This is a genomic window from Gammaproteobacteria bacterium (assembly GCA_036383255.1).
Classification (GTDB): Bacteria; Pseudomonadota; Gammaproteobacteria; order Natronospirales; family REEB76; genus DASUBN01.
The window spans coordinates 1-173,346 of record DASVOS010000010.1 but is presented as its reverse complement, the minus strand read 5'-3'; the positions used below and the strand labels follow the sequence as shown (position 1 = coordinate 173,346).

188 protein-coding genes, 2 tRNA genes and 1 other RNA gene are annotated in these 173,346 nt (G+C 62.5%); 85 read left to right on the top strand and 106 right to left on the bottom strand.

The genetic code is table 11. The features are described 5' to 3' along the window. The 5 genes from VF651_06785 to VF651_06765 all read right to left on the bottom strand — a co-directional run. A partial coding sequence (locus VF651_06785) for an alanine--tRNA ligase-related protein (protein HEX7965406.1) occupies positions 1–303 on the bottom strand: 303 nt, incomplete at its 3' end. Positions 304–396: 93 nt separating this feature from the next. Then, positions 397–843 (bottom strand): recombination regulator RecX, encoded by a 447-nt coding sequence (recX, locus tag VF651_06780; GenBank protein ID HEX7965405.1) that lies wholly within the window; start codon positions 841–843, stop codon positions 397–399. A 9-nt stretch (positions 844–852) separates the two neighbouring features. Continuing rightward, the gene (gene recA / locus VF651_06775; protein HEX7965404.1) at positions 853–1,872 is read right to left on the bottom strand and encodes a recombinase RecA; all 1,020 of its coding nucleotides are present in this window, start codon (positions 1,870–1,872) and stop codon (positions 853–855) included. A gap of 51 nt (positions 1,873–1,923) precedes the next feature. After that, positions 1,924–2,502 carry an RNA 2',3'-cyclic phosphodiesterase gene (gene thpR / locus VF651_06770; protein ID HEX7965403.1) on the bottom strand — a complete coding sequence of 193 codons (579 nt, stop codon included), beginning with the start codon at positions 2,500–2,502 and terminating at the stop codon, positions 1,924–1,926. 120 nt (positions 2,503–2,622) lie between these two features. Next, a complete protein-coding gene (locus VF651_06765) occupies positions 2,623–3,114 on the bottom strand; it encodes a nicotinamide-nucleotide amidohydrolase family protein (GenBank protein HEX7965402.1) in 492 nt (163 codons plus the stop codon). Positions 3,115–3,341: 227 nt separating this feature from the next. Between VF651_06765 and mutS the strand changes: the two genes are divergently transcribed. The 3 genes from mutS to VF651_06750 all read left to right on the top strand — a co-directional run bounded on the left by mutS (position 3,342) and on the right by VF651_06750 (position 7,894). Further along, positions 3,342–5,903, top strand: coding sequence for a DNA mismatch repair protein MutS (mutS, locus tag VF651_06760; protein ID HEX7965401.1), 2,562 nt, complete (start codon positions 3,342–3,344; stop codon positions 5,901–5,903). A 1-nt stretch (position 5,904) separates the two neighbouring features. After that, positions 5,905–7,521 carry an amidohydrolase gene (locus tag VF651_06755; protein HEX7965400.1) on the top strand — a complete coding sequence of 539 codons (1,617 nt, stop codon included), beginning with the start codon at positions 5,905–5,907 and terminating at the stop codon, positions 7,519–7,521. An 85-nt stretch (positions 7,522–7,606) separates the two neighbouring features. Continuing rightward, complete coding sequence (locus VF651_06750) at positions 7,607–7,894, top strand: DUF1488 family protein (GenBank protein HEX7965399.1); 288 nt, start codon at positions 7,607–7,609, stop codon at positions 7,892–7,894. 6 nt (positions 7,895–7,900) lie between these two features. On the opposite strand, the gene VF651_06745 is transcribed toward VF651_06750, so the two are convergent. The 3 genes from VF651_06745 to VF651_06735 all read right to left on the bottom strand — a co-directional run bounded on the left by VF651_06745 (position 7,901) and on the right by VF651_06735 (position 9,857). Next, positions 7,901–8,512, bottom strand: coding sequence for a hypothetical protein (locus tag VF651_06745; protein ID HEX7965398.1), 612 nt, complete (start codon positions 8,510–8,512; stop codon positions 7,901–7,903). Beyond that, complete coding sequence (locus VF651_06740) at positions 8,509–9,054, bottom strand: hypothetical protein (protein HEX7965397.1); 546 nt, start codon at positions 9,052–9,054, stop codon at positions 8,509–8,511. The genes VF651_06745 and VF651_06740 overlap by 4 nt, the downstream gene beginning before the upstream one ends. Before the next feature lie 179 nt (positions 9,055–9,233). After that, a complete protein-coding gene (locus VF651_06735; protein ID HEX7965396.1) occupies positions 9,234–9,857 on the bottom strand; it encodes an alpha/beta fold hydrolase in 624 nt (207 codons plus the stop codon). Positions 9,858–9,898: 41 nt separating this feature from the next. On the opposite strand from VF651_06735, the gene ispG reads away from it, so the two are divergent. From ispG to VF651_06720, 3 genes are all read left to right on the top strand, one after another. Beyond that, positions 9,899–11,137, top strand: a complete 1,239-nt coding sequence (ispG, locus tag VF651_06730; GenBank protein HEX7965395.1) for a flavodoxin-dependent (E)-4-hydroxy-3-methylbut-2-enyl-diphosphate synthase — start codon at positions 9,899–9,901, stop codon at positions 11,135–11,137. Between the two features lie 136 nt (positions 11,138–11,273). Next, positions 11,274–12,080, top strand: a complete 807-nt coding sequence (phhA, locus tag VF651_06725) for a phenylalanine 4-monooxygenase (GenBank protein HEX7965394.1) — start codon at positions 11,274–11,276, stop codon at positions 12,078–12,080. Between the two features lie 27 nt (positions 12,081–12,107). Next, positions 12,108–12,449 carry a 4a-hydroxytetrahydrobiopterin dehydratase gene (locus VF651_06720; protein HEX7965393.1) on the top strand — a complete coding sequence of 114 codons (342 nt, stop codon included), beginning with the start codon at positions 12,108–12,110 and terminating at the stop codon, positions 12,447–12,449. 85 nt (positions 12,450–12,534) lie between these two features. On the opposite strand, the gene VF651_06715 is transcribed toward VF651_06720, so the two are convergent. Genes VF651_06715 through VF651_06700 form a run of 4 tightly spaced genes read right to left on the bottom strand, consistent with a single transcriptional unit; the run spans position 12,535 to position 16,901 of the window. After that, complete coding sequence (locus VF651_06715; protein ID HEX7965392.1) at positions 12,535–13,740, bottom strand: UbiH/UbiF/VisC/COQ6 family ubiquinone biosynthesis hydroxylase; 1,206 nt, start codon at positions 13,738–13,740, stop codon at positions 12,535–12,537. Further along, a complete protein-coding gene (gene ubiH / locus VF651_06710; protein HEX7965391.1) occupies positions 13,737–14,969 on the bottom strand; it encodes a 2-octaprenyl-6-methoxyphenyl hydroxylase in 1,233 nt (410 codons plus the stop codon). The genes VF651_06715 and ubiH overlap by 4 nt, the downstream gene beginning before the upstream one ends. Before the next feature lie 6 nt (positions 14,970–14,975). Further along, complete coding sequence (pepP, locus tag VF651_06705) at positions 14,976–16,289, bottom strand: Xaa-Pro aminopeptidase (protein HEX7965390.1); 1,314 nt, start codon at positions 16,287–16,289, stop codon at positions 14,976–14,978. 15 nt (positions 16,290–16,304) lie between these two features. Further along, positions 16,305–16,901 (bottom strand): UPF0149 family protein, encoded by a 597-nt coding sequence (locus tag VF651_06700; protein ID HEX7965389.1) that lies wholly within the window; start codon positions 16,899–16,901, stop codon positions 16,305–16,307. Between the two features lie 79 nt (positions 16,902–16,980). On the opposite strand from VF651_06700, the gene VF651_06695 reads away from it, so the two are divergent. The 7 genes from VF651_06695 (at position 16,981) to rpiA (ending at position 20,108) form a co-directional block, all read left to right on the top strand. Then, positions 16,981–17,214 (top strand): TIGR02449 family protein, encoded by a 234-nt coding sequence (locus VF651_06695; GenBank protein HEX7965388.1) that lies wholly within the window; start codon positions 16,981–16,983, stop codon positions 17,212–17,214. Continuing rightward, positions 17,211–17,513, top strand: coding sequence for a cell division protein ZapA (locus VF651_06690; GenBank protein HEX7965387.1), 303 nt, complete (start codon positions 17,211–17,213; stop codon positions 17,511–17,513). Before VF651_06695 ends, VF651_06690 begins: the two co-directional genes overlap by 4 nt. 84 nt (positions 17,514–17,597) lie before the next feature. Then, a non-coding RNA gene (ssrS, locus tag VF651_06685) (6S RNA) lies at positions 17,598–17,781 on the top strand. A gap of 23 nt (positions 17,782–17,804) precedes the next feature. Beyond that, a complete protein-coding gene (locus tag VF651_06680) occupies positions 17,805–18,389 on the top strand; it encodes a 5-formyltetrahydrofolate cyclo-ligase (protein HEX7965386.1) in 585 nt (194 codons plus the stop codon). A 17-nt stretch (positions 18,390–18,406) separates the two neighbouring features. Then, a complete protein-coding gene (locus tag VF651_06675; GenBank protein HEX7965385.1) occupies positions 18,407–18,874 on the top strand; it encodes an EVE domain-containing protein in 468 nt (155 codons plus the stop codon). 179 nt (positions 18,875–19,053) lie between these two features. After that, a complete protein-coding gene (locus tag VF651_06670) occupies positions 19,054–19,230 on the top strand; it encodes a hypothetical protein (GenBank protein HEX7965384.1) in 177 nt (58 codons plus the stop codon). Positions 19,231–19,448: 218 nt separating this feature from the next. Further along, a complete protein-coding gene (gene rpiA, locus VF651_06665) occupies positions 19,449–20,108 on the top strand; it encodes a ribose-5-phosphate isomerase RpiA (protein HEX7965383.1) in 660 nt (219 codons plus the stop codon). 56 nt (positions 20,109–20,164) lie between these two features. Here the strand turns inward: rpiA and VF651_06660 are convergent, their stop codons facing one another. Beyond that, on the bottom strand, positions 20,165–20,578 hold the full coding sequence (locus VF651_06660) for a DUF3175 domain-containing protein (protein ID HEX7965382.1): 414 nt from the start codon (positions 20,576–20,578) through the stop codon (positions 20,165–20,167). A gap of 262 nt (positions 20,579–20,840) precedes the next feature. Here VF651_06660 and VF651_06655 point away from each other — a divergent pair, with 262 nt between their 5' ends. Beyond that, positions 20,841–21,116 carry a hypothetical protein gene (locus VF651_06655; GenBank protein ID HEX7965381.1) on the top strand — a complete coding sequence of 92 codons (276 nt, stop codon included), beginning with the start codon at positions 20,841–20,843 and terminating at the stop codon, positions 21,114–21,116. A 435-nt stretch (positions 21,117–21,551) separates the two neighbouring features. On the opposite strand, the gene VF651_06650 is transcribed toward VF651_06655, so the two are convergent. Genes VF651_06650 through VF651_06640 form a run of 3 tightly spaced genes read right to left on the bottom strand, consistent with a single transcriptional unit; the run spans position 21,552 to position 23,767 of the window. Further along, positions 21,552–21,884, bottom strand: a complete 333-nt coding sequence (locus tag VF651_06650) for an NIPSNAP family protein (GenBank protein HEX7965380.1) — start codon at positions 21,882–21,884, stop codon at positions 21,552–21,554. Positions 21,885–21,944: 60 nt separating this feature from the next. After that, positions 21,945–23,297, bottom strand: coding sequence for an alpha/beta hydrolase (locus VF651_06645; GenBank protein HEX7965379.1), 1,353 nt, complete (start codon positions 23,295–23,297; stop codon positions 21,945–21,947). A 32-nt stretch (positions 23,298–23,329) separates the two neighbouring features. After that, positions 23,330–23,767 (bottom strand): DUF3830 family protein, encoded by a 438-nt coding sequence (locus tag VF651_06640; GenBank protein ID HEX7965378.1) that lies wholly within the window; start codon positions 23,765–23,767, stop codon positions 23,330–23,332. 129 nt (positions 23,768–23,896) lie between these two features. Between VF651_06640 and VF651_06635 the strand changes: the two genes are divergently transcribed. From VF651_06635 to VF651_06620, 4 genes are all read left to right on the top strand, one after another. Then, positions 23,897–24,709 (top strand): AraC family transcriptional regulator, encoded by an 813-nt coding sequence (locus VF651_06635; GenBank protein ID HEX7965377.1) that lies wholly within the window; start codon positions 23,897–23,899, stop codon positions 24,707–24,709. A gap of 103 nt (positions 24,710–24,812) precedes the next feature. Beyond that, entirely contained in the window at positions 24,813–25,784 is a 972-nt protein-coding gene (locus VF651_06630) for a hypothetical protein (protein ID HEX7965376.1), read from the top strand. A gap of 361 nt (positions 25,785–26,145) precedes the next feature. Continuing rightward, the gene (locus VF651_06625) at positions 26,146–27,054 is read left to right on the top strand and encodes a hypothetical protein (GenBank protein ID HEX7965375.1); all 909 of its coding nucleotides are present in this window, start codon (positions 26,146–26,148) and stop codon (positions 27,052–27,054) included. A gap of 248 nt (positions 27,055–27,302) precedes the next feature. Continuing rightward, positions 27,303–28,499: a prenyltransferase/squalene oxidase repeat-containing protein gene (locus VF651_06620; protein ID HEX7965374.1), complete on the top strand. Its 1,197-nt coding sequence runs from the start codon at positions 27,303–27,305 to the stop codon at positions 28,497–28,499. A 173-nt stretch (positions 28,500–28,672) separates the two neighbouring features. On the opposite strand, the gene VF651_06615 is transcribed toward VF651_06620, so the two are convergent. The 5 genes from VF651_06615 to VF651_06595 all read right to left on the bottom strand — a co-directional run bounded on the left by VF651_06615 (position 28,673) and on the right by VF651_06595 (position 30,763). Continuing rightward, positions 28,673–29,044, bottom strand: coding sequence for an enhanced serine sensitivity protein SseB C-terminal domain-containing protein (locus tag VF651_06615; GenBank protein HEX7965373.1), 372 nt, complete (start codon positions 29,042–29,044; stop codon positions 28,673–28,675). A gap of 293 nt (positions 29,045–29,337) precedes the next feature. After that, positions 29,338–29,411, bottom strand: a tRNA-Gln gene (locus VF651_06610). Positions 29,412–29,439: 28 nt separating this feature from the next. Then, positions 29,440–29,832 carry a 30S ribosomal protein S9 gene (rpsI, locus tag VF651_06605; protein ID HEX7965372.1) on the bottom strand — a complete coding sequence of 131 codons (393 nt, stop codon included), beginning with the start codon at positions 29,830–29,832 and terminating at the stop codon, positions 29,440–29,442. Positions 29,833–29,857: 25 nt separating this feature from the next. Beyond that, complete coding sequence (gene rplM, locus VF651_06600) at positions 29,858–30,286, bottom strand: 50S ribosomal protein L13 (GenBank protein ID HEX7965371.1); 429 nt, start codon at positions 30,284–30,286, stop codon at positions 29,858–29,860. 159 nt (positions 30,287–30,445) lie between these two features. Then, the gene (locus VF651_06595; GenBank protein HEX7965370.1) at positions 30,446–30,763 is read right to left on the bottom strand and encodes a (2Fe-2S) ferredoxin domain-containing protein; all 318 of its coding nucleotides are present in this window, start codon (positions 30,761–30,763) and stop codon (positions 30,446–30,448) included. Positions 30,764–30,953: 190 nt separating this feature from the next. Here VF651_06595 and VF651_06590 point away from each other — a divergent pair, with 190 nt between their 5' ends. The 5 genes from VF651_06590 (at position 30,954) to coq7 (ending at position 34,589) form a co-directional block, all read left to right on the top strand. After that, positions 30,954–32,237 (top strand): (Fe-S)-binding protein, encoded by a 1,284-nt coding sequence (locus VF651_06590; protein HEX7965369.1) that lies wholly within the window; start codon positions 30,954–30,956, stop codon positions 32,235–32,237. A 125-nt stretch (positions 32,238–32,362) separates the two neighbouring features. Beyond that, positions 32,363–32,803, top strand: a complete 441-nt coding sequence (locus VF651_06585) for a response regulator transcription factor (protein ID HEX7965368.1) — start codon at positions 32,363–32,365, stop codon at positions 32,801–32,803. Between the two features lie 97 nt (positions 32,804–32,900). Then, complete coding sequence (locus tag VF651_06580) at positions 32,901–33,431, top strand: DUF4199 domain-containing protein (protein HEX7965367.1); 531 nt, start codon at positions 32,901–32,903, stop codon at positions 33,429–33,431. 151 nt (positions 33,432–33,582) lie between these two features. After that, positions 33,583–33,912, top strand: a complete 330-nt coding sequence (locus tag VF651_06575; GenBank protein HEX7965366.1) for a VOC family protein — start codon at positions 33,583–33,585, stop codon at positions 33,910–33,912. A gap of 26 nt (positions 33,913–33,938) precedes the next feature. Beyond that, complete coding sequence (coq7, locus tag VF651_06570; protein ID HEX7965365.1) at positions 33,939–34,589, top strand: 2-polyprenyl-3-methyl-6-methoxy-1,4-benzoquinone monooxygenase; 651 nt, start codon at positions 33,939–33,941, stop codon at positions 34,587–34,589. 39 nt (positions 34,590–34,628) lie between these two features. On the opposite strand, the gene VF651_06565 is transcribed toward coq7, so the two are convergent. Further along, the gene (locus VF651_06565) at positions 34,629–34,895 is read right to left on the bottom strand and encodes a hypothetical protein (protein HEX7965364.1); all 267 of its coding nucleotides are present in this window, start codon (positions 34,893–34,895) and stop codon (positions 34,629–34,631) included. A 237-nt stretch (positions 34,896–35,132) separates the two neighbouring features. Between VF651_06565 and crp the strand changes: the two genes are divergently transcribed. Next, positions 35,133–35,825, top strand: coding sequence for a cAMP-activated global transcriptional regulator CRP (gene crp / locus VF651_06560; protein HEX7965363.1), 693 nt, complete (start codon positions 35,133–35,135; stop codon positions 35,823–35,825). Positions 35,826–35,898: 73 nt separating this feature from the next. Continuing rightward, on the top strand, positions 35,899–36,954 hold the full coding sequence (locus VF651_06555; protein HEX7965362.1) for an NAD(P)-dependent alcohol dehydrogenase: 1,056 nt from the start codon (positions 35,899–35,901) through the stop codon (positions 36,952–36,954). A gap of 7 nt (positions 36,955–36,961) precedes the next feature. Here the strand turns inward: VF651_06555 and trpC are convergent, their stop codons facing one another. From trpC to rpe, 6 genes are all read right to left on the bottom strand, one after another. Then, entirely contained in the window at positions 36,962–37,768 is an 807-nt protein-coding gene (gene trpC, locus VF651_06550; GenBank protein ID HEX7965361.1) for an indole-3-glycerol phosphate synthase TrpC, read from the bottom strand. Then, positions 37,765–38,775, bottom strand: a complete 1,011-nt coding sequence (gene trpD / locus VF651_06545) for an anthranilate phosphoribosyltransferase (GenBank protein HEX7965360.1) — start codon at positions 38,773–38,775, stop codon at positions 37,765–37,767. The genes trpC and trpD overlap by 4 nt, the downstream gene beginning before the upstream one ends. Position 38,776: 1 nt before the next feature. Next, positions 38,777–39,355: an aminodeoxychorismate/anthranilate synthase component II gene (locus VF651_06540; protein HEX7965359.1), complete on the bottom strand. Its 579-nt coding sequence runs from the start codon at positions 39,353–39,355 to the stop codon at positions 38,777–38,779. Further along, complete coding sequence (gene trpE, locus VF651_06535; protein ID HEX7965358.1) at positions 39,352–40,830, bottom strand: anthranilate synthase component I; 1,479 nt, start codon at positions 40,828–40,830, stop codon at positions 39,352–39,354. The genes VF651_06540 and trpE overlap by 4 nt, the downstream gene beginning before the upstream one ends. 153 nt (positions 40,831–40,983) lie before the next feature. Further along, the gene (locus VF651_06530) at positions 40,984–41,670 is read right to left on the bottom strand and encodes a phosphoglycolate phosphatase (protein HEX7965357.1); all 687 of its coding nucleotides are present in this window, start codon (positions 41,668–41,670) and stop codon (positions 40,984–40,986) included. A gap of 10 nt (positions 41,671–41,680) precedes the next feature. After that, positions 41,681–42,358, bottom strand: coding sequence for a ribulose-phosphate 3-epimerase (gene rpe / locus VF651_06525; GenBank protein HEX7965356.1), 678 nt, complete (start codon positions 42,356–42,358; stop codon positions 41,681–41,683). An 87-nt stretch (positions 42,359–42,445) separates the two neighbouring features. Between rpe and VF651_06520 the strand changes: the two genes are divergently transcribed. Then, entirely contained in the window at positions 42,446–42,910 is a 465-nt protein-coding gene (locus VF651_06520; protein HEX7965355.1) for a CopD family protein, read from the top strand. A 39-nt stretch (positions 42,911–42,949) separates the two neighbouring features. On the opposite strand, the gene VF651_06515 is transcribed toward VF651_06520, so the two are convergent. Together VF651_06515 and djlA are read right to left on the bottom strand one after the other, a co-directional pair. Next, entirely contained in the window at positions 42,950–43,660 is a 711-nt protein-coding gene (locus tag VF651_06515) for a class I SAM-dependent methyltransferase (protein ID HEX7965354.1), read from the bottom strand. Positions 43,661–43,837: 177 nt separating this feature from the next. Then, positions 43,838–44,632 (bottom strand): co-chaperone DjlA, encoded by a 795-nt coding sequence (gene djlA, locus VF651_06510; protein HEX7965353.1) that lies wholly within the window; start codon positions 44,630–44,632, stop codon positions 43,838–43,840. 75 nt (positions 44,633–44,707) lie between these two features. Between djlA and VF651_06505 the strand changes: the two genes are divergently transcribed. Beyond that, positions 44,708–45,601: a phosphoribosylaminoimidazolesuccinocarboxamide synthase gene (locus VF651_06505; GenBank protein HEX7965352.1), complete on the top strand. Its 894-nt coding sequence runs from the start codon at positions 44,708–44,710 to the stop codon at positions 45,599–45,601. 51 nt (positions 45,602–45,652) lie between these two features. Here VF651_06505 and VF651_06500 read toward each other — a convergent pair whose 3' ends face one another. Together VF651_06500 and VF651_06495 are read right to left on the bottom strand one after the other, a co-directional pair. Beyond that, entirely contained in the window at positions 45,653–46,318 is a 666-nt protein-coding gene (locus VF651_06500; GenBank protein ID HEX7965351.1) for a hypothetical protein, read from the bottom strand. Then, the gene (locus VF651_06495; GenBank protein ID HEX7965350.1) at positions 46,266–47,072 is read right to left on the bottom strand and encodes a cobalamin-binding protein; all 807 of its coding nucleotides are present in this window, start codon (positions 47,070–47,072) and stop codon (positions 46,266–46,268) included. The genes VF651_06500 and VF651_06495 overlap by 53 nt, the downstream gene beginning before the upstream one ends. 37 nt (positions 47,073–47,109) lie before the next feature. On the opposite strand from VF651_06495, the gene VF651_06490 reads away from it, so the two are divergent. From VF651_06490 to VF651_06475, 4 genes are all read left to right on the top strand, one after another. Beyond that, the gene (locus VF651_06490) at positions 47,110–48,126 is read left to right on the top strand and encodes a serine/threonine protein kinase (GenBank protein ID HEX7965349.1); all 1,017 of its coding nucleotides are present in this window, start codon (positions 47,110–47,112) and stop codon (positions 48,124–48,126) included. Between the two features lie 88 nt (positions 48,127–48,214). After that, complete coding sequence (gene rimI / locus VF651_06485) at positions 48,215–48,685, top strand: ribosomal protein S18-alanine N-acetyltransferase (GenBank protein HEX7965348.1); 471 nt, start codon at positions 48,215–48,217, stop codon at positions 48,683–48,685. 69 nt (positions 48,686–48,754) lie between these two features. Further along, complete coding sequence (locus tag VF651_06480; protein ID HEX7965347.1) at positions 48,755–50,131, top strand: YhjD/YihY/BrkB family envelope integrity protein; 1,377 nt, start codon at positions 48,755–48,757, stop codon at positions 50,129–50,131. A 154-nt stretch (positions 50,132–50,285) separates the two neighbouring features. Then, entirely contained in the window at positions 50,286–50,936 is a 651-nt protein-coding gene (locus tag VF651_06475; protein ID HEX7965346.1) for a hypothetical protein, read from the top strand. A gap of 41 nt (positions 50,937–50,977) precedes the next feature. Here the strand turns inward: VF651_06475 and VF651_06470 are convergent, their stop codons facing one another. Beyond that, positions 50,978–54,124, bottom strand: a complete 3,147-nt coding sequence (locus tag VF651_06470; protein ID HEX7965345.1) for a metallophosphoesterase — start codon at positions 54,122–54,124, stop codon at positions 50,978–50,980. Positions 54,125–54,398: 274 nt separating this feature from the next. On the opposite strand from VF651_06470, the gene VF651_06465 reads away from it, so the two are divergent. Both VF651_06465 and VF651_06460 read left to right on the top strand, forming a co-directional pair. Beyond that, positions 54,399–54,659: a DUF5062 family protein gene (locus tag VF651_06465; protein ID HEX7965344.1), complete on the top strand. Its 261-nt coding sequence runs from the start codon at positions 54,399–54,401 to the stop codon at positions 54,657–54,659. A gap of 88 nt (positions 54,660–54,747) precedes the next feature. After that, entirely contained in the window at positions 54,748–55,221 is a 474-nt protein-coding gene (locus VF651_06460) for a VOC family protein (protein HEX7965343.1), read from the top strand. 156 nt (positions 55,222–55,377) lie between these two features. Here the strand turns inward: VF651_06460 and VF651_06455 are convergent, their stop codons facing one another. From VF651_06455 to glnE, 6 genes are all read right to left on the bottom strand, one after another. Next, positions 55,378–56,202: a hypothetical protein gene (locus tag VF651_06455; protein ID HEX7965342.1), complete on the bottom strand. Its 825-nt coding sequence runs from the start codon at positions 56,200–56,202 to the stop codon at positions 55,378–55,380. Between the two features lie 33 nt (positions 56,203–56,235). Then, positions 56,236–57,246, bottom strand: coding sequence for a lipopolysaccharide heptosyltransferase II (gene waaF / locus VF651_06450; GenBank protein HEX7965341.1), 1,011 nt, complete (start codon positions 57,244–57,246; stop codon positions 56,236–56,238). Positions 57,247–57,253: 7 nt separating this feature from the next. Continuing rightward, positions 57,254–58,198 carry an ADP-glyceromanno-heptose 6-epimerase gene (gene rfaD, locus VF651_06445; GenBank protein HEX7965340.1) on the bottom strand — a complete coding sequence of 315 codons (945 nt, stop codon included), beginning with the start codon at positions 58,196–58,198 and terminating at the stop codon, positions 57,254–57,256. Beyond that, entirely contained in the window at positions 58,195–58,917 is a 723-nt protein-coding gene (locus VF651_06440) for a glycosyltransferase family 2 protein (GenBank protein HEX7965339.1), read from the bottom strand. Before VF651_06440 ends, rfaD begins: the two co-directional genes overlap by 4 nt. A 59-nt stretch (positions 58,918–58,976) precedes the next feature. Continuing rightward, positions 58,977–59,180 (bottom strand): zinc-finger domain-containing protein, encoded by a 204-nt coding sequence (locus VF651_06435; GenBank protein HEX7965338.1) that lies wholly within the window; start codon positions 59,178–59,180, stop codon positions 58,977–58,979. Positions 59,181–59,244: 64 nt separating this feature from the next. Further along, a complete protein-coding gene (glnE, locus tag VF651_06430) occupies positions 59,245–62,097 on the bottom strand; it encodes a bifunctional [glutamate--ammonia ligase]-adenylyl-L-tyrosine phosphorylase/[glutamate--ammonia-ligase] adenylyltransferase (GenBank protein HEX7965337.1) in 2,853 nt (950 codons plus the stop codon). Between the two features lie 45 nt (positions 62,098–62,142). On the opposite strand from glnE, the gene VF651_06425 reads away from it, so the two are divergent. From VF651_06425 to VF651_06415, 3 genes are all read left to right on the top strand, one after another. Beyond that, positions 62,143–63,390, top strand: a complete 1,248-nt coding sequence (locus VF651_06425) for a THUMP domain-containing protein (GenBank protein ID HEX7965336.1) — start codon at positions 62,143–62,145, stop codon at positions 63,388–63,390. Further along, positions 63,391–64,440, top strand: a complete 1,050-nt coding sequence (locus tag VF651_06420) for a sodium:calcium antiporter (protein ID HEX7965335.1) — start codon at positions 63,391–63,393, stop codon at positions 64,438–64,440. Between the two features lie 282 nt (positions 64,441–64,722). Continuing rightward, positions 64,723–65,985 (top strand): hypothetical protein, encoded by a 1,263-nt coding sequence (locus VF651_06415; GenBank protein HEX7965334.1) that lies wholly within the window; start codon positions 64,723–64,725, stop codon positions 65,983–65,985. Between the two features lie 20 nt (positions 65,986–66,005). Here VF651_06415 and VF651_06410 read toward each other — a convergent pair whose 3' ends face one another. The 14 genes from VF651_06410 to VF651_06345 all read right to left on the bottom strand — a co-directional run bounded on the left by VF651_06410 (position 66,006) and on the right by VF651_06345 (position 79,077). Next, entirely contained in the window at positions 66,006–66,902 is an 897-nt protein-coding gene (locus VF651_06410) for a hypothetical protein (GenBank protein HEX7965333.1), read from the bottom strand. Positions 66,903–67,159: 257 nt separating this feature from the next. Continuing rightward, positions 67,160–67,576, bottom strand: coding sequence for a hypothetical protein (locus VF651_06405; GenBank protein HEX7965332.1), 417 nt, complete (start codon positions 67,574–67,576; stop codon positions 67,160–67,162). 14 nt (positions 67,577–67,590) lie between these two features. Then, entirely contained in the window at positions 67,591–70,995 is a 3,405-nt protein-coding gene (locus VF651_06400; GenBank protein ID HEX7965331.1) for a hypothetical protein, read from the bottom strand. Positions 70,996–71,171: 176 nt separating this feature from the next. Continuing rightward, complete coding sequence (locus VF651_06395; protein HEX7965330.1) at positions 71,172–71,720, bottom strand: type 4 pilus major pilin; 549 nt, start codon at positions 71,718–71,720, stop codon at positions 71,172–71,174. Between the two features lie 347 nt (positions 71,721–72,067). Next, positions 72,068–72,538, bottom strand: coding sequence for a hypothetical protein (locus VF651_06390; protein HEX7965329.1), 471 nt, complete (start codon positions 72,536–72,538; stop codon positions 72,068–72,070). A 12-nt stretch (positions 72,539–72,550) separates the two neighbouring features. Then, complete coding sequence (locus tag VF651_06385) at positions 72,551–73,651, bottom strand: RHS repeat-associated core domain-containing protein (protein HEX7965328.1); 1,101 nt, start codon at positions 73,649–73,651, stop codon at positions 72,551–72,553. A 137-nt stretch (positions 73,652–73,788) separates the two neighbouring features. After that, positions 73,789–74,358: a hypothetical protein gene (locus VF651_06380; protein HEX7965327.1), complete on the bottom strand. Its 570-nt coding sequence runs from the start codon at positions 74,356–74,358 to the stop codon at positions 73,789–73,791. Between the two features lie 24 nt (positions 74,359–74,382). Further along, positions 74,383–75,312 carry a nucleotidyltransferase gene (locus tag VF651_06375; GenBank protein ID HEX7965326.1) on the bottom strand — a complete coding sequence of 310 codons (930 nt, stop codon included), beginning with the start codon at positions 75,310–75,312 and terminating at the stop codon, positions 74,383–74,385. Further along, positions 75,251–76,171, bottom strand: coding sequence for an S-4TM family putative pore-forming effector (locus VF651_06370; protein ID HEX7965325.1), 921 nt, complete (start codon positions 76,169–76,171; stop codon positions 75,251–75,253). The genes VF651_06375 and VF651_06370 overlap by 62 nt, the downstream gene beginning before the upstream one ends. After that, on the bottom strand, positions 76,172–77,044 hold the full coding sequence (locus tag VF651_06365) for a nucleotidyltransferase (protein HEX7965324.1): 873 nt from the start codon (positions 77,042–77,044) through the stop codon (positions 76,172–76,174). A 62-nt stretch (positions 77,045–77,106) separates the two neighbouring features. Further along, positions 77,107–77,925, bottom strand: a complete 819-nt coding sequence (locus VF651_06360) for a ThiF family adenylyltransferase (GenBank protein ID HEX7965323.1) — start codon at positions 77,923–77,925, stop codon at positions 77,107–77,109. Beyond that, positions 77,925–78,428: a hypothetical protein gene (locus VF651_06355; protein HEX7965322.1), complete on the bottom strand. Its 504-nt coding sequence runs from the start codon at positions 78,426–78,428 to the stop codon at positions 77,925–77,927. The genes VF651_06360 and VF651_06355 overlap by 1 nt, the downstream gene beginning before the upstream one ends. Beyond that, positions 78,425–78,799, bottom strand: a complete 375-nt coding sequence (locus tag VF651_06350; GenBank protein ID HEX7965321.1) for a hypothetical protein — start codon at positions 78,797–78,799, stop codon at positions 78,425–78,427. Before VF651_06350 ends, VF651_06355 begins: the two co-directional genes overlap by 4 nt. Beyond that, positions 78,799–79,077 carry a hypothetical protein gene (locus tag VF651_06345; GenBank protein HEX7965320.1) on the bottom strand — a complete coding sequence of 93 codons (279 nt, stop codon included), beginning with the start codon at positions 79,075–79,077 and terminating at the stop codon, positions 78,799–78,801. Before VF651_06345 ends, VF651_06350 begins: the two co-directional genes overlap by 1 nt. 190 nt (positions 79,078–79,267) lie before the next feature. On the opposite strand from VF651_06345, the gene VF651_06340 reads away from it, so the two are divergent. Further along, on the top strand, positions 79,268–80,146 hold the full coding sequence (locus VF651_06340) for a WYL domain-containing protein (protein HEX7965319.1): 879 nt from the start codon (positions 79,268–79,270) through the stop codon (positions 80,144–80,146). A 40-nt stretch (positions 80,147–80,186) separates the two neighbouring features. Here the strand turns inward: VF651_06340 and VF651_06335 are convergent, their stop codons facing one another. From VF651_06335 to VF651_06290, 10 genes are all read right to left on the bottom strand, one after another. After that, the gene (locus tag VF651_06335; GenBank protein ID HEX7965318.1) at positions 80,187–81,146 is read right to left on the bottom strand and encodes a tyrosine-type recombinase/integrase; all 960 of its coding nucleotides are present in this window, start codon (positions 81,144–81,146) and stop codon (positions 80,187–80,189) included. Further along, on the bottom strand, positions 81,116–82,060 hold the full coding sequence (locus VF651_06330) for a toprim domain-containing protein (protein HEX7965317.1): 945 nt from the start codon (positions 82,058–82,060) through the stop codon (positions 81,116–81,118). The genes VF651_06335 and VF651_06330 overlap by 31 nt, the downstream gene beginning before the upstream one ends. A gap of 9 nt (positions 82,061–82,069) precedes the next feature. After that, the gene (istB, locus tag VF651_06325) at positions 82,070–82,807 is read right to left on the bottom strand and encodes an IS21-like element helper ATPase IstB (GenBank protein ID HEX7965316.1); all 738 of its coding nucleotides are present in this window, start codon (positions 82,805–82,807) and stop codon (positions 82,070–82,072) included. Between the two features lie 3 nt (positions 82,808–82,810). Next, positions 82,811–84,334 (bottom strand): IS21 family transposase, encoded by a 1,524-nt coding sequence (gene istA, locus VF651_06320; GenBank protein ID HEX7965315.1) that lies wholly within the window; start codon positions 84,332–84,334, stop codon positions 82,811–82,813. Positions 84,335–84,418: 84 nt separating this feature from the next. Further along, a complete protein-coding gene (locus VF651_06315) occupies positions 84,419–84,604 on the bottom strand; it encodes a hypothetical protein (GenBank protein ID HEX7965314.1) in 186 nt (61 codons plus the stop codon). Positions 84,605–84,886: 282 nt separating this feature from the next. Then, entirely contained in the window at positions 84,887–85,150 is a 264-nt protein-coding gene (locus VF651_06310) for a hypothetical protein (GenBank protein ID HEX7965313.1), read from the bottom strand. 1,553 nt (positions 85,151–86,703) lie between these two features. Beyond that, entirely contained in the window at positions 86,704–87,084 is a 381-nt protein-coding gene (locus VF651_06305) for a hypothetical protein (protein ID HEX7965312.1), read from the bottom strand. Positions 87,085–87,155: 71 nt separating this feature from the next. Further along, positions 87,156–87,773, bottom strand: a complete 618-nt coding sequence (locus VF651_06300) for a hypothetical protein (GenBank protein ID HEX7965311.1) — start codon at positions 87,771–87,773, stop codon at positions 87,156–87,158. A gap of 20 nt (positions 87,774–87,793) precedes the next feature. Next, positions 87,794–88,675, bottom strand: a complete 882-nt coding sequence (locus VF651_06295) for a hypothetical protein (protein ID HEX7965310.1) — start codon at positions 88,673–88,675, stop codon at positions 87,794–87,796. Positions 88,676–88,688: 13 nt separating this feature from the next. Continuing rightward, complete coding sequence (locus tag VF651_06290) at positions 88,689–89,585, bottom strand: S-4TM family putative pore-forming effector (GenBank protein HEX7965309.1); 897 nt, start codon at positions 89,583–89,585, stop codon at positions 88,689–88,691. Positions 89,586–89,723: 138 nt separating this feature from the next. On the opposite strand from VF651_06290, the gene VF651_06285 reads away from it, so the two are divergent. Genes VF651_06285 through VF651_06275 form a run of 3 tightly spaced genes read left to right on the top strand, consistent with a single transcriptional unit; the run spans position 89,724 to position 93,376 of the window. Continuing rightward, positions 89,724–90,653 (top strand): patatin-like phospholipase family protein, encoded by a 930-nt coding sequence (locus tag VF651_06285; GenBank protein HEX7965308.1) that lies wholly within the window; start codon positions 89,724–89,726, stop codon positions 90,651–90,653. A gap of 24 nt (positions 90,654–90,677) precedes the next feature. After that, positions 90,678–91,577, top strand: coding sequence for a nucleotidyltransferase (locus tag VF651_06280; protein HEX7965307.1), 900 nt, complete (start codon positions 90,678–90,680; stop codon positions 91,575–91,577). Positions 91,578–91,612: 35 nt separating this feature from the next. Beyond that, positions 91,613–93,376 carry a hypothetical protein gene (locus tag VF651_06275; protein ID HEX7965306.1) on the top strand — a complete coding sequence of 588 codons (1,764 nt, stop codon included), beginning with the start codon at positions 91,613–91,615 and terminating at the stop codon, positions 93,374–93,376. Here the strand turns inward: VF651_06275 and VF651_06270 are convergent, their stop codons facing one another. Then, a complete protein-coding gene (locus VF651_06270) occupies positions 93,377–93,610 on the bottom strand; it encodes a helix-turn-helix transcriptional regulator (GenBank protein HEX7965305.1) in 234 nt (77 codons plus the stop codon). 229 nt (positions 93,611–93,839) lie between these two features. On the opposite strand from VF651_06270, the gene VF651_06265 reads away from it, so the two are divergent. After that, on the top strand, positions 93,840–94,505 hold the full coding sequence (locus VF651_06265; protein ID HEX7965304.1) for a hypothetical protein: 666 nt from the start codon (positions 93,840–93,842) through the stop codon (positions 94,503–94,505). Positions 94,506–95,634: 1,129 nt separating this feature from the next. On the opposite strand, the gene VF651_06260 is transcribed toward VF651_06265, so the two are convergent. From VF651_06260 to VF651_06250, 3 genes are all read right to left on the bottom strand, one after another. Next, entirely contained in the window at positions 95,635–96,663 is a 1,029-nt protein-coding gene (locus VF651_06260; protein ID HEX7965303.1) for a TniB family NTP-binding protein, read from the bottom strand. Then, complete coding sequence (locus tag VF651_06255; protein ID HEX7965302.1) at positions 96,656–98,704, bottom strand: Mu transposase C-terminal domain-containing protein; 2,049 nt, start codon at positions 98,702–98,704, stop codon at positions 96,656–96,658. Before VF651_06255 ends, VF651_06260 begins: the two co-directional genes overlap by 8 nt. Before the next feature lie 94 nt (positions 98,705–98,798). Next, a complete protein-coding gene (locus tag VF651_06250) occupies positions 98,799–99,524 on the bottom strand; it encodes a hypothetical protein (GenBank protein HEX7965301.1) in 726 nt (241 codons plus the stop codon). 360 nt (positions 99,525–99,884) lie between these two features. Between VF651_06250 and VF651_06245 the strand changes: the two genes are divergently transcribed. Together VF651_06245 and VF651_06240 are read left to right on the top strand one after the other, a co-directional pair. Then, positions 99,885–100,619 (top strand): hypothetical protein, encoded by a 735-nt coding sequence (locus VF651_06245; GenBank protein HEX7965300.1) that lies wholly within the window; start codon positions 99,885–99,887, stop codon positions 100,617–100,619. Between the two features lie 8 nt (positions 100,620–100,627). After that, positions 100,628–102,367, top strand: coding sequence for a hypothetical protein (locus VF651_06240; GenBank protein ID HEX7965299.1), 1,740 nt, complete (start codon positions 100,628–100,630; stop codon positions 102,365–102,367). Here the strand turns inward: VF651_06240 and VF651_06235 are convergent. Both VF651_06235 and VF651_06230 read right to left on the bottom strand, forming a co-directional pair. Beyond that, positions 102,364–103,320, bottom strand: a complete 957-nt coding sequence (locus VF651_06235) for an ornithine cyclodeaminase family protein (protein HEX7965298.1) — start codon at positions 103,318–103,320, stop codon at positions 102,364–102,366. The two genes, VF651_06240 and VF651_06235, sit on opposite strands and share 4 nt — an antisense overlap. 160 nt (positions 103,321–103,480) lie before the next feature. Then, complete coding sequence (locus VF651_06230; protein HEX7965297.1) at positions 103,481–104,419, bottom strand: MBL fold metallo-hydrolase; 939 nt, start codon at positions 104,417–104,419, stop codon at positions 103,481–103,483. A gap of 124 nt (positions 104,420–104,543) precedes the next feature. On the opposite strand from VF651_06230, the gene VF651_06225 reads away from it, so the two are divergent. Beyond that, entirely contained in the window at positions 104,544–106,316 is a 1,773-nt protein-coding gene (locus VF651_06225) for a serine hydrolase (GenBank protein ID HEX7965296.1), read from the top strand. Between the two features lie 73 nt (positions 106,317–106,389). Here the strand turns inward: VF651_06225 and VF651_06220 are convergent, their stop codons facing one another. Beyond that, positions 106,390–107,595, bottom strand: a complete 1,206-nt coding sequence (locus tag VF651_06220) for a diguanylate cyclase (GenBank protein HEX7965295.1) — start codon at positions 107,593–107,595, stop codon at positions 106,390–106,392. A gap of 577 nt (positions 107,596–108,172) precedes the next feature. Between VF651_06220 and VF651_06215 the strand changes: the two genes are divergently transcribed. The 5 genes from VF651_06215 (at position 108,173) to VF651_06195 (ending at position 113,181) form a co-directional block, all read left to right on the top strand. Next, on the top strand, positions 108,173–109,624 hold the full coding sequence (locus tag VF651_06215) for an Ig-like domain-containing protein (protein HEX7965294.1): 1,452 nt from the start codon (positions 108,173–108,175) through the stop codon (positions 109,622–109,624). 130 nt (positions 109,625–109,754) lie between these two features. Then, on the top strand, positions 109,755–110,258 hold the full coding sequence (locus VF651_06210; GenBank protein ID HEX7965293.1) for a VOC family protein: 504 nt from the start codon (positions 109,755–109,757) through the stop codon (positions 110,256–110,258). Positions 110,259–110,293: 35 nt separating this feature from the next. Beyond that, positions 110,294–110,692 (top strand): DoxX family protein, encoded by a 399-nt coding sequence (locus VF651_06205; protein ID HEX7965292.1) that lies wholly within the window; start codon positions 110,294–110,296, stop codon positions 110,690–110,692. 3 nt (positions 110,693–110,695) lie between these two features. Continuing rightward, entirely contained in the window at positions 110,696–111,208 is a 513-nt protein-coding gene (locus VF651_06200) for a DinB family protein (GenBank protein ID HEX7965291.1), read from the top strand. A 257-nt stretch (positions 111,209–111,465) separates the two neighbouring features. Continuing rightward, positions 111,466–113,181 (top strand): Ig-like domain-containing protein, encoded by a 1,716-nt coding sequence (locus VF651_06195; GenBank protein ID HEX7965290.1) that lies wholly within the window; start codon positions 111,466–111,468, stop codon positions 113,179–113,181. 50 nt (positions 113,182–113,231) lie between these two features. Here the strand turns inward: VF651_06195 and VF651_06190 are convergent, their stop codons facing one another. Genes VF651_06190 through VF651_06175 form a run of 4 tightly spaced genes read right to left on the bottom strand, consistent with a single transcriptional unit; the run spans position 113,232 to position 115,591 of the window. Further along, the gene (locus VF651_06190) at positions 113,232–113,852 is read right to left on the bottom strand and encodes a hypothetical protein (GenBank protein ID HEX7965289.1); all 621 of its coding nucleotides are present in this window, start codon (positions 113,850–113,852) and stop codon (positions 113,232–113,234) included. 14 nt (positions 113,853–113,866) lie between these two features. Next, positions 113,867–114,781, bottom strand: coding sequence for a DMT family transporter (locus tag VF651_06185; GenBank protein HEX7965288.1), 915 nt, complete (start codon positions 114,779–114,781; stop codon positions 113,867–113,869). After that, complete coding sequence (locus VF651_06180) at positions 114,778–114,948, bottom strand: hypothetical protein (GenBank protein HEX7965287.1); 171 nt, start codon at positions 114,946–114,948, stop codon at positions 114,778–114,780. The genes VF651_06185 and VF651_06180 overlap by 4 nt, the downstream gene beginning before the upstream one ends. A 10-nt stretch (positions 114,949–114,958) precedes the next feature. Then, entirely contained in the window at positions 114,959–115,591 is a 633-nt protein-coding gene (locus VF651_06175) for a LysE family translocator (protein HEX7965286.1), read from the bottom strand. A gap of 191 nt (positions 115,592–115,782) precedes the next feature. Between VF651_06175 and VF651_06170 the strand changes: the two genes are divergently transcribed. Beyond that, on the top strand, positions 115,783–117,273 hold the full coding sequence (locus VF651_06170) for a PLP-dependent aminotransferase family protein (protein ID HEX7965285.1): 1,491 nt from the start codon (positions 115,783–115,785) through the stop codon (positions 117,271–117,273). 5 nt (positions 117,274–117,278) lie between these two features. Next, the gene (locus VF651_06165; GenBank protein ID HEX7965284.1) at positions 117,279–117,737 is read left to right on the top strand and encodes a DUF4442 domain-containing protein; all 459 of its coding nucleotides are present in this window, start codon (positions 117,279–117,281) and stop codon (positions 117,735–117,737) included. On the opposite strand, the gene VF651_06160 is transcribed toward VF651_06165, so the two are convergent. After that, positions 117,734–118,261 carry a DUF2569 domain-containing protein gene (locus VF651_06160; GenBank protein ID HEX7965283.1) on the bottom strand — a complete coding sequence of 176 codons (528 nt, stop codon included), beginning with the start codon at positions 118,259–118,261 and terminating at the stop codon, positions 117,734–117,736. The genes VF651_06165 and VF651_06160 overlap by 4 nt on opposite strands. 174 nt (positions 118,262–118,435) lie before the next feature. Next, on the bottom strand, positions 118,436–118,690 hold the full coding sequence (locus VF651_06155) for a GlsB/YeaQ/YmgE family stress response membrane protein (protein HEX7965282.1): 255 nt from the start codon (positions 118,688–118,690) through the stop codon (positions 118,436–118,438). 211 nt (positions 118,691–118,901) lie between these two features. On the opposite strand from VF651_06155, the gene VF651_06150 reads away from it, so the two are divergent. Next, the gene (locus tag VF651_06150; protein HEX7965281.1) at positions 118,902–120,125 is read left to right on the top strand and encodes a DNA polymerase IV; all 1,224 of its coding nucleotides are present in this window, start codon (positions 118,902–118,904) and stop codon (positions 120,123–120,125) included. A gap of 10 nt (positions 120,126–120,135) precedes the next feature. On the opposite strand, the gene VF651_06145 is transcribed toward VF651_06150, so the two are convergent. Together VF651_06145 and VF651_06140 are read right to left on the bottom strand one after the other, a co-directional pair. Further along, on the bottom strand, positions 120,136–121,416 hold the full coding sequence (locus VF651_06145) for a sorbosone dehydrogenase family protein (GenBank protein ID HEX7965280.1): 1,281 nt from the start codon (positions 121,414–121,416) through the stop codon (positions 120,136–120,138). A gap of 152 nt (positions 121,417–121,568) precedes the next feature. After that, entirely contained in the window at positions 121,569–122,543 is a 975-nt protein-coding gene (locus VF651_06140) for a hypothetical protein (GenBank protein ID HEX7965279.1), read from the bottom strand. 165 nt (positions 122,544–122,708) lie between these two features. Between VF651_06140 and VF651_06135 the strand changes: the two genes are divergently transcribed. Beyond that, entirely contained in the window at positions 122,709–124,232 is a 1,524-nt protein-coding gene (locus VF651_06135; GenBank protein HEX7965278.1) for an FAD-dependent oxidoreductase, read from the top strand. A 1-nt stretch (position 124,233) separates the two neighbouring features. Here the strand turns inward: VF651_06135 and VF651_06130 are convergent, their stop codons facing one another. Further along, complete coding sequence (locus VF651_06130) at positions 124,234–125,022, bottom strand: zinc ribbon domain-containing protein (GenBank protein ID HEX7965277.1); 789 nt, start codon at positions 125,020–125,022, stop codon at positions 124,234–124,236. A gap of 95 nt (positions 125,023–125,117) precedes the next feature. On the opposite strand from VF651_06130, the gene VF651_06125 reads away from it, so the two are divergent. The 4 genes from VF651_06125 (at position 125,118) to VF651_06110 (ending at position 127,168) form a co-directional block, all read left to right on the top strand. Next, positions 125,118–125,315, top strand: coding sequence for a hypothetical protein (locus VF651_06125; GenBank protein ID HEX7965276.1), 198 nt, complete (start codon positions 125,118–125,120; stop codon positions 125,313–125,315). Between the two features lie 57 nt (positions 125,316–125,372). Continuing rightward, a complete protein-coding gene (locus tag VF651_06120) occupies positions 125,373–126,158 on the top strand; it encodes a PhzF family phenazine biosynthesis protein (protein HEX7965275.1) in 786 nt (261 codons plus the stop codon). Between the two features lie 2 nt (positions 126,159–126,160). Further along, positions 126,161–126,490, top strand: coding sequence for a DHCW motif cupin fold protein (locus tag VF651_06115; GenBank protein HEX7965274.1), 330 nt, complete (start codon positions 126,161–126,163; stop codon positions 126,488–126,490). 126 nt (positions 126,491–126,616) lie between these two features. Next, on the top strand, positions 126,617–127,168 hold the full coding sequence (locus tag VF651_06110) for a hemerythrin domain-containing protein (GenBank protein HEX7965273.1): 552 nt from the start codon (positions 126,617–126,619) through the stop codon (positions 127,166–127,168). Between the two features lie 129 nt (positions 127,169–127,297). Here the strand turns inward: VF651_06110 and VF651_06105 are convergent, their stop codons facing one another. The 3 genes from VF651_06105 to VF651_06095 all read right to left on the bottom strand — a co-directional run bounded on the left by VF651_06105 (position 127,298) and on the right by VF651_06095 (position 129,684). Continuing rightward, positions 127,298–128,074: a class I SAM-dependent methyltransferase gene (locus VF651_06105; GenBank protein ID HEX7965272.1), complete on the bottom strand. Its 777-nt coding sequence runs from the start codon at positions 128,072–128,074 to the stop codon at positions 127,298–127,300. 168 nt (positions 128,075–128,242) lie between these two features. Next, positions 128,243–128,905, bottom strand: a complete 663-nt coding sequence (locus VF651_06100) for a TetR/AcrR family transcriptional regulator (GenBank protein HEX7965271.1) — start codon at positions 128,903–128,905, stop codon at positions 128,243–128,245. Positions 128,906–129,039: 134 nt separating this feature from the next. Next, positions 129,040–129,684, bottom strand: a complete 645-nt coding sequence (locus VF651_06095) for a TetR/AcrR family transcriptional regulator (protein ID HEX7965270.1) — start codon at positions 129,682–129,684, stop codon at positions 129,040–129,042. A 197-nt stretch (positions 129,685–129,881) separates the two neighbouring features. Here VF651_06095 and VF651_06090 point away from each other — a divergent pair, with 197 nt between their 5' ends. The 7 genes from VF651_06090 (at position 129,882) to VF651_06060 (ending at position 134,760) form a co-directional block, all read left to right on the top strand. Next, on the top strand, positions 129,882–130,886 hold the full coding sequence (locus VF651_06090) for a tetratricopeptide repeat protein (GenBank protein ID HEX7965269.1): 1,005 nt from the start codon (positions 129,882–129,884) through the stop codon (positions 130,884–130,886). 24 nt (positions 130,887–130,910) lie between these two features. Continuing rightward, positions 130,911–131,612: a DUF4386 domain-containing protein gene (locus tag VF651_06085; GenBank protein HEX7965268.1), complete on the top strand. Its 702-nt coding sequence runs from the start codon at positions 130,911–130,913 to the stop codon at positions 131,610–131,612. A 22-nt stretch (positions 131,613–131,634) separates the two neighbouring features. Further along, positions 131,635–132,054, top strand: a complete 420-nt coding sequence (locus tag VF651_06080; GenBank protein ID HEX7965267.1) for a DUF6326 family protein — start codon at positions 131,635–131,637, stop codon at positions 132,052–132,054. Between the two features lie 128 nt (positions 132,055–132,182). After that, entirely contained in the window at positions 132,183–132,485 is a 303-nt protein-coding gene (locus VF651_06075) for a DUF2231 domain-containing protein (GenBank protein ID HEX7965266.1), read from the top strand. A gap of 222 nt (positions 132,486–132,707) precedes the next feature. Continuing rightward, a complete protein-coding gene (locus VF651_06070; GenBank protein HEX7965265.1) occupies positions 132,708–133,211 on the top strand; it encodes a sigma-70 family RNA polymerase sigma factor in 504 nt (167 codons plus the stop codon). Beyond that, positions 133,208–134,017: a hypothetical protein gene (locus tag VF651_06065; protein ID HEX7965264.1), complete on the top strand. Its 810-nt coding sequence runs from the start codon at positions 133,208–133,210 to the stop codon at positions 134,015–134,017. The genes VF651_06070 and VF651_06065 overlap by 4 nt, the downstream gene beginning before the upstream one ends. 41 nt (positions 134,018–134,058) lie before the next feature. After that, a complete protein-coding gene (locus tag VF651_06060) occupies positions 134,059–134,760 on the top strand; it encodes a pirin family protein (GenBank protein HEX7965263.1) in 702 nt (233 codons plus the stop codon). A gap of 11 nt (positions 134,761–134,771) precedes the next feature. Here VF651_06060 and VF651_06055 read toward each other — a convergent pair whose 3' ends face one another. Beyond that, positions 134,772–137,579, bottom strand: a complete 2,808-nt coding sequence (locus VF651_06055) for an ATP-binding protein (GenBank protein HEX7965262.1) — start codon at positions 137,577–137,579, stop codon at positions 134,772–134,774. Between the two features lie 158 nt (positions 137,580–137,737). Between VF651_06055 and VF651_06050 the strand changes: the two genes are divergently transcribed. Beyond that, entirely contained in the window at positions 137,738–138,112 is a 375-nt protein-coding gene (locus VF651_06050; GenBank protein ID HEX7965261.1) for a hypothetical protein, read from the top strand. Here VF651_06050 and VF651_06045 read toward each other — a convergent pair. Together VF651_06045 and VF651_06040 are read right to left on the bottom strand one after the other, a co-directional pair. Beyond that, positions 138,084–138,848, bottom strand: coding sequence for a metallophosphoesterase (locus VF651_06045; protein ID HEX7965260.1), 765 nt, complete (start codon positions 138,846–138,848; stop codon positions 138,084–138,086). The genes VF651_06050 and VF651_06045 overlap by 29 nt on opposite strands. Positions 138,849–139,021: 173 nt before the next feature. Further along, entirely contained in the window at positions 139,022–139,780 is a 759-nt protein-coding gene (locus tag VF651_06040; GenBank protein HEX7965259.1) for a methyltransferase, read from the bottom strand. 190 nt (positions 139,781–139,970) lie between these two features. Between VF651_06040 and VF651_06035 the strand changes: the two genes are divergently transcribed. Then, positions 139,971–140,936 (top strand): NAD(P)-dependent alcohol dehydrogenase, encoded by a 966-nt coding sequence (locus VF651_06035; GenBank protein HEX7965258.1) that lies wholly within the window; start codon positions 139,971–139,973, stop codon positions 140,934–140,936. 203 nt (positions 140,937–141,139) lie between these two features. Then, a complete protein-coding gene (locus VF651_06030) occupies positions 141,140–141,589 on the top strand; it encodes a glycine zipper 2TM domain-containing protein (protein HEX7965257.1) in 450 nt (149 codons plus the stop codon). Positions 141,590–141,639: 50 nt separating this feature from the next. On the opposite strand, the gene VF651_06025 is transcribed toward VF651_06030, so the two are convergent. Next, a complete protein-coding gene (locus VF651_06025) occupies positions 141,640–142,167 on the bottom strand; it encodes a hypothetical protein (protein ID HEX7965256.1) in 528 nt (175 codons plus the stop codon). A gap of 153 nt (positions 142,168–142,320) precedes the next feature. Between VF651_06025 and VF651_06020 the strand changes: the two genes are divergently transcribed. After that, the gene (locus VF651_06020) at positions 142,321–143,148 is read left to right on the top strand and encodes an isocitrate lyase/phosphoenolpyruvate mutase family protein (protein HEX7965255.1); all 828 of its coding nucleotides are present in this window, start codon (positions 142,321–142,323) and stop codon (positions 143,146–143,148) included. Between the two features lie 300 nt (positions 143,149–143,448). On the opposite strand, the gene VF651_06015 is transcribed toward VF651_06020, so the two are convergent. From VF651_06015 to VF651_06005, 3 genes are all read right to left on the bottom strand, one after another. After that, positions 143,449–143,595, bottom strand: a complete 147-nt coding sequence (locus VF651_06015) for a hypothetical protein (GenBank protein HEX7965254.1) — start codon at positions 143,593–143,595, stop codon at positions 143,449–143,451. Between the two features lie 129 nt (positions 143,596–143,724). Further along, positions 143,725–144,999 (bottom strand): divalent metal cation transporter, encoded by a 1,275-nt coding sequence (locus VF651_06010; protein ID HEX7965253.1) that lies wholly within the window; start codon positions 144,997–144,999, stop codon positions 143,725–143,727. 113 nt (positions 145,000–145,112) lie between these two features. Further along, on the bottom strand, positions 145,113–145,556 hold the full coding sequence (locus VF651_06005) for a hypothetical protein (protein ID HEX7965252.1): 444 nt from the start codon (positions 145,554–145,556) through the stop codon (positions 145,113–145,115). Positions 145,557–145,948: 392 nt separating this feature from the next. On the opposite strand from VF651_06005, the gene VF651_06000 reads away from it, so the two are divergent. The 5 genes from VF651_06000 (at position 145,949) to VF651_05980 (ending at position 148,743) form a co-directional block, all read left to right on the top strand. Then, the gene (locus VF651_06000) at positions 145,949–146,449 is read left to right on the top strand and encodes a hemerythrin domain-containing protein (GenBank protein ID HEX7965251.1); all 501 of its coding nucleotides are present in this window, start codon (positions 145,949–145,951) and stop codon (positions 146,447–146,449) included. Positions 146,450–146,558: 109 nt separating this feature from the next. Beyond that, positions 146,559–146,930, top strand: coding sequence for a hypothetical protein (locus VF651_05995; GenBank protein ID HEX7965250.1), 372 nt, complete (start codon positions 146,559–146,561; stop codon positions 146,928–146,930). A gap of 84 nt (positions 146,931–147,014) precedes the next feature. Beyond that, positions 147,015–147,377 carry a hypothetical protein gene (locus VF651_05990; protein ID HEX7965249.1) on the top strand — a complete coding sequence of 121 codons (363 nt, stop codon included), beginning with the start codon at positions 147,015–147,017 and terminating at the stop codon, positions 147,375–147,377. Between the two features lie 2 nt (positions 147,378–147,379). Next, positions 147,380–148,231, top strand: a complete 852-nt coding sequence (locus tag VF651_05985; GenBank protein ID HEX7965248.1) for a hypothetical protein — start codon at positions 147,380–147,382, stop codon at positions 148,229–148,231. Positions 148,232–148,245: 14 nt separating this feature from the next. Beyond that, positions 148,246–148,743, top strand: a complete 498-nt coding sequence (locus VF651_05980; protein ID HEX7965247.1) for a heavy metal-associated domain-containing protein — start codon at positions 148,246–148,248, stop codon at positions 148,741–148,743. A gap of 10 nt (positions 148,744–148,753) precedes the next feature. Here the strand turns inward: VF651_05980 and VF651_05975 are convergent, their stop codons facing one another. Beyond that, positions 148,754–149,095, bottom strand: a complete 342-nt coding sequence (locus VF651_05975) for a cupin domain-containing protein (GenBank protein HEX7965246.1) — start codon at positions 149,093–149,095, stop codon at positions 148,754–148,756. Positions 149,096–149,382: 287 nt separating this feature from the next. Here VF651_05975 and VF651_05970 point away from each other — a divergent pair, with 287 nt between their 5' ends. Both VF651_05970 and VF651_05965 read left to right on the top strand, forming a co-directional pair. After that, positions 149,383–150,000, top strand: a complete 618-nt coding sequence (locus VF651_05970) for a hypothetical protein (protein ID HEX7965245.1) — start codon at positions 149,383–149,385, stop codon at positions 149,998–150,000. A gap of 10 nt (positions 150,001–150,010) precedes the next feature. After that, positions 150,011–150,676: a hypothetical protein gene (locus VF651_05965; protein ID HEX7965244.1), complete on the top strand. Its 666-nt coding sequence runs from the start codon at positions 150,011–150,013 to the stop codon at positions 150,674–150,676. Between the two features lie 147 nt (positions 150,677–150,823). Here the strand turns inward: VF651_05965 and VF651_05960 are convergent, their stop codons facing one another. The 6 genes from VF651_05960 to VF651_05935 all read right to left on the bottom strand — a co-directional run bounded on the left by VF651_05960 (position 150,824) and on the right by VF651_05935 (position 154,930). Then, entirely contained in the window at positions 150,824–151,171 is a 348-nt protein-coding gene (locus VF651_05960) for a hypothetical protein (protein HEX7965243.1), read from the bottom strand. Positions 151,172–151,199: 28 nt separating this feature from the next. Then, complete coding sequence (locus VF651_05955) at positions 151,200–151,754, bottom strand: hypothetical protein (GenBank protein HEX7965242.1); 555 nt, start codon at positions 151,752–151,754, stop codon at positions 151,200–151,202. A 154-nt stretch (positions 151,755–151,908) separates the two neighbouring features. Further along, positions 151,909–152,940, bottom strand: coding sequence for a hypothetical protein (locus VF651_05950; GenBank protein HEX7965241.1), 1,032 nt, complete (start codon positions 152,938–152,940; stop codon positions 151,909–151,911). Between the two features lie 122 nt (positions 152,941–153,062). Next, positions 153,063–153,224, bottom strand: coding sequence for a hypothetical protein (locus tag VF651_05945; protein HEX7965240.1), 162 nt, complete (start codon positions 153,222–153,224; stop codon positions 153,063–153,065). Positions 153,225–153,397: 173 nt separating this feature from the next. Then, on the bottom strand, positions 153,398–153,694 hold the full coding sequence (locus VF651_05940) for a hypothetical protein (GenBank protein HEX7965239.1): 297 nt from the start codon (positions 153,692–153,694) through the stop codon (positions 153,398–153,400). A 96-nt stretch (positions 153,695–153,790) separates the two neighbouring features. Further along, positions 153,791–154,930 (bottom strand): DUF4019 domain-containing protein, encoded by a 1,140-nt coding sequence (locus VF651_05935; GenBank protein ID HEX7965238.1) that lies wholly within the window; start codon positions 154,928–154,930, stop codon positions 153,791–153,793. A gap of 165 nt (positions 154,931–155,095) precedes the next feature. On the opposite strand from VF651_05935, the gene VF651_05930 reads away from it, so the two are divergent. Both VF651_05930 and VF651_05925 read left to right on the top strand, forming a co-directional pair. Beyond that, positions 155,096–155,884, top strand: coding sequence for a hypothetical protein (locus tag VF651_05930; GenBank protein ID HEX7965237.1), 789 nt, complete (start codon positions 155,096–155,098; stop codon positions 155,882–155,884). A 91-nt stretch (positions 155,885–155,975) separates the two neighbouring features. Then, entirely contained in the window at positions 155,976–156,455 is a 480-nt protein-coding gene (locus tag VF651_05925) for a hypothetical protein (protein ID HEX7965236.1), read from the top strand. Positions 156,456–156,483: 28 nt separating this feature from the next. Here the strand turns inward: VF651_05925 and VF651_05920 are convergent, their stop codons facing one another. The 4 genes from VF651_05920 to VF651_05905 all read right to left on the bottom strand — a co-directional run bounded on the left by VF651_05920 (position 156,484) and on the right by VF651_05905 (position 159,180). Further along, positions 156,484–157,263: a hypothetical protein gene (locus VF651_05920; protein ID HEX7965235.1), complete on the bottom strand. Its 780-nt coding sequence runs from the start codon at positions 157,261–157,263 to the stop codon at positions 156,484–156,486. 36 nt (positions 157,264–157,299) lie between these two features. Then, positions 157,300–157,938: a hypothetical protein gene (locus VF651_05915; protein HEX7965234.1), complete on the bottom strand. Its 639-nt coding sequence runs from the start codon at positions 157,936–157,938 to the stop codon at positions 157,300–157,302. A 98-nt stretch (positions 157,939–158,036) separates the two neighbouring features. Continuing rightward, positions 158,037–158,681, bottom strand: coding sequence for a hypothetical protein (locus VF651_05910; protein ID HEX7965233.1), 645 nt, complete (start codon positions 158,679–158,681; stop codon positions 158,037–158,039). A 94-nt stretch (positions 158,682–158,775) separates the two neighbouring features. Next, positions 158,776–159,180, bottom strand: coding sequence for a hypothetical protein (locus VF651_05905; GenBank protein ID HEX7965232.1), 405 nt, complete (start codon positions 159,178–159,180; stop codon positions 158,776–158,778). Positions 159,181–159,429: 249 nt separating this feature from the next. Here VF651_05905 and VF651_05900 point away from each other — a divergent pair, with 249 nt between their 5' ends. Continuing rightward, entirely contained in the window at positions 159,430–159,774 is a 345-nt protein-coding gene (locus VF651_05900) for a hypothetical protein (GenBank protein ID HEX7965231.1), read from the top strand. A gap of 483 nt (positions 159,775–160,257) precedes the next feature. Here the strand turns inward: VF651_05900 and VF651_05895 are convergent, their stop codons facing one another. Next, positions 160,258–160,704, bottom strand: coding sequence for a Rap1a/Tai family immunity protein (locus VF651_05895; GenBank protein ID HEX7965230.1), 447 nt, complete (start codon positions 160,702–160,704; stop codon positions 160,258–160,260). Positions 160,705–160,894: 190 nt separating this feature from the next. Here VF651_05895 and VF651_05890 point away from each other — a divergent pair. Continuing rightward, positions 160,895–160,964 (top strand) — tRNA-OTHER (locus tag VF651_05890). Positions 160,965–160,987: 23 nt separating this feature from the next. Continuing rightward, complete coding sequence (locus VF651_05885) at positions 160,988–161,707, top strand: hypothetical protein (GenBank protein HEX7965229.1); 720 nt, start codon at positions 160,988–160,990, stop codon at positions 161,705–161,707. Positions 161,708–161,793: 86 nt separating this feature from the next. Here the strand turns inward: VF651_05885 and VF651_05880 are convergent, their stop codons facing one another. The 5 genes from VF651_05880 to VF651_05860 form a co-directional block, all read right to left on the bottom strand. Further along, complete coding sequence (locus VF651_05880; GenBank protein HEX7965228.1) at positions 161,794–162,570, bottom strand: hypothetical protein; 777 nt, start codon at positions 162,568–162,570, stop codon at positions 161,794–161,796. Between the two features lie 3 nt (positions 162,571–162,573). Then, positions 162,574–165,621, bottom strand: coding sequence for an N-6 DNA methylase (locus VF651_05875; GenBank protein ID HEX7965227.1), 3,048 nt, complete (start codon positions 165,619–165,621; stop codon positions 162,574–162,576). After that, the gene (locus VF651_05870; protein ID HEX7965226.1) at positions 165,618–166,124 is read right to left on the bottom strand and encodes a hypothetical protein; all 507 of its coding nucleotides are present in this window, start codon (positions 166,122–166,124) and stop codon (positions 165,618–165,620) included. The genes VF651_05875 and VF651_05870 overlap by 4 nt, the downstream gene beginning before the upstream one ends. Positions 166,125–166,722: 598 nt before the next feature. Continuing rightward, a complete protein-coding gene (gene groL, locus VF651_05865; protein ID HEX7965225.1) occupies positions 166,723–168,354 on the bottom strand; it encodes a chaperonin GroEL in 1,632 nt (543 codons plus the stop codon). Positions 168,355–168,405: 51 nt separating this feature from the next. Then, entirely contained in the window at positions 168,406–168,702 is a 297-nt protein-coding gene (locus tag VF651_05860) for a co-chaperone GroES (GenBank protein HEX7965224.1), read from the bottom strand. Between the two features lie 187 nt (positions 168,703–168,889). Here VF651_05860 and cutA point away from each other — a divergent pair, with 187 nt between their 5' ends. From cutA to VF651_05835, 5 genes are all read left to right on the top strand, one after another. Further along, positions 168,890–169,189, top strand: a complete 300-nt coding sequence (gene cutA, locus VF651_05855; protein ID HEX7965223.1) for a divalent-cation tolerance protein CutA — start codon at positions 168,890–168,892, stop codon at positions 169,187–169,189. 107 nt (positions 169,190–169,296) lie between these two features. Next, positions 169,297–171,555 (top strand): protein-disulfide reductase DsbD, encoded by a 2,259-nt coding sequence (gene dsbD, locus VF651_05850; protein ID HEX7965222.1) that lies wholly within the window; start codon positions 169,297–169,299, stop codon positions 171,553–171,555. 97 nt (positions 171,556–171,652) lie between these two features. Further along, positions 171,653–172,321, top strand: a complete 669-nt coding sequence (locus tag VF651_05845) for a TlpA disulfide reductase family protein (protein HEX7965221.1) — start codon at positions 171,653–171,655, stop codon at positions 172,319–172,321. Positions 172,322–172,655: 334 nt separating this feature from the next. Beyond that, positions 172,656–173,123, top strand: a complete 468-nt coding sequence (gene aroQ, locus VF651_05840; GenBank protein ID HEX7965220.1) for a type II 3-dehydroquinate dehydratase — start codon at positions 172,656–172,658, stop codon at positions 173,121–173,123. 43 nt (positions 173,124–173,166) lie between these two features. Then, on the top strand, positions 173,167–173,346 hold a 180-nt coding region (locus tag VF651_05835; GenBank protein HEX7965219.1), incomplete at its 3' end, for an acetyl-CoA carboxylase biotin carboxyl carrier protein.

Here is a 173,346-nt window from a genome sequence, read left to right as displayed (position 1 = left end):
GAAATAGTCGCCGAAACTGAAATTGCCCAGCATCTCGAAAAAGGTGTGGTGGCGTGCGGTATAGCCGACGTTCTCCAGGTCATTGTGCTTGCCGCCCGCGCGCACGCAGCGCTGCGACGTGGTCGCCCGCACGAAAGCACGCTTGTCCTGGCCGAGGAACACATCCTTGAACTGGACCATGCCCGCATTGGTGAATAACAGGGTGGGGTCATTGCCGGGGACCAGCGGGCTGGAAGCCACGATGGTGTGGCCTTGTTTCCTGAAATATTCAAGGAAGCGGGTACGGATCTCGTTGCTGTTCATTGCACGCATAACCGGAGGAGTCGAAAAAAAGCGGCCGAACCCGGGGTTCGGCCCATTGTGTTACCAATTATTGCATTTGCAGTGGCGAATGGGCTACTGCTCGTCGCGGCCCAGGACCTTGTGCACGGCCTCGGCTGAAAACCCCCGGCTGGCGAGGAATCGCGCCTGCCTGGCCCGCTCCTCCAGGTTTGCCGGCCGCTTGCCGAACTTCTTCTTCCAGACGGCGCGCGCGGCGGCGACCTCACTGTCCTTCAACTGGGATTGTGCGGCAGCGATCGCGGCGGCGGATACGCCTTTTTCACGCAACTCATGGACGATGCGCGCGGCCCCGAAACGGCGCCTGCGCACCGTGGTCAGTTGCTCCACGAAGCGCGCTTCCGACAGCCAGCCGCGTTTTTCCAGGTCGTCGAGCAGGGGCTCGATCTGCTCCGGGTCCTCGGCGAAGGGCAGCAGTTTCTGCTGCAGTTCCTGCCGGGAATGTTCGCGCCGCGCCAGGGCTTTCAGCGCGCGCGCGCGCAGGGTCTGGGGCGGCGCAGGCAATTCGGGGCGTTACTCCACTTCCAGGATCTGGGCCAGCGGCTTTTCGGCCACGTGGGCGCGAATCTTGTTCTCGATTTCCTTTGCCATCTCCGGATGTTCCTTTAGGAATTCGCGGGTGTTGTCCTTGCCCTGGCCGATGCGTTCCTTGCCATAACTGTACCAGGCACCGGATTTCTCGATGATGTTGTAGAGCACGCCCAGCTCGATGATTTCGCCTTCGAGGGAAATGCCCGCGCCGTAGAGGATGTCGAACTCCGCCTGCCGGAACGGCGGCGCCACCTTGTTCTTGACCACTTTGGCGCGGGTTTCGCTGCCGACCACTTCCTCGCCCTTCTTGATTGCGCCAATGCGGCGGATGTCGATGCGCACGGATGCGTAGAACTTCAGTGCATTGCCTCCGGTCGTGGTTTCCGGATTGCCGAACATGACGCCGATCTTCATGCGGATCTGGTTGATGAAGATGACCAAGGTGTTGGAGCGCTTGATGTTGGCGGTGAGCTTGCGCAGCGCCTGGGACATGAGGCGCGCCTGCAGGCCCATGTGCTGGTCGCCCATCTCGCCCTCGATCTCGGCCTTCGGGGTCAGCGCGGCGACCGAGTCCACCACCACCACGTCCACCGCGGCGGAACGCACCAGCATGTCGGCGATCTCGAGGGCCTGTTCGCCGGTGTCCGGCTGGGAGATGAGCAGGTCTTCCACCTTCACACCGAGCTTGCCGGCATAGACCGGGTCGAGCGCGTGCTCCGCGTCGATGAAGGCGGCGGTGCCGCCCTTCTTCTGGATCTCGGCGATCACCTGCAGGGTGAGCGTGGTCTTGCCCGAGGATTCCGGGCCGTAGATCTCCACCACGCGGCCGCGCGGCAGACCGCCGACGCCGAGGGCGAGGTCCAGGGTGAGGGAACCGGTGGAGACGGTCTCGATCTCGCGGGTGGCGGCGTGGTCGCCGAGGCGCATCACCGAGCCCTTGCCGAACTGCTTCTCGATCTGGCCCAGCGCCGCCGCCAGCGCCTTCTTGCGGTTGTCGTCCATCGCCATCGGTACCACCTTCAGGTTCGCGTTCATGTCCCTAGCTCCTGCCCATTATTTCACAGCCCTGCGCGCGCCGAGGGCATACGTCGCGAGCGGGGTGTATTCACTGCCGTGGATGCCGGTGACGGAATTCACCAGCGCGAAATCGGAGGTCTCCCACGTCACCGGGCCGAAGGCGCCGAGCGCGCCGGGGCGGCGCACCTTGCGCGCCAGCGTCACGTGCGGGACGAAGGGCTTGGGATCGGGACGGAAGCCCGCAGCCATGAGGCGCTCGCGCAGGCTCGCCGCGAGGTTCGCGGCGGCGGGCAGCACGCGGCTTGCGCCGCACCAGAGCACCTGCGGGTGCTCCCAGTAGCCGTAGCGGTCGAGCTCCACGCGCAGGGAGTCGCCCTGCACCGAGGCGGCGATGCTCTGCACCAGCGGGAGCGCGTCCTGGGCGACGGAGCCCAGGAACACCAGGGTCATGTGGAAATTGGCGGCGGGCACCGGCTTGCCGTCGGCCGCCTCGACCGTCTCGCGGCTCGCCTTATATATGGCGTCGCGGGTGGCGTCGGAGGGCCAGAGGGCGAAGAACAGCCGGGAGGCGGCAGGCGCCTGGACTTGGGTGCTTTTGGGAGACTGCTGATGCATCTCTCGCGGCCCGCACCGGCAGTGGTACGGGAAGTACCCAGGGATTTGCCGGTACCTGTAAGTTTATACAGTAGTCGGCCGATGTCAAGGAAATACTGTAAAGATTTCCAGTTGTCTTGGCTATAGCCCGTCCCGCAAGGCCTCCAGGGCCGCTTTCACGGACCGGCGCCGCACTGACTCCCGGTCACCTTGGAACAAGCAATGCTGGCTGGTCACTTTTCCATCAGGCCAGCGCCAGGCGATCCACACCGTCCCCACCGGCTTCTCCAGGCTGCCGCCGTTGGGTCCGGCGATGCCCGTCACCGCCACCGACACCTGGGCCCGGCTCCAGTGGCAGGCGCCCTCCGCCATCTCCCGCGCCACCACCTCGGACACGGCGCCGTAGGCGTCCAACGAGGCCTGCCGCACCCCCAGCATCGCCACCTTGGATTCATTGCTATAGGTGACGAAGCCGCGTTCGAACCAGCCGGAACTCCCGGAGACGTCCGTCAGCACCTTGCCGATCCAGCCGCCGGTGCAGGATTCCGCCGCCGCCACGCTGAGCTTGCGGGACCCGAGCCGTTCCCCCACTTCCTGGGCCAGTCTTTTCAAGGTCTCGTCGCTGACATCCATGGCGGCAGATTAGCATTGCCTGCCGCGATTGGACGCGCCGATAGCTTGATGCAAAATGCCTTCCCTGGCATTTTGCACTCGCTTCGCCGCAGGATCGGCCTGCGGCTCGCTCCGAAAATCAAACACTTACGTGTTCGATTTTCGACGCGTCCATCCATGGACGCACCAGCAGGGTGCAAGCCATTCTTGCGTCACCCTGCTAGCATCGCCCTTCCCCCGGGAAGCCCATGAACCAGACCGCCGACAACGCCTTCGCCGACCACACGCCGGTCATGCGCCAGTACCTGCGCGTGAAGTCCGAGCACCCGGACGTGCTGGTGTTCTACCGCATGGGCGACTTCTATGAGCTCTTCTACGACGACGCGCGCAAGGCCGCGCGGCTCATGGACATCACGCTGACGCAGCGCGGCCAGTCCGGCGGCTCGCCCATCCCCATGGCGGGGGTGCCCTATCACCAGCTGGACAACTACCTCGCCAAGCTGGTGAGGCTTGGGGAATCTGTAGCGATCTGTGAACAGATCGGCGACCCGGCCACTTCCAAGGGCCCCGTGGAGCGCAAGGTGGTGCGCATCGTCACGCCCGGCACCGTCACGGACGAAGCGCTCTTGGAAGAGCGCCGCGACAACCTGCTGGCGGCGGTGCATGCCGGCAATCCGCATTACGGTCTCGCCGCACTGGACTTGGGTTCGGGCCGCTTCACGATATTGGAACTCGCCGGCGAAGAGGCTTTATTGGGCGAGTTGGAGCGGCTGCGCCCGGCGGAGCTGCTCTACGCCGAGGACGCACTGCTGCCCAGGGCCGCCCAGCAACGAAATGGTGGGCGGCCGCGGCCGCCCTGGCATTTCGACATCGAGACCGCCGCGCGCCTGCTCACGGCCCAGTTCCGCACCCGCGACCTGGCCGGCTTCGGCGCCGAGGGGCTCGATGCCGCCGTCACCGCCGCCGGCGCGCTCCTGCAATACGTGCAGGAGACCCAGCGCACGGCGCTGCCGCACCTCACGGGCCTCACGGTGGAGCGGCGCGACGACGCGCTCATATTGGATGCCGCCACCCGCCGCAACCTCGAACTCGAGACGAGCCTGGTGGGCCGCCATGAGTTCACCCTCGCCGGCGTCATGGACCGTAGCGTCACGCCCATGGGCTCGCGCCTCCTGCGCCGCTGGCTCAACCGCCCGCTCCGGGACCACGCGCTCCTCCAGCAGCGCTACCACTGCGTCGCCACGCTCATGGAACAGCGCCGCTACGAACCCCTGCAGGAGCGGCTGAACGGCATCGGCGACGTGGAGCGCATCCTGGCCCGGGTGGCTCTGAAGTCCGCCCGGCCCCGGGATCTCGGCCAGCTGCGCTACACCTTGGGCGAGCTCCCTGCCCTGCGCACGTCCCTTGCCGGACTGGACACACCCCTCCTTAGAGAGTTGAGCCAGGCGCTGGGCCAGCACCCGGACCTGCACGAACTGTTGAAGAAAGCCCTGGTGGAGAACCCACCGGCCCTGGCCCGGGAGGGCGGCATCTTCGCGGAAGGCTACGACGCGGAACTGGACGAGCTGCGCCACATCAACCGCGACGCCGATGCCTTCCTCACGGACCTGGAGAACCGCGAGAAACTGCGTAGCGGCATCGCGACCCTCAAGGTGAACTACAACCGGGTCCACGGCTTCTATATAGAGGTGGGCCGCACCCACGCGGACAAGGTCCCGGCGGACTACATCCGCCGCCAGACCCTGAAGGGCGTCGAGCGCTACATCACGCCGGAGCTGAAGGCTTTCGAGGACAAGGCCCTCTCGGCGCAGGAGCGTTCCCTGGCCCGGGAGCGACAGCTCTACGACGCGCTGCTGGACAAGCTGATCGAACGCCTCGCGGACCTGCAGCGCACCGCCACGGCGCTGGCGACACTGGACGTGGTGGCGAACCTGGCCGAGCGGGCCGTGAGCCTGCGCCTCGCGGCGCCGGAGCTCACCGATAAACCCGAGCTTCGCATCGAAGGCGGCCGGCACTTAGTGGTGGAGCAGGTCATCGACACGCCCTTCGTGCCCAACGACCTCAGGCTCGACGACGCCCGCCGCATGCTGGTCATCACCGGCCCGAACATGGGCGGCAAGTCCACCTACATGCGCCAGACGGCGCTCATCGCGATACTCGCGCACATCGGCAGCTTCGTGCCAGCGGCCAAAGCCGTCATCGGCCCGCTGGACCGCATCTTCACCCGCATCGGCGCCTCGGACGACCTCGCCGGCGGGCGCTCCACCTTCATGGTGGAGATGGTGGAGACTGCGAACATCCTGAACAACGCTACAGACCACAGCCTTGTGCTCATGGACGAGATCGGCCGCGGCACCAGCACCTACGACGGCATGTCCCTGGCCTGGGCCGCCGCGAGCCACATCGCGCGCAACCTGCGCGCGTTCACGCTCTTCGCCACCCATTACTTCGAGCTCACGGCGCTGCCGGAGCTGATACCGGGCATCGCGAACGTGCACCTGGATGCCACCGAGCACGCCCACGAGCTCGTGTTCCTGCACGCGGTGAAGGAAGGCCCGGCGGACCGGAGCTACGGTCTGCAGGTGGCAGCGCTGGCCGGCATCCCCAAGCAGGTGATCACGCAGGCCCGTGAGTATCTCGTGCGCCTCGAGTCCGCCCAGCGCCAACCCAAGGGGCAGCTGCAGCCCCAGCAGCAAGGCCTGTTCACCGCAGCGCCTTCTGCCGTAGAGGAGAAGCTAAAGTCCGTGGACCCGGACAAGCTCTCGCCCAAGGAAGCGCTGGAACTCCTCTACCAGCTCAAGAAGCTCTGACATGCGCCTCGCCGCGGCACTCCTCCTGGTGTTGCTCACGGCCACTGCCCACGCAGCTCCCGGTGATCTCATCCTGCGCGACGGCGCCGTCTACACGCTCAACGACAAGCAGCCCCGGGCCAGCGCTGTAGTCATCCGCGCCGGCCACATCGCCTACGTAGGTGATGAATCGGGATTGAAGCCTTACCTGGAAGGCGCGCGCGTCGTCGATCTGCACGGTGCCATGGTGTTGCCGGGCTTCCACGACGCGCACATCCATCCCCTGTCCGGCGGCATGCGGATGCTGCAGTGCGACCTCAGCGGTGCCAAATCCCTGCAGGAACTCGAGGCCCGCGTGAAGGCGGAAGCTTCCGCGACGCACGCCTGGGTGTTCTGCAACGGCGTGCCGGACGCGCTCGGCAAGGGTCTCGACCGTGCCACGCTCGACGCCTGGGTGACGGACCGTCCCACCTTCATCCGTACCACGGACGGCTTCACCGCCTGGGCGAACTCCAAGGCGCTCGCCTCCGGCGGCCTCGATCCGAAGGGCGCAGGCATCCTGAAGGGCGATGACACCACCCGCGTGCGCAGCAAGGTGCCGCCGCCCAGCCCGGCCGACTACCGCGAGGCGTTGAAGCGCGTCAGCGCCCTCGCCAACAGCCTCGGCATCACCTCCGTGTTCGATGCCGCCGCCACGCCCGACATGGTGCAGGCCTATCACGCTGCGGACCTGGCGGGTGAACTCACCCTGCGCGTGACGGCCACCCAGCCTGTGGACCCGGCGCAGGGACCGGGACAAGTAGATGCACTGTTGAAGCAGCGGGAACGAATGCGCGGCAAGCGCTTCCGTGCCGAAGCCGCCAAGCTCTTCCTAGACGGCGAGCTGAGTGAGCACACCGCCTCGATGCTCGTGGCCTATGCCGATGCGCCTGACGAGCGCGGCCCCACCATCCCGCAGGACCTGCTGGACGCGATCGTGCAGAGACTCGACGCCGCAGGCTTCCTCATCCACATGCACGCCATGGGCGATGCCGCCGTGCGTGCAGGCCTCGATGCCATCGAACACGCCATGCAGAAGGACGGCGCGGCGGACCGCCGCGACCAGATCGCGCACTTGGGCGTGGTGGACCCGGCGGACCTCCCGCGCTTCGGCAAGCTCGGCGTCACCGGGAACTTCACATCCCTCTGGTTCCAGCCCGGTGACGAGCCTTTCCTGCCGGCCCAGCAGGCCTTGGGCCCGGAGCGTGCGAAGTGGATGTATCCCATGGGCAGCGTGCGCGCTGCCGGCGGGCGCGTGACCCTGGGCAGCGACTGGCCCCAGGAGACGCTGTCGCCCCTCGATGGCATCCAGTACGCAGTGACCCGCCAGCCGCTGGACGGCGGCCAGCCTGCGCCGCAACCGGAGCAACGCATCGGCGTGGCGCAGGCCATCGCGGCCTACACGCGGGATGCCGCCTGGGCGGTACGGGAGGATGCAGTCGATGGGACCATCGAAGCAGGCAAGGCCGCCGACCTGGTGGTGCTGGACCAGGACCTCTTCAAGGTGGATGTCATGTCCATACACAAGACCCGCGTGCTACTGACCCTCTTGGAGGGCGACCCCCTGTATGTCGCCCCGGGCTTCACCTGGCCCCGCTGAGGGACATCCGCCGGAGCTGACTAGGTCAATGTGGCTGCCCGGCCAGCGGGATACCTTGGTGCCGTCGCCAAGGAGGATCCCGGCCATGACCACGCAGATCGAAGTCCACACCGACGAACATGCGCTGACCCCCAACCAGGACGGCGTGGAGTTCAACGTCTATATGGATGGCGCGAAGGTGCAGTGCGTCATCACTGGCGCAGCCCTGAAGTCCCAGTTCAAGGACCCCGTCAGGCCCATCATGGACATCTTCACCGACAACCAGGACACCATCGCCGCCATGGCCAGCTTCCTGCTGTCCACCCGGCCGGAGCGCGTCGACGGAGCCGTGATCATCGGCCAGGAGGACGCCAAGACCTTCGCGGGCCGTTAGCGGCGTTCATTCATCCTGTGATACCGGCGCCGCCAGCGACTTGCGCAGCGTGAGGCCGCCGAAGCGCTTCTGGAACTCTTTGCTAGCGGCGGCGTAGTCGTCCCTCACCACCACCTTCTCGGTGGAGAAGAACTCGTCCCGGTAATACTGGATCGTGCCGATGTACACCGCCTTGTCGCCGGGGCGCACGTCCACGCGGAACATGCCTTCCAGCGGCGCGGCGGGATCGGGCGGGACCTCGTTGGGACCCATCACCTTCACCTCGGCGTTCATCACCACCCAGCCCTTGAGGATGTAGAAGGGCTCCGCCGGCGCCTGCACGTAGAACAGCTTGCCGAAGGGCGCGTCGATGCGATTCTTGAGGTCGCCGCGGTTGAACTCGTATACCGGCCTGGGTCCGGCATCCACCACCAGGAGCGCCTCGTCGGCGAACTCCCGGTAGGAATCCCCCAGCTTCTGCTCGCCCGGCTTGAGCGCGGGATGCAGCTCCACCTTGCCCACCAGCACCACTTGGCCCGACTCCAGCGCCGCCGGCTGGTCCACCGGCTTGATGCTGCTCTCCGGCACGCAGGCCGCGAGCAGCGGCGCCAGCACGAGCAGCCAGCGCAGCGCTCTCATTTGTGCAGCTCCGCCATGCGCGCGCGGATGCGCGCTTCCCATTGGGTACCCTTCACCCAATCCTGCTTCAGCAGCCGGCCGAGGAGCTCCAGTTCCGTCGGTGACTTCACCCGCTCGATGTCGAACTTGCCGGCCTCGAACATGCCGGTCTCCACGTCCTTGTACTTGAACGAGCCCAGGAAGTAGATGCCGGGTTTCTGGATGCGCACCGAGGCCTCGTTGCGCCCGTAGGCCGGGAAGTTGTACACCACCGCGCCGTGCAGGAAGCTCGAGCCCGACAGGCTCGCGAGCTGGTAGGAACCCGGCGGCAGGTACTGCTGGCTCATCAGCCCGTCCTCCACGCCCATGGTCCAGTACCCCTCCTCGCCCTGGGGCTTGAGGCTCGCGCTCTCGAGCTCGGTGGGCGCATCGCCCATGTCCACGTAGGCGAACACCAGCGAGTTGGTCGGGTCATTGATGTCCCGTTCCGGCCCGATGCTGTTGCTGGCGCAGCCGGCGAGGCTGAGCATGGCCAGGCATGCCAATGCAAATGACTTACGCATATTGGTCCCCAGAAATCCCTATCAAAGTGACGGGTAAGTTACTGGCTGAACATAACACCGAGCGTGACGCAGTTCTCACTTCTTCGGTGGTGCGAAATTGTCCACGCGGTACCGCGCAATGAGCCGAGATCCGGCAAGCCCGCGCCGAGAGCGCACCATGGCGCGTCCAACACCGGCGATCAGCGGAGGAACATCCCCTCTCGCAGGAACGCCGTCACCTGCCGCGCCAACTCCCGCGTGAATAGCATGCCCGTGTGGTTGGAGTGGATCGTCGCCGTGTCCTTGGCGCCCTCGATGTGTGTCTCGGCGACTTCCACCATCCCGTCATGGGGCGAAGTGAGACCGAAGTTCATGGGGTTGATGGCGAACTCATGGGTGCCGGCGATCACGCCCAGCTCCCTGGGTTCCGTCCATCGGGGTTCGTGCCTCGCCGCCAGCCCACCCGGACCGGCCTTGCCGATGGCCCAGTGCAGGCCCTTCTGGGTCAGGTAGGCGGCGGCGCGGCTGCCCCTCACCGGTGAGCCCATGAACACCACCCGTCCCGGCGGCAGCGCCACGCCCTGCTCGAACATGCGCAGGATCACGAGTCCTCCGAGGCTGTGGGCCACGAGGTGCAGTCGCTCCGCGCGGATGGCCTGCAGATAGGCTCCCAGAGCTTGGGCGTTCTGGGCCGGTCCGCGGCTCACAGACCGGTAGCTGAACTGGCGGGTCTCGAAGCCGCCCCGCGCCACACGGCGGCGCAGCAAGGCCAGCTCTAAACCGACCATATATAAGCCGTGGATGAATACGACTGTTTCAGCCATGAGGCCATGATACCGGCCGCTCCGGTATCATTTACGCCCCCATGAAGAGTCCTTCCTCTCTCCTTTCCCCCCGCCGGCGCAGCGTGCCGGTCAGGGTCGGCACCGTGCAGGTGGGCGGCGACGCGCCCATCGTGGTGCAGTCCATGACCAACACCGACACCGCCGACGTCACCGCCACCACCCAGCAGGTGGCGGAGCTGGCGCGGGCGGGCTCGGAGCTGGTGCGCATCACCGTTAACACCGACGAGGCTGCCGCCGCGGTGCCCCACATCCGCGAGCGCCTGGAAGCCACGGGTATACGCGTGCCCTTGGTGGGCGACTTCCACTTCAACGGCCACAAGCTCCTCAAGGCGCACCCGGCCTGCGCCGAGGCGCTGGCCAAGTACCGCATCAACCCCGGCAACGTGGGCAAGGGCTCCCGGCGCGACCCGCAGTTCGCCGAGATGATCGAAGTTGCACTGAAGTACGGCAAGGCCGTGCGCATCGGCGTGAACTGGGGGAGCCTGGACCAGGACCTGCTCACGCGCATGATGGACGAGAACGCGGGTAGCGTCGCGCCGAAGGACACCAAGGACGTGCTGCACGAGGCTATGGTGGCCTCCGCGCTCCTCTCCGCCGGGCGCGCCGAGGAGCTGGGCCTGCCGCACGACCGGATCATCCTCTCCTGCAAGATGAGCGGCGTGCAGGACTTGATAGATGTGTACACGCGCCTCGCCGCGCGCTGTGACTACCCGCTGCACCTGGGGCTCACGGAAGCCGGCATGGGCAGCAAGGGCATCGTCGCCTCCACCGCGGCGCTCGCGGTGCTCCTGCAGCAGGGCATCGGCGACACCATCCGCGTGTCCCTCACGCCGGAGCCCGGCGGCGACCGCAGCCGCGAGGTGATCGTGGCCCAGGAGATCCTCCAGACCCTGGGCCTGCGTGCGTTCCTGCCGCTGGTGGCCGCGTGTCCCGGCTGTGGCCGCACCACCAGCACCTACTTCCAGCAGCTCGCCCAGGACATCCAGAGCTACATCCGCCACCAGATGCCGGAGTGGAAGAAATCATATGAAGGGGTCGAGACCATGCAGGTCGCCGTCATGGGCTGCGTGGTGAACGGTCCCGGCGAGAGCAAGCACGCCAACATCGGCATCAGCCTCCCAGGCACCGGAGAGCGGCCGGTGGCCCCGGTCTATGTGGATGGCGAAAAAAGCATCACTTTGAAGGGTGATACGATATCGGCAGATTTCCAGAAGATAGTGGACGATTACGTCAGAACCCACTATCCAGCCCGGAATTGAGCGCATCTCCCTTACGTAGAATGCCTGACTTTTATCCCCCGGCAAGGGTCTATATATAAGGGATAGCGGTCCCAGCCAGGCCGCCTGATAAAATCTGCGCCTCTTGGCATGCCAGCAAGGACTAAGGCCGACTCGAATGGGCAAGTCTTCAAAATATGTCGCGAAGGAGCCGGATGCCTCCGGCTACATCGCCTACACCGACGCGGAGCACGAGGTCTGGCACGACCTCATCACCCGCCAGATGCCCATCGTCCAGAAGTACGCCTGCCCCGAGTACCTGGCGGCGCTGGACGTGATGAAGTTCCCCCAGGACCGCATCCCCCAGTGCAAGGAAGTCTCCGAGGTGCTGAAGAAGCACACCGGCTGGGAAGTGGCGGCGGTGCCGGCGCTCATCCCCTTCGGCCAGTTCTTCCAGCTGCTGGCGGACAAGAAGTTCCCCGCTGCTTCCTTCATCCGCTCCCGCGAGGAGATGGATTACCTGCAGGAGCCGGACATCTTCCATGAGATCTTCGGCCACACGCCGCTGCTCACGGACCCGCGCTTCGCCGAGTTCACCCACGCCTACGGCAAGGCCGGCGTGCAGGCGCGCAAGGAAGACCACGTGAAGCTGGCGCGGCTCTACTGGTTCACGGTGGAGTTCGGCCTGATCAACACGGCGAAAGGCCTCAAGACCTATGGCGCGGGCATCGTCTCCTCCTACGGCGAGACGCCCTACTCCATCGACAGCCCCAAGCCCCAGCGCAAGCGCTTCGACCCCATCGACGCCCTGCGCACGCCCTACCGCATCGACATCTTCCAGAGCGTGTACTTCATCATCGACAGCCTGCAGGACATGTTCGACCTGGCGCACAAGGACCTGTTCGCCCTGATCCGCGAGGCCGAGAAGCTCGGCATGCACGCGCCCACCTTTCCCCCGGCCGAGAAGAAGGTTTCTTGGGCCTGACCTGACAACAAGAATCCGAGGATTTCCATGACCGAACTAGCCGAGAAGCATTGCGTCCCCTGCGAGGGCGGCATCAGCCCCCTGACCAAGGAAGAATCCGAGCGCTACCTGAAGAAGATCGCCCCGGACTGGACCCTGACTCCGGACGCCAAGGAGCTCCGCAAGGACTTCAAGTTCAAGGGTTTCCAGGGGACCATGATGTTCGTGAACGCCGTGGCCTGGATCGCCCAGCAGGAGGGCCACCATCCGGACCTGGAAGTGGGCTTCAACCACTGTCTGGTGCGCTACACCACCCACGCCATCGGAGGCCTCTCCGAGAACGACTTCATCTGCGCCGCCAAGGTGGACAAGTTGCTCGGCAAGAAGTGAGCTGAGAGCAGTTCTCATCAAGAAGCCCGCTTAGGCGGGCTTTCTTTTGCCCAAAATCGCCTCTCAAGGGCGTTTAAAACGCGTTTCAGCGCGCCAAAACCGGCAAATCGCCCGTCAAACCCATGGCGCGGCGCACAAATGCGTGTTTAAGCGGCGTAAAACGGTCTACAGCACGCAATCCTGCGTTCCGCAGCACAGCCATACCCGCGATATCGCTGCTGAAAAGCCGTTTAAACCCGTCTAGCGCGAAGATCATCGCGAGATTGTCGCCCTTGCGCCAGCGTTCGTAGCGCCGGAGCACTCCAAGATCACCGATGTCGCGCCCTTTGCGCTCCGCGTCCGTCAGAACCTGCGCGAGCGCCGCCGCGTCGAGCAATCCCAGGTTCACGCCCTGACCCGCGAGCGGATGCAGGGCATGCGCCGCGTCCCCGGCGAGCGCGAAGCGCTCCCGCACGTACTCCCGGGCATGCAGCCGCTGCAGCGGGAACGCCACCCGGCGGGTGGCGGCGGTCACGGCCCCCAGGCGCGACTCGCTCGCCTGGGTGAGCGCGGCGCAGAAGCCGGCGTCGTCCAGCGCCAGGAGGCGCGCCGCTTCCGCCTCGTCCGCCGACCAGACGATCGAGCAGCGTCCGTCCGCGAGCGGCAGGAACGCGAGAGGCCCGGTGGGCAGGAAGCGCTGCCAGGCCGTGTCTTGATGGGCCCGCTCGGTGCGCACATTAGCCACCACCGCGCGCTGGCCGTAGGGTTCGTTCTGCACCTCGATGCCGGCCAGCGCGCGCGTCGCGGATGCCGCGCCGTCCGCCGCCACCACCAGGCGCGCGCGCAGGCGCCGCCCGTGGTCGAGATCCAGCGTCGCGCCCGCGTCCTCGAGCTTGAGCGCCTCGGCCCGGGCCGGATGCAGGAGCTTCACCGCCGGGTGCTGCTGCAACCGCGCCCAGAGTGCATGCTGCAGCAGCGAGTTCTCCACGATGTAGCCGAGTTCCGGCTCACCCAGGTCCGCGCAGTCGAAGTGGATGCTGCCCTTGCCGCCCGCGTCCCACACCTGCATCTGCCGGTAGGGCGAGACACGCGCTGCCGCCACCGCCTCCCAGGCGCCCAGCGCCGTCAGGATGCGCCGGCTCGCCGCCGAGAGGGCGAACACACGCAGGTCCACCTCGCCCTTGGGGTCGTAGGGTGCCGGCGATTGGGCATCGATCACCGCCAGGGAGAAGCCGGCATCCGCCAGCGCGCAGGCGAGCGCCGCGCCCACCACGCCGCCGCCGACAATGGCGACATCGCAATCAAACTTCATGTCAGCGGCAACCCGCGAGCCAGCCTCGGCAGGCGCCCCGCGAGACCCATGTTGTGCTTGAGGAACGTACCGCGCACTGCGGGCATGAGTTCCATGGCCAGGAGGCCGGCATTGCGGCCGAAGGCGACGGTGGTGAGCGGGTTGGCGAACACGCGATTCAGGATGTCCGCGAACAGCGCTGTGCCCTTCTGGTCTCCGCCACGCGCGTCCACGTAACGCGAGAGCACTTCCGGCGCGCCGATGTCTTCACCGCCTCGGTGCGCGTCCGCCACCACCTCGGCGAGCATGGCCACGTCCCGTAGCGAGAGGTTGAAACCCTGTGCCGCGACGGGATGCAGCGCATGGGCGGCATTGCCGATGATGAGCGTGCGCGGCGCCTGCTGGGACTGGGCGCGCACCATGCTCAAGGGGTAACTCGCCCGCTTGCCCACTTGCAGGAACTTACCGAAGCGTCCGCCGAATCCCGCCGCCGCTTGGCTCCCGAAGTCGGTATCTTCGAGGCCCAGGATGGCCGGCGCAGCCGCTGTATCCGTGACCCACACGAACCCGTACTTGTCGCCGCCCATGGGCAAGAGCGCCATGGGACCGCTGTCGGCGAAACGCTCGAACGCGGTCTCAGGCTCGGGCCGTTCCACCCGTACGTTGCAGACGATGGCGGTCTGGGCGTAATCCGTGCGGTCGGCGGCGACGCCGAGCTTCGCGCGGATTTCCGATTGGGCGCCGTCCGCCGCGATCAATAGCCGTGCCCTGGCGGTGAGGGGCTGCTCCGCTTCGATCTCGGCCTGCACGTGGTCAGCTTCCGCGCTGAAGGACTTGAGCTTGGCCGGCGCCAGCAGGCGGATGTTGTCCCGGCTAGCGATGAACTCCATGAGCGCCTTGCCTATGAGCCGGTTCGGCGTCACCCAGCCCAGGGCCTCCACCCTCGCCTCGTCGGCGCTGAGGCGCGTGGCGCCGAGGCGCCCCTTGTCCGAGACGTGGATGCGGCGGATGGGTGCCGCCTCCGGCGCGAGGCCGGGCCACACGCCCATGGCCTGATAGATGCGGCGGCTGCCCTCCGCGAGGGCGGTGATGCGGTCGTCGAAGCTCGGCTGGCCGCGGCTGCCGAAAGGTGCTGCTTCCACCACCGCGAGCTTCAATGGCAGCGGTGCAAGCGCCGCGGCGAGGCTGGCCCCGACGAGGCCGCCGCCCACGATCAGCAGGTCGAATTCAGTCTGGGGTTGGGCAGGCATGGCCGCTTACAGAAGCCGCCGCTGCATCAGCGTCTCGATCTCGTCCGCGTCCTTCACCAATGCGCCCGTCAGCACGTCCGGCGCGCCCTTGGTCACCAGCACGTCGTCCTCGATGCGCACGCCGATGCCCTGGAAGCGCTTCGGCACGCCCTTGGTGCCGGGGGCGATGTAGAGGCCGGGCTCCACCGTCAGCACCATGCCGGGCTCCAGCTCGCGCCACTCGTCGCCCACCTTGTAGTCGCCCACGTCGTGCACGTCGAGCCCCAGCCAGTGGCCGGTGCGGTGCATGTAGAAGGTCTTGTAGGCCTCGTCCTTGATGAGCTTGGACACGGAGCCCTTCAGGAGCTCCAGCTTCACGAGGCCCGCCGTCAGCACCTTCACCGCCTCCTCGTGGGGCGCGTTCCAGTGCTCGCCCGGGCGCGCCTTGTCGATGGCGGCGAGCTGCGACTTCAGCACCAGGTCGTACACCGCGCGCTGCTCCGGCGAGTAGCGTCCGTTCACCGGGAAGGTGCGAGTGATGTCCGAGGCGTAGCAGTCCAGCTCGCAGGCGGCGTCGATCAGCACCAGGTCGCCGTCACGGAGCGGCTGGTTGTTCTCGTTGTAGTGCAGGATGCAGCCGTTCTCGCCGCCGCCCACGATGGGGTTGTAGGCGGCGGTGCCGCCGTGGCGGCGGAACTCGTGCAGGAACTCCGCCTCCAGCTCGCCCTCGTTCATGCCGGGGCGGCAGGCGCGCATGGCGCGCTCATGGGCGGACACCGAGACCCGCGCGGCCGCGCGCATGGCCTCCGCTTCCGCCTTGCTCTTGTAGAGACGCATGTCGTGCAAGAGGTGGTCCAGCGCCACGAACTCCTGGGGCGGGTGGATGCCCTGGCGATTCTGGGCCTTGAGCTGGTTCACCCAGGCGATCACGTGCTTGTCGAACTCGGGGGAGGCGCCCATGGTGTAGAACACCCGGTCGCAGTTCTCCATGAGGTGCGGCAGGATCTCGTCGATGTCGCCCACCGGGAAGGCGTCGTCCGCGCCGTAGGTCCGGGTGGCGCCCTCGGGACCGGCGCGCCGGCCGTTCCAGGTCTCCATCACCGGGTCCCGGTCCCGGCAGAACAGGATGTACTCCGCGTGGTCCCGCCCCGGCACCAGCACCGCCACCGCGTCCGGCTCGGGGAAGCCCGTGAGGTAGTGGAAGTCCGAGTCCTGGCGGAAAGGGTAGTGGCTGTCGCGGTTGCGGATCTTCTCGCGGGCGGCGGGCACGATGGCGATGGCGCCGCGCCCCATCATGCGCATGAGGTCCTTGCGGCGGCGGGCGAACTCTGGCTGCTGCATCGCGCGGTCCGGCTCCTAGTGCAAAGTCTCGGATGCCGGCATGGTGGACGGCGGGACGGGCTGTAACTCTTCGTAGAGCAACTGCACGCCCACCCGCACGTATTCCACGATCTCGGCGTAGGCGGTCTCGTCCTCGTCGCTGTCCTCGCCCTCGAAGCCGGCCTGGGCGATCTCGTTCATGTCCTTCAGCACCTCGCCCGTCTCCGGGCTGAGCCCGTCCAGCTTGAGCGCGTCGCCCGCGAGCCCCATGCCGAACAGGAAACCCTGGCACCACTCGCCCAGGGCGTCGGTGCGGTCCGCGAGGCCCGTCTCGTCATCGGGCAGGAGCGGCGCGAACTCCAGCGCGCCGGCGCGCAGGCGCTTGCGGGTGTCATCGCAGAGGTCACTGAGCAGGCGCCGACAGGCCTCCTGCGCCTCCTCCGGGCCGTTCGCCTGGTCCAGGAGCTGGTCCAGCCAGTCGCCGGCCTCGTCCACCCCGGCGCAGAGCGCGCCGCACAGCATGCCGTGGGACTCGGGCGCGTCGCAGGCAGCGCCGGCGCGCCGCAGGCTCTCGTCGAGGTCGTGGAAATCGGTGGCGGACATGCGTCCCGTGCGGGCTTGGAGGCTGTGCATATCGTACACCCCCGCGCCGGGCGCCTCCCACTCTCATATGCGTTGACCGGCATCGGTGTTCTGCCTATATTCGCCCGCCATGAGCACAGAAAAAGCCCGCGCCCTCCTCGACCAGGAACTCAAGCGCCTCGAGACCCGCGTCCAGGAGCTGGTCGGCAAGGTCGGCAAGCTGGATGGCGAGAACCACTCCCTGCGGGAGCGGCTGGAATCCCTGACCACCGAGCGCGCCAACCTCCTCGCCAAGAACGACGAGGTGCGCGGCCGCGTGGAAGCCATGATCTCCCGCCTCAAGTCCCTGGAGGAGAGCGCATGAACGACGACCTGCAGCGCGTCACGGTGCGGCTCCTGGACAAGGAATATCAGGTGGCCTGCCCGGAGGAAGAGCGCGAGGCGCTCCTGGAGTCCGCCGAGATGCTCAACCGCAAGATGCGCGAGATCCGGGACAGCGGGAAGGTGGTGGGCATGGACCGCATCGCCGTGATGGCCGCCCTGAACGTCTGCAACGACATGCTCCAGGGCCGCAACACCAGCCTGAAGGCGGACGAGCGCATGCTGGGCCGCATCCGCATCCTCAACGATGCCCTCGCGGGCGCTTTAGGCGCTCATCACTAGACCGTCCGCGGCCTCCCGGCTGCCTTTACGGCACGACCTGTCAAGCTTGAAAGCGGTCCTAAACGGGCGCATGTTAATCCTCGGTATCTTCTGCGGTGTTCGATACGGGCCGGGTAACCCCTTGAGCCTAATTCAATACCCCGGGATAGGGTCTGGTGATGTCGGTGTGCATGTCCACCTCGCAGTGGAAAGCCTAAAGCGTCCCCGCTCGTCCCACTTGGACCTCCGGTTCAAGGGAATGGCCTATAACGGCACATGCGGAAGGTACCCCTCATTCCCCCCGCTGCCGGCATGACGCGCGACGCGCTGCGCCGGCAGTTGCGCGCCGACCGCCGCGCGCTCACGCCCGAGGCGCGCCGCCTGGCCTCCGTGGCCGCCGCCCTCACCCTCTGCGGAAGCCCCGCCTACCGCGACGCGCGCCGCATCGCGGTGTACCTCGCCATGGACGGCGAGCTGGATCCCACGCCGTTCGTGATGCGCGCCCGCAGCGACGGCCGCGAGGTGTACCTGCCGGTGCTGCCGCCGAAGGAAGGGCCCATGTCCTTCCGTCTCTACCTGCCGGACTCGCAGCTCGCCACCAACCGCTTCGGCATCCCTGAACCCGTGTCCGCCGAGGGTGGCCGCATGGCCAAGGACATGGACCTGGTGGTGACGCCGCTCGTCGGCTTCGACCTCGAAGGCAACCGCCTCGGCATGGGCGCCGGCTTCTACGACCGCACCTTCGGCTTCCTGAAGCGCATGCAGGCGCCGCGTCCGCTGCTCATCGGCTACGCCTACGACTGCCAGAAGGTGGACGCGCTCGGCGCCGAATCCTGGGACGTGCCGCTGCATGGCGTTGCGACAGAGCAACAGTTTTACCCCTTCTCACCCCTCTAAGACGCCCGAAGGACCGCATGAACTACTGGCTCATGAAATCGGAACCGGATGTGTTCGGCATCGAGCATCTCGCCGAGTCACCCAAGCGCACCGCGAGCTGGACCGGCGTGCGCAACTACCAGGTGCGGAACCTCCTGCGGGACGATTTCCAAAAAAAAGATCTGGCGTTCTTCTATCACTCCAGCTGCCCCGAGCCCGGCATCTACGGCGTGATGGAGGTGAGCGGCGCCGCGCACCCGGATGCCACCCAGTTCGACCCCAAGGACGAGTACCACGACCCCAAGAGCACGCGCGAGAGCCCGCGCTGGTACGCGGTGGACGTGACGCTCAAGGAGACCTTCAAACACCCGGTTTTGCTGCAGGAATTGCGGGGTTCCGCCGCTCTCAAGACGCTGCAGATACTGCGCCGCGGCAACCGTCTCTCCATCACCGCGGTGACGCCGGCGGAGTGGAACGCGATCCTCAAGTTGGCGCACGCGAAGTGACGCTGCGCGCTCCCGATGCGCGCTCGCGGATGCATTTCGCGCGATCGATGCACGATGCACACGCATGTTGAGCGGTCAAGATTCTTCTGTTGAAAACTGGAAATTTATTTTTTCTTGTATATACTCAGGAGCGTGTTAAGACAGATATATATCTATCTTTAACCGGGAGGATCACAATCATGGCTAAGAAAGCAAAGATGAAGACCAAGGTTGCTGCCAAACGCAAGAAGAAGGCCACCAAGAAGGCTGGCGGCAAAAAGCGCCGCGCCAAGAAGAAGGCTGGCGGCAAGAAGCGCCGCGCCAAGAAGAAGGGCGGCAAGAAGCGCCGTAGAAAGGCAGCAATGATGCCTATGTAACTAGCCCGAAAGGCTACTTACAAAGAATAGGCCGGCTCATTGCCGGCCTATTTTTTTGTCCCTGAAACGTGTCTTTTGCCCCCGGGCTTCGTTGCCTTCGGGCTCTCGCGATGCTCACGTACTAGAGTACGCTCCGCTCACTCGGCCCTCGGCGCCTCGCCCGAGGGTCAAAATCCATCGTTTCAGGTAGTCTTATTGCACCTGACTAGAGGTTCACGATGAGCGCCGATGAACGCAAGAAACGGGCCGCCCAAGCCGCCCTCGCCTACCTGGATGACGCCCGCATCGTCGGCGTCGGCACCGGTTCCACCGTCAACCACTTCATAGACGCCTTGGGTCCCATCAAGGGCCGCCTCGAAGGCGCCGTCTCCAGCTCCGAAGCCAGCACCCAGCGCCTGAAGGCGCTCGGCATCCCGGTGCTGGACCTCAACAGCGCCGGCGATATCTCCGTGTACGTGGACGGGGCCGACGAGGCCAACCGCCACCTGCAGCTCATCAAGGGCGGCGGCGGCGCCCTCACCCGCGAGAAGATCGTGGCGGCGGCGTCCAAGCGCTTCGTCTGCATCGCCGACGACACCAAGCTCAAGGACGTGCTGGGGGCATTCCCCCTGCCGGTGGAAGTGATCCCCATGGCCAGGAGCTATGTGGCCCGGCAGCTCGTGAAGCTCGGCGGCCAACCGGAGTGGCGCCAGGGCTTCACCACCGACAACGGCAACCACATCCTCGACGTGCACAACCTCAAGATCCTGGACCCGCCCAAGATGGAAGCCGAGATCGGCGCCCTCGCCGGGGTGGTGTGCGTGGGCATCTTCGCCAGAAGGCCCGCCGATGTGCTGCTGATCGCCTATGAAGACAGGGTCGAGACCATCAAACGCTGAAGCGGCGGGGTGCCGCCGGTAATCCAGTCCGGATCGGTGGCTTCGATCTTCCTGCTCTAACGGCTGCGCGAACGCCGGCGCGTGCGGCTCAAGGCCTTCTTCTTCCCCTTGGCCCGTCCCGCCTTCTCCCGCAGGGAATCCTTCGCCCGTTCCAGCACCCGCTTCTTGCCCTTGCCTAGGTTCCGGCCGCCCCGGTTCTCGTAGAAGTTCAGCAGCGACATGGCCGACTGGTAGGGCGTGGTCTTGCGGGTCTTGCTGCGGCGGGCGGACCTGAGCAGCGAGCCGGCGATCTTGTCCGGGTCGCTGGACTTGAAGATGCCGGGCTTCGTGTCCATGGCGTGGCTGGTGCGGGTCACCCGGGCGGACCAGCGCCGCGGGCGCCGGGCGGCCTTCTTCTTGCGGGTGACGCGGCGGGTGGTATGGCGGGAACTGCGGCGGGCGGGACTGCGGGGCTTCTTGCGTGCGGCCATGGTGCACCTCGGGATCTGATGGATTCCGGCAAGCTAGACCCGGAGGAGCGGGAAAGCGGTGACCCAAGTCACAGTGAGACCGCCCTCACACGCACACGCCACAGGCGTGTTGTAAGCGGTCGAACGGGCAGGCAGGACAGCCTGCCCTATGCTGCCCACGTAGCAGGAAGCGAAGCGGGGAAGCTGGCGGCTTCCGCCAGCCAGATTAAGAAGCCGACTTCGACAGGTGTATGCTCCCAGCGTCCTGGGGAGGAAACATGCGATGCGCACACTGATGATCACGACCCTGATCCTATGCCTGGGTATGGCCCTCCCCGTGGCGGCAGCTGCGAAGAAGGCTCCGCCACCCACCGTCTATCTCTCCAACTCCGAGGACGGCGCCCGGATCCACTGTCCCCTGGACAAGATCGTGTGGCTCAACACCGGCACCCATAAGTACTACTTCCGCAGCTCCAAGCACTACGCCAACAGCGCCCATGGGGGATTTGGGTGTCTGGCGGAGGTGAAGGCAGCCGGAAACAAGCGAGGCGACTCCTGACATACACGTGCCGAAGGCATGTTGTGTCGGCCGGGTTTTAGATTATGATAAGTCACCTTGTCGATTGCCCTCCCGGGGTCGGCATGGTTGGGAGGAAGACGTTAGTTAACCTAACTGAAGGAGAACGACCATGGCCAAGAAGAAAGCAAAGAAGAAGGTTGCTAAGAAAAAGAAGAAGGCTGGCGGCAAGAAGAAGCGCTAGTCTTCAAAAAAGCCCCGCGAAAGCGGGGCTTTTTCATTGTGAGGCCGCCCTCACAAGCATATGCCGAAGGCATATCGTGAGCGGCCGAACAGGCAGGCAGGATAGCCTGCACAGTGCTGCCGGCGAAGCAGGAAGCGTAGCCGGGCAGGTGGCGAAGGGTCAGGGCATGCCATGACCCAGAATCTTAGTTTTCCAGCGGCGGTGCAGCTGGCCGCTCGGACCAGCCAGGTTCTTCAGCTCCTGAACCCCTTCGGCAGCGTCCCCTCCACTGCCTCCAGGAACGTCCGCTCCTCCCTCACGATGAACCGCTCCTTCTGGGCCATGGCGAAGTTCGCCTGCGCCTCCGGGTCCGTCCTGAGCTTCACCCGGTACGCCTCATACGCCGCCAGGCTGTCGAATCCGATGAGCGCCCAGGCCTCGTAGTTCGTGCCCTCCAGCGGCAGGAAGTAACCCAGCAGCGCGCCGCCACAGGCGGGGATGATGCGCCCCCAGTTCTCGGCGTAGCGGCGGAAGGCCTCCTTCTGGAAGGGATCGATCTCGTAGCGGATCAGGCAGGTCACGGTCATGGCAGGCTCTCGTGAGGGTATGGGGTCAGATACTGGAAGAGCGCGCGGGCAGGCACAAGCTCAGGGAGACTCCGTCTTCCCATCAGGTACAGGGCCCGGCGGAGGGCCTGACACCTGGGCATCCCCATAGGTGCCGGACAGGCGGCCCAGGCGGGCGAAATCACGGATCATGGCGAAGTAACCCGGCGCATACCGGGTGGAATCCCGCGTGCCGTCCGCCTGCGTCTCGAACAGCGTCATGCCGTGTTCTGCATGGGCGTAATAGGCCAGGGTGAAGGGCCGCCCCTCTCCTATCAGGGACTTGATGCGGCGGCTGGTCTCGGCGCTCGGCGCCTCATAGTCCTCGCCCCCGGCTATCCAAAGCTGCGGCGTCTTGCCGGCACGCAGCGTGGGCATGGGGTCGTAATGGAAAGGCGTGTGCCAATCATATTGCTTCGCCATCGCCCGCAGTTCCTGCTCCGAGTGGGGCAGCAGGAACCAGGTGTAATCCCCGCGCACGTCCTTGTACCAGGGCTCGCCCCGGTACTTCGCCCGCACCGCGTCGAACTCCTTGAACCCGCGCGTGAACCCGCTCGCGAACACGTCCTCCGCCGCGCGCGCCACTTCGAGTGCCTTCGCGATCACCTCCGGCGGATAGCCCTTCTCGCGCATCTGCAGCTCGACCCCTTCCTGGTCCTCCGCGATCACATCCACCGCCAGCCCGAAGCACACGATCACGAAGTCCACCGGTATGCGGTTCGCGGCCAGGGGCGCGACCCAGCCGCCCTCGCTGGCTCCCTGGAAGCCGATGCGGCCCAAACGCACTCCCGCCAGGCGGCGCGCCTCATGCACGGCGGCGGCCGCGTCGTCCGCCAGCAGGCTGAAATCCTGCGTGTACTCGCCGCCGGATGTCCCGGTACCGCGCTTGTCATACACGAAGGCGCCGATCCCCTCAGCCGGCAACATGCGCTGCAGGTAATAGTCCGTGAGGGCGGAATCGTGTTCCGAACCGTGCACCAGCACCACCACCGGCACTTTGCCGGCCCCTGCCGGCATCACCAGCCTTCCGGCGAGCCTGACGCCATGGCTCTTGAAGCTCGCGTCCTTCACCTCGAATGTCATGCGCCGGCCGCGCACACCGCTGAAGCTGATATCCCCGGCCAGGCAATCCGGGAACGTGACGGACACACCGTCGGGGTGCCGGGTCCAGCCCAGCGTGCTGCCCCAGGTGCCGTCGGCTTGCTGGTGCAGGGCGCCCGTCGTGCCGTCGAAGCGCCGCCAGCGCAGTGTCCCGCCCTCGGAGGGCGCGATGTCCACCCGGCTGCCGTCGGCCAGCTGATAGCTGCCGATGTGGCAGTCCGGGGCCGCGCCGGCCTGGGCGAAGGCAGGCGCGAGCAAGGCCAGCAACAGCAGATAGGGGGCCGAGTGTCTCATCGTGTGCATCCTCCGGAGTAAGCCGTGGCCGTTCACCGCGTGCGCTCGATGCGCAGTTCCATCGCCCCGCCCCACAGCACCTCGCGGCCGAGTCGCGCCAGGCGCTCGAGCCCCTCTTCGATGAGCAGGACGGGATTACCCTCGAGCGGGCCGGCCTTGCAGGCGAAGCGGCTGGTGCCGTAGACGACCAGGAGTTCGGGTTCGCTCAGCTCTCCCGCGTAGAGCAGTATCTCCCCTGGCGCGGGCTCGCCCCGGGGATGCTCCGGCGGCAGCAGCAAACCGGGCGGGAAGGCCGCGCCGAGCGGCGACCACAGTGCCTCGCCGCTCCAGCGGGCATGGATCACCTTGCCGACATACGGCAGCGATGCCATCAGGCGCTCACAGGAACGGGGCGCGAGTCCGTGCTGGAGCTTCGCCGTGAAACGCTCGGTGCCGATGGCGGCCGTGAGATGCTCCGATTCTGCGGACATTCGTGTCATCCGGTGCAGGGTCGCGCTCACCCTAGCGCGCGGCGCCGGATGCGGTATTGGACGGTTTCAAGGTGCTGCGCGCAGTTCCCGGCGGCTTTTGCCGCGGTTCGCCCGTGCTATGTTGTAGCCATGCTGCACAGATTCAGCGGAGCCCGCGTCAGCAGGATCATCGACCGAAGCGGTGCCTCGGTGCCCGAGCACGCGCATGACTGGCCCCTGCTCTCGCTCTTCGTGATCGGCGCGTATTCGAACCGGACCGAGCTCGGAGAGGATTTCATCGCCGGGCCGTCCGCCCTGTTCTATGCCGCCGGTGCGGCACACCGCAACACCGCCGGACCCGAAGGCTTCGAGCAGATCGAGATCGAGTTCGATCCCGCGTGGCTCCGATCCGCCCGGCTTCCCGCCGGCCCGGTCCTGCGATGGGTGGGAGGCCGTACCGGTGCCGCATCCCGGGCACTCGCCCAGGCCTGCGCGCAGGATGTGAGCGAGGAGAGGCTGCGGGTGGCGTTACGGCGCTTCCTGGAGATCGCGCGTTCCGAGCCCGGCGCGAAGCGCCCGGATTGGCTCAGCGATGTCACCCAGCGCCTCAAGGCCGATCCGGCCCGCAAGGTCACCGCGCTCGCGCGCGAGGCGGGGCTGCATTCCTCCTGGCTGGGCACGGCTTACCGGCAAGCGGCGGGAGAGGGGCTCATGGATGCCGCCGCCCGTTTCCGCGTCGAGCGCGCGGCCCGCCTGCTGCGCGAGACGGCCCTGCCCCATGCATCCATCGCGGCCGAAGCCGGATTCTGCGATCAGAGTCACATGATCCGCAGCTTCCGCCGGATACTCGGGCGTCTGCCGTCCGCGGTGCGGGAAGACAGGGCGCAGTTCAGGCAGGCCGCGCTTAAACCGGGGATAAAAAATCCCACGCTCTCTTCGTTGGAGGCGGCCGTTACAAAATGATTTATGGATCTGCCTGACTATCGTTAAACCCAGCGAAATAAAGCGCGGCCAGCTCCGGTAACTGGTTTTAGGCACTCCCCGCCTCAAAGCCTACGGACAGGCCGTGAACCCGAACCCCGCCTCTCTCCCGCTTGCACCTGCCCCCACTTCCCCCATCAAGGTTGCCGACCGGAGAAAGACGGCCCGCGGCTTTCGCACCGGCCAGACCGTATGGGTGCGCGGCCTGCGGGACATCCTCCAGACCCTCGACGGCGACGGCAAGCTCGACGGCCTGCCGTTCATGCCCGAGATGCTCCCCTATTGCGGCCGCCCGTTCCGGGTCTCGCATCTGCCGAACCGCACCTGCGTGGAGGGCGCCGGCATCTGCGAATTCACCGATGTCGTGTTCCTCGAAGGCCTCCGTTGCGACGGCTGCGCCCACGACGGATGCCAACGCCGATGTCTGCTGTTCTGGCGGGAAGCCTGGCTGAGCGACAGGCCGCCGGCACGCGCCCCGGCAGAGCCCGCCGATGTGGTGCTCAAGACGAGGCGAGGCGAACGCTACCTCTGCCAATCCACCGAGCTGGCCGGCGCCGCCACCGGGAGGCAGGAAGGCAACCCGGGTTTGGGCAAGCGGCTGGGGGATGACCTGCACGATCTGCGGCTGGGGAACATCAACTTCATGGATTTCTCCTGGCACGTGTCCAAGAGGTTCTCGAGCAGGTTGCGGCGCCTCGCCGGTGCCGGGACCGATGAGGCGGTGCTCGGCAGCCGGAAGAAGACCGAAGCCCTCAGCCTCGGCCTGCAGCCCGGCGATTGGGTCGAGGTGAAGAGCCGCAAGGAGATCGAAGCGACGCTGGACGTGTCCGGCAAGAACAAAGGCCTGCTGTTCGCGCCGCCCATGCTCCCTTATTGCGGCAAGCGCTACCGCGTGGCGAACCGGCTGGAGAAGATGATCCTGGAAGAGAACGGCCGGATGATCCAGCTGAAGGACACGGTGGTCCTGGAGGGCGTCACCTGCGAGGCCTGGGGCTGCCAGCGCTCCAACCTGCAGTTCTGGCGGGAAATCTGGCTGAAGCGGGTGGAGTCCGGCTAGTAGTTGGCGGGTGTATGCTTGAGCAGGGAGAAGCAGGACAGGGGTGTCCGCCATGCCCAGATTGCTGATAGGACTCTCACTGGCCCTGCTCCTGGGTCTGCCCTCCGTTTCTCTCGCCCGTCATGTCGATACCAGCGCCGTCCCCCAGTTCCCGACCGAGCAGGCCGCCCAGCGGCATTGCCCCCGCGACACCGTGGTGTGGCTGAACACGTATTCGGGCATCTGGCATTACAAGGGTGCCAAGTATTGGATGAATACGAAGTATGGGGCGTTTGTGTGTGAGGAAGAGGCCAGGAAGGAAGGGATGAGGGCGAGTTTGGATGGGAGTTAGAATTTAAAACATTACCAACTGAGGAATACGATGGTCACATTGGGAGTGGATCAAGATGGAGCCGATGTCTATGAAGGCGCTTCATGGCTTCATGCCATCTATCCACCTCCTATTTTGACCCCAATTACAATTACCAAACTTGGAGGGAAAATAGAGCCATCGATGGCTTTATATGTCATGCAGGCAGAATATGTCTTTCGTGAAGACAGTTTTGATCCGACATCAAGAATAAAGCGTGGCCGAATCTATCGACGTGATAATACACAGCCACATAATTGCTCTGTTTATCCACATCCCGCTAGGGCAACAGAATACTTAACTAGCAGAAGTGGCAATGGAATTTTTATGAAGTCACTAGTGGTGTTTTATCAACACCAAGTGGCTCATGAATTAAAAGTTACTCCAGCAGTTCAAGCATTAGCCGTGCTTGGCACCAGCTCAGCGTACTCATTGTGGCTAATAGTAGATATAGAAAGAATCCACACTAATGAAGATTTATTGACTCTGCGCTCAATCCGCTCTTCTTCCTCGTTGCCAAATTTGAAAATAGATTCCCTGCCTGCACATGGCAAATCAAAACTAGTGCAAGCTACAGAGAAATTAGCGTTAGACATAAATAAGGCAGCACCAGAATCAGTAATTGATAGAACGCGCGATCTTATGGTTGTTGCATTGACGAGCTATCTAGAAGAAAAAGGATTAGATGTGGCAGGTTTGGATTTAGGACAATTGATCAAAAAGTTTGATGGCCTGCCCGCACAAGACCAAAGGCACATTGCCGAAAATGCAGGGAAAATTATTGCTCGATTACATGCGCGAGCAAAGCCTTCTGAGCGTGGGAAAAGACCGCTTAGAAATATTATGGAACAAGATGCCGAATTGGCTGTATCGTGCGCCGCGGTAACACTTTGCGACTTTAATTGGGCCGAGTGGAATTGAAATTAAAAATACTTCAGGACACTCACACTGGAACGATTTGGCAAAGTCTATGTAATACAACAACAAAACGAAATGCAAAAATGTGCCGGCCCGCGCCCCTTCCTCGCTAACCCGCTCGGCGCATGCCCGCTTGGCAGATACCTCCCTTGACTCACATATTGCGGCGATTATTGGCAGTGAGTAGATTTGCCCGTACCCGGCACTTCCGCCCGCAAAGCGGATATCCCAAAAGGCAGGATCTCTAGACCATGTTGAACCCGTGGGAGTCGGCCATAGTCCGCAACGCCGAGTGGTTCCTCGCGATAGAGGATTCGCACGGCCGCATCCGTGCGCTTGCTGATGAGTACTATGGTGTTCCTGGTGACGCCAGCCTGATTGGTCATGCCATATCGGTACGGATGTTCGCCTGGATCTTGAGCGGCGAACAACGATATTTCGATTCCGCCCTGCGCAGTGCCCGATGGCTTGCCGAAAGACAAGACGCTCGAGGTGGGTGGCACAAAGATGCGGGGTATTCCCTGGACGCCGCGCAATGCGTGATGGAGGGTTTTTGCACCTATGAGCGGCTGAGCGGGGACCGGCGCTTCCATGAAGTGCTGGTACGGGCTGCGGACCGGATGATATCCGGCACCGTCAATCCCGGCGGCACGCTGTCCATCGGCAATCTGACCGAATGCGGCGAATACGCGCATTTCGCGTTCATGGCATGGAAGCAAACAGGCCTCGAACGCCACAGGGCGGGCGGGATGGCGATATTGCAGGCCATCATGGACAGCTTCGACGAGCAAGAAGGATTCTGGGACACCGCCACGGATACCAGGATGCATCCACTCCTGGAGCTCTCGAAACCTTTCATCAGTCCGCTGATGCGGGCTAGCGTCGCCTGGATGGACCTCAAGGGCAAGACCATCGCGAAGATCAGCGAATTCATGTTGCCACTGGTCACGCGAGGGAAAGGGCCGCAGTATGGCATTGGCATGATGGATGCCGAGAGCCTGTTGGATACCCTGGACGGGCGTCTTGAGCTGCCGCGATTACGCCGGCAGACGGCCCGGGCGATCGCGTGGATGGAGCTTAACTGTGCCGGTCCTGTCGCAGGCAGCTTCAAGGAATCGAGGAGCGTCGCCAAAGGCAGGCAAGTTTACCCGGTGAAGGCGATCAACGACGCCGTGAATGCGAGCCTTTGGCCTTCCGCGGCCTATCTGCTGGGGCTCGTCGGAATGAACGACGCGGCCTATGCGGATCGCGCGCATTCCACGGCGGACTGGATCGTCTCGATGCAGGACGAGGATGGAGGCTTCCTTCCCCACCAGGATCCCGCCGGAAAGAAGTATGGGAAGAAGTATGGGAACGTCAATTTCTATGGATGCATGGCGCTCTGGCACTTCAATAGCGTATACGTCAGAAAGACTGAGCCGAGCCGCGCCGTCGCAACGGCTGTCTAGCTGAATGCCTGGGGCCGAGATCGTGGGCAGGCTTTCCTGTCTGCCCGTTCGCGACTTCGCCGCGCACTGTCACAAAAGATTCATATAAACCCTCCCCTGCGATTAAATCGAGAGGTGAGGAGGGGCTAGGAATGAGAAAGTAGTTCAGGTCTGCGGCTAGTCGTTAGCCGTCATCACCACAACTTCCACCACGGCTTCTTTGCCTTTCCAAATATCTGGCAGCTAGCTTGGCGAACTCCGTGCGGAATCGCCCCGTGCTCGAACGGCAAGATGTCGATGAACTGTCCCGCCGGAAAAACGAACTGTAGCTTGGGCATCAAATCATTCATGATCGTCGGGATCTCGTTTCGTTTGCTCACTCCGACGACGAGCATTTGCCGTGCTTCAGTATCACCTTCGATGAAACACTGTGGCAAGTGTGCCTCCAAGATACCGGGTACCTGTGCCACCACTTGCGATATAGCGTCTGCCATCACCTCAGGCATGGGATTGGCCGGAGCGCCAAAGTGAAGTTTCGTTCCCGCGTTAAGTATGCGTTCACTCATTTATGATTTGCTCCCCGAGATATCGAGCAATTCTAATCCCAATATTGGAAAGCCAGCAGGTTGGCGAGAAGTGGCGGCGCTACGCTTTCCCTGCTTCGCGCCGCTCCACGCAGCCCCGGTCCCACCGGGGCGCGCGGCGCATGCGCCGCGCCCTACCGCCAGACGATCCCCCAATGATGAGAATGACGCAGCGGTAGGACTGCGGACTCTGACGACGCGGATTTCAACCTTGGTTCGGATCCGGACCCCAGCCCATAAAATAAAAAGGCCCTGCATTCGCAGGGCCTTCTCATTGGCTGGGGGACTAGGATTCGAACCTAGGTTGGCGGAGTCAGAGTCCGCAGTCCTACCGCTAGACGATCCCCCAATAACCTAGCTCTGACGGGATCGCTCTATTAACGCTTGCTGTACTGCGGCGCGCGGCGAGCCTTGTGCAGGCCGACCTTCTTGCGCTCCACGGCGCGGGCGTCGCGGGTCACGAAGCCGGCCTTGCGCAGCGGCGAGCGGTTGGCCTCGTCGTACTCGATGAGCGCGCGGGTCAGGCCGTGGCGGATGGCGCCGGCCTGGCCGGTGGTGCCGCCGCCCTCGACGGTCACGTCCACGTCCACCGACTCGTTCATCTTCAGTACGTCGAGCGGCTGGCGCACGATCATGCGGGCGGTGACGCGGCCGAAGTACTCGTCCAGCGGCTTGCCGTTGATCATGATGCGGCCGCGGCCGGACTTGATGAAGACGCGGGCCTTGCCCGTCTTGCGACGACCGGTGCCGTAGTTTGCAGTGGCTGCCATTTTCAGTGTTCTCTGGATTGAATAGTTAGATGTCGAGTTTCTGGGGCTGCTGGGCCGTGTGCTTGTGGTCGGCGCCGGCGTAGACCTTGAGCTTCTTGAACATGGCGCGGCCCAGCGGGTTCTTGGGCAGCATGCCCTTCACCGCGATCTCGATGGCGCGCTCGGGGTGCTCCTGCAGCATCTTGCCGAGGCTGGTGTGCTTCATGTTGCCGATGTAGCCGGTGTGCCAGTGGTACATCTTGTCGGTCATCTTGTTGCCGGTGGCGGCGACCTTGCCGGCGTTGATCACCACGATGTAGTCACCGGTGTCCACGTGCGGGGTGTACTCGGGCTTGTGCTTGCCGCGCAGGCGGCGGGCGATCTCGGCGGACAGGCGGCCGAGGGTCTTGCCGGAGGCGTCGACCACGTACCAGTCGCGCTTTACGGTCTCGTTCTTGGCGAAAAACGTCTTCATGGACCTGAAACTCCGGGCAAGGCCAAATGGGGTCGAAAAAGAGCCGGCAATCTTACCGGGGAGACCCTTGTCTTTCAAGCGCTTAGGCGATTTTTTGGCCTCCGGAGGGGGCCGGGAAGGGCCGGGGACGAGCGGGATTAAGGCTTCAAAATCAGGCGCTTAACGGCTCGGCAGGCGCAGCCTTTCGACGATGCGGCCGTTCTTGAGATGCTCGGTCACGATCTCTTCTATATCGTCCTGGTCCGCATAGGTGTACCAGACCTCTTCGGGGTAGACCACGGCCACCGGGCCCTCGCTGCAGCGGTCCATGCAGCCGGCCTTGTTGACCCGCACCCCGCCCGGGCCGGCGAGGCCGAGCTCCTTCACCCGCTTCTTGGCGTACTCCCGCAGGGCGTCGGCCCCGTGGTCCTGGCAGCAGGGGGATCCGTCGTGCCGCTGGTTGGTGCAGAAGAAGATGTGGTGGCGGTAGTAGGACATGGCTTCTATATAGAGACTCCGAATCTCCAATTCTACTCCCGTCGGCCAAGCCCGCCGGGACCTGTCGTACCTCTGGAAAATCCGTCCCTGGATTTTCCAAATGCGGCGAGATCCGGGGCAAGCCCGGACTCGCCTTCGCGGGGCTGTCCTGCCCCGCCACTCTCCTTTTCTCGCTACTATCTACCGATATATGTCCGCCCCCGCCTTCCCCCTGGCCGATGCCGACAAGTGCGTCAAATGCGCGCTCTGCCTGCCCCACTGCCCCACCTATAAGGCCAGCAAGGACGAAGGCGAGTCGCCCCGTGGACGTATCTCCCTCATGCAGGGGCTCGCCACCGGCGCCCTGGAGATCACCCCGCGCCTGGAGGCGCACCTGGACCAGTGCCTGGCCTGCCGCGCCTGCGAGGCGGTGTGCCCGGCGGAGGTGCCCTACGGCAAGCTCATCGACGCGGCGCGCCTGGAACTGGAGCGCCGCGGCCACGGCGAGCCGCTGCACGCCCGGCTCTTCGCCTGGGCGGTGCGCAGCAACCTGCGCCGCCGCCTGCTGCACCGCCTGCTGCGTCTCTCGGAGCGGCTCGGCATCACGGCCTGGGTGCAGAAATCGGGTCCGAAGTCCTGGCGCCGCCTCGCGCGTCTCCTGCCGGAGCCGCCGAAGCCCCGGCACTGGGACCCGGTCTACGAGCCCCGCAAGGCCAGCGGCGAGAGCGTGTCCCTGTTCCTGGGTTGCGTGGCGGACATGAGCCAGCCCCAGATCACCGCCTCCGCCATCGCGTTGCTGAACGCGCTGGGCATCGAGGTGCGCATCCCGGAAGGCCAGGGCTGCTGCGGCGCCCTGGATCAGCACGCGGGACGGCCTGAGCAGGCGGCGCGTCTCGCCCGCGCGAACCTCGCGGCCTTCACGGGCGATGCGCCGATCCTCGGCACCGCCAGCGGCTGCACCGCGAGCCTGCAGGAGTACGACCAGGTGGCGGGGCCGGATGGCATGGCCTTCGCCCTGCGCGCCCAGGACATCGGCGCCTGGCTCATGCGCCACCCCGTGCTGCCGAAGATCGAGTTCAAGCCCTGGAAGGCCCGCGCCCTGGTGCAGTCCCCCTGCACCCTGCGCAACGTGCTGCGCGCCGAGAAGGCCGCGGTGGACATGCTCAAGCTCATCCCGGAGCTCAAGGTGAAGCCCCTGCCCGCGAGCCTGGGCTGCTGCGGCGCCGCCGGCAGCTACATGCTCACGGAGCCGGAGAAGGCCGACGCCTTCGCGGACGCCTACGCCGCCGTGATCCAGGAGCAGAAGCCGGACGTGCTCATCACTTCCAACGTGGGCTGCGCACTGCACCTCAAGGCCGCCCTCACGCGGCGCGGCGTGAACATCGCGGTGCTGCATCCCATCGAGGTGCTGGCGCAGCAACTGCCGGACGCGCTGTACCGTCCAGGTTTGGATATCACCACGCGTTACCGGCAAAACGCGTCTTTTGCTCCCTAGCTTCGTTGCGCTTCGGACTCGCAGTCGGTCATGCACACCAGGAGTGCACTCCCTCCTGCTCGCCTCGCGCGCCTCGCTAGGAAGCAAAATCCATCGTTTTAGGGATAACCTATAGGCATATGGCTATGCCTCGCACAGCCCTATCTTCCACCGTGGCGCAGGTCCTGCTGTACGGCACGCTGCTGGCGGCCGGCGCCTTCGCCCTGAGCTGGCTCGATTTCCAGCGCCTGGCACGCACCTACTCTTTCGACATCTTCGTCACGCTCATCGCCGTGGCCTTCCTGGCCCTGGGCGCCTGGCTCGGCGCGCGGCTGTTCCGTAGCGCGCCCCAGGCGGCGCCCTTCGACGGCAACCCCAAGGCCCTGGAGACCTTGGGGATCAGCCCGCGGGAGCTGTCGGTGCTGCAGGAGCTGGCGGCGGGCCGCTCCAACAAGGAGATCGCCCAGCGCCTCTCGGTCTCGCCCAACACCGTTAAGACCCACACCGCGCGGCTGTTCGAGAAATTGGGAGCGAAACGCCGCACGGATGCCATCAACAGAGCGAGGGAATTGGGTCTTCTGCCTTGAATTTAGGGTGATCCGCCAAGAATCATCCGTTTGGGCGATTGTCCGGGGAACTTGGAAGGCGCCGAATGGCGCCACCTGAAACTAGGGGAGTGAACCCATGATCCGCATGATCCTCGTCTATGGCCTCATCGCCGGCCTCCTGGTCGGCGTGCCGCTGTCCATCATCGCCACCACCATGCACATCGCCGGCCCCTTGGGGATGGTGGTGGGCTACCTCCTGATGCTGGTGGCCCTGAGCATGGTGTTCGTGGCCATCAAGCGCCGCCGCGACCGCGACCAGGGTGGCGTGATCCGCTTCTGGCCGGCCTTCGGCTTGGGGCTCGGCATCAGCTTCGTGGCCGGCCTCATCTACGTGGCGGCCTGGGAGGCCGCCGTCGCCGCCACCCACATGGACTTCGCCACGGCCTATGCCAACGGCATCATCGCCCAGCAGAAGGCCCAGGGCGTCACCGGCGCCGCGCTGGACAAGGTCGTGACCCAGATGGAGGAGTTCAAGCTGCAGTACGCGAACCCGCTCTACCGCCTGCCCATGACCTTCATCGAGATCTTCCCCGTCGGCGTGCTGGTGTCGCTGGTTTCCGCAGCACTGCTTCGTAACAGCCGTTTCATGGCGGCGCGGAGGGCCTAAACGCATCTTTCGCTTCCTGGCGGCGTGACGGTACCAAGAAGTTCGCCTTCGTCGATCGGCGGGTGTCTCATCCAGTTCGCCGAGGAAATAGCGGGCTGAGCTGCGGCCTATAATCGCCATTGGCTATTACCGGCCTGATAGGGGGATGGCGATGAAGATGGCACGCGTGATCCTGTTCACGGCCCGCATGGACGCCATGAGCACCTTCTACGGGAAGGTGCTGGGCCTCAAGCAGGTCACGGACGAGAAGGGCTGGAAGGAATTCGCCGCCGGTGGCACACGGGTCGCCCTGCATTCCGGCCCCGCTTCGCCCGGCCGCAAGGGCCCAAAGCTGGTGTTCCAGGCCAAGGATGTGACCGCCCTGCGGGCGAAACTCGTCGCCAGGGGCGCCCGCTTCGGCAAGGTCCGGGATGCGGGAGATTTCTGCCTCTGCGACGGCAAGGACCCGGACGGCAACCCGATCCAGCTCTCGAACAGGTGACCTGCACCGGGCATATAATTCGGTGCATGACCACCCGCCGCCTGACGCCCTTCGACAAAGTGCTCTCCGAGCTGGAGCATGCCCTGCGCACCTCCACCGGCGGCGGCGTGCGGGCGGCGGCGCGGCCCAACCCGGCGGCGAAGCTGCCGCTGGCGGATGAGCTGGACGAGGCGCAGCGCCAGGAAGCGGCGCGCCTCATGCGCGTGAACCACGCCGGCGAGATCGCGGCCCAGGCCCTCTACCAGGGCCAGGCCTTCATGGCGCGGGACCCGAAGGTGCAGGCCGCCATGGCCAAGTCCTCCGACGAGGAGGTGGACCATCTCGCCTGGTGCGAGCAGCGGCTCAAGGAACTGGATGGTTCGGTGAGCAAGCTCGATCCCTTCTGGTACGCCGGCTCCTTCGCCCTGGGCGCGCTCGCGGGCCTCGCGGGCGACGCGGTAAGCCTGGGGTTCCTGGGCGAGACCGAGCGGCAGGTGGTACGGCATCTCGATGGACACCTGAAGCGCCTGCCGGAACAGGACCGGCGCAGCCGCGCGATCCTCGAGCAGATGCGGGACGACGAGGCCCGCCACGGCGCCGAGGCGGAGCGCGCCGGCGGCAGGCCGCTGCCGGCGCCGGTGTGCGCCTGCATGCAGCTCATGTCGAAGGTGATGACGACGACGGCCTATTGGATCTGATTTCCCTTCGATCCCACGCCCTGCCGGGCGCAGCCGCTTTTAAGTGAAAGCCATGACGATGAGAGCCAGGCCTATGGCGAGCATCGCATAGGCGCGTCCCTTGCTGCGGCTGAAGCTGATGTTCTTGCGCTCGGGCTTCATGATGTAGCGCATGTTCTCGAAGTTGTTGAAGCGGCTGTTCTTCACTTCCTCGGAGTTGAGCCAGTGCTCCGCGCCCGGCTCCTGTCCCGCGTTCTTCGCGCTCCACAGCAGCAGCCCGCCGTACACGCAGGCCATGAGTCCGGTCACCAGGTACAAGAAACTCATTTTGGACACGGAAGTTTTCCCTCAAGCTCGGCTGGACAGCGCCCCACGAAGGCGCGCCATTCTATCCAGGCCCTCGCCGGAGCGACATGGGCGGCCGCGGATGGGTCGTATAAGCGACTGTTTTCCCAGGAGAATTCTTGGGGCGCGCTTGGGAAAGACGGGGGAAATACCCGAGAGTACCGTGATGGTTATCATGGTACGTTAGTGAAGAGTTTCGCATCTGCAGGTCGCCAACGCATGCCGCTAGATCAGCCGCGCAAGTTCGACATACCGGTCCTGGACCGGTTCGTCAGCCATTGCCACATCCGTCACTTCGTCGCCAAGACGCCCGTGGTCAACGCCGGCGACGCCTCCAGCAGCCTGTTCCTGGTGATCGCGGGCTCGGTGGCGGTCATCGTCGAGGACGAGGACGGCAACGAGATCGTGGTGGCCTACCTCAACCGCGGCGAGTTCTTCGGCGAGATGGGCCTGTTCACCGAGGACTCGACCCGCAGCGCCTGGGTGCGCACCCGCAGCGAATGCCAGCTCGCCGAGATCAGCTACGCGCGCTTCCGCGAGCTCGCCCATAACGACCCGGACCTGCTGTTCGCCCTCGCCGGCCAGCTGGTCGCGCGCCTCAAGCGCACCACCCGCAAGGTCAGCGACCTCGCGTTCCTGGACGTCACCGGCCGCATCGCCCGCACGCTCCTGGACCTGTGCCAGCAGCCCGACTCCATGACCCACCCCGACGGCATGCAGATCCGCATCAGCCGCCAGGAGATCGGCCGCATCGTCGGCTGCTCGCGTGAGATGGCGGGCCGCGTGCTGAAGGCGCTGGAGGAGCAGGGACTCATTGGCGCCTCCGGCAAGACCATCGTGGTCTACGGCGCGCGCGTGGACAGCGACGTCACCATCCCCTTGAGCCGCCAGCTCGCCCACGCCCACCGCTGAACGCGGGCCTATAATCCTCGATGCAAAGGGCTGCGCCGCCCGGCGGCGCGGCCCTCACTTTTTTGGAGGACCCATGCCGCAGCCGACCCGCGCCTACGCCGCCCAGTCCGCCACCACGCCCCTCGCCCCCTTCGACTTCGAGCGCCGCGACCTGCGCGCCGACGACGTGGCCATCGACATCCTCTACTGCGGCGTCTGCCACACCGACATCCATCAGGCGCGCAACGAATGGAGCCGCACCCGCTACCCCATCGTGCCCGGCCACGAGATCGTGGGGCGCGTGACCGCAGTGGGCCGGGAGGTAAAGGACTTCAAGCCCGGCGACCTCGTGGGCGTGGGCTGCCTGGTGGATTCCTGCCAGCGCTGCGAATCCTGCCGGGAGGGACTGGAGCCGTACTGCGTGGAAGGCGCGACCTTCACCTACAACAACCTGGACCGGCAGGACCGGTCCGTCACGCGGGGCGGCTACTCCGAGCGCATCGTGGCCTCCCGCAAGTTCGTGCTGCGCATCCCTGAGAACCTGGACATGAAGGGCGCGGCGCCGCTGCTGTGCGCCGGCATCACCCTCTACTCGCCGCTGCGCCACTGGAAGGCCGGCAAGGGCACCCGGCTCGCCATCGTGGGCCTGGGCGGTCTCGGCCACATGGGCCTCAAGTTCGCCAAGGCCTTCGGCGCCGAGGTGACGCTCTTCACCCGCACACCGGGCAAGGAAGCGGAGGCCCGGCGCCTGGGCGCGGACCACGTGGTCATCTCCACGGACCCGGCGCAGATGAAGGCCGTGGCCGGCCGCTTCGACCTCATCCTCGACACCGTGCCCAACGAGCACGACGTGAACCCCTACGTCGCTACCCTGAAGCGCGACGGCACCCTTGTGATCGTGGGACAGATGACCCCGCTGGTGCCGCCCTTGAACCCCGGCGCCCTGGTGGGCGGCCGCAAGTCCGTGGCGGGCTCGCTGATCGGCGGCCTCGCTGAGACCCAGGAGATGCTGGATTTCTGCGGCAAGCACGGCATCGTCTCGGACGTGGAGATGATCCCGATCCAGAAGATCAACGAGGCCTACGAGCGGATGCTGAAGAGCGACGTCCGCTACAGGTTCGTCATCGACATGAGTTCGCTCAAGAGCTGAACAGCGGCTAGGCAAATAGCTCGGCGAGCTTGGCGCCGGGGTCGGGCGCTCTCATGAACGTCTCGCCGATTAGAAAGCCATGCACGCCGTTCCGGCGCATCAGTTGCACATCATCGCGGGTCCGGATGCCGCTCTCGGTCACCACCAGGCAGCCTTCGGGGATGCGGGGCAGCAGCCCCAGCGTCACGCCCGTGTCCGTGTGGAAGCTTGCCAGGTTGCGGTTGTTGATGCCCACGAAGGGAGGCTCGAGGGCCAGCGCCCGCTCCAGCTCTTCCCCGTCGTGCACCTCCAGCAGTGAGTCCATCCCTAAGTCCGAGGCCAGCGCCGCCAGGTCCGCGAGCTGCGCGTCGCCGAGCGCGCGCACGATCAGCAATATGCAGTCCGCGCCCATGACCCGCGACTCGTACACCTGCCAGGGATCGATGATGAAGTCCTTGCGCAGCACCGGCAGCATGCAGGCCTCGCGGCCCGCCGTGAGGCAGGCGGCCTCGCCGTGGAAGAACTCCTTGTCCGTGAGGATGGAGAGGCAGCTCGCGCCGGCGGCGGCATAGCTCCGCGCCACCGCCGCCACGTCCAGCTGCGGGCGCATCACGCCCTGGCTGGGAGAGGCCTTCTTGATCTCGGCGATCACCCCCGCCCGGCCGGAGGCTTGCGCGCTTTGCAGCGCCCCCAGGAAGTCCCGGGGCTCCGGCGCGGACCCCAGCTCGGCCCGCAGCTGCTTGAGCGGGCGCTCGGCGCTGCCGGCCGCCACTTCCTCGGCCTTGGCCTTGAGGATGCGCTTCAGGATGTCCCCGCTATTTTGGGGGCCGCTCATCGCACTGCCTCGACGAACTCTTCCAGCTTGCGCGCGGCGGCGCCGTCCGCGAGCGTGGTCCGGGCCCGCTCCACGCCCTCGGCGAAGGAAGCCGCCACGTCCGCCGCGTAGAGCGCGGCGCCCGCGTTCAGCGCCAGCATGTCCCGCGCCGGGCCGGGCTCGTCGCCGAGCGCGCGCTTCACCAGCGCGAGGCTCGCCTGGGGACCGTCCACCTCCAGCGGGTCCAGCGCCTGGCTCGCGATGCCGAAGTCCTCGGGGCGCACGGTGTAGCTCCTGAGCCCGCCGTCCTTGAGTTCGCACACCTGCGTGGGCGCGGCGAGGCTGATCTCGTCCAGCCCGTCCTCCGAGTGGATCACCAGCACATGGCGGCTGCCCAGGGAACGCAGCACCTGGGCCAGCGGCTCGATCCAGCGTTGCGCGAACACGCCGAGCAGCTGGTGCGGCGTGTTGGCGGGGTTGGTGAGGGGGCCCAGCAGGTTGAACAAGGTGCGCGTGCCGAGCTCGCGCCGCGGCGCGGCCGCGTAGCGCGCAGCCGGATGGTGCGCCGGGGCGAACATGAACCCCAGGCCCACCTTCTCGATGCATTCCACCACCCGCTCCGGCGGCAGTTCCAGCGGCACGCCCATGGCCTCCAGGAGGTCCGCGCTGCCCGACTTGCTCGACATGGAGCGGTTGCCGTGCTTCGCCACGCGCCCGCCTGCGGCGGCCACCACGAACGCGGCGGCGGTGGAGACGTTGAAGATGCGGCGGCCGTCGCCGCCGGTGCCGCAGGTATCCACGAGGTTATGGGTGTCCACCTTGACCGGCATGGCGAGCTCGCGCATCACGCGCGCGGCAGCGCTGATCTCCTCCACCGTCTCGCCCTTGGCGCGCAGGCCGGCGAGGAAGCCGCCGATCTGGATCGGCGTGGCGCCGCCGGTCATGATCTGGCGCATCACCGCCTGCATGGCCGCCTCATCCAGGTGCTGGTGGTCCACGATCTGGCTGATGGCGTCCTTGATGTCCATGTCAGCCTGTCAGGAAGTTGCGCAGCAAGTCGTGGCCGTGCTGGGTGAGGATCGATTCAGGATGGAACTGCACGCCCTCGATGGGCAGCGTCTTGTGCCGCACACCCATGATCTCCTCCATCTCACCGGACTCGTCCTCGGTCCAGGCGGTGACCTCCAGGCAGTCCGGCACCGAGTCCTTGGCGATGACCAGCGAATGGTAGCGCGTGGCCTCGAAGCCGTCCGGCAAGCCGCGGAACACGCCCTTGCCTGAGTGGCGGATGCGCGAGACCTTGCCGTGCATCACCTGGCCCGCGTGCACGATGCGCCCGCCGAAGGCCTGGCCGATGGCCTGGTGGCCGAGGCAGACGCCCAGGATCGGCAGCCGCCCGCCCAGCTCCTTCACAAGGTCCAGGCAGATGCCCGCCTCGTTGGGCGTGCAGGGCCCCGGCGAAAGCACGATGCCCTCGGGTCCCATGGCGGCGACGTCCGAGACGCCCAGCGCGTCGTTGCGGCGCACCTCCACCTCCGCGCCCAGCTCGCCCAGGTATTGCACCAGGTTGTAGGTGAAGGAATCGTAGTTGTCGATCATCAGGATCATACGGAGCCCCTGCCGCCCTCAGCCCGGGTCATCTCTATAGCGTGGAGCAAAGCCCTGGCCTTGTTCAGGGTCTCATGCCACTCGTTCTCCGGCACCGAATCATGCACGATGCCGGCCCCCGCCTGCACGTGCAGCTTACCGTCCTTGATGACGGCAGTGCGGATCGCGATGGCCGTGTCCAGGTTGCCGTTCCAGCCCAGGTACCCAACGGCGCCGGAATAGATGCCCCGCTCCGAGGGTTCCAGTTCGCGGATGATCTCCAGGGCCCGCACCTTGGGCGCGCCGCTCACGGTGCCGGCCGGGAAGCAGGCCTTGAGCACCTCCAGCGGCCCGAGCCCGGCCTTGAGGCGCCCCCGCACCTCCGAGACGATGTGCATCACGTGGGAATAGCGCTCGATCACCATGCGGTCCGAGAGGCGCACGCTGCCGGTCTCCGCCACCCGGCCCACGTCGTTGCGCCCCAGGTCCAGGAGCATCACGTGCTCCGCCCGCTCTTTGGCGTCCGCCAAGAGGTCCTCGGCCAGCCGGTCGTCCTCCTCCGGCGTGCGGCCGCGCGGGCGCGTGCCGGCGATGGGGCGCAGCGTCACCTCGCCGTCCTCCACCCGCACCAGCACCTCCGGCGAGGAACCTGTCACCTGGAACGTGCCGAAATCCAGGTGGTACATGTAGGGCGAGGGGTTCATGACGCGTAGGGCCCGGTACACGTCCAGGGCGGAACCGGAGAACGGCGCCGACAGGCGCTGCGACAGCACCACCTGGAACGCGTCGCCGGCACGGATGTAGTCGCGCACCTTCTCCACCGCGCGGCAGAAGTCCGCCACCTCGAAGCTGGAGCGGAACTGTCCCGCGCTGCTGCCGGAGTAGCCGGCGCGCGAGGGATAGCGGGCCGGACCGCGCAGCCGGGAGGTGAGGTCCTCGAGGCGCCGCTCGGCGCGCAGCAACGCGTCCGGCTGCGCCGGGTCCGCGTGCACCACGATCTGCACCGTGCCGCGCAGGTTGTCGAAGACCACCAGTTCCTCGGCCAGCATCAGGCAGATGTCCGGGCAGCCGAGCTCGTCGCTCGCCACCGCGTCCGCGAGCTGCGGCTCGATGTAGCCCACCGCCTCGTGGCCGAAGTAGCCCACGAGGCCGCCGCTGAAGCGCGGCAGGCCGGGCATCACCGGCACGCGGAACCGCGTGCGGAATGCCTCCAGCGCCGCGAAGGGTTCCTCCGATACCTGCTCCCAGCCGGAGGCGGTCTGCACCCGGGACACGCCGTCCCGCACCGTGAATAGCGCGGCGGCGGTGAGCCCGATGATGGAGTAGCGGCCCCAGGTCTCGCCGCCCTGCACCGATTCCAGGAGGAAGGTGTGGGGCGCGTTCGCGAGCTTGAGGTAGGTGCTGAGGGGGGTGTCGAGGTCCGCGAGCAGCTCGCGCACCACGGGGATGCGGTTGTAGCCGGCGGCCTTTAAGGCGTCAAAGCGCTGTTGGTCCATGGGACGGTCACCCTGAGAGACGGAGGTTGCGATACGGCACGACGCGGACGCGTCAGCGCCATCGCCAGCTGTGGCGCGAGGCCGCGACTGCTCCGTTGCTCAGGAAGACCGTGGAAGACATGGGTTTATGCCCCTTCGAACCGAGCCAAGACATTAACGGCTGGCCGCCGCAGGGGCAAGCCCCGCGAGCCAGGGCGGCAGCTCCGCCAGGCTGTCTAGCTCCACCTCCGCGCCCAGCGCCAGGAGGTCCTCGTCCTGCCGGTAACCGTAGGACACCGCCACCGCGCGGAAGCCCGCGGCCCGGGCCCCCAATATGTCGGCCCGCGAATCCCCCACCATGCAACTCATGGCAGGGGCGACCCCCACCCGCTCCGCCGCGAGCAAGAGCGGGCGTGGATCGGGCTTCAGGGCCGGCACCGTGTCGCCGCTCACCACCGTGTCGAAGCGGCCTCGCACGCCGAGCCGTTCCAGCAGGGGCTCGGTGAACTCGGCGGACTTGTTGGTGACGCAGGCGAGGCGGCAGCGGCCCGCCAGCGCGTCGAGCGCTTCCAGCGCGCCGGGATAGAGGCGGGTGTCCACGCACACTTCTGCCGCGTAGAAGCGGCGGAACGCGGCCCGCGCGTCCGCCAGGAGTTCCGCATCCGGCTCGCCGTCCAGCTTGCCGGTGAGCGCGCGCTTCAGGAGCTTGGTGAGGCCCTCGCCCACCCAGCCCTTCACCTGCTGCACGCCGTAGGAACGCTGGCCCAGGGACTCCAGCGCCTTGTCCACCGCGCGCGCGATGTCCGCGGCGCTGTCCACGAGTGTGCCGTCCAAGTCGAACGCTACCAGTTGGATGTTCATCGGAAAGGGATCAGGACTTGGCTTTGGCGAGTTCCGCGCGCATCTGCTGGACGACGGCGCCATAGTCCTTGGCGCCGAAGATGGCCGAGCCCGCCACGAAGGTGTCGGCGCCGGCAGCGGCGATCTCGCGGATGTTATCCGCCTTCACCCCGCCGTCGATCTCCAGGCGGATCTCACGGCCGGACTTGTTGATGAGAGCCCTGGCTTCGCGCAGCTTGTCCAGGCTGGCGCGGATGAAGGACTGGCCGCCGAAGCCGGGGTTCACGGACATGATGAGCACCATGTCCAGCTTGTCCATCACGTGCTTCATGTAGTCCAGCGGCGTCGCCGGGTTGAACACGAGACCGGCCTTGCAGCCCTGGTCGTGGATCAGCGCGAGAGTGCGGTCCACGTGTTCGCTGGCCTCGGGATGGAAGGTGATGTAGGTGGCGCCGGCCTTGGCGAAGTCCGGCACGATGCGGTCCACCGGCTTCACCATCAGGTGCACGTCGATGGGCGCCTTCACCCCGTGCTTGCGCAGCGCCTCGCATACCACCGGGCCGATGGTGAGGTTCGGCACGTAATGGTTGTCCATCACGTCGAAGTGCACCATGTCCGCGCCGGCCTTGAGCACGGCGTCCACCTCTTCTCCCAGGCGGGCGAAGTCGGCGGAAAGGATGGAGGGGGCGATGAGCTGGGGCATTCCCATGGGGGCACACTTTAACTTAATCACCGGGGGTTTTCAGCCGCGGGGTGCTATCCTGCCCGTCGCACGGCAAATAAGAGGTGTCCGCCCATGCCCGTCGTCGCCATCACCCTGCACATCCTCGCCGTCATCGTCTGGGTCGGCGGCATGTTCTTCGCCTACCTCGCCGCCCGCCCGGTGCTGGCGGAACTGGAGACCCTGCTCCGGGCCCGCATCTGGGCCGGCTTCTTCGGCCGCTTCTTCCCCTGGGTGTGGGCCACCATCGTCGCGCTGCTCGCGAGCGGCATCTACATGGTGTTCAACAGCTTCGATGGCTTCGCCAACGCGCCCCTGTTCGTGAACCTGATGATGGGACTGGGCGTGCTGATGATGGCGCTGTTCGGCCACATCAACTCCGCCCCTTACCCGCGCCTGAAGCGCGCGGTGGAGGCGAAGGATGCTGAGCAGGCGTTGAAGGCCATGGGCCAGATCCGCCGGGTGATGGGCCTGAACCTCGCGCTCGGCATCGTCGTGGTGCTCATCGCGATGTCGGGCGCCTACCTCTCCTCCGACTAATTCAAAGCTGCTGCGCTCGCGACGCTTTGAGCGGCGCTATCAACCGGGCTTCCTGGCTACCAGATTCACCAAGGTCTCAACGCGCTGCCCATGGGGCGGCGGTTTCCTGATGTGCAGCGTCTCCAGGAGACCGAAGTCCGCGGCGCGGCTCCACCACAGGTAGGGATAGGAGACGTTCGCCTCGCCGAACTCGAAGCCGGCGCGGCGCACCATGTCCAGGTACTCCTCGGCCGTGTGCTGCATGTGCATGGGGTGGCGGAAGAACAGCCGGATCACCCAGGAGTGGATGTAGGCCTTGGTGGACTCGGCGACGAGCAGCAGGCCGCCGGGTCTCAGCAGCCGGTTGAACTCCCGGAGCGTCTCCTCCTGCCGCACCAGGTGGTGCAGGGTCTGGTGGCAGAAGATGAGGTCCACGCTGGCATCCGGCAGCGGGATGGCGGCACAGTCCGCCTCCATGAGCTCCGGCGCGAGGCCGAACTTCGCAGCCTCGACCCGTGCCGCCTCCAGGCCATGGGTATCCACGTCGGTACCGATCAGGCGCCTGGGCTTGAAGCGTTCCGCCAGCGGCTGCAGCGCCCGCCCCTGGCCGCAGCCCGCGTCCAGTACCGTGTCGAACCGCGCGCCCGGCTGCGGCAGCAGCCGCGCCAGGTCCTTGAGCGCGCGCTCCACCACGTGGCGTTTCCAGGTGAACGTGCCGAGGAACCAGAAGCCGACGCGGCTCTCCTCGACGTAGTCTTGCGGCTTCTCCATGTGACTCCTACCTTTCCCTAAGATCACCGACTAAATTCTACAAATCCCCTCAGAAGCGTCGCGAGCGAAGGCGGGGCTAGGCGTGCGAGGCGAGCAGGAGGGAGTGCACATTTGAGTGCATGACCGACTGCGAGTCCGAAGCGCAACGACGCCCCGCCGAGCGCAGCAGCTTCTGAGCTATTTTATCCCGCGGGAAGACTTGATCAGGTCGTACGCGACATTGATCTGCTGCACCTTCTCCTGAGCCAGCTTGATCATGTTCTCCGGCAGGCCGCGCGCCACCAGCTTGTCCGGGTGGTTCTCCTTCATCAGTCGGCGGTAGGCGGTCTTGATCTCCGCGTCCGTGGCGGTGGCCGCGACGCCCAGCGTCTGGTAGGCGGCGCCGAGTTCGTCCCGGCGCGCCTCCGGGCTGCGGCTGTCGGCATCGCGCCGGAAGCGCGCCTGGGCGCGGATGAACTGCTCGTACTGGTTGAGCTCGTACACCGAGATGCCGAGGAGCGCGCAGATGCGCTCCAGCACCACGCGCTCCGCCGGGTGCACGGTGCCGTCCGCCATGGCCGCGTGCAGCTGGATCTGCAGGAACATGCCCATGAGGTCGTGGCGCCCGTGGCAGGCGGCGCGCAGGGCCTTGAGTTGCGCATCCAGGTCGAAGTCCGGCAGCTTGCCGCGGTTGAAATGCTCGACGGCGGCCTGGCGCTGCGCCTCGTCCAGGTTCATGTGCGCCATCACGTTGCGCGCGGCCTGGATCTCGTCCGGCGACACGACGCCGTCGGCCTTGGCCACGTGGCCCATCACCGAGAAGGTGGCCTCGAAGAACGCCTGCTGCGAGCGCGCCGAGTCGTGGCCGCTCCAGCCGCCGCGGGACACGCCCACGGAGACGCTCTGGCCGAGCATGGCGCCGATGATGGCGCCCAGCGGGCCGCCGAGGAGGAAGCCGATCACCGCCCCGATGAGCAGGCCGACGAGGTTCATGCGTGGTTTTCCCGGAGGATTACTTCAAGCTGATGCATGTGGCAAGATACGCGCACTTCAAGTGCTGGATTCCCCATGACTGCCGCGCAGACCCCCGTGTTCGAGACCCGCCTCAAAGGCCTGCCGCTGGTGCATCGGGGCAAGGTGCGGGACATCTACGACGCGGGCCCCGAGCACCTCCTGATCGTCACCACCGACCGCCTCTCGGCCTTCGACGTGGTGCTGCCCGACCCCATCCCCGGCAAGGGCGCGGTGCTCACGGGCATCTCGCGCTTCTGGTTCGACAAGACGGCGCACATCATACCAAACCAGCTCACGGACATCGCCGTCGAGAGCGTGGTCAGCGACCCGGCCGAGCGCGCCATGCTGAAGGACCGCGCCATGGTGGTGCGCAAGCTGCGCGCGCTGCCCGTGGAAGCGGTGGCGCGCGGCTACCTCATCGGCTCCGGCTGGAAGGACTACCAGAAGACCGGCGCGGTGTGCGGCATCCCGCTGCCCAAGGGCATGCAGCAGGCCGAGAAGCTGCCCCAGCCGCTGTTCACGCCCGCCACCAAGGCGCCCAAGGGCCAGCACGACGAGAACATCCCCTTCGAGGCAGTCACCAAGCTGGTGGACCCCGCGCTGGCGGAAAAGGTGCGCGACACCACCCTCGCCATCTATGAGTTCGCCGCCAAGTACGCGCTGGAGCGCGGCATCATCATCGCCGACACCAAGTTCGAGTTCGGCGTGGACAAGGCCGGCCAGATGTACCTCATCGACGAGGTGCTGACGCCGGATTCCTCGCGCTTCTGGCCGGCGGACACCTACCAGGCCGGCATGAGCCCGCCCTCCTTCGACAAGCAGTTCGTGCGCGACTACCTGGAGACGCTGGACTGGGACAAGAAGGCGCCGGGTCCGAAGCTGCCCGACGACATCCTGCAGAAGACCGCCGCCAAGTATCGGGAAGCTTACGACAGACTTACACGCTGATGCGTGCCGATTGATCGTCTTCTAACCATCCCTGGTGCGCCTCGCCCCGGCTCACCCGATGATGGAGTCCAGCTTCAGCACGTCCGGGTCGAACAGGTCCGGCCAAAACCACACCAGCGCGATCAGCCCCGCCCCCGCCGCCACCAGCGCGACGCGGTCGGTGACGCGCCGCGAGTCGAGCCAGAACGGCGCCAGGCACAGGAACGCCATCAGGTAGGCGAAGGCGAAGTACATCGCCGCCAGCGCCATGGCCTTGAGCCGCCCCACCGGGTCCCCGCCGAACATCAGCAGCGCCAGCGCGAGCGCCGCGCCCGACAGCACCACGATGGAGTCGCGCACGCTGGCGATGAGCTTCACCATCAGCGTCGGCACGTGGCCCTTGGGGAAGAACGTCACCCCCACGAAGATGAACTCCAGCCCCACCAGCACGATGGTGAGGGAAGCCATGATGATGAGGATGCCAGGGTTCAGCACCCCGGTGACGAAGTTGTAGAACACCGTGTAGGCGCCGGTGTGCATGTGGCGCATCAGGAGCAGCGCCATCAGCGTGATGCACACGTTCACGACGTAGTCGAACAGCGTGCTCTTGATGTCGTGGAAGATGGCTAGGCGGAAGAGCGTGACCACGTCCGCCACGCTGCCGGCGGTGCGCAGCAGCAGGCCGCTATCCCTGACGGCCCGGGTCTGCCCAGGCCGCGAAAATCGAATGAATGACATTGACCCCATCCGTGAGGGCCGCAGGCCCCGGTTGCAGGATGAGGGAAGACTTTATCTCATGCAGCTCCCCGTTGCGCACCGCCGGCACCTCGCCCCAGCCGGGGCGGGCCGCCACCTCCTTGGGCCTGAACTTCTTGCCGCACCAGGAGCCCAGGATGATATCCGGCGCGCGCCGCGGCACCTCCAGGGGATCCGCCACGATGCGGTTCTTGGCGAGGGATTCCCTGGCCAGCTCCGGAAATATGTCGGCCCCGCCCGCGATGCCGATGAGCTCCGAGACCCAGGCGATGCCGGAGATCTGCGGCGTGTCCCACTCCTCGAAGTAGACCCGCGGCCGGCGCGGCAGCCTGGCCGCGGCGGTGCGCAACCGTTCGAGGCCCGCTTCCAGCTCCTCCACCAGCCTGCGCGTCTTGGCCTCGCAGCCGAGCATGCCGCCCAGCATGGAGATCATGCGGAAGATGTCCGCCACCGTGCGGTGGTTGAACACGTGCACCTCGATGCCGAGCTTCACGAGCTCCGCCGCGATGTCCGCCTGCAGGTCCGAGAAACCCAATACGAGGTCTGGCTTCAAGGCTGCGATCTTGTCGAGCTTGGCGCTGGTGAAGGCGGAGACCTTGGGCTTCTCGCGCCTTGCCTGGGGCGGGCGCACCGTGAAACCGGAGATGCCGACGATGCGCGCGTCCTCCTTCAAGAGGTACAGCGTCTCGGTGGTCTCCTCGGTCAAGCAGACGATGCGTTCGGGATAGCGGCTCATGCCCACAGGATATAACGGTTACACTGCATATATGGAGATGGAAGAAGCAACTGCCAGCCACGAGGCGCCTTATACCGGGCTGACTCCCGACGAGGTGCTGAACGCCATAGAAGCCGCCGGCTGGCGGCCGGATGGCACGCTGCTCGCGCTCAACAGCTACGAAAACCGCGTGTACCAGGTGGGCGTGGAGGACGGCAAACCCCTGGTGGCCAAGTTCTACCGCCCGGGCCGCTGGACCGACGTTGCCATCCTCGAGGAGCACGCGTTCACCGCCGAGCTCAAGGAGCGGGAGATCCCCGCCGTGCCGCCCATCGCCCACCAGGACGGCCGTACCCTGCTGCACCATGCCGGCTACCGCTTCGCTGTGTTCCCGCGCCAGGGTGGCCGCGCGCCGGACCTGGAGCGCGAGGAGAACCTGGAGTGGATGGGCCGCTTCCTGGGCCGCATCCATGCCGTCGGCAGGACCAAGCCCTTCCACCACCGCCACGTGATCAACGCCGAGACCTACGGCCGCATCCCGCGGGACTGGCTGCTGGAGAGCCGCTTCATCCCGGACAACCTGAAGCCCCGCTATAAGGAGGTCACGGACCTCTTGCTGGCGGGCATCGAGCGCTGCTACGGGCGGGCAGGGGATGTCTCCACGCTGCGCCTGCACGGGGACTGCCACCCGGGCAACGTGCTCTGGACCGACGATGGCCCCCACTTCGTGGACTTCGACGACTCCGGCACCGGCCCCGCGGTGCAGGACCTGTGGATGCTGCTCTCGGGCGAGCGCCATGAGATGCAGCTCCAGCTCGCGGCGGTGCTGGAGGGCTACGAGCAGTTCGCGGAGTTCGATGCCCTGGAACTGTGGCTGGTGGAACCGCTGCGCACCCTGCGCATGATGCATTACGCCTGCTGGATCGCCCGCCGCTGGGACGACCCGGCCTTCCCCCGCGCCTTCCCCTGGTTCGACGGACCGCGCTACTGGGAAGAGCACCTGCAGGCATTGAGAGAGCAAGTCCCCTTGCTGGATGAGCCGGCCTTGGAAGTCGATGGTGGCGGTAACCGTTAGTGCCAAAAGCGTCGGCAGCTTTTGGCCCCTTTTGGAGCCAGCACCGAAGAACAGATAAAATAGGGGCAACCGCAACGAGCCAAGAACCATGATCCGCCTCGCCACGCTCAGAGACATCGACGCTCTCCTCCCCATCGAGCATCGTTCCTTCCAGACCGACCGCCTCACCCGCCTGGACTTCACCCGCGCCCTCAAGGGCAAGAGCGCCGTGCTGCTGGTCGCCGAGCAGGGCGGCGCGGTCTTGGGCTATGCGCTCATCCGCGTGCGCGGCCGCCAGGCGCACCTGGAGTCTCTCGCGGTGGACCCGGACGCGCGGCGCCTGGGGCTCGGCCGCACGCTGCTGAAGACCGCCGAGCAGGCGGTGCTGGAGCGCGGCGCGCTGCACATGCGCCTGGAGATCCGCGAGGACAACCCTGCCGCCTACGCGCTCTACCGCGCCCTGGGCTACCGCCAGCACGGCACCTGGCTCGAGTACTACGAAGATGAGACCGACGCCCTGCGCCTGCGCAAGGCCCTCACCATCCCCGGCGCCGAGGATGAAGGCTTGGGGATCGGCTAGAGGCCGCGTGGAGCAGCGGCGCGAAGCCCTAAAAACGGTCAAAAACAACGATTTGCGTTAGGATTAAGCATGCTCAAGCGCCTCTCAGATAAGTTCAGCAGCGCCGTCTGGCAGCAGGACGTGTACTCCATGAGCCGCACGCGCCGTGTCCTCACCTTCTGGGTGCGGATGGGCAACGTGCTCATGGACGAGCTCCTCTACGGCGACCTGCGCATCCGCGCCATGGCGCTGGTGTACATCACCATCCTGGCGCTGGTGCCGTTCCTGGCCTTCGCCTTCTCGGTGCTCAAGGGCTTCGGCGTGCAGCACAAGCTGCAACCCCTGCTCGCCAACCTGTTCATGCCGCTCGGCGCCCGCGGCGTCGAGATCGCCGCCAAGGTCATCGACTTCGTCAACAACGTGAAGGCCGGCATCCTCGGCACCGTGGGCCTGGCGCTCCTGCTCTACACCGTGGTCACCACCGTGCGCATGGTGGAGACGGCGTTCAACCACGTGTGGCGCGTGCGCGAGCCGCGGGGGTTCATGGAGGGCTTCGGCCACTACATCAGCGTCATCCTCATCGGTCCGCTGCTGCTGGTGTCCGCCTTCGGCCTCACCGCCACCATCAGCAGCCAGTCCGTGGTGCAGCACATCATCGACCTCGCACCGGTGGGTGTGCTACTGGTGGCCGCCGCCAAGCTCCTGCCCTACGTGTTCGTGATCTTCGCGTTCACGTTCCTCTACATGTTCGTGCCGAACACCCACGTGCAGTTCCGCGCCGCGCTCATCGGCGCCGTCATCGCCGGCGTGGGCTGGGAGGTGGCGGGCTACATCTTCACCGAGCTCTCGGCGCAGTCCACGCGGCTCACCGCCATCTACTCCGGCTTCGCCATCATGATGATGTTCATGGTGTGGCTCTACACGAGCTGGATCATCGTGCTCATCGGGACCCAGATCGCGTTCTACGTGCAGAACCCGGAGCTGGTGCGCTACGGCCTGAAGCACAACGAGGTGGGTGGGCGCACCATGGAGCGGGTGGCGGTGCACATCATGTACCTGGTCGGCCGCGCCTACGAGGAGGGCCACACGCCGTGGTCCCGCGAGCAGCTGGCGCGCCGCCTGCACCTGCCCACCGACCTCATCCTCAACGTGCTGGAACGCCTGTGCCAGCGCGGGCTCCTGGCGGTGGTCTCCGGCAAGATCCGACGCTACATGCCCGCCTACGACATCGCGGAGATGACGCTGCGGGAGGTGGTGATGGCCGTGCGCCGCAACCCCGAGCAGCAGGGCGACGCGGACAAGCACATCAAGACCATCCCCCAGGCGGAGGACGTCATCCGCAAGCTGGACACGGCCGCCAACGAGACCCTGGGCAAGATCACGCTCAAGGAGTTCATCAGCCAGGGCGAGCCGGCGGAGCTTGAAACGGCTACCGTCCTACTCGCCCGCCAGAGCAAGAAAAAATAAGGTAAACGGGTCTTTTGTCACCTGGCGTTGTTCCAAACGCCCTCGAAGTCCTCACGTACACTAAGAGTACGCTCCGGGTTCTCGGCCGTTTGCGCCTAGCCAGGCGCCAAAATCCCTCGTTTACCCCTGCAAGAGATCATCGCCGCCTGAGTCCATGAAAAGCTTCCTCGAACGCAACAAAATCTATTTCGAGATCTTCACCTCGCTGCTGTTCGGCCTCGCCGCGCTGTTCGTCTCCCTCGCCTCCTACCGCATCAGCAACCAGCAGCTGGCCCTGAACTCCCAGGCCCAGCAGCCGCACTTCTCGGTGCAGACGTCCTACATCTTCAACCCCGGCACCCAGAAGTACGACGAGACCCAGCTCTACGTGAACAACGTGAGCGGATTCGCCTACAACATCCACTGCCAGGTCTACAGTTTCATCGCCCTCACCCTCTCGGTGGACGGCAAGCGCGAGACCTCCCTGGTGCCGCTCATCGGCTACTACCCCGTCTCCCACCGCACGGATTCCTCGGTGGGTACCCTGTTCGTGTTCAGCGGCGGCGCCAACAACGCGCGCTACATAGGGCTCGAGAACTCCCTGCGCAACGAGCCCTTGCCCGTCAACAAGAGTTTCGTGGAGAGCAAGCTCGAGAACCTGGTGACCGTCGACTATCTGGACACCACCAACGTGAAGCACACGTCCTACTTCCTGGACGGCGAGGCTATCCCGGAGGACGAGGCCAAAGAAAAACTGGAAAAGTACGAAGCGATAAAACCGCTAGATATCAACAAAGCCACGGCAGGAGACTTTATCAATAGATAAAAAAAGAACTCTAGCACCCCATGCATACTAGACACACATGCTTAGTACTTGGCCTTCTTAACATCTTTGCCTCGTACATCAATCATGCGCTGATAAGAAATATCTATATCCAAAATTGAACATAGACGCTGTTTATCAGCATCCTGAGTCTTGAACATATAAAGGTGGGCAATAACAAGTGACTGCAAAAGACGTTTCACAAATATGTTGCTTTCATTTTCTTCTTTTAAGGCTCTAATATCATCAAATGGAATTGACCCTGGAAAATCAAGGCTTACGGCTATATCTATCAATTCATAAGCATTTGAACCGTTGTTTTTGGCAACCTTCCGCACGACACCCCTAATATATTCTGAATTAACACAACTAGCTGTCTTACAAATAAAGGCGAGTGTCATTAAGCCAAGCATATTAAACATCGCTCGCTTGGCACGATCATTTAATTTTTCATCTTTGAGCGAATCCTCTGATTTTTTTATGGCTCCTTCCATAGTGCTAATTAGAAGCTCTCGTCGCGCCAGTAATTCATCTAGTATCTTCCGAGTTGCTTTCAATGACCCAGAGAAGATTTCGTCCGTCATTAGTTCCTTTTGTGGATTCTCAATTGACGCATAATGGTTCTTTAAGATTTGACCGAGAATTTCGGCTGTCTTAACTGCCAAATTGAGCTGCGCCCACAACTCTAGTTTTCCCACTTGCTCAGTAGCATTCGATTCCTTCTCTATCGGATGCTTCGCATCGTAGTCATCTTGAGCCGCTCTCATCTCCTCTTGTCGTTTCTCTACATCGCCGTCGTGATAGACAAGCTTGGGAGCCTCATTCACAAGCGCATTAAGCAGTTCTGTATCAGTTTCCAGGTCTAGAGCGTTGACGTCCTTAAAAAGATCTTTTAGGACTGTCATAATTGACTCATAGATGAATCGATCCTTCGAATGGTGAGTCAAAAATAAAATAGTGTTGGCATGTTCACGAACGTATAAATGTGAACAATAGTGCTTTATATATGCACGGATGTCTTCTCGCGTAATATTTTCAGACAAATATCGTCCCAAGAAAAAATAAAAATGATATGGATAAGTAAAATGGTAGTAGCTCCCGCGTCTGCTGAGAATTTTTGAAGCAATTAACTCTTCAATGCGAACGCCCAAATCTACCGCAAGGTATTTCTCAGAAAAATCTAAATTGAACTTCTGTAAATCTTCATGACTTAGCTCACGAAGTGAGCCTTGTTTTACGAACCAAGCCAGTTGAGAGCAATAATGGAATAACTCATCGAGACGATCCGGTTTTATTGCCGCTTCATTCAATGACTGAACTATCAAATAATGATAATAGTGTCCAAATGCGCTATTCGCTAAATCGTTCCCTTTTATCGACTCAACGCTTTGTAAAAGCGTGAGCAAATAAATTGGCGCAGAAGGCACATAATTTTTTCCGATAACTTTATTAAGCAGCTCTTCAGCCTTCGCATTTTTCTTTTCAGATTCCGTTAGCTTGGTTAGACGCACATCTCCAAGTGCATTCCATTTCTTTACTAATTGATAGCGCAATTTGTGTCCAAATGCCAATACTTCATATTGATCCCAAAGCTTTGCCAGTGCAGCGAAATCTGACGAGGCAATTTCACTAATCTCAAAGACTTGATCAGATGTCGCTATAAAACCAATATAGCCTCTTAATAAAACTGATAAAGCGGCGCCTTGAAATTTCTGCGGAATCCGAATCTGATCGATGTCATCTAGCAAAAGTATTTTTCTATCTCGCGACGTCTGCTTAAACAAAGCCACATTTGCTGCTCCATACTGTTCTTTAACAGCACGGTCTACCTTTTTTAAAATATCTGTTTCACTAGCGCCATCAATTGAAGCCCCATTCAGATACAGCGGAACCATTCCAAGATCGTGATAGTGAAGAAAAAGTTGAAACAAGAGACTAGTTTTTCCGTATTTTTCATCTCCCCGTAGCAATAAGCCATTCTTAATGCTCTCAACTGTCCGAAGTGTAGAACTACTTAGAATACCTTTCTGTCCTCGACTATCATCATCTCTCTTGCGAATGTCGGGGTATATGAACACGTCGTGCAGTCTAAGAGACTGCTTTGTTGGATGTCGAAAGGTAGCCCCAGGATCATTCAAAATTTCCATAAAGGAGGCTTCAACTACAAACTGATTCGTACTTTTTTCTGGAAGCCTTCTATAGTCTGCCCATGAAGATCCGCCATCTTCAGAAATGTATCGAGAAGAATGCCACTTAAACATGTCGCTTTTAAATAACTTGTCTTCCGTATCGATCAGCACCACATTAAATGATGATCCTGCAAGCTGATCTTTATCATGCGACTGAAGTACGCCCCCCTCTAAATACGCACTTTGCCCAGCAAATAGATCATCGTTGACGCCAGCGCCCTGCTGATGTTCATGGCCAGATAGAAGTAAATTGTATGTTCCTCTTAGAAATCTACGAAACGGATGATAAGTTGCTTGTCCATACCAATTTAACGGGTGATGCATTACAGCTATCCGAAGAGAAGAATCGAGGGACGCTAAAGCGGCGTAACGCTCATAGGGAAAATATAATTTCCCTTGCTCCTCACTTCTTACGGATAACCATGCAACGTTTAGGCAGTCAAAGGTCAGTTCTTTGCCATTCAGGTTGAATTTATAGCGAACCAGCAATCTATCTCCGTAACTCATCTCCAAACCAGAGGACATCTCACTTCTAAAATCAAAAAACTCTGACTGTACATCTGTACAAATTTTGATCTTGTCATCGGTTATTTGCTCACCTTCAGACCTCGCGATTTCGTTAACGACCGTCTCACGTACTGACGGCATACCAGCAGTAAAGTCACAATCATGATTACCGGGAGCCAAAATCCAATGAATTGGAACATTTCGTTCTGCTAGCAGATGTCTTTCAATTTCAGAAAAGAACTTTTTTGCTTCGCTATACTGATCTCGTAGACCACTCCAAGCTATATCGCCTGACACCACAAAAAATACGACATCGGCTTGATGTAAATGAGAAAATATTGACGCTGCTATCAACTGTGCGCGGCTGAGAATACCGTCGGATTTACTCTTAATGTGAATATCGCTTAAATGGACTAAGAGTATTTTCACCTTTTTACTCCAAGTAAATCCTGAGGAGAAAACGCCGCTCGAGCTGTAGAACCACAGCTGCGGCACAAAAATCCGATAACTTCCTTCACGATGTCGACTTCCCTGTGGCCTTACACCTTGCGCGTATGACCTTCAAAATCCTTTCCCCTGCCTTGAGTTTACTCCCGTGAATCAACGCCGCAAGACTGGGGCCCATAGGTCCCTCTTCCCTTCGATAAGAATAGGCATGGAAAACCGTAGGCACCGGTTTCTATTGGAATTTCTGACGAGGGAGAACAAACCACATAGTGAGGGTCAGAAATCCCACAGAACACCTCCAAGGCTCTGCTACATTGAGGCTATGAAAAAACTCAAACACGAAGCTGAACTCACCAAAGAAGCCATCCTGGCCGGGGTGAAATACGCGGAGGGTCGCGGTGCGGTGGTGTTCGAGGCCACCGATTCCCAGGAGGACAAGATCCTCTACATTTACCGGCTACTCGTACATGACAGGAAGATCGCGCCGATGCCGGAGGAACAGGTCTCCCAGCAGTCCATGCGCCACCGGCTCGCGCTCTGGTACGCGCATCAACTGCCGAAGGGACACAAGCTGCTGGAGTGACATATCCCTTATGGTAATTCTGGTCGGTGCGCCCCCGGCAGCGTGCTAGATTTGCCGACTTCAGTCCCCCGCCCGAAAGGAAGCCGCCATGCAGCAGAAGATCACCCCCATGCTCTGGTTCAACGACAAGGCGGAGGACGCCGCGAAGTTCTGGGTCTCCCTCTTCAAGGACGCGAAGATCCTGGAGACCACCTACTACGGCGAAGGCAGCCCGGCGCCGGGCAAGGTGCTGGTGGTGAAGTTCCAGCTGGAGGGCCAGGAGTACACGGCCCTGAATGGCCTGGAGGACAGGCCCTTCTCCGACGCGGTCTCGCTCATGGTCCACTGCAAGGACCAGAAGGAAGTGGATTACTACTGGGACAAGCTGCTGGCCGGCGGCGGCGAGCCCATCGCCTGCGGCTGGCTGAAGGACAAGTTCGGCTTCCGCTGGCAGGTGACGCCAGACGTACTGCTCAAGTACATCAACGACAAAGACAAGGCGAAGGCCAAGCGCGCCATGGACGCCATGATGCAGATGGTGAAGATCGACATCGCCGCCATCGAGAAGGCTTATAAAGGTTAGCTCCAAAAGAAAGGCGGGCTTGCGCCCGCCTCCATTCGTCCATCGGCAAGTCCCGTCAGAAGCGATAGGTGAGACCCAACGCGATCACGGGATAGGTCTTGAAGCTGTTCACGTCGTCCTGCACCTTGGCCTGCTCCGCCGCGAGGTCGCTGCCCGTCAGCGCCAGTCCTCTGACTTGTAGTTCAGCATCAGCACGTCTTCGCCTTCCTTAGGCTGGAAGTCCGCAGGCTTGAGGTCGTGGGTCGGGCACCCGTCCGCCTCGCTGCGCTTGATGCCATCCTGCATCGCGGCGAGCAGGCTTTGGGGCGTGACGTTATCACCCACGTAGGCGGTGACGTTCTGGCAGTCACCCTCGTTCAGGATGTGGATCAAGGGCACCACTTGCCGGGCAGCCTGGTCCCCTACCTGCCTGAGCATATCTTCGGCCTTGGCCGCATCGGTGATCCGGATCTCGATGAGGTAGAGCTGCTTGTAGAACATGTAGCCCGCCGACGCCAACGGACGGCCATCGCCGTTCATGGTCAGCAGCAAGCGGCGCCCCGGCAGCGTACTGCCGTCGGCCTCGGTCACCGGGAAGTCGCTCTCGTCCGTGAACTTAAGGTCCTCGTACTTGCCGGCCTTGGTGGCGGCCTGGATCTCGTAGCGCATCCGCTCGTCGCCGGCCTTGAGGCCCTGTGCCTGGGATCCACGTCCCAGCACGAATACGAAGAAGTCGATCCGCGCCTCGGGCAACGCCTTGGAACGGTAAGTCATCTGCACGCCGTTCGGCGCGTCCGGATAGACGTATTTCTGATAGAGCTCGAGGTCGGCCGTCTCGCCCGGGAAGAACACCGCGCTGCGGGTTATGAGCGGCTTCTCACTCTTCTGTTCGCCGCCCGGAGCGGCGGCGGCTTCTTGCTTGTGCCCCTGCGAAGCGCAAGCGGCCAGCGATAACGCGCCCACGAGGCACGCAAGACGGATCACCCTGCTGGAACGGTCCATGCATCACTCCCCATTTTCCCATCGGTGCCGTGCTCAGGCCGCGGTGGCGCGCCTGAAGATATCTTCCACTTCGACCTGCATGAGGCAGTTGAGATGCCCCAGCGGGCAGGTACGCTCGAAGCAGGGACTGCAGGAGAGGCGCAGGTACACCACGCTGGCCTTGCCGGTGAGGGGCGGCGTGTAGTCCGGGCTCGATGAACCGTAGATCGCCACCAGCCGCACGCCCACCGCCGCGGCCATGTGCATGAGCCCCGAGTCGTTGGTCACGGCGCACTCGGCGAGCGCCATGAGGTCCAGCGCGTCCGCGAGCTTGGTGGCGCCGCAGAGGTTCACCACGCCCTCCTCGCCCGCCACCGCCTGGATCGCAGCACCGAGCTCGTGCTCCTTGGCGGAACCGAAGATCCACACCTGCCGTCCTGCGGCCTTGAGGCGCCGGGCGAGCTCGCCGTAGCGCGCAGGCGGCCAGCGCTTGGACTCGCCATACTCGGCGCCCGGCAGCAGCGCCACGACGGGCCTGTCCAGGTTAAGGCGGTTCAGGTCCACCAGCAGGCGCTGGTTGTCCTTGTCGACCCTGAGCTTCGGCTGCGGGATCGCGGGCGGCAGCGGCGCGCCCTGCGGCAGGCCCAGCGCCACGTAACGCTGCACCGTCTGGGTGAGTACCTTCTTGTCCAGCTTGCGCATGTCGTTGATGAGGCCGTAGCGCAGCTCGCCCCGATAACCTGTGCGGATGGGGATGTTGGCGAAGGCCGGCACCAGGGCTGACTTCCAGGAGCGCGGCAGCACGACGGCCCGCTGGTAACGGCCGTAGAGCGTTACTCCTAAGCGCCGGCGCACGCCCCAGCCGAGTTCGCCGTGTTCCAGCGGCAGGTTCACGGCGGAGGCCACCTCCGGCATGCGCGCCAGCAGCGGCCGCGACCAGGTGGGAGCCAGCACGTCTATCGCAGCGTCGGGGAAGCGAGCCTTGAGCGTGATGAACAGGCTCTGGGCCATGACCATGTCGCCGACCCAGGCGGGCCCGACGACCAATATCCGATTGCCAGCCATCAGCGGCTTACTTGTTCAACCACTGCATGTACTTCTCGACGCCCTGCTCCACCGTCATGAACGGGTGGTCGCAGCCGGTGGCGCGGAGCTGCGTGAGGTCCGCCTCGGTGTAGCTCTGGTAGCGGCCCTTGAGCACGTCCGGGAAGGGGATGTACTCGACCTTGCCCTTGCCGTGATGCTTGATGACGGCCTTGGCCACGTCGTTGAAGGGCTGGGCGCGGCCGGTGCCGAGGTTGAAGATGCCCGAGCACTTGGGGTGGTCCCAGAACCACAGGTTCACGGCGCAGACGTCGTCCACGTGGATGAAGTCGCGGCGCTGCTCGCCGTCGCCGTAGCCGTCGCTGCCCTCGAACAGCCGGCACTTGCCGGTCTCGAGTATCTGGTTGTTGAAGTGGAAGGCGGTGCTCGCCATCTTGCCCTTGTGCTGCTCGCGCGGGCCATACACGTTGAAGTAGCGGAAGCCCACCACCTGGCCCTTGAGGCCGCTCTTCATGCGGCGGCGCACGTACTGGTCGAACAGGAACTTGGAGTAGCCGTACACGTTGAGCGGCGCCTCGTGTCCCCGTTCCTCCTTGAACACCTTGCCGCCGCCGTACACCGCCGCCGAGGAGGCGTAGATGAAGGGAATGTTGCGGGCCTGGCAGTAGTCCAGCAGCGCCTTGGAGTAATCGTAGTTGACGGACATCATGTAGCGTCCGTCCCACTCGGTGGTGTCGGAGCAGGCGCCGTTGTGGAACACCGCCTCCACCGGCCCGAAGCTGTGGTTGGAGAGGAGCTGCTGCAGGAACGCGTCCTTGTCCCGGTAGTCCGCGATCTCGGCCTCGGCCAGGTTCTTGAACTTGGTGCCGTCCTTGAGGTCGTCCACCACCATGATGTCGGAGTGGCCGCGCGCGTTCAGCGCCAGAACCAGGTTGGAACCCACGAAGCCCGCGCCGCCGGTGACGATGATCATGCGCCGTCTCTTTTGGAATAGATGACCATGTATTTATAGAATACCCCGTTCGCCTCCGACACGGAGATGAGCACTCCGCGCCAGCCGTCCAGGATGCCGAGCCGCAAAAGGTAGCTGCGGATGAAGGCCCACAGGGTCTTCAGCAGGATCACGGCGGGATGGTAGGTCCGGGTGGATTCCGCCGCCTTCAGCATGGTGTAGCGGTGCATCTTCACCAGGAAGTCCCCTGCGTCGCCCATGGGGGCGTGCTTCAGGGTCCCGGAGAGCCGCGCCGGCGCCTCGCCTGCCTTGAGTTCCACCTTCTCGTGCACCGCCGCGTCGGTGAAGGCATGGGTCTTGCGGTCGTATAGCCGCACCAGCCACTGGCTGCCCCAGCCCGAATGCCGCACCCGCTTGCCCAACAGGTAGTTCTGCCGTTCGACCGCATACACCACGGCGGCATCCGAGAGCGTCAGGCCGTCCAGGGCCGCAAGCAGCGCCTCGTCCGGCACCTCGTCCGCGTCGATGGAGAACACCCAGTCGTTCTGCGCGAGCCTCGCAGCGTTGTTCCGGGTGCGCCCGAAGCCCGCGAACTCGCCCTGGTGGATGCGCACGTTGGGATAGCGCCGGGCCACGTCGAGGGTGTTGTCCTTCGAACCGTTGTCGAAGACCACCACTTCGCCGAAGCGCTTGAGGCCGTCCAACGTGGCGGCCAGGGAGGCCTCCGCGTCGCGGACCATCAGCACGGCAGAGATGCGGGAAAGCGCGTTGATGAGAGGGCCTCCCGCGGAAAAGGGACTTAACCGACTAACTTATAGTCCGCGCCGCAATAGGGGCACTTGGCCTCGCCCGTGGCTTCAATGGGCAGGAACACCCGGGGGTGGGAGTTCCACTTGCTCATCTCCGGCGTCGGGCAGTGCAACGGCAGGTCCTTGCGGGTCACCTGGTAGCTCTTCTGGGCATTGGGCGGGGTGGCCAGGCTTTCACGTTCGGCTGCGGACACGGGGGCCTCGGGGACTCTCTATAGAAGAGGCGCGATTATACCAATCCGCCTAGGACTCTGAGTCCTATGCAGCCGGCCCTAAGGTCTTCTGCCACAGCTCCCGCACCTGCTGCCGGGCCGGTTCCACCTCGTAAGGGGGCACCCGGGCCGGACGGCCCTCCAGGGTCAGGCGGTGCACGCGGCGGCGGAAGTCCCGGTAGGTGTCCGCCAGGAAGTTGCAGGTGGCCTCGGGCACCACGCCCGCGGCGATGAGCCCTTCCAGGTTGCGGATGTTGTCGGTCCAGTCCAGCAGCTTGGGGTGCTCGTGGGCATGGGCCAGCACCCAGTATTGCACCATGAACTCGATGTCCGTGAGGCCGCCGGGATCGAGCTTGAGGTCGAAGTCCTGCCCCACGCGTTTGTGCTCCTCGCGCATGCGCGCGCGCATGGCGGCGATGTCCTCCCGCAGCTTGTCCTTGTCCCGCGGACGTCCCAGCACCGAGCGGCGCACGCCGTTGAAGAGCTCCGCCACCTCCTTGTCGCCGGCCACCGGCCGGGCGCGCAGGAGCGCCTGATGCTCCCAGGTCCAGGCCTGCTGCTCCTGGTATTGGGCGAAGCCGTCCATGGAACTCACGATCAGTCCGGCTCCGCCGCTGGGCCTGAGGCGCGTATCCACCTGGTAGAGCACGCCCGAGGTGGTCGGGATGGAGAGGATGTTGATGACCCGCTGCGCGAGGCGCGTGAAGAACTCCAGGTTGTCCAGCACCTTGGGGCCGTTGGTCTGCTGCTCGGCGCTGCGGCTGTCGTGCAGGAACACGACGTCCAGGTCCGAGCCGTAGCCGAGCTCGAGCCCGCCGAGCTTGCCGTAGGCCACCACCGCGAAGCGCGCGTCGCGCAGGCGGCCGTGCTCGATGCACTGGGGCCGGCCGTGGCGCTTGATGAGCTGGCGCCAGGCGATCTCCAGCGCCTTGCGGATCACCTGCTCGGCGGTCCAGGTCAGGAAGTCGCTCACCTTCATGAGCGGCGCGTTGCCGGCCAGGTCCGCCGCGGCGGCGTGCACCACTGCCGCCTGCTGGAACTGGCGCAGCGCGTCCATCTGCATCTCGAGGTCATCAGGTGCGATGCCGGCGAGCATACTTTCCATCTCGGCGTACAGCGAGTCCTGGGAGGGAAACTCCTTGAAGATGCGCGGATCGATGAGCTCGTCCAAGAGGATCGGCGAGCGCACCACCATGTCCACCAGCCACACGCTCTCGGCGGCGAGCCGGGCGAGCTGGCCCAGGGCCGTAGGGTTCTCGGTCAGCAGCGAGAGGTAAGCCGAGCGCTTGGCGATGGCCTCCACCACCCGCGCCAGGCGCTTCAAGGTCTCGTCGGGCGTGACGCCTTCCTTCCTCGCCTCCACCGCCGCGGTCACGAGCCGGGGCAGGAGCGCCTGCAGCAGGCGGCGCGAGCGCTCGCCCTGCTCCCGCGTGGCGCCCTCCCGCAGCGAGTGCAGCACCCGCGCGCCCTCCTTGGGATCGGCGTAGCCCAGCGCCGCCAGGCGCGCCTCGGCCTCCGCGTCGTCGGCCCAGGCCACGGCGTTCTTGGCCTCTTCCTGCACCGCCTTGGGGGCCACCACCACGTTCTGGAAGATGCGATGCACCGCCTCGCGCTGCACGTCCAGTTCCTGCTTGAGCGCGGCCCAGTCCGGGTAGCCCATGCTGAAGGCCAGGCGCACGCGGCCGAGCTCGTCCTCCGGCAGCTCATGCACCTGCTGGTCGCCGGCCTGTTGCAGGCGGTTCTCGACCCGGCGCAGGAACACGTAGGCGTTGAGCAGCGCCGCTGCGTCCTTGGGGTCCAGGTAGTCCTTGGAGCCCAGGTACTTCAATACCGGCACGATGCCGCGCTCACGCAGCTGCGGCTCGCGCCCGCCGCGGATGAGCTGGAACACCTGGCCGATGAACTCGATCTCGCGGATGCCGCCGGGGCCGAGCTTCACGTTGTCCGAGAGGCCGCGCCGCTCCACCTCCTGCGCCAGCATCGCCTTCATGTCGCGCAGGGACTCGAAGGCACCGTAGTCGAGGTAGCGGCGGTACACGAAGGGCCTGAGCGCCTGCAGCAGCTTCTCGCCGGCCTTGATGTCGCCGGCGATGGGCCGCGCCTTGATGAACGCGTAGCGCTCCCACTCGCGGCCGTGGTTCTGGTAGTAGGTCTCCATGGCGTCGAAGCTGAGGGCCACCGGCCCCGCCTCGCCGAAAGGCCTGAGGCGCAGGTCCACCCTGAACACGAAACCGTCGGCGGTGGACTCGTCCAGCGCCTTGGCGAGCTTCTGCGCGAGGCGCAGGAAGTACTCCTCGTTGTCCAGGGGCCGCTCGCCGTCGCTAGCGCCGCCCTCGGGGTAGGCGAAGATGAGGTCCACGTCCGAGGAGAAGTTGAGCTCGCGGGCGCCGAGCTTGCCCAAGCCCAGCACCACCAGCGACTGGGCCACGCCCTTGTCGTTGCGCGCCGTGCCGTGTCGCTCCGCGTGCCAGCGGGCGAGGTGCGTGAGCGCGCCCTGGGTGAGCGCGTCGGCGAGGTCGGAGAGGTCGCGCAGGGTCTCGTCCAGGTCCGCGCCGCCGGCGAGGTCGCGCCAGGCGATGCGCGTCATCTCGCGGCGGCGGATCTGGCGCAGGCGCGTCATCAGCACCCGCTCGTCCGGCACGTCCTTCAGCTGGGCCTGCACCCGCGCGGCGGGCGAGGCGTCGGAGTTGAGGTCGCCGGAGGCGGCCAGCTCCTCCAGGAACTTGGGGTCGCGGGCGCAGTTCTGCGCCACGAAACCGCTCACCGCCCATACCCGCGACAAGGTCTCGGCGGCCGCCGCCGGCGGACGCTCGGGAGCGCCGCCGTTCTCACGGTAACGGGACTCGGCCGCTTCCAGCGCGGGAAGCAATACGGCGGGGATGGCGGAGGCTCGGGTCATGCGTCTGGTTAGGCGCAGGGCTGTCGGGGCATGTACCCTAGCACAATGAGCAGTCCCCGCCCCCGTTCCCGTCCGCGTCCTGAGCGACGCGAGACCTCCCGGCTCCTGCGCTTCTTCGCCACCGCCGCCAAGGGCCTCGAACCCCTGGTCGCGGACGAGCTGAAAGCATTGGGCGCGAAGGAAGTGAAGGAAGCGCGCGGCGGCGCGAGCTTCGAGGGCACGCCGGCGGACGCCTACCGCGCCTGCCTGTGGCTGCGCACCGCGAACCGGGTGCTCTACCCGGTGGCGCGCTTCCCGGCGCCGGACGCGGCAGCCTTATATACCGCCATCCGCAACATGCCCTGGGAGCAGGACGTGTCGCCGGACGGCACCCTGGCGGTGGACTTCGGCGGGACCAGCGAGAGCATCAGCAACACGCAGTTCGGCGCGCAGAAGGTGAAGGACGCCATCGTGGACCGGTTCCGCGACCTCACCGGCCGGCGCCCCTCCGTGGACCGGGTGCGGCCGAACCTGCAGGTGAACTGCCACCTCCACCGCGGGCTCGCCACCGTGAGCATCGACCTCTCCGGCGACAGCCTGCACATGCGCGGCTACCGCGAGGCCGGTGTCGCGGCGCCGCTCAAGGAGAACCTGGCGGCGGCGCTGCTCCTCAAGTGCGGCTGGCCGGAGATCGCGAAGAGCGGCGGCAGCTTCGTGGATCCCCTGTGCGGTTCGGGAACGCTGGTGATCGAGGCTGCGCTCATGGCCGGCGACGTGGCGCCGGGCCTCTTGCGTGACTACTGGGGCTTCCAGGGCTGGCTCAAGCACGACCAGAAGCTGTGGGAGACGACGCTCATGCAGGCGCGCGAGCGCCAGAACGCCGGCCGCGGCAAGGGCCCGACGATCCTCGGCATGGACATGGACGCCAAGGCCATCCTCGCCTCCCAGAAGAACGCCCGCACCGCCGGCGTCGCGCCCGCGATCCGCTTCGAGCACAAGGCCCTGGAGGTCAACGTGCTGCCGCCCAACCTCGCGGCGGGCCTCGTGGTCACCAACCCGCCCTATGGCGAGCGGCTCGGCACCGTCGAGACGCTCGGGCCCCTCTACGCGGCGCTGGGCGACTGGCTGAAACGCAACTGCCGGCACTGGAAGGCCGGCGTCATCACCGACGCCACCGACCTCGCCAAGCAGACCGGCCTGCGGGCCCGCAAGATCAACTCCTTCTACAACGGGGCGCTGGAGTGCAAGCTCCTGCAGTTCGAGGTGGAGGAAGAATGGTTCATGCGCGGCAAGCCCGCCGCGGGAGCCGCCTGAGTGGGCGCGCTCACGGCCCTGGCGCTGTTCCTGCTGTCCGCCGCCGCGGTCTGGTACGCGGGCATCAAGCTGTCCCTGAGCACCGACGTGCTCTCGGACAGGCTCGGCTGGGGCGAGGCCCTGGGCGGGCTGGTGCTGCTCGGCATCGTCACCACCCTTCCCGAGATCGCCATCACCGCCAGCGCCGCGCTGCACGGCGACATGAGCCTCGCCATCGGCAACATCCTGGGCGGCATCTCCATCCAGACCGTGGTGCTGGTGGTGCTGGACGTGTTCGGCCTCGGCGCCACCGCCGCGCTCAGCCACCGCGCCGCCTCCCTCACGCTGGTGGTGGAGGGCCTCATGGTGGTGGCGGTGCTGGTGGTGGTGCTCATCGGCACCCAGATGCCGCAGCACCTCATCTTCCTGCGGGTCACGCCGCCGACGCTGTTCATCGCCGCGCTCTGGCTCGGCGGCCTGTGGCTGGTGAAGCAGTCCCGCAGCGACCTGCCCTGGCAGGATGCCGGCGCCGCCCCGGGCGGCCAGCGCATGAAGCGCGGCGGCGCCACCAAGGCGCGCGCGAAGGAGGCGATGCAGCGCCGCAGTTTCCTGCGGGTGGTGGCGACCTTCGCCGCCGCGGCGCTGGTGACGCTGGGAGCGGGCGTGCTGCTGGAGGTCACCAGCGAGACGCTGGCCAAGCAGCTCCACATGGACGGCGTGGTGTTCGGCGCCACGCTGCTCGCCGCCGCCACCGCGCTGCCGGAGGTGTCCACCGGACTCGCGGCCATGAAGCTCGGCGACTACCAGCTCGCCATGAGCGACATCTTCGGCGGCAACGCGTTCATGCCGGTGCTGTTCCTGATGGCGACGCTCCTGTCCGGCGAGGCGGTGCTGCCCTCCGCCCACGAGACGGACATCTACCTCACCTGCCTCGGCATCCTGCTGACGCTGGTCTATATGGTGGGGCTCATCTTCCGCCCCCGCCGCCAGGTCCTGCGCATGGGCCTGGATTCCCTGGCTGTGCTGCTGCTCTACGCCCTCGGCATCCTCGGCCTCTTCCTCATCGGCTGAACTTCCCCGCTGAGCCGCTGTAGGGCTACTCATAAGCAACTTATGAGGGCCTAGGTAAGTCAATGACTTACGTATGACGCGCCAGCAATTGGCGCAAGGAACAGCCGCAATAAGGACCCAAAGTTGGGATGGTGAGCCGTCAAATTGTGAAAAAATCCAATTTGACCCGCTATCCTTCGATCCAAAACGATATTCGGGACTAAGCTAGCTGTCGATCATTCCCGTAGGGGTACGGGAGCGTGCCGATTCAATCGAGGCACAAGGACATAAAGGGAGAATTCGATGAAGCCGCAATGGGACGGTATTGTTAAGGGCATTAACGAAGCTTCCAAGGTCTGGGGACAGGTCCAATCAAAACTTCAGGACCCCCTTCCACTGCCTGGGCCTCCTGGATCCTTGTCCCACGAGTCGATTACGCGGACCCTCGCTGAGTGCGTAGCCCTCATCACGCAAATCAGTCAGCGTAACGATATCAATGGCGTATTTCTCCAGACCTACGAAGCAGGTATTCAATCGAACGTTGGGATGCTGGTGCCCATCATTGGCAATTTGAATACTGGACCTGATGCTGTAAAGCAGTTATCAGAGTGCCTCGCACGGACGGTTTCCAGTTTGCCATGGCTGCTTCCGTCCTCTTTAGCCGGAACCGCCAAAAAGAAATTTGCGGACGCGGGTTTCCAAGCGAAGGTAACGTCGCTGGATTCATTGGTTTTGGAAGTGCAGGAGTTGCACGACAAAGCAGAAGACGCGGCGGACCAGGGCGCTGCTGATTTACTGGCGCTAAACAAGACAATTACAACGCTGCAGGAAGAGGCCAATAAGCTGTTACAGCAAATTCGCGCCCATGAGCGTGAAATTAGCACTGCGATGACCAATGCTCAGGGGAATGCTAAAAATGCTTCGTCTGCAGAGGGCACCATCAACGGACTAATCGGCGAACTAAGTGCCGGGCTAGAAAGCTACAAGAAGCTGGACCAACAGATTACTGCCCTTCGAGATCAGGCCGACGCTGCGCTTCGTGGTGCAAGCCGAGTTGGACTTGCCAAATCCTTTGCAGATCGCCGGCAGTCCTTAGATACCGCAAGAAAAGCATGGTTTGGCCTGTTCGCCTTTGCCTTACTCTGCCTAGTCTTTGGGACGGGTGTTCTAGCAAACGAGATTATGAGTTTGAACCCGAACAGCCAGCCCTCGGAGTACGTCAAACTTGTGATTCATCTCCTCATAGGCTTTCCCTTTATTTGGGTGGCTTGGTTTGCGGTTCGTCAATTCGGTAGAACTGCGCGACTGTCAGAGGACTATGCGTTCAAAGAGGCTGTGGCCATGTCCTTTGCCGGCTATGCCAAAGAAATGGGCGCTGATCCCGAAATGCTGAAAAAGCTGCAGCAAACAGCCATCGATACGTTCGGTGCTAATCCGATCCGCGTCCTCAGCGAGTCCGAACCTGTTAGTCCAGCACACGATTTGGTGAGCACCTTGATGGACAAGGCCGAGCCAAACAAGGTTCTAGAGTTCATGACAGCATTGGTCACTCGAAGTAAGGACTAAACGCTGGCTCTCGTTGCGCCTTATTTTGGCGATAGAGCGGCTATCGCTTCCTTTTCCAACTCCGACTTTAGAACTTTGATCTGTTCATGGCTCGGGCGCTGACTCATGCGCCGTTTAGTTGCAAAGTCGTTGAACACCGCCTTACTTCTCTCGATTCCTACAAGATTTCCCATGTACTCAAGATAGTTTTCTTGAGGAATGGGGAATGATGGTTCTTTCCATTCTCTCGGTGGAAAGAGCCTCGCCTTTATTTTGTAGTCGTCGTGTAATTCCACCAGCCTCCAATCAAAGGTGGCAAAAAACGTATGGTGGTAGTACCCGTCTTGGTCCATGGAATTAATTTTTTCGATCATCCGAATCAACATCAAGTCCCACGCCATCGCATTTATTTTCTGTGGAACCTTTGGTGCCCCCAGCCCCGCATTAGCGGGATCAAAAAAATTGCTCTTTTGCGTGAGATGTTTCAGACCTACCACTAGTTCTCGTGCCGGAATACCGGACAGCACTTCATCAGCGAACTGAATTAGCGCATCCGCCTTCTTGGATGGCGAAGACCTCGATCCATGCTTGATAATAGCGGCCTTCAACAACAGACAAGATAGTTCATCGTGGCGTCTCAACTCGTCTTCAAATGATTTCTTTGAATCGGCTTTGTCATAGAGTTCCACCAACCCCGCGACCTTACTCTCTATCTCGTCTTTGTCGTATTCGAGTACAAATTCGCCTGTTGCCAAATAGTGGTCTTTGTCCGCATCCATGAATCGCCAAAGCGATCGGAGCCGTTCTTTGATTTCCTCTACCTTCCCTAGCAGATAATTTGGATAGTTCTCGGTTACGTAGAATGCCAACTGCGTTGATAGCTGGGTTTCAAATATCTTGCGTATCGCGCTATCAACGATCTTCCCTTCTCGCGACAACTTGTAATCCGGTTCATTTATAAGTTTGTGCACATTGCATAAACCGGTCAAAAGTGGGCGACAAAACGGCTGAAACTGGTCAACAGAACCCGTCCAAGCCGGACGCCTCGCCGGTTAACTCTGAGCAGCCGCCGTAGGAACGCCGGTGCTGGTCAGCCGTTGCACAAGACCAAGCGCACCCAACGCTCAAGTCACTGCTGACGATCTCAGAGCGCCTAAGGCGGAAGCTGGGCGACCTGTTCTAAGACGCGGGGGCCCTAGCAGTTCATCCAGTCGGCCGAACCGATTGGTATTTCCTTCTCTTGCAGCCATTGTGCCCACCTTGTATTGGGTCGGGCGACGCCCTTTGAAATCACCCAACGGGCAACGATGCCTCTGTATGCGCTCGCGGTCCCACCTGGCATCGGCGGCACGTCGATGTATATCTCCAAGATGACATCGCCCTTGTGGGCGCCGATGTCGGGAATGTCGCTCACCGCCGCCTCTTGGTATGAGCCGTCCGCAAACTTAATCCCGCACGCTTGAATCCTGGACAGGACGCTGCCGCCGGCGACCGACTTGATCTTCCCCAACGAGGCCTTCACATCCTTGCCGGGCGATGCCGCCCATGCAGGCGCGGCCGCAGCAAACCCCAGGGCAATACCCAGCAGCCAAGACCATCTGATTGCGGTCATCTGTCTCCAGCTCCTCATCCGCCTGCCTTTGGCGCCAACTCTTCTGGCTCTGTCTTCGCCCCATACATGAAGCGCGTCGCCAGGGACCGCAGGCTCTCGTCGTACTTGATCTCATGCGCCCACTTCAACGTCAGGTTGACCAACCGTGGATCCGTGGGCTCCTCCGCGATGGACGCCAGCACGGTGTGGCCTCCGATGTATGTCCTGAACCGAATGGTGTCGAAGGTCTCGGACGGTAGCATCAGAGACTGCTGGCGAGGTATGTAGGCACGGTAGACCTGGACGCCATTGAGCGTGGCAAGGTACCCCGAAATGCCGCCCCGCGGGCGGTCGAAGGTGACCTGGAGGTCCTTCGGCACGAACGTGCCCTGCGGCTGGACCGTCGAGATCCAATAGCGCAGCCATCCCGGAGGACCGGCGTAGTCGATCAGCAGCACCGGGGTCAGGTTCCTGCCGCGCAAGTATTTTGCGGTGCGCTCGAACGCTTCCCAATAAGCCTCGGGGGAGGCGGTCGAGACCGTTTGCAGGTCTAGACCTGTGATGAGGTCCGAGGTTACTGTGAGGGCCACACGGTCGCGGACGGTGGCGTCGAACCAGTCCTGCTCATTCAGGGCCACAGTGCCGCGCCTGGGCGTCACGAACTCGCCCTTGCCCATCTTGTTGATGGTCAGCGCGTGCTCGATGCCTATGTCAGGGGCATATTCGGCGCGGCGGAACATGGAAACGGGCGCGATGCTGCGCGCGGGGATGAAGCCCGTCGCGGACGCCCACTCCTCCACTTCCCGCAAGCGCTCAACATCGAACTCGGCGTTAGCAAGATCTTGGTTCAGCGCCGCGTCGAACATCTCAGCCAAAGCGCGTAGCCCGTCGCGCACGATGGCGCGCTGGGCCTCGAAATCATCACGGGTCGAGTCCTTGCGCAGCCGCTGGTAGGTCTCCACCAGGCCCTCGAACTCCTGTCCCTCCACTCTGGCCAAGAGCAGCTTCACGTAGTCGCGCAAACGCTGGGTGGCCTCGTTGTCCGTGCTCACCAACCCGGACACGTACTGGCTGAACTGCCGTTCCGGATGCCACGGACCCACCTCCGAGACCATCAGGTACAGGAGCTGTACCCCCATCACCTTGTCTTGGTCGGGCACGTTACTGTTCATGCTGTAGATGCGGCCCGAGATCGCCGGCTCGTTGCCGATCTCGTGCATGGCCGTCCAGACTTGGTCGAGATACATGCCGTAGTCGCCCGCCGCACCACGCGATGAATACTGGCGGAAGATGATCTGCAAGACGTCTGACCGGCCACGAGCCGGCCGCCATCCGCCCGCGCGTGTGCCCCCGGCGCGGGTCGTGATCCCATCGATGAGGCTCCGCCCGAGCCGGGACGACAAAGGTTGGTCCCCCTTGCATTCGGCGCCGGACAGCAGCAATCCCAGGGCGGCAAGCACAGTCATGTCCTGCCACAAGTTCTTGATGGCGCGGCCCACCAGCGCCGCCGCCTCGTTGCCGCTCATGTCCGACAGATCGTCGGCATCATTGATCAGCTTCTCCACCTCCTCCACGTCCTTGCCGATCACGTCGTTGACAGTCAGCCGCCACCCACGCATCGGCAGGCCGGTTATGCCGCCCAGGCGGAGGTCCAAGGTGTCCGCCCAGCGCTGCAACATGTCGAGCGCGGCCTCCGCCCCCATGGTGTCTCCGCGATGCACGGCGGTGAATACCATATTCAGGATCTGCGAGATATGCAGCATGTGCAGCCGGGTCGTGTCCTGGGCCCGCGGCCACGCCTCGAATGACACCTTGTCGAAAGGGTCGAAACCGATGGAACGCAGGGTCTCGTAGGAGCCGACGAAGTCGTTCAGCGCCGCGTTGTAGGCTGACCGCAGCGGCGGCTTCAGCTCCACGGGGACACACTTGGAGTGCTCGAGCACGCCCTGGTCCTCGACGGCGCGGTTCCACCAGTTGCCCAGTACCCACCAGATCGTATTGGACAGGAACACAGCGGATCGCTTGAAATCCAAGTGCTCCAGCCCGTTCAGCTCGATGGCGAGGCGATACGGCACGCCGGTGACCTGCCGGAAATAGAAGTCGTCGTCCTTCAGGGTCTTGGTCGCCGCATCGAAGATCGGCACGTTGATGCGTAGCCATTTCTGGTGCATCACGTTCAGGCCGCTCCGGTCCATCAACAACGCGAAGTTCCCCTTCTCCCTGCCCTTCGAGTAGGCGCTGGAGCGGATAAGGAGCACGATGAAGCTGAGCAGCTCCTTGTAGGACTTCTTGAACAGCTCCTGGCGACTGCTGTGAAGCGCCTCCAGGACATCGCCCTTGAACTCCTCGAGCAAATCCTCAACCTGGGGCCGCGGCGCGGGTGCCCGCTGCGTCCAGCAGAGGGCAAACCACAGGAGCAGCCGGGTCACCCAGCCTGGTTGCTCGCCGGCCAGCACGCGGACCACGCTCATCTTCCCCTTCGACGGGGTGTCGAAATCCACAGGGAGCAGCAGCTTGGGTTCTTGTCCCAATAGCTTCTGCCGGGATGTCTTGGTCTGGGGAGTGCGGTTCAGCTTCCGCCGCCACAATCTCAGGGCCCACTCTAGGATGCGGAAGTTGATGGCGGAGAGATAGACCTGCCAGAAGAAGTACCGCTCGCTGACTGGATCACCGTACGCCCTCCAGTTGGATCCGATATAGATGCTATGCCGACCCTCGGGTAGCAGCGTGGGATCGTCTGCTGCCTGCACCACCAGCCACTGCTTGAACAGGCTGCGCACCTGCTCCGGCCAGATGACCGTGAAGACGTAGCGGCGGATGGTCCGGGACCGGGACTCCGGAACCAGGAACGCGAACGAGCTGTACAGGAAGTACAGGGTACCGGCGATGTTGGCGACAAACCATGCGATGTCCATCACCATGACCCACTGCACCAGGTAGCGGTCGTCGAACCAGAGCAACACGTACTGGATGGTCATGCACAGGGCCAGTGATAGCGACGACACGGTCACGACCAGGGCGCAGGAATCGCCCAGGTAGATTCGTAGCCGCACATCGGACTCGTCACGCTTCTGGAACAGGAACGCGATGAGGACCACCACGATGGGGAACGTGAGGGCCACGATGGTGCCCTGCAACATCCACGGCGAGCTGAAGTACGCCACCAGCGTCGCGTGGTCCTCGAATGCCTTGAACTCCGGGAACGGCCAGCTTGGCTCGTACTCAAGCAGGTTGATGAAGAGCAGTATCTGTAAGGCCCCCAGCTCGAAGGCGGTTTGGCGCGGCAGACGGCCAATGCCGACCATCAGCCACTGGCCGATGCCATAGCGCTCCCCGCAGTAAAGCGGATTGCTCCGCCACCAGCAGAACAGCTCAGTCGTTGTCAGGTACTCGCTGGACCGCAATAGCCAACCCAGCGGATACCACAGATAGGACCACATTGATGATTCCCCTGAATACCGATGCTGGACTGCGCTGCTTCCCCTGACCAACCTGTGGCCGTGAGTCTAGTTGCATAAAAGGCATGGCGCCAGAGGCAGCGACGCCGGATACTTAAGCCCCAGATCGAGTCTGGTTCCGCCACCGGGAACCAGACTCGACCCCTTCCGGCCGATGGTTACGGCATCGGACCCGTCAGCAGCTCTGAGGGGTAGTTCCGGTCAAATGAAAAGATCACCGCGTTCTCGCCATCGGCGCAGGTATTCATCGCGCTCTTGACGTCCGTCATCGCAGTCCAATTCACCCCTATGTAGGGGAACGCCGCCATATCGCGGGCGATGACACCCTTGCACACTTCCTGGGGAAGCTTGGACGTGTAGAGGTACATACGTCCTTCCGGAGTATGACCGAGGATGATCGAGCCTCCCCATCGATTGTAGACCTTGCCATCCTGGACCAGATTCGATGGGAACACTCCCATTTTGATAGCTAGATCCGTGGTCATCGCACTCTGTATCATTGCATCTTCCGAACCGAGCTGAACTGTGATGATCGTGAAATCATCCAGCCCAGCCGAAGTATTGATAATCCCGAGGAGTTCTTTTGCCTCGTAGAGAGTATGGAAGAATTCGAGCCCCTCACCCACACCCTTGGCTTCGACATTGGCGCCAGGGACGAACGTCAAAGCCGCCGCCAACACTCCCAACCCGCAGATCATGAGCTTCATAGCGCGTCTCCTTGTTCTGAGGTTTAATTCCCAACACTAAGTACAACCCAAACGTGCCTCTCTGTTAAGGGCGCTAGGTGGTCTTAAGGTGCCTTCAAAGGCCATCTTGGACGTACTTACCCAATTTACTTTGGCCAACGCTGAATTCGGTGCGGGGAAACGAGCCAAATCGACGTTTAATGGGAATTTGTTTGCTTAATGCATACGCTGGGTCAAAATGGACACTCTGCTACCCACGACTGGGCACCCAAACCGGTGAAGGCTGGACACCGTACTGGTGCGGGACAGTAAACCAAATAAAACGGGCGCCGAAGCGCCCGTATACATATACATATCAGGATGAAGCTCTAGTTACCGCACAGCTTATAACTTTTCCCAGACGTCTTGAACACCATATCATCGCCGTAGAAATCAAACTGCTTCCTAAAGGAAGCATCTATGGGACGTGAATACTTGGAGTCAGCACTATAAAGGTTACAACCATCAGAGTAGTAGGTATCCACGCCACCGTCAGCCTTGGTTAAGTCAATAACAAAAAGAGCGTTATGCTCTACTGGCTCTTCCACTTCTGTTAGAGCATCGAGCCTTAACCAGCCAACAAAAGCCTTCAGATACTCGACGTTAGAGATTTCAACGTACTCCGTACGTTCGGTTCTAACTTCAGACAATGGCCTTATTCTATTGGTGATCTCCTCCCAATGAAATAAATATACTTGGCCTTTTACATAGGCAGTCGACTGTGTTCCGCCGGCAGCTGCGCAAGCCGAGCCAAAAATGGTCACTAAAACCATTAGCACGATAAAAACGCTTTTCTTCACGGAGAAGCCCTCTTAATAGTTAGGCGGATCATGATAGGTGGGGTCTGGCACGGTCGGCTGCTGGCCTGCTTGACCGCCTTGCCAATGATACTGCCGGATCGGCTCACCCAGAGCCTTTGCGGCGTCGCGTTCTGGATGATTGATAATCCAATCTTCCTCTTTTTCCGTGGCGCGCATCATCTGCAATTTTGGGTCAAACTCAAGATCTGCAGCGCCACTTTGTACCCGCACAATATGCTCTGCTTCGTGGAACAGCCCCATCGCAGGACTCTGAATCGGACCGTGCGCTCCACTAACACGCATACCCTGACTTGGATTCCAGAAGAGTTTGGCGCTCGTGACAACCCCATTATCTTCCGTCACACCAAACCCATCGTCGCCAGCCTCTCCGCCGGTATGTTTCGTATCTGAGTAACTAATCGTGAGATTAGTTCCCTTATTTATGATGTCATTGTAGGGATCAATACCAGATGCGTCCGTGTGGGCCATCGCCTTAATTACATCTGCCGCAAACCCCTCGGGTGCACCTTGAGTATTAATAGTTACGGTTCCTCTCTGGGCCGGCGACCCCTGATTCCCGGACCCTGACGCATTGGTAGCACTGGGTGTAGTTGTGCTTTGACTACCTAAGCTTTGTATCGCCGAAACGACGGCCATATTCATCCCGACAGTACCCTTATTGTCGTAAACGGACACGCTGCCGTCCGCGTTGACTTTCGCAGTGATGGTTACAATCTGACCCGTCTTAGGATCTTTGAATGTTACCGATTGCTCTTGCCCAGGTTTGAGCTTGTCGTTGTCGTTGGAAGGGCCCGTACTACCGTCAGTCTGGCATTGGCTATTGCTGCCCTGAGTGGCAGTTCCGCAATATCCGCTAGGATCAACCAGAGACAGAGGATTATTCATCACATAGCTATAAGGATTGATTGACTGGCTGTTTGTAGGAGCCTGATAAACAGGGTCAACAGACAACATTCGGCCGATCGTCGGGTCATAAATGCGGCCGTTCATGTGGATTAACCCGCTGTAATAGAGCGGATTATGCAGCGTGCTGAAACTGGACGCAGCGTGGCTGCTTACACCCAGATCTAGGTGTAAGCAGCCAGCTTGCATCTGCCTTATTTCTTCCGCGGAATATGCCCTTCTCTAACATCTCGTAGAGGCGGGCCCGATGGCTTTGACGGAGTCACGGGCGGCGGAGGGGGTGGAGGTGGTGCTGCAGGCTTGTCTTGGTTTGACATGGCTTGTCCTCACTTAGGGTGTACAGAATTCGCTTCGAGAATCACCAACTGCGGCTTTTGAGGTTGGGTTTCGAAGTTGTAAAAATAGGGGGCAAACGCCAACGCAGTGAAAACGGCCGAAGCCAGCAAGCACCTGTTGGCTATAAACAGATAATCTGCTCTGGCTTCGTTAACCTTGGCGTTATGTTCTGATGCTTTCGCATACGAGCTATCTAGATATTCCTTGAAGTCTCTTTCAATATCCTCATCCCTGGAGGCGAGACTAAGTCTGTGCCATTGAGTCAATTGCGTATGGAACGCCTGGAGCCCAGAGGCATACTCCACTCTCTTGTAGACATTCCCGTGCGACGTTCGTGCAAGCGCATAAACCGCAACAGCCAGGCTGCACGCCGCCGCCCCGCAAAGCACAACAAAAAATATCGTGTAGTAAAGATCTTGGGAATACTGGAACCGAAGAATCATGAATCCAATTAACGTGCCGATTCCGGTTAGGATTCCGACAGGTGTTGCCACGGCGGCACGCAAAGCCTCCTTGTACTCTAACTCCCACTCATATTCGTTGCGGAAATCAAAGTTCATTAAATACGGCCCCGATGTCGCATTCTAGAAGCTACCATTGAAAACCATATTCCACTGATCGTTGGCGCGGTTACCGCTGCCGAGCCTCTCTTGATCAAACGCCTTCGCCGCATGTTCTTCGGCATATGAAAGTGCTCTTCGCAACGAATCAAGTTTAGCGTTTGTATCCGCAGCCGCGATAACTCCCGAGATTCCCAGAGGATCTCTAATTCCCTGCCCCGCCCTTACCGATAACGTCCTGAAAGCTTGATATAAGCACTGGCTGTATGACATGACTCCAGCGCATGTGCCTTGGCTTGCGAGAACCACTTCCATATAAAACGACGAAATTGGCACAGTTGGGGTACGGCTATGCTTCCACCACTTGAGAAGCTGAATGGTGCGTCGCAGCTTGCTTACACTCCGTTCATCAGCGGAAGCGAAATATCTGTCATGACTCTCGGGACTTGTCTCACGCCAACCACCGACACCATCTGGAATCACGTAGATTGGTCGGCCGGCACTAAACGAATCAAACAGTGCAGGAACCACATCCATCGAGCTTTGCCCACCGGAGAAACCAATCACTATGGCCTGCTTGTCTCGTCCGATATCGGTTGTCGTATATCGGTCAATTAAATCGTCCCGAACTCGGTTCAAGACAGTCGTAGATGCTACGGTGGAACGACCCCACCGAGCTTCCTTGCGGGCTAGCACTGCAATGAAATCTAGGTCACTGTAATGTCGAATTGCCGTGCCGCGTTGGTGGCTACCAATCCTTGTAAACTTACGAATATCGAAGTTCCCGGTCAGTCTATTCCGTACTGTCTGAGCATGCCCCGTAGCGCGCGACAACTCTGAAGGCTGTGGCTGGATGTACTTGAGCAGACCTAAAAGGTTCGCATTTGGTGCCCTATTGCGATCCACTTCCACCTCCGTTGCGCGCCACCTTGGCAACCAGCTCCTTGGCACCATATCGCATCTGTGCTTCGTACTCTGGTCGTAGAAAATTGAAAACCCAGTCAAAGACAGGAGCATTCCGCTGCCTAGAGTCTAGTATCTCGTCCTGCAAGCTTCGTGATAGCGCTGTTGCTTGGCCATCCGCAAGCCCACCGAGTACCGCATCCACTAAGCCGTCGGCATGGTTTCTCAGATCCTCAAGTCTCGTCGCAGCAGCACGGTGCTCTCGCCCCTGTTGCCACGCAAATGTGAATGCCGGTATTAGTGGTCCGACGACTGAGAGGATCCATTTCTCGACCGTAAGACCTTCTACCATGCCAGCTACGAATACCGCGACAATACAAGCCGCAATGAAAGAGACCATTGCCGTGGCATAGGAGTGCCTCTGCTTGGCATCCCAAACACAGTTCTCTCTTTGACAGATAATTCGACCTATCTCAAGCCGGACAGTCCCAACCACGATGGGGTACCAATCCCTAAGACCCGGGAAGTCGGTCCGATTTGGAAAATACTGGTCAGCTCTCTCTTTGATGAGCTCCGGTAATGGGCGTTGGCCTGCCTTGATTGGGTTCCACTCCAAATCCAGCACATAGCAATCGAACGCTTCCTGGATGTTAGCTGCCTGCTTTCGGAGACGTGTCTGCCATGGGGTCAGCCACGCCAGGTTCAAGGCGGTCACTACCAAGCCTATGAACGTCGCATAACCCTTGAGACTTGGGTACGCCAGCGACAAGATCGCGGCTGTTACAGAGACGGGAACGCTCAGAAAAAACTGCCAGAAGAGAACCATCTTGGCTGACGAATAGGTAAATCGCATAGCTGCGAGCTTTCTAAGCTCTTCTTGTTCATTTTGTTTTGCAGGTATGTTGTTCATTTAGAGATAGTACGTGGGGAAGTTGTAATCGTAGAGCAGACGCCACCAATCAAAAGCATCCGAGATCTTTTCCTGGCTTGCCGCCGTCCTTGCTTTGTCGGCACGAGACGTAGCGGTTGCCAACTTTGATAGCGCATCTTGCTTTTGAGCCAACGAGCTACAAGCAGGGATATAGCCAGATATCCCCATAGGGTCTTGCATGTCCGCAAGCCCATTGGAATCCAATTCACGGAGAACCCTGGCCACATCAATGTCGTAGACAATCGATTTTTCCCCATTAGCGTACTTGGCGACTCGCAGCTCCAAATAGAATGACGAGATTGGCACGTCTCGGTAGTATTTCCAGGCCTTAATAAATCTGATTAGAGGCTTAACCTTCCCGCTCAATTTCTTGTCTATCGACCTGACGTATTCATTGTGAGCATCAGGCGCCGCCTTCATCCAGCCGCCAGCGCCGTCTGCGATCTCGTAGACCGAATATCCGTTGCTCTCGTGGCGGTAGTCTCCTGGAACTACTTCCGTTTGTTCCGATGAGGTTGAACCGAACGGTACAACAACCGCTGGGCATGACACGTGTACGCCCGTGTTTGGAAATCGAACATCCAAGGCATTGCGTACCTTAGTTAGAGCAGTGGCGGAGTTAATACTCAGAGATTGGCTTGGAAGACATGCCATGTAGTCGACATCGCTGTATCCCGAAATACTGGTGCCATTACCGAACGAGCCAATACGCGTAAAACGGTTCAGTCCAAAGTTATTGGACAAACAGGCCTCGATCGAGGCGCGATGGCTCTTGGCGGCTTCGGATTCCCAAGAGCTAGGTGTAAGTTTTGGCAGGAAGTCGCGGAAGCCTTCCTCGATTGTGCGTGGCATTTAAGATCCCAATCCCTCAAAAATGAAAAGAGTTACTCTAAGCTTGCGATTGCGAACCCACTTTAGATTGTCTTCCACCTAAAAAACGGGTCACCTACATCACATTGGTTGTAGTGTGTACATGGGTGTTTCGGCATGTAGTCAGGCTGCCTGCTAGAAGTCACCTGCTGGCTATTGCCATCCAACTCCAACCACTCATAGTCATATTTGAACGGCGCCCACGGGCAAACCAGTCGAACGAATGCCCCTACGGCCAGAGACGCAAGGGTGCCATTGGTCCACACCACTTGTGGATTTATGCCGGCATCTCCGTAGTCATCTTCTTCCTGGTCCAGTCGTTGCTGCGTAAGAAACCCAAGACACCGCATGCATGGGCGTCCAGGCAAGGACACGATCATTTGTCCTGCAACGGCATAATGCCGTTCTTCCAGCTTGGTAACATCCATGCCTATATCGATGTACGGAAGGCAATATCGGCGCGCAGCGGCTTCTAGATAGCTACGTTGCATATATCCGTCTACGCAACCAAATAGGACGTGGGTATCCTTTATCAGCGAAGCGGCGGCTTGCCATTCGCTTTGTGCCATTTCAACCTTCACCCAAGGCCGAATACCCTTGATTAGGCGCTGGGCAATCTCGACCTTGGGCGTTTCTTGTTCAACGTCCTGTGCGGTAGCTCCAATCAGCCGATTCAAATTGCTTGCATCAATCCGCTGTGGATCGATGAGACGAATATGGCCTACCCCCAGGTGCGCAAGCTGCTGCGCAATATGAGAACCGCCTCCACCCAACCCTACTATGGTGACCCGCGTTTCTCGCAGAATGCGCTCTGAGTCATCGCCCAAAAATTGCTGTCGACTGAAGTCACTCTGATAGCTCATCAGAATTTTTCCAATATGTCTGCCGAAAACCGAGGCCCAATAATATTGAATTCCGAGATTGGCGTGGTCCGCGTGGGTCCCATCCAGACGGTTCCATACTGCTGATTGAAACTTAAGACTATGGCTCCATGTGGATGCGGACGAACTTTAAAGAAATCGGGAACGAACTTACGCTGTTCCCGAACATCTGTAGGACTGAAACGCGGACGTCCTCGGTGCGAGTGCAGGTGCACATGAAACATTCCGACCGGCTTTAACAACGCAATGTCTAATGCCTTGCGGATTGCCTCCTGTCCCATCATCGCACCAACGCTCGCGTCGTCGACGTACTCTTCGTCCGCGACCGGATGATAGCCCTCACCTATTAGCAGGAGATTTGAAGCCGTCTGATCTGCCCGAACGGAAATAAAGCCAACGCGCTCAGCAGCGAAGTCGTGAGGACGTTGCAGGTCACGGCGAATCTCACCTATCATCTGGTCGGTTATTCTAAAAATCGTTCTCATCGAAAGGCCCGCAGGTGCTCAGCCAAGATGGCAATTGGCGGCTGGTTAGGAGAGACATCCTTCCACGACCATGTAAACCACTGCTTCGCGAGAATGTAAGCATTCTCGTTCCAATTCAAACCTAGACCGAGATTAGTCGGCAGGTATAGCTTCGTGGGGTAGGTCGGGTTCGGATAGTTCAGGCACAGGAGTGCATCCATTACTTTTTGTTCGCCACGGACGTAAAAGTGCAACTCCGTCATATGAATATAACGGCGTTCGCCCTCATTGATGTACTGGACCTGCCCCCCGCAGAGCTGCGCGATCAGCACCAGTTCTGCGGGAAGATCCGCTCCTGCACTCATGGCGATGGCCTCAGGAGCGGCGGCCATTACGATGACCCTCCAGTACGCGCGTGCGTCATGAACTTTTCGTCCTGATGCACGGTGATCTCCTCGCCGTCGTCGAGATCCTTCAGGCCGTGCGGAGTAATCTCCGCAAGCACCTTGGCCGGATCGACGCCTACTTGGGCTTTCAGGTCGCTGACCTTCCACTGCCCAGGCCGAACCTGATGGGGATTGCCATCGACGAAAATCGTTAACTTATGCTCGGTTGCGGGCGGGTTGCCCCCCTGCTTTCCTGCATTCTGATCAGGGTTTGCGCTTATCATGGCTATGGCCTCACTTCGCCTTTGCCCCTTGCCGGGCCAGCTGAGCCAAATGGAGCCCCGGATGGCTCTTTTCCGGGAAGATTCCCCGCCTATATCGGGGGCTTATGTTGTAATATACAGGTAATTTTTATGCTAGTCAATACCGATAGGTATAACTTTTATGGCTGAAAGAGAGGACGTCCGGTGGGGGGTGGCCCAGAAGTTCGAGTTCATCGAATGGCGGGCATATTGGGTCGGGCGGGTTAACCGAAGCGACCTGGAAGAGAGATTTGGGGTTTCCACCCCACAGGCTTCTTTGGACCTGAGGGCATACGTCGAAGCAGCCCCAGAAAATATCGAATACGACAAAAATGAGAAGGCCTACTTACCCAAACCTGGGTTTCAGCCGAAGTACCTGAAGCTTTCCGCCGATCGTTACTTACGTCAGCTGGATGCCATCCTAAACAGCGCTATCTCTGCAGTGGACACCTGGTTTGGAAGCCCCCCACCTGCTGCAGTGATGCAAATGGTTTTACGCAATGTTGAGCCAGAAATTCTAAGAACCGTTCTGAGAGCTATCGATGGCCGCTTAGCGTTAGATGTTGTTTATCAATCGATCAACAAAGGTACGCAGACGCGGACGATAGTACCGCATGGACTGGGTTTCGATGGTCACCGCTGGCATGCCCGTGCATGGTGTGTCTCCCGACAGGAGTATCGTGATTTTGTGATTTCACGAATCATTTCTGTTAATGACAGCCGTCCCGTCGACACTAATCCCTCTAACGACATCGAATGGATAAAGCTTGTTGATTTGAAACTTGTCGCGCACCCAAAACTCAATGATGCACAACGAGCTACGATTGAACGAGATTTTGGAATGGTAAATGGGGTACGAACTATCACAACTAGAGCAGCGCTTGCCTATTATTATATCCGCAACCTCAATCTCGACTTAAGCGATGATGCCATTCCTCCTGAACGTAAGCAGCTGCATCTAACAAATCTTGCCGAAGTGGAGAATTGCCAGCGCCTCGCAAGGGAAGAGTCTAAGAAAATAACTTCCGCCCTGAATGTACGAGCCCTCTAGAACTGCGGCTCGCCCATCCTGCACTGCCTTCATGAGTTAACTATCCATGTAGCACCCCAGTTTGTGCCGCGGGGTGAGTTCGCTTATAGACCTCCTTCAGCTTGCCGATAGCGACGTGTGTGTAGATTTGGGTGTTCTTAATATCCGCGTGGCCCATCATCTCCTGGACGTGCCGTATATCAGCGCCATTGTCCAGCATCAGCGTGGCAGTGCTGTGCCGGAACAGGGTTGACCCGCCCCGCTTGTTGATGCCAGCGAGCTTCACGTAGCGGGATGTGCGCTCTCCGAGCTTCCGGGGTTCGAAGCGCTTGCCACGATCTGTGAGGAACAGCGCATTCCCCGAGTCGACTCGGGCGAATCTCGGCCGGATATGCTTCACGTAGAACTTCACCCAGGCCAACGCCCGCTTAGCTATGGGAACCCGTCTGTCCCGTCGTCCCTTGCCCTGTCGGACGATGACGATCTCTTCTTTGAAGTCGATATCGGAGATATCGAGATTGGCCACCTCGGCCCGACGGATTCCAGTGGCGAAGTGGACTTCGATAATTGTCCTGTCCCGGCAGCCTTTGATTCCATAGAGCAGTGGCAGCCGGCAGATGGCTTCGATTTCCTCGACAGAGAGATAAGCTTGAGGCGGGCGCCGCGGCACGTAGGGCATCTCGAACTCGTGTCCCGGGTCCTTCCTGATATAGCCTGTCTTCCTAAGCCGCCTGAAATACATCACCACATCCGTCAGCCGGTTACGCTGAGTAGCGATGTCTAGAGGCTTTTTGTTATTGGGCTGCCGGTACTGGAATAAATACTTCCGATAAGCCTCCAGGACCTGGATAGTCACTTGTTGGACCAGGGTGATCTCTTGTGTAAGACACCAAGCTATAAATCCGCTCAAGACATAGCGCTTGCCCTCGGCCGTGCGTGTGCTCTGGCCGCGGGCCATGCAGTCCTCGATATGCAGCTCAAGACCTCTGATCAATGAGAGCGCTTTTGTGCCCTTCGGCATTCCATGTTCTCCCGTAGGTTGATATAGGTCTGGCGGAACTCGTGGGAATCGCGGACCATGTCCTGGAGACTGCCCTTGGTCGGATACCTCAGCCGGCTATAGGTGTTCACATCCAAGCCACTTGGCAGATCCATCCTCCGCACATCGATCCGCATGGCATCCAGGGCCTGGGCTACGTATCGGGCTTCGTCATCACCCATCTTGGTACGTTCGAACGCGATAACGACGCGCTTTACCCCGAACCTGGCAAAGGTATCCAAGTGCTCGACCGTTAGCCCCTTAACACCCAGAGTGGTGGTCACATTCTTTACCCCGTGGCACCACAACGTGAGGGCATCGATGGGGACTCCGCAAAGCACAATCTCTTCATGGCCCTTGATGCCTCGGATGTTGAACACGCCGCGGGGCGGATCGAACAACGAGACATGGAGCGGAGTCATGTAGCGCTGCTTATATGAGGACTTGTGCCCATACATGTCCTCAGTGTCCCCTCGCTCATTGAGGATTGGGACCACGAGTGACCCTCGGAATAGCTCATGCCCGCTGGGCCGCAGGATCCCGAGCCGCTGCATCCGGCCGCGCAGAGTTCCTCCTGCCACGGTTCTCGGATCCCCCAAGCGATGGCAGAGAGTCCTGTCCGAATAGCCCAGCTTGAACGCGGTGATCACCTCCGGGTCATTGAGCCCCAGACGCCTGAGGAACTGCTGTCCTGGCAGGCTCCGGCGGATAGCCTTGGTGAAGTAGGTAGTCACTTGATTCAGGGCGAGCTGGTCCTCAGGCGCCAAGGGGTTGCTGCAATAGTCCCCTTCATCGGCCAATGGGGTATCCAGGGTTGGCGCACCTCGTTCGCGGTACGGAGGCACCATGGCTGCCCGGCGGCGCTGATCGGGTGTTACAGGTGTTGTTTGTTGCATGTGTCTCCCTCAGCCCATGCCCTTGAGAGCCCGCATGGAGTCCCCCTTAAGATTGATCTTGTGGGCCTTGTGAACGATGCGATCCAACAGAGCATCGGCGACGGTTGCGTCGTTGAGCCAGTCGTACCACTTATCGACCGGGTGCTGGCTGGTGATGGCGATAGACCCTCGCTCACACCGGTCGTCCACAAGCTCCAAGAGGTCATGACGAGCCTGAACCGTCAGTGGCACACGTCCCCAGTCGTCCAGCACCAGCAGGCCGAGCTTCGCCAGGCGCTGGTGAAGCTTCGGCGCACTGCCGTCTCCGCGCCCGACGTTGATTGCCGACAGGAGTTTGGAGACCCTCCAAACGGCTGCCGGCATGCCATTGCGACATGCCTGGGACACCATGGCTTCAGCAATCCATGTCTTGCCAACGCCTGTCGGGCCGATGATGAAGAGGTTCTGCTTCCTCCGGATCCAGTCGCACGACAGCAGGTCAGCCATGAGCTGGCGATCGAGTCCGCGTTTCACCCGATAGTCGATGTCCTCCGGGTAGGCATCCCCGCGGAGCCCTGCGGCCTTCAGCAAGCGCTTCAGCCGCCGGGTGCTCCTCAGGTTCTGCTCGCCCTCACCGAGTTTTATGACTAGGTCGGACAGCGCCAAGTCGCGGAGCGCGGCCGGGTTGACCTGCAAATCATCCAATGACTGCGCCATCCCGTGTAGGCCCAGGCGCCTCAATACCTCGCAAGCTTGAGCGAATGACATGGATTACCTCCCGGCGTAGTAGTCGGACCCACGGATGTTCTGATGCGGCGGCAAATGGGGCGGCAGGGGATCATCGTCGGGCGGAATCTGGTCCCTGCCGCTCTTCAGGATCGACTGGACGCTTTTGACGGTCAGGGACTCGATGGCCTGGGCTCGCCGGCACGCCGCCTCGAGACGGTCGGGTCCATAGGTGCGTCCGAGTCCCTTTAGCTGTGCGCAGGCACGGATACCAATCTGGGTGTGGGGCTTGGACGCAAACTGCTCCTGGACCACGGCGAGCGCGGCCGGACCGATGCCCATGGCCCACTCCTGGAACAAGGCCGGCGTCTGCTCCGCATAAGCGCGGTGGGACGGCGGCTGATGCTCCGGAGCCGTGGTCTGACCCCCAATGACATTGCTCACCGCGTGTGTGGCGACCCGACGACCACCCTGGTAGAACTCGACAGTTGTCTGGGTCACCCGCGCCTCCACGATGCTGTGGATCAAGGCGCAAGGCACCGAGTAGTAGTGCTTGTCGACCATTACGTGATAGTCGTTCGGCACCTTCTGGGGAGCACGCCATTCCGCATACTCGAAGGGTTCTGCCGGCAACGGGCGCAGGGCTGGCTTATCCAGATCCTCGAACCACGACTTCCGGGACCCAGGGAGCCGCTTGAACGGCCTCTCGTTCAAGCGGACCAGAAGCTCCTCAAAGCTCTGGTTGATCTCCTCCGGACTGAAGAAGCTCCGGTTCTTGAGTGCAGCCAGGACGACCCTGTACACAAAGCGAACGCCGCTCTCGACCTTAGCCTTGTCACGGGGTTTGCCGGGGCGGGCCGGCAGGATGATCGTCCGGTAATGCTTCCCCAGCTCGAAGTAGGTCTTGTTCAGCTTCATGTCGCGGCCTGCTTTTATGACCGCGGCCTTCAAGTTGTCCGAGGTGACCGCTTCGGCGACTCCACCGAAAAACTCGTACATCTTGTTGTGTGCGTGGATCCACGACTTTAGGGATTGGTCGGGGACCGCCAGGATGAATGTGTAGTTGCTGCATCCCATCACTGCGATGAAGATCTGCATCTGATGGACTACGCCGGTCTCTGGATCAGTCCATGACACGGTCTGGCCGCAGAAGTCGACGAAAATGCACTGACCGGCCAGGTGGGTCTGACGCATCACCACGTCCAGCTTCATGACCTCGTTACGGTAGAGTTCGCCGAATTGGCTGCGGCTGTAGGCATCGCCAGGGCCCGCCAAGCAATACTCCTCCCAGAGTCGCTGTAAGGTTTCATACTTCTGCTTCATCGCCCTGTGGATGTAGTCCCAGTCGGGCATGCGCTTGCGGACCAGGCGACGGAAGGCGCTATTGAACTTGCGATCAAGCTCCTCGTAGGTGAGCTTCTCGAGTTCAGCCAGGTCATAGCCCTTGTCCTTGAAGATTCTCCAATACCTCGCGACCGTGGTCGGCGACAGCGAGAGAAGCTCGCCGATCCGCCGCTCGCTCAGCTCCGTCCCAGATTTCATCCGCAGGACTTCCAGTATCTTGTTCATCTCAGGCTCCCACCGAGGGTGAAGGAAACCCTGCCGAGCTGGCATGCACCAGCTCGGAGGGCTCCATTTGGGTCTGCTCGAAGGTCAGTGCAGCGAGTTGAAGTCGAATTCCAACTGCTCACTGGGGTTATGGATGCCCTGGTGGGGACAGGTGGAGAACACGCAACTGCCTCGGCAGATGCCGTTGCAGTAGTCGCGTTCGAAACCCCAGTCGGGTGCTAGCCGCACTCTCCTGATGGGGAAGGTCGTCCGGATGCGGATCTGTTCCATCTTTTGCTCCAGTTTTTTGATTGGGCCCCTCTCCGCATCAGTGCGCGGCATCGGGGGAAACTGAGGTAGCAAAGACGGGGCGGTAGGGACCCCTATAAATAGGGGTCCCTTTAACTTGACTCTGTGGGAATCAGAACTACAATGACTCTTGTCGGGGAGTGATTCACGACAAAGTCGAAGGCCCAGGAGCGTTGACGCGCTTCTGGGCTTTTGCATTTCTGGTCACGGTCAGTCTGCCCTCGTCACGCACAGTCACGCTAGTTCATAGATCACCCCCTTCATTTAGGTCTCGTTGTCTTGCTGCTCTGGGATGCTGGCAATGGCTTTGCGTCCGGCCATCCACTTGGCGACATCGGTGGAAAGCGCTCCCATGCCTTTACGGTTCTCAATTGGGAAAAGGGGCACCGGGACCGAGCCCCGGTGAATTGCTTGCCTCAGGGACTCCAGACTGGGGTATCCCAAGGCCTTCATCAGGCTCCGGCCAACCAGCACCCACCCGTGCTTTTCCACCAGGAGGTTCAAATAGTGCTTTTCCAGGCTGTCCATGGGTTCCTGGCCACCTGCGCTCGGGGGCATATGTCCCTCTAATTCCAGCATTGTCGGGGCCTCCCAGGCCTATTGGGCTTGGGAATTTTAGTGGAGCCCCTGGAACCTGCCAGCAGGAGCGAGGACCGGCCGAACAGCGTGACTAAGCGTGACAGAATAAGGACTTGCGTTACTTCGGCCGGCAACGTGAGTGCCCTTTTTGGAAAAGAACCAAAAAAGCCTAAACGGGGCCACTTTTGGTGCGGGTACTGGATTTACGTACACCTGCCTGCTCGGGCCGCTTCTTGTTGCCGATTGGAAGCATCTAACGGGGCTCAGCACTGCCGGCGGCATCGAAAGACTCTTTGACGGGGATCTCTTTAGCAAGCGTGACCACGGACAGATCAAGTATCCCTGCGCCATCTCGCGGTTTGCCCGCGGTAAAAGCCTGCCCAGCACGAGGCGACTCAAGGAACTTTCGCACGATGACTATCTAACGCGCGTTCCACGTTCACTACTAACCAGCGTCTTGAGCCAATTTGGCTCTCCTTCCGAACGCGCGCGGCAGATCTCAGTAATAAACGCCTTCCGTGGCACCTTAAAGCCGAAGTCTGATTATTTCTCTGGACCACTCTCTCGTACTATCTACATAAGTCGTGATGAGCTATCGAATCCTTCGAAACGAACGATTCGCCGCCTAGTACGCATTGGTGACATCCAATCGCTTGCATATCTACTCAATGCCTTACCTAGAAATGCCGGTCCAGACAATAAGGCGTGGCTAAGATTACTTGTCGAGGCTATTCGTGATGTCTCAACCAGGTTGTGCGCATTTCCCCCTTTCTATGATGTCAGGCACCAAATGCTCGGGTTTATTGAGCATCGTTGCCTCGCGCCATTGGGCATTGCAGCAAGCCCAGATAGAGAACTGCAGGTGGAGAAGCTGCGTGCCGTCGTCATGAATCTGGGGCGTCTCCGTCTAGTAAAGCATAGTTTCCCAAAACAAATGGCAATTACATACTGGGCTCAAGAGGTAGGCCTCGATGCGGTTCTCGAGGAGTCCGAAAATGTGCTTGCTGCCTCAGTTCCGCGCTTCTTGTTGCCGAGCAGTCCACTAGAGCAGCTACTGAAGCATCTCCGGCATTCGAAGACGCGCAAAGCGAAACCGGTTGAATTGAGGAAGGTTCCGAAAGATGAATTCGAACTGGCTAATGCTTTCGACATACTCGCCGAGCCGAGTGAGGAATATTTCGAGTATCTGCGGCGTCCGCAAACGAAAGACGATACGAGTCACCGCGCGTTTAGAAGGAAAATTCACCGCACCAAGATTGAGGATCCACCTAAACAGAATCCAAAGCCGACCAAGCGTCCCCGCGGATGGTTTCTCAGTTCCGTGTCTCAGCGCGACGTATATGCAGATACAAAGCCTAGGCGGCCTATTCTTCACATCCCAGCCAAACCTAGCGGAACCAGTAGTTCGGTAGTGCGAGAAAAGCGATCTCGCACAATATATCTGCCTGCTTCAACTGACCAGCACCGGTTCCATCAGGAGGGGTGTCCAGCCCTCGCTGGTTTCACTGCCCAGGACTCACCGGTTCAGGTGTCCAGATTGACCGGTTTTTGCACACATAGTTGGCGAACTGCGAATCGAGCACGATTTCCGTTCTAACCTGCAAGGCACTTGTCCCGTGCCTGTCATAGTCGGCCAGTATGTTTTCATCTAGGAAGTACACCTTTGGCCGGCTGTAAGCGCCTCTGATGTAATAGTCGTCCGTCTCGATGGACCCGACTACCGATCCGAACGGAGGAGCGGTGCCAGAGTTTTCCGCTGAGAAAGCCACTCGCATGCCATTGAGATACTCTCGGTTGTGCCGCCAAAACAGCACCAGATCATCAACGTCATCGATTTTTTGGAGCTCTGATGCGACGACCGCGCAATACCGCAACTGATCCATGTTTCATATCCCTTTTTAATGTCTCTAACCAAATCGCGTGCCATCCGGATTTCGATTCCGTGTCGGTCTGCTCAGTGCGTGAAATGCTGTTGGATCGGGTCCAATACTTTTAGGGTTCCTGTCCGCTGATCGAAGATGACCAAGATGAGCCCGCCTCTTGGGGTCGCTTCACGTAACCCCTCAATGCCGCCACCTGTATAGGTCCGGGAGTGGATTGCTCTTAGGGTAGCCATGAACAAATCCGTCCCCAGGTCGATTTCGTTCTGGTCAGCGTCGTTTCTGAACAGGAGCTTCAGTCGCACGCCGGGCTCATATTCTGCGTAGGCGGCATAGGACAGCGAATATATGAAGTCATCCCCGGTGACCTTCCCGACGGTATGCAGGATGGTCACACTGGGGCCTTTCTTGCCGGCAAAGCGTCCGGCCAGCTGCTTCATGGCCTTAACGAGCTTGGGGTAATGATCTTTGGCGGCTTCCTCAGCCAGTGCACCGAAGTATTTGGCTGTCACAAACGTGGCTACTGCGGACAGCATGTAGAGGGCCGTACCCGCCATCGGTCCAGGTAAAGGCAGCTTCTCAATCCGAACCTCGACACCGTCACGTGCGATTTCGGATCTGAATAGCTCGATAGGTTCCGCTGGCATGTCTTCCTGGTAGACCAGAGCGATGTCGACGTCCTTATGACCCATGCCTACTCCCTCGATTGTCTTCAAAACTCGCCGTTAAATAGCAGGTTCCATTGGTAGTTAGCTTCAAGGTGGTTCCGTACGCGCTCGGCGTCGCATGCTCGTGCCGCTCGATCCAAGGCGCTGGCAATCGCTTCTCTGGCCTGCTGGAGCTTGGCTTGCGTGCTGGCCATTGGGATGAGACCGGAGATTCCTGCCGGATCCTGTAATGCCCGGCCATTGCGCTGGTGCAGTGCCAGGAGCGAGTCATACATGCACGTTGAATAGCTCTTCACCCCAACGCAGGTGCCAAGGGAGCTTAGAACCAGTTCGGCATAGAACGATGAGATCGGCAGCGGAGTTGCCCTACTGTACTTCCACCATTTGAGCAGCCTTATTGTTCGAGAGAGCTTGCCTCGGGCCTGCAGATCCGCCGTCTTAAAAAGGCTGTCGTGCAGTTCGGGGCTTGTTCTAATCCACTCACCTGCACCGTCCGGAATCTTGTAGATGGGTCGCCTACTCTCGAAACCGTCGAACCAGCCAGGCACGATATCCATCGACCTCTGCCCCTGGGCGAAACCGATTACGATCGCCTGGCCATCCCGACCTATCTCTGTGTTGGGGTATCTGCCGATCAGCAGAGAGCGAACGTTATCCAACAGGGTCGTTGAGTTGATTGTCGCCCTACCCCACCTCGTGTCGTCACGCGAGAATATATACATGTAGTCAGCATCACTGTAATAGCGGACAGCGGTGCCGCGAACCTGGCTGCCGATCGCCATGGCACGTCTAATTCGGAATTCGAGAGCCAGTCGATTGCGGACTGCGACTGCATTGATTTTGGCTCGCCCCAGCTCTCCCGGCTGTGGTTTAGTGCGCGTCAGGAGCGCTTCGAAGTTATATGACGGATGAACTCCCTGTCTCATGGCATGCCCCTTCCTAGGTGACGTTCCGCTTTTTATCCGGTCTGCGCTGCTCAGCTAGGACTCGCTGCGCCCCGCCCTTCGCCCTATCTTCGGAGGACTTGCGGAGAACCTTAAATACCCAATCAAACACCAAGCCACTGCGAACTCGATAGTCGTAGATTTCGTCCTGCACTGCGCGAGCAAATGAAGCGTCAGTGGCTTCACGCTCGAGGGCACCATCAATTTGGCGAATGATTTCCTCTTGCCGGTTCGCTGCACCGTTGTGATCTTGGTAATCGCGGTAAGAAAGGCGGAACAATGGCGCCAGAGGCAAGACTGCAGCCAGGACGATGGTCGCCATGGTCAATTGCCAATGAAGACCCATGGTGACCACGAGTACACATATGCCCGCAGCCATGAAGGGCAATATCCGCGAGTAGATTCTGCGTTGGCGCGCATCCCACACGATGTTTGAACGCTGGCAGTAGAGGCGGGCTATACCCACTGGCAACTCGCCGAATTCAGGTCGATACCAGTCTCTTAGCGGTGCAGAGTTGTCCGGATCGGAGTAACGCTGAGACCATTCGGCGATGGTTTCAGGGCTCGGCTTCTTTACCTTGACCTGGTTCCACGGAAGCCCAAGAACAGCGCAGTCAAAAGCCTCCTGCACTTCCGCCGCAGCCTTTCGCAATGACGCCTGCCACTTGGTCAGAATCACCGCATCGAACGTCGCTATCACAACGCCGGCAAGGCCGGTATACGGTCGTGAAGCTGGGAAATACAGGGCCGCAAAAGAGAGCAATATCGCCACCGGCAGCGCCAATATCAGCTGCGTGGCCAGGATCGTCTTGGCTCTCGAATAGATGGCTCTCTGAGCTGCAAGCAGCTGGAGCTGTTCAGGCGCGTTCTGCGCCGTGGGAATACTGTTCATTCATGGGCCCCTAAAATCCCTAGGCCAAAGGCTCCAGGCACTCCTACCTATGTTGCGGATTTCCGGTAATGCAGACAAGCGCCACCCTGCCCGCGGCGCATATACTCATGGGAACAACACGAACCACGCATAAACATGATGGCTCCCAAATCCCAAAAACCCCTATATGTGCTCGCCCTGGATGGCGGCGGCGCCAAGGGCTTCTACACCCTTGGCGTCCTGCGCCACGTCGAGGCCATGATCGGTATGCCGATCCACCAGAAGTTCGGCCTGATGTACGGTACCAGCACGGGATCAATCATCACCTCGCTGCTCGCGCTCGGCTACAGCGTCGACGAGGTGCACACCCTGTACAAGGACAACGTGCCCAAGGTCATGCGCCGCTGGACGCGCCGCGGGCGCTCCAAGGCCGTGCGCAAACTCGCCGTGAAGCTGTTCGAGGACAAGAAGTTCGATGCGTTCAAGACCGACGTCGGCATTGTCGCCACGAAGTGGGATCTGTCCCTGCCGATGATCTTCAAGACCAATATCAACCAGGCGTTCGGTCGTCGGGAAACCTTCAAGCCAGGCTTCGACTGCACGATAGCAGATGCGGTCCAGGCCTCGTGCGCCGCCTACCCCTACTTCAACCGGCATACGGTGAAGCTGCACGATGGCACGTCCATAGAGCTAGGCGACGGCGGCTTCTGCGCCAACAACCCTGCCCTCTACGCCATTGGCGATGCCACAGTGGCCATGGGCATCGACCACCAGGATGTACGGCTGCTGAGCATCGGCGTTGGCATCTACCCTATGCCCCCGATGGGGATCCTGAAGCGCGCCTACTACGACTTCAAGTACACGCAGGCCTTGATAAAGTTCATGGAGGGCAACACCAACTCCATGGAGCACCTCCGCGGCCTGCTGTTCCGCGGCCTGCAGGCCATACGCATCGATGACACCTTCTCACACCCGGAACTGGCCATGGATTTCATGGAGGGTGACGTGAAGAAGCTGGCAAAGATATTCCAGCGGGGTGGCGACTCCTATGCCAAAGTGGAGCAGAACCTGCGATCGCTCCTGAAGTAGCGAATCCGGGAAGCAGGGGAACCGATGCCGATCTCAGAAGCCCAACTCGACACGTGGTCGCACCAGGGAGCGGTGACGACGAGTAGCACCACTTACGCAACCATCAAAGCAGCGATTCAGCGACCCGGCCTGGCATATAGCGGTCTGGTCTACCGGGTCTTCCTGCAAGGTTCATACGGCAACGACACCAACATCCACGGTGTCGACAGTGACGTGGACGTGGTCATCTGCCTGGAAAGCACCTACCACGGTGATCTGTCAGCGCTCTCCGTCCTAGCCAAGATGAGCTATCACGCGGATCATCCAGGTCCCCCCGCGTACCAGCTCTCCAATTTCAAGAACGACGTCCGAGCAGCTTTGGATGCAGCGTTCCCCTACGCTGTCCACGGTGGAAGCAAGGCGCTGCATATCGCGGCTAACGGAGCCCGGCGCAAGGCCGACGTGATCGTGGCTACCAATTACTTCCAGTACTCCATGTACGTCAGCGACGCGTTGGAGTCGCACACATCCGGGATCACGTTCCAGACCGCCGGCGGCAAGATGCTCGTCAACTATCCGGCGCAGCACAGCGTGAATTGTACGGCTAAGCACCAGGCGACAGGCAACAGGTTCAAACCGACGGTCCGCATATTCAAGAACATACGCAACCGTCTCATCGACAACGGCCTCATTGGCGCTGGGACTGTTCCCTCCTACTTCCTGGAAGGACTACTCTCTAACGTTCCAAACAACCTCTTTGTTGCCTCGCGGCAGGCCACGGTGTCAGGCATTCTGACCTACCTGCAGCAGGCCAATCGTGCCAACTTCATGTGCGCCAATGGGCTACACCCTCTCCACACCGGTGATCCCGACCTGTGCTGGCAGGCTACCCAATGCACCGCCTTCATCAATACCGCCAATATTTGGTGGCTGCTCGCGATTTAGGGATCGCTATATCAGCCTAGGCTTAGGGGGAAGGGATGCCTGTAAAAACAATTGACCAATTTATGTGGGGATACCAGGAGCACCTGCGCATCCACATTCAGTCACGACTCAAAGCCGTATTTGAGGCATTGGGCATCAACCTAAAACCGGACGTCTATCTAATAGGCGTACGCAAAGACAATCCACTGAATCCTTACAGTGTCCACGCGGTGTGCATCGAACCTGAAAAGGGGCCCTGGACCCAGGCGATGTTTTCCAACATGCATGCGCGGGTGAACGCCATCAAATCCACTCATCCGATGCAGAATACATTCCATAGCGCGAAGAAATTAAACGACTTGATTCCAGAGCGAATGCACCGAGACTCGGTTCGCACGACGATACGTGAATCCGTCGAGGCAATGAGTGATGCGGACCAATACGAGGCCTTCGTCGGCATCCCCTATCCGATCGAAGACTACTACGTGACGCCGGTCGTTCGAATCATCAATGAAGTATTTGATATATACCCAAAGTTGCAGCCGGCTGAGTCACAGCACCACGAAACTCTGATTCCCACGTTAGTACACAGTGTCGTCAAGACCATGTTCGGTGAGCTGAGTGTTGAAATGCAGTTGCCGGTGCCCGGTGACACTCACTATATGTACCATCGATCCGCCCAGGAATTGGCACGCGACGCTGCCGACAACTATTTCCGCAGGCTTGTATCCGTAGTTTGTGAAGACCCGTTCCATGGCGATGCCTTTAAACACTTAAGTGAAGTGTCCGCGCTTCTATATGAAGGAGCAACGGGACACGGAAGAATGCTCTTCGTAAAGAAGGACGACCCGCGCATTCACTGGGACTTTAAGTTCCAGGAGCCAGTCCCGCTGTCCGATGCTCGCTGGGTTCGGAAGACCCTTCAGGTAACTTCAAGCGAGAGCCTCCTGGTATGCAATGGCAGTGCGATCCTCGGTTTCGGACGGATTGGGCCCGAGTATGGCTTGGATGTAGAGAACTATCTTGAGATCGACTTTGTAGATCGATTCTCCTGGGAGGTCTGGTGTGGCGGTCGGATGCGCATGTCCTGCAAGCAGGGAATGCCACAACTACCCCTGGACTTGTTAGACCATCAGAGATTCCTGGAAAACTACAAGCGCATATTCCCTACCCAAGACCAGGAAGTCGCCGACAAACTTTGGAAAATGGTTTCCTCCGCTAGGCGAAACGAGCGTGCCTGCATGATTGTCGTCGCGAAGGACGCGGCCGAAGAAGCGCGCCGACTGGAAAAGCAAGGGACTATGATTCAGCCGACACCCCTCACCGAGGCGTTGCTGTTACAGGTAAGCGGGATTGATGGCTCGATCTTGCTGGATCCAGATCTCAACTGTCATGCGGTTGGCGTAATCCTTGACGGCCCTTCCCATCCACGATGCACACCCGCGCGTGGGTCGCGTTATAACTCTGCGATTAGATATGTATATGCAGAGGAGAAGAAAAGGCTTGCGATCGTTCTCTCTGAGGACCGAACGTTCGAGTTCATTCCTCTGTTGCGCGCGCAGGTAAATCGGGAGCAATTCGAAGAGCAGGTCGGCGCGCTCGAGAGGGCTGACCTAAATAGCTATAACGGCCCACGTCTTTGGCTTGATGACCACCGCTTCTACGCCACCAGAGACCAGTGTGCGCGCATCAATGCGGCGCTAGATCGAATAGAGAATCTTCCCAAGGACGTTGGCGAGATTGTATTGATCACTAATCGGTTCCAGGCCGACCCGGAGATGAACGAGTCGTACTATGACGACTACAAGGAACCGGAATAGCTATTTATCCAGCTCGTCGGCAGTACGCTTTATGATTTCGGCCGCGGATACCTTCATGGCATCTGCCAATCGGAAGATAGTGTCCAGGCTGGCATAGAACTCGCCTCGCTCCAGATCACTGATATAGGTACGGTCCAATCCGCTCAACGCTGACAGCCTCAACTGACTAAGGCCCGCACGCTTACGCGTGGCCTTCATCGCTGAACCGAACGCCTTCTTGAGCTTCTTCGACACCGGCTCACCTCCCCATTCCAGTGGGGAGCATCGGTGTCTTGACACTTTCAGGCGACGGGATATAGGCTACATTTTCCGATGTCGGATACCGACTACATAAGTACTCAAGCAGCCTAGGGATTTTCACCGGGCGGTCGGTTAGGACAAGGGGTATTTGAACAGAGGCACGCGCTGCTGAAGCCATTCAGCGGAAGGATGCGCACGCCCCTAAACCAAAGGGATCCTTGGTATGCAGCACCTGAAAGGAATCATCAGCACCGCCGCGGTAGCCATCGCCCTACTAATTACGGGCTGCGACCAGGTGGCCAAGCTAAACCCCTTCTCCCACGCAGATCCGCATGCCTTTCCGGAGACATTGCGAGATGTGATTCCCACGCGTGTACCAGGAAGCCCGTCGGCGGACGTCGGATACCCCAGGTTGGCAGTCTCCCTGACTGGCACCTACAAAGATCGCACGATGGGGATGATTGGAGAATATCGGGACTGCGGCCACTTCCATGTCACAAAGTGGGTGTCCGCAACATCCAGTGACACCACCGATTTTGATGTATGCATCGAACACATTGACGAAGCGAACATCTACGGCGTCTACGTTCCTCCATACCAGAACGCTGCAGCTGAGCGCAGCACTTATATGCACCAGCTCGAATCCCAATGGACGATGGTCGTACAGACTGGCGGAGTCCACAGCAAGGAATACCAGCCGATGGGGCCGAGATGGACCTCGGGGCCACGCGCAGCCCAGTTCTTTGTACCACCGTCGTGGATTCCCCATTGGGGGCAGACGGATGCCGCAGCCCGCTTGATCAATGCGTTCGTGAACTATACAAGCGGCGGGTTCGGTGCGACGGTAGATCCCAGGGTCTGGTTCTATCAAATCGACCAATACAACTAGGTTTTCATTCCCTTTTCCGGACGCGATCGTTTCTTTGGCTTCTTCGTTCGAGGAAATGGTTTAGTCGGCAATGCTTTGGACTTCTCCGTATCCACGAAGAACCTTGTCTGCTTGAGTGTCCGGACACGTATACCGACGATGTACCCCCTTTCAATCGCTCTCTTTAGCCTAGCCGGGTGGGCACCTACTCGCTTTGCATATTCGTGAGCTACCACGTAGCGACGCGGCCGCGAAAGAATATCTCGGATAAAGCCCATCTCCGATGGGTATCTTGACCCGTTCGCCCAACGCAGAAATCTTAGGAAGCGATCTCTTCCGTGAGTGCTGGGGACTCCAAGGTAACCTTGATCGACACCCGCAGCAGCACGAACTAAGGAGTCCGGCCACCCCTCCAGCATCATGGCAACTCGCTGGTGGACATGCTGACTATGCTCGACCGTCTTCCGGCTGTTCAGCAGATTGACGCCGCAATATCTTGCGAGAACGTCGATTATCTCCGTAGTCACTTCCGCAGATCTGTGTTGCAACTGCAATAGCGCTTGATCACAGATCTCTGGCGCAGGACGCCCCGATAGCTTGGCATGGAGTAGCTGAACGAGTTGATACTCGGTGGCGCTGGGACGCCACGGCCTAGCCACATCGAGCGCCGCGCCACACCGACACTTAAGCACGCCTGGCCGGTCCCACGTAATTGAACGCCTGCAACTGGGGCAGGCATCCAACAATAGCCTGCGATGTCTGGGGCACGCATACAGGGTGACGATTTCCCAAAGATAGGATGCAAAGCCGTTTTCCCTGACACACTCGGGACAGATCCGGGTTGTCTTTTTGAAGACCAAGCCTCTATGAAACGCCAGAGTTCCGCGTACTGCGAATGATTGCTTTCCTATTCGCTTTCCAACCCAGGCATTCGCAAGGAGGGTTTCCTCGGGCTTATTGGCCAGATCGGCAAACAACCTGATGAGGGAGCCGTTAGTTGTATGTCCTTCGTATCCCCACAACTGAACAAGCGACATAGGGCTTCGATACCCATTGGCCTCAGACAATCTGACAAAATATGAGAGAAGACTTTCCTCGGTGTTAATTACTGGCGTCCGGAGCAACGGCGGCACCTTTCTAGTCACGGCCGTCAAAACGGGTTCTCCCTTCTCCCCGTCACTCGTCCATTCTTCGCGTGACCTCGCCTGGTAGTCGGCCGCTTTGTGCCAATTTCCTTGAGGCGGTCTACTTGAATATCCTTCGCATCCAGGGCGATAGTGAAGGGGTTACCAAACAGGACATCATGTTCATGGACCTCTTCGTCATAGGCATGCGCCAGGTCTTTCAAGGTAACAATGGTTCGTCGGCTCTCTGCCGCTGTCTGTACTGCCTGACGCAAGATCTTGGCTACATACCCCATCAATCCGCCGGATGCTAAGTAAAAGCGGAAAGACATCTCCTCGGATTCCAAGTCAGGCAGTTCGAACGGTTCAAGCCCCTTTTGCCACAGGCCCAGGACGGCCCTATAGGTCCGCCTTGCTGATGAGGATCGCCAGTCAAGGCGTCGCATGTATATTGGCCGGGAGAAGCGCCCGCGCAGTTGTTCATTTCCAAGAAGGGTTGCGTTGGCATGAGGTAGACCTGAAATCACGATACTGATGCGTTCATTTTGGATCAGTGTTTTTAGGTAGTTCGTGATGTAATCAACCACCTCTTCGTACGGGTGGTCGGCCACGTGCTGAAACTCCTCCAATATGATCAATATGACTCCGCACCCACGAATGAAACGAATTAGCCTCTCCTCCAGTTCGCCAATGCGGGCCCGCCTGTGAGCATGTTGATCGCCGAGCGCCTTGAGGAGTAGCGCTAGAAACCCCGCCTTCTCTGGTTTTGGAGGAATCTCGACCCACAACACCGGGCACGTGAGCCCGTTTTCGTCTCTGGTAGGCGGATGCTTCGCGACGAAGTTCTCAATTACGAAAGTCTTTCCGGTGTGCGACTCACCTAGAAGGGCGGCGCAATTCCGCTTCGCCCTACGGCGAGCACGCTTGTAGCAGGTCTCCAGCTTCGTCATCGCAGCGCTGTATTCGGCCGTTGTTATCTCGACGCGCTCCACAGCATCACTAAGAGCATCCCAGTCGATTCTCTGCCTGGCCGAGATTGCGGTTACCTTACCCATTGTGCGGCCTCCTCAGATTGCTCAAGATCCGAAGGCGCGGCGAGAATTCCTCGCCATCTGCGGGACCGGAACTCGTTTCCTCTAAATTGCTTTTGACGGGGACCTGAGGCCGGTGCTGCACAACCACTGCTTGCCCTTGCGTAATGAGCGGCGCTTCTGCAGCTCGTTCTCCCCGTCGGTCGTCATCCATAAATCGGGCAGCTTGAGTTCGAAGGCGCAGGCCTTGGTTAGCTAGGCAATGGCTGACAAATTCTCGGAGTGCCTGCTTGGCCAGTAACAGCCCCTCGGGATCTCCCGCCAGAATGCCTTTCCGCCGCGCGTATCTCTTGATTACCTTGTGCTGCCATGCCGTAAGCCCAGTTGCGTACGCTGCCTGGATGGCTTTCACTCGGATATAGCCGATTCCGCCCAGTCGCTGGACATAGATATAGCCAAGATTCTCGGGGTTGTACCGGACCCTCAATTGCTTAACTGGCCCAAGGATCAGATACATTTCCTTGAGCTCTTCGGAGTTATAGATCAGTCCATTTAGCTCTATGCCATACGTGAACAAGGACCGAGTCGTAGGGAAGGAGAACAAGAGATCCAGCTTCGCTAGGTTCTCTTCAGTTCTTATGTACATCCCGCTGGTGTGCCTATCCCAAAGTCGAGCTGGTGCGTCATGCATAACACTGTGTATCTCTTGATGGTAGATATTGGTGATCCAGTGGAGCATTGCCTTTTCTAGCTCGCTCTTAGTCATGACCGCATGCTTGAGCGGGTCGTACTCACCTTTCTCGAATATGTTGCTGAAGGTTGTGCCGGGCGTGATCATGGAGACATTGCGATTGATGGTACCGAGGGCCCGTTCGATCTGTGGCTTGCCCCACGGCCGGATCCTCCCGCAGTAGGCGAGCGTGATCCCCAGTTCGTTACATGCCGATTCAAGTGCTTTGCCGTGGTGGACTAGAGCGTTGTCCACAACGATTCGATTAGGAATTCCGTAGCAACCCCAGGGCCGGCTCTTTGGGCCTAGTACCGCCTGCAGATGATCCTTCTTGCGAATGCCAAATTTTAGGCAAGCGGCGACCGCCCCGAATTGGGTGCCGCCATACCTCATATGAAAGCCGTGGTACGACCGACTGAACGTGTCGGTGGATGCGGTGACAATTGGGCAGCCGAGCGGAAGGCCCGTAATGTCATCGACTACGAAGACATTTGCACGAGTATCATCCATGCCCACGATTTCTAGCGGTGCTGTTGCGACGTAGTGACGCATCCCCCCACGGGCGAACTGAAGCGCCGCTTTCGGGCCGTGGCGGGCCACAAGTTTGTCGACGGCTGGAATCTTGGCGACCATCGATCTCACCAGCCGTTCGCCTGGCAACGGCAGCTGCAGGGTCGCGGGCCGCTGGTGGTTTTCCCTGACGATGGTCGCCATGGCGTCCTCGAGAGTCGCCTTGAGCGTTCCCCGTGTAAGTTGCATGTAGACCCTGGCGATGGACTCGGCCACGATGTGCCTGATTTCGGGCATTCGGGGCTTTCGGTTGCCTTTGGCGTGATGCTTATCGACCAAAGCCATGATCGACCGATCGCCCGCCAGAAAGGTACGACACCAGCGGTAGACGGAGTGGGGATTGGGCCCCTTAGCGCTAATGGTGGCTTTCGATACCTCTACGTGCCCCCGGCGCCCTCGAAAGGCGCGCCACAGACCCGGCAACAGAGGTTCGATCTTCTTCGGTGATGTTCCAGACGGAAAGACTTGCAAGACCTGCTGGACAAAGTAGAGCTTGAGCCTTGCCCTCTCCTGAGCCTTTTCGTCTAGCTCCTCGAACAGACGTATTTCGGCCGCGTTGAAGTATTCGTTATTCGCGACTTGCGGCTCATGCAGACGCCCTTCCAGAACCAGTTGGCTTCGGACATCTTCATCGCGAAGCGTGGTGACACTATCATTCTCTAGGTTCGTTACTTCCCAGAGATCCGGGCCTAGCTTGCGGTCTATACGGAAAGGCACATCATTGATCGTGACCGTTGAACTGGTCCCAAACTTCTTGTCGTCCATATGTCCTCCATATGGCTGCGGGAACTGGGGCTGGGGTCTGCTGGGATGGCGAACGGTGGTGGTACACCGGCCGCCAAGCCAATGGTCTTAACGGTTAGTCGGTGGGCGGTGGTCGCGCTGCGGCAGCCGCCCACCGTACTTCTGTGAGGTCCCCAAGGCCGCAGCTTAGAGCTATTTGCACATGTCCGGTTAGGTAGAGATTGCAGATCTTCGGTAAGCCGTGTTCGCCGAGAAGGCCCTGACGTACATCACGCATGATTATTGCTGGATTGGCGAGGAAGATGTGACGGATTCGCTCACGCTCAATCTCTGAAACCGGATCGCGGCCTAGGAAGAGCACTTTCTTTGCTGTCGCTACGCGCTCTGGAAGATTGCGGACGAATCTTTCAGTGTAGACCTCATATTTGATTCCGAGGTCACTAAAGCCATGTTTCATCATGGCGGTACGGGCCTTCACATCCGGGTGGTTCGCTTCTGCCTCGTATTTGTATTCAATAACAAGCCGCCGGCCACCAAGATGAACGAGCCGATCCGGATAATGTGTCAGGCGTTCTTCCACTCCGCAGGTGGAGAAACGCACTCGGACGACAGCTGGTTGCGCCTGGATATGAGTCACGGCGGGATTGACGTCAAACATGATGTCGCCATCAAGCTCGAGCTCGGATTCGCAATGGAGCATGTGCCCCATCCGGAAGGACGGGTACTTGGCGGTCTTGCGGCTATTCGCTCTTGATATGACCCGCCGCGCCAGTTTCCCGACGGGCATCCAGGTCACGTCGAATGAGGTAATTGATTCACCGATGGAATTGAAGTGGTCCATTTCGCTTCCCTGCGACCGCTGTACTGCTCATACCTATTACGGTCCGGTGGTACATCGGAGTCGCGGAAAGAGGGAGTGAGCCTTTGTTGGCGATTTATGCTCGCCAGTGCCGGGCGGGATAGTGGTGCTTCTTGGATTTTTGAGCTGCTTTATTAGGACATTTGCAGCTTTTGAGGGCGCCGGATCACGAAAAAACTGCTGGCTAGCCCGTTAGTTGCACGTTATGGCGGTCACCGGCAAGCAGCGGAAAGCACTCTTTGCACCAATTGAGGCACCCCGACAGCCGCCCTCCATTGACAGGACAATCCTGTCTGCTATATTGCAAATACGAATCATTCTCATTTAGTTTTAGGGGATCACATGCGATTGCGCCGATGCCTGCTGCCCGTGGCACTGCTGGCCGCCGCCGGTGCGGCCCGTGCCGAGGAGGGACCGGGCGAGTTCCTCAACGAATACGAGGTCAACTCCCCCTACGTGGTCGGAGGCGAGACCGAGGTGGAGATGCGCGCCACCCAGTACCGGGACAGCAGCCTGGTGCTGGACCAAGGCCGCGGCTACGTCCTCTCCTTCGCCCACGCCTTCACCGACTGGTGGCGCCCCGAGGTCTACGTGGGCAAGTGGCTGCGCGAGCCGCGCCAGCCCGCCGACCTCGTGGGCTACGAGTTCGAGAACACCTTCCAGCTCACCACCCGCGGCGAGTACTGGGCCGATGCCGGCTTCCTGTTCGCCTACGAATACGCCACCCACGAGGGCGAGCCCAACGCGCTGGAGTTCGGCCCGCTGTTCGAGCGCGATTCGGACCGCATCCGCCAGCGCCTCAACCTGATCTGGGAGAAGCAGCTCGGTTCCCTCAAGGAGGAGACCGGCTACGAGCTGCGCGCCTCCTACGCCGCGAACTACCTGTGGAGCCCGAAGTTCTCCCCCGGCATCGAAGTGTTCGCGCGGGATGTGTTCTGGCAGGCAGGCCCCGCGTTCTCGGGCGAGATCCACTTCGGCCGCAGCGAGTTCGAGTACGACGCCGGCCTGGTGTTCGGCCTGAGCGCCAGTGCTCCCGACGCCACCCTGCTGCTGCGCCTCGAGTACGAGTTCTTCTGAGGAAGCCCATGTCCTGCCAACGTCTGAACCTCATCCGCATCGCAGCCCTCACGGCGATGCTGCTCGCGCTCGACGCCTGTAAGTTCACCAACGGCCCGCCGCCCACGGAGAACGAGGCGGCGGACCCGCCGGAGGTGGTCATCGGCGAACGACTCTTCAAGGACACCCGCTTCGGCCACTACTTCGCGGCACAGTCCGGCGGCGACGTGAACGCGTCCCTGGGCGTGGGCGAGTCCGTGGTGGAGGACGTGAAGACCTTAGGTCAGCCGCTGCCCGGTCCCATGGCCGGCGAGGCGGTGAACTGCCTGCAGTGCCATCTTGTGGAACAGCTCGCCGGCACTGCCGGCGGCGGCATGCGCGCCTACGCCGACTTCGCGGCCCGCTCGCCCATGCCGGCGCGCGCCGAGGACACGCTGCACGGCGGCTTCACCGCCCGCAACGCTGCCAGCATGGTGAACGACGCGCGGCACGGCGGCGTGGACCGGGTGCTGCACTGGGACGGCGAGTTCGGTTCCATGCAGGACCTGGTCACCGCCACCCTCACCGGCCGTAACTTCGGCTGGATGCCCGGAGAGCAGGAGCAGGCGGTGCACCATGTGGCCCAGGTGATCCGCTTCGACAGCGGCGAGGGCGCCCTCGCCCGCAGCTTCGGCGCTCTGCCTTACCGCGTGGTGCTGAGCTGCACTGACCAGAACATCCCTGCCATCTACCGGCTGCCCAAGTCCTACTGCCTGGACGTGGCGCAGGCGAGCGACGCCGAACTGGAAGCCGCGGTGGCGAAGCTCATCGCCGCTTACGTGGACAGCCTGTCCTTCTTCCAGGACGAGGACGGCCGCTTCAACGGCTCGCCCTTCGACCAGTTCCTGATCGACAACCACCTGCAACGGGAGCCCGCCGCCGGCCAGTCGCCCCACGACTACTCCGCGGCGCTGCTGCGCGCGCTGGATGCGCGCAAGGACCTCAAGCCCGTTGAATGCTGCACCCAGTACAGCGGCGGCAAGGCCTTTGCGTTCCACGGCGGACGCCCGTTCAAGTTCGGCGCCGCGGAGCTGCGCGGCCTGCATATCTTCCTGGCGCGGCCCGTCGGCGGCGGCGCGCCGGCACCCACGGAACTGGCACAGGGCGGCATCGGCAACTGCGCCGCCTGCCACGCGCCGCCGGAGTTCAGCGACTTCGGCATGCACAACACCGGCGTGGCGCAAGCCGAGTACGACGGCGTGCACGGCGCCGGCGGCTTCATGGCCTTGAATGTGCCGACGCTGCCGCAGCGCGACGCGGACCCGGACAAGTACCTGCCGGTGACGCCGCAGCATCCTCACGCACGGGAGCCGTTCCGCGCCGCCTCCATCGCCGCCGACCCCGACAAGGCGGACCTCGGGGCCTGGAACATCTTCGCCAACCCGGACTTCGCCAGGCGCAAGGCGTCCTTGCGCAAGTTCCTGTGCGCGATCGATACCCACGAGTTCGCCGATTGCGGCGCCGGCGATGCGGCGCTGCTGGACCGCTCGCTCGGCGTGTTCAAGACCCGGGTGCTGCGGGACATGGGTGACTCGGCCCCGTTCATGCACGACGGCGGCTTCGATACCCTGGAGCAGGTGGTGCGCTTCTACCAGCACGCGGGCCGGTTGGCCCGAGCCGGCCAACTGCGCAACGCCGATCCCGCCATGCAGGGCGTGGTGCTCAACGACGGAGACGTGGCCGACCTGGCCGCCTTCTTGGGTTCTTTAGACGAGGACTACAGCGATTAGATTTTTATCTTAGTCCCGATGCCGCGCTTGAGCGCCGCGTCGTAGACCAGGCGGGCCGCGACGGCATCCTGCACCGCCACACCCACGGACTTGTAGAGGGTGATCTCCTCCGGCGACTGGCGGCCGGGCTGCGTCCCCGCCAGGATCTCGCCGATCTCCACGGGCGAGCGAGCCTCCTTGAGGTCGTTCGCGCCGGAGGGCGGCGGCGCAAGCGCCGCGGCGCGGGATTCCACCGCCACCCGGGCTCCCAGCACCGCTTCCGCATCCAGTTCGCGCCCCCGCGGGTTGAGCCCCACGGAGTTCACGTGCATGCCGGGTTCGAGCCAGGCGCCCTTCACCACCGGCTCTGCCGCGTGGGTGGTGGCGCAGATCACCTGCGCCCCGGCGAAGGCCTCGCGCCCGATGGGCAGTGCCCGCGCCTTCACGCCGAGCTCTGCACCCAGTTCCTGTGCCAGCGCCGCCGCAGCGGTACCATCCCGCGCGGCGATGCGCAGCTCCTTTATCTTGCGCACCCGCGGGATGGCGCGGGCATGGCTCGCCGCCTGCACACCGCTGCCCACCACCAACAACACGGCAGCCTCCTCCCGCGCCAGCGCCTTGGTAGCGAGCGCCGAGCCTGCGGCGGTGCGCAGGGCCGTGATGGAGGCGCCGTCCAACATGGCGAGCGCGGCGCCCGTGTCCGCGTCGAACAGCATCACCACCGCCTGGTGAGTGGGTAGGCCCTTGGGGCCGTTGCCGGGGAACACGCTCACCAGCTTGCAGGAGAGCGTGCCGCCGGAAGGCAGATAAGCGGGCATCACGCCCAGGAGACCGCGCTCCGGCACCTCGGCGAGGGTGCGCGGCGGCATGGAGGCACGGCCGGCGGAGAGTTCCACCATGGCGGGCGCCAGCGCCGCGATCAGCGCGTCCATGTCCAGCAGGGATTCCACCTGCTTGCGGTCCAATAAAAGCATGTGCACTTATCTCACTGGTTATGGATTTAAGAACCAGGCTAAAAGCGTTACGAGCAATGGCAGGACAAGGCGCGCGAGGCGAGCAGGAAGGAGCGTACATATAGTACGTGACCGACTGCGAGTCCGAAGCGCAACGAAGTCATGCCGAGCGCAGTAGCTTTTAGTGCACCGGCACCGGCCGCCGTTTCTTACCTGTCATCTCGGCCGCCGTCTGCTCGATGTTGTGCACGGCGAAGTAGTCGAAGTAGCCCCAATCCCCGTAACGCGGCTTGAGGTTCGCAAGCACCGTGTCCGTGAGCCCCTGCCCCGCCTTGCCGGCGCTCTGGGCAGCTGCCACCGCGGCCCTGAGGGACATCAGGTAGTCCCGGAATGCCGCCACGCCGGAGCCTCGCGCGACTTCTCCATGACCCGGCACGAAGGTCGCGTCGGGGTAATCATGCAGGAACGCATCGTTCGTCCCGATCTGCTGCATCGTGTCGGCGTCTATCAGGTTCGGCAGGTCATGGTTCCAGAAGAGGTCGCCGGTGAACACCACCTTCGCGTCCGGCACCACCACCACCGAGTCGCCGCCGGTATGACCCGTCATCACCCGCACGATCACCTTGCGCTCTCCCAGCCACAGCGTCACGCCGTCGTCGTAGACCAGCGCGGGCAGCGCGAGGGATTCCACCTGCTTGCGGTCCTCCGGCTTGGGCGCGGGGCCGAAGAACTTGAGGTTCTCGGTGCGCTCCCAGGCCCGCACGTTCCGCTGCGCCATCACCGTGGCTCCGGCGGCGGCGAACACGCCGTTCCCCGCCACGTGGTCCAGGTGGTAATGGGTGTCCACCACGTAGCGCACCGGCAGCGGCGTGGTCTTGCGGATCGCGTCCAGCAGCGCCTGGGACGCCTCCGGCACCTGGAAGGTGTCCACCACCAGCACCCCGTCCGAGCCCACCACGAAACCGGCGTTGCCACCCGCGTGGCTGCCGGGTACCGAGATGGCCGCCCACACGCCTGGGCCCAGCTCGTGCAGGGTGAAATAGGCCTTGGGCGCATCCGCCGCGACGGCGCCCTGGGCGGCGAACAACAAGAGACCGGCGGTCACGATCCTGCGCAGCATGGTCCGCTCCTGGACATGGGGGTCGCCGGATTCTAACGCCGGCCGCGATTATTTCCCGCATGCGGCAACCCTGCCGCCAATTGGGGCATCCTAAAGGGAATAAGCACGACTCCGGGGAACCGCCATGTGCCTGCGCCTCTGTTGCCTACTGCTCTACCTGGCCTTGCCCTGCACCCTGCACGCCGAGGATGGCCCCTCGCCGGACAAGCTGGTGGGCCTCTGGGGCAGCGAGCAGGTCTACGGCCCCGCTGCCAAGGGTCCGCTCACGCTGGATGGGCGAGGCTCCGACTGGCAGGCGGAGGTAGCCGGCTTCCAGGCAGCGGTGCAGCACGCGCGCGACGAGGTCAGCTTCAGCCTGCCCGGCGACCAGGGCAGTTTCCGCGGACGAGTGAGCCGCGACGGCACATATATAGAAGGCTTCTGGACCCAACCCACCGGCATCACCTTCAACATGGGCTATGCCACGCCTCTCAGGCTGACACGCTCGGCCAAGGGCATCTGGCGCGGCGAGGTCAAACCCCTGCCGGACCGGGCCTCCTTCTACCTTGCCGTGAGCCGCGATGAGCACGGCATCCTCAAGGCCTTCCTGCGCAACCCCGAGTTCAACTTCGGCATGCGCCGCCTCTACACCATCACCCTCGACGGCGACCAGGTGAAGCTGGACGACAGCCTGCGCAAGGGAGACGTGCTGCGGGGCCACTACGACTCCGAGCAGGACTTGCTCTCCATCACGCTGCAGGGCATCGGCAGCTTCGACTTCACGCGCCGCGACCGGGACCATGCCCTGGGCTTCTATCCCGTGACGCCGGCGGTGGACCACTACGCCTACCGCCAGCCGGTGCCGGAAGATGACGGCTGGCGCACCGCTTCGCTGCGGGAGGCGGGCCTGGACCCCAAGCCCCTGGAGGCGCTGGTGCAGTCCATCCTCGATACCCGCACCGAGGGCTTCAGCACGCCCTACATCCAGGGCCTCCTGGTGGCGCATCACCGCAAGCTCGCGCTGGAAGAGTACTTCTACGGCTTCGATGGGGAGCGCGCCCACGACAGCCGCTCCTCCGGCAAGACCCTGGCGGGCACGCTCACCGGCATCGCGCTGGATCACGGCGCCAAGTTCCGCCTGGATTCACCGGTGGTCCCTCTCTATCCCCAGTACCGGGATCTCGCGAACCCGGACCCGCGCAAGCGGAAGATCACGGTGCAGGATCTGCTCACCATGGATTCAGGCCTGGCCTGCGACGACAACGACGATGCGTCCCCCGGCAACGAGGACGCCATGCAGGAGCAGAAGGCGCAGCGGGACTGGTACAGGTTCATCCTGGACGTGCCCATGCAGGACGAGCCCGGCGACAAGAAAGCGGTGTACTGCACCGCCGCCATCAACCTCCTGGGCGGCGTGGTGCAGCAGGGCACCGGCATGCCGCTTGCGGACTTCTTCCAGCGGTACTACGCCGGGCCGCTGGACATCCGCGACTACCACATGGACCTCATGCCCACGGGCGAGGCCTACATGGGCGGCGGCATCTACCTGAAACCGCGGGACATGCTCAAGCTCGGCCAGCTCTACCTCGACGGCGGCACCTGGAATGGCAAGCGCGTGCTGAGCCGGGCCTGGACCGAAGCCGCCACTGTCCAGCATTCCTACTTCCCGGCCTCCGACTATGCGCCGGGCCACGGCTACGGCTACACCTGGCACCTGTTCGAAGTGCAGTACGGCGGCAAGACCTACAAGGAATACATGGCACAGGGCAACGGCGGGCAGCTCGTGATGGTGGTGCCGGCGCTGGACCTGGCGGTGCTCATCACCGCCGGCAACTACGGCAACTTCCCCACTTGGCGCAAGTTCTTCGAGGACTACATGCCGCGCTACCTGATCCCCGCTGCGCAAAGCGGCCACTGAAAAACGTGACGCCGCATCGCTGCGGCGTCACATCGGCCTTCCTTGGCCCCTCCAGCCGGGTGCTGTCCCGGTCTCAGTGATGTACAGGTGCGTCGTATTCCTTGTAATGGAGCAGGCGCAGGTCCGTGTGGTCGCGGGCGGCCTTCACCGGCGCTGCCTGCGGCTGCGGCTTCTGCGCCGCCTGCCACTCCTGGGCATGCTGGATGCGCGCCTTCTCCAGCGCGCCGCCCACCATGTCCAGGAGCTCGTCTAGGCTCTCGCCCGGGTAGTACTCCACGATGCCGATGGTGAGGTTCACGTTGACGAGGCCCGCCATGGTCTTGATGGCCTGGGTCTCCACCATCCGGTGCAGCAGTTCCGCGCAGGCGCGGCCGCCCTTGAGGTTCGAGCGCGGCAGGATCAGGCCGTAGAGGCCGTCGCCGACCCGGCCGAGCGGGTGGTAGCTGCCGTCATCGGCCTCCTCCAGGCCCAGTTTCGCCATAACCTTGGTCACGCGCTCCACCACCTCGCGCAGCACCTGCTTGATCACCATCTCGCCGTAGCGCTGTTCCAGCCCCGCGAAATGGTCGATCTCCAGGAGGCCGATGCAGAAGGTGCCGCCGCTGTTGTCGGTGCGCTCCTTGCAGCGGCGCAGCTCCTCGCGGAAGAACGGGAACTTGAGCGCGATGGTGTCCATGTCCTGCATGGTCATGGCGTGGATGCGGCGCTTAGCCTCGTCCAGCTCCTCCGCCTGCCGCGCGTTCGCGTCGTGCAGTTCGGCATGCTCGTCGTGCGCCCTGGCGTAGTCATGGGCGCGCAAGTACATGAACGCGCACAGCGTCAGCGACACCAGCAGCGTGTACAGGGCATCGCCGTGGCGGGCGTCGCGCGGGTCGAACAGGCTATAGGCGAAGTCGTTGAGGTAGAGGGCGAGGTACACCCCGGCCAGCACCGCCACCCGCCGCGGCGAGAGCCGCGTCAGGCCGATGGCGAGCCACAGCAGCGACATCAGCACGATCTGCGGCTGGCTCAAGGGAGCGAGCAAGGTATACAGCCCGGCACAGATCGCCACGCCCAGCAGCGACTGGGTGAAAGCCGCGCCGGGATCGCCGACCCGCTCATCGAAGCCGGTGACCAGCATCAGCGCCACCAGCACCGAGGCGAGGACCGCGGCCATGGCGAGGCGCACCGCCCCGTCCAGGCCAAGCACCGGCTCGAAGATGGGAAGCATCGCCGGCACCAGGCACACCACGTAGGCGCCGATGCCCGAGAGGTAGTTCTTCACGTTCAGGTGTCTCATGCGCTTCTCCTGGTCGTCCTGCTTGCCGGCGCCATGCCGGAAGGCAGTCGGACACATCGATCATGTGAGGGACATTCCACACCCGTGGGATTTATGGCCCCATCGGCGGAAGGCTGAATAAGACCTAGTCCTTTCCCTGATTTTTTGCGTAGGAACCATCTGCGTGGAGATGGCGGGCAGCCGCGAAGGGGCCGTGCATATATATGAGGCATCCCGGTTGCGGGCATCCGAACCCGCCACGCCTCTGAGCGCGCCCCCTCGGCGGCCTGCTGCTGCACCTCGAATGCGCCTGCCGGGGACGCCATCCTGCACGCGGATCTAACGGTGTTGGGGCGGTTTTACAGCCTCTCCCTGAGGGCCTCCTCAGGGTTTCCCTGAACCGATCCAGCCGGGCCCCCGCATTCCGTCATCCAGGCTTTACATAAGCGCAAATCATGTCGCATCGCACTCAGAGACTGCCCTAGACCCGCTTGCTCCCAACCCTGGCTCCGATTCAGCGGAAATCCGATACGACTGAAATGCGTCGGCTGCTGAAATGTGTCCCACATAAAACGCGCTCAGCGCAGGGAGATAGAAAATGAAAAGCCAGATGCTCAGTAAGTTCGCGGCCCTGATCCTCCTCGCCAGCCTCGCGGCCTGCGGCGGCGGCGGTTCAGGCCTCCTCACCGATCAGGGTGTGACCTCGTCCCTGCCCGGCTCGTCGGGCCCGGCCTCCAATCAGGTCCCCACCCTCACCTACACCGGCTTCGCGGTGGTGCACGACAACACCGAGACCGGCTACAGCGCCAAGGTGGTGGTGTTCTTCAGCGAGGACATGGACCCGGCCAGCCTCAATACCCGCACCTTCATCGTGCGCGGCCCGGACTCCAAACCGGTTGCCGGCGCGATCGACTACCTGGGCGTCACCGCGGTGTTCACCCCCACCGGCTCCTTCACCGCGGATACCTCCTATACGGCCGAGATCACCACCGGTGCGCGCAGCGCCGCGGGCGTGGCCATGGCCAAGGACCGCAGCTGGAAGTTCCGCACTCCCAGCGCAGCCGAGCTCACCGGAGTGCTGGTGAAGGTGGCCTCCACCTCGCCCTCGGACCTGGAGATGGACGTGCCCCTCAACACCGGCGTGAACGTGACCTTCAACCGCGTGATGGACCCGGCGACCATCAACCGCTCGACGTTCGTCGTAGCCGATCCGGACGGCACCCCGGTCGCGGGCGACGTGCACTACACCGGCGTCACCGCCACCTTCGTGCCGAGCGTGCCCTTCGCGCCCAATACCTCTTACCGCGTCTACGTCAGCGACGGCGCCAAGTCGCTCTCGGGCGTGCCCATGGACGAGCACTACCACGGCGTGTTCACCACCGGCACCACCCTGGGCGCCGCCGCCCCGCAGGTGGTGCTGAACTCGCCCATGGATCAGGACACCGGCGTGAGCCTGGGCACCGCCATCGCGGTGTACTTCGACCAGGCCATGGACACGCGCAGCATCAACAGCGCCAACATCGCCGTGTTCGCCCCGACCGGCGAGCAGCTGGACGGCACCGTGACCTACGCCGGTACCACGGCGGTGTTCACCCCGGCCACCGCGCTGCTGCCGCAGTCCGTATACACGGTGCGCGTCGCCGCCGCCGTGAGCTCCGCAGGCGGGGCGCAGATGGGCAGCGACTACTTCTTCAGCTTCACCACCGGCAGCTTCAGCCTGGGCGCGAGCCTGGCGCCGACGGTGATGTTCTCCGACCCGGCGCCCTATGCCACCGGTGTCGCCCCCAACACCAAGATCAGCATCGCGTTCAGCGAGGAGATGGACCCCACCACCCTGACCACCGACACCATCCGCGTGACGGATCAGGACGGCAACGCGGTGGCGGGCACGGTGAGCTACCAGGGTTCCGCCGCCTTCTTCGTGCCGGCTTCGCGGCTCCAGGGCGGCATCACCTACACGGTCACCGTGAGCGGCCGCGTGCAGAGCCTAGTTGGCACGGCCATGGGCGCCGATCTCAGCTGGACCTTCACCACCACGATGCCCATGTAAGGGAGCGCGGTACCCCATATCTGGCGGGGTACCGATGCTTGAGGGGGAGGTGCAAACCTCCCCTTTTTTTTGCCCGCACCCCGGCCCGCCGCTGGACTAGAATTACCCGTCAGCCGGTACGGAGGACGCCATGGCCGCCAAGAAGCCCAGCAGGAAGTCCAAGGCCCCCGCGCGCAAGCCCGTCCGGAAGGGCGCCGCCAGGGGCCGCAAGGTCAAGCCGGTGCCGGACGGCTACCGCACCGTCACCTCCTACCTCTTCGTCCCCGGCGCCAAGCGCCTCATCGAGTTCCTCAAGGCCGCCTTCGGCGCCAGGCTCCTCTCCTGCCACGAAGGGCCGAACGGCGCCGTGAACTACGCGCTACTCAAGATCGGCGACTCTATGGTCATGCTCTCGGAGCCGCGCGATCCCTGGAAACCCATGCCCTGCGGGATCTATCTCTACGTGGCCGACACCGACGCCGCCTATGCCGCCGCCATGGCGGCCGGCGGCATCAGCCTGATGGAGCCCGCGGACCAGTTCTACGGCGACCGCAACGCCGGCGTGCAGGACCCCTGCGGCAACCAGTGGTGGATCGCCACCCACATCGAGGACGTAACGCCCAAGGAACTGGAACGGCGCATGCAGGCCATGTAGCCTGCCCTACTGATCTCCAACCGCGAGGAGTCGTCATGGCCAAGTTCACGCTGCTGGATAGGTGGTCACCCCAGATCCTGAGCCTGCTGCGCATCGTGGTGGGCTTCCTGTTCCTCTGCCACGGCTCCGCAAAGCTCCTGGGCTATCCGCCGGGCATGGACGGCGTCCACCTCATGTCGCTGATCGGCCTCGCCGGCATCCTCGAGCTCGTGGGCGGCGCGCTGGTCTGCGTCGGCCTCTTCACCAAGCCTGCGGCCTTCATCCTCTCCGGCGAGATGGCGGTGGCCTACTTCATGGCCCACGCACCCCAGGGTTTCCTGCCGTTCGTGAACCACGGCGAGGCGGCGGTGTTCTACTGCTTCGTGTTCCTGTACCTCGCGGCCGCCGGCGGCGGCCCGATCTCGCTGGATGCGATGCTGCGCAAGAGAGGCTGAGCGATGCGCCTCGACCACGCCCGCGCCGCCCTGGGCGGCTTCCCCGCCGAGCTGCGGCGCCGCCTCGCGGGCCTGAGCGAAGCGCAGTTCCGCTTCAAACCGGCGGCGGAGAGCTTCTCGTTGCTGGAGAACGTCTGCCACCTGCGGGACATCGAGGTGGAGGGCTACATGCGGCGCCTGGAGCTCTTGCTGACGGAGGCCGACCCGCTGCTGCCGGACCTGGACGGGGCCCGGCTCGCGCGGGAGCGGCGCTATCAGGAGCAGGCGCTCGCGCCGGCCCTGGAAGCCTTCCTCGCCGCCCGCCGGCGCAACCTGACGCGCCTGGAGCAGGTCAACGAGGCGGACCTCACGCGGGAGGGCCGCTTCGAGAACGTGGGCGTGGTAAGCCTCGCACGGCTCCTGCAGATGTGGACCCATCACGATGCGGAGCATCTGCACGACGTGGATGAGCTCCTGGCAGTGCTCCGGGATCCCGCGCGCACGCCCAAGCCGACCCTCTCCCTGAATCCCGTCTAGATCCCTTCCCGACACGCTGCGGCGCTGGACGTTTCCTGTCCGAAGCATGCCGAGCCTGCGCCTGAAATCCGCCTAGGAAATTCCCTGACCCCGCGCCGCCATTGGGCTCGCGGGCGATCCCTTCGTACGCGCACTCGCCGCGGCTTGATGCAGGTCAACCGCGCCAAGCGTACTGCCGCCTATCGTGGCGCCCATGTCGCGCAGGGGTGTGTCTTCACACGGCACGACGATACAGGGAACGAATCAGGGAGAAGCATATGAGAACTCTGGTCACCATCTTCGCGGTGCTCCTGCTCGGATCAGCGCTCCAGGGCTGCGGCGGCGCCACCGTTTCGGCGCTGGCCGACGCAGGCTACGACGTGCGTGTCGAGGGCACGGCGCCCGCAGACGGCAAGTCGGGCGTGGCGCAGAACACCTACATCACCATCATGTTCAGCGACGCGATGGATTTCGCCGGCATGCACCCCTCCGACTTCCAGGTGACGGCCCACGGAGCGCCGGTAGCAGGCAGCATCAGCTATTCGAGGCTCACGGCCACCTTCCATCCGTCCAGTCCGCTGGAGGCGAACACCCGCTACACCGCACGGATGTCCAAGGACGTCCGCTGCCTTGACGGCGCGACGATGGAGAAAGACTACGTCTGGACCTTCACCACCGGCGAGACCATAGACATGACACCGCCCGTACTGATGGACACCGCCTTCGGCGTCCAGCAGCTCCCGGACCGCTACACGGGAGTGGTAGTGGCGTTCTTCAACGAGCCGATGGATCCGGACAGCATCGATACCCAGGACTTCCAGCTGCACGGCCCCGGCGGTGTGGAGGTCCCGGGCAGCATCAAGTACATCGGCTTCTCGGCGCTGTTCTATCCGACCGGGTCGCTGGCGCCCAACACGCTCTACACCGCGAGCATCGGATCGGGCCCCACCGACGTGGCCGGCAACGCGCTCCTCAGGGGCAAGACCTGGACCTTCATCACCCCGGACATCTCGGTGCTCACCGGCAAGCACACCAGCGTCACTACCACCTTCCCGGCCGATAAGGCAGCGGACATACTCCTTGGCACCGAGATCAGCGTCACCTTCGGCCAGACCATGGACCCGACCACCATCGATGCCGGCACCTTCCGGGTGCTGGCGCCCGGTGGCGTGCCGGTGCCGGGAAGCGTGAGCTACACCGGCGTCACCGCGGTGTTCACGCCCACCAACCCGCTGATGCCGGACACGACCTACGACGTCGAAGTGAGCCAGGATGTGAAGAGCCTGGACGGCATCCCCATGGACGCGGACTACCGGTTCGCATTCACCACCGGTGAGGACCTGGCCGGCACGCCGCCGGTGGTGCTGTACACCCTGCCCGCCTTCGGCGACCAGGACGTGGCGCCCAACACCTCCATCCTCGCGATCTTCGACGAGCCCATGGATCCCCTGAGCCTCACCACCGCGAGCTTCACGGTGACGGCCGCCACCGGCGAGCCGGTGTCGGGCGTGGTCACCTACACTGGTACCACCGCGGTGTTCACGCCGGACACGCAACTGCTGCCCGGCGTCACCTATACCGGCCGCATCGGCACCGCCGCCACGGACCTGAACGGCGAGCCACTGGCCAGTTCCTACGTGTGGACCTTCACCACCGGCAGTGGCAATGCCGCCAGTACGCCGCAGATCCTGTTCACGGATCCGGCCGTGAACGATTCGATGGTCTCGCCCTACAAGAAGATCAGCATCGCGTTCAACGAGGTGATGGACCCGCGCACGCTCGATGCCGGCACCATCCAGGTGACTGACGAGAACGGCACGCCGGTACCCGGCACCTTCACCTACATGGCCTTCGCCGTGGTCTTCACGCCCGCCAACAGGCTGGACATGGGTGAGACCTACACCGTTACCGTCTCGGGCGACGTCAAGGACCTGGAAGGCATACGCATGGGCAGCGACTACAGCTGGACCTTCTCCACCGCGGAGCTGATGTGAGGACAGTCCCGCGGGCGCGCATGGACGCGCGCCTGCGGGACAAGGGCCCGTCAGAGCGAGGACCCTTGCGGGCGCAGCGCGCCGGGATGGGATGTGATGCGCCGATCGTCCGCGATCCAGTTGGTCTCCCAGGTCTTGCCGCCGTCGGCGGAGAAGGCCTGCTCGAAGTGGGCGGAATCGGCCTTGACGTCCGAGATCACGAAGCGCACCCGCACCGGCCTGCCGCCGAAGTCCTCCTCGTCGTAGAACTCGCCCCGGCCCTCCTCGAAGGCGCCCACCGCGGGCACCCCGACGCCGCCGCCGCGGCTGCTGGCGACGTTCAGGCTCCACTGCCGCGTCTGCGGGTCGTAGAGCCGCAGCGACAGCAGTTCCAGGTGGCCCTGCGGCCCGTCCACCTCCAGCTCCAGCAGGTTGGCCTTTCCGCCCCACACCGGGCTCTGCACGCTGGTGCCGTCGTACTCGGCCCAGGCATCGCTGCCCGTCAGCGGATGCAGCCGGCGCTTCACATGGGTATGCCAGCTACCGGATTCCCAGTCGAAGTCGTGCTGCCCGTCCCGCGCCGCCGCCGCGGCCTGGCCGGATGCGGTGGCAGCCGCGGACGTGGCTTCCGACAGCGCCACGATGAGACACCAAGCCAGCAGGAACAGCGATGCGCGCTTCAGAGTCGGCATGGGACCTCCCTCGTTCAGCATGTCTCGGGCTCTATCCGCCGCTTCCAGGCCGGCACCCGGAGGCCCGGCAACGTGGCCAGCACCACGCCGAGGACGGCGAGCGTGCCGCCCACCACCGTGAGCCAGGTCGGGACTTCGCCGAGCCAGAACCAGGCGATGACGCAGCCCATGAGCGGCTGCAGGTAGAGGAAGCTCGCCACCCGCGAGGCCGGCGCCCGCGCCAACGCGAAGGACCAGCACACGAAGCCGATCACGGTGGGGAACAGCCCCAGGTAGAGCAGCGAGGCGAGCTGCGGCCAGGGCGCCGCCGCGAGCTTGGCCGGCAGCGCGGTGCCGAGCGGCAGGAACGAGAGCGTGGCCACGAACATGCTGGCCGCGGTGAAGCCGAGCGCGTCGGTACGCGCCAGCAGGGGCTTCTGGAACACGAAGTTCACGGCGCTCGCCATGACCGCCACGAACACCAGGAACGCGAGCGGCTCGAAGTGGATGCCGTGGCCGCGGCCCAGCGTCACCAGCAGCGTGCCGGCGAACGCGATCGCGAGGCCGGACGCCGCGCGCGGACTGATGTGTTCCTGCAGGCGCAGCATGGCGAGCACCGCCGTCACGCTCGGCACGGTGGAGATCACCACCGCCGCCGCGCCTGCGGACAGGCGCGTCATGGAGTAGCCGAGCGCGAGCTGGTACAGCGTGTGCCCGACCAGCGCCAGCAGGATCACCGCCGGCCAGTCCTGGCGCGGCGGCAGCTTCACGCGGCCGAGCGCGACCGGCACCGCGAACACCGACGCCGCCACCGCGAAGCGCACCAGCGCGATCTCGCCGGGCGTGAACAGCTTGAGGCCGTAGGAGATCGCCGCGTAGGCGGACGACCACACCAGCAGCGTGAGGCCCGCGGCCCAATAGGCCAGGCTCGAGTGCTTGGGCAGGTTCATGCGGCGCAGCTCCCCTGCGGCATCGGCTTCGCCGCGCGCCTGGGCGCCGTCCGCTCGCGCCGCCGCGTGGCGATGCGCCAGACCGTGAACCAGGCGCCCACGCCCGGCTGCCGGCCCAGGGAGATCAGGAACTGCACGCGTTCGGCTTCGGTCTGCGGGATCTGCATGGAGACTCCTCTAGCGGCGCGATTCGCGCAGCATGTTGACGGCGAGCGCGGTCAGCACCGTGCCCATGAACCAGCGCTGCACCCTGAGCCAGACGGGGCTCTTCGCCAGGAAGCGCGAGATGCCGCCGGCAGCGAGCGCGGCGCTGCCGTTCGCGAGCAGGCTCAGGGTGATATGGATGCAGCCCAGCACCAGCGCCTGCAGCAGCACGCTGCCCCGGCTGGGGTCGATGAACTGCGGCAGCAGTGCGAGGTAGAGCATCGCCGCCTTGGGGTTCAACAGGTTGGTCATGAAGCCCATGGCGATGAGCCGCCGGTCGCTGTGGGGCGGTAGCATGCGCGTCTCGAACGGCGAACGGCCGCCGGGCTTGAGTACGCCCCAGGCGAGGTATAGGAGGTAAGCCGCACCGGCGATGCGCAGCGCGTCGTAGGCGACGGGCACCGCCATCACCACCGCGGTGATGCCGAACGCCGACAGCAGGAGGTACACGACGAAGCCCGCCGCCACGCCCACCAGCGACATCAGGCCCGCCGCGGCGCCCTGGCTCAGGGAGCGCGACAGGATGTACATCATGTTCGGCCCCGGCGTGATGGCGAACCCGAAGCTGATGATCCCGAACGCGGTCATGGCGGCGAGGCTGGGCATGGCGTCTCCTGTGTGCGGCAAAGACTAGCGGTGAGCCTTTGCCGGTACCGGCCGTTTTCGGACCGGTCATGCGCGGGCCTCCGTGGGCGTGCATCATCGCGTTTATCTGGTACACTTTTAAGTGCCAGTTTCCACTTTTTTCCTAGACCAGATGTCCCGCCCTGTGCGGGCCATAGGGAGGGGTGCAAGCCATGCTCGACCTGGTGCTGACCGTCCCCGAAGACGCCCGTCCGGGCTACCTGCGCATCGCCGAGGCGCTGCGCAACGCGATCCAGGCCGGCCAGGCGAAGCCCGGTGAACGGCTGCCTTCCAGCCGGGTGCTGGCCCAGGCCCTCGGCGTGCACCGCCATACCGTCACCGCCGCCATGGACGAGCTCGTCGCCGAAGGCTGGCTGGAGGCCGGCGAGCGGCGCGCGCACCGGGTCTGCGAGGTGCTGCCGAGCGCGTTCTTCAGCCCCAAGACCGGCGGCAAGAAAGCCTCGCCGTTCGAGCGCAAGTTCAAGTGGCGCGTCGCGCGCCAGGGCACGGTGTTCCCGTGCGGCGTCACGGACACCAGCAGCTACCCCTACGCGTTCCTCGGCGGCCAGCCGGACCTGCAGCTCTTCCCCTACGACGAGTTCCGCGCCTGCGTGGCCGACACGCTGCGCCGCTCCCCGTCCCGCCGCAGCGACTACGGCAGCCCGGCCGGGCATCCCGAGTTCATCGCCTGCATGGAGGAGTACCTGCGGCGCGTGCGCGCGCTCACCGGGCGCAAGATCATCATCACCCACGGCGCGCAGGAGGCGATCTTCCTCACCGCCCAGCTGCTGGTGATGCCCGGCGACAAGGTGGCGGTGGAGTCGCCCGGCTATGCCGCCGCCTGGGACGCGATCCGTGCCGCCGGCGGCGAGGTGGTGCCGCTCAAGGTGGACGCCCAGGGCATGGACCCAGATTCCCTGGAGGAGGCGATCAGCCAGCACCGCCTCCGCCTCATCTATCTAACGCCCCACCACCAGTACCCCACCACGGTGACGCTGCCCAAGGCGCGGCGCCTGCGCATCTACGAACTCGCCAGCCGCCACCAGATCCCGATCCTGGAAGACGACTACGACCACGAGTTCCACTTCCGCTCGCAGCCCATCGCGCCCATGGCCAGCAGCGACCCTTGCGGCCTCGTCATCTACATCTCCACGCTCTCCAAGATCATGTTCCCCTCGGCCCGCATCGGCTTCATGGCGGTGCCGGAGGAGCTGCTCGAGCCGCTGACCCGGCTGCGCGCCCTGGTCACGCGCCAGAACAGCATCTTCATGCAGGACGCGGTGGCGCGCTGGATGGACAACGGCGGCTTCGAGCGGCACCTGAAACGCATGCGCCGCGTCTACCAGGAGCGGCGCGACGCCATGGTGCAGGCGCTGGAGGCGGGCCGTGCCCGCGGCCTGCCCCTCAGCTGGAACGTGCCGGACGGCGGCATGGCGTTGTGGTTCGACTGCGGCGTGGACAGCGACGCGGTGGTGGCGCGGGCGCAGGCGGCCGGCGTGTACGTCACGCCCGAGTCCGAGTTCCACCTGACGCCGCCCTCCCGCCTCACCCACCTGCGCCTCGGCTATGCCAGCCAGGCCCCGCAGCAGCTGCATGAGGGCATGGGCCTGCTCATGGATGCGATCGCCGCGGCCCAGCGCAGCAGCCGGCGCAAGGCGGGCTGAGAGCGGTGCGCGTCAGCGCCCGCACCCTGCGCCGGGGCATCAACCTGTGGCCGCCGTTCCTGTTCGCGGGCATCCGCGTCACGCGCCTCGACGATGATTACCGCGAGGCCGAGGTCACGCTCAAGCAGCACTGGTACAACCGCAACTACGTGGGCACCCACTTCGGCGGCAGCCTGTTCGCCATGACCGACGCCTGCTACGCGGTGATGCTGCTGCACGTGCTGGGGCGCGGCTACTACGTGTGGGACCAGCGCGCCGCCATCGAGTACCTGAAGCCCGGCCGCGGCCGCGTCACCGCGCGCTTCTACCTCACGGAGGGACGGGTGCGGGAGATCCTGGCGCACACCGAGGGCGGCGAGAAATACCTGCCGGAGTTCACCGTGGAGGTCACCGACGAGGCCGGCGACGTGGTGGCGCGGGTGGTGAAGACGCTCTACATCAGGAAGAAACCGCCGAAACCCTAGGTCGCCGTCGCCGGACGGTGCCGCACGAAGGTGTTCTTGACCCGCTCCGACACCAGGAAATACGGTATCCAGATCACCGATGCGAACACCGGCCGCATCAGTTCCGTGAACGAGCTGCCCGCGGTCTGGCTCAGGTCCAGCGTCGCCACGCCATGGGCGAGCATCACGTCGCCCGCCTTGACCAGGACGCTCGCCACCAGGAAGGCGATGAAGGCCCGCGGGAACCACCAGGACTTGAGGAAGAACAACACGAGCAGAGCTATCACCAGGCACAGCAGCAGCACCGAGGTGAAGAGCTCGAAGTTCAGGAGCCTCAGCCAGGCGGGATCATTGATATCGATGCCGCGCCCGGCCATCGCCTCCGCCATGTCAGGGCTGAACTTGAGCGCCACTGCGCTCAACAGCCCATAGCTCAGCGCCAGCATGTTCCAGAACATGCCGATCGCCGGCAATATCAGCCAGCCGCCCAGGCCTTCCAGCTTCTTCGGCACGGACGCTGCGGTATCCGGTGACGTTTCGGTCATGACATCCCCCTTGCCCCGAAAGCCAGAGCATACCGGAACCGCCCTGCCCAAATAAAAAGCCCCGCGGAGGCGGGGCCGGGTCTTGAGGGCTTTGCGTCTGCTTTCGCTCCGGGCATCCAGTGTGCCCTGACGCCCGCGTCCTTGCAGGCGTGCCATCCCTGGCCAAGCTCTGGCCTAGGCCTTCTTGATCAGCCCGACGATGAACAGCAGGATCACCGCGCCGATGAAGGCTTCGATCAACGTGCCCAACAGACCCCAGAAAATGATCCCCACCGCTCCGAACAGGAAGCCGCCGATGACGGCGCCGACGATGCCGATCACGATGTTGCCGGCGACGCCGAAGCCGCGGCCCTTCATCACGACACCCGCCAGCCAGCCGGCGATGGCGCCGATGACGAGCATCAGGATCAGTGCGGTCAGGGTGAACATGGACCTTCTTCTTCCCTCTTCTTATCGCGACGGTGCGGAACCCCCGTCGATGGTTCCAAGGTAAGCCGCATGCGACATTCACGCTGGGGGTTAGGTCACAGAACCGAAGGTTTCCTGAGGCTCATTTGACCTAAGTCCCGGGAAATACAGGGCTTTTGACGGCAAAAGACAATAACTGTATAAATATACAGTTACCTTGAAGGAATCTCCCATGTCCACCCCCTGGCCCCGCGCCATCCTCCACGTGGACATGAACGCGTTCTTCGCGTCCCTGGAGCAGCGCGACTTCCCGGAGCTGCGCGGCAGGCCGGTGGGAGTCACCAACGGCGAGCAAGGGACCACCCTCATCACCGCGAGCTACGAGGCACGCGCCAAGGGCGTGCGCACCGGCATGCACATCCGCGAGGCGCGCGGACTCTGCCCGGACATCGTCAAGCGCGCCTCCCGTCCCGCCGAGTACGTGAAGGTCTCCACCGCCATCATGGCGGCGCTGGACGCGGTGACGCCGGACCTCGAGGTGTTCTCCATCGACGAGGCCTTCCTGGATGTCACCGGCGTGCAGCACCTCCACGGCACGCCGGAAGACATGGCGCACATGACCAAGCGCATCGTGTGGGAGACGGCGCAGATCAAGTGCAGCGTCGGCGCCGCCGGCGACAAGACCACCGCCAAGTACGCCGCGCGCCTGGTGAAGCCGGACGGCCTGGTGGTGATCCCGCCCTGGGAGGCGCGCGAGCGGCTGCGGCCGGTGCCCGTCACCGAGCTCTGCGGGATCAACCGCGGCATCGGCGGCTTCCTGGCACAGCGCGGCGTGAAGACCTGCGGCGACATGCAGAAACTTCCGGTGAGCGTGCTCGCCGGGCGCTTCGGCAACCTGGGAAGGCGCATCTGGCTCATGGCCCAGGGGCAGGACCCCAGCAAGGTGGAGACGCTGGTGGCCGCGCCCAAGTCCGTGGGCGCGAGCAAGGTGCTGCCGCCCGCGACGCGGGATAAGGAGATCCTCGCGGCTTACCTGCAGCACATGGCCGAGACCGTGGCCCTGCGCCTGCGCCGCCATGGCCTGCAGGCGCTCAGCTTCGGCGTGGGCCTGTCCACAGGCGAAGGCTGGATCGGCGGCGAGTACCGGGCCCCCTGCCCCACCGATGACGGCCACGCCATCAACGCCTTCTGCGCGCACCTCCTGGAGCGGCGCTGGCGCGGCGAGCCTTCCTACCAGGTGGCGGTGCGGGCGCTGGATCCCAAGCAGACCGGCAACCAGCGCGACCTCTTCGAGGCTCCGCCGGAGCGGCAGTCACAGGTGAACGCGGTGATGGACCGCATCAACGATAAGTACGGGCGCTGGACCGTGATGCCGGCGCGCATGCTCAATAAGAGCGCCACGCCGGATGTGATCTCACCTTCTTGGAAGCCCAGCGGCCACCGCCAGACGATCTAGGGCGTCCCGTCTAATGGCCTTGCGGCGTCACCCGCCATACCGTGTTCCCCACGTCGTCCGCCACCAGCAGCGCGCCGGCCTTGTCCGCCGCCACGCCCACCGGGCGTCCCTGCGCGTTGCCGTCCTTGTCGAGGAACCCGCTGAGGATCTCCTCCGGATAGCCGTTGGGCTTGCCGCCGGTGAACGGCACGAAGACCACCCGGTAGCCCGCCGGCGGGTCGCGGTTCCAGGAGCCGTGCTGGCCGATGAACGCGCCGTTCCTGTAGCGCGCCGGAAGCAGCGTGCCCTTGTAGAACATGAGTCCCAGCGAGGCGGTGTGGGAGCCGAGCGCGTAGTCCGGCGCGATGGCCTTGGCCACCAGGTCCGGCCGCGGCGGCTTGGGCCGGTCGTCAGGATGCTGGCCGTAGTAGCTGTAGGGCCAGCCGTAGAAGGCGCCCTCCTTCACCGCAGTCATGTAGTCGGGCACGAGGTCGTTGCCGAGCTCATCCCGCTCGTTCACCACCGCCCACAGCGCGCCCGTGTCCGGCTGGAAATCCATGCCGTTGGGGTTGCGCAGGCCGGTGGCGTAGAGCCGCTTCTGGCCGGTGGCGGTGTCCACTTCCCAGATGGCGGCGCGGCCTTCTTCCGCCTCTTCGCCGTTCTCGCCCACGTTGCTGTTGGAGCCCACCGTCACGTAGAGGTGCTTGCCGTCGGGACTCGCCACCACGTTCTTGGTCCAGTGGTGGTTGATGGTGCCGGCCGGCAGGTCGGTGACCTTGACGCCGTCCGCGCGGATCTCGGTCTCGCCCGGCTTGTAGGGGAAGCGCAGCAGCGCGTCGGTGTCGGCCACGTAGAGCGCGTCGCCCACCAGTGCCATGCCGAAGGGCGAGTTGAGGCCGCCGATGAACACGCTGCGGGTCTCGGCCCGGCCATCGCCGTCCGCGTCGCGCAGGAGCGTGATGCGGTTCTGGCTCTCCTGCACGCCGGAGCCCGCTTTCTTCATCTCTTTCTTCATCACCCAGCCCTTGATGCCCTTGCGGTCGTCGGGCTTGGGCGGCGCGTCGGTCTCCGCCACCAGCACGTCGCCGTTGGGCAGCACGTAGAGCCAGCGCGGGTGCTGCAGTTTCGTGGCGAAGGCCTGCACCGCGAGACCCTGGGCCGGCGTGGGCTTGGCGCCCGCCGCCCAGCCCTTGGCCGGCGCGATCTTCACAGTGGGGATGAGGGTGTGACTCGGCTCCGGCAGCGTGGGATGCGGGCCGTAGCCCGCCTGCTCCGGTAGCGCGGCACCGCCGGCGCAGAGCGCCGGCAACATCAGCCCGGCCAGGAGCGGCGCGAGCCGGCGCATGCTCAGTGCCAGAGCAGCGCGATCAGGATCAGGATCGGGATGGGTACGCCCAGCACCCATAGCAGCAGGTAACGCATGAACTTCTCCTCACTCTCGGGTTCGACCGCGGGCATGGTTCATCAGACGGCGTCCCGCAGGCGTCCGCCGAAGGTGGCACTGAAGCTCGCCACGAAGGCGCCGATGAACAGCGCCACGGCGAACCACAGCGCCGCGTAAGCGGAGGCCTTGCGGGCCTTGTCGGCCGCCTCCTTGGCCTGGTTCTCCGCCGCGCCGACCTTGGCCTTCAGCGCCGCATAAGTGTCGCTGACGCGCCGCTCCGCCTCTTCCTGTGAGAGGCCGGTGCGCTGGGCCACCAGCTGGCCCAGGTAATGGGTGTCGTCCGCGGTCATGCCGACGTCGCCCACGGAGCTCGCGAAGATGCGCGTCGCCTCCGCCGCGGCCTCGGAGTCGCTGACGTTGGCCGGTGCCGCGGTCGCGCCCGGCGCGCCGGTGTTGCGGAACAGGCGGTCCACGAAGTAGCCGGTCGGACCGCCGTTGCCGCCGCTCCTGTCGTTGTTGGTGGCCGCAGCGCCCGCGGCGCTCACCGCCGCAGTCGCGGCACCGCCGGCGACGGTGGCACCCGCCTGCACGCCGCGATCCACGATGGTACCCACCGCGGAGCTGAGCAGCGTGGCGGTGGCGAGGGTCGCCACGCACCAGGCCAAGAGGCCGTGGGCCGTGTCGCGGAAGAACACCTCGTGGCTGTGAACGCGTGTCCACTTGGTGCGCAGCCGGCCCGCGAGGTAGCCGCCCACCGCGGAGGCGGCGAGCTGCATGAAGGTGATCCAGAGGATGCTCGAGACGCCGAAGGTGGTGCCGCTCACGCCGCTGTGGGACCAGGGGGAGACGGAGGAAAGGCCGATGCCTGCGCCGACGAACAGCAGTATCAGTGAGAGTCCGGCTGCTGCGGCGGCGCCGGCGAAGATCGCCCCCCAGGAGGTGGCGCTCGTAGTGCCGAGGGGCGCGCCGGTACCCGAGGCTTCGTGGTACTGGTCTTCCTGCAGCGGATGGATGCTGACTTGTTCCATGGTGGTCTCGCGGTATTCGGGGTTCATGGTCCGATACTGCGGCGATGTGTGCGGCGCGTCTGTGCGCTGCCACGCAAATCGCGTCGCTGTCCGCCCCCATCGCGCGCTTCCCATTTACATAAGCGCCGCCGTCATGACGCGGTAGTAAGATTGGGGTGCCTTGCCAGAAACCCACGACAAGCGAGACATATCATGGCCAAGTCCAAGCCCTCCGGTCCCGACCTCACCCAGGGCGTGCCCGCTTCGGAGGTGAAGCCCGGCAGTCCCCTGCTCGGCCACGTGGACAAGGACGCGGTGCTGCTCGCTGCCTTGGGCGACGGCTACTCAGCCATCGGTGCCGAGTGCAGCCACTACCACGGGCCGCTCGCGAAGGGGCTGGTGGTGGGCGACACGGTGCGCTGTCCCTGGCATCACGCCTGCTTCAGCCTGCGCAACGGTGAAGCACTGGCGGCGCCGGCCCTGAACCCGCTGCCGCGCTGGAAGGTGGAACAGCGTGACGGCAAGCTGTTCGTGGGCGAGAAGCTGCCGCCCGTGAGCGTGAGCGCGCGCAAGCGGCCCGCGGACGCGAAGCCGCCGGAGTCGGTGGTCATTGTGGGCGGCGGCGCGGCGGGCGAGGCAGCCGCCACCACCCTGCGTTTCTCGGGCTACCAGGGCCCCGTCACCCTCATCAGCGCCGAGGCAGGCCTGCCGCCGGACCGGCCTAACCTCTCCAAGGATTTCCTCGCCGGCACCGCGCCCGCCGCCTGGGTGCCGGTGCATGGCGAGAAGCATTTCAAGCAGCACGACATCACGCTCATGCATGCCCGCGTGGACTCCATCGACGCGGCGGCGAAGACCCTGCGCACCGCCGATGGCCAGCAGCACAGCTTCGGTGCGCTGCTGCTCGCCACCGGCGCCGAGCCCGTGAGACTGCCGACGCCGGGCGCCGACCAGTCCCATGTGCATTACCTGCGCACCCTCGCCGACAGCGAAGGCATCGTCAGGGGCATCGAGGCCGGCGCCAAGCGCGCGCTCGTCATCGGCGCGAGCTTCATCGGCCTGGAAGCCGCCGCCTCGTTGCGCGCGCGCGGCCTCGAGGTGCAGGTGGTGGGGCCGGAGGCGCGCCCGCTGGAGCGGGTGCTGGGGCCGCAGCTCGGCGACTTCGTGCGGGGCCTGCACGAGCAGAAGGGCGTGGTGTTCAACCTGGGCCAGACCGTCACCGCCATCGGCAAGGACGAAGCCACCCTGAGCGGCGGCGCCAGGCTCGCCGCGGACCTGGTGGTCATCGGCGTGGGCGTCAGGCCCGTCACCGCGCTCGCGGACAAGCTCGGGCTCAGGCAGGACAAGGGCGTGCTGGTGGACGAGTACCTCGAGACCAGCGAGCCCGGCATCTTCGCCGCCGGCGACATCGCCCGCTGGCCGGACCGGCATAGCGGCGCGCCCATCCGCGTCGAGCACTGGGTGGTGGCGCAGCGCCAGGGCGAGACGGCGGCACGCAACATGCTGGGCTACCGCGAGCGCTTCACGGCGGTGCCGTTCTTCTGGAGCCAGCATTACGACGTGGCCATCAACTACGTGGGCCATGCCGAGAAGTGGGACGAGATCCGGGTGGACGGCGATCCCGCCAGGCTGGACTGCGCCGTGAGCTACCTGCTGGGCGGCAAGCTCATGGCGCTCGCCACCATCTACCGCGACAAGCTGAGCCTCGAGACCGCCGCGCGCATGGGACAGGAATGAATCAGTAGGCCGCGTCCCGCTGCTGCTGCCAGGCCTTCCACAGCCACAGGCCGCCCCACAGCCAGGACAGCGCCATCAGCCCCGCGCCCAGCGCATGCGCGAGGGACCCCAGGACCGGCGCCGCGTCCACCGCGTTGAACTTCAGCAGGATGTTGTGCCAGTCGTGGCGCAGCACGTGCAGCTCCGCCACCTCGTCGTTCCATTCCCCCACCAGCGGCATCGCCATCAGCTTCGCGTCGCGGATGTAGGGGGCCACGTCCAGCACGTTCTCCGCGGTCCACCACAGGCAGAACGCGGCAGCGAAGGGGTTGCGCTGCCTGAACAGGAACACCATGCCGATGAGAGCGGGCAGCAGGCATTGGAACAGGCTGCCACCCAGGTACATCATCCACTCCCCCAGCGGCCGGAACAGCACGTGGCCGAACTCGTGGATCGGCAGGTCCACGTTGTGCAGGAAGGAGTACATGATCTCGGCGGTGATCACCTTATAGGTGATGAGCCTGATGCCCCAGGCCACCATCACCGCCAGCACCAGCGCCTGGGCCGCCATCACCAGCGGGTCGGGCTTCTCCGGCAGCTCGAACAGCCGGTCGTGCGCTCTTTGCCAGAACGTCAGGGGCAGCTCTTCCGCCTCCTCCGCCACTTCCACCGGCCCCTCAGCCGGCACCGGCGCGGGCGCAGCATGGTGCTTCGCGTATTTCGCGAACACGATGCCGCAGCGCGGACACTCCAGATAAGGGTCCAGGTCCTTCGGCTGGCGGGCGTAGGCGCATTTGGGGCAGGCATCCATGGCCCCAAGTCTAAGGCATCCATTGAGGTGCTTGCCCGATGCGTATGAAGCGGCGCGCTGATATAGCTGGCATGCACCTCCAGGGAGGGAACGCCATGAAATCCAAGATCGGACTGGAACACATCATCAGCCACCGGGCAGGCCGTATCACCCATGCCGTACCCGAGACGCCTGCCACGGACCCGGACGGCGACGCGAAGACGGCGCCCCCCATCGACCCCGAGCGCCTCGTGGCGGTCGTGGTGCATGTGGACAAGGAGGCGCTGGAAGGCTTGCTGCAGCAGAAGGAATAGCGGCACACCCCGCGGCCGGTCGCGGGTAGAATCTGCGCTCCCCACACGGGAGCCGTCATGCGCACGCCCATCTACCAGGTCGACGCCTTCACCAGCCGCCGCTTCGCGGGCAACCCCGCTGCGGTGATGCCACTCGCGGCCTTCCCGGCCGACTCGGTGCTGCAGGCCATCGCCGCCGAGAACAACCTTTCCGAGACCGCGTTCCTGGTGCCGCAGGGCGGCGACTACAGGCTGCGCTGGTTCACGCCCCACGTGGAGGTACCGCTCTGCGGCCACGGCACGCTCGCGAGCGCTGCGGTGGTGATGGAGAAGCTCGAGCCCGGCCGCCAGCGCGTGGTGTTCCATTCCGCCAGCGGACCGCTCACGGTGGCGCGCGGCGCCAGCGGCTACGTGCTGGATTTCCCGGCGCGGCCCTGCGAGCGCACCGCCGGGCCTGCCGGCCTCACCGGCGCCCTGGGCGCGAAGGTCGCGGAGGTCTACGTCAACGCCTTCAACTACCTCGCGGTGCTGGAGAGCGCCGCCGAGCTGCGCAAGCTCGCGCCGGACATGGCGGCGGTGGCGCGCATCGACCGCCCCGGCATCATCGCCACCGCGCCGGGCGACGGCGGCTACGACTTCATCAGCCGCTACTTCGCCCCCGCCAAGGGCATCCCCGAGGATCCGGTCACCGGCGCCGCCCACTGCATGCTGGCGCCCTATTGGGCGAAACGCCTGGGCAAGACCGCGTTCCGCGCCTTCCAGGCCTCGTCCCGGGGCGGCGAGGTGCTGTGCCGGCTGAAGGGTGAGCGGGTCGAACTCGAGGGCAGCGCGGTCTTCTACATGGAAGGCGAGGCGGAGATATAACCATGCAGATGTCCGGCATCCCCTTCGGCACCACCGACTGGTCCGAGATCGAGCGCACCGAGCATCCCGCCGAAAGCGGCAAGGCCTACTGGCGCACCCGCCAGTTCGGGAGCCTGCGCGTGCGCCTGGTGGAATACACCCCCGGCTACGTCTCCGACCACTGGTGCAAGAAGGGCCACATCCTCCTGTGCCTGGAGGGCGAGCTGCACACCCGGCTCGAGGACGGCCGCGAGTTCACCTTGAAGCCCGGCATGAGCTACCAGGTGGCGGACGACGCCGAACCTCACCGTTCTTCCACCCCCGTAGGGGCGAAGCTGTTCATCGTGGATTAGGGAATTCCTTCCCAAAATCAGGCTGCCCGCCGGGACCTGCCTTACCCCCGGTCCCGCGCCTGGATTACACGCCCAGTAGGATGGCGCCTACATAACCTTCCCCGCCACTTGGCGATGCTATGACCCATGGAATACCACCTGGGCCACCACGGCAGCGCAGTCAGGAACGACGGGGAATCCATGCTCAACGCCTTCTTCCGCAAGCAGCCCAAGAAAGGCGTGCCGCCCTCCGCCGAGGCGGCGCCGGAAGTCCCCTATGATCCCAGCCTGGTCGCGGCCCTCACCCATCAGCACCGCGAGCTCGTGATGCTGCTGGTGAAGGCCCATAGCGCCGCCCAACAGGGCCGGTACGAAGAAGTGCGGGGTACCCTGCAGCAGTTCAAGGATGAGCTAGTCGTGCACCTGAGGAAGGAGCACGATGAGCTGCAGGACTACCTTTCCGGCCATCTCAAGGGCGCGGACGCCAAGGACCTGCTCAAGGAGATGCGCGCGAACTCGAGCTACATCGAGCGCGCGGTGGACAGCTTCCTGAACCACTATCTGAATTATCCGGTGACCGAGCGCACCGCGATGCGCTTCGGCATCGAGATCAGCGGCGTGAGCGAGGAGTTCTGCGAGCGGGTCGAGCGGGCGGAAGGCTCCTTCTACACGCTCTACATGCCGCCCGAGACTTATTGAAAGGCTTCGATCCGGCGGGCTCCCGCCGGGTTCCTGGACGATGGGGAGATCAGTTTAGGGGGTTCCGAGGCATGCCTGCCGGCTGACCTAGCAGCCGGCAGGCATGTCGCCGGTACGGTTGGCGGCCCGTCAGTGGGCCGGCTTCCTGAACTTGTAGATGAACTGGTCCGTGTGGCCGCGGATCGACTTGTCGAACACGCCCACCTCGTGCTTGTCGGCCGGGTTCCTGAGCGCATCGCTCGCGCCCTCGAACTTGAAGCCCGCCGCCTCGACTTCCTTCTTAACCGCTTCCGGATCCACGCGGTGCGTGGTGTCCGTGTCCGCGAAGCCCGAGCCCGCCGGCGCCACGTGGTCCACGATCACGTACAGGCCGCCCGGCTTCAGCGCGCTGAACACCTGCTTGTTGAACGAGGCCATGTCCACGGGGCCCATGAACTTGTCGTGGTAGTCGTGGTAGTTCTGCACGGTGAACACCAGGTCCACCGACTCCGGCAGATCCAGCTTGGCAGCCGCCTGGTGCAGCAGCTTGACGTTGGTATAGGGCGCCCGGGTGACGAGGTCCTGCCACTTCTTGAAGCTCTCGGCCGAGTACTTGTCCATCTCGTTCGGCCACACGGTGTAGACCTGGCCGCTGGGGCCCACGATGCCGCTGAACACCTTGGTCCAGTAGCCCTGGCCCGGCACCAGTTCCGCCACCTTCTGGCCCGGCTTCACCTCGGCGAAGGTCATCACCTCGGCGAGCTTGCGGCGCGCGTCATCGGCGGCATCGTCCTTGCGGGCGGCGTCGTTGATGGCGGCGGTCACGTAGGCCGGCGTGGCGCCCTTGCCGCCGGAGGCGGCGGCGAACGCCACCAGCGGCGCAGCGAGCGCCATGGCGAGCAAGGAGATCCTGAGGTTCGTCTTCATCTTCTTCCCCTCCCAAAGGTGGATTGAAGGTCCGGGATTGTAGCTGGAGACCGGTGAAGCGGTGGTGACATCAGGCCGGTAAAAAAAGAGCGACTCTGACATCTGTCAAATGAGCCGCTCAAAGAGGGTGCAACGATTGGGTTGCCCGGCGGATTTCCCCGCCGGGCTTCAAGGCTTCAGGTACGACACCAGCGCCTCGAAAACCGTGGCGATCTGCTCCTTGGAGTAGGGCTGCGCCCCGCCCTCCTGGTCTGCGATCAGCCGGTCCCGCAACAGGCTCTCCGCCGCGCCGATGAGCAGCGAAGCGGCCACGCGGGGGTGGCAGTTGTTCCTGAAGCTGCCGTCCTTCTGGCCGCGCATGACGAGGTCCACGCACAGCTTCACGAAGTCCTGGTAGCCCTTGGAGGAGACGGTCTGGCCGTTGGCCGGGTGGGTGCGGCGGCTTTCGAGGAGCAGGAGGCGCGCCAGGTCCTCGTCCCGGTCCAGGATGTGGGTCATGACCACCAGCATGGACAGCACCGCGTCGCGGGCCGTCACCGAGGTGAGCACGATGTCGGCGAAGCGCAGATTGATGGTGGCCCAGCCCTCGTCGAACACCGCGGCGAGGAGGCTCGGCTTGCCGTCGAAGTGCATCAGCACTTGCGCGAAGGGCACGTCCGCGGCGCGGGCGATGGTGGCGAAGGTGACACCGTCGTAACCCTGGCGCGCGAAGCGCTGCTTCGCGACCTCGAGGATGTGGCGGCGCACCGCCGACTGCCTGAGGTTTATGTCATCCGCGCCGTGGCTGAACAGCGGGATCTGCGCCGGTTTGGGGGTGGGAGAATCCAACATGGCCTGTTCCGGGGAAATCCCTATACGTGGAACATGGCGCTATTGTCTTAATAGGGTTTTACCGGCGCCATTGGGGATTCACCGCAACCGGCGCTGGCAAACACCTGAGCGGACTGCCAGGCCCCGCGCCGCACCTAGGCCCTGAGGCCGGTGGTCAACATATCGAAGGCGAGAGCCAGTTCCGCCGAGGGAGACAGGGGAAGCTCCCCGCCTTGGGCCGCGGCCCGGCGGTACTGCATCACGCTCTCGGCGGCGCGGATGAGCTGGGAGGCGATGGACTCCGGCCGGCAGGTGCTGATGAAGCTGCCGTCCTCGCGCCCGCGCGCGGAGAGCTCGCCGCAGAAACCGATGAACTGACGGTAACCCTGCGAGGATGCGGCCTCCTTCCGGTGGCTCTCCAGCAGCATGATCTGCGCGAGATCTCGGTCCCGCACCATCGAGCGCAGCACCACTCCCAGCATGGAGAGCAGCGCGTCGCGGGCGCTGAGGGAGGTGGCGGCGACGTCCACGAGCCGTGCGTTCAGCACGTCCCAGCACTCGTCGAATACCGCCGTCAGCAGGTTGAGCTTGTCGTCGAAATGGTCCCGAAGGTCCGCCAGCGGCAGGCCGGCGGCGCGGGCCACGTCGCTGAGCGATGTGTCCTCGATGCCCCAGCGCAGGAAGCACTGGCGGGCAGTCGCGGTGATGTGGCGGCGGGTGCTGGAACGGATCTCGCCCGCCTGCAGCAGGTCCCGCACGATGGCCGCATTGCGGCCCGGAAGCTCCGCGGTCTTGAGCATGACTCGTCCCTGAACCATGGTGAGCGGAGGGTCAAATTGTCACGCCCTGGGGATGATTACTATTAGGTAATGACCCGTCCCCGGCGCCGATAAAGCCTTAGTATCTGCGCCCTGAAAAATCCCCGAGGCACCCCTTGCCAAATGCAAGCAGGTGTTTTAGTGTTATAGAACAGTATTATAACGACGGGGATTGGGGTATGAAGCAGGCTTACAAAACTGTAGCGCTCCTGGTCGCGGGAATCCTGGCCCAGGCCGCCTCCGCGGGCACAGTGCCGGAGCAGGCCATCAAGGACGTGGAAGCCGGTTACTGCCAGAAGGCGCTGGCGCAGATCCAGCCGCTGCTGGCTGACCACGCCAAGGACGCCGAGGTCCAATACCGCTATGGCCAGGCCCTCCTGGGGCTCGGCAAGGCGGACGACGCCATCGCCGCCTTCAAGACCGCTGTCGCTCTCGATCCCAACAATGGCCTCTATCACAGCGCCCTCGGCGGGGCCTATGGCTTCAAGACCCAACAGGGCATGGCCGACGGTTCCACCGGCATGTTCGCCATGCTGGGCCTCATGAAGTCCGCCAAGGCCGAATGGGAGTCAGCCGCCAAGCTCAAGCCGGACGACGTGGACGCCCACGTGAGCCTCGCCATGTACTACATCATGGTGCCCGGCCTCATGGGCGGCAGTTCCTCCAAGGCCCATGACCAGGAGGCGATCATCGAGAAACTGGACCCCATCCAGGCCCTGCGGGTGCGCGCCAACGAGGCGGGCCACGAGGACGAGGACGATGAGGCAGTGGGCTACCTGCAGCAGGCCGTCGCCCAGGACAAGACCAGCGACAGCCTCATGGCGCTCGGCATGTTCTACGCGGGCGCCAAGCGCTACCCCGAGGCCTTCAAGACTTTCCATGAGGCTGAGGCCAAGGACCCGAACGATCATTCCGCCTGGTACCAGATCGGCAAGACCGCCGGCATCGCCAAGGCGAACTACGACGAGGGCATCGCGTCCCTGAAGCAGTACCTCGCGCTCACGGACCTGCCGGACACCCAGCCTTCGCATGCGTGGGCTCATTTCCGCCTCGGCAACATCTACGAAGCCCAGGGCCACAAGGACCAGGCGAAGGCCGAGTACGCCACCGCCGGCTCCCTGAACGAGCGCGCCGATCCCATCCTCATCGCCAAGCTCAAGGATGCCCAGGGCCGCCTCAAGTAAGCGAAGGGCAAGAGGAGGAATGCCATGACGGAGCTCAGCAAGAACGCGCGCATCACCGGCCTCTGGTACCTGGCGCTGGTGTTCATCGGTCCGCTGCGTCTCATCATCATCCCCAGCAAGCTGTTCGTGCCGGGGGATGCCGGCGCGACCGCCGCCAACATCCTGGCCCATCAGACCCTGTTCCAGCTCGGCATCTTCATGGACAGCTGGGGCGCGGTGGTGATCGTATGCCTGGCGCTGGCCTTCTATCGCCTGTTCAAGGATGTGGACCGCTGGCAGGCGCAGTTCCTGGTCATCGCCGGAGGCATCCTGCCGGCGGCCCACTACCTGCTCAACACCGTGACCGACGCTGCCGCCCTGCTGCTGGTGCGCGGCGCCGATTACCTCGACGTGTTCACGCAAGCCCAGCGCTACGCCCTCTCCTACTTCTTCACCCGGCTGCACTACCAGTCCGTGGTCTCGGCCGAGGTGCTGTGGGGTGTCTGGCTCTTCCCCATGGCGATCCTCATCCTCAAGTCCCGCTGGTTCCCGCGGGTGCTGGGCTGGTGGCTGATCCTGGACGGCGCGACCTGGATCGCCCTCAGTTTCGCCAACATGTTCCTGCCGGATCGCGTGGATGCCATCAACACCTGGAGCTTCCCGTTCCAGCTCGGGGAGGTCGCCATCACGCTATGGCTGCTGATATTCGGGGCGAGGCAGCAGAGCCCGCGGCCGGCGGCGGCCTGATCCACGACAAAAGGGGTATGGGATGGACGGGAAGACGCTGCAAGACACGCCGGTGAATGTGAAGCTCAAGCTCGCGGGCCTGTGGACCGCGGTGATGTTCTGCTATATCTACGCGGATTACTTCGGCCTCTACGTGCCGGGGATGCTGCAGAGCATGCTGGATGGCAAGATGGGCCCGCTCGGTCCCACCACCCAGGGCGTGTTGCTCGGCACCTCGGCCATGATGTCCATCCCGGCGCTGATGATCGCGCTCTCACTGCTGCTGAAGCCCGCCTTCAACCGCTGGCTGAACCTCGTGGCCGGCGTGCTGTTCACGGTCATCATCTGCATCACCATGTGGGGCTGGCGCTTCTACATCTACTATGGCGTGATCGAGATCGCGATGACGCTCGGGGTGGTCTGGTTCGCCTGGACCTGGCCGAAGCGACGGGAAACGGAGTAACTGCGGCGAAGCGATATCTCGCCGCGTTCCATAATGCGGCGCAGGCACATCGCGCTGTGATTGGCCTCACTGTCGCGGGGTGGCGGCGGGAAGAGCATGGATCCATCTTTCCCAGGAAGACGGCAGCCATGGCAACCCACTTAGAGCGCAACCCCCGCAGCATCGCGAGCATCGCCGGACATCCCATCCACCCGATGCTGGTGCAGTTCCCCATCAGCTTCTTCATCGCAGTATTCATCTGCGACCTCGCGTTCCGCAGCACCGGCGACACGGGCCTGGTCACGGCCTCCGGCTGGCTGCTCGCAGGCGGCCTGGTGACGGCCGTGCTCGCCGGGGGAGTACTACGATCCATTCTCAGGAGAAGGTTACGGAGCACGGGACTTCACCTGGTCAGGACTGGTGCTGGACATGCAGGCGACGGTGGGCGATGAAGCGCGAACTGACGTGAGAGACATCAAAGAAAGCCGGAGACATTCAGCGTAGCGCCGATGAATACTTTGCGCTCGGCGGGCCGGCCTATACTGGCCGGCTTGGGCCTGCCCGAAGTTTCCTGTAAGTCTAGGGGTCCCCGGGCGTCTTCAAGTATAGGCAACCCAGGAAGGACCCCGATGGCCACAGAGCACCACGGCCAAGACAGGCTCTCGCCCGAAGACGTGGCCACACTCGCTCGCCTGCACGGCCGCCTCGTGTTCGGCACAGCCTTCCGCATGCTGGGGGATGCCGCCCTGGCGGAGGATGTGCAACAGGACGTGTTCCTGCGCCTGCTGGAACGGCCCGCAGCCGCCGTGAAGTCCTGGCCGGCATACCTCACGGTGCTCGCGACGCGCATCGCCATCGACCGGCTGCGCCGCCGCAACCGGTGGCGGCGGCTGGAGCCACTATGGCGTGTAGCCGAACCGCTCAGCGCAGCCAGCGCCGAGGATGAGGTCATGCAGCTCGAGAAAGCCGAGCGGCTGCGGCGGGAGATCGCCCGGCTGCGGCCTCGGGAAGCGGCATGCTTCACGCTACGCTGCATCCAGGGCCTGGACGTTGCCCAAATCGCGGCCCTCACCGGGATCAGCACCAACCATGTGGCGGTCTGCCTGCACCGGGCGACGCGCACGCTTGAGTCCCGGCTCAGCCGCCTCTTCGACACGCTTCCGGAGACCCATACATGAACGCATCCGACATCCGTCTTTCCCCAGGACTCGAGGATCACGTCCAAGCGCTGCGCGAGCGGGTGGCGCAGCCCATCGCTGCCGACGCCGCGCAGGAGAGGCTGGACCGCCTGCTGGCGTCCCGGCGGGCCGGCCGCATGACGCGCCCCGGCTTCCGGTTGCTCTTCGCTTCCGCCGCCCTGGCTATCGTCGCGGTGCTGGCGCTGGGACTGTTCCTGCCGCTCCTGTTCCACGGGCAGGGCGAGGCTTTCGCCGACGTGCAGCGCCACCTGCGGGATTTCCACACCATGTCCATGACGCTGAAGCAGCGCATGGGTGGCATGCCCATGCCTACCATCCGCATCTGGGCGGACCACGACGGCGACGTGCACACGGACGTGGGCGATACCACCAGCGTGGTCTACAACGCCGGCGGGCAGACGGTGCTGGTGTTACAGCACGCGAACCATACGGCCATGCGGCTCACGGGCATCGCGCCGGACCAGGCGAAGGCGCAGGCGCAGGCATCCGACTCTCTGGACTGGCTGCAGCAGGTGCAGGAGTTCAAGGGCCATGCCACCCTGCTGGCGGAAACCCGCACCCTGGACGGCGTGCCGGTGCGCGGCTGGTCGCTGTCGCTCGGTGGCGTGAACGTGGTGCTTTGGGCGGACGGGGGCGGCGTTCCCCATGCCGTCAACGTGGAGGGCGTCAGGGGTCCGCACTACACCCAGGACATCAAGCTGACGCTGGATGCGCCGCTTGAACCTTCCCTCTTCAGGACGGATGTACCGTCCGGCTATAGGCTGGCACAACCGGGCTCCGATTGATGGCGGGGCGGGATACGGCGGAAGCGGCTTATACTGGAGGCATGATCACCCTGCGTCCCGCCGCCGAGCGCGGCAAAGCCGACTTCGGCTGGCTCGACAGCCGCCACACCTTCTCCTTCGGCCAGTACATGGACCCGCGCCACATGGGCTTCGGCCCGCTGCGGGTCATCAACGAGGACAAGGTGCAGCCTGCCCAGGGCTTCGGCACCCACGGCCATGCGGACATGGAGATCATCTCCTACGTGCTGGAGGGTGCCCTGGAGCACAAGGACAGCATCGGCACCGGCTCGGTGATACGCCCCGGCGACGTGCAGCGCATGTCCGCCGGCACCGGCATCCAGCACAGCGAGTTCAACCACTCCAAGAGCGAGCCTGTGCACTTCCTGCAGATCTGGCTCATCCCGGAACGGCGCGGCATCCAGCCCGGCTACGAGCAGAAGCGCTTCGAAGACGCGGACAAGCGCGGGCGATTGAGGCTCATCGCGTCCCGGGACGGGCGCGAGGGCTCCGTCACCGTGCACTTGGACGCAGACCTCTACGCTTGCGTGCTCGACGAGGGCGACGGCGTGCGGCACGCGCCGGCCCCCGGCCGCAGCCAATGGCTGCAGGTGGCCCGCGGCGCGCTCACGCTCAACGGGCAGCGCCTCGCCGCCGGCGACGGCGCTGCCCTACAGGGTGAGCGGGAGGTCGCCGTCAGCGCCGCAGTGGACGGCACCGAGTTCCTGCTGTTCGACATGGGCTGAGCCCGTTCCAGCTAGGGGTGCCCGCCGAGCGTGAAGTAGAACGCCGCGCCCCTGCCCTCTTCCGCCTCGACCCAGATGCGCCCGCCGTGGCGCGCGATGATGCGCTGCACCGTGGCGAGCCCGATGCCGGTACCCTCGAACTCCTGTTCGCTGTGCAGCCGCTGGAACGGCGCGAACAGCCGGCTGGACTGGTCCATGTCGAAGCCGGCGCCGTTGTCCCGCACGAAGAACACCCGTTCGCCCTCCTGCATCTCGCTGCCGATCTCGATGCGGGCATCCGGCTTCTTGGCGGTGAACTTCCAGGCGTTGCCCAGGAGGTTCTCCAGCAGGATGGCCGCCAGCTTCGCATCGCCCTCCGCCTCGAGCCCGTCATCCACCTCCGTGACGCAGCGGCGCTCCGGTTCCCGCTTGCGCAGCTCCTGGAACACCCCCTGGGCCAGTCGCCCGAGGTCGATCCGGCCGCGCTGCATGGGCGCGCGGGTGACCCGCGACAGGTCCAGGAGGTCGTCGATGAGCTGGGACATCCTGGCGGTGCTCTGGATCACGTACTGCAGGTAGCTGCGCCCGGCCTCGTCCAGCTTGTCCGCGTAGTCCTCTTCCAGGAGCTTGGTGAAGCCGCTGATGCTGCGTATCGGCCCGCGCAAGTCGTGGGACACCGAGACGCTGAAGGCTTCGAGCTCGCGGTTGATCTGCTCCAGCTCGCGCGCCCACTGCCGCCGCAGGCGCGTGTGCTCCAGGTGGGTGCGCACCCGGGCCATGAGTTCCCGTGCCGCGAAGGGCTTCACCAGGTAGTCGTCCGCGCCCGCGTCCAGGCCCTCCACCGAATCCTGCTCGCCGGCGCGGGCCGAGAGCAGGATCACCGGCACGTCCCGGGTCGAGGGCGCGCCGCGCAGCCCTCGCAACAGGCCGAAGCCGTCGAGGCGCGGCATCATCACGTCGCTCAATACCAGGTCCGGCGGCGAAGCCAGCGCGTGCTCCAGCGCGGCCTGGCCGTCCTCCGCCACCTGCACCTGGTAGTGCGGCTCCAGGAGCTCTCTGATGTAGCGGCGCATGTCCGGGTTGTCGTCCACCAGCAGCACGCGCCCCTGGTTCGGGGCGCTGGTGGCGGCTTCTTGGCCGGCCTGCTCGCCGGCGGTCCACTGGCTCACCTCGTCCAGATAAACCGAGACGCGGCCGGCGCCTGTGCCGGGCTGGTCGGGCGCCGCCTGTACCGCGTCCTTCGGCAGATGCGCCTTGCCCTTGGGGATGGACACGGTGAAGGCGCTGCCCTTGCCCGCCGTGCTCGCCGCCGAGACCGCGCCGCCGTGCAGACGGGCGAGCTCGTGCACCAGGGCGAGGCCGATGCCGCTGCCCTCGTGGCTGCGCGAGCGCGCGCCTTCGACCCGGTGAAAGCGCTCGAAGACGTGGGGCAGGTCCCGCTCCGGGATGCCTGTGCCTGTATCGCGCACCTCCAGCTCGAAGCGGTCGCCCGCGTCCCGCAGCCGCACGCGGATGCCGCCTTCGAAGGTGAACTTGAAGGCGTTGGAGATGAGGTTGAGGACGATCTTCTCCCACATCTCGGGATCCACCCAGGCGGGTTCCGCCATCCCGGGACAGTCCAGCTCCAGGCTGAGCCCGGACTTGACTGCGGCGGACTGGAACGCGCTCGCCAGCTCACGGGTGCGCTGGCCGAGGTCCAGGGGCGCGTAGGCCACGCGCATGCGCCCGGCTTCCAGGCGCGAGAAGTCCAGCAGCGCATTGACCAGCTTGAACAGGCGCAGTGCGTTGCGGTGCATCAGTTCCAGCCGGTGCCGCTGCGGCGCCGGCAGCGCGTCCGCCGGCTCGGCCAGCGCATCCTCCAGCGGGCCCAGCATCAGGGTCAATGGCGTGCGGAACTCGTGGCTGATGTTGCTGAAGAACACGGTCTTGGCCGTATCGAGCTCGCCCAGCTTCAGGTTGGCCGCGCGCAGCTCGAGGTTGGCGGCCGCCAGCTCCTGGCTGCGTCTCACCACCTCCCGCTCCATCTCCCGGGTGCGGCCACGCATCTCCTCGCCGGCCTCGGTGGCCTGCACCAACTCGGTGACGTCCTCCACCCGGTGCAGGATGTAGAGGATCTCGCCGGCGTCCGAGAGCACCGGGATGTTCTTCGGGCTCCAGTACTTCGAGACGAAGTGCCCGTTCTCGTCGCGGATGTCGTACTTCTGCACCGCCATGGTGTCCGCCGCGCGGGTCACCAGCACCCGCTCCAGCGAGGCGCGCAGGTTGCCGGTGCCGCTGGCGCCCGGGTCGTCGGGGTTGTCCGGGAAAATCTCGAACAGGCCGCGGCCGTACTGCTCATCCCCGGTGTGGGTGGCGTCGAGGCGCGCGCGCGTGGCGCCGACGATGGTGTAGCGCGGGCTGTCCGGCAGCAGCACCAAGAGGATGTCCGGTGAGGCCTCGAACAGGCGCTTGAAATCCAGTGCCGCGCCGGCGGCGTCCCGCTCCAGCAGGGTCCCGACCTTCGCGGCGACCTGGTCCAGGTCCGCCTTCAGCAGGCAGTCCGTCGCGCCCGCGGCCATGAGGGCGGCGGGATCGTCGAAGCCGCTGCACACGAACAGGAAAGGCACGGCGGGATAGCGCGCGCGTGCGAGGCGCAACGCCTCCAGGCCATCAAGGTCATAGCCTTGGCTGTCGGAGAGTATGAGAGCCGGCGGGCCCGCGTCGAGCGCCGCGAGGTAGTCGCGGCGGGAGCCGGCGACGCTCACCTCGCAGGGCAACGGGAGCTTGCCGATGGCGCGCCGGATAAGCTCCGCGTGTGCCTTGTCATCCTCCAAGTGCAGGATGCGGAGGTGCCGTCCCATGCGAAGTTCCCTATCGCCCCGGTCCAGTATGGGAATATAGACCCAAGCCGGGCAGCCCACCAGCAAGGCCCCCGGGGCCGCACGTCGCTGGGGGCCTGGGGTTGCGGGACGGCCCGTGTGGGGCTCATGCTCGGCCGCGACACTGGAGAGACACCGGGATGGACAAGCCAGCGCCGCGCCACATCGCCATCGCCTCCACCTTATTGTGGCTGGCCGGCGCGCTGCTCATGCTGCTCGCGGTCTCGCTCATCTTCTACGTCACTTCCCCTGGAGCCGCGCGCGGGCTGGCGACGGTCCCGCTGGGCCTCGCGCTGTGGGCGGTGGCGTTCTGTGCCGGTGGGTTCACGCTGCGGGGAAGACGCCGGGGTTACCGCGGCTGGACCGCGGCCCTGTTTCTCTCCGCGGTGGGCGCGCTGTGCCTGTTCATGACGCCCATGACGCTCATCATCCTGCTGCTGAGCGGCGGGGCGCTGACGCTGGTGCTGCTCGACTGGCGCCGGTCGCCTAGATCTCCAGGCGATACTCGGGCCTGAACGGACCGATCTCGCGCGCGGCGTCCTCCTTGGGATGGCCCCGCGGGTTCGCCAGCACGCGCGTGCCGCCGAGCATGTAGTCCACGGCGTCATGCTGGCTGCCATGCACCCAGAAGCGCGCATCGACGCGCTCCACGAGCTTGTCCAGGTGGGAGGCATAGCAGGCGGCGATATGGTCGTCGCGATAGCGCGGCGGCACGGACTTCATGGAAGGCGCATGGTGAGTGACGATCACGGTGCTGCCGTCATCGAAGGACTGGGTGGCGACCTCCTCCAGGTAACGCACCGCTTCGCGGTGCCGTCCCGCGGTGTCTGCCGGGGTGATCGGCTCGCCGCCGCCCTTGCTGATGCGGTAGTAGTCCACGCAACCTTCCTGGGCCAGCGTCTTCGCCGTGTCCGCATCGCCGAACAGCTCGAAGTCGCTCCACAGGGTGGTGCCGATGAACCGCACGCCGCGCACCACCAGGCTCTCGTTCTGCAGCACGTGCACGTTCGTCCCCCAGGCCCGCGAATGCAGCTCCTGGTCGAAGGTGTCGAGGTTGCAGCCGCGGTAGGAGTAGTTGCCCACAACGTAGATGATGGGGCACTGATAGGCGATGCTCGCCCAGGTCAGACCCTTGAAGCCTTCGCCGATGTCGCCGGCGAGGACGAGCACGTCAGGCTGATCGCGGGGGACCGAGGGCGCGCCGTATTCGTCTAGATAGAGGTCGGAGAGGATGCCGATTTTCACTGCCACCCCGCTTGCCTGGCGTCCATGCCACATCCGCAAAAACGCGGATAGGGATATCCTAGCAAGCGGCGGCGGATATTGTGTCGCACTCCATCACGCCGCGGCGCGGCTTATGTGAAGCCCCCCGATCCTGAAGGGACGGCAGCCCCGCCCGCGCGGGGCTGCCGCTTAGACTCAGTTCATTTCGCCGGCTTCTTGAACCTGAAGATGAACTGATCGTTCTTGCCGGCCATGGGCGGCTGATATGAGACCTGCTTGTGGTCGTCGTCCGGGTTCTTGAGCGCATCGCTCGCGCCGTCGAACACGAAGCCCGCCGATTCCACTTCCTTCTTCACCGCCTCAGGATCGATGCGGTGCGTGGTATCCGTGTCCGCGAACCCCGAGCCTGCCGGCGCCACGTTGTCCACAATCACGAAGTAGCCGCCGGGCTTGAGGGCATCGAACACCTTCTTGTCGAAGGCCTTCATGTCCACCGGGCCCATGAACGGATCGTGGTAGTCGTGGTAGTTCTGGTTGGTGAACACCAGGTCCACCTGCTCCGGCAGCTTGAGGTCTCCGGCAGCGCCGCGGATGAGGCTTACGTTCTTGTACTGGGTCGCGGAAAGCTTCTGCCAGTGGGCGTAGCTCTTCTCCACGTACTGCTGGTAGCCGTCCGGCCAGACGGTGTAGACGCGGCCCTGGGCGCCCACGATGCCGCTGAAGATGCGGGTCCAATAACCCTCGCCGGGGATGAGCTCGGCGACCTTCTGCCCCGGCTTCACCTGGGCGAAGGCCATGATGGCGGCTACCTGGCGGTGGGCGTCATCGGCCGCGTCGGCCTTGCGGTCCGGCGCTGCGAGGGCGGACGTCACGTAGGCAGGGACGGAATCCGCCGCCACCGCGACGGATGCGGCAAAAGCGGCGACGAATGCGAGCGAAGCGATGGATATGCGGTGCATGGAGGAGCCTCCTGATGGAAAGGGATGCTGCCTATAGACCAGCACCAGGCGGAATGATTCCGCGGATCGAGCGTTCCGTTGCGGTGCTTCTCGTGGTGAGAGGAAGATGAAGACAGGCCCGAGGATATGCCGGCCACTCGACTATGATGGAGCGTCCACCCCACCGCGGCACCGGGAGCCGAGCACGGCCGTGAAAGCCATCTCCTTCACCGAATACGGGCCGCCGGAAGTCCTGGAGTATGGGGAGCTTCCGCAGCCCGAGCCTGGAGACATCCAGGTGCTGGTGAGGGTGCATGCGGCCTCCGTGAACCCGGTGGATTGGCATTTCATGCGCGGCAGCCCCTTCCCCGTCCGTCTCCTGCTGGGCGGGCTGATGAGACCCAAGCGCCGCATCGTACCGGGATGCGATGTGGCGGGCGTGGTGGAGTCGGTGGGCAAGGACGTCACCCGCTTCAAGCCGGGCGACCGGGTGTTCGGCGGCATCGGCCGGGGCGGCTTCGCCGAACGCGCCTGTGCCGGGGAAGAGCGGCTCGCGATCATCCCGGCGGGGACCTCTTTCGAGACCGCCGCGGCGGTCCCGCTCGCCTCCATCACCGCGCTGCAGGCATTGCGCAAGGAGGGCGGGCTACAGCCCGGCCAGAGCGTGCTGATAGACGGCGCCTCCGGCGGCGTGGGCAGCCTCGCCATACAGATAGCGAAGGCGCTGGGCGCGCGCGTGACCGCCGTATGCAGCCCCCGCAACGTGGAGCAAGCCCGGGCACTCGGCGCGGACGAGGTCCTGGATTACACGCACGAGGATTTCGCCCTCGGAGCGGCGCGCTACGACTTCGTGTACGGCGCCAACGCGTATCGCCCCCTCGCTGATTACCGGGGCGTGCTCGCGCCCCGCGGCAGGTTCGTCTGCACCGGCGGCAGCGGCCGCCTGATACTCCAGCTCATGCTGCTGGGGCCGCTGCTCTCCCTCGGCGGCAAGCGGAGCAAGCTCGTGACGACGCGCTTCGATGCCGCGGATCTCACGTTCCTTCAGGGGCTGCTCGCCGCGGGCAGGCTCACGCCCGTGATAGACAGGCGCTATGGGCTGAGCCAGGTGCCGGACGCGATCCGTCATATAGAAGAAGGCCACGCCCGCGGGAAGCTCATCATCCAGGTGCGGTGAACAGGCGCGAGCCGCAAACAGGATTTGACGTCTTCACGCCGATCTCTACCGTCATCTCCCTAGCTCGATCACGATTCCAACAACGTCGTGTCGCGCAGTCCACGCGAAACACCGTGACCCGTGGCCGCGCTTGTGCGCCAGTGCACTGAAAGGGCCGCGCGGCTCTCCTATGCTGCAAGACTCAGTTTCAGGAGATGCCAAACATGAAAAAGATCCTATCCGTACTCTTCCTCGCCCTGTTCTCTGCTTCCATGTCCCTCACCGGCTGCGCCAGCGACACGAGCACCACCGGCCGGTCGGTGGCTTCGACGACCGACACCAATGCTGAATACGGCGTGGTGAAGTCCATCAACGAGACCACCGAGACCCAGAGCGGCGTTAACGTGGGCACGCTCATCGGCGGCGCCATCGGCGCGGTCGCGGGTCACCAGTTCGGCGGCGGGCGCGGCCAGACGGCGGCCACCGTGGCCGGCGCGGTCGGCGGCGCGGTGATCGGCACCAAGGTCGGCAACCGCGGCGGCGACCAGATGTACAAGATCGCCGTGAAGCTGAAGGACGGCCAGGTGGTCAACGTGAACCAGAAGGGCGACGTGGCTGACCTGCGCGTCGGCCAGCGCGTGAAGATCGTGGACGACCAGGTCTACCCGGTCTAAATCGAAGCTCCGCCGCGGGAAGGCTCGGCCCTCCCGCGGCGGATCACCGCTCAATCGTCCGACAGATCGTCCCGGACATCCTCCGCGATGTCTTCCAGGATGGACTGAGGGGAGCTCATGTCGTTGGCGGTGTCGTTGTCGTCGTGGAAGTACACGATCTTCCCGTCCGCGGTGCTCAGCACGCGGATGTTGGCCGCGGCCCGCTCTTCCCGGAAAGTCATCGGCGCGACCCGGTAGTAGTCCGCCACCTCTCCGTTCAGCACATACGCATAGCCCTTGGCCTTGGCCAGGGCCACCGCCGCGTCATCGTTCAGCTCTTCCTTGGGACCCACCGGGCGCGACAGCGGCACCGCGTGGATGAAGTCCGAATCGTTGAGCTTGGAGGCGAAGATGGAGCCTGCGGTGTTCCCGGATCCGTCGCAATCTTCCTGGTCCTGGATGACGCAGTCGCGGAACATGATCACCGCCACGGTGCTGCCATCGGGGATCAGCGGGTGGCGGGGCTTGGGCGGCCCGTGGCTGCAGCCCATGGCCAGTAAAGCGGACAGACTGCCCAAGAGCCAGATATGGCGCTTCATGGATACCCCTTTTGCCGGTACGTTGTAGTTCTGATGCCGGATTTTAGCCCCCTCCACAGCCCAGTACACGACCCCCCATCCACAGGATCCTGATAGCGCCCCCGCGGCGCGGTATGGCTTAATGCGCTCCAGCCCACCGTTGCGAGACGAGCCATGGACCAGCAAGCGAAGATCACCGAGTTCCGCCGCCTCCACGGCGAGCGCCCCCTGGTGCTGCCCAACGCCTGGGACGCGGGTTCCGCGCGGCTATTGGAGCAGGCCGGCGCCAAGGCCATCGCCACCACCAGTGCCGGCGTCTCCTGGAGCCACGGCCTGCTCGACGGCGAGAAGCTCACGCGGGACGAGATGCTCGCCGTCATCGGCCGCATCGTGCGCCGGGTCGCCGTGCCGGTGACGGCGGACATCGAAGGCGGCTACGGCGGCGGGACGCCTCGCGCGGTGGCCGAGACGGCGCGCACGATCTGCGGCCTCGGCGTCGCCGGCATCAACCTCGAGGACTCACCCGGGCGCGAAGGGCAGAAGTTGCTCGAACCGCAGGAACAAGCTAGCCGCATCGGGGCGGCCCGGGAAGCGGCGCAGGCCGCCGGCTGCGAGCTCTTCATCAACGCGCGCATCGACGTCTTCATGTTCGAAGTAGGCGACCCCAAGACCTGGCTCGCGGAGACGCTGCGCCGCGCGGCGGCGTACCTCTCCGCCGGCGCGGACTGCGTGTTCGTGCCCGGCGTCATCGACCGGGAGACCATCGCGGCGCTGGTGTCCGGCATCAGGGGTCCGCTCAACATCATGGCGATGCCCGGCGCGCCGAGCGTCGCGGAACTCGGCGAACTCGGCGTGGCGCGCGTGAGCGTGGGGCCGCTCTTCACCCAGGCCGCCTTCGCCGCGGTGCGCCGCGGCGTGCGGGAACTGCTGGAACAGGGTACCTATGGCAACGCCGAGGACGTGCTCTCTTACGGAGACCTCAGGACGCTGCTCGCCCGCTAGTCTGATCGCGCGGAGAAAGCGTTACCTCTGCGCCGCGATGGTCTGATCTCCCGATGCATGACAAGGGGTCTTGAAGCCGACCCGAAGTGCGGCATGGCGCACGGATTGGGTGCGCGCAAACCTCTAACTTGCCGGTTCACCCGCCGAAAACCGACAAGGAGGAACCATGAAATTGTCCGCAACGCTATGTGGGATGCTCCTGGGTGCCGCCGCGCTCGCCGCGAACGCACAACCCACCAGCAGCTCGCCGAGCAGCAGTCCGAGCAGCAGTCCGAGCAGCACTCCGACCAGCAACCCGGCCTATCCCAACAGCACCATGCCCTCGACCATGCCGCCGAGCGGTACCACCCACTGTCCGCCGGGCATGAGCCATGCACCGGGCAACTCGACTTCGATGCGTGTTCCGGGCGCCTCGACCTCGATGCGCGCGCCGCGCACTCCGGCCACGCCGGCACCGGGTGCTTCGACCGGGATGGCTCCCTGCAGCTGACCTGCCCCCCCCGAAACGATATCGCCGAAGCCCGTCATCGCGAGTGGTGACGCTTCGGCGGATATCGCAGCCTCCGGATCCGCTTCCTAGGGGATGAACATCCAGACGGCCGCCGCACCCATGACGGTGGTGGCGATCCAGCCGATGACGGTGACCCAGCGCTTCGCGGTGAACTTCCCCATCACCGACTTCTTCGACGCCAGCAATACGACGATGGCCAGCAGCGGCACCGAGACGACGCCGTTGATGACGGCGCTCCAGAACAGCGCCTTCATGGGGCTGATGTGCACGAACTGCAGGGCCAGCCCCGCGAACACGCTGGCCGTGATGATGCCGTAGAACCCGCGCGCCTCGCGCGGCTTGTGCTCCAGGCTGCACTTCCAGCCCACGGTCTCGCAGAGCGCGTAGGCGCCGGATGCGGCCAGCACCGGCACGCCCATGAGGCCGGTGCCGATGATGCCGGCGGCGAACAGCCAGTAGGCATAGGTGCCGGCAGCCGGCTTCAGCGCCCCCGCCGCCTGGGTGGCCGTGTCTATGTCAGTGACGCCAGTCATGTGCAGGGTGATGGCAGTGGCCAGGATGATGAAGTAAGCCGTGATGTTGGCCACGAACATGCCGCGCCAGGTGTCCATGCGGATGCGCTTGAGCTCCTTGGACGCCGCGCCCGGGTTCCGCAGCAGGGGGGCCGCGCGGGGCGGCGTGCGCATGTCCTCCACTTCCTCCGAGGTCTGCCAGAAGAAGAGGTAGGGGCTGATGGTGGTGCCGAAGACGCCGATGATCACGTCGGCCGCCTTGGAATCGAACCTGAACCTGGGCCACAGGGTGTGGGAGATCACCTGGCCCCAGGGCACGTCCACGAAGAACAGCACCGCGATGTAGGCGAGCAGCGAGAGGGTGAGCCACTTCAGGTACGAGACGTAGCGGTGATAGGGCACGAGCAGCTGCAACGTGAGCGTGACGCCGATGAAGAACAGCGTCATGAGGTGGCGGTTGAAGCCGGTGACGAGGCCCGCCACGTCGCCCATCGCCGCGAGGTCGGAACCGATGTTGAGCGTGTTGGCGACGAGCAGCAGCCCAACCATGGACTTCAGCACCAGCGGCGGGAACGTGTCCTTCATGTTGGCCGCAAGGCCCTTGCCCGTGACCCGGCCGATGCGCCCGCACATGGACTGGACCGCCGCGACCATGGGGAAGGCCAGCGGTATGGTCCAGAGCATGTCCAGGCCGTAGCGGGCGCCCGCCTGGGAATAGGTGGCGATGCCGCTCGGATCGTCGTCCGCCGCGCCGGTGATCAGCCCCGGCCCGATCTTCGCCAGGGGGTGTCTCTTGCAGCGCTCCCAGAACGCACGGAAAGAAGCCATGGGCTGTAAACGATGTCCATATCTGCCGAAGTCCAGATTAACCGCCTGGCGCACGAGTTACTCAATCGGCGCCCGCTGTAAAACCGCGGCTTTGTAATGTAAGCGTGCCGGCCTCAGCCCAGGGCGAAACTGGCGTAACCATAGATGGAGGCGCGCCGGGATAACAGCCCCTCCCCGCCCCGCCGCATGTGCCGCGTGCTCCTCCTATAGAGGAAGCCGTGACGCTCCAGCATGGGACGCGCCGCGGCGTTGGACTGCGGAGCGATGAGCTCGGGAGGCGATGCGAACGGGAGAGCCAGGACTTCGGCCAACAAGGCCTCGGCATCCGCCGGCTGCATCGCGAGCCAGGGACCGATGCGCCGGGATTGGGCGAAGATGTAGCCCGTGATGCGGCCTTGCCCGTCCGTCGAGACGAAGCTGCGGTCCAGAAACTCCTCCAGCAGGCAGCGCATGAGCCGGCCTCGGTCGGCGCCGGTCATCTGTGCGTCCAGGGCAGAGATCGCCGCGCAGTCTTCCGGCTTGGCGCGCCGCACCTGTCCCCGGCCGGGCCCAGCCACCAGCTCGCGGGATCCATCGCCAGGTGGCGCTTCAAGTCGTCGCCATAGGGTCTCGGCATGTTGAACGCGAGCTGCAACAGCACGGTCGCATCAGCGATGTCCCATGCACCCAGGAGTTCCAGTTCGAGCGGAATGATATTGCCGTCTGCCATCGCGCCTCCCAGCGCGTAACCGGTGGCATCTTTTACGCGGGCTGCCGTCGCGCGGCAACGGCCAGATAGGCCGGCGATGGGCGGAATCTGGCACGCCGGAAACCCGCGCCCGGCGCGGGGTTTGGGCCCCGGACGGCGCCGATAGTCCCAGGTGGGGATTTCCTGCCATACTTGAGGCACGGGGTTCGGCAAGCAAGATCACAGGAGACGAAAGAGGGATACAAGGACGTCGAGGTTTCCATGTTACTCACACTCTTAGGCAAGCGACCCAAGGATCGGGAAGCGCCCAGGACCGCCACGCGCCAGCGCGGCATCCCCTACGACCCGACCCTTATCACCGCACTCACCCACCAGCACCGTGAGCTGGTGATGCTGCTCGTCAAGGCCAGCAGCGCCGCCGAGCAGTGCTACTACGCCGAGGCCACCGAGGCCCTGGCGCAGTTCAAGGCGGACCTCACCACGCACCTCATGCGCGAGAACAGCCAGCTCATGCCCTATCTCAGCCAGCACCTGTGGGGCGAGGGCAGCGAGGAGCTGGTGCGCGAGATGCAAGCCAACGGCGCGCGCATCGAACGCACCGTCAAGAAATTCCTGGACAGCTATCTGGACAAGCCCGTCGACAACGACAGCATGTACGACTTCCTGATCGAGGTCGAACGGGTGTGCGAGGAGTTCAGCCGGCAGATGGAGCGTGAGGAGACGGAGTTCTACACGCTCTACATGGGACCGGAAGCGTACTGATACGAGCGCGGCGGCGGGATGCAATAAAACCCGCCGTCCACCGGTCTTGGCTTGCATGGGCAGCCCGAACGGGCTACGGTCCAGGCAGCCACGGGTAACCATGACAGCGATGTTCCGCAGACACAGACGCCTCCTCGCCGCCGGCCTGCTCCTGGCCCTGGCGGCGGCTTGGATGTTGCCTGCGCAGGCCTGCATGGCGAGCCCAGCCCAGGCCGCAACACACGCCCATTGCCCGGACTGCCCCTACCCCTGCGGATCTGACGCGTCCCACGGTCCCGCTGCCGCGAACTGCGCCGCTTCCATGCAGGCCGCCGTGGTGTCGGCACCGGTCTTCGCCAAGGCCGTGGCTCCCGCTCTCGCGTCCCTGCCTGCCATCCCTGCCGACGCGCCGCGCGCCACCGCGCCAGTGCATTCCGGGCCCGTTTCTGACCGTCCACCTGTCACAAGCCTCAACATCCGCTTCTGCACGTTCCAGATCTGACCCGCTCCTGACCGCCGTCCGTCTTCTTCCTTAGCGGTTGTGAGGAGTGCCATGTCTTTACGCGCCCGGCCTTTGGATTCCGTCTTGAGCGTCGCCACCCTGCTGTTCTCGGGCAGCACGCTCATCTGTTGCGCCCTGCCGATCCTGCTGGTGAGCCTGGGGTTCGGCGCGAGCGTCGCCTATCTCACCCACAGCTTCCCGTGGCTGGTGGCCCTGAGCCGCCACAAGGTGTGGATATTCGCCGGCGCGGCGATCTATCTCGCGCTCACGGGCTGGCTCATCTACCGGCCCGGCCGCAGCTGCCCCACGGATCCGGAGCTGGCGCACCTCTGCCAGCGGGCGGACCGGCTGAACCGCATCGTGCTGTGGGTGGCAGTGGCGGTGTACGCCCTGGGCTTCTTCATGGCCTACCTCTGGCTGCCGCTGCGCATGGCCTTGGGAGTCTGAACATGAGAACGAACGACCTTCTTCCCCTCCTCGCGGCGGCGGTGCTATTCGCCGTCCATCCCGGCGCGGCCCTGGCGGATGGCCATGGTCCCGCCTTCGCGCTGGCGACGCCGACCCTGACGCAGGGCCAGTGGAGCAGCGACACGGCGGCCCTGAGCATGTCCAACGACGCGGACTCGACCGTGAGCTTCCGCGAGCTCGTGGGCTATGGCATCACCCAGGATCTGCAAGCTTCCTTCGCCTTCCCGCTCGCCCAAGGCAACACGCCCGCCACCGGCACGCGCGCCATGCAAGGCATGCTGGGCGGCGGCAAGGACCTGGAGGGCTCGCTCTTGTGGCGCTTCCAGCGCAAGGCCACGGGGCTCGGCGCGCGGCGCGAGAGCTCGCTGCTCCTCAGCGTGTGGGACGGGCGCGGCACGGACACCGAAGGACTGAGCGCCGGCCAGGGGATCGCGCTCGGCGCGGTCACGGGTTATGCCTCCCGCTCCACCTACTGGTGGCTGGGCGGCGGCCTGCAGCATTACCTGCCCAAGGGCGGCGGCCGGCTCGGCGATCTCTATTACGTCACCGCCGTATGGGCATGGCGGCCGGACTACTTCCGGCGCGACGCGCCAGCTTCGGATTGGCGGGTGCTCTTCGAGGCGCTGGGTGAATCCACCCGGAAGAACGAGCTCGCGGGCAACGCCGATCCGAACAGCGGCGGCCACAAGCTGCTCGCCGGCCCTTCGCTGCTCGGGCTCTACGGCGCCTGGGGGATCGAGGCAGGCGTGCTCTTCCCGGTGAGCCAGAGCCTGAACGGCAACCAGCCTGAGGACCGCTACCGGGCCAAGGCTGTCTTCACCTATTGGTTTTGAACGGAGATCGAATCATGCGTGCTAACCTGAAAACGGCCTCTCTCGCGGTCCTGCTCCTGGCCTCAAGCTCCGCCGTCCAGGCGGACGGCCTGGTGAAGGTGGAGCAGACCATCTTCGGCATGGACTGCGCCCCCTGCGCCTACGGCATGGAGAAGAACCTGGGCAAGCTCGCGGGGGTGGCCAAGGTGAACGTGAGCATCGAGCAGGGCGTGGCCTACATCGACTTCGCGCCGAACAGCCCCACCACCCTCGCGGACATCCACGACGTGGTGCTGCGCGGCGGCCTCACGCCGGAGAAGATCGTGCTCACGGTGCAGGGCACCGTGGCGCAGCGCGGCGACAAGCTGGTGCTGACCGACGGCTCCAAGGAGGAATACCTGCTGTCGGGCCTCAGCGCTGCCCAGCTCGCGGGCCTCAAGCCCGGCGCGGCGGTGTCGGTGCAGGGCGAAGCCACGAGCGATCCCGGGGCTTCTCCCGTCACCCTGAAGGTGCAGGACGTGAAGACACTCTAGCCGAAGGGCATCAGCCCTTGCGGACGATATCCACCGAGATCTCCACCACCGGGACCGTGCCCCGGTTCTCCAGCCAGTGCAGGGTGTTGCGGTCCTCGGGCCAGCCCGCGCCCGGACCATACTCCGTGGCTTTCCCGTCCCGGTGGTCGGTGATGGTGCCTTGCAGGATGAAGACGGTGCCCGGCCTGCCCTTGTGATCGTGCAGAGGCCCGAACACGGCGCCGGGCTCCAGGGTGAACCTGCGCATGCGTAGCTGATACCCCGCCATGCCTTCGATCTCGGGACCGAGGTCCACCGTCGCGAGCAATTCGGCTTTGACGCCCCGGGTCTCGGGTACTTCTTCGTTGCTCACGGCGCTACCTCTCAACTCAGCGTCGGTGTCACGGCAGTCGGGGCGGGGAATTCCTCAGTATATCACCCGCTCCTGCAGCCATTTCGCGGACTCCGCTCACAACACCGCGCGGTAATCCCCTGGCGGGCAAGGTGTTTCGTCCGCGAAGCGCTCGGTCAACGCGGCACATGCCACTTGCGTTGTCAGCAGGATCGTCCCCTTCCTTTCCTTGTGATGCAGCATCTTGCATCGGCGCGGCCATGCGCTAGGATAAAAACAAGATCAATCGAATCAGACGGAGGTCCGTCATGGCTCACGTCATCGCAGTCGAGAGTCTCGAAGACTGGTTCCGCCAGTCCTTCGCCGAGGCCAGGCAGCAGCGCAAGGTGGAAGCCGCGGCGCCCACCGAGCACTACGTGGTGCAGCTGCTCACCGGCTTCGCGCGCTCCGACCGCTTCTACGAATACGTGGAAGGCTCGGGGTACAAGCTGCGCCCGCTCGCCAGCATCATGGCCGACGCGGTGGAGGCGCCCTCGCTGGAGGAGCGGCAACAGATGCTGCGGCGGCTCGGGGATCTCGCGCTCTTCATCGCCGGCTTCTTCTCGGAGTACGTGCACCGGCGGCCGGTGGACATGGGCTACTACAGCGAGATGGGCGAGACTGCCTACAGCATGCTGAGCGACCTGCCGGCGACGGACATGCGCGGCCGCGCGCTCGCGGAGGTGTTCGGCGAGCTCACCGCCAAGTTCCGCCAGTTCGTGGACGTGCTGAACGAGATGGCCCGCCAGGCCCGCCCCGAGGACGAGCGCGACCTCCTGCGCCTCTACGAGCAGTGGCTGAAGAGCGGCAGCTCCCGCGCCGCCGAGCGGCTGCGCGCGCTCGGGCTCGAGCCCGCGGAAGCCGCCCGCACCCGCTTCACGCACTGACGCACGGCACATGGCGCCCGGGGCCGCCACCGTCTCCTCCCTGCAGGATTACCTGAGCCGGCTGTACGCGCTGGAGACCCCATTCCGGGTGGACGACTTCCTGCTCACCGACGAGGCGGTGGCGCGGGAGCTGGAGGGCGAGGATTTCCGCGCGGTGGAAGAGAAGCTCCTGGTGGAGGAGGAAGAGGAGGGCTTGCGGCTCTCGCTCTACCTGGAACCCGGTCTCTTACAGCGGCTCGAAGCCGCCCGTCCCCTGGAATCGCTGCAGCGGGCGGAGCTGCAGGACTTCTGGGCGGTGCTGGAAGGCGTGAGCCACTTCACCTACCTCACCTTCAAGGCCCAGCACGACCGCGGCGTGCGTCCGGTGGAACTGGAGCTGCAGGCGGAAGTGGACAAGTTCGTGGTGACGGCGCTGCTGGCGCTTGCCCAGAGCACCCCCGCCTCCTCCCGCGCGCTGCATCACCGGCTCTTCGAGCTGATGCGGCCCGATCCCGCCCTCGACCCGGACCTGCACCGCCGCTACCGGGACGCGGGGCGCAGCGCCGCCCGCTACTGCCACAGCCTCATGCGCCGCTTCCCGGATGTGAGTCCCGCGCTCCTGCCGGAGCTCAGGCATTTCTACCGCCTGGACCACCCGGGCAAGCTGCGGTTCATCGAGGCCAGCGCCGCGCACTGAACCCACCGCCCGCCTTTTTTAAACCGTATGCTGAGATGCTGGCGTGGACTTAGATAGTCCCCCCTTTCGGGGGGCTACTTGTATGAATCTTTTGTGACAAGGGAGGGGATTGCATGGTGCCGGAAACCGTGGTCTACCCCCCCCCTGCTATTTCTCCAGTTCCAGCAAGATTCTTTCAATCTTCTTTCGTTCAAAGGGCGCGCCAGGTGATTTGCTTGTAGTCAGGCGGTCAGCTAGAAGGCTTAAGGCTGATGTAGCAGAGACGATCTTGAAATCTTCTATGAGGTCCATGGCGTCAAAACGAATGCTCTCATCATCGGAGAGAATCCATTCGCCCACTATCTGGTCGGCCATCAAGCGTTCATCGGCATCGAACTTTTTGTACAGCCGCCCAAGTCTCTCCGAGACCAGCTGCATCTCCTTCTGGGATTCGGCGTATGCAACGGCATCTTGCCGATACGCGTTCATTTCAGCCCTGAATTCATCTAAACCCATATAGCCTCATGATTGTATTACCGAGGGCTCAGTCGAACTCCCCGAACTTATCCCAAAATAGGTCGAGCAGATCGTCACCCGAAGGACTCTGCTCTTGCATACAAAGCATCTTCATGAGGACCAGCGACAGATGCTTGAACATGATCTGCGAGGATTCAACATCGCTGTGCGCTGCCCGATTCACCGTCAGTTCACCGGCAAAATCAAAACTAACATGGTTCTTTGCCAGTTCCACACCTTCAAAGACGCCCTCTGCATATTCCTCCAGCAATCCCACACGAACATGTTCTGGACCGGCTGCAATGGTGTCGGCATAAGAGGACCCATGAGGCATAGCCGTGTGCACGGTGACTCTAAAGTCACTGGATGCATCCAGTACCAGTTCACCGCCAAGTAAGCCATAACTGGAAGGCCGGCCAACAGCCCTGATGACTTCGACGGCGCCGACGGCCTTTGTGCCATTGGCGCTTCCTAATGCGGCATAGGTGCGTCGGAGCGTATCCCTGGCCGGATACCCCGCGCGCGGCAAATCCCCGATCCAGATACGCGCCTTGGCGGAATAAGGCAGTTGGAGTGTTCTCATGACTGCGGAAATACTTTTCCAAATTTCAGAGAGAGCGCGCTAAGACAGCCTAATCCTAGCGATAAAACCGGAGATTCTGTAGTCGCTTCAGATGGGCAAAAAGCGCCCCTAGTCAAAAAGGGCTCCGACCCCTTTTCGATTATTAATATTCCCTCTACATGATGTCGCCCATGATGCAGTTATTGCAGTAGTCGATTTGCTTTTCGGTCAACTCCGGATGCTTCTTTATGAAATCCTTTATTACCCTTTCAGTATCCGGATGCATCAAGTGGCCTAGTCCATGCAAGGCAGCCCATTCGCATATCTCGGAATCCAACGCGAGTACTCGCTTGAGCGTACGGAACAGCGTGTCCTGCAGCCGCCGGTGTTCCTCGTTGTTGATTGGGTCCTTTACTCCGGGCACACAGTACGGATGACAAAAGTTATCCCACCACATGTCGCTGGATGTGTCTAAAGGCTCTTCGAAAAAAAGCTTCTCATACAAAAAGTACATAGACTCGATCAGTTCTTCCTTAAACTCTATCGCCAATTCATCATCATTGAGAAGTTTCTCTACGCTGAAGTCCAAAGAGCCGCTCATCATGAACCAGAATCCTTGCTCCAGCTTGTCTTTTGAATAGCGCGCAAGCAGGCCATCGGACCGCGAGAAAAGTTCGGTATACCGGCGCACTATATGTGCCTTATCCCAATCAATCCAAAAGTCGATTCCGACTTTCCAGAACCATTGCTCACGCGTGTTGCCTTTGGGGGCAACCGGATGGTCAAAGACCAGGTTCAGAAACGCTTCGTAAGAGATATCCCTCAGGTCGTAATAGGCTTGCCTCGCCTTATAGTCCTCATAGGATTCGGGCACTTCCTCAAGGAGCCTGTAGCCATATTTGATGTACTGCCCGAGATACTGCAGAGCGTCTTTATCGCCAGGTGCTACACCTGTAACCCCCATGTCCCGGGCCTTCACCAGGTCATCTATGACAGCCTGGATCTCTCGCCGCGTCAGATTGATCTTGTAGCAACCATGCCATTTGTAGCCTGGGGGAGGCTCAAGATACCCCGTCGCCAGGACCTTATCGATCAACGCAGCATTGCTGGAGCCAAGCCTCACGAGCACCCTTTTGACGGAGACAAGGCTGCTCCGAGGGAGGGTATCAGGCCGGCGCATGATGTAGTCGTACTCTCGAAGATCCATCCGCGATCCCTGCTTTGCTTGCCTGCCAATAGTAGTGATAAGCCGGGGGTTTCCAAAGGCAAGACGTGGAAGGCATCGAAGCTGCCCTGCACGCGCTCTATCCCTGCAAGTAGTCCGCTCGCCTAGATCCGGGGCGGGCTTGCTGCGTCTGGATCCGTGCTCTCGTATTCGCAGTCGCAGCTGTAGTCATCGGTGTCGGCGGGCCTGGCGGACTCGCACTGGCCCTTGTCCGCATAGGGGCCGGAGACCAGGGACGAGTCGAACCCCGTCTCCGTGGATTCCACGTACCGGCCCGGGCCGGTCCAGGAGACATCGGCCTGTGCGGGACCGGGAACGGCTCCGAGCAAGGCAAGGCCGGCGAATACCCACCACCCACTTGTACGCATGGTTTTCCGCTCCCTTCAGCCCTATGGATTAAAGGTAGCAGCAGACCGGGAAAAGTCGACCCAGCAGTGCCCTAATCGTAGCGCCCACCTTTCACCCAAGACTTCCAGGCTCTCTTCCGATCCTCTTCTTGCTTGCTCCTTATAGACACGAATATCACGGAAGCAACAATTGCCAGATACGTGGCCGCAGCACTCCACCCTGCTACTGTGCCAAGAAAGTCTTCGACTGTAATACCGACCATGACCGCCATGCCCAGGAACATGAGGACAGCATCGATGGCAAAAAGGAACTTTCCAGAGTTCAATCTCATGAAAGCAATTAGGGTAACAACTAGTACCCCAGCTGCAAGTCCGATGTATTCCCACATGATCTATGAATGCCCTGCCATGAAAGTTTGCACCCTCGGACTTCTGCAGATCACGTGTACCCCTTTCCAAAATTTTCAGAGAGAGCGCGCCATATTCTATTGATGGTTCAGAGAAGCTTTAATCTGCTCGTTGAGCTCCTGAAACTGCCTGACAAGGTTGTCGCAGGCCTGCTTCGAGGCCTGGCACAAGACACTCATCGAGATCATCGTATTGTTGTTCGCGCCCTTGGTAACGACTCGTTTAACCGCCGCGGGGTAAGAGGGGTCGCTGGGTGGCGAGAACGACCAGAGCGTATATTCAGACGGCAAATAGACCACCAGCCAGCCGTTGTCAGTGTGTGACTGGGCATCTTTCCTCGCCAATAGTGCCTTGCGGGCCGTATCCACGTCTGGATAGCCGACGGCGTCGGCTTTCGTCTCAGGCAACGGTGCCGGCTCATCGCTTACGCAGCCGAGCTTTGCCTTCAAATCGGCCAGTTGGGCGGGAGTCATATCGGAGTGATTCGGCATGAATCCGTCTTGCTCATGGATCACCCGGAACGAACCATCGGATCTCTGGTGCAGTGACAGATAGCCGCAGTCAGTGGCTTTCTCATACTGATCCACAAAATCTGCGGCTGCATAGACGCCAGGTGCGGGTGCGTTCTGCGGATCCTTGTACCAGGTGAGCTTCACGACCTTATGGCTTATCGCCGCCCCCGTCTGGGCGGTGAACTCCTGAGAAGTGCTTTTCCACTCCTCGACGGAGAGACCCATCCCGCCATCCAACAGGGCGTAGGTGGTGGCGACGTCCCCGCGGTCTTTCGCGATGAAATACTTCCTTATGGTATCGGTGACTGCCTGGAGGTCCGCCTGACTCGGCCGCCAATTCGGGTCAGTAGGCGCCGGCTGCACCACCTGTGCGGGTGAGTCTGCGCATGTGATGTCCTGGTCTATCGCGAAACTGGTCTTCGCTCTGTCACCCTTACCATCGGCGCTCACAGGCTCTGTCGACTTGAACCTGTAGTGCCCAAACTGGGGGATCTTGCCGGCGCAGGCCTTCTGCGCTGCCGGGACCAGCGCTGCCTGCGCGGCAGGCACATTGGTGATAGCGGCACTCGTTAGCGTGAGTACATAGCCGCCATCGTCAGACGGACGCGTCTTGATGTCCGGAGGAGTCTCAGCAGCGGCATCAACGCAAATCGACGCAAGAGATGCCATCACGACCAACGCCGCACTTAAAGCCCTGGATTTCACGTGTACCCCTTTCCCAAATTTCCGAGAGAGCGCGTCAAGACAGCCTCATCCTAGCGATAAAGCCGGAGGGTTTGTAAGCCCTCTGGGAGGGCAAAAGCTGCCTATACTTGGGGCGGGGGAATGATGCGTCTTCAGATCTAGGTGCCCTGGAACGGAGTCCAGCCCATGACTGTCGTCCATCCCAGCAATTCAGGTTCGAGTTCGACGCCCGCCTCCGGCGGGTTCATGGGCTTCATCGGCCTTGGCGTGTTCGGCTTGGGGCTGTGGGGGTTCATCAGCGCCCTGCGCATACTGCTGGCCGCGACCGGTTTCCTGATGAGCGACGCGGCCTGGGACACCCTGCCCGGACTGGCGGCGAACGTCGCCCAAAGCGTGTTCTTCGGCCTCTGTGCCGGGGTCGCCGTCGCGGTCCTGAGATCCACGGTCAAGACCGCCGCGGGTGTGGAGTCTTTCGTCTCCGCGCTCTTCAACCGGCGCGTCGCGGCACCGGAACTTGACGCGCACTTCTTCGGCCAGGTGGCGCTCACCGGGGCGATCGGCATCGCGGTCGGCTACGTGACCGGCGCGGCGGGCGTCACCATGCTGCCCGCCGCATGGTCCGACGCCTCCGCCGGCGTGCTCGGCGCGGCGACCCCCATCGTGGCCTTCGCGGGCGGCGGCTTCGGCGGGCCCGGCCCCGGGTTCTGGGGCGTGATCATGCTCATATTGATGATCCTCTTCCTGACCCTGATCGTCGCGGCGCTGAGCAGCCTGCTGCTCCACCTCATCCTCCTCGGCATGGCCGGGGCGACGAAGGGCGGCGTGCGCAGCTACACCACGCGCCTGCTGTCCGGCGACGCTTCCGGCAAGCCTGACCTCAGGCGCACCGTGGCCCAGGCCATGCAGCGCGGGTTCATCGTCGGCGGCCTCATGGCGCTGATCCAGGGCATCTCGACGGCGGTGAATCTAGGCTGACCGGCGGGCACTTCCCTTCCGTTTGTCGGTTTAAACCTTTGGTTGTGCCCCACCGTCTATATAGGTGGACTGTATCCAAAGGGCCGGCTCTATGAAGACGTATCCGCTCATCTATCTGCTGGCAGTGGGGATGGCCGTGACGGGCCTTGGCGCGTCCGCGGCGGAGCCGGACATCTCCGGCTTGGGGGTATGGGAGAAGGCTCCCCACGTCCTGAAGGACCCCGCCCGCAAGCTCTATGTGGCCCTGAGCGAGCCGCTGGGATTAGCGGACAGCTCCCAGGCTGACCAGTTCGACGTGTGGGGCAAGCTCATCTATGACGAGCCGCAGCATCACGGCCGCTACGGGGTGATGGAGGAATGGGTGGAGATGCGCCTGGATTGCGCCACGCTGCGGTATACCGCAAGGCGCTACGCGATGCTGGACGGCAAGGGGACGATCCTCGTGGATGCCACCCTCACCGACCCGCCCAAGCGGGTCCACAAAGCGTGGGGCGATCCCGATTACATGCGGTTCATGCAGCTCACTGCGGATATCGCGGGCCGGAAGGCGTGTGCTCCGTCCTCGGACTAGGCCGGTTTGGACTCAGATTTTGTCCGATTTACATTGGATTGCCGGGTTGCGTCTTGCCCAAATAATTGTTCAAAAACACAACTAGAGAAGAATTCCGGTCCTCATCGTAGATATCTGAGGTGATAGTCGAATCATCGTTGAATACGACGGTCTGCCCATCCATGAGGTACACGCCCCACTCGTATGTCTTTATGCGGCCGCCATGCCGCTCTCCGTAGAAATAGCCCACCTGGCTTATATTCAGAAATGGCTCACCATCCCAACTGATCAGATCATCCGCAGGTGAAATGGTGATTACCTCGGTGTAGGTCACCGCCCGGAACTCCGGATAAAATAGTCCCAACCAAAGAACCGCGAGAACAAATACCAGGAAGAGGTTAACCAGCACGGAGCCCAGCATTGATAGCCAATTCCCTCTCTTGGAGATAATGCGCTGATGGATAGGCGGCTTGTCATCCCTGCCGATGGCGACAGCGAACATCTCCAATGTCGTGTAGACGCAGAGGTAGAACATGAACAACATGAGATAGACCTGCGCGCCGCCACGATACCGCGTAAGCGTGAGGGTCGTCCCCTGCTGGATGACTTGAAATGAGGAGGCCGCGGTACCCCAAGCCAGCTTGCCATCTGCGGGGACAGGTAGAGTCGCGTTAGGGTGATAGAAATATTCCACCCCTGCCCAAAGCAGCATCGTGAGTAGCAGACTCACTTCGATGTAGACATGATGCTGGATGAACCATAGCTTAAGATTCGCCCAAGTCAGGTTCATCTTTGTGAGGTGAAGCTCGCTCTCTTGTTGATCCTTCACTTCCCTTCCTTACTCATATATACAACACGACCAATTCTAGTAACTCGTCGCATCGAGCTCCGACAGGATCTTTTCCATCTTCGCTTTCTGCTCTGGCTGTGATGCCAGCCTCAATTCAGCTAAATCGACAAGATCGTTCGCCACGTGCTCCAATTGCAGTGAGACACCTGCGGCAGGACAACCTGCCGCGCCATATAAGTTATAACTCTCGAATATATAGCTCGTCCCATCAGTACATTCGATATACACCTGATTTGCACTTGGGTAGTGCGTACTCGCCCTTATAATTTTTTCAAGCTTCTCAGATACCGCCTTAGCAAAGGCATCTGGTACGGGCATTGTCGATACTGTGGGATTTGGCTTAGTAGCCAAAGCGTACAGAAGGTAATAACTCTTCTCATCACCTGTCTGATAAATCGCCATGAAAATTGCGGGCTTGAAGGATGGCCAGATATATACGGAAGACTGCGGGTTGTCCGATCTGGGGGTGACGGCTTTCAGGAAATCTAGATATCCCTGATACAAACCAATACCGCCTCCATCCAAAGGCAAGAGATGGTCGGGCGCCTTGAACACTAACTCGTCAGGTCCGTTGGAAGCTGGTTGGTCTGCAGCCATAGCAACAGTAGCCAACCCTAGTAAGGTTAGTAGCCCCAGAAAATTCTTAAGATTCACTTGCATCCCTTTCCCCAAATTCCCCAGAAGCGCGCGCTAAGACAGTCTCATCCGAGTGTAAGTCTGAACCGCCTCTTTTTCCCACCGCTATTTCTTGCTCAGATGCACATAACCTCAGGAGGCCTAGTCACCCGAAGTTGTTCTGAATCGGCTTGCCCTTCGATTCTGATATATATCGGACCATTGCACCCGCTGGAAATCATCATCAGCACGTACACGCCGTGCAGGTGGTAGTCCAATATGAAGTTCCGAACGTCCGTTAGCCGCAAAGAGAGCAGCCAGTCGCTTCGCTCAACGGTCACTTTGCCTTGTGACCATAGATGGATAACCTGTTGAGCAAAATCGGTACTTACCTGCTTGGAGATCCGTAAATAGAGGTTTGGGTCGGTGTCGTAATAGCCCACCGGCCGGGTCAAGTGACAGTCGAAATCCTGTCCTTCGCCGTACTCGGAACAGATCAGCACTTTCGCCTTCACGGTGTGCGGACCGGTGATCTCTGGTGTATAGGTCACCGTGGCCGTGACAGGCTCGGCTGAATCATCGAAATCCTTATCCAGAATCTTGTCCGACGGTAATATCTCGGGAAAGCGCTTCCGGATGTCTGCGTCACATATGGGCACCCACTCCGCTATCGCGCAGCTGGCCCCGATCGGAGCCCGCGCCACTGGCATGGAAGGCGTAGACGTACAACCGGTCGCGCTAAGCGCAATAGTCAGTGCGCAAAAACCCAAATGACGATTCACGTGTACCCCTTTCCCAAATTTCCAAGAGAGCGCGCTAAGACAGCCTAATCCTAGCGATAAAACTGGGGATTCTATAGCCCCAGCGCCACCGCGATCATTCCGGGTCCATGGTTTGCATAGACTTCAATGCCCTTATGAAGGGTCCCAGGCAGGTCTGGTCGGTTTTGAATCCGAAAGCCAGTTTCTGCGTAAATGCGCCGTGCTCCAGCAGCTCGCCTCGTACGGTGACATGCCCGCTATTACCCGCGATGAACTCTATGAATTGTTTCTCCCACATGGGCTTAAGCGTCGCCTTCCCCGACAGGGTCTCATCCATAGCAGATAGTGAGGAGATGAATTCAGTCAGAGGATACTCTTCGAAATAGAACGGATAAATCGCCGAAAAGGCACCCGAAGCGATGGACAGGTCTACTGCATATCCAGATGAGTCACGAAACCGGGTCACGTTCTGGAACACAAGACTTGGGTTTTCCTTATTGGTCTGCAATACGATTTCCATGAGATTCCGTGTACCCCTTTCCCAAATCCCTGGCGCGCTAAGACAGCCTAATCCTAGCGATAAAACCGGGGATTCTATAGCCCCTTCAGGTGGGCAAGAGTGCGCTTATACTTGAGACGGGAAACAGGACAGGGATTACAGGGAATGTCTATGAGGGGATATCCGCTCGTCTATCTATTGGTGGCTGGAATTGCCGCCCTATATGGCTGTGCGCCCATAAGAGATACGCCTCCTGCTTTCAATATGTACGTGCAATTGAAGATCGCGACCCTTCCTGATTCTAGCCCCGCCGTCCAGATACAAGAGATAGGCAAGAAAGACGACGGTAGTTCGCCCTTCAAACCATCATCGACCACGACCGCCTTATGGCTACGTCCCGGCGAGTACATCGCGACCCTGCAATGTCGTCGGCAAACCGGTGACGAAGGAATGCTTGACGCGATCAAGAACGGCGACCTTCTCCCTGAAGACCGCACCTACACCTTCAAGATTGAATCTGAAAAGGTTAGCTACTACCTGCTAGATTGCGGCACCGACCACGCCGGGCAGACATTCATCCGTTATTCCGAAGTACTGATGTTCACGGAGTATTAGCCATGAACCGCACGGCATTTCCTCCTCCGGATCTTGGAACTGCGCCGCCGACTCCCGATCTGCCCCCGGCTCCAGACCCCGGTACGGCTCCGCCGCCGCCACGACTTCCGAATATTTGAGAGACAAAAATGACTGAGCTAAGCGAAGGCACAAAGTCTCGGATTAGAAAGTTATTCCAACCCGCCTACGTTGCGGAAGTTGAGGAATACCTGCGTGCCGAGTGTGGAGACACTCTCCCATTTTCCGTGCCTGGTGACGTCGCTGGCAACGAAAGAATCCACCTAGCCGTACTTAAGCTTTCAGGTGGAGACTTAACCAAACTTAGGCAGACCGTGCGCGAGGCACAAATTGACTGGCGAGACGTATTAATGGCTGCCGGTTTCGGAGAGGACCCAAAGGCGCATCTCTCGTGGAATCCATAGATGCCTTTGTAACTCAAAACCTGGGCCCTGCCGCGCCGCCGAATTAATCGTGGTCTGTCTCCTATTCTTTGCCTGAGCACGGCCATGCTTGCGCGATTGCGCTCATGATAAGAACGCTCGAGTTCAGGTGAAGGTCCTGCGGGTTGTCAGCCAGGTACTTGGCGACGACCAACGCCGTTTGTTCTGGTGTAGAACCAATAGGTCTGCAGCTAACATGATATAGAAGTTCGGCGCTCTCTTTGTATGCTTTGGCATCTTCGGGTTTTAAAGCCTTACCGCCGCTAGCATTTGCGAGGGTGATAATGGCTTGATCAAAGCCATTTGTCACACCTGTTACGTAGGCTATGCAACTCCCCCACTCGTAGTTGTCTTTATCGTGATTAGCTTGGTTGCAGAAAGACGCTAGGGACGCGCCACCTCCGTCAGTTTTTTCAATATCGCCCGCTGTCGCTTGTTTTAGCGCCATAATCCCAACAAATACCAGTGTGCATAGAAATGATCTACTCATTGGTTATCTCCCTTGAATACTACGTGCTAGGCTAACAATTGGGGTTTGTCCTCTATTTCCTTTCCTTTCGTGGCCCTACCTGTTCACTCACTATATAAAGGCCCCCGCCGAACGCTGGCGCGGAGCGGCCGCGCCACCGCCGAATTAATCGTGGTCTGTCTCCTATCGCGATTTGGTGCAATACTATTGTTGACCTGTCGTTTAACTAGGCTAAGACCACCGGTAACTCGGTGATCCCGGTTCGATTCCGGGCGGGTGAAGTACATTGAGGGAGTAATGTGCTTTGAATATCTTTAAGAAAGATATGAGCGACCCTCAAAGGGTTGAAGTTTTCAAAGCACAAACTAGAAATGTCAGGCAACTAGAAAAAACATGGACACATATTAATCGTCAGTTAAATGTATTGATAGCCAAAAATGATGAGAATGGAATCGTAATTCAATCAAAGCTTCTCGCTCTTATCTACTGCGGACTTGCTGAATCTCTCTTCTCAAAAATAATCCACACGCCAAATGGCTTGGATTTGAATTCAATATCTCAAATTAAGAGACGCATAAACGCTAAAGGCATCAAAGAAGGGTGGCTAAAAGCCTCTGACTTAGCTTTAGCACGCGTAGCAAGTCAACGAAGCAATCACATTCCTAACGTCAAAAAGAAACTAGAGCAATTAATTAACGACTATATTTTCGACCCTAGTTTAATTCGCAATAAATTAGCTCATGGTCAGTGGGTTTCAGCATTGAATTCCGACAATACAGATATAAACGCGGATGCTACGGCGGAAATAGAAGCGATAACAGTCATTGACCTGTACAAGAAGAAATCGGCATTAGACAAGCTTTCAGCGATGCTTGAAGACCTGATCAAGTCACCTAACAAGGCTCATCCGCGTGACTATTGGATTCATCTAGCAGATCTAGAAGAGCGGCAAAGAGAGATGGAAGCTTGGACAATTGATAAGAAGAAGCAGCGGCTATTTGAAAAGAAATACACCCCTGCATGAGAAATCCTGCGTCGCCGTTATTGTATTAAGTCAGGACCTGATTCCTTTTCCCTTATTGCTGCTTATCGCTGCAAAGTACGCTTCTATCAGCTCTTTGCAGACGACGGGGTAAAGTCGGCCAAGTAATGAAACATCGCTGCCTCGTTTAGCTTTAGCGCGGTTCTGTCGTACCACGAGTATGGAACCGACACGGGCAGAGTCACCGGACCAAATATTGCAGCAAAAACGATTCCACTGTCTTTGAGCTTCGTATGCCAATTGATAACGTTATCTTCTAAAACATAGCCCAACATTCCGACAATTGGACCAGTCGAATAGGGACTATCAGTAGAGCTGAAGCAGCCCATACCTTCTAACCCCCTATATGCCTGTATAGACGATCCATCTAGCAACCGCTTTGCTTCAAAAACAACTTTCTCACGCGTCGCCATATGAATAAAAGTGAGATCAGGCTTCCGAGAATATTTTCCGGTTCTGGTCGGAGCCGGAATGGGATCGTCACATTTTGGCTCGATTTGTCTCAACCCATCAGTCAGCTCACTTCTTCCCCTAACGACATCCATGTGGTGGTATAGCTCGACAGTAATATCTGTTTCTTCTGGCAAACGAGCTTTTGCTACTCCCTTGGGAGCTCTCTTCCTAGTCGTCCTCTTTGCTTTATCTTTGGCCGCGACTCTCTGAGCTTCTATTTTTGCCAGAAATTCTTGCCAACCGTCTTTCAACAACCCCTCGGCACCATGGATATATCTTATGGAAATAGTACAAAGCTGCAACCAGAGTTGCGCTTCATCGGGTGCTAACCCACGACTAATAAGCGTCTTCAGGAAAGCTTCTTCGTTTTGTGCCGGAATCCCTTCCGTCATAAGCTAAGCCGCAGCTCCCGCCATAACAGCGCGAACCATCTTCTGGCTGTCGGCAAAGGCGCGCTCCACCGTCCAGTGCATAAATTCAAGCGGCTTTACGAGGTAAATCGACGCACTACTTTGATCCCGAATTACAGCACTGCTATTGCTGAGTGAGCTCAAACCATTTCGGATATGTTGATCAAGCCAGGCTTCTAAATCGGCATCCGCAGCAATGTCATTTCTGCGTCCGCCCCCCGCATCTCTGTAGGCGGCCTTGACCAAACATACACCTCGATTCCGAGCTTCAATTATCCGGATGGTATAGCTAGCTTCTCGGCCCAACCACCGATCCAAATCTGAACTGAGAAACTTGGAGTATTCATGCAATTCGGCAGACGTGACTTGGCGTGTGGCTTCGTCGGGTATTCGACCATCCGCAAATTGAGAACGCAATTTCAAAAATTCATCAACTGCGAGACGGTACTCAGGGGTGAGTTTCAAAGCGTCAAATACAATCTGATCTACCTGAGACCTATCTGCTGCAATTAACTGTTGTTGCAAAACCCCGTCCTCTGCAAAGGGGATGGGCAATTGCCCAAGTATCATTGGCTCAATATTCGGTCTGTCGACCAGGAAGCGAGTTGAACGAAGGATAAGGAAATATTTGGCAACTTTTGAACTCAAGTATTTGCTCAGCGCTTCCAAAAACTCGTGGCTGGAGCTTGTTTTCGTACTCAAGCCAATAAAAGAGCTGTTATAGGCTATGTCGGCGTCAACGTAATAGACGTCAGCAAGCGAGCGGGGCAACAAAATAAGAGGTCCTTGGAATTTTTGCTTGTAGGTTCCTCTCGCTCGTCTCGATATGATTTGTGGTAGCGGCACAATACTTGATGACGACGCGGGGAAAAGAGACCGTGTTACCGACTTCAGCTTTAGATGATGAAGGAAGTAGGTATCATCACTGGGTCTTGCAGTCAGAATATATTTATCTGGCACTCCTGTATCAGAGGAGTTTCCTCCGCGGGCTATCGAGATATCTAATTTCCTAGCGCAGGTTTCTAAGTTTGAATAGCGATGCGCCGCCAAGTCGCAAAAATAATTCATTAATAGCCTGTCAATAGGTTTTTGCCAAGCAAGGCGAGACCAGATGTCTGGCTCCCTTTCGATTGCCGAATATGGGGTGACTTGAACCGCGGCCTCGTCAATGAAAAGAGTCCACATCCGCGTCTTGTCATTAGAACGAGCTACGGCGCCTGGTTGCTCTGCTCGTATAGGAGAAAAGTGCCACACCGAATCGTCTGTGGCGGGATCCTTTTTCCTAAAGAAAAGCGCCATCGTAGGATGCACCGCGCGTTCAAACATTACATGCCGGAGATTAGAAAAGTCCGCGACACCTATTAGTGTGCTCGCTCTCGCCAAAGCAGTACGAAATGCTCGAGATGCTGGGTTGTAGAATGATTTGCTCGGCATCAATAGTCCGGCAACACCATTTTTGCTAAGAAACGTAGTTAAATATCGCCAAACGAATAACTCTGCTAGTTGCCGCTCTCCGATGGGTTGCTCTGCGAAATGAATCTTTAGGTATCGGTCAGCCACTTTGTCTTGGTTAGCATCAATGGCCTTCCAGGGCGGATTTCCAACGACAACGTCAAACTTAGATCGATTCTCGTTGCGCCGATCAAAGAAATCAGCGTTTACAACATTCGTGTCAAGTAAAGCTGGAAAAACTTTCTTGCGGCCTTTCTGAGATAGCAACTGGCGCAGGTCAGCTTCTTCTACATAGTCCAGGAGCGTCAGATACAAGTTGAAACATGTGACATGACATGCATCGGCCGATAACTCGTAACCAAAGATACTTTCTTTGAGAATAGATTGAAGATCGCGAATTGGCAGCGAGTGTCGACTTGCCCCAAGTGTCGACTCGATTATTCGGCGATAAGCGGCGACCAGGAAGGCGCCTGAGCCAGCCGCCCCGTCCAGGATTCTTACGCCTCTCTCGAGAGGTACGTTTTCCTCTACCGTGCTAAGGACATAGTCAACTAAGAATGGCGGCGTGTAGTAGGCCCCGAGTTTTCTCTGCGCATCTTCACCGTAGCCACGTAAGAATTGCTCATAGACCGAAGACAAGGTCTCAATTCGAAGGGTTGAAAAATCGTAGTCAAATAGGTCTAGACGGTTTTGAAAACCAGCCGTTCCCAAACTATCTGCATATCTCAGGCCTATTTGTGCAAACTCAATATGCCCTTTCTCAATGCGCTTTCTCTTTGACGCTGACAACGGAAATACACTGCCATTAAACACTGAATCAATTTCGTCTGATAATTGCCAGAATTGTTCGGCATCCCAGCCGGACGCTTGATCAAAATTAATTCCAGGAAAGGCGTCTGCTCTCCAATTGTTAGAAAGAAGGCCTTTATCATGCAAAAAATACAAATAGAGAACTCGCCCAATTAAAGCGTGTGCTGATTCAACATCTAGCGGTCGCAAATTGCGGTCCGCAAGGACTCCTTCTGCTTTGGTAAGGCAGTCAGTGAGCGCGTCGAGACCATTAAGCAGCTGATAATCAACACGGCCGGAAATGTCTATATTTCCTACCTGTCTATCGCGCCAGAAGATTGAAGACTGAAGCTCGTAAGCAGACAGCCACTTCAAGTACGAGGGCAATCCCGACTGTAGATACAGAGAATTGTGAGAAGTACGCTCCAGTAGACCCGGCCAATTGTTGTTGCCAATTTCTCTATTTGAGAACCGGAATCCTTCGCAGAGCAAAATTTCCTCATCTGTAATCAGCAACAGATAAGGAACCACGCCTTGATTCCACACCGCCTTATGGTGTTCCCGCGCTTTCGCTGACTCACATTCGGCTATGTATACAATGGGCGTGAAATACTCGTGCGTATCCTCTCGTTTTCCAAATATTCCGAATACGCCAATAACACCGACTCGCTCTTGAGCCTGAAGCAGCACGTGTCGATTTGCTCGCATTGTGCCAAAGCGTTCCGATGGGACGAATCCTCGAGACCCGGAGTAACCCAATCTTTGTAGGAGCGCTGCGGTGACTTGCTTCATGGCTTTGCCCCCGTTACGGAGTTCAAATAGCGCAAGTCAAGTTGTTGTTTAATTGGCGTAAATCCAGCGTGATACAGATAATCCTGCACGGCCACGATTACCGCGCCCAATGGTAATGACAAAACTGCTGCAGGAGCTGCAGTCAAGGCATTTCTATCTCTTCCTGTGATGAAACCGACAGTCGTCGCATTTCCATTTTCCAGATCTATCGTGAGGCGAAGCGACTCACGGGCAATCTGTTCCCAGAGCGTTGAACTGCAGTGCTCAAATATTGCGGCTGACACTTCGGTCAATTGATTGGGGGATAGCCCAATTTTCTTGACCAAACGAGTAATGATTCCAAATCCAAGTAATTGGCCGTAAGAAAAACCCAGGTCTTGCCCCGCCTTAAGCTGAATATGAGCAAAGGGGGGAAGTGCGGTCCGCCAAAGGCGAAGTTCATGCTCGGTTAGGCTGAACGCCTCCCGGACATGGTGGGGGGAGAAGGGCTTCTTGTCGCTCATTGGACGCGCAGTATGACCATTGCGGCCTCCCGCCAGCAACCATGTGAGCTATATTGGGGAACCTTGATAAAATTCTCAATGTGTTGCGAAAATAATCATTTAATATTCAATTAAATCAATAGCTTATATTAGTAGCTGTAATTAGATACAGGTTAAGTTTCAGTGAGAATAGATTATGGCAGAGCTCCCGCCCGTAGCGCGCGCCGAGCACTGGGCTGAGCACGGGCAGCCCGGCAGGGGCGCCGCCCAAGGATGGCGGCGCTCCCGTACGCGGTATAGGGATATGCCGTATGCGGGACTCCGTAGCGAAGTCCAGCGCGCAGGGTAGCTGCCGCTTCGGCGGCCCGCGCTCCGGGAGAGTGGTTTGGGGCACCTTTACCGAAACAAAGGTGCCTCGCCCCGCCCGGAGGGGGCGAAAACAGGACAGGGATGTCGAGGTCTAAGAATCTATCTGAAGCTGGATACCGGCCTTCGCCGGTATGACGGGAAATAAATCCCGAATTTCTTATAGAGAAAAAAGAAGCCCAGCTTTCGCTGGGCTTCTTGTCTTTCTTCACAGCCGAATTTCTCGGTCTGTTTTGGGAGCGACTGGACTTCGTTAGAAGTCCATGTCGCCTCCCATCCCGCCCTGGGGCATGGCAGGCTTCTCTTCCTTCGGCAGCTCGCCCACCATGGCCTCGGTGGTGATCAGCAGGGACGCCACAGAGGCGGCGTTCTGCAGGGCGGTGCGGGCGACCTTGGTCGGGTCCAGCACGCCCATCTCCACCATGTCGCCGTACTCGTCGGTGGCGGCGTTGAAGCCGTAGTTGCCCTTGCCGTCCAGCACGGCCTTGAGCACCACGTCCGGCGCCTGGCCGGCGTTGGTGACGATCTGGCGCAGGGGCTCTTCCATGGCGCGCAGCAGGATGGCGATGCCCATCTGCTGGTCGTCGTTCTCGCCCTTGAGCTTGCCGATGGCCTGCTTGGCGCGGACCATGGCGACGCCGCCGCCGGGGACGATGCCCTCTTCCACCGCAGCGCGGGTCGCGTGCAGGGCGTCTTCGACGCGGGCCTTCTTCTCCTTCATCTCGACTTCGGTGGCCGCGCCGACCTTGATGAGCGCCACGCCGCCGGACAGCTTGGCCACGCGCTCCTGGAGCTTCTCCTTGTCGTAGTCGGAGGTGGTGTCCTCGACCTGCTTGCGGATGGCTTCCACGCGGGCCTGGATGTCGGCGGCCTTGCCGGCGCCGTCGATGATCGTGGTGTTCTCCTTGTCCACGATGACCTTCTTGGCCTCGCCGAGGTCATTGAGGGTGGCCTTCTCGAGGGTCAGGCCCAGCTCTTCGCTGATGACCGTGGCCTTGGTGAGGATGGCGATGTCCTTCAGCATGTCCTTGCGGCGGTCGCCGAAGCCGGGGGCCTTGACGGCCACGACCTTGACGATGCCGCGGATGGTGTTGACCACCAGGGTCGCCAGGGCCTCGCCTTCCACGTCTTCCGCCACGACCAGCAGGCTGCGGCCGCTCTTGGCCACGCCTTCCAGCACCGGGAGCATCTCGCGGATGTTGGAGATCTTCTTGTCGCAGAGCAGGATGTAGGGCTTCTCGAGCTCGGCGCTCATGCTGCCCTGGTTGTTGATGAAGTAGGGGCTGAGGTAGCCGCGGTCGAACTGCATGCCCTCGACCACTTCCAGCTCGTCCACCAGCGCCGAGCCTTCCTCGACGGTGATGACGCCTTCCTTGCCCACCTTCTGCATGGCCTGGGAGATGAGCTTGCCGATCACCTCGTCGCCGTTGGCGGAGATGGTGCCCACCTGGGCGATGGACTTGTTGTCGGCGGAGGGCTTGGAGAGCTTCTTGAGCTCGGCCACGGCCTGGATCACGGCCTTGTCGATGCCGCGCTTCAAGTCCATGGGGTTCATGCCGGCGGCGACGGCCTTGAGGCCCTCGCGCATGATGGCCTGGGCCAGCACGGTGGCGGTGGTGGTGCCGTCACCCGCCTCGTCGGAGGTGTGGGAGGCGACTTCCTTCACCATCTGGGCGCCCATGTTCTCGAACTTGTCCTTGAGCTCGATCTCCTTGGCGACGGAGACGCCGTCCTTGGTGATCGTGGGGGCGCCGAAGCTCTTCTCGAGCACGACGTTGCGGCCCTTGGGCCCTAAGGTGACCTTCACCGCGTTGGCGAGCACGTTCACGCCGCGGAACATGCGCTGGCGCGCGTCGTCACCGAATCTCACTTCTTTGGCAGCCATTGTCTTGTCCTTCTGAAAGTTCTGGATGGGGGTTGGTGCGGATCGGCAGGCTTACTTGCCGCCCTCGATCACGCCCATGATGTCTTCCTCGCGCAGGACGACCAGCTCATCCTTGCCGTCCTTGATCTCGTTGCCGCTGTACTTGCCGAACAGCACCTCGTCGCCGACCTTCACGTCGAGCGGACGCACGCTGCCGTCCTCCAGCACCTTGCCCTTGCCCACGGCCAGGACCTTGCCGCGGCTCGGCTTCTCGGTGGCGCTGTCGGGGATCAGGATGCCGCCGGCGGATTTGGTTTCCGACTCCAGGCGCTTGATAATCACCCGGTCATGCAGTGGACGAATCTTCATGGCCTCGAACTCCTTAAAGAGCAAAATCAATTTCAGGTTAAAGGGGTCATAATGGTCTTGAGGGACTGCCTTGGCACTCACCTCAACGGAGTGCTAATAATAGTGGCAAATCCTGGAGAGTCAAGGGGTTATCAGGGAGGCGCCCTTAGAGGCGCGGGAGGCATATATGCCTGAAAATCATATACTTATGCATTGCACCACCCCTGACCTGGGGTCAGGAGAGACCATCGCCCAGGCTCTGGTGGAGGAACATCTGGCGGCCTGCGTGAACCTCCTGCCCGGCGTGACCTCGATCTTCCGCTGGGAGGGCAAGGTGGAGCGGGAGCAGGAATGCCTGCTGATCATCAAGACCACCGAGTCCCAGTTCGAGAAGGTGAAGGAATGCATCCTGGCGAGGCACCCTTACGACGTGGCCGAGATCATCGCCATGCCCATCACCCACGCTTCCGCCGACTATCTCAAGTGGCTGACGGAAAACTCGAAATGAAACCGGCCTTTCGGCTGTCTCTCTAATGGCTTGAAACGCTTGGCCCATAGCCTCAGATAGGTATCACTCATTACACATCCGGCCTGCCGGGTGTACGGAAGGCCCCGATGAGAAAGCTGCTGCTCGCCCTGCTGGCCCTGTTTCCCCTGCTCGCTTCCGCCGCGAGCACCGAGCCACTTCCCCCGGACCAGGTATATAAGGTGAGCGCCAGCGCGACGCCGGGCATGCTCTCGGTGCACTGGGACATCCTGCCCGGATACTACCTATATAAGGACAAGTTCCAGTTCGTGAGCCACATCACGGGCATCCGTCTCGGCAAGCCGAAGTTCCCGGAGGGTGAGGTCAAGAACGATCAGTTCTTCGGCAAGCAGACGGTCTACCACAAGGGCGTGACGGTCACGATGCCCTACACGGGCGACGGCAAGCTGGACCTCGAGCTCGTGTACCAGGGCTGCGCGGAGGTGGGCTTCTGCTACCCGCCCCAGCGCAAGCACGTGAACCTGATGCTGGAGGCGCCGGACGCAGTGCCGGGCGCGGACACGGGGCCGGCCGCTTCCAAGGTGAGCCCGCCTAACCTGGCGGACCTCGTCTCCGGCGGGGCGGACCAGAACAGCTTCCCGCCGCCGGACCAGGTGTTCAAGTTCAGCGCCGCCACCAAGGACGCGAACACGCTGGAGCTGAAGTGGGCGGTGACACCGGGCTACTACCTCTACCGGCAGAAGTTCAGCATCAAGAGCGACAACCCGGACGTGCAGCTCGGCACGCCGGACTTCCCGGAGGGGGAGATCAAGAACGATCCCTACCTCGGCACCAGCGAGATCTACAAGAGCGACGTGGACGTGCTGGTCCCGGTGACGCTGAGCAACGGCGCCACGCGCTTCAACCTCACGGCGGTGTACCAGGGCTGCGCGGAAGCGGGCTTCTGCTACCCGCCCATCACCAAGACCCAGGACATCGACCTCGCCGGCGGGACGGCGACCGAGACCACTGCCGCCGCCCCGGGCGGCGCGCCGCAGATGGCCGAGCAGGACCGGCTCGCGTACCTCCTGAAGGACGGCAGCCTGCTGCTGGTGATGCTGACGTTCCTGGGCGTGGGCATGCTGCTCACGTTCACGCCCTGCGTGCTGCCGATGATCCCGATCATCTCGGGCATCATCGTGGGCCAGGGCAAGATCAGCACCGGCCGCGCCTTCGCCCTCTCGGTCACCTACGTGCTGGCCATGGCCTCGGCCTACGCGCTGGCGGGCGTGATCGTGGGGCTCCTGGGCGCGAACATCCAGCTCGCGCTGCAGAACCCCTGGGTGCTGGGCGCGTTCGCCGCGCTGTTCGTGGCGCTGGCGCTGGCGATGTTCGGCCTCTATGAGCTGCAGGTGCCGGGATTCATCCAGACCCACCTCACGCGCCACAGCAACGCGCAGAAGTCCGGCGCCTTCGTGGGCGTGGCGGTGATGGGCGTGCTCTCGGCGCTGATCTGCGGCCCCTGCATCACGGCGCCGCTAGTGGCGGCGCTGGTGTTCATCGGCGAGACGGGCTCGGCGCTGCGCGGCGGGCTCGCGCTGTTCGCGCTGGGCCTCGGCATGGGCGTGCCGCTGCTGATCGTGGGCACCTCCGCCGGGCGGCTGATGCCCAAGACCGGCGCCTGGATGAACACGGTGAAGCACGTGTTCGGCGTGGTGATGCTGGCGCTCGCGATCTGGTTCGTGGCGCGGGTGGTGCCGGGCCCGGTGACGCTGGCCCTGTGGGCGGCGCTCGCCATCGTGTGCGGCATCTACCTCGGCGCGCTGGAGCCGGTGCAGGCCAAGGCCGGCTGGAAGCACCTGTGGAAGGGCCTCGGCCTCCTGGCGCTGCTGTACGGCCTGATCCTCTTGGTGGGCGCGGCCATGGGCGCGGACGATCCCTTCCGCCCGCTGGCGCGGTTCGCGGTGCCGGGCACGGTGGCGGCGGCCGCGCAGGCGCCTGCCGGCGCGACGGCCGGGCCCACTAGCGAGAGCCCGCTGCCTTTCAAGCGCATCAAGAGCACCGGGGACCTGGACCGGGAGATCGCCATCGCTGCCGCCGCCGGCAAGCCGGTGATGCTGGATTTCTATGCGGACTGGTGCGTCTCCTGCAAGGAGCTGGACCACCAGACCTACAGCGACCCCAGGGTGCAGGCGGCGCTGAAGGACGCGGTGCTGCTGCAGGCGGACGTGACGGCGAACGACGAGGACGACAAGGCGCTCTACAAGCGCTTCGGCATCTTCGGCCCGCCGAGCGTGATGTTCTTCGGCACCGACGGCCTGGAACTCAAGGACTACCGCGTGGTCGGTTACCTGGACGCGGACGACTTCATGAAGCGGGTGGACGCCGCGCTAGGCGCCAACCGCTGACCTCCGGGCAGACGCTGCTGCACCGCGGCGCTGGCCGCGGTGTGCTGGTGATTTGCCGCCTGTGCTAATTTCCCGCATCGCAACCTAGGGACCCCGTATGCAGCAGCCCCGCCACATGCCCCTGATCGTGCTCCTGCTGGTGGCCGCCGCGGCCGCCGGCTTCGGCGTGTACCAGTGGCTCGCGCCCATGACCGGCCCCGCCCCCACCGACGGCACGCCGGTGGCGCAGCCGCAGACGGCGGTGCGCCCCATGACCATGGACGAGGCGCTGGGCGCGAAGTACGAGGGCCTGAACCAGAGCGGCAACCACGCGCTGAACGAGTGGCACGGCAAGGTGCTGCTGGTGAACTACTGGGCCACCTGGTGCGCGCCCTGCCGCGAGGAGATCCCGCTCTTGGTGCACCTGCAGGCGGAATACTCCGCCCAGGGGCTGCAGGTGGTGGGCATCGCCACGGACGAGGTGGCGGAGAAGGACGTGAAGGCCTACCTCGACAAGATCGCGGTGGTGAACTACCCGATGCTGATGGGGGACGAGAGCGTGAACCGCATGGTGGCGGGCTTCGGCGGCAACCTGATCGGCCTGCCCTTCAGCGTGCTGCTGGATCGCCAGGGCCACGTGCTGAAGCTCTACCCGGGCCAGCTGGACCCCAAGGAGGCGGAACAGCTGGTGCGGATGGCCCTGGTGCCGGTGGGCGCCGGCAACGTGCCCGCCGCCACCCATGTGGCGCCCATGCCGGCCACCGAAACCCGAACCACGGCTAAATAACACCTATCTTCCACGAACGGACGGCTTTCTTCAGGTTCGTGGGTAGACAAATCCCCTGCCATGACCCACAATTAATCCTGGCCCGGCTCAAGGGGGTGGGAGACCTCCGCCACAGCCATGAAGCTCCAGCCAAAACGGGGCAAATGAGCTGTTAAATCGGGCTATCTTCGGATAACCTCCGAAATCTTGGTAAGAGAGGGCCTGCCCTAGAATGCAGGTCCCGAAGACGGGCCGCCCCTAAAAACCAGCGGCCTCGGATAGGCTCCGGAGTGAAAGGGAGCCTGTTCCGATCGGCGGCGAACGTGCCGCCAAGTCGTACAAAAACGAGGTAGTCGTGGCCCAGATCCTGTTACTCAATGGCCCCAACCTTAACCTGTTGGGCAAGCGGGAGCCCCATCTCTACGGGCCGGACACCCTCGCCGCCATCGAGAAGCACCTCAAGGGGCTCGCCTCGGGGCTAGGCCACGAGCTGGACAGCTACCAGAGCAACCACGAGGGCGAGCTGATCGACCGCATCCAGAAGGCGGCTTCCGACGGCACCGCCATGATGCTGTTCAACCCCGGCGGCTACACCCACACCAGCGTCGCCCTGCGGGACGCGCTGCTGGCGGTGGCCCTGCCCTTCATCGAAGTGCACATCAGCAACCCTTACCGGCGCGAGCACTTCCGCCGCCATTCCTATTTCACGGACATCGCGGTCGGCTGCATCAGCGGCTGCGGTGCCCTGGGTTACGAGCTGGCCCTGACGGCGGCGGCGCGCCGCCTGCAGCAGATGCCGCCCGCGGCCCAGGGCAAGAACTGACCCTTCGCCTTTCCTATAAAGAACCAACCCGACGGGGTGACGCATGGATATCCGCAAGGTCAAGAAGCTCATCGAACTGCTCGAGGAATCGGGCATCGCCGAGATCGAGATCACCGAGGGCGAGGAGTCGGTGCGCATCAGCCGCCACAGCGCCGCGCCCGCGCCGATGATGATGCAGGCCCCCATGATGGCCGCGCCGCAGCCCGCGCCGGCCGCGCCCGCC

Excerpts from the sequence above, each read along its gene's own strand:
- VF651_06225 (HEX7965296.1), top strand. The coding sequence starts at position 104,544 with ATGTGCCTGCGCCTCTGTTGCCTACTGCTCTACCTGGCCTTGCCCTGC.
- coq7 (HEX7965365.1), top strand. The coding sequence starts at position 33,939 with ATGACCACCCGCCGCCTGACGCCCTTCGACAAAGTGCTCTCCGAGCTG.
- VF651_06090 (HEX7965269.1), top strand. The coding sequence starts at position 129,882 with ATGAAGCAGGCTTACAAAACTGTAGCGCTCCTGGTCGCGGGAATCCTG.
- VF651_06555 (HEX7965362.1), top strand. The coding sequence starts at position 35,899 with ATGCCGCAGCCGACCCGCGCCTACGCCGCCCAGTCCGCCACCACGCCC.
- VF651_06515 (HEX7965354.1), bottom strand. The coding sequence starts at position 43,660 with ATGGAGAAGCCGCAAGACTACGTCGAGGAGAGCCGCGTCGGCTTCTGG.
- VF651_06660 (HEX7965382.1), bottom strand. The coding sequence starts at position 20,578 with ATGGCCGCACGCAAGAAGCCCCGCAGTCCCGCCCGCCGCAGTTCCCGC.
- VF651_06640 (HEX7965378.1), bottom strand. The coding sequence starts at position 23,767 with ATGTCCGCAGAATCGGAGCATCTCACGGCCGCCATCGGCACCGAGCGT.
- VF651_06085 (HEX7965268.1), top strand. The coding sequence starts at position 130,911 with ATGACGGAGCTCAGCAAGAACGCGCGCATCACCGGCCTCTGGTACCTG.
- trpE (HEX7965358.1), bottom strand. The coding sequence starts at position 40,830 with ATGGACCAACAGCGCTTTGACGCCTTAAAGGCCGCCGGCTACAACCGC.
- VF651_06200 (HEX7965291.1), top strand. The coding sequence starts at position 110,696 with ATGCGCCTCGACCACGCCCGCGCCGCCCTGGGCGGCTTCCCCGCCGAG.
- VF651_06265 (HEX7965304.1), top strand. The coding sequence starts at position 93,840 with ATGCAGCACCTGAAAGGAATCATCAGCACCGCCGCGGTAGCCATCGCC.
- ubiH (HEX7965391.1), bottom strand. The coding sequence starts at position 14,969 with ATGCCTGCCCAACCCCAGACTGAATTCGACCTGCTGATCGTGGGCGGC.
- VF651_06080 (HEX7965267.1), top strand. The coding sequence starts at position 131,635 with ATGGACGGGAAGACGCTGCAAGACACGCCGGTGAATGTGAAGCTCAAG.
- VF651_06675 (HEX7965385.1), top strand. The coding sequence starts at position 18,407 with ATGAACTACTGGCTCATGAAATCGGAACCGGATGTGTTCGGCATCGAG.
- VF651_06190 (HEX7965289.1), bottom strand. The coding sequence starts at position 113,852 with ATGCCGACTCTGAAGCGCGCATCGCTGTTCCTGCTGGCTTGGTGTCTC.
- VF651_06290 (HEX7965309.1), bottom strand. The coding sequence starts at position 89,585 with ATGAACAGTATTCCCACGGCGCAGAACGCGCCTGAACAGCTCCAGCTG.
- VF651_05925 (HEX7965236.1), top strand. The coding sequence starts at position 155,976 with ATGAAGACGTATCCGCTCATCTATCTGCTGGCAGTGGGGATGGCCGTG.
- VF651_06635 (HEX7965377.1), top strand. The coding sequence starts at position 23,897 with ATGCTGCACAGATTCAGCGGAGCCCGCGTCAGCAGGATCATCGACCGA.
- VF651_06105 (HEX7965272.1), bottom strand. The coding sequence starts at position 128,074 with ATGAAGACGAACCTCAGGATCTCCTTGCTCGCCATGGCGCTCGCTGCG.
- rpe (HEX7965356.1), bottom strand. The coding sequence starts at position 42,358 with ATGGGAATGCCCCAGCTCATCGCCCCCTCCATCCTTTCCGCCGACTTC.
- VF651_06130 (HEX7965277.1), bottom strand. The coding sequence starts at position 125,022 with ATGGATGCCTGCCCCAAATGCGCCTACGCCCGCCAGCCGAAGGACCTG.
- VF651_06305 (HEX7965312.1), bottom strand. The coding sequence starts at position 87,084 with ATGGATCAGTTGCGGTATTGCGCGGTCGTCGCATCAGAGCTCCAAAAA.
- glnE (HEX7965337.1), bottom strand. The coding sequence starts at position 62,097 with ATGACCCGAGCCTCCGCCATCCCCGCCGTATTGCTTCCCGCGCTGGAA.
- VF651_06360 (HEX7965323.1), bottom strand. The coding sequence starts at position 77,925 with ATGAGCTATCAGAGTGACTTCAGTCGACAGCAATTTTTGGGCGATGAC.
- VF651_06755 (HEX7965400.1), top strand. The coding sequence starts at position 5,905 with ATGCGCCTCGCCGCGGCACTCCTCCTGGTGTTGCTCACGGCCACTGCC.
- dsbD (HEX7965222.1), top strand. The coding sequence starts at position 169,297 with ATGAGAAAGCTGCTGCTCGCCCTGCTGGCCCTGTTTCCCCTGCTCGCT.
- VF651_06480 (HEX7965347.1), top strand. The coding sequence starts at position 48,755 with ATGCTCAAGCGCCTCTCAGATAAGTTCAGCAGCGCCGTCTGGCAGCAG.
- VF651_06160 (HEX7965283.1), bottom strand. The coding sequence starts at position 118,261 with ATGACCGAAACGTCACCGGATACCGCAGCGTCCGTGCCGAAGAAGCTG.
- VF651_05845 (HEX7965221.1), top strand. The coding sequence starts at position 171,653 with ATGCAGCAGCCCCGCCACATGCCCCTGATCGTGCTCCTGCTGGTGGCC.
- trpD (HEX7965360.1), bottom strand. The coding sequence starts at position 38,775 with ATGGACATCAAGGACGCCATCAGCCAGATCGTGGACCACCAGCACCTG.
- VF651_06075 (HEX7965266.1), top strand. The coding sequence starts at position 132,183 with ATGGCAACCCACTTAGAGCGCAACCCCCGCAGCATCGCGAGCATCGCC.
- waaF (HEX7965341.1), bottom strand. The coding sequence starts at position 57,246 with ATGGCTGGCAATCGGATATTGGTCGTCGGGCCCGCCTGGGTCGGCGAC.
- VF651_06205 (HEX7965292.1), top strand. The coding sequence starts at position 110,294 with ATGGCCAAGTTCACGCTGCTGGATAGGTGGTCACCCCAGATCCTGAGC.
- crp (HEX7965363.1), top strand. The coding sequence starts at position 35,133 with ATGCCGCTAGATCAGCCGCGCAAGTTCGACATACCGGTCCTGGACCGG.
- VF651_06670 (HEX7965384.1), top strand. The coding sequence starts at position 19,054 with ATGGCTAAGAAAGCAAAGATGAAGACCAAGGTTGCTGCCAAACGCAAG.
- VF651_06680 (HEX7965386.1), top strand. The coding sequence starts at position 17,805 with ATGACGCGCGACGCGCTGCGCCGGCAGTTGCGCGCCGACCGCCGCGCG.
- VF651_06505 (HEX7965352.1), top strand. The coding sequence starts at position 44,708 with ATGACTGCCGCGCAGACCCCCGTGTTCGAGACCCGCCTCAAAGGCCTG.
- VF651_06625 (HEX7965375.1), top strand. The coding sequence starts at position 26,146 with ATGGTCACATTGGGAGTGGATCAAGATGGAGCCGATGTCTATGAAGGC.
- VF651_06050 (HEX7965261.1), top strand. The coding sequence starts at position 137,738 with ATGGACAAGCCAGCGCCGCGCCACATCGCCATCGCCTCCACCTTATTG.
- VF651_06495 (HEX7965350.1), bottom strand. The coding sequence starts at position 47,072 with ATGAGCCGCTATCCCGAACGCATCGTCTGCTTGACCGAGGAGACCACC.
- VF651_06280 (HEX7965307.1), top strand. The coding sequence starts at position 90,678 with ATGCCGATCTCAGAAGCCCAACTCGACACGTGGTCGCACCAGGGAGCG.
- VF651_06690 (HEX7965387.1), top strand. The coding sequence starts at position 17,211 with ATGAACGACGACCTGCAGCGCGTCACGGTGCGGCTCCTGGACAAGGAA.
- VF651_06720 (HEX7965393.1), top strand. The coding sequence starts at position 12,108 with ATGACCGAACTAGCCGAGAAGCATTGCGTCCCCTGCGAGGGCGGCATC.
- VF651_06300 (HEX7965311.1), bottom strand. The coding sequence starts at position 87,773 with ATGGGTCATAAGGACGTCGACATCGCTCTGGTCTACCAGGAAGACATG.
- VF651_06150 (HEX7965281.1), top strand. The coding sequence starts at position 118,902 with ATGTCCACCCCCTGGCCCCGCGCCATCCTCCACGTGGACATGAACGCG.
- VF651_05930 (HEX7965237.1), top strand. The coding sequence starts at position 155,096 with ATGACTGTCGTCCATCCCAGCAATTCAGGTTCGAGTTCGACGCCCGCC.
- VF651_06145 (HEX7965280.1), bottom strand. The coding sequence starts at position 121,416 with ATGTTGCCGGCGCTCTGCGCCGGCGGTGCCGCGCTACCGGAGCAGGCG.
- VF651_05960 (HEX7965243.1), bottom strand. The coding sequence starts at position 151,171 with ATGGGTTTAGATGAATTCAGGGCTGAAATGAACGCGTATCGGCAAGAT.
- VF651_06230 (HEX7965297.1), bottom strand. The coding sequence starts at position 104,419 with ATGCTGCGCAGGATCGTGACCGCCGGTCTCTTGTTGTTCGCCGCCCAG.
- VF651_06285 (HEX7965308.1), top strand. The coding sequence starts at position 89,724 with ATGGCTCCCAAATCCCAAAAACCCCTATATGTGCTCGCCCTGGATGGC.
- VF651_06315 (HEX7965314.1), bottom strand. The coding sequence starts at position 84,604 with ATGGAACAGATCCGCATCCGGACGACCTTCCCCATCAGGAGAGTGCGG.
- VF651_05895 (HEX7965230.1), bottom strand. The coding sequence starts at position 160,704 with ATGAGTAGATCATTTCTATGCACACTGGTATTTGTTGGGATTATGGCG.
- pepP (HEX7965390.1), bottom strand. The coding sequence starts at position 16,289 with ATGCAGCAGCCAGAGTTCGCCCGCCGCCGCAAGGACCTCATGCGCATG.
- VF651_06590 (HEX7965369.1), top strand. The coding sequence starts at position 30,954 with ATGTCCGCCCCCGCCTTCCCCCTGGCCGATGCCGACAAGTGCGTCAAA.
- VF651_06715 (HEX7965392.1), bottom strand. The coding sequence starts at position 13,740 with ATGAAGTTTGATTGCGATGTCGCCATTGTCGGCGGCGGCGTGGTGGGC.
- VF651_06490 (HEX7965349.1), top strand. The coding sequence starts at position 47,110 with ATGGAAGAAGCAACTGCCAGCCACGAGGCGCCTTATACCGGGCTGACT.
- VF651_06380 (HEX7965327.1), bottom strand. The coding sequence starts at position 74,358 with ATGAACTTTGATTTCCGCAACGAATATGAGTGGGAGTTAGAGTACAAG.
- VF651_05970 (HEX7965245.1), top strand. The coding sequence starts at position 149,383 with ATGGCTCACGTCATCGCAGTCGAGAGTCTCGAAGACTGGTTCCGCCAG.
- VF651_06295 (HEX7965310.1), bottom strand. The coding sequence starts at position 88,675 with ATGAGACAGGGAGTTCATCCGTCATATAACTTCGAAGCGCTCCTGACG.
- VF651_06025 (HEX7965256.1), bottom strand. The coding sequence starts at position 142,167 with ATGAAGCGCCATATCTGGCTCTTGGGCAGTCTGTCCGCTTTACTGGCC.
- VF651_06395 (HEX7965330.1), bottom strand. The coding sequence starts at position 71,720 with ATGAAGCTCATGATCTGCGGGTTGGGAGTGTTGGCGGCGGCTTTGACG.
- VF651_06650 (HEX7965380.1), bottom strand. The coding sequence starts at position 21,884 with ATGACCGTGACCTGCCTGATCCGCTACGAGATCGATCCCTTCCAGAAG.
- VF651_06370 (HEX7965325.1), bottom strand. The coding sequence starts at position 76,171 with ATGAACAACATACCTGCAAAACAAAATGAACAAGAAGAGCTTAGAAAG.
- VF651_06645 (HEX7965379.1), bottom strand. The coding sequence starts at position 23,297 with ATGAGACACTCGGCCCCCTATCTGCTGTTGCTGGCCTTGCTCGCGCCT.
- rfaD (HEX7965340.1), bottom strand. The coding sequence starts at position 58,198 with ATGATCATCGTCACCGGCGGCGCGGGCTTCGTGGGTTCCAACCTGGTT.
- VF651_06235 (HEX7965298.1), bottom strand. The coding sequence starts at position 103,320 with ATGCTTTTATTGGACCGCAAGCAGGTGGAATCCCTGCTGGACATGGAC.
- VF651_06100 (HEX7965271.1), bottom strand. The coding sequence starts at position 128,905 with ATGTTGGATTCTCCCACCCCCAAACCGGCGCAGATCCCGCTGTTCAGC.
- VF651_06365 (HEX7965324.1), bottom strand. The coding sequence starts at position 77,044 with ATGCCACGCACAATCGAGGAAGGCTTCCGCGACTTCCTGCCAAAACTT.
- VF651_06040 (HEX7965259.1), bottom strand. The coding sequence starts at position 139,780 with ATGCACCGCATATCCATCGCTTCGCTCGCATTCGTCGCCGCTTTTGCC.
- VF651_06400 (HEX7965331.1), bottom strand. The coding sequence starts at position 70,995 with ATGTGGTCCTATCTGTGGTATCCGCTGGGTTGGCTATTGCGGTCCAGC.
- VF651_06745 (HEX7965398.1), bottom strand. The coding sequence starts at position 8,512 with ATGAGAGCGCTGCGCTGGCTGCTCGTGCTGGCGCCGCTGCTCGCGGCC.
- VF651_06740 (HEX7965397.1), bottom strand. The coding sequence starts at position 9,054 with ATGCGTAAGTCATTTGCATTGGCATGCCTGGCCATGCTCAGCCTCGCC.
- VF651_06735 (HEX7965396.1), bottom strand. The coding sequence starts at position 9,857 with ATGGCTGAAACAGTCGTATTCATCCACGGCTTATATATGGTCGGTTTA.
- VF651_06375 (HEX7965326.1), bottom strand. The coding sequence starts at position 75,312 with ATGGTGCCAAGGAGCTGGTTGCCAAGGTGGCGCGCAACGGAGGTGGAA.
- VF651_06220 (HEX7965295.1), bottom strand. The coding sequence starts at position 107,595 with ATGAGACACCTGAACGTGAAGAACTACCTCTCGGGCATCGGCGCCTAC.
- VF651_06615 (HEX7965373.1), bottom strand. The coding sequence starts at position 29,044 with ATGAGTGAACGCATACTTAACGCGGGAACGAAACTTCACTTTGGCGCT.
- VF651_06350 (HEX7965321.1), bottom strand. The coding sequence starts at position 78,799 with ATGGCCGCCGCTCCTGAGGCCATCGCCATGAGTGCAGGAGCGGATCTT.
- ispG (HEX7965395.1), top strand. The coding sequence starts at position 9,899 with ATGAAGAGTCCTTCCTCTCTCCTTTCCCCCCGCCGGCGCAGCGTGCCG.
- VF651_05985 (HEX7965248.1), top strand. The coding sequence starts at position 147,380 with ATGAGAACGAACGACCTTCTTCCCCTCCTCGCGGCGGCGGTGCTATTC.
- VF651_06475 (HEX7965346.1), top strand. The coding sequence starts at position 50,286 with ATGAAAAGCTTCCTCGAACGCAACAAAATCTATTTCGAGATCTTCACC.
- VF651_06655 (HEX7965381.1), top strand. The coding sequence starts at position 20,841 with ATGCGCACACTGATGATCACGACCCTGATCCTATGCCTGGGTATGGCC.
- VF651_06765 (HEX7965402.1), bottom strand. The coding sequence starts at position 3,114 with ATGGATGTCAGCGACGAGACCTTGAAAAGACTGGCCCAGGAAGTGGGG.
- VF651_06540 (HEX7965359.1), bottom strand. The coding sequence starts at position 39,355 with ATGATCCTGATGATCGACAACTACGATTCCTTCACCTACAACCTGGTG.
- VF651_06030 (HEX7965257.1), top strand. The coding sequence starts at position 141,140 with ATGAAAAAGATCCTATCCGTACTCTTCCTCGCCCTGTTCTCTGCTTCC.
- VF651_06335 (HEX7965318.1), bottom strand. The coding sequence starts at position 81,146 with ATGCCGAAGGGCACAAAAGCGCTCTCATTGATCAGAGGTCTTGAGCTG.
- VF651_06585 (HEX7965368.1), top strand. The coding sequence starts at position 32,363 with ATGCCTCGCACAGCCCTATCTTCCACCGTGGCGCAGGTCCTGCTGTAC.
- djlA (HEX7965353.1), bottom strand. The coding sequence starts at position 44,632 with ATGAACCTCGTCGGCCTGCTCATCGGGGCGGTGATCGGCTTCCTCCTC.
- groL (HEX7965225.1), bottom strand. The coding sequence starts at position 168,354 with ATGGCTGCCAAAGAAGTGAGATTCGGTGACGACGCGCGCCAGCGCATG.
- VF651_06010 (HEX7965253.1), bottom strand. The coding sequence starts at position 144,999 with ATGGCTTCTTTCCGTGCGTTCTGGGAGCGCTGCAAGAGACACCCCCTG.
- VF651_06095 (HEX7965270.1), bottom strand. The coding sequence starts at position 129,684 with ATGCTCAAGACCGCGGAGCTTCCGGGCCGCAATGCGGCCATCGTGCGG.
- istB (HEX7965316.1), bottom strand. The coding sequence starts at position 82,807 with ATGTCATTCGCTCAAGCTTGCGAGGTATTGAGGCGCCTGGGCCTACAC.
- VF651_06750 (HEX7965399.1), top strand. The coding sequence starts at position 7,607 with ATGACCACGCAGATCGAAGTCCACACCGACGAACATGCGCTGACCCCC.
- VF651_06415 (HEX7965334.1), top strand. The coding sequence starts at position 64,723 with ATGAAGCCGCAATGGGACGGTATTGTTAAGGGCATTAACGAAGCTTCC.
- VF651_06110 (HEX7965273.1), top strand. The coding sequence starts at position 126,617 with ATGGAATACCACCTGGGCCACCACGGCAGCGCAGTCAGGAACGACGGG.
- VF651_06155 (HEX7965282.1), bottom strand. The coding sequence starts at position 118,690 with ATGTTCACCCTGACCGCACTGATCCTGATGCTCGTCATCGGCGCCATC.
- VF651_06250 (HEX7965301.1), bottom strand. The coding sequence starts at position 99,524 with ATGGACCACTTCAATTCCATCGGTGAATCAATTACCTCATTCGACGTG.
- VF651_06140 (HEX7965279.1), bottom strand. The coding sequence starts at position 122,543 with ATGAACCCCGAATACCGCGAGACCACCATGGAACAAGTCAGCATCCAT.
- VF651_06575 (HEX7965366.1), top strand. The coding sequence starts at position 33,583 with ATGAAGATGGCACGCGTGATCCTGTTCACGGCCCGCATGGACGCCATG.
- mutS (HEX7965401.1), top strand. The coding sequence starts at position 3,342 with ATGAACCAGACCGCCGACAACGCCTTCGCCGACCACACGCCGGTCATG.
- VF651_05870 (HEX7965226.1), bottom strand. The coding sequence starts at position 166,124 with ATGAGCGACAAGAAGCCCTTCTCCCCCCACCATGTCCGGGAGGCGTTC.
- VF651_06310 (HEX7965313.1), bottom strand. The coding sequence starts at position 85,150 with ATGGACAGCCTGGAAAAGCACTATTTGAACCTCCTGGTGGAAAAGCAC.
- VF651_05950 (HEX7965241.1), bottom strand. The coding sequence starts at position 152,940 with ATGGATCTTCGAGAGTACGACTACATCATGCGCCGGCCTGATACCCTC.
- thpR (HEX7965403.1), bottom strand. The coding sequence starts at position 2,502 with ATGCATCAGCAGTCTCCCAAAAGCACCCAAGTCCAGGCGCCTGCCGCC.
- VF651_06255 (HEX7965302.1), bottom strand. The coding sequence starts at position 98,704 with ATGGACGACAAGAAGTTTGGGACCAGTTCAACGGTCACGATCAATGAT.
- VF651_05955 (HEX7965242.1), bottom strand. The coding sequence starts at position 151,754 with ATGAGAACACTCCAACTGCCTTATTCCGCCAAGGCGCGTATCTGGATC.
- VF651_06355 (HEX7965322.1), bottom strand. The coding sequence starts at position 78,428 with ATGAGAACGATTTTTAGAATAACCGACCAGATGATAGGTGAGATTCGC.
- VF651_05860 (HEX7965224.1), bottom strand. The coding sequence starts at position 168,702 with ATGAAGATTCGTCCACTGCATGACCGGGTGATTATCAAGCGCCTGGAG.
- VF651_05965 (HEX7965244.1), top strand. The coding sequence starts at position 150,011 with ATGGCGCCCGGGGCCGCCACCGTCTCCTCCCTGCAGGATTACCTGAGC.
- cutA (HEX7965223.1), top strand. The coding sequence starts at position 168,890 with ATGCATTGCACCACCCCTGACCTGGGGTCAGGAGAGACCATCGCCCAG.
- VF651_06055 (HEX7965262.1), bottom strand. The coding sequence starts at position 137,579 with ATGGGACGGCACCTCCGCATCCTGCACTTGGAGGATGACAAGGCACAC.
- VF651_06455 (HEX7965342.1), bottom strand. The coding sequence starts at position 56,202 with ATGGACCGTTCCAGCAGGGTGATCCGTCTTGCGTGCCTCGTGGGCGCG.
- VF651_06565 (HEX7965364.1), bottom strand. The coding sequence starts at position 34,895 with ATGAGTTTCTTGTACCTGGTGACCGGACTCATGGCCTGCGTGTACGGC.
- istA (HEX7965315.1), bottom strand. The coding sequence starts at position 84,334 with ATGAACAAGATACTGGAAGTCCTGCGGATGAAATCTGGGACGGAGCTG.
- VF651_06520 (HEX7965355.1), top strand. The coding sequence starts at position 42,446 with ATGCCCGTCGTCGCCATCACCCTGCACATCCTCGCCGTCATCGTCTGG.
- VF651_06330 (HEX7965317.1), bottom strand. The coding sequence starts at position 82,060 with ATGCAACAAACAACACCTGTAACACCCGATCAGCGCCGCCGGGCAGCC.
- rimI (HEX7965348.1), top strand. The coding sequence starts at position 48,215 with ATGATCCGCCTCGCCACGCTCAGAGACATCGACGCTCTCCTCCCCATC.
- VF651_06345 (HEX7965320.1), bottom strand. The coding sequence starts at position 79,077 with ATGATAAGCGCAAACCCTGATCAGAATGCAGGAAAGCAGGGGGGCAAC.
- VF651_05995 (HEX7965250.1), top strand. The coding sequence starts at position 146,559 with ATGTTCCGCAGACACAGACGCCTCCTCGCCGCCGGCCTGCTCCTGGCC.
- VF651_06620 (HEX7965374.1), top strand. The coding sequence starts at position 27,303 with ATGTTGAACCCGTGGGAGTCGGCCATAGTCCGCAACGCCGAGTGGTTC.
- VF651_06245 (HEX7965300.1), top strand. The coding sequence starts at position 99,885 with ATGCGATTGCGCCGATGCCTGCTGCCCGTGGCACTGCTGGCCGCCGCC.
- trpC (HEX7965361.1), bottom strand. The coding sequence starts at position 37,768 with ATGAGCGGCCCCCAAAATAGCGGGGACATCCTGAAGCGCATCCTCAAG.
- VF651_06195 (HEX7965290.1), top strand. The coding sequence starts at position 111,466 with ATGAGAACTCTGGTCACCATCTTCGCGGTGCTCCTGCTCGGATCAGCG.
- VF651_06020 (HEX7965255.1), top strand. The coding sequence starts at position 142,321 with ATGGACCAGCAAGCGAAGATCACCGAGTTCCGCCGCCTCCACGGCGAG.
- VF651_06405 (HEX7965332.1), bottom strand. The coding sequence starts at position 67,576 with ATGACCGCAATCAGATGGTCTTGGCTGCTGGGTATTGCCCTGGGGTTT.
- rpiA (HEX7965383.1), top strand. The coding sequence starts at position 19,449 with ATGAGCGCCGATGAACGCAAGAAACGGGCCGCCCAAGCCGCCCTCGCC.
- VF651_05905 (HEX7965232.1), bottom strand. The coding sequence starts at position 159,180 with ATGGAAATCGTATTGCAGACCAATAAGGAAAACCCAAGTCTTGTGTTC.
- VF651_06185 (HEX7965288.1), bottom strand. The coding sequence starts at position 114,781 with ATGAACCTGCCCAAGCACTCGAGCCTGGCCTATTGGGCCGCGGGCCTC.
- VF651_06385 (HEX7965328.1), bottom strand. The coding sequence starts at position 73,651 with ATGCAAGCTGGCTGCTTACACCTAGATCTGGGTGTAAGCAGCCACGCT.
- rpsI (HEX7965372.1), bottom strand. The coding sequence starts at position 29,832 with ATGGCAGCCACTGCAAACTACGGCACCGGTCGTCGCAAGACGGGCAAG.
- VF651_06595 (HEX7965370.1), bottom strand. The coding sequence starts at position 30,763 with ATGTCCTACTACCGCCACCACATCTTCTTCTGCACCAACCAGCGGCAC.
- VF651_06530 (HEX7965357.1), bottom strand. The coding sequence starts at position 41,670 with ATGAACATCCAACTGGTAGCGTTCGACTTGGACGGCACACTCGTGGAC.
- VF651_05940 (HEX7965239.1), bottom strand. The coding sequence starts at position 153,694 with ATGTGGGAATACATCGGACTTGCAGCTGGGGTACTAGTTGTTACCCTA.
- VF651_05980 (HEX7965247.1), top strand. The coding sequence starts at position 148,246 with ATGCGTGCTAACCTGAAAACGGCCTCTCTCGCGGTCCTGCTCCTGGCC.
- VF651_06210 (HEX7965293.1), top strand. The coding sequence starts at position 109,755 with ATGGCCGCCAAGAAGCCCAGCAGGAAGTCCAAGGCCCCCGCGCGCAAG.
- VF651_06240 (HEX7965299.1), top strand. The coding sequence starts at position 100,628 with ATGTCCTGCCAACGTCTGAACCTCATCCGCATCGCAGCCCTCACGGCG.
- recA (HEX7965404.1), bottom strand. The coding sequence starts at position 1,872 with ATGGACGACAACCGCAAGAAGGCGCTGGCGGCGGCGCTGGGCCAGATC.
- VF651_06135 (HEX7965278.1), top strand. The coding sequence starts at position 122,709 with ATGGCCAAGTCCAAGCCCTCCGGTCCCGACCTCACCCAGGGCGTGCCC.
- VF651_06460 (HEX7965343.1), top strand. The coding sequence starts at position 54,748 with ATGCAGCAGAAGATCACCCCCATGCTCTGGTTCAACGACAAGGCGGAG.
- VF651_06115 (HEX7965274.1), top strand. The coding sequence starts at position 126,161 with ATGCAGATGTCCGGCATCCCCTTCGGCACCACCGACTGGTCCGAGATC.
- VF651_06465 (HEX7965344.1), top strand. The coding sequence starts at position 54,399 with ATGAAAAAACTCAAACACGAAGCTGAACTCACCAAAGAAGCCATCCTG.
- VF651_06065 (HEX7965264.1), top strand. The coding sequence starts at position 133,208 with ATGAACGCATCCGACATCCGTCTTTCCCCAGGACTCGAGGATCACGTC.
- VF651_06580 (HEX7965367.1), top strand. The coding sequence starts at position 32,901 with ATGATCCGCATGATCCTCGTCTATGGCCTCATCGCCGGCCTCCTGGTC.
- VF651_06180 (HEX7965287.1), bottom strand. The coding sequence starts at position 114,948 with ATGCAGATCCCGCAGACCGAAGCCGAACGCGTGCAGTTCCTGATCTCC.
- VF651_06060 (HEX7965263.1), top strand. The coding sequence starts at position 134,059 with ATGATCACCCTGCGTCCCGCCGCCGAGCGCGGCAAAGCCGACTTCGGC.
- VF651_06700 (HEX7965389.1), bottom strand. The coding sequence starts at position 16,901 with ATGCACAGCCTCCAAGCCCGCACGGGACGCATGTCCGCCACCGATTTC.
- phhA (HEX7965394.1), top strand. The coding sequence starts at position 11,274 with ATGGGCAAGTCTTCAAAATATGTCGCGAAGGAGCCGGATGCCTCCGGC.
- VF651_06425 (HEX7965336.1), top strand. The coding sequence starts at position 62,143 with ATGAGCAGTCCCCGCCCCCGTTCCCGTCCGCGTCCTGAGCGACGCGAG.
- VF651_06215 (HEX7965294.1), top strand. The coding sequence starts at position 108,173 with ATGAAAAGCCAGATGCTCAGTAAGTTCGCGGCCCTGATCCTCCTCGCC.
- VF651_06120 (HEX7965275.1), top strand. The coding sequence starts at position 125,373 with ATGCGCACGCCCATCTACCAGGTCGACGCCTTCACCAGCCGCCGCTTC.
- VF651_06440 (HEX7965339.1), bottom strand. The coding sequence starts at position 58,917 with ATGGTCCGCGACGCGGAGGCCTCCCTGGCCGCCACGTTGGACGGCCTC.
- VF651_06170 (HEX7965285.1), top strand. The coding sequence starts at position 115,783 with ATGCTCGACCTGGTGCTGACCGTCCCCGAAGACGCCCGTCCGGGCTAC.
- VF651_06695 (HEX7965388.1), top strand. The coding sequence starts at position 16,981 with ATGAGCACAGAAAAAGCCCGCGCCCTCCTCGACCAGGAACTCAAGCGC.
- rplM (HEX7965371.1), bottom strand. The coding sequence starts at position 30,286 with ATGAAGACGTTTTTCGCCAAGAACGAGACCGTAAAGCGCGACTGGTAC.
- VF651_06275 (HEX7965306.1), top strand. The coding sequence starts at position 91,613 with ATGCCTGTAAAAACAATTGACCAATTTATGTGGGGATACCAGGAGCAC.
- VF651_06500 (HEX7965351.1), bottom strand. The coding sequence starts at position 46,318 with ATGTCATTCATTCGATTTTCGCGGCCTGGGCAGACCCGGGCCGTCAGG.
- VF651_06125 (HEX7965276.1), top strand. The coding sequence starts at position 125,118 with ATGAAATCCAAGATCGGACTGGAACACATCATCAGCCACCGGGCAGGC.
- VF651_06260 (HEX7965303.1), bottom strand. The coding sequence starts at position 96,663 with ATGGGTAAGGTAACCGCAATCTCGGCCAGGCAGAGAATCGACTGGGAT.
- VF651_06000 (HEX7965251.1), top strand. The coding sequence starts at position 145,949 with ATGTTACTCACACTCTTAGGCAAGCGACCCAAGGATCGGGAAGCGCCC.
- VF651_05875 (HEX7965227.1), bottom strand. The coding sequence starts at position 165,621 with ATGAAGCAAGTCACCGCAGCGCTCCTACAAAGATTGGGTTACTCCGGG.
- VF651_06175 (HEX7965286.1), bottom strand. The coding sequence starts at position 115,591 with ATGCCCAGCCTCGCCGCCATGACCGCGTTCGGGATCATCAGCTTCGGG.
- VF651_05880 (HEX7965228.1), bottom strand. The coding sequence starts at position 162,570 with ATGACGGAAGGGATTCCGGCACAAAACGAAGAAGCTTTCCTGAAGACG.